We start from the raw sequence: 230,686 nt of genomic DNA on the forward strand, positions 1-230,686 counted from the left end.
CGGGGAGTGGACGAGGTGGCCCTACAGGGACTCCTGGCACCGGTGTTTCACGATGTGGAGCTGCAACGTTACTGGTCGACACAGTCAGGAGTGCTGCAGGCGCTGGGGGAACGATTCGCTCCCGCCACCACATTCGGGCTCTTCGCACGGAACCGCTGCTGATCAGCGTTCCGTCCAGGACGGACCCGCAGGGAACGGCTCCGAAACGGCCCAGGGCACTCCGCTTTCGCGATCACTGCTTCTGGAGCTGCTTGGTGTCGGGCCGATCACCGCGGCACGGGTTCCGGTCGGCTGCCGCCGAAGATGGCGCTCAGCCCGCCTGTTCCCGATCCGTGCCGATCGTCGCCTGGACCACTCGAAGGTTCGCACCGGGCTGCACCCAGGACAGGTCCGTTCCCCCGAGATCGACGGCGGCGCTCCAGCCGGGGTCAGTTCCGTGAACTCCCCGTACGGCGGTCGGTACATCCGGACCACCCCGACCGGGGAAGTCCGGTCATCCGGTGGGCTGTTCACCGGGAGCACCGAATCGCCGGGGAAGACGCTCCGCCCCACACTGATGCAGCGGGCGTGACAGACCACCCTGTCAGCTGTTGTAAGGCTCGAGAAGCCTGCCGACCCCCGACAGGGCGGCCACGGATCGCGAAGTATCGCTACCCCTGGGTTGTCCCAGGTTCACCGTGATCCCCCGTCTGTTCTGGCGTGAAAGTGACACGGCCCGCAGGTGCGACACGGTGGCCGGCCAGCACCGCTCTCGCAGCAACCGCCGGCTGTCTGGCTCAGAATGGAGCCACTTGTGCTCGCGCACTCTCCTCGATCTATCAAGTTCCGGGAGCACCAGGCACAGTGAACATGTGACTGGCTTCGACCTTCTCAACGTACTGGCCCTTGTGGTCTCCGTGGCCGCCTTCGCCACCTCGATCTTTGTGGCTCGACGACAGCTGAAGCTGACGCAAGACTCGAATGTATTGCCGATCATCATCGATGTCTTCAAGGAAACTCGCACGTTGGAGTTCTCTCGGTCGATCGAGTTCGTCCGCGATGAGCTCTCTACGCGATACCGCTCCGATGACGGCTACCGCAATTTGCCAGAACAGGCGAAGGTCCACATCAGACGGGTTGGACTCTTCTACGACGACGTCGGCAAGTTGGTCGCTCACCAGATCGTGGATGAGCGACTTGTCCTAGGGTCCTACGGCGCAGCGGTCGTCAAAATGTGGGACCGGCTGGCGCCCTTCGTCTATGCGGAGCGGCAACGGCACGGGAACTGGACTATGGCTTACTTCGAAGATCTTGCGAGCCGCGCCCATGGGACCACCATGCGGGACATCCACAGAAGCATTCGCCTCCGGCGCCGTCCACCAGCGATGCCTCAGTAGCCGACCTTCTGACGCCCCCAGATGGCCCGAGCGGTGGCGCATCGTGCCCCTCGACTCGATGAGAACCATGGGCGGGGCGGTTGCTGAGGTCTGCCGGGCTGATCAGCCAGCCGCTGTGAGCCGGTGACGGTCGATCGCGGTCGTGCCGGTGGCTGTACTTCGCTGCTGCACTTCTCGCGGTGTTCGCTGCCGCTATTCGCCCGGAGGGATCCGCACGAAGCCCTCCGTCCAGGTGTCTTCATCGAGTTCGTAACCGTCGAGGATGAAGCACTCCGGCTCGTCCCGGAAGCCCGGCAGCAACTGGGCTCGCTTCATGCACTCCTCCGCCAGCTCCCGTGTCGAATAGATGCCGAGCAGTTTCACGTCGTCGCCGTCCTGCTCGTCGACGAAGACGCCGCACTCGTCGACATGAACGGTCGAGTGGTTGTTGCCGGCCTCGTTCTGGTGGCCAACATGCCTAAGCGGGTACACGATCACGCTCCCGAAGCTACCAGTGCTGAAGTTGAGTCAAGTCCTCGGCCATCTTGAAATTCGAGGCCCCGGAGGGACGGCAGCGGACAGGGGCAGTCGCTGGGGTTGCGGAACCGCGCTGCTGTGCAGCTTGCTTCACTGCCGTGTTCCGGGCGTGAGCTTCGCGTCGTAGTCGGCTTTCGTGGTCGGCGATCTGACGGGCCACGGGGACGCTGGTGGCAGTTCGGATCAACCGCTCGTTGTCACGATCCACCAAGAAAGAAGCGTTGCCTCCCAACCGAGGGCGCCGTCCGCTCTGCTCCTCAGTCAGCATCGCCCGATGATGACATGGTGCGAGTCCCCGCCCGTTCTGGCACGAGAGTGGCACAGCCTCCTCCGGCGCTGCGGCCCCCACACCACAAGCGACTCCCCTGATGGACCCCAGCACGATCCAGGTGAGGGTTGGTGGAGTCTCGATGAACGATTCAGGGGCTTCTGCTGGGTCGTTGGTGCTGTCAGGTGTCGCTGTCGGCGGTTGCGTCCCAGGAGGGCCCGGAGGACATCGACGCGTCGACGAGCAAGGGTGATGACGACCTGGACGTGCTTGCAGCCCTCGGCCCGCTTCTTCAAGTAGTGGTCGCGGTGGGGGCCTTCGCGGATGGTGCTGGTCTGGGCGGACAGACAGAAGACGCGGCGGAGGCGAGGCGGCCTGCGTCGGCGTAGGTGCCCAGGTCACCGGCTGCGACGATGAACTCGGCTCCCAGGATGGGGCCATGCCCGGCAGGGACTCGATGATGTGGGCCTGGGGGTGGGTGCGAAAGGTCTGCCGGATCTGCTGGTCGATGTGCTTGAGCCGGTCGTCCAGGGCGAAGATCCGTGTGGCGATGTCCGCGACGATGCCGGCGGCGACGTCTTGGCCGGGAGGCATGACGTGCTGAGTCCTGGCGGCTTGGAGGGCGGTGGCGGCGACCGCGTCGGGGTTGCGGACGATCCGTGCCTTGAGACTGACCAGGGCGGACAGCTTAAGGATCTTTCCACGAATCCTGCACGGATTCCGCACGACTCCTACAGACACGCTGTGTGGGCACTACAGTCGCCTGCGCACCGATCACCACATAACGCCGAACATCAGGCAGCCTGGGTGACGGCGCGAGCACGCCCAAGTTGCATCGTTTTGGGGGTATTTATGCGTGAAATGATCAAGGGGTCGAATGTATCTCTCGCGGCTTTGAGCGAGAACATCGATTCGGTGATCGTCAGCCTGGGCTGGGGGAGCTCGACCGGCGAAGGGGATGCCGATGTGTCCGTCCTGTTGCTGGACGCGAACGGCAAGGTCCGCAGCGACGCCGACTTCCACTTCTACAACAACCCGGTGGCCGCGGACGGAAGCGTGCAGCTTCTGGGCAAGACACCGACGGCGGACGGCAACGAGGACCGGATCAGCTTCGACCTGACCGCGGTGCCCTGCGAAGTCGATCGCATCGTCCTGGCCGCCAGCCGTTACGAGGGCGCTCGCTTCGGAGAACTGGAAGGCGTGAAGCTGGCGTTGGCGGACGGCGGAGGTGAGGAACTCCTCCGCTTCGCCATCGACGACGCCGATTCGGTGAGCGCGATCATCTTCGGCGAGTTGTACAGGCGTGCGGAAGAGTGGAAGTTCCGCGCCGTCGGCCAGGGCTACGACGCGGGCCTCGCCGGTCTGGCCACGGACTTCGGGGTCGACATCGACGACGACGCGACGGCCGAGGAGACGCTGGACGGGGCTACCGGCGACGATCGGACGGACGCGACGGCAACGGTGCGGGCCGACGAACCGAAGCGGCAAGAGACGCTGGGGGCGGTCCCCTCCCCCCGTCAACCTGAAGGCGAGGCCCAGCCGAGGAAGCCGGCCGCGCGGCCTCGTACGGCCAAGAAGAAGGTCACCCTGCCCAAGGCGGCCAAGAAGACGCTGGCGGAGAACGAGTCGTGGAAAGACGCAAGACTCTTCCCCGCGTCGGCACTCAAGAGCGACCGGGAGCGTGAAACACGTGCGACCTCGGTACTCCTGTCCGTGATGGCCCAGGTGCCTGAATTCGGCAGGAGACTCACCGCCGCGTTCGGAGCGCCCGCCGGTCGGATGGAGACCTTCACCGAGGTCACCCTGCCGCACGGCGACACCCCGCGACGCCCCGATGGAGTGATCCGAGTCGAACGGGCCGGCAAGTTGTGGACGGCGCTCGTCGAGACGAAGACCAACGGCAGCGCGCTCAAGGCCGATCAGGTACAGGCGTACATGGACATCGCCGCGCGCCGTGGCTACGAGGCCGTGATCACCCTGTCGAACGACGTTGCCTTGGAGGGCAGCCCGCTCGTCGAGGTCAAGATCGACGGGAGGCGCAAACACAAAGTTGCCCTTTGGCACCTGTCATGGGCGGAAGTCGCCCATCAGGCACAGATGTTGATCAGGCACGAGGGCGTCGGCAACGCGGCGCACGCCTGGCTCCTCCAGGAACTGCTGCATTACTTGCAGCACGAGAACTCCGGCTGCCACGGCTTCCAGAACATGGGACCGGCCTGGGTACCGGTACGCAACGGGATCGACGACGAAACCCTGTGCCAGGGAGACCCACGCGCGCTGGAGGTCGTCGAGAGCTGGGAGCGCCTCATCCGTCAGGTCTGCCTACGGCTGGGCGGCGAACTGGGGCAGAAAGTACTGCCTGTCCACCGCGCCAAGCGCGGAACCGATCCGAAAGCACTCCGTGCCCGCCTCGCAGATCAGCTCTGTCTCGACGGGACACTTCAATCGGAACTGCGCATCGAGGGAACGCCCGGCGTCCTGGCGATCAGCGCAGACCTGCGTACGGGCAAGCTCCGCACGTCCATCGAGATCCCGGCGCCCGAGCAGGGCTACCCCCTGTCGTGGGCGAAGCGACTCGTCCGGCGCCTGGCCGAGGCACCGGCGGATCTTCACGTCGAAACCCTCGTCGAAGGGGAAACGGGCGGCCCACGGGGAACGCTGGAACGTCTCCGCCCCGAGCCGGCCGACATGCTGCCCAAAGAGACCGCCACCCAGATCGTCGGCTTCCGACTCTCTCTCCTCAAGAGCATGGGAAGCAGCCGCGGGAACGCCGAGTCAGGCTTCATCCGCAGCGTCGACGACGCGGTGAACCGCTTCTACACCAGTGTGGTGGTCCATTTGGACGGTGCGACACCTCGCCGCGCACCTTCGAAGGAGGAGACGACGACGGGCTGAGGCTCAGCGATCAGCCTTGCCGACTCGGACGTTCGGTCATCCGTCAGGCATGGCGCAGCGCGTGCCGGGCCGCCCTGCCCGCGCACGTCTTCGAATCGCCCACGGGGAAGCGGGTGTACGACAACCGTGACCAAATGGCTCAACGCCGGGATCCCGTCCACCCAGGTGGCCGAATGGGCCGGGACCAGCGTGCCGGCCCACACAGAGGCTGCTCGCCGAGAACTTCGACCCGTATTCGGCACGGCCACCCGCGAAAACCCGGCGACAGCCGGACAGCCCCGGAACCTTCCCTTGATCATCCGGGGAGGGTGTTCGGGGCTTCGCCGTGTCGAGCAGAACCCGCCCTGACCAGCAAAAAAGCCCTCCCAAAGGGAGGGCTCTCAGTGGCGCCCCCGGCAGGACTCGAACCTGCGGCCAAGCGCTTAGAAGGCGCCTGCTCTATCCACTGAGCTACGGGGGCCAGGTGTGGTGGCCGGTTTCGTGGTGCCCGGGTGTGGGCCGATCCGTGACCTTGCCGGGGACAAGGATAGGGCTCCCGGGTCCTTGTCCCTGGTGCTTCGCCTCCGTGGCTCAATGTGGAGGTTCAGTGAAGCGGTCCTGATAATCGCAGGCAGGTACGAATCGTGCACCGCTTTTGGCGTCTCGCGCATCGGGTGTTGTGCACTCGTTATGCCTGCGCCCCAGTCGTCCCTTCCGCCCCGTGTGTCCTGTCGGCGCGCAGACATAGTCATATGCTTCAGAAAGACTCCAAAATTGGGCATTCTTCGCATGTGGTGACCTTGGACGTACGGCCTCAGCTGCTCGACGCACTCTCCGCCCTGCGCGACCGTGTCGCCGCCGCACGCTTCCCGCTGCCCCTGGCTGGGGCTCCACGCGCGCGTGCCAACCGCGACGAACTGCTCGCACAACTAGACGACTATTTGGTGCCCCGGTTGAGGGAACCCGAAGCACCACTTCTCGCCGTGATCGGCGGGTCGACGGGAGCGGGGAAGTCCACTCTCGTCAACTCCCTCGTCGGACGCCGGGTCAGCGAGGCCGGTGTCTTGCGGCCGACGACCCGGACGCCGGTACTGGTGTGCCATCCGGAGGACCATCACTGGTTCAGTGGAATGCGGGTGCTGCCCGACCTCACGCGTGCGTGGGTGCCCCACCAGGAACCCGGTGACGACCTTCAGGCCCTCATGGAGCGCGGGGAACGGGTGCTGCGTATCGAAACCGCCGACACCCTCCCCAGGGGCCTCGCCCTGCTCGACGCGCCCGACATCGACTCCCTGGTCGCCGACAACCGCGTACTCGCCGCCGAGCTGATCTGCGCTGCCGACATCTGGGTCATGGTGACCACGGCCGCGCGGTACGCCGACGCCGTGCCGTGGCATCTGCTGCGTACCGCCAAGGAGCACAGGGCGACCCTGGTGACCGTTCTCGACCGGGTGCCCCACCAGGTGGTGTCCGAGGTCTCGCGGCAGTACGGCGCCCTGCTCACCAAGGCGGGGCTCGGCGAGGTGCCCCGCTTCACCGTGCCGGAACTGCCCGAGTCCGCGTGGGGCGGCGGCCTGCTGCCCGCCACGGCCGTCGCGCCGCTGCGCACGTGGCTCGTCCACCAGACGCAGGATCCCGGAGCCCGGCACGCGGCGATGGCCCGTACGGCCCAAGGACTCCTCGACTCGCTCAAGGCCCGAATGCCTGAGCTCGCCGGTGCCGCCGCCGCGCAGTACGCGGCCGCGCTGCGGCTCACCGCCGCCGTCGACGGGGCGTACGACAGCGAGCACGCGCGTGTGAAGGGGCGTCTGCAAACCGGTGCCGTGCTCTCCGGGGACGCGCTCAAGCGGTGGCGCGCCTACCCGCTCGACTGCACCGCGGGTGAACTGCTCGACTCGCTCGTCGAGAGCCTGGCCGCACTCCTGCTGTGCGCCGTCACGGCCGCCGACGAGCGCGTGGACGACGCCTGGCGGCGCGAACCAGCCTCGGATGCCCCTGGGCTGACGGGCCGTGATCCGACGCTGGAGAGCGCCGAGCACCGGATCGGGATGTCCGTACGACGTTGGCGGCGGGTCCTGGAGGAGTGCGCCGAGGACGAGGTCGGCCGCCTCGACAAGAGCGTGGCACCTGACGCCGAGGTCGTCGCCGCACTGGTGGCCACCGCGCTCCTGGGCGGCCACCGGGCACGCAACGCGGGCGAGGGGCTCGCCGAGCGGCTCGGCGCGCACGGCGCCCTGCGGCTGCGCGAGAGGGGCGGGCGCCTCCTTGCCGAGTACCTCGACAGGGCCCTGCACACCGAGCGCGAGCGCCGTCTCGCCCCGCTCGACGCCCTCGACGTGCACCCAGAGCCCCAGGCCGAACTCATCGCCGCGCTGTCCGTACTGCAGAAGGAGAGGTGACCGCGGTGACTGCCGTCACAGACCACACGGATCACGCCGACCACACCGGAGACGATTCCCCCGAAGACGGCACGTCCGATCACGGAATGTCCGGTCACGACGCGTCCGACCACGGGGGCGCGTCCGACCAGGGAAGTTCCGAAAAGGGCCGCTCTGAAGGCTTGCGTTCCGAGACCGACTCCCCGGCGGCCTTCGCCACGGAAGCCGCGGACGGCGAGCCCGCCGCCGGGGAGGCTCCCACGGAGTCCGTGGCGAAGCCGGAGGTGGAAGCCGAGGCGGACGCGCAGAGAAAAGCGCAGACAGAAGCGGCAGCACAAGCGGAGACGGAGACAGAGGACACCGACGGGGCCCAAGAGGTCACCTTCGATGCCCCGCGTGGCGGCGCGCACACACGCGTGCAGGACGACGCCGGGCACACACGCGTGAAGGACGACGATGTCGGTACCCGTGCCGAGTCGGAGACCGCCTGGGACGACGGGCTGATCGCCCGCCGCGTGTCCGAGACGGCCCCCGGCCAGGAGGCACACGCCCCGTCCCTGGTCCTGGAGACCAAGACCGCCGTACAGGCCCCGCCGGCCCCGCTCGCGTACGACGGACCCCTGAGGTCGCGCCTTGAGGCGCTCCGCGAGCTGGTGGGGTTGTCGCGCACCCGGCTGGACAGCGGGACGCTCGCCGAGGCGAGCCGGGTCCTCGACGAGGCGGCGGCGCGGCGCAAGCTGTCCGGTGAGCACACCGTCGTCGCCATCGCCGGGGCCACCGGCAGCGGCAAGTCGCAGCTCTTCAACGCGCTCGCCGGGGTGGCCATTTCGGAGACGGGCGTGCGCAGGCCCACCACCGCCGCGCCCATCGCCTGCAGCTGGAGCGACGGCGCGGCGACCCTCATCGACCGGCTCGGCATCCCGGGACGACTGCGCAGACGTCCACTGCAGAGCCCGGAGGCGGAGGCGCAACTGCGTGGTCTCGTCCTGGTCGACCTGCCCGACCACGACTCGGCGGCCGTCCAGCACCGCGAGCAGGTGGACCGCATCCTGGCGCTCGTCGACGCGGTCATCTGGGTCGTCGACCCCGAGAAGTACGCGGACGCCATGCTCCACGAGCGATATCTGCGGCCCATGGCGGGCCACGGGGAGGTCACCTTCGTGGTCCTCAACCAGGTGGACCGGCTGCCCGGCGAGGCCGCCGACCAGGTCCTCGACGATCTGCGCCGGCTGCTCGACGAGGACGGGATCGCACTGGGCGAGTACGGCGAACCGGGCGCGACCGTGATGGCGCTGTCCGCGCTCACCGGGGACGGCATCGGCGAACTGCGCGAGTCGCTCGGCCAGTTCCTGGCCGAGCGGGGCGCCGCCGCCCGTCGAATTTCGGCCGATCTCGACGCGGCCGCCACGCGACTGCGTCCCGTCTACTCGACCGGGCGGCGTACGGGGCTCAGCGAGGAGGCGCGCGACGAGTTCGCGGACCGGCTCGCGGACGCGGTGGGCGCCACGGCGGCCGGCCAGGCGGCCGAGCGCGCATGGCGCCGCAACGCCAACCGCGCGTGCGGCACCCCCTGGCTGCGGCTGTGGCGCTGGGTCCAGGGCGGGGGGGACTCGACGACGGGCCGACTGTCGCTACGGGCACCCGCGGACGAGGAGGCCACGGCCCGGCAGCGCGTCGAACAGGCGGTGCGTACGGTGGCGGACCGGGCGGCCCGCGGGCTGCCCGCGCCCTGGGCGCAGGCGGTGCGCGAGGCGGCCGTGCGCGGTGCGCAGGGGCTGTCGGAGGCGCTGGACGAGATGGCGACGCGCGCCACGACTCCGGTGGGGCGGCCGCCGCGGCCCGGCTGGTGGCCCGCCGCCGTGCTCGCGCAGGTCTCGATGACGATTCTTCAGATCATCGGCGGGCTGTGGCTGCTGGGGCAGATCATCGGGTTCATGACGCCGAACCTCGGGCTGCCGGTGCTGCTGATGTTGGCGGGCATCATCGGCGGCCCGGTCGTCGAGTGGGGCAGCAGGATGGCGGCGCGCGGACCGGCCAGGCGGTACGGGCTCGAAGCGGAACGGCGACTGCGCGAGGCTGCCGCCGGGTGCGGGAGGGCGCGGGTACTCGATCCGGTGGCGGCGGAGTTGCTGCGGTATCGGGAGGTGCGAGAGCAGTACGGGCGGGTCACGGGGGCGTCGGCGCCGGTCGGATGACGTGGAAGAACTCCACGGACTGAAGTGCCTCCACCCCTTCGGGTGACGCGGTTGTCCACAACCGGTCGGTAGCACACAGGGCTCAGCGGGCCCGGCCCGACGAAGGCAGTCTGAACTCGCGGCGATCGCAGCGCATGCGAACGCAGAGCGCGTGAACGCACAGCACGCGAACGCCGCGACAGACGCATTCGTACGGAGAGGGGTCGGGCATGAACGAGACGATGGTGTGCGCGGTGGGGAACGTGGCGACGCAGCCGGTGTACCGAGAGTTGGCGAACGGCGCGTCGGCGAGGTTCCGCCTGGCGGTGACGGCGCGGTACTGGGACCGCGAGAAGAGCGCCTGGACGGACGGCCACACCAATTTCTTCACCGTGTGGGCGAACCGCGCGCTCGCCACCAACGTGGGGGCATCGCTGTCGGTGGGCGATCCCGTCATCGTGCAGGGCAGGTTGAAGGTGCGTACCGAGGTACGCGAAGGACAGAGCTGGACGTCGGCGGACATCGACGCGGTGGCCATCGGCCACGACCTCTCGCGCGGCACCTCGGCCTTCCGGCGCCCGAACAAGGAAGGGGACACGACCGCGTCCCCCCGGCCCGAGCCCAACTGGGAGACGGAGCCGGAGAGTCGTTCCCTGGACGTCTCCCAACAGCAGCCGGAACCCGCCGGAGTGACCTGACGTCAGGTACGGAATCGCCCTGACCGGGCAACCTGACCGAACTGCGGCTTATCGACAAATCCGCACCGGACAGTCCCCATTGATTTGTCGATAAGCGCAGCTCACAGGCTCGCCGACCGATAACGATTCCGATTCGGATCGGTTATCCGACGGCAGGACCGGGAAGCGCGGTGCGCCCACGTCCTTAGGATGCCGGGCATAGCTCACGGGGCTTCTGATTCTGCTGGCGGGACCGTCCCCCCATGTCAACGGGTCCTGCTCGAAGGGGAATTCTGTGTTTTCTTCGTTCTCTGCGTGGTCCACGCGCAGGCGAGGGGCCGCTCGCCTCGCCGCCGCGACGTTGGTGTCGGGGCTCGTCGCCGCGGGGGCGCTGGCCACCGCCGGTGCGGCCGCCGCCGACGATGCCCCGCAGAGTCAGGGCGGCGCGACCGCGACCATCGGCGGTCTGAAGACGTACGGGTCCGCGGTGGTCCACGACAACGGCGTGGACCAGCAGGTGTCCGCCGGTCTGTTCGAGATGTCCGTCGACGGCGGCGGCATGCTGCAGACGTACTGCATCGACCTCCACAACCCGACCCAGCGTGACGCCCAGTACCAGGAGACCTCCTGGAGCGGCACCTCGCTGAACGGCAACAAGGACGCCGGCAAGATCCGCTGGATCCTGCAGCACTCCTACCCACAGGTGAACGACCTCGCGGCGCTGGCCGACATGACCGGTGCGCACGGCCTCACAGAGCAGGACGCGGCGGCCGGCACCCAGGTCGCCATCTGGCGGTACTCGGACGGCGCCGACGTGGACGCGTTGGACCCGCAGGCGGAGAAGCTCGCCGACTACCTGCAGAAGAACGCGCGGAACGTGGCGGAGCCCAAGGCCTCGCTGACCCTCGACCCGCCCGCGGTCTCCGGTCACGCCGGCGAGCGGCTCGGCCCGATCACGGTGCACACCGACGCGGACAGCGTGACGGTGACGCCGCCCGCGGACGCCGCCGCCAGTGGGGTGAAGGTCGTAGGCAAGGACGGCAAGGCGATCACCTCGGCGGCTGACGGCAGCCGACTCTACTTCGACGTGCCGAAGGACGCCACGGACGGCTCGGCGGCGCTGACCGTGCAGGCGTCGACGACCGTGCCGGTCGGCCGGGCCTTCGCCTCGGGGACCCGCAGCCAGACACAGATCCTCGCGGGCTCCAGCGAGTCGACGGTCTCGGCGACGGCGACCGCGAACTGGGCCAAGGAAGGCGCGATACCGGCGCTGTCCGCCACGACGAACTGCGCCAAGGGCGGCGTGGACGTCACGGCGACCGTCACGGGCGACGCGCCGTTCACCTTCGAGCTGATGGGGGCCGAGCACACCGTCGCCGCGGGCAAGTCCCTGACGGTGACGGTCCCGCTGCAGGAGGACCAGGCGTACGACTTCACGCTGACGGGTCCGAACGGTTTCGAGAAGCACTTCGCCGGCATGCTCGACTGCAAGACACAAGGCAGCGCGAGCGACATCACGACCCAGACCGTCGGTGAGCCGAGCCCGGCCCTGGCGAGCGCCGACTCCACCGGGGGCACCAACCTCGCCGAGACCGGCGGCTCCGGCGCGACCCCGATCATCGCGGGCATCGCCGTCGTCCTGGTCGTGATCGGCGGCACGGCGGTGTTCCTCCTCCGCAAGAAGAAGGCACCGGCGCAGAACTGAGCCTTGCGACACCGCACCTTGGCAACTCAACAGTGAGTGACCGCAGCACGGTGACTCCGTGAGCCGCGGCCCCGGCCCGCCCCCAGGCGACCGGGGCCGCTGCCCATTCCGGCCGCGCCCGTCAGACCATCGCGCCGACCAGCTCGCGCCGCTCGGGCAGTCCACAGCGTTCGGCGTCGGACAGCGAGGCGATCAGGGCGCTGCGGGCACGAGCCACGCGTGAGCGGACCGTACCTATGGGGCAGTCGCTGACCAGGGCCGCCTCCGCGTACGGCAGTCCGAGGAGCTGGGTCAGCACGAAGGCCTCGCGACGCTCCTCGGGCAGTTCGGCCAGCAGTTCGTCGAGTGCGATGCCGTCGTCGAAGCCCGGCAGGCCGCACGGCTGGGCGCGTTCGGCGGCGAGCTGCCAGTCGTCGGAGTCGGCCAGCCGGGGCCGGGCCGCCGCGGTGCGGAAACTGTCGATCACGGCCCGGCGCGCGATGGCCAGCAGCCAGGTACGGGCCGAGGAGCGGCCCTCGAAGCGGTGCAGGCTGCCGAGGGCGCGCAGGAAGGTGTCCTGGGCCAGGTCGTCGGCGGTCTGCGGGTCCGCGCCCAGATAGGTGACGTAACGGCGTACGTCGCGGTGCAGGGCGCGCACGAACTGGTCGACGGCGTCGGGGTCACCGGCGCGGGCGGCCAGCGCCCAGGCAGTCAGCGACGCGTCACGTGAGGTGGGCAGGGCGGGAGTGGTCACCTGGTGTCCTTCTCGGGTCATCCGGGATCCGGACCGGGCGCGCGAGGGCGGCCCGAGGGTCCGGTGAGCGAAACCGGCCGCACGAGGGCGTACGGCCGAGGCCCGGGGCGCACAGGGGCGGCCTCGGGGAACCGGCTGTCTTCAGACGACAGCGGTCCCGGCGGGCGGACCCCGAGAAGTGATCGCGTGGACGAGAAGGAGCCGGCGCGGCGCGCGGGCGGAGCGGTCGCGGCGGACGCGCGGACGCGGGCGGCTCACCGGCGCGGGCAGCGCGAGCGGCAGCCGCAGCGGGGCCGCCAACAGGCCGGCGAGGGCCCGCAGGACACGGAAGACGGCGCGCTCTCCGTGCGCGAGCCAGAGGCCGCAGAGCAGGGCGGCCAGTAGGTGAGCGGCGAGCATGCCGAGCGAGGACGACGTGCCGTCCGCCGCGTGACCCAGGTGATCCATGGCGCCCATGTCCATGGCGTCCATGCGTGTCGAGTCCATGGGCACGGAGTTCGGGGACATAGAACTCATGGACATGGGACCCGTGGGCATGGAGTTCATGTCGTGGCCGGTGAAGACCGAGGCCGCCGCGCCCCACACTCCCAGGGAGCCCGACGACTGCGCGAGCGAGAACACCGAGTGGAGCACCGCCTGCGCCGCGACCACCGCGGACACGATCAGGGGCAGTCCGCGTTCCCGGCCGGCCAGACACCAGCCCGCGCCGCCGATCACCGCGCCCGAGGCGCCCAACGCCCACCAGGGCACCGTGCCGCCGGACATCATCACGTGCCCCAGGGCGGCGAGCAGCACACAGACGACCGCGAACACCGCGGCCCGTACCGTGCGAGAACACCACCCAGCAGTCATGGCGGGCTCATCCTCGCATCCGGGCAACGGGCTTCATGGGAGGGTACGGAAATTTCTCACCCCCCACTCATGCGCGGGCTCAACTCGCTTCGGACGCGCGGTGTTCACGAGCGAGCTGGTTGGGGGTCCGTCCCGCCGACGAAGGACGAGGTCGGCGGGACGGCGACCGAGAGGCCTCGCCTACTCGGAGCGGGCACCCCGGCCGCGCGCGAGGGCGTAGCCGGCCGCGGCCAGGCCCAGGACGCCCACGACCAGTCCGGCGATGCCCAGGCCACGGGCCGTGGAGTCACTGCTCGACGACGAGGCGGCCGCGACGGCCGGCGCCGAGCTCGACGACGAGGACGAGGCGGAGCCCGACGCCGAGTCCGAGGTCCCGTCGGAACCCGTCTCCGCGTCCTCGGCGGTCAGGGTGAGCACCGGCGCCGGGTTCTCCGGCTCTTCCCCGCCCTTCTGCTCCTCCTCGATCCAGCGGACGACGTTGCCGTCCGAGTAGGTCTGCAGGGTCTTGAAGCTCAACTGGTCGGTGTCGTCGGGCAGCTGGCCGAAGGCGACGTTGAAGTCCTGGTACTGGCCGTGCCGGATCCGGCCGCCGGTCCAGGTGATCTCCGAGACGGCCTCGGTGATGGTGCCGTCGTCGGTCTTGACGGGGGTCTTGAGCTTCGTGGTCGTCACCTGCGCCGTCCAGCCCTCCTGAGGGGTGACGAGCACGCCGAGGACCGGGTGGTCCGTCGGCAGGAAGACCTGCACCTTCGTGGTGCTCGCGGTGTCCTCCTCGTTGGGGACGCGGAAGGTGAGAACACCGTCCGTGGCGCCCTTGGCGTAGGTCTCGGGGTGGACCGTCACATGCGCGAAGGCGGCGCCCGCGGCGGCCAGGACACCGGCGGTGGTGAGGGCGGCGACAAGGCCGGCGCGGCGCAGGGTGGTGCGAATCGGGGACATCAGGGGAACTCCGTACTGGTGGGGTTGCGGTCAGGGCGTGTACGCGAGCCCTGCCGGCGGTCCCCGACGGGAGACCGCGTGGCGCAGCAGCAGTTGCCGAAGCGGCCGGGGTTCCCGCGCGGTCCGGCGTACGACGGCCGGCCGGGTCGGTACGGCGGACCACCCCGCGCGCACCCGCCACCAGGCGGCGAGCCCCGGTACGAGCGCCGCGGCCCGTCGCAGCAGGGACCAGAACGCGGCTTCACCGCGCCGCAGCCACCAGGTCGCGAGGAGGGCGGCCACCACGTGGGCGGCGGTGGCGTGCGGTGTCATGGCGTGCCCTGCTGGGTTCGCCATGTGCGCGCCGTGCATGTCCATCGCCATCCGCGGGCCAGCCGCCTCGAAGGCGAGGTGCAGCCCGGCCTGGGCGGCCAGCATCCCGCCGCCGATCCCGGCGAGCGAGCGTTCGTGTCCGCCCAGCAGCCAGCCGGCCGAGAAGACGGCGAGGAGCCCGGCGCCGTCCGCCCACAGCGACGGCGCCTGACCGGTGGCGAGCCCGTGCCCCCCGGCGGCCAGCAGCACGCACAGCACGGCGAACACCGCCGCGCGCAGGCTCCGTACCTCTGGGGACGCACTCATGGAGCCCAGATACTGCCATGGCGGGCGAACGGCCGTCGCGGCTTCCCGAGCAGCTGCTTCCTCCGAGGCCGTCCGGGGGCCTCGAAACCCCGCTCGGGCAGAGGCCGGTCGAGCCGGGGAGAGAGGGAGGAACCTGACATACCGCTCCGCCGTGTCGTGCTCGACGACTATCAGGGCGTAGCGACCGAGGTCGCCGACTGGCCGCCGGTGGCGGACGACGTGGGGGTCGCGAGCCCGTCCGATCGGCAGCGCGGAAGTGAGCGTCCTCAACGGCGCGCCACTATCTTCAACATCGCTCCTCCCCCACAGCAGCCTCGCTGCTGTCACGCTGCCGCCCTTTGCCGTGTGACCGGCCTTCCCGGCCTCTGAGCACTACGGCGACCGCGCCACGATCCGGCGCCATCAGTGGGCCGACTGGAGTACTAAGCACCCTCTCCCATGCCGACGTTCGCCCCGGGCACCGTCTTCAGCAGTGGTCCGAGGACGGCGGCCTGAGGGAGCTTCAGGTCCGGCAGACCGTAGTGGTCGGGGTTGGGTGCGCTGAGCGGGGTGTCCACGGCCAGCCCGGGCGTCAACGTGGTCAGATCGGCGGCGGGCGCGTCCGCCCCGAGGTGGTCGAAGCCGTGCCCGACGAGGTTCGGAAGGGGCGTGTGCAATCCCGCCCCGGGCAGTCCGGCGCCGACCGGCAGTCGCGGCACCGCCTGGTCGGGGAGCAGTCGGCCCTCGACGTACCGCGGTCCCTCGGGTCCGCCCGGCATCGGCACCGGAAGTTCCCCGGCGATCTTGGGCGTCCGCAGGTTGAGCGCGCGCCCCACGCCGTCCAGAGGTACGGGGACGGGAACCTTTTCGGCCGCGACGGCCGGGGTTGCGGCGGCGGCACCCATCGCTGCCGCGACACCGGTGACGACGGCGGCAAGAGTTCCTCGAGTGGTCGACTTCATCTCAGGTACGGTCCCTTTCATGATTCGGTGGAGCTGCGTCCGTACCGGGTAACGATCCTGAGAACGCCTTCAGTTCAAGATTCCCCTGACGGACCCAATAGTCAGCTCGTCCAGAAATTCCACCAGCGGGTCAGGATCAGCATCCCGATGATCCCGATGTGCGCGACCGGCAGGACCCAGGTGAATTCTCCGAGGAATCCCCGCAACCAGCCGGGCGCGGGCAGAAATGCATGCCGTACGTTGAACGACGTCACGTACCAGAACATGATGATCGTGGCGGCCCACGCAAGACAGCACCACAGGCACAGCGCGTTGATGCGGTACAGCGACTGGAACTGCAGCCAGGTGCAGAATCCGACACCGAAGAGGGTGCCGGCGTTGAAGGTCAGCCAGTACCAGCGCGGGTAGGTGGCCCGCGCGAGCAGGCTCATCCCGACGCAGATCACGATGCCGTACGCCACCAGGCCGAGCATCGGGTTGGGGAACCCGAAGGCCGCGGCCTGCTTGCTCTTCATGATGTTGCCGCAGGAGACGACCGGGTTCAGGCTGCACCCCGGCACGAAGTTCGGGTTCTCCAGCAGCTTGAACTTGTCGATCGTGATGACCCACGCGGCGAGCAGACCGGCCGCACCGGTGATCACCAGCAGCAGGGCGAACGCGCGACTGCCCCCCGCGGTCCGCACCCTCGCGGCGCCGCCCGCGGTCCGTGTCATCAGCCGCGCAAACTGTGCGCGGGCAGGAGTACGTGTGCCGCGCTGAGCAGGATCTCCTCGTTACCGGCGAAGGCGGCCAGGCTCTCCGGCGCGACGGGCTTGCCGGGCTCGGCCTCGGGCCAGGCGCGGGTGGCGAACAGAAAGTAGGCGTAGCCCCGTTCACCGATCGCCGCGAGCCACTCGGGCGGCACGACGCACTGAGCGTTGAGGTACGGCATCGTGACGACGGCCTGACCCGCCTCGACAAGGAGGGTGAGGGGCAGGTTCGGCTGCCGGGTCCCGTCGAGTAGCGAGTCGCCGACGGGCAGACCGTTGTTGCGCAGCAACTGCTCGATGGCGGCCGTGGCGGCCTCCGGGCCGCCTTCACCGTCGCCCAGGGAGTAGGCGAGGAGATAGGGCATGTCGCCGTCGGGCACTTCACCGCTGAAGGCAATGACGGCGAGCGTGCCGAGATCGACGGCCCGGAAAGGGCGCGCTTGGCTTGAGGTTGAGGTCACCGCGGAACCTTATCGACGCACCCGAACGGGCCTGGCCGATTTCTCACCCGAATGGCCGATGGCCGACGGGCGACCACACGAATGGGGGACGCTCCTCGAACAACGCGAAGGGCCGACTCCGTGGGTACGGAATCAGCCCTTTCAGTCCGCGTGCGACGTCAATCGAGGGGGCACGGCGTCACTTGTTGTCGCACACGTTCCCAAACGCCGGGTTCAACGCGCCGATGACGTTGACGCTGAGACCACAGGCGTTCACCGGAATGTCCACGGGGACCTGAATGACGTTGCCGGAGGCGACACCGGGGGAATTGGCCGCCGAGCCCTGTGCACCGGCATCGGCGACGGCGCTGCCCGCGGCGGCACCCGCGGCCATTCCGACGGTGGCGAAAATGAGAGCGGCCTTCTTGACAGGGTTCATCGTCCGTCCTTCCTTGGTGACTTTCTTCAGCCTAGGGATGAGTCCGCAGGCCTTTCGGGAAGACACGCGATGAAGGGAATCCATTTCCCTGAACCGACTGGCTGTGGAGGGAACCGATCAGTTCCGGAGGGGAAGTCCGCCGAGGAGCCGCGCGGGGGCGCCGGCCGCGTTGAGTGCCTTCGTCGTGCCGCTCACGGTGTTGAGCACCGAACTCTTGTTCTCGGTGTCGAGTGCGTTCGACTGATGCTGCAGGGGCTGCACGTCCTTCAGGCTGAGCGAGCGCTGGCTGGCGATGGTCTCCAGCGCGCTGTTGAGACTGGTGGGCGTGAGATCGGAGGCCTCGACGGCAAAGGCGGGCGCGGCGGCACCAGCGATGACCATGGACCCGGCGACGACAGCGGCAGCATTCAGGGACTTCATCGTGTTCCTTTCTTCGGTGACAGGTGCCACCGGAGGGAATTTCCGCTTTTTCCGGACTGACTAACGAGACCCGGACACGAAGGAAACCCTGTGCAGACGTTTCCCGCACCTCGCCCGAGCGTCTGACCCGGCAGGTCGATGACCGGGGCGAGCCAGGCAAGGGCCTTGGACCCGCTTTCCCCCCATCGGCACAACGCGGGCCAGCCGCCCTCCCGTTGGGGAAGGCGGCCGGCAGAAGGGTTGGCGCTGACGTCAGCCGTTGGCGCAGGTGTTGCCGAACGCGGGGTTCAGCAGACCGATGACGTTCACGGTGTTCCCGCAGGCGTTGACCGGAACGTGGATGGGCACCTGCAGGACGTTGCCCGACAGGACGCCAGGGGATTGGGCCGCCGAGCCGGTTGCGCCGCTGTCGGCGGCAGCGATGCCGGCGGTGCCCGCCATGGCAGCAGCGGCAACGGTGGTCAGGGCCAGGCCCTTCGCGATACGCGACATGGAGAAGTGCTCCTTGGAATCGTCACAACGTCCGGGCGAGATGCCCGGTGCTGGAATCAACGCGCAGGACACGCACGAGTTGCGGCTCCAAAGGAGTGATCTCACCATCACCGAACTCCACCATTCCGATACATTCATGAGATTTAACCGACAAACGCAGTGAGTGGCCGGAGCCGAAAACCTCCCGCAGCTCCTCGCCGAGGGGGATGCCGGAATCAGGCTCGGAATACCGACCTGAAATCAGACCTCGGCCATCCAGCGGGAGTTGGACCCCGCGTAGGAACTGACACGCTGCACCGGGCCGTCTGGAGACCGACCGGAACTTCGAGTCCTCGGCGCCGGGCCGCTTCATGTCGGCGACGCTCGTACGAGGGTTACGGCGGCGGTTGCTCGGGCCCGGGCAGCGAGCGGGTCCCAGCACTCGGGGACCGGCGCGGGCGGGACGCGGCCATGCGCATCCAGGCCGGTGCCAAGGAGCGGAAGGACAAGGGGAACAGCACAATTGGGTGCCGGGCGCGGCGAAGCGTCCGGCACCCAGAGCGTCGTACTACCGGCGGGAGGCGACTCGACCTCGTCGGTACAGGACGGCTCCGCCGATCAGCAGCGCGGCGCCGGCGGCCGAGGCCCCGAGCACGCTCTCACTGCCGGTCTGCGCCAGGGTGGGCGGATTCTCGGAGGGAGAATCGGGCAGGATCGGCTGCCGGACGGTCAGCGAGGGAGTGACAGGCGTCACGGGCGGGATCGTCGGAGGCGTCACCGGCGGGACGGTCGGAGGCGTCACGGGCGGGACCGTCGGAGGCGTCACCGGCGGAACGGTCGGAGGCGTCACGGGCGGGACCGTCGGAGGCGTCACCGGCGGGACCGTCGGAGGCGTCACGGGCGGGACCGTCGGAGGCGTCACCGGCGGAACGGTCGGAGGCGTGCTGGGAGGTGTCACCGGCGGGACGGTCGGAGGCGTCACCGGCGGGGTGTTGACGTTGCCCCCAGGCTCGTTCCCGCACCTGTTGCCGAACGCCGGGTTCAGCAGGGCGACGACGTCGACCGTGTTGCCGCACGCGTTCACCGGAACGTCCACCGGGACCTGGGCCTGGTTGCCCGACAGGACGCCGGGCGAGCCCTGGGTCCTGCCGGACGCCGAGGAGCCGGACGAGCCGCGCTGCGAACCCGAGCCGTTGGTGCAGGAGTTCCCGAAGGTCGGGTTGAGCGCGCCGATCACGTTGACGGTGTTGCCGCAGGCGTTCACCGGCACGTGCACCGGAACCTGAACGCTGTTGCCCGACGCGACGCCGGGTGAGTCCATAGCGCCGGCGTCCGCGTGCGAGTCCGCGAACACGGGGGTGCCGTACAGGGACAGGATGCCAGTCGCGGCCGCGGCCACGACCATTCCCCTACTCAGGTTCTGTCGCAATCTCGTTGTCTTCCTGCTTGAAAGAAGTGAGGAAAGCCGGCCTTGGAGCTGAAAGAGCGACCCAAGGCCGACCATGACACAGCCGGGAAGGCTGGTGTTGTCGCGTCAGCCGTTGGCGCAGCTGTTGCCGAACGCAGGGTTCAGCAGGGCGACGACGTCGACCGTGTTGCCGCACACGTTGACGGGGACGTGAATGGGGACCTGAATCACATTGCCCGAGAGGACACCCGGCGAGCCGACGGCGGCACCCTCGGCACCGGCGTCCGCGAAGGCCGGGGCGCCCATGCCCAGGGCCATGATCGCGCCGGCGACAACAACAGCGCTCTTCTTGTGCTTCACGTAATTTCCCTTCTCTGCGGTCATGGCCTTATGACGGCCGAAACCGAGCGAGCGCACCTTGAGCGGCTCGCACCACGACCTGCAGTCCGTAAACGAGGGAGGACCGTCCGAAGAAACTAAAGAAAGGGCGCCGCTTGGGAATTCACTCGAATCGCCCTGTGCTCGAATCGGCACCGAGGTGCACACGAACACCCATGCGGGAAGGAACGGTTCACGCCGACACACGGGCGACGGAAGCTGCGACCGCCGCGGCCACCGCCTTCTGGAACATGCGCCGCCCCTTTCCGCGCAGAGACATATATTCCTGCTCTCGCATCAACCCGGCGGTCCTGGACTGGTTTCGGTGATTCACCCGATCGGCCCCAGTGGGCCATCAGGGTGAAGGGGAGCAACCACGGGCGTCCGCGGCGGTTGAACCACATCGCTCCGATGGACGGGGTTTCTTCAGAATGGATCCAGCCAGTGATCAAGAAGGTTATGACCGCCGCCGCGGTCACCGTTTGCGCCGTCGGCGCCTCCGCTGCTGCCGCGCCGCAGGCGCTGGCGATCGGGAATGACGGTGGGACGACGTCCGTCAGCGGCGTCGGTGCCACCCAGTCGTTCGGCAACTCGGCGACCACGGGGGACATGAGCCCGCAGCTGGGGCTCATCCAGGGCTCGCTGAACAAGCCCTGCGTCGGCCTGCCGGCGAAGGCCAACGCGGGCTCGCTCGTCGGCGTCGTCCCGATCGCCGTCCAGGACGTCTCGGTCCTGTCTGCCCCGCAGAACCAGCAGTGTGTCGAGAACTCCACCCAGGCCAAGGGCGACGAGCCGCTGTCGCACGTCCTGGACCAGATCCCGGTCCTGTCCGGCAACGGTGTCGGCAACAAGTAGCACTTTCCGTCGGCGGGCCGCAGAACTCTTGGCGGCTCGTCGGCCCATCTTCTTTACGTGACCATTCACTTGCCGAGTCACGTCACGTGTCGAAGAGGCCCACTGGCGTGTCGGGGGACGGGGCGAACGCCCCGCATGCTGGGCCAAATGGGGCACTACCCGCAACCCTTGGGCGGTCTGCCCAGTTGATGATCATGCAGCTCCCCAACAGGAGTCCGCTTTTCGAAGGGAATGAACATGAAGAAGCTGTGGGCAACCGCGGCTATCGCCGCTTCTGTCGCCGGTATCTCGGCCGCGGCCGCCCCCCAGGCTCTGGCGATCGGCGACGACGGTGGCACGACCTCCGTCAGCGGCTACGGCGCCACGCAGTCGTTCGGCAACTCGGCGACCTACGGCAGCATGAGCCCGCAGATGGCGCTCATCCAGGGCTCGCTGAACAAGCCCTGCGTCGGCCTGCCGGCGAAGGCCAACGTGGGCTCGCTCGTCGGCGTCGTCCCGATCGCCGTCCAGGACGTCCCGGTCCTGTCGTCCCCGCAGAACCAGCAGTGCGTCGAGAACTCCACCCAGGCCAAGGGCGACGAACCGCTGTCGCACATCCTGGACGACATCCCGGTCCTGTCGGGCAACGGCACGAACAACAGCTGATCCCAGCACCGCGAGAGCGGGCCGCCGAGCACCTCGGCGGCCCGCTCTTCGCGTGCTCGGCGGCCCTCTTGGCGTACTCGGCGGACCACCCTTCGCCGCTCACTGCGCCGCGTACGGTCGCCAAGTCCTTACCGCCGCCGCTATCCCATGAGTCCACTCGCCCGCTCCACCGCGGCCGCCAGCTCGTCCACCGCCTTGTCCTCCGCGGCGGAGGCCACCCGGTGGGCGCGGTCGGCGAGTTCGCCCAGCGGGAGGGCGCCGGGGAGCGGGTTCGCCTTGTCGTCGCCCGTGCGCAGGTCGTCGGCGAAGTACGCGGCCACGGCGTCGACCTGGAGGCGGGTGGAGGAGGTCCACAGGTCCTCGTCGAGGGAGCCGGTCTCCAGTTGGCCGGACTCCTCGTGCGGGGCGCGGGTGTCGGGGTCGAGCCAGCGGACGCTCGCGGTGGCGAGGTGGCCGGAGGCGCCGGGCCTGGTGCGGACCGCGTAGAGGGCGGTGACCGTGTGGCCGGGGCCGATCTCGCCACCGTCCACCCGGTCGTCGCGGAAGTCCTCGTCGGCGACCTGACGGTCGTCGTATCCGATGAGCCGGAACTGCCTGACGGTCTGCGGGTCGAAGGCCACCTGTGCCTTGGCGTCGCGGGCCGTGAGGTCGATGTTCTGCGGGAGCTGCTCGCAGAAGACCTTGCGGGCCTCCTCGATGGTCGAGACGTACGTCGTGTGGCCGTCGCCCTTGTCGGCGAGGCGCTCCATGAGGGCGTCACCGTACTCGCTGCCCACGCCGACACCGAAGAGGGTGATGCCGTGGTCGCGGCGGGCGGTGGAGATGTTCTCGAGGATGGCGTCCGCGTCGGTCTCGCCGGTGTTGGCGAGGGCGTCGGAGATCAGCACGACGCGGTTGGTGGCGCCCTCGCGCAGGCCCTTGACGGCCGTGGCGTACCCCGTGCGCACGCCCGCGCCGAGGTTGGTCGACTCCGTCGGTTCCAGTCCCCTGATCACGTCGTAGATACGGTCGCGGTGGTGGCCGAGGCGGGTCATCGGGAGCACGGTCCGGGCCTCGTCGCTGAAGGTGACCACGGCCACCGAGTCGTCGTCGCGCAGCCGGTCCGTCATCACGCCGAGGGCGTCCTGGGCGAGGTCGAGTCGGCCGGGCTCGCCCATGGAGCCGGATATGTCGATGACGAAGGTGAGGGCGGCGGGCGGGCGCTTGCCGCTTTCTGGGGCGTCGCGGGTGGCGAGGCCGACGCGGACCAGCGACCAGTCCTTCTCCCGGGTGCGGGCGCCGTCGACGGTGACCGAGAAGCCGTTGCCGTCGGGACGCCGGTAGTCCTGCCGGAAGCTGTTGACGAACTCCTCGGGGCGGACGGTCGACGCCTCGGGCAGCCGGCCGTCGGCGAGGGCGCGGCGGGCGTAGCCGTAGGAGGCGGTGTCGACGTCGAGGGCGAAGGTGGAGAGGTAGTCGGGGGACGGCGCGAACTCGCGGCTCGCGTCGCCCGTCGGCGTGTCCTTCTGCTCGCCCTGGGAGGTGCCGGAGGTCCGGTTCGGGGCGGGCTGCGGGAACCCGCGTCCGCCGGACTTGTTCGAACCGTCCGTCGAGGAGCCGTTGCTGTCGCTCGCGCCGCAGCCGGTGAGGAACAGGCCACCCGCGAGTGTCAGGCCGATCAGGGCGGCGACCGGTCGCCACGGTCGCCCGGTCCTCGGCTGCCGCCGCGGTCGCCCTGTGTGTTCGTCGTTCCCCGTCCGTGTCATCCGTGCCCCCTCGGTGAGTCGCCTGTCCGCCGGCTGTCTGCCGACGTCCTTGGGCCGACGTCTGTGACTGTGACGCCCGAGGGGGCCCGGATGTGCGCTACGGAGCGTTGCGGATGGATCTCGAAGCGGCCACGAAGGGCGGTCGTCGAGACCGGTAGGTGACGCTCCGGAGATCTACGACACGATGTCCTTGCGCCGGAAACCCCGGAAGGCCAGGGCGAACAGGACGAGGGCGTACGTTATCGAAATCGCGGTGCCCTGGATCATGCCGCCCCACTCCGGGTTGGGCTGTATGGCGTCGGCCCAGGCGAACTGCCAGTGCGCGGGCAGGAAGTCGCGCCAGTGGCCGAGGGCGGTGACCGCGTCCAGGACGTTCCCCACGATCGTCAGGCCGACCGCGCCGCCGACCGCGCCCAGGGGTGCGTCCGTCTTGGTGGACAGCCAGAACGCGAGTCCCGCCGTGACCAGTTGGGACACGAAGACGTACGCGATGACCACGAGGAGCCGCTGGGCCGCGGTGCCCGCGGAGAGCGCGCCGCCGGTGGGGATCTCCAGCGGCCCCCAGCCGTACGCCGCCGTGCCCACCGCGAGGGCGACGATCGGCAGCAGCACCATCGCGGCGAGGCTGAGGCCGAGCGCGACGGTGAGCTTGGACCACAGCAGCCGGGCCCGCGGCACGGGGGCCGCGAGCAGATAGCGCAGCGATGACCAGCTCGCCTCGGAGGCGATCGTGTCCCCGCAGAACAGCGCGACGGGGATGACCAGCAGGAAGCCCGCGGAGACGAAGAGGTTCACCGCGGCGAAGTTGGCGCCCGACGCGGTCGCCGTGTCCATCAGGGTGACCTGCCCGTTGCGCGAGCCCGGGTCACCGCCGATCGCGAACGCGACGACGAGCACGAAGGGCAGCACCGCGAGGATCGCGCCCATGACGAGCGTGCGGCGCCGCTTCAACTGCCGCAGCAGCTCGACCCGGAGCGGCAGCGTGTGCCGCGCCCGGTACCCGTCCGCCGTCTCGGCCCGTTCGACGAGCGTGCTCATGCGGCACCTCCGATCAGGGTGAGGAACGCGTCCTCCAGCCGACGGTGGGGGCCCACCGACCGCACGGGGACTTCCAGTCGTACGAGTTCCACGAGCAGGCGCTCGGCGCTGCCGTCCTCGTCGAGTCGGACCAGCAGCCCGCCCTCGGCGGCGACGGCCGAGGCCACACCGGGCAGCGCGCCGATCTTCTCGACGACCGGCCCCTCCACGGGCGCGCCCGTGCCGACGAGGAGGGTGTCGCCGGAGCCGACTATCTCGCTCACCGGGCCGGCCTGGATCAGCCGGCCGCGGTCCATGACCACCAGGTGGGTGCAGGACTGCTCGACCTCGGCCAGCAGGTGGCTGGAGACGATGACCGTGCGGCCCGCGGCGGCGTAGCGGATCATGACCTCGCGCATCTCGCGGATCTGGGGCGGGTCGAGACCGTTGGTCGGTTCGTCGAGGATGAGGAGGTCCGGGAGGCCCAGCATCGCCTGGGCGATGGCCAGGCGCTGGCGCATGCCCTGGGAGTAGGTGCGGACCGCACGGGCCAGCGCGTCGCCCAGGCCCGCGATCTCCAGCGCCTCCTCCATGTGGGCGTCCTCGGCCGGACGGCCCGTCGCCTGCCAGTACAGCTCCAGGTTCTCGCGGCCCGAGAGGTGCGGCAGGAAGCCCGCGCCCTCGACGAACGCCCCGACCCGGGAGAGCACCGGGGCGCCGGGCCGGATCGCGTGCCCGAAGACGCGGATCTCGCCGCCGTCGGGCTTGATGAGGCCCATCAGCATGCGCAGCGTGGTCGTCTTGCCCGCGCCGTTCGGCCCCAGCAGGCCCAGGACCTGGCCCTTCTCCACGCGGAACGACAGGTCCCGTACCGCGTACCGGTCCGCCGACTTCGCGTACCGCTTGCTCAGGTCGGTGATCTGGAGCGGGACTTCGGCGAGCTCGGGGTCGGGCGCGACCGGAGCCGTACGACGACGGCCGGTCAGCAGGAGTGCGGCGGCGGCGAGCGCGCCGGCCAGCGGCAGCCACCACACCCAGGAGGGCAGCGCGGCGGCGGCGGTCTTCACGCCGGGCGCGGTGGGCACGTGCAGGTCGCTCTTCAGGGAGACCGTGTACGTCGCCGGGGCCGCCGGTGAGGCGTAGCCGAGGTCCGTCGAGGCGAGGACCAGGCGCAGCCGGTGGCCCTTCTGGACCTCGTGGTCGATCGCGGGCAGCACGATCGTGACGTCCTTGCCCGCCTTCGCGCCGGTCACCCGCACGGGCGCCACCAGCTGCGAGGGCAGTACCGGCTGGGTGGCGCCCGGCCCGACGTCGTACACCTTCCCGAAGAGGACCGCGTCGTCGGTGCTCGACCGGACGTGGACGGTCACGGTCGGCGAGCCGGTGATCCGCAGGTCGCCGCGGAGCGCCGCGGAGTCGAACCGCGCGTACTGGCCCGGGAAGTCGAGGGACACCCCGAGCCCGAGCGCGGACAGCTGGGACAGGCCGCCGGTGCCGCCGAGTCCGGGAAGGGCGGAGATCGCGGGCGGGCTCGCGCCCGCGGGGTTCTGGAAGTTCTGCTCGCGTCGGCCCTCGCTCAGCGCGATGGCGTGCTCGCCGCTCTCCAGGCCGGGGTAGACGTCCCCGCTCGCGCCCCGCAGCTGCGCGGCGCCGTCGGTGGAGTCGATGCCGCCGGTGCGGGTGATGCGGAAGGCGGGACCGGTGTCGGCGTTCTTGTCGTCCTTCAGATAGCGGTCGAACCAGGAGCCGACACGGGCCTCGACGCGGCTCGTCTCCGGGTCGCCGCCGTCGTGCCCGCCGGCGATCCAGTCGACGTCCACGGGCACGCCATTGGCCCGGATCGCCTTGGCCATCGCGTCGGCCTGACCGAGCGGGAAGAGGGAGTCGGTCTGGCCCTGCAGGATGAGCGTGGGCACCTTGATGCGGTCGCCGACGGCGGACGGCGAGCGTTGCTCCAGCAGGGCGCGCGCCTGGGCGTCCGGCTTCCCCGACTCCGCCACCCGGTTGTACATCGCGCACAGCTGCGCCTCGAAGCGGTCGCAGCCGCCGCCGGAGTTGATGAATATGCCGGCCCAGAGCTTCTTGAACACGTCGTTCGGGAAGAGGGCGTCCGCCAGGTTCCAGTACGTGATCGAGGGGGCGATCGCGTCGACCCTCTTGTCGTACCCGGCGGCCAGCAGGGAGATCGCTCCGCCGTACGAGCCTCCGGCGACTCCCACGCGCGGGTCGCCGCTCTTGTCGAGCCGGACCTCGGGCCGCTTGGCCAGCCAGTCGATGAGCTTGGAGACGTCGGCGACCTCGCCCTTGGGGTCGTTCAGCCCGATCTTGCCGGTGGAACGGCCGAAGCCGCGCGCCGACCAGGTCATCACCGCGTACCCGTCGCGGGCCAGTTGCTCCGCCTCCCGCCGCATGTCGTCCTTGCTGCCGCCGAAGCCGTGCCCGAGGAGCACGGCGGGGCGGCGGCCGGAGCCCGCGGTGAAGAACGACGTGTCGATGTCGACCCCGGCGCCCGTGTTCATCACACGGTCGGTGCGGTGGAGGGCCGGTCCGTCGTCCGAGGCGACAGCGGTCCACGTACCGGCGCCGGCTAGCACGACGACGGCGGCCGCGGCGGCGAACCACCGTCGGCGTCCTCGCCGTGCGGGCCCGCGCAGTCGGGGCAGTCGAAGATCCATGTGTCAACGGTACGGGCCGCCACCGACAGCGAAGGCAGCCACCGGTCTGAACCCGCCCCCCTCCTCCGGGTGTACGAGGCCCCTCCCGCATACCGCGCCCGTGGTACGAGCCCTCTCGGGCATCTTCACGAGCGCGGTGGTGACGTGGGACCTCGCGTGCGCCCCGGAGGGCTCAGGCCTGGACGTCCTCCGGGATCGACACCAGCCAGCGCGTCTCGCGGCGCGGGCGGAGGTAGAAGGCCCAGTAGAGGGTGGCGACGGCTGTGATGCCGCCGGTCCACAGCAGGTACGTCGCCTCCTGCCGGCTCAGGATGTAGGCGAGGACCGCGATCAGGAGCACCGGCATCGCGGGCCACAGCGGCATGCGCCAGGCCGGGGTGTGGCGGTGCTGGCCGCGCCGGGCGAGCAGGGCGGCGACCGCGACGAGCAGGTACATGGCGGTCACCGAGACGCCCGTGACGCCGTACAGGGTGTCCAGGTTGACGAAGCAGAGGAGGGCACCGGGGACGCCCACCAGGAGGGTGGCGACCCACGGGGAGCCGAAGCGGCCGAGGCGCGAGAGGCTCCGGTTGACCGGCTCGGGCCAGGCCCTGTCACGGGCGGAGGCGAACAGCACCCGGGAGTTCTGGATGACCATGACGATGCCCGCGTTGATGATCGCGAGGGCGACGCAGAGGCTGACGAAGGTGCCGACGGCGGAGTTGGACCAGGCGGTGACCATGCTGCTGATGTCTCCGCCGGTGAGGGTGGACAGGTCCGAGGCGCCCATGGTGATCGCGACGACCGGGACCAGGATGATCACGGTCGAGATGGCGAGGGTGGCCAGGACCGTACGGGCGACGTTGCGGCGCGGGTTCTCCAGTTCCTCGGAGAGGTAGACCGCGGTCGAGAAACCCTGGGTGATGAAGAGGGCGATCGCGAGCCCCGAGACCACCAGCATGGCTGTCACGGTGTCCGTGTGGCCGCCGGAGCCCGCCACCTGCATCGAGGTGAGGCTGTCCACGCCGCGCCGGCTGTGCGTGAAGCCCAGCACCGCCACGACGGCCGCCGCGATCACCTCGAGGACGAGGAAGACGCCGGTGATCCAGGCGTTGGCCCTCAGGTCGAGCAGGCCCGCGAGGGTGGCCAGGAGCATCACGCCCGCGCCCGCCATCGACGGGTTGAGGTGCACGATCGGCGCCAGGTAGTCCGCGGTGCCCATCGCGATCACCGGCGGCACGATCATGACGACGAGGAGGGAGAGCACGAAGACCAGCCAGCCCGCGAGTCGTCCGGCCATCGTCGACACCATGGCGTACTCGCCGCCCGCGCTGGGGATGAGGGTGCCCAGCTCCGAGTAGCAGAACGCCACTGCGATACAGAGCAACGAGCCGATCGCGATGGTGAGCGCGGTCGCCGTGCCGAGGGACGAGAACAGGTCGGGCACGACCACGAAGAGCGTGGAGGCGGGCGTCACGCACGAGAGCGTCAGCAGGGTGCCGCCGACGATGCCGATGGAACGCTTGAGCTTTTGGGGGCTCCCGGAGGCCGTGGGGGCGGCGTCCGGCAGGGCCTGCTCGACAGGGCGAAGCGTGTCGGTCATGAAGCGGTTCCGATCGACTTATGCGTCAGAAGACGGCTCGTGCGTCAGGTGATGAGGTCGGGAGCGCTATCGCCTCCGGCGGCTCGCGTCGTTCATCTCGTCGTCCGCTCCCGACGTTGATGGAACCTTGACGGAAACCGTTGCGTCAATGGCCGTTTACCTACGGAATCCGCACTGTCAAAGCGACGCAGGTCACATCACTTTCCCAGGCCTCGACGCCTACATGCTGCAATCATCAAGATGCAGCGGAGAGTGACCTTGCTTTCGAAGGTCACGACAACAAATCACCTCCACCATCCGTTTCATCACCTCATGACGAGAACCGCAGTCGAGGCTCCGAAATTCGCCAAGATTGGTCCGCACTCCGGGACTCCCGCCGAACGATCTGGGCGGGAACCACGGCGGTAGCAGTCCGACGGCCTCCCTGCAGGCGCTCCGGTACGCCACCGACGTGAAGGACCTCGGCCGGGCGCGCGTGAACGGGCGGAGCGCGACCCACTACGCCACCGTGCTCGACCGGGCACACAAGGGCAGGCTGGAGGAGGCCTTCGACACCGGTCCGTCTGGAGCAGAACATCGGCAGCATGAGGGTCACCACGGACTTCGCGAAGTTCGGTGCCACGGCCGGGGTCGAGGCGCCGCCGACCGCGCGGACCGGTGACATGACCGAGGAGCTGAGGGCCACCGCCCAGCAGCAGAGCTGAGCACGCGAACACGGCGGTGCCCCGCCCCCGGGACGGCGGGCGGGGCACCGGCAGGTCGCTCAGTGGTTGCGCGGGAAGCCCAGGTCCACGCCGGTCGGGGCGTCGGCCGGGTCGGGCCAGCGGGTGGTGACGACCTTGCCGCGGGTGTAGAAGTGCGTGCCGTCGTTGCCGTAGATGTGGTGGTCCCCGAAGAGGGAGTCCTTCCAGCCGCCGAAGGAGTGGTAGCCGACGGGCACCGGGATCGGCACGTTCACGCCGACCATGCCCGCCTCGACCTCCAGCTGGAAGCGGCGGGCGGCGCCGCCGTCCCGGGTGAAGATCGCGGTGCCGTTGCCGAAGGGCGACGCGTTGATGAGGGCGACACCCTCCTCGTAGGTGTCCACGCGCAGCACGCACAGCACCGGGCCGAAGATCTCGTCCTTGTACGCGTCCGAGGTCACCGGCACCCTGTCGAGCAGCGAGAGGCCGATCCAGTGGCCGTCCTCGTACCCCTCGACCGTGTACCCGGTGCCGTCGAGGACGACCTCGGAGCCCTGCGCCGCCGCGCCCGTGACGTAGGACGCCACCTTGTCGCGGTGCACGGCCGTGATCAACGGACCCATCTCCGAGGTCGGGTCGTTGCCCGGGCCGATCTTGATCTTCTCGGCGCGCTCGCGGATCTTCTCCACCAGCGCGTCGCCGACCGAGCCGACCGCGACGACGGCGGAGATGGCCATGCAGCGCTCGCCGGCGGAGCCGTAGGCGGCCGACACGGCGGCGTCCGCGGCCGCGTCCAGGTCGGCGTCCGGGAGCACGAGCATGTGGTTCTTGGCGCCGCCCAGGGCCTGCACGCGCTTGCCGTTCGCGGAGGCCGTGGTGTGGATGTAGCGGGCGATCGGGGTCGAGCCGACGAAGGACACCGCCTTGACGTCCGGGTGCTCCAGAAGGCGGTCGACGGCCACCTTGTCACCGTGGACGACGTTGAAGACACCGTCGGGCAGACCGGCCTCGGCGAGCAGCTCGGCGACCTTCATGGCGGCCGACGGATCCTTCTCGGACGGCTTCAGCACGAAGGTGTTGCCGCACGCGATGGCGATCGGGAACATCCACATCGGCACCATGGCCGGGAAGTTGAACGGCGTGATGCCCGCGACGACGCCCAGCGGCTGCCGGATCGACGCCACGTCGACCTTGGAGGCCACCTCGGTCGACAGCTCGCCCTTGAGCTGCACGGTGATCCCGCACGCCAGGTCGACGATCTCCAGACCGCGCGCCACCTCGCCGAGCGCGTCCGAGTGCACCTTGCCGTGCTCGGCGGTGATCAGCTCGGCGATCGCGTCCCGGTTCGCGTCGAGCAGCGCCCGGAACTTGAAGAGGATCGTGGACCGCTTGGCCAGCGAGGACTGGCCCCAGGTCGCGTACGCGTCCTTGGCCGCGGCGACCGCGGCGTCCACCTCGTCGACGGTCGCGAAGGCGACCCGGGTGGTCACGGCGCCGGTCGCCGGGTCGGTGACCGGCCCGTACGTACCCGACGCACCCTCGACAGTCTTGCCACCGATCCAGTGGTTGACGGTCTTCGTCATGGCCAAAAACTCCTTCACAGATGGCGGCGTCGGGCGGCGACGTGCCGGTCGTACTCCTCACGTGCCTTGACCGCCGACGATCGGGTCGCGGTCTCGGCCACAGGTACATCCCACCAGGCTTGGGCCGGGGGCGCGCCCGACACAGTGTCTGCCGTTTCGGTCTCCACGTAGACACATGTGGGAGTGTCCGCGGCGCGCGCCTCGGCAAGGGCCGCCCGCAGGTCACGGACGGTCTTCGCGCGCAGCACCCGCATGCCGAGGCTGGCCGCGTTGGCGGCGAGATCGACGGGCAGCGGCGCCCCCGTGTACGTACGGTCCTCGGAGCGGTAGCGGTAGGCGGTGCCGTACCGCTCGGCGCCCACGGACTCGGAGAGGCCGCCGATGGAGGCGTACCCGTGGTTCTGGAGTATGAGGACCTTGATCGCGACGCCCTCCTGCACGGCGGTGACGATCTCGGTCGGCATCATCAGGTAGGTGCCGTCGCCGACCAGCGCCCACACGGGCCGGTCGGGGGCCGCCATCCGGACGCCGATCGCGGCCGGGATCTCGTAGCCCATGCACGAGTAGCCGTACTCGACGTGGTATTGGTCGCGCGACCGGGCCCGCCACAGTTTGTGCAGGTCACCGGGGAGCGAGCCGGCCGCGTTGATCAGGATGTCGTCCTCGGTGACGAGCTCGTCGAGGACGCCGAGGACCTGCGGCTGGGTGGGCCGGATGTCGATGTCCTCGGCCTCGTACGCCGCGTCGACGCGGTACTCCCAGCGCTCCTTGTCGTCCGTGTACTCGGTGGCGTACGCGGGCTCCACGCGGTGCCCGTGCAGCAGCAGCGCCTCGGTGAGCGCTTCGAGGCCGGCCCGCGCGTCCGCGATCAGCGGGATCCCCGACAGCTTGTGACCGTCGTACGGCGCGATGTTGAGGTTCAGGAAGCGGACGTTCGAGGCGGTGAAGAGGGTGCCGGAGGCGGTGGTGAAGTCGGTGTAGCGGGTGCCGACGCCGATCACCAGGTCGGCGGTGCGGGCGAGCTCGTTCGCGGTCGCCGTGCCGGTGTGTCCGACACCGCCGACGTCCTGCGGGTGGTCCCACTTCAGTGATCCCTTGCCCGCCTGCGTGGAGGCGACGGGGATGCGGGTGGTGGCGGCGAGTTCGGCGAGCACGTCCTCGGCGCGGCTGTGGTGGACCCCGCCGCCCGCGACGATCAGCGGACGCCGGGCCTCACGGATCGCCGTGACGGCGGCGGCCAGCTCGGAGGCGTCGGCCGCCGGACGGCGCACGGTCCAGGTCCGCTCCTGGAAGAACTCCTCCGGCCAGTCGTACGCCTCCGCCTGCACGTCCTGCGGCAGCGCGAGCGTGACGGCGCCGGTCTCGACCGGGTCGGTGAGCACGCGCATGGCCTGCAGGGCGGCGGGGATCAGCGCCTCGGGCCGGGTGACGCGGTCGAAGTACTTCGACACCGGGCGCAGACAGTCGTTGACCGACACATCGCCGGCGTAGGGGACTTCCAGCTGCTGGAGGACCGGGTCGGCGGGGCGGGTCGCGAAGATGTCGCCGGGCAGCAGGAGCACCGGGAGGTGGTTGATCGTCGCGAGCGCGGCGCCGGTGACGAGGTTGGTGGCGCCCGGTCCGATGGAGGTGGTCACGGCGTGCGCCGACAGCCGGTTGGACTGGCGTGCGAAGCCGACCGCCGCGTGCACCATCGACTGCTCGTTACGGCCCTGGTGGTAGGGCATCTCGTCGGCGTACTCGATCAGCGCCTGGCCGAGTCCGGCGACGTTGCCGTGACCGAAAATGCCCCAGGTGGCGCCGATCAGCCGCCGCCGCTCGCCGTCCCGCTCCGTGTACTGGGCTGCCAGGAAGCGCACCAGCGCCTGTGCGACCGTCAGCCTCGTCGTTGAGGTCATCGGTATCCCTCTGTGCTCTCTAGATGTCCCGGGTGGAAGCAGATCCGCCACTCCCTCTCCTCGCCCGGTCCGGCCATCACGTTCAGGTAGTACATGGTGTGGCCGGGCTGGGCGATGGACGGGCCGTGCCATCCGTCGGGGACGAGGACGGCATCGCCGGTGCGGACCTCGGCGAGGACGTCGGATCCGCCCTCGCGCGAAGGGAATACGCGCTGATAGCCGAATCCGTTCGGGCCGTCGATCTCGAAGTAGTAGATCTCCTCCAGCTCCGACTCGACACCGGGCCGATGCTCGTCGTGCTTGTGCGGCGGATACGAGGACCAGTTGCCGCCGGGCGTGATGACCTCGACGGCGATGAGCTTGTCGCACTCGAAGGCGTCGGCGGAGGCGAAATTGCGCACCTGACGTGCGCAGTCGCCACTGCCTCGGTCTTCGACGGGGACCTCCGGCGCGGGGCCGTAGCGGGCGGGGAGTCGGCGCTCGCACTTCGCTCCTGCCAGGGCGAAGCGGCCTCCCGCGCCGGAGGCGATCTGGGCCCGGGCGTCACGGGGCACGTACGCGAAGTCGGAGACCCCCGCGAACACGCTTTCCCTGCCCAGGATTTGGAACTCTTCGTCCTCTGTGCGCACCGTACAGGCGCCGCCCAGCGGAAGCACGATCCACTCGCTGTCACCGGTGGTGAAGGTGTGGGTGCCGCCCGGTCCGAGGTCGACCACGCGCAGGCTGCTGTGGGTCCAGCCGGCGTACTTGGGGTCGATGTCGACGGCGTACAGCCCGCCGGCGGTGGCGCCCTTGGGCACGTACAGGCCGTCGCTCCGGGGCCCGTCCGTCGTCGAGTGCGTCCTGGCGTCCGTCATCGGGTCCTCACAGCAGTCCTACGGCGGTGTCCACCGCGGCGGTCACGTCCCCGTCGGCCGGGTAGAGCAGTGAGCGGCCGACGACCAGGCCCTGCACGGTGGGCAGTTGGAGCGCGCCGCGCCACTTCTCGTACGCGCTCTCCTGGTCCTCGCCGACATCCCCGCCGAGCAGTACGGCGGGCAGGGTGGAGGTCTCCATGACCCGGGCCATGTCGTCCGGGTTGTCGGTGACGGGGACCTTCAGCCAGGTGTAGGCCGAACTGCCGCCCAGACCACTGGCGATGGCGATGGACTTGATGACGGCCTCGGCGCTCAGGTCGTTGACCAGCCTGCCCCCGGGAGTGCGGCGGCTGAGGAACGGTTCGACGAAGATCGGGAGGTGGCGCTCCGCCATCTCGTCGATCGCGCGGGCGGTGGACTCGAGCGTGTTGAGCGAGCCCGGATCGTCGTAGTCGATGCGCAGCAGCAGCTTGCCCGCGTCGAAGCCGAGCCGCTCGATGTCCTGCGGACGGTGGCCGGTGAAACGGTCGTCCAGCTCGTACGAGGCGCCCTGGAGGCCGCCGCGGTTCATCGAGCCGAGGACCACCTTGTGGTCGAGGGCGCCCAGGAGCAGCAGGTCGTCGAGGATGTCGGCGGTCGCGAGGACGCCGTCGACGCCGGGGCGGGAGAGCGCGAGGCAGAGGCGTTCCAGCAGGTCCGCGCGGTTCGCCATGGCGAACTTGCGGTCGCCGACGGCGAGCGCCCCGCGGGCCGGATGGTCCGCGGCGATGATCATCAGCCGCCCGTTGTCGCCCACGAGGGGGCGGCGGGGGCGGCGCGCGGCGGCCTCGGCGACGGCTTCGGGGCGGCGGGCGCGGAGCCGGACGAGCTCCGCCGCGTCGACGGTTCGGGGCAGCGGGGAGGGAGCCGGGGGCAGGACGGGGTCTCCCCCCTCGTGTCCCACGCGTCCCGCCCTCATCGGACCGCTCCCGCCGTGAGCGCGTCCTCGACCTCTTCGGCGGTCGGCATCGCGGAGGAGCACTCCAGCCGGGAGGCGACGATGGCACCGGCCGCGTTGGCGTGCCGCATGATCCGCTCCAGGTCCCAGCCGGCGAGCAGGCCGTGGCAGAGGGAACCGCCGAACGCGTCACCGGCGCCGAGGCCGTTGAGGACCGTCACCGGGAGCGGCGGGACCTCGGCCGACGTGCCGTCGCGATGGACGGCGAGGACGCCCTTGGGGCCCTGTTTGACGACGGCGAGTTCGACGCCCGCCTCGAGGAGGGCCTCGGCCGCCGCGTGCGGTTCGCGGACGCCGGTGGCGATCTCGACCTCGTCGAGGTTGCCGACGGCGACGGTGGTGTGGCGCAGGGCCTCGGCGTAGAACGGGCGGGCGGACTCAAGGTCCTTCCAGAACATGGGCCGCCAGTCGAGGTCGAAGACCGTCGTGGCGGACTTGGCGCGGTGGGCGAGCGCGGCGAGCGTCGCCGTCCGGCTGGGCTCCTCGCTCAGGCCGGTCCCGGTCACCCAGAAGATGCGCGCCTCACGGACGGCGTCCAGGTCGAGGTCGTGCGCGTCGATCTCCAGGTCCGGGGCCTTGGGCTGCCGGTAGAAGTACAGCGGGAAGTCGTCGGGCGGGAAGATCTCGCAGAACGTCACCGGGGTGGGCAGCCCGGCGACCGGGGTGACCCAGCGGTCGTCCACGCCGAAGCCGCGCAGCGCCTCGTGGAGGTACGCGCCGAAGGGGTCGTCACCGGTGCGCGTGATCACCGCCGTACGCCGTCCGAGCCGGGACGCGGCCACCGCGACGTTCGTCGCCGAGCCGCCCAGGAACTTCCCGAAGGACGTCACCTGCGCCAGCGGGACCCCCGTCTGCAACGGGTAGAGGTCCACACCGATCCGCCCCATGGTGATCAGGTCGTACGCCATCGAGTTCCCTTCGCTTCGGCTCCCCCCAAGGTCTAGCGCCGCGCGGGGAGCCCTGTCAACAGTTTGTCCGGACATTCGGACCAGGCCTTGACACCTCCCTCGTACCGCCCGAAGCTGACGCCCATGACGTCGTTGTCACCGCAGGCATCACCTCAGTCCTCACTGTCCCGCATCCGGATCGGTTCGGCTCCGGACTCCTGGGGCGTCTGGTTCCCCGACGACCCTCAGCAGGTCCCCTGGCAGCGCTTCCTCGACGAGGTCTCCCAGTCCGGGTACGAGTGGATCGAGCTGGGCCCCTACGGCTATCTGCCCACGGATCCGGCGGTGCTCAAGGAGGAGACCGCGCGGCGCGGGCTCACCGTGTCGGCCGGCACCGTCTTCACCGGACTGCACCGGGGTCCCGAGGTGTGGGACGCCACCTGGGCGCACGTCTCGGACATCGCCGCGCTCACCCAGGCGATGGGCGCCGAGCACCTCGTCGTCATCCCGGCGTTCTGGCGGGACGACAAGACGGGCGAGGTGCTGGAGGACAGCGCGCTGACGCCGACACAGTGGCGCAATCTGACCGCTCAGACCGAGCGGCTCGCCCATGAGGTGCGGGAGCGCTACGGGCTGAAGATCGTCGTCCACCCGCACGCGGACACGCACATCGACAGCGAGGAGAACGTCACGCGTTTCCTCGACGCGACCGACTCCTCCCTGGTGTCGCTGTGCCTGGACACCGGCCACTACGCGTACTGCGGCGGCGACAGCGTCAAGCTCATCGAGACCTACGGGGAGCGCATCGGCTACCTCCACCTCAAGCAGGTGGATCCGCTGGTCCTGGCCGAAGTGCGGGCGGACGAGGTCCCGTTCGGGCCCGCGGTGGCCAAGGGCGTGATGTGCGAACCGCCGTCCGGCGTACCGGCGCTCGAGCCCGTCCTCGCCGCCGCCCAGAAGCTCGACGTCGAACTCTTCGCCATCGTCGAACAGGACATGTACCCGTGCCCGCCGGACAAGCCGCTGCCGATCGCCCAGCGCACCCGGGCGTTCCTGAGGTCCTGCGGAGCGTGACCGCTTCACCGTGAATGCTTCACCGTCACCGCTTCACCGAATGCTTCACCGTCACCGCTTCATAGTGTCCCGCGGAGCCTGACCCTCCGCGGGGGGCCGTGGGGCCCGTCGAGTGCCCGGGGCTCGGCGGGCCTTCCGGCGTCGCCGTACCGCGTTGCACCAACAGTGTTCCCCGAGGGCGGGCGGCGGCGGGAGGGCCGATGGTGACGCGAATCGTCTCGCGGGCGGGGCACGGTCCCGGCGGTTCCTGCCCCGTCGCGCATACGTCTCGACGGTCCCCTCGGCGCGAAATGCGTCACGCGTGTCACAAAAACCACCGCCCTGTCACACATGTCGCGTGTCCGCGATTCTTGCGTCACACCTGGCCAACAGGCCCTGCCCTGCGGTCACTCCGTGTCGTTCAACGAGCGCAGGCTTTGTGATCGCCAGCGCAGCGCCCGGCTCCCCCGACGGCCAGCCCCCGGCCGCCGCCGCGACGCGCGCAGGGAGGTGCCACTCATGACCGACCGTAGGCTCTGGTCGTACAAGGAGATCGCGGCGCACATCAAGGTGCAGCCGGACACCGTGCGGTCGTACCGCAAGCACGGACTGCTGCCGCCGCCCGACCACGTGGAGAGCGGGAAGCCCTACTGGTACGCGGACACCGTCCGCGCCTGGGTCGCCTCCCGCCCCGGAAACCGCGGTCGAAGAGACTGACCACGGGCCCCGTCCCACTCGCCACGCCCACTCACGGTGTCCACGCGCCGCGCCCACGCGCTGTGCCCCGCCCCTCGCCCGGGGTGCGGGGCACCGCCCCTGTCCGGGTTCAGCTCCACGGCTCGATGACCGTCACCCCCGCCCCCGGCGCCGTCCCCATCGCCGCCAGGGCAGCAGGGACCGCGTCCAGCGGGATGGTGGAGGTGACCAGGAGGTCGGGGCGGAGCACCCCGGCGCGGACCAGTTCGAGCATGCGGGGGTAGGCGTGTGCCTGCATGCCGTGGCTGCCCAGGAGTTCGAGTTCGAGGCCGATCACCCGGGCCATCGGAACCGCGGGGTCCTCGGGCAGCAGACCGACCTGGACGTGGCGCCCCCGGCGGCGCAGACCGCTCACCGAGGCCGCGCAGGTGACCGGGGAGCCGAGCGCGTCGAGGGAGAGATGAACACCGCCGCCGGTCAGCTCCCGGACCGCCGCCGCCGTGTCCCCGACCCGTGAGGCGTCCACGACCTCCACCGCGCCGAACTTCCGTGCCAGGTCCAGGGCCTGGGGTGAGAGGTCCACGGCCACGACCCGCGCCCCGGCCGCCGCCGCGATCATCACCGCCGACAGGCCCACACCTCCGCAGCCGTGCACCGCGACCCACTCCCCCGCCGCCACCCGGCCCTGCGCGACCACCGCGCGGAACGCCGTGGCGAACCGGCAGCCCAGCGACGCCGCCGTCGCGAAGGACAGCTCGTCCGGCACCGCCACCAGGTTCACCTCGGCGTGGTCGAGTGCCACGTACTGGGCGAAGGAACCCCAGTGGGTGAACCCCGGCTGGGTCTGCCGCTCGCACACCTGCTGGTCACCCGCGGCGCAGGAGGGACACGTCCCGCAGGCGCAGACGAACGGGACGGTGACCCGGTCGCCGGGGCGCCAGTTGGTCACCCGCGCACCGACCGCTTCGACGGTCCCCGCGAGTTCGTGGCCCGGCACATGCGGCAGGGTGACGTCCGGGTCGTGCCCCATCCAGCCGTGCCAGTCGCTGCGGCACAGCCCGGTGGCCTCGACCCGCACCACCACCCCGTGCTCCGCGGGCACCGGGTCCGCCACCTCGCGCACCTCGGCCGGCTCCTCGTACCGCTCGAACACCACTGCCCGCATCCGTCTCGCCCCTCCGCCCGAAGATCGCCCTTCCGGGGCGAACGCTATCCGCGCGCCTCGACCTTGTCCCGCTCCCGGTCGCCCTCCCTGTCGTCCTCCCGATCGTGCTCCTGGTCGTGCTCCCGGTCGTCCGCCTGTCGGGTGCCGTCCCGCTCCGCCTCGCCCTCGCTCAGTCCGAACCGGTCGTGGAAGCGCCGCAGCGGCCCCGGTGCCCACCAGGTCGCGCGGCCCGTGAGGCGCATGACCGCCGGGACCAGCAGGCTGCGGACGACCATCGCGTCCATCAGCACCGCGAGCGCGATGCCCAGGCCGAGCATCTTGGTGTTGGTCACGCGTGAGGTGCCGATCGCGACCATCACGACGGCGAGGATGACCGCGGCCGCGGTGATGAGTCCGCCGGTGCGCTGGAGGCCGAAGCGGACCGCCTCCCGGTGGTCGCCCGTGTGGTCGTACTCCTCCTTCATCCGGGAGAGCAGGAAGACTCCGTAGTCCATGGAGAGGCCGAAAGCGACGCAGAACATGAGGACGGGGAGCGTCGTCTCTATCGATCCCGGGCTGGTGAAGCCGAGCAGGCCCGACAGATGGCCGTCCTGGAAGACCCAGACCACCGCGCCGAACATCGCCGTCAGGCTGAGCGCGTTGAGCAGCACCGCCTGGATCGGGATCAGCACGCTGCCGGTGAGGAGGAAGACCAGGAGCAGGGTGACGATCGCTATGAAGGCCGCCGCCCAGGGGAGCCGGTCGGCTATCGCGTGCTTGGAGTCGACCAGGACCGCCGCCGTGCCGGTCACCGCCGTGTCGAACGGGGCCTGCGTCGCTCGCAGTTCGCGCACCAGCCGCTGGGCTCCGTCGCCGACGGCCTCACCCTTCGGCAGCACCGTGAAGTAGGCCGAGTCGCCCTGTGCCAGGGGTCCGTCCACCCGCAGCACCTCGGGCAGCGCGGCGATCCGGTTCTTGTAGGCCGTGTACTGGGCCTCGGTCGCCCGGCCCTCCGCGAGCACCTCCAGGGCACCACCGGGGCTGCCCGGGAAGCCGTCCCGTATGTGCTGCTGGACGACGTGGGACTCGGCGCCCGAGGGCAGCTGGCGGTCGTCCGCGGTGCCGAACTTCACGCCCAGGAAGGGCAGTCCGAGCACGATCAGCCCGACGGTGGTGGCGACGGCGAAGACCGGCGCCCTGCGCATGACGAGGGAGGCCATGCGTCCCCAGGCGGCCCCGTCCGCGCTCGCCGCCGGCCGGCCGCGCCGGAACAGGCGGCGCAGATCCAGCGCGTTCACCCGGTGGCCGAGCAGCACCAGCGCCGCCGGGAGCAGGACCAGGGCGGCGGCCGCGGCCAGCAGCACCACGGCGATGCCCGCGTAGGCGAAGGAGCGCAGGAAGTACTGCGGGAAGAGCAGCATCGCGGCCAGGGAGACGGCGACCGTGAGGGAGGAGAAGAGGACCGTGCGGCCCGCGGTGCGCAGGGTCGTGGCGATGGCCGCAATGGCGTCTTCCCTGCTCGAACGCGCGGGAGAGCTCGGGGAAGGCGCCGCGCCCTTGGCCAGTTCCTCGCGGAATCTGCGGACGATGAACAGGGCGTAGTCGATGGCGAGGCCGAGTCCCAGGGCCGTGGTGAGGTTCATCGCGAAGACCGAGACGTCGGTGAACTCGGTGAGGCCGCGCAGTACCGCGTTCGTGCCCAGGATCGCGACGATGCCCACGCCGAGCGGCAGCAGGGCCGCGATCGCGCTGCCGAAGACCATCACCAGCAGCACGAGGGTCACCGGCAGGGCGATCATCTCGGCCCGGGTCAGGTCCTCGCGGATGGTCGTCTGCATCTCGTGCTGCACCGCGACCGGGCCGCCGACCCTGACCTCGACGGGCCCGTGCTTCCCTCGGTAGGAAGGCGCCAGGCGGTCCAGGGTCTCGCTCGCCGTCTTCTCGTCGCCCGTGATCCGCGCGGCGATCAGCGCCTCGTGGCCGTCCTTCGCCTTCAGCGCCGGTGCGCCCGACGCCCAGTACGAACCGACCCCCGTGACGCCCCGCTCGCCGGCGAGCCGTGCCGCGAGCCGCTTCGCCTCGGCCGCGACCGAGGGAGCGTCGACCGTGGCACGCCCCGAGTCGACCAGGAACAGCAGATTGGGCTGCGAGGCGGGGAACTCCCGCTCCAACGCCTTGGTCGCGTAGGTCGACTCGGCGGTCGGGTCCTGCCAGCCGCCGCTGCCCAGCCGGTCGGCGACCCCACTGCCCGCGACCACGGCGAGCGCGGTGAGCAGCAGCGCGACGCACAGGGAGAGCCGGGGGCGCGCGGTCACGAACCGGGTCCAGCCACCGACCCGGACACCGCGACCCGTTCGCGGGCCACCGCTCACCCGTCGACCGTCACTCACCCCTCGGCCGTCGCTCGCCCGTCGTCCGCCACCCGCCCGCGGACCGCTCTTCCCCGGCGGGCTTCCGCTCTCCGGCGGGCCCCCGCCCACCTGCGGTTCGTCGCCCGCGCTCGCGTCGACGCTCGCGCCCCTCCCGCGCCCCGCGCCGCTCCCGTGGCCGTCATCCGCGCTGTTGACTTCGGTCATCGTGCGGTGTCCCCTTCACCGTGACCCCCTGTCCGCGCGGCGGCATCCGTCCAACCATCCGGTCGTGTGCGCAGGCGGCAGGGGTCGACCATTGCCATAGAATGGCAAACACGAGAGGTCGCTCGCGTTTCACTAGAATGCGAGCGACCGCTCGCGTTTGTCAATCACGTTCGGAGAGCTGGGGATAACTCGTGCCCGACAAGCCCGAGACGCAGCGGACCGCCGACGCGCAGACCGTCGACAGACAGACCGCCGACGCACAGACAGCCGACGAGCGGGCGCAAACCGCCGACGAGCGACCCCGCCGACGGCAGGCCCGCGGCGAGCGCAGGATCGCCCAGCTGCTGGAGGCCGCCGCCTCCGTCTTCTGCACGACGGGCTACACCGCCGCCAGCACCAACGCCATCGCCCGCGAGGCGGGCGTCTCACCGGGCACGCTGTACCAGTTCTTCCCGAACAAAGAGGCCATCGCGATCGAGCTGGGCGACCGGCTCATGCACGAGATGCGTGACACGTACGGCGAGGCGCTGGCCCCGGTCGACCCCACGACCCCGCTGGAGGAGGCCGTGGGCGCCGCGGTCGACCGGTTCATCGCCTTCAACTGCGATCACCCCGTGTTCTTCGCGCTGATGCACGGCCCCGACATCCCGGGCCGGATCGCCGAGGAGCACGACGCCCTGCACGCGACCCTGATCTCGCGGATAGAGGGGCTGCTCTCCTCCCTCATGCCCGACGCGCCCACCACCGAGGTCACGCGCGTCGCGCACGTGTGCCTGGGCATCTACAAGGCCGGCCTGGAGCTGGTCCTCTCGAACCAGGGAGCCGAGCGCGAGGCGTACATCCGAGAGTTGAAGGACGTCCTGCTCCGCTACCTGGAGCCGCTGATCCACGAAAGGACACTCACCCCGGCGGACCTCACCGCCGACCCCGCGGAGTTCACTGCCCCAACCCCCTGACCACGCACGGCGACTCGGCCGTCGAGCGCGGCCGCTCGCGCCCCAGTCGCGGCGGAGTACCCCATACTGCGACATAGCGGACATGTGCCATAAGGTTCGGATAAATCAGACCGAGCCCAAGGGGCAAGCCGTGACCCAGAATCAGCCGCCCGGTGCGCCCCGGGCCCGCATTCCCGGACCCCAGCAGCCCCCACCGTCGTACCCCCAGATCCGCACCGGACTGTGGCGACGCTGCCTGGGCGGCGGGCTCGCGCTCTGGACGCTGACGGCGATCGTCACGTACACGACGAGGAACACCACACTGCTGCCCACCCTGATCCTGCTCGGCAGTTTCCTGGTGCCCGTCGTCTTCACACTCTGGGCGTACGAGCGCCACGGCCGCGACCTCGGCGTCCAGGCGATCCTCGGCTGCTTCCTGACCGGCGGGACCCTCGGGGTGCTGGGCACGTCGGTGATGGAGAACCACCTGCTCCACCCCTCGCTGTCGAGGTGCGTCGGCCTCGGACTGGTCGAGGAGGCGGCGAAGCTGACCGCGTTGGCGTTCGTCCTGCGCCGCCACCCCCGACTCCGGGAACTACGGGCCGGCCTCGTGCTCGGCGCGAGCGTCGGCTTCGGATTCGCGGCGCTGGAGAGCGCGGGGTACGCGTTCAACGCCGCCGTCTCCTTCAAGGGACTGGATCTGCGCGCACTGCTGGAGACGGAGATCCTGCGCGGGGTGCTCACCCCCTTCGGGCACGGCCTGTGGACGGCGATCACGGGAGCGGTGCTGCTCACGTACCGCCACCCGCACGGACGCTTCCAATACGCCGGCCCGGTGGCGGGCACCTACGTCGGCGTTTCGCTGCTGCACGCCCTGTGGGACTCGACACATGGCATCGCGCTCTGGCTGGTCGCGCGGCTGACCACGACGGGGCTCGACCGGACACTGTTCGGACTGGGGCATCCGCAGGGGCCAACCGACGAGCAGAAACATCTCTTCACGCTGTTCTCGGTGGGTGGCCTGATCATCGTGGCGCTCGCGGGGGTCGGCTGGGTGCGTTCGCTGACGCGCCGCGACTTTGCTTGGAGAAATACCCCCTAGGGGTATAGTGTTGGTGACCTGAGCAAGCCACCCGAACCCCACACGCCTCGACGAGGAGTACGCCATGACGACGCAGACCGACACCCCGGGTTCCGTCACGACCGTCTACCAGGTGAGCGGAATGAGCTGCGGGCACTGTGAGGGCTCCGTCTCCGGCGAGATCTCCGAGATCCCCGGGGTCACCTCGGTGAAGGCCGTCGCCGCCACCGGCGAGGTGACCGTGGTCTCCGCGACGCCGCTCGACGAGGAGGCCGTGCGCGCCGCCGTCGACGAGGCGGGCTTCGAGCTCGCCGACAAGGCCTGAGTCACCGGCCTCGCACTCAGCAGTCGCTCCCCCGCGCCTTCCAGTTCCCCGTATCACGGCCATCACCCGTACCACCCGTTCGCCCCGCACCACCCAGCACTTCACGCAGCTCTCCACACCGGGCCGTACCGACCAGCTGATACTGGCTCCGTACGGCCCGGCTCATTCCCTGGAGCCCGACCATGACCACCGCAGCACCCGAGCCGGCCATAGCCGAGACGGCCCAGACCACCGCGACCACCCCGGCCACCGCGACAGCCGCGCCGTCGGAGGTGGAGCTCACCATCGGCGGAATGACCTGCGCCTCCTGCGCGGCCCGCGTCGAGAAGAAGCTCAACCGCATGGACGGCGTCACCGCCACGGTCAACTTCGCGACGGAGAAGGCGAAGGTCTCGTACCCGGTGGGGGTACAGGTCGCCGACCTCATCGCCACCGTCGTGAAGACGGGATACACGGCCGAGGAACCCCCGCCGCAGCGCTTCGAAACGCCGGAACGGGCCACCGACGCCGGCGGCGCCGACGAGGACCCCGAACTCGTCTCCCTGCGCGAACGGCTCGTCGTGTCGGTCCTGCTCGCCCTCCCCGTCGTCCTGATGTCGATGGTCCCGGCGCTGCAGTTCGACAACTGGCAGTGGCTCTCGCTGACCCTCGCCGCACCCGTCGTGGTCTGGGGCGCGCTGCCCTTCCACCGGGCCGCGTTCACCAACGCGCGGCACGGCGCGGCCACCATGGACACCCTCGTCTCGGTCGGCACGCTCGCCGCGTTCGGCTGGTCCCTGTGGGCACTGTTCTGGGGGCACGCGGGCATGCCGGGCATGCGGCACGGGTTCGACCTCACCGTCTCGCGTACGGAGGGGTCGTCGACGATCTATCTGGAGGTCGCCGCGGGTGTCGTCGCGTTCATCCTGCTGGGCCGCTACCTGGAGGCCCGCTCCAAGCGGCAGGCCGGAGCAGCGCTGCGGGCACTGATGGAGCTGGGGGCCAAGGACGTCGCGGTGCTGCGGGAGGGCCGTGAGATCCGTATCCCGGTCGCGCGGATGGCGACGGGCGACCGCTTCGTCGTACGGCCCGGCGAGAAGATCGCCACCGACGGGACGGTGGTGGAGGGTTCCTCCGCCGTCGACGCCGCCATGCTGACGGGCGAGTCGGCGCCGGTGGACGTGACGGTGGGTTCCGGTGTCACCGGCGCGACCGTGAACGCCGGCGGACGGCTCGTCGTCGAGGCGACCCGGGTCGGCGCCGACACCCAACTCGCACGGATGGCCCGACTCGTCGAGGACGCGCAGAACGGCAAGGCCGAGGTGCAGCGCCTCGCCGACCGGATCTCCGGGATCTTCGTGCCGGTGGTGCTGGCGATCGCGCTCGGCACCTTCGGGGTGTGGCTCGGTGTCACCGGCGACACGGTCGCCGCCTTCACCGCGGCCGTCGCGGTGCTGATCATCGCCTGCCCCTGCGCCCTCGGCCTCGCGACCCCGACCGCCCTGATGGTCGGCACGGGCCGCGGCGCCCAACTCGGCATCCTCATCAAGGGCCCCGAGGTCCTGGAGTCCACGCGCCGCGTCGACACGGTCGTCCTGGACAAGACCGGCACGGTGACGACGGGACGGATGACACTGCGGGAGGTGTACGTCGTCGCCGACACCGACGAGAAGGAGCTCCTGCGGCTCGCCGGCGCCCTGGAGCACGCCTCCGAGCATCCGGTGGCCCGGGCGATCGCCGCGGGCGCCCAGGAGCGGACCGGCACCCTTCCTCCGGTGGAGCACTTCGAGAACGTCCCCGGGCTCGGCGTACGCGGGCGCGTGGAGGGTCACGACGTCCAGGTGGGACGGCTCCACGAAGGCGAGCTCCCGGAGTCGCTGGCCCTCGCCAAGGCCGAGGCGCAGACGGAGGGACGTACGGCCGTCGTGGTCACCCGGGACGGGGTGGCACTCGGTGTCGTGACCGTCGCCGACGCGATCAAGGAGACCAGCGCCGAGGCGGTGCGCGCGCTGCGCGGCCTGGGGCTCACCCCGGTCCTGCTCACCGGGGACAACCGGGCGGTCGCCCGGTCCGTGGCGCATGCCGTCGGCATCGACCCCGGGGACGTGATCGCCGAGGTGCTGCCCGAGGACAAGGTCGCCGTCGTCAAGCGCCTCCAGAGCGAGGGGCGGACCGTGGCGATGGTCGGCGACGGGGTGAACGACGCGGCGGCCCTCGCCACCGCCGACCTCGGCCTCGCGATGGGGACGGGCACGGACGCGGCGATCGAGGCGAGCGACCTGACGCTGGTCCGGGGGGATCTGCGGGTGGCGGCGGACGCGATCCGGCTGTCACGCAAGACCCTGTCCACGATCAAGGGGAACCTGGTGTGGGCGTTCGGATACAACGTGGCGGCTCTGCCGCTCGCCGGGGCCGGACTCCTCAACCCGATGATCGCGGGGGCCGCGATGGCCTTCTCGTCGGTGTTCGTGGTGACGAACAGCCTTCGACTCAGGACATTCTCATGACGACGGAGTAAGAGTCCCCCTAGAGTCCAACGGGAGCCTCACATAAGCTCTTCACAAGGCTCGCGCATCTTCCTTACGCTTGGGTCTCGGTTTGTCATATCAGGCTCTTGCGTATCTTCAGGACATACGCAAGAGACGCAGATCACAGTGATGCGAACGTAACCATCGAAGGGGTTCGTGAGTCTAAGTTGGCGATGCCGGAGACGTCTTGGGGGGCGTCTCTGACATCTGGGGATGTCTTGGGGGACGTTCCCGGAACTGCGTTGCCGGGGCACGTGCAGCGGGGAGCTTTGAGCGGCCCTCCCGTCGGTACGGGTCCCGGCAGACCGCACCCCAGCAGTACATGAGCACCGCAGTAGTACAGAGAGTTTTGCTCGTTTTGCTCACGGCCGGTCCGGTCAGCCCGGCCGGCCGGGAGCAACGCGTCAGCACGCTCGCAGCGATTCAGGCGCTGTCCCACAGACGCCCGGCCGGATCCCGTGGGGGGAATCCGCACCGGGACAAGGAAAGCGCCCTGACTGCCGGCCCGTGGGGGGACCGGTAGCAGGGCGCTTTCCGTTTTTCTTGCGAGCGGCCTGGGCCTAGCGGGCCTCGACCGGGACGAAGTCGCGCTCGACGACGCCCGTGTAGATCTGGCGCGGGCGGCCGATGCGGGAGCCGGGCTCCTTGATCATCTCGTGCCACTGGGCGATCCAGCCCGGGAGGCGGCCGAGGGCGAACAGGACCGTGAACATCTCGGTCGGGAAGCCCATGGCGCGGTAGATCAGACCGGTGTAGAAGTCCACGTTCGGGTAGAGGCTGCGCGAGACGAAGTAGTCGTCGGAGAGCGCGTGCTCCTCCAGCTTGAGCGCGATGTCCAGCAGCTCGTCGGACTTGCCGAGCGCCGAGAGGACATCGTGGGCCGCCGCCTTGATGATCTTCGCCCGGGGGTCGAAGTTCTTGTAGACACGGTGGCCGAAGCCCATCAGACGGACGCCGTCCTCCTTGTTCTTCACCTTGCGGATGAAGGAGTCGACGTCACCGCCGGAGGCCTGGATGCCCTCCAGCATCTCCAGCACGGACTGGTTGGCGCCACCGTGCAGGGGGCCCCACAGCGCGCTGATGCCCGCGGAGATCGACGCGAACATGTTCGCCTGCGACGAGCCCACCAGACGCACGGTGGAGGTCGAACAGTTCTGCTCGTGGTCGGCGTGCAGGATGAGCAGCTTGTCGAGCGCGGCGACGACGACCGGGTCGAGCTCGTAGTCCTGGGCGGGGACCGAGAAGGTCATGCGCAGGAAGTTCTCGACGTACCCGAGGTCGTTGCGCGGGTAGACGAAGGGGTGACCGATCGACTTCTTGTAGGCGTACGCCGCGATCGTCGGAAGCTTGGCGAGAAGGCGGATCGTCGAAAGGTGACGCTGCTTCTCGTCGAACGGGTTGTGGCTGTCCTGGTAGAACGTCGACAGGGCACTGACCACCGACGACAGCATCGCCATCGGGTGAGCGTCGCGCGGGAAGCCCTGGAAGAAGCGCTTGACGTCCTCGTGCAGCAGGGTGTGCTGCGTGATCTCGTTCTTGAAGGTGGAGAGCTCGTCCACGTTCGGCAGCTCACCGTTGATCAGCAGAGAGGCCACCTCAAGGAAGGTGGAGCGCTCGGCCAGCTGCTCGATCGGGTAGCCGCGGTACCGGAGGATGCCCTGCTCACCGTCGAGGTAGGTGATCGCGGATTTATACGCGGCGGTGTTGCCGTACCCGCTGTCCAGCGTCACCAGCCCGGTCTGGGCGCGGAGCTTCCCGATGTCGAAGCCCTTGTCGCCGACGGTGCTGTCGATCACCGGGTAGGTGTACTCGCCATCGCCGTACCGCAGTACTACAGAGTTGTCGCTCACGTCATCCCTCACCGACGTTGTGCCTCTTCTTCGAGGTGCCCTGACTGTCTCTACCATCCCCCATTTGGCCCTGGAGAGTGCACTCGGGGTCGACCATTGGGCCTATTGGCGGCACTCAGTGCCGCCAACCTGCTCATCCTGCCCCCCTTCGCCCCGGTTCCGGAAGTGCTGTGTGACCTTTGCGACTCATTTGATCGATCATTTTTTGTGACGCCTGGGGCGGGGGTGGAGCGACGTGGTCGTTCAGTGGCCGCTCATCGGTGCCGCGCGGGGTCCTTCGCCCCCGCCGCCCCTACCCGTTCCCATCCCCCGGGGCTCCGCCCCGGACCCCGTGGGGCGTCCTTTTCGGCTGCGGGCCGGTGGGGGCTGGTCGCGCGGTTCCCCGCGCCCCTGACCGCCTCGGGGCACCCGGTGTTCACCCGGGGCCGTCACATGGTGAGGCGGTGGTCGAGGGAGGTGTGGCGGCGACCCGCCGACACCGTGCGGACCGCCTGGCCGATCGCCTTGCGGGAGCCGACCAGGACGACGAGCTTCTTGGCCCGGGTGACCGCCGTGTAGAGCAGATTGCGCTGGAGCATCATCCACGCGCCGGTGGTGACCGGAATCACCACCGCGGGGTACTCACTGCCCTGGGAGCGGTGGATCGTCACCGCGTACGCGTGGGCCAGCTCGTCGAGTTCGTCGAAGTCGTAGGGGACCTCCTCGTCCTCGTCCGTCAGCACCGTCAGACGCTGCTCCTCGGAGTCGAGCGAGGTGACCACGCCCACGGTGCCGTTGAAGACGCCGTTCTCCCCTTTTTCGTAGTTGTTGCGGATTTGGGTCACCTTGTCGCCGACCCGGAAGACCCGGCCACCGAAGCGCTTTTCGGGGAGGTCGGGGCGGCCCGGCGTGATCGCCTGCTGCAACAGGCCGTTGAGGGTGCCCGCGCCCGCCGGGCCCCGGTGCATGGGCGCCAGCACCTGGATGTCCCGGCGCGGGTCGAGCCCGAACTTGGCGGGAATCCGCCGTGCCGCCACATCCACGGTGAGCCGCCCCGCCTCCTCGGTCTCGTCCTCGACGAAGAGGAAGAAGTCCTTCATGCCGTCGGTGACGGGGTGCTGCCCGGAGTTGATCCGGTGCGCGTTCGTCACCACTCCGGACTGCTGGGCCTGGCGGAAGACCTGGGTCAGACGGACGGAGGGGATGGGGCTGCGGTCGACGAGCAGGTCGCGCAGAACCTCGCCGGCGCCGACGCTGGGGAGTTGGTCGACGTCCCCGACGAACAGCAGGTGGGCGCCCGGCGGCACCGCCTTGACCAGCTTGTTGGCGAGCAGGAGGTCGAGCATGGAGGCCTCGTCCACGACCACGAGGTCGGCGTCCAGCGGCCGGTCCTTGTCGTACGCCGCGTCCCCGCCCGGCTTGAGCTCCAGCAGCCGGTGCACGGTGGAGGCGTCCGCTCCGGTCAGCTCGGCGAGTCGCTTGGCGGCACGGCCCGTCGGCGCCGCGAGCACCACCTTCGCCCGCCTGGCGCGCGCCAGCTCCACGATCGAGCGGACCGTGAACGACTTGCCGCAGCCGGGACCCCCGGTGAGCACCGCGACCTTCTTGGTGAGCGCCAGCCGGACGGCCTCCTCCTGCCCGGGCGCCAACTCCACGCCCGTACGCCCCTTCAGCCAGGTCAGTGCCTTGTCCCAGGCCACGTCGTGGAAACCGGGCATCCGGTCCTCGGTGGTGCGCAGGAGGCGCAACAGCTGGGCCGACAGGGAGAGTTCGGCGCGGTGGAAGGGGACCAGATAGACGGCCGTGACCGTGTCCGGGCCGCCGTCGGGACCGGGGACCTTCTCGCGTACGACGCCCGGCTCCCGTACGCCACCGGGCTCGTCCTCGTCCTCGGTCGGCTCCGCCAGTTCCGCCAGGCATTCGATGACCAGGCCCGTGTCCACCTGGAGCAGCTTCACCGCGTCGGCGATCAGCTGCTCCTCGGGGAGGAAGCAGTGGCCCTGGTCGGCGGACTGCGACAGGGCGTACTGCAGGCCCGCCTTGACGCGCTCGGGGCTGTCGTGCGGGATGCCGACGGACTGGGCGATCTTGTCCGCGGTGAGGAAGCCGATGCCCCAGACGTCGGCGGCCAGGCGGTAGGGCTGGTTCTTGACGACCGAGATCGACGCGTCGCCGTACTTCTTGTAGATGCGCACCGCGATCGACGTCGACACCTCGACGGTCTGGAGGAAGAGCATGACCTCCTTGATCGCCTTCTGCTCCTCCCAGGCGTCGGCGATCTTCTTGGTGCGCTTGGGGCCGAGGCCGGGGACCTCGATGAGGCGCTTCGGCTCCTCCTCGATGATCTGGAGCGTGTCCAGCCCGAAGTGCTGGGTGATGCGGTCGGCGAAGATCGGGCCGATGCCCTTGACCAGGCCGGAGCCGAGGTAGCGGCGGATGCCCTGGACGGTGGCGGGCAGGACGGTCGTGTAGTTCTCCACCGTGAACTGCTTGCCGTACTGCGGGTGGGAGCCCCACCGGCCCTCCATCCGGAGCGACTCGCCCACCTGGGCGCCGAGGAGCGCGCCCACGACGGTGAGCAGATCGCCGGCGCCGCGGCCGGTGTCCACCCTCGCGACCGTGTACCCGTTCTCCTCGTTGGCGTACGTGATCCGCTCCAGGACACCAGTGACCTCACAAACACCTTCGCGGCTACCCCGCTTGGCGTCCACTCCCCCACCTGGCACGACCCCACCTGCTCATCCTGTATCCGCAGTCTCTGGGAGGCTATCGCCCGCCACCGACAGCGGGGGCTTGATCCTGTTCCGCGAAGGTTCGTCTGTGAGTAGGGTCCGCCCATGCCTGCTGACCAAGAGCTCATCCACGGCCGCACGGTCGTCACCCAAGAGGTCCACTACATGACTTCCGAGCAGATGAAGATCGGCGGTATCACCACACGCGATGTGCTGCAAATGGGCTGGCACATGATCGACCCGTTCCAGACCGACCCGCCTGCCTGCGATGTCAAGGGCTGCAAGTACGTGGATCCTGAGACAGCCTCGTTCCATGAAGGTCCGGCGTGGGCCACACACCGACTGTCCACATCGCGGGGACTGTTCAGGAAGCGCAAGGCCTACTTCTCATGTCCCGACCATCTCGACACAGTAAAAGCCGCGCTCGTCTTCGGACACAGCGGCGACCCCGCCTGAACCCTGACGCGGTCCCTTCACGGCGCGAAAATCCAGTGACGCAGGTCACATTGCGTTGGTGATGTGGGATCCGCTCGAGCACGCCCTCGACAACCGCCAGTTGTACCTGCCGGTTCCCCGCCTGATTGGACATGATCCGACGGTACCTGTGCCGACTGACAGCCGGGGCGCCGTGGCGGACAGCGGCGGCAGTGAGCAGCGGACAGCCGCAGTCAGCGGCGGGCGGACCTGCGCCTCGCCGCCGTTCAGCCGGCCACTGACGCCGGCCAGTGCGCCGCCCGCCTCGCCCTGGACCGACTGGACGAGTCCGGCACCGGTTCTTCCACCGAAGTCAGTACGACACAGCAGCGCCCTAAAGGTACATAAGATTCATAACGGGCAATGATCGACGAGTGTCAACGACTGAAGGGCAGGACGTCTCATGAAGTTCGCAGTCATCGGCGGGACCGGACTGATCGGGTCACAGGTCGTGCGGGACCTGAACGCGGCCGGACACGAGGCGGTGCCGCACTCGCTGTCCACCGGGGTCGACGTCCTCACCGGTCAGGGCGTGGACGCGGCGCTGGCCGGCGCCGACGTGGTCGTCAACCTGACCAACTCCCCCACCTTCGACGACGCCTCCGCCGCGTTCTTCCGGACCTCGATGGACCACCTCCTGGCCGCGGCCCAGCGGGCGGGCGTCGGACACTTCGTCATCCTGTCCATCGTCGGCACCGACCAGGTGCCGGAGCTCGACTACTACCGCGCCAAGACCCTCCAGGAAGACATCCTCAAGGCCGGCCCCGTCCCGTACTCCATCGTCCGGGCCACCCAGTTCATGGAGTTCGTCGACGCCGTCATGTCCTGGACCGCCGACGGCGACACCGTCCGCCTGCCCCGCACCCCCATCCAGCCGATCGCCGCGGCGGACGTCGCGGCGACCGTCGCCGAGGTCGCGGCCGGATCGCCCCTGGGCGGCACCCTCGAGGTCGGCGGACCCGACACCTATCCGCTGGACGAACTGGGTCGGATCACCCTCGACTTCAAGGGCGACGAACGCTCGGTGACCGTCGACGACACCGCCGGCATGTTCGCCGCGGCCCAGGGCGACGTCCTCACCACCAAGACGGGCGCCCGCATCGCCCCCACCCACTACACCGACTGGCTGAAGTAGCCCCACAGGAGCACCTGCGATCCGCAAGGGGCGGGTGCTCCACCCCCTCCCCCACCCCCTGCTCCACCCCCCTGCCCCACCCCGCTCCGCCCCCTCCCCCACCCCCACCTCACCCCGCTCATCCGAGCGCGATTCATCACGATCCAGTCTCGGCATGTGGTTGAGGTCTTGATTAATGCTCGTGTAATCGATTCCAATCCTCCGTGTAATCGATTCCACGAGGAGGTGGAGCGGCGATGGCGAGCATCAAGGACGTTGCCGCCGAGGCCGGCGTATCCGTCGCCACGGTCTCGCGCGTCCTGAACGATCATCCGTCGGTCAGCGAAGACGCACGCACCCGCGTGCTGGCCGCCGTACAGACCCTGGGCTACCGCCCGAACGCCGTCGCCCGCTCTCTGCGCACCGACCAGACCCGCACCCTCGGCCTGGTCATCAGCGACGTACTCAACCCGTACTTCACCGAGCTGGCCCGCTCCGTCGAGGAGGAGGCCCGCGCCCTCGGCTACAGCGTGATCATCGGCAACGCCGACGAACGGCCGGACCTCCAGGACCACCACGTACGGACCCTGCTGGACCGGCGGATCGACGGACTGCTGGTCTCCCCCGCCGACGGCGGCTCCCCCGGGATGCTGGACGCCGCGCGTGCGGGGACGCCGATGGTCTTCGTGGACCGCTGGATCCCGGGCGTGGACGTACCCGTCGTACGGGCGGACGGCCGGACGGCGGTCCGGGATCTCGTGGCGCATCTGCACGGGCTCGGACACCGCCGGCTCGCGATCATCGCGGGGCCCGCGGCGACCACCACCGGCAGCGAGCGCGTCGAGGCCTTCCGGGAGGCCATGGCCGAGCACGGGCTGCCGCTCCCGGACGCCTACATAGGCCAGGGCGACTTCCAGGCCGAGAGCGGACGGCGGGTCACCGAGGGCTTCCTCGACCTGCCCGAGCCGCCCGAGGTCGTCTTCGCCGCCGACAACCTGATGGCGCTCGGCGCGCTGGACGCGGTCCGCGCGCGCGGGCTGCGGGTTCCCGAGGACATCGCGCTCGCGGCGTTCGACGACATCCCGTGGTTCGTGCACACCGATCCGCCGATCACCGCGGTGGCCCAGCCGACCGGCGAGCTGGGGCGGGCCGCCGTACGCGCGCTCGTCGACCGGATCGAGGGGCGACCCCCGCAGTCGGTCACCCTCGCCGCCCGTCTCGTCGTCCGCCGCTCGTGCGGCGAACCGGCCCCCACCCCGCACTCCCCCGTAACGAACAGGAGCAAGTCGTGAGCAACCAGGACGAGTTGCTGCGCATAGAGGGCATCCGAAAGACCTTTCCCGGCGTGGTCGCGCTCGACAGCGTCGACTTCGATCTGCGCCGCGGCGAGGTGCATGTGCTGCTCGGCGAGAACGGTGCCGGCAAGAGCACGCTCATCAAGATGCTCTCGGGCGCCTACCAGCCCGACTCCGGGCGTGTCCTCGTCGACGGCGAGGAGGTGCGCATCCACGGCGCGCAGGACTCCGAGCGCCTCGGGATCGCGACCATCTACCAGGAGTTCAACCTCGTTCCCGATCTGACGGTCGCCGAGAACATCTTCCTGGGGCGGCAGCCGCGCCGCTACGGGCTGATCGACCGGAAGACGATGGAGGCCGAGGCCGCCGAACTGCTGGAGCGGGTGGGTGTCAGCGTCTCCCCGCGCGCGCGGGTGCGTGAACTCGGTATCGCACGTCTCCAGATGGTCGAGATCGCGAAGGCGCTGAGCCTGAACGCTCGCGTGCTGATCATGGACGAGCCGACCGCGGTGCTCACCTCCGAAGAGGTCGAAAAACTCTTCTCCATCGTGCGCCGGCTGCGCGAGGACGGTGTCGGCATCGTCTTCATCACGCACCACCTGGAGGAGATCGCCGCTCTGGGGGACCGGGTCACCGTCATCCGGGACGGCAAGAGTGTCGGGCAGGTCCCGGCCTCCACCACCGAGGACGAGCTCGTACGGCTCATGGTGGGGCGGTCGATCGAGCAGCAGTATCCACGCGTGCGGGCCACTGGTGACGACGGCTCCGGGGCCACCCTGCTGACCGTCGAGGGGCTGACCCGTGACGGGGTCTTCCACGACGTGAGTTTCGAGGTGCGGGCCGGTGAGGTCGTCGGGATCGCGGGGCTCGTGGGGGCCGGGCGCACGGAGGTCGTACGAGCGGTCTTCGGGGCCGATCCCTACGACAAGGGGGCCGTCAAGGTCGCCGGTTCCGCGCTGCGGCGGCACGACGTGAACGCGGCGATGGCGGCCGGGATCGGGCTCATCCCCGAGGACCGCAAGGGCCAGGGGCTGCTCCTGGACGCCTCCGTCGAGGAGAACCTCGGCCTGGTCACCATGCGGGCGGCGACCCACGGCGGGCTCGTCGACCTCAAGGGCCAGCGGGCGGCCGCCGCGCGGATCGCCGAGCAGCTCGGCGTCCGGATGGCCGGTCTCGGCCAGCAGGTGCGCACGCTCTCCGGCGGCAACCAGCAGAAGGTCGTCATCGGCAAGTGGCTGCTGGCCGACACCAAGGTGCTGATCCTCGACGAGCCGACCCGTGGCATCGACGTCGGCGCCAAGGTCGAGATCTACCAGCTCGTCAACGAACTGACGGCCGCCGGCGCGGCCGTCCTGATGATCTCCAGCGATCTGCCCGAGGTGCTCGGCATGAGCGACCGGGTGCTGGTGATGGCCCAGGGCCGGATCGCGGGCGAACTGTCCGCCGACGAGGCGACCCAGGACTCCGTGATGGCACTCGCCGTCAGCACACCGACCACCAACTCTGTTACCGCTGTGGAGGGCTCCCGTGGCCACTGACACGCTCAAGAGCACTACGGGCGCGAGTGGCGCCTCGGCGGTCCGCCGCCTTCTGCTCGACAACGGGGCGCTCACCGCGCTCATCGCCCTCGTCATCGCGATGTCGGCGCTGTCCGGCGACTTCCTGACGACGGACAACCTGCTCAACATCGGCGTCCAGGCGGCCGTGACGGCCATCCTCGCCTTCGGTGTGACCTTCGTGATCGTCTCGGCGGGCATCGACCTGTCGGTCGGCTCGGTCGCCGCGCTGTCCGCCACCGTCCTCGCCTGGATGGCGACATCGGAGGGCGTCCCGGTCTGGATAGCCGTGATCCTCGCGGTCGCGACCGGCATGGCGTGCGGCCTGGTCAACGGCGTCCTGATCTCCTACGGGAAGCTGCCGCCGTTCATCGCGACGCTCGCGATGCTGTCGGTGGGCCGCGGTCTGTCCCTGGTGATCTCACAGGGCTCGCCGATCGCCTTCCCCGAATCGGTCTCGCACCTCGGTGACACCCTCGGCGGCTGGCTGCCGGTCCCCGTCCTGGTGATGGTCGTCATGGGTCTGATCACCGCCCTGATCCTGGGCCGTACCTACATCGGCCGCTCCATGTACGCGATCGGCGGCAACGAGGAGGCCGCGCGCCTCTCGGGTCTGCGGGTGAAGAGGCAGAAACTCGCGATCTACGCCCTGTCGGGTCTCTTCGCGGCCGCCGCGGGCATCGTGCTCGCCTCCCGGCTCTCCTCCGCGCAGCCGCAGGCCGCGCAGGGGTACGAGCTGGACGCGATCGCCGCGGTCGTCATCGGCGGCGCCTCCCTGGCGGGCGGCACCGGCAAGGCGTCCGGCACGCTGATCGGCGCCCTGATCCTCGCGGTGCTCCGCAACGGTCTGAACCTGCTCTCCGTCTCCGCCTTCTGGCAGCAGGTCGTCATCGGGGTCGTGATCGCGCTGGCGGTGCTGCTGGACACGCTGCGGCGCAAGGCCGGGGCGACGCCGGTGGCCGCCGGGACGGGTGCGCCGGGAGGCAGGGGCAAGCAGGCGGCGACGTACATCATCGCGGCCGTGGTCGCGGCGGCGATCGTCGGTGCGATGTCCTTCCTGCACAACGGCTCCTCCTCGTCGGCGACGAAGAAGGTGGGCCTGTCCCTCTCCACCCTGAACAACCCCTTCTTCGTGCAGATCGAGGCGGGTGCGAAGGCGGAGGCGAAGAAGCTCGGCGTGGACCTGACGGTCACGGACGCGCAGAACGACGCCTCCCAGCAGGCCAACCAGTTGCAGAACTTCACCAGCTCGGGCCTCGGCTCGATCATCGTCAACCCGGTGGACTCGGACGCGGCGGGCCCGGCGGTCCGCTCCGCGAACAAGGCCGGCATCCCCGTCGTCGGCGTGGACCGGGGCGTGAACAAGGCCGACACGGCCGCGCTGGTCGCCTCCGACAACATCGCGGGCGGCAAGCTCGGCGCCAAGGCGATGGCCGAGAAGCTGGGCGGCAAGGGCAAGATCGTGATCCTGCAGGGCCTGGCCGGGACGTCCGCGAGCCGTGAGCGCGGCGCGGGCTTCGCCGAGGGTCTGAAGGCCTACCCGGGCATCGAGGTCGTCGCCCGGCAGCCCGCGGACTTCGACCGCACCAAGGGCCTCGACGTGATGACGAACCTGCTTCAGGCGCACCCCGACATCCAGGGCGTCTTCGCCGAGAACGACGAGATGGCGCTCGGCGCGGTCAAGGCGCTCGGCTCCAAGGCCGGCACATCGGTCTCGGTCATCGGCTTCGACGGCGAACCGGACGGCCTGAAGGCGGTCAAGGACGGCACGATGTACGCGTCCGTGGCCCAGCAGCCGAAGGAGCTCGGCCGGATCGCGGTGGAGAACGCGCTGAACGCCGCCGAGGGCAAGAAGGTCGAGAAGACGGTGATGGTGCCGGTGAAGGTGGTCACGAAGGAGAATGTGGCCGGCTTCGGCGGATGACCTGAGCGGGCCGCCCGGACAGCACGACGCGGACGACCTCCGCGCGCCGCCGGGCGGCTCGCCCTGTTGCTTCGACTCACCTTCATAGGGAGAAAGCTCATGTACGACTACGACCTGCTGGTCGTGGGTTCGGCCAACGCCGACCTGGTGATCGGCGTCGAGCGGCGGCCCGCGGCCGGCGAGACGGTGCTCGGCTCCGACCTCGTCGTCCACCCGGGCGGCAAGGGCGCCAACCAGGCGGTCGCCGCCGGCCGCCTCGGAGCCCGTACGGCGCTGCTGGCCCGGGTCGGCGACGACGCGCACGGGCGGCTGCTGCTCGACTCGCAGCGGGCGGCCGGGGTCGACACGGCGGGCGTGCTCGTCGGCGGGGCGCCGACCGGGGTCGCGCTCATCACGGTGGATCCCTCCGGGGACAACAGCATCGTGGTCTCGCCCGGTGCCAACGGCCGCCTCACACCCGAGGACGTGCGGTCCGCCGGAAACCTCCTGACGGCCTCCCACGTGGTCTCGGCGCAGCTGGAGATCCCGTTGGAGACGGTCGTGGAGGTCGTACGGAATCTCGCTCCCGGCAGCCGTTTCGTACTGAACCCGTCGCCGCCGCGCGCGCTGCCCGCCGAGGTGCTCGCGGCCTGCGACCCGCTGATCGTGAACGAGCACGAGGCGCGGGTGATCGTCGGCACGGATCTCGGGGACTCCCCGGAGGACTGGGCGTCCGCCCTGCTCGCCCTCGGCCCGCGCTCGGTGGTGATCACGCTGGGCGCGCGGGGCGCGCTGGTGGCCTCCGCCGAGGGCGCCGCGCGGGTGCCGTCGGTGAAGGTGGAGACGGTGGACACGACGGGCGCGGGGGACGCGTTCACGGCGGCGCTGGCGTGGCGGCTCGGGCTCGACGAGCCGCTCGCCGAGGCGGCCGCGTACGCCGCCCGCGTCGGTGCGGCGGCGGTCACCCGTGCCGGTGCGCAGGAGTCCTTCCCGACGGCCGAGGAGGTCGCGTCGCTGTGCTGTGCCATCCCGGGGGACAACCCCCGGACCCCCGGCCGGACAAGCGGGTCGGAGAGGCCCGCCGGAGAGACCGTGCAAGGTGAGTCCCGATGAAGAAGGCCGGAATACTCAATCGCCACCTGGCGGGCGCGCTGGCCGAGCTGGGCCACGGGGACGGGGTGCTCGTCTGCGATGCCGGGATGCCCATCCCCGCCGGTCCGCGCGTCGTGGACCTGGCCTTCCGGGCCGGGGTGCCGTCCTTCGCCGAGGTGCTCGAGGGGCTGCTGGGGGAACTCGTGGTGGAGGGCGCCACGGCCGCGCACGAGGTCCGCGGGGCGAACCCGGAGGCGACGGCCCTGCTGGACGCCCGTTTTCCCACCCTGTCGACGGTCTCCCACGAGGAACTGAAGTCACTGTCGGCGGGCACGAAGCTGATCGTCCGCACGGGAGAGGCACGGCCGTACGCGAATGTGCTGCTGCGGTGCGGGGTGTTCTTCTAGCCCGGTGCTCGACAGGATCGGCCCGGTGCCCGACATGCTTCGAGGGGCCCGGTCCGTCGACCAGGCCCCTCGGATTTCCCCTCCGACATCAGAACCCCCGCGATCCCCCCAGATCCCCCTCCAGAAGTCCTGATGCCAAGTACGACACGCGCGGTGGGGGAAGGGTTGCACGGCCTTCCGAGATTCTTTCGGGATGCTTTCCGGCATGAGTGAATCCGCTTCCTCCTTCGAGGACGACGTGCTCGGTGAACTGGGCGACGACAAGCTCCAAGAGATCGCGGGGCTGCTGGGGACCGACACGGCGGGCGCCCAGGAGGTGGTCGGGGCCACGGTCTCGGCACTCGCCGGCCCCGTACAGGAGGAGGCCGCGGCGGCGCCCGAGGAGGAGGCCCCGCTCCAGGGCGTGTCCACCCTGGGCGGGTTCGCCACCGGCGGTCTGATGGCCGGGGTGCTGGCCAAGGTGAGCAAGCCGGTCGCGAACGCCGTCGCCAAGAAGACAGGCATCCCGGCGGCTACGGTCACCCGTGTCATCGAGATGCTCGTCCCGGTCGTACTGGCGGTCCTCAGCAAGCGGGCGGCACGCAAGAAGTGACCAAGAGGTGACAGCGACCACCGACGGGCTACCCCGCGTGCTCCACGAATCGCGCCGCCGTCTCCGCCAGCACCTCGTGCCCGTCTCGCGCCCACAGCTCGTCGTTGAACAGTTCGACCTCGATGGGACCGGAGTAGCCCGCCGCCTCGACGTACGAGCGCCACTCCCGCATGTCGATCGAGCCGTCGCCGATCTGGCCGCGGCCGTTGAGGACGCCCTCGGGCAGCGGGGTGGTCCAGTCGGCGAGTTGGAAGGTGTGGATGCGGCCCGCCGCGCCCGCGCGGGCGATCTGGGCGGGGGCGGTGTCGTCCCACCAGATGTGGTACGTGTCGACGGTGACGCCCACCTGGTCCGCGGGGAAGCGTTCCGCGAGGTCCAGGGCCTGGGCGAGGGTGGAGACGACGCAGCGGTCGGCGGCGTACATGGGGTGGAGGGGCTCGATGGCCAGGCGTACGCCCCGCTCGGCGGCGTAGGGGCCCAGCTCCCCCAGCGCGTCGGCGATCCGCTCCCGGGCGCCGTGCAGGTCCTTCGAACCGGCGGGCAGCCCCCCGGAGACCAGGACCAGGGTGTCGGTGCCGAGGGTCGCGGCCTCGTCGACGGCCGCACGGTTGTCGTTCAGGGCGCGGGCCCGCTCCTGCGGGTCGATCGCCGTGAAGAAGCCGCCACGGCAGAGCGTGGTGACGGCCAGACCGGCGTCGCGGACGAGTTTGGCGGTGGCGTCGAGGCCGTACGACTGGACGGGTTCACGCCAGAGTCCGACGCCTGGGATCCCCAGCTCGAGGCAGGACTCGACCAGTTCGGGCATCGCCAGCTGCTTGACCGTCATCTGGTTGATGGAGAAGCGGGCGAGACTGCTCATGAGGTCACTCCGTACAGGGCCAGCAGGGTCTTCATCCGGGTCTCGGCGAGCTCCGGGTTCGGGAACAGGCCCAGGGTGTCCGCCAGCTCGTACGCCCGCGCGAAGTGCGGCAGCGAGCGGGCCGACTGCAGCCCGCCGACCATGGTGAAGTGTTCCTGGTGCCCGGCCAGCCACGCCAGCAGGACCACGCCCGTCTTGTAGAACCGGGTCGGGGGCTGGAAGAGGTGGCGGGAGAGTTCGACAGTGGGGTCGAGGAGTTCGCGAAAGCCCTTCACGTCGCCCGTGTCGAGCACCCGCACCGCCTGCGCCGCGAGCGGACCCAGCGGATCGAAGATGCCGAGCAGGGCGTGGCTGAAGCCCTGCTCGTCGCCCGCGATCAGTTCGGGGTAGTTGAAGTCGTCACCCGTGTAGCAGCGGACGCCCTGCGGCAGGCGGCGGCGCAGGTCGACCTCGCGCCGGGCGTCGAGGAGGGAGACCTTGATGCCGTCGACCTTGTCCGGGTGGGCGGCGATGACCTCCAGGAACACGTCCGTGGCCGCGTCCAGGTCGCCCGATCCCCAGTAGCCCTCCAGGGCGGGGTCGAACATGGGGCCGAGCCAGTGCAGGATCACGGGCTCGGCCGCCTGGCGGAGCAGATGCCCGTAGACCTCCAGGTAGTCCTCGGGCCCCTTCGCGGTCGCCGCCAGCGCCCGGGAGGCCATGAGGATGGCCTGCGCCCCCGACTCCTCGACGAGGGCGAGCTGCTCCTCGTACGCCGTCCGCACCTCTTCCAGGGATGCCGGACCGGTGAGCTGATCGGTGCCGACACCGCACGCGATACGGCCCCCGACCGCCTTCGCCTCCGCCGCCGACCGGCGGACGAGTTCGGCCGCGCCCGCCCAGTCCAGGCCCATCCCGCGCTGCGCGGTGTCCATCGCCTCGGCGACGCCGAGCCCGTGGGACCACAGGTGGCGGCGGAAGGCGAGGGTGGCGTCCCAGTCGACGGCGGCGGGCGAGTCGGGCGAGACGTCCGCGAACGGGTCGGCGACGACATGCGCGGCCGAGAAGACCGTACGGGAGGTGAAGGGCGCGCCGGTGGTGAGGGCGAGCGGGACGGCACGCGGCTCATAGGCCCTCAACGCGCCGTTCGTGTCAGGCAGTCGAAGGGTCACAGCGAGATCTCCGGTACGTCGAGCCGACGGCCCTCGGCCGAGGACCTCAGCCCCAGTTCGGCGAGCTGGACGCCGCGGGCGCCGGCGAGGAGGTCCCAGTGGTAGGGGGCGTCGGCGTACACATGCCGCAGGAACAGCTCCCACTGCGCCTTGAAGCCGTTGTCGAACTCGGCGTTGTCGGGGATCTCCTGCCACTGGTCGCGGAAGGAGTAGGTGGCCGGGATGTCGGGGTTCCAGACCGGCTTGGGGGTCGCCGAGCGGTGCTGGACGCGGCAGTTGCGCAGCCCGGCGACGGCCGACCCCTCCGTCCCGTCGACCTGGAACTCGACCAGCTCGTCACGGTTGACGCGCACCGCCCAGGAGGAGTTGATCTGGGCGATGGAGCCGCCCTCCAGCTCGAAGACGCCGTACGCGGCGTCGTCGGCCGTGGCGTCGTACGGCTTGTCCTGCTCGTCCCAGCGCTGCGGGATGTGGGTGGCGGTGAGCGCCTGGACGGAGGTGACCCGGCCGAACAGCTCGTGGAGCACGTACTCCCAGTGCGGGAACATGTCGACGACGATGCCGCCGCCGTCCTCCGCGCGATAGTTCCAGGAGGGCCGCTGGGCGCTCTGCCAGTCGCCCTCGAAGACCCAGTACCCGAACTCCCCGCGGATGGACAGGATCCGCCCGAAGAAGCCCCCGTCGATGAGCCGCTTGAGTTTCAGCAGCCCCGGGAGGAAGAGCTTGTCCTGCACGACCCCGTGCTTGATGCCCTTCTCGGGGGCGAGGCGGGCCAGCTCCAGGGCGCCGTCGAGGCCGGTGGCGGTGGGCTTCTCGGTGTAGATGTGCTTGCCCGCCGCGATGGCCTTCTTGATGGCCTCCTCCCGGGCGGAGGTCACCTGGGCGTCGAAGTAGATCTCCACGGTCGGGTCGGCGAGGACCTCGTCCACGTCCGTCGACCAGTGCTCCAGGCCGTGCTGCTCGGCGAGCGCCTTCAGCGCGTGCTCGCGGCGGCCGAGGAGGACCGGCTCGGGCCACAGCACCGTGCCGTCGCCGAGGTCGAGGCCGCCCTGGTCGCGCAGGGCGAGAATCGAGCGGACGAGGTGCTGGCGGTAGCCCATGCGCCCCGTCACGCCGTTCATGGCGATTCGCACCGTCTTGCGTGTCACGTGATTCCCTTCCAACGCGGGTTCCGCGCCGCGTACGCCCCACTGGTGAACGTGACAGCAAGCGCTTTCTACACAAGAAGAAGTTAGCCTCTGTCGAGCCGATTGGACAAGACCATACGGACGACGAGATGTTCGACCGTCCGGACGGCTGGACGTAGGGGGCGTGGCACGGTCGGATGGAGCACTACGAGCAATACGCGCAATACGAGCACGACAGGTACGACGAGCACGACGGGTACGGCAGGCCAAAGAGCACAGCGAGCACGAGAAGCACGATGAGGTGCTACGAGATGCGTGACCGGAGGACGACGAGATGACCGTGACCCTGGCGGACGTGGCGGCGCGTGCGCAGGTCTCGCCCGCGACCGTGTCCCGGGTGCTGAACGGGAACTATCCCGTCGCGGCGTCCACGCGCGAGCGGGTGCTGCGCGCGGTGGACGACCTGGACTACGTACTGAACGGGCCCGCGAGTTCGCTGGCCGCCGCCACCTCCGACCTGGTCGGCATCCTGGTGAACGACATCGCCGACCCCTTCTTCGGAATCATGGCGGCCGCGATCCAGTCGGAGATCGGCGGGCCCGGTGGACGTGCGGGCGGCGAACGGCTCGGGGTCGTGTGCAACACCGGCGGCTCCCCGGAGCGTGAGCTGACCTACCTCACGCTCCTTCAGCGCCAGCGCGCCGCCGCGGTCGTCCTGACGGGTGGTGCCGTCGAGGACGCGCCGCACGCGGCGGCGGTCGCGGCGAAGCTGCGCAAGCTCGGGGACGCGGGGACCCAGGTGGTCCTGTGCGGACGGCCGCCCGCGCCCGACGCCCCCGAGGCGATCGCGCTCACCTTCGACAACCGGGGCGGCGGACAGCAGCTCACCGAGCATCTGATCGGACTCGGCCACCGCAGGCTCGGCTACATCGCGGGCCCGGAGGAGCGGACGACGACCCGGCACCGCCTCGAGGGGCACCGTGCCGCGCTCGCCGCGCACGACATCGAGGACGATCCGCGCCGCACGGTGCACGGACGCTACGACCGTCGCGCCGGCTACGAGGCGACCCTCGAACTCCTGCGCCGTGACCCGTCGTTGACGGCTGTCGTGGCCGCCAACGACACCGTCGCACTCGGCGCGTGTGCCGCGCTGCGGGAGGCGGGCCTGCGTATCCCCGACGACGTGTCCGTCGTCGGCTTCGACGACCTTCCCTTCAGTATCGATGCCGTCCCCGCGCTCACGACGGTGCGGTTGCCGCTCTCGGAGGCGGGGGCTCGGGCCGGGCGTATCGCGATGGGGCGCGAGGAGCCGCCGCCGGGTGGGATCGCGACGGTGCGGGGGGAGTTGATGGTGCGGGGGTCCACGGGGGTGCCGCGGGTCTGAACGTGGGGTTCTCGCCCCCGCCGCCCCTACCCTCCCTCAAGCTCTCGACTTCGCTCGAGCAGGGGGGACCCCCATCATCCCTACCTGGGGGCTCCGCCCCCAGACCCCCGGGTGGGTTGTGTCGGCTGCAGGCCGGTGGGGGCTGGTCGCGCAGTTCCCCGCGCCCCTGGGGGGTGGGGGCGGGGCTGCGCCCCTGCCCCCACCCCCACCCCCAGGCCAGGCCCACTCACCCGCAGCCGGGGGCGCGCGGGAGGGGGCGTGGCGGTGCGTCGCAAGCGCGTCGCTTACGTTCGGATCGAGCAGCGGGTCGCTTGCCCGGTCCACGTCTGATCCGGCGGCGACGGGCTCGACGTACCGGCACGGCCCCGACCCACCCACCGGGGCCCGCGATCACACGTGCGGGCGGTGCCCCTTCTCCTGACGGGGGAACGACTGGTCGGCACCGGGAAGCGTCGGCTTCGGAAGGGTCGCGACCTCCTCCTTCGCCTTCTCCAGCTGCTCCGCCGTGTCGTCCGGCAGCCGCGGCGGACGCGGACGCCCGTGCGAGAAGCGGAACGCCGACGTGAAGTCACCGAACGTCGACCGCCGCCAGTCACTGACGTTGGGCTCCTCGACCCCCGTGAAGCGCTCGAGGAACTGCAGCGCCGAGGTGTGATCGAAGGCTTCCGAGGCCACCCAACCCCCCACCGTCCAGGGCGAGACGATGATCGCGGGGACTCGGAAGCCGCCTCCGATGGGCAGTCCCTGGACGAACTCGTCCGGCGTACCCGCCGGAGGCGTCGGCGGCGGTACGTGGTCGAACAGGCCGTCGTTCTCGTCGTAGTTCAGGATGAACGCGGTCTTCCGCCACACCTTCGGGTTGGAGGCGATCGCCTCGATCTTCGACGCGACGAAATCGGCTCCCGCGGCGGGCAGGTAGTCCGGGTGCTCGGACTGGAAGCTCGTCGGCATGATCCAGGAGACGGCGGGCAGGCGGTCGTTGCGCGCGTCGTCCTCGAACGTGCCCTCCGGCTGCGGGCGTACCCCACGCTCGTACAGGTCGGACCCCGGCGCCGCCGCGCGGAAGCTCGCGAACTGCTCCAGCATGTTGCAGCCGTAGTCGTCGTCCTGCTGGTACACCTTCCAGCTGACCCCGGCCGCCTGCAGCCGCTCCGCGTACGTCGTCCACCGGTACGGCGTCGGGGCCTTGTTCACGAGGACCGGGCCGCCCCGTGTGCCGCCGGGGTCGATCGTGCCGGTCATCCAGTACAGCCGGTTGGGCCAGGTCGGCCCGAACACCGAGCAGAAGTAGTGGTCGCAGATCGTGAAGGTCTCCGCCAGCGCGAACTGGAACGGGATGTCCTCGCGGGTGTAGTAGCCCATCACGTACGGCCCGTTGATCCCGTCCGCCTTGCGGTGCGCCGGCAGCCAGCGGTCCATCTTCCCGCCGTTCCACGCGTCGTGCTGCACCGCCCACGCGTGACTCGTGGAGGGGATCGCCTGGGCGCTGGACGTGTGGGTGTCGAGGTGGAAGGGGAGCAGATACCCCTTCGGGTTCACGGCGTCGGGCTGGTAGAACACCGACCGTCCGGTGTCGAGCTTCAGCGCGTGCGGGTCGGCGAAGCCGCGGACGCCGGACAGGGTGCCGAAGTAGTGGTCGAAGGACCGGTTCTCCTGCATCAGCATGACGACGTGCTCGATGTCGCGGAGCGAGCCGTGCTTCGGCGGCCCGGCCGCGACGGCCTTCTGGACGCTCGGCGGGAGGAGGGAGAGTGCCGCGGCGCCACCCAGCGCGCCCGCGGCCGAACCCAGGAGTCTACGACGTGTCAACTCGGCCATTTTTGCCCCTTCTTGAGACTTCGTCAGCTCTCCGGAGTCGAACGACGGCCCGCACGGGGGCGGGCCCGCCGCTTCACTCTCCTAGGGGCGACCGAGGGTTGGCAGAGGCGTGCGATGAACTCGTGGCCAACGTGCGGAAAGGGGTTGGCCAAGTCATGACCGGGGTTGCCGGGGAGTTACCCGACCGTTGCCCGCGCTTGGCCGAAGCCGTAGGCTCGACACATACCTCTGACTGAGTCAACTATCAGGTCCGAGCAACCACTATCAGGTCCGAGCAGCCAAGGCCGCTGAGCCGGACCCGAACAGGCAGACCCGAACAGCCGGCGCCGACCATCCGGGGTTGAGTGATCATGACCGTCCAGGACATCCGCTCCTTCAACCGCTTCTACACGAACGTCATCGGGGCCCTCGACTACGGCCGCCACCTCTACGCCCCCTACACCCTCACCGAGTCCCGTGTGCTGTACGAGCTCGCCCACTCCCCCCGCACCGACGCCGCCGACCTCCGCGGCGAACTGTCCCTGGACGCCGGTTACCTGAGCCGCATCCTGAACAAGTTCGAGCAGGACGGCCTGATCGAGCGGACGCCCTCGGCGCGGGACCCGCGGCGGCGCCGCATCACGCTCACGGCACAGGGCCGGGAGACGGCGGCCCTGCTGGACGAGCGCTCACGGGAATCGGTGGGGGCGCTGCTGGCGACCGTGCCGGCCGACGACCGCCCCCGGCTCGCCGAGGCGATGCTGACCGTGCGCACGCTGCTCTCCTCCGGGCGCCCACCCCGCCGCGAGGACGTCGTCCTGCGCGACCCCGGGCCCGGCGACCTCGGCTGGATCGTGCAGCGCAACGCCGCGCTGTACGCCGCCGAGTACGGCTGGAACGCCGACTACGAGGGCCTGGTCGCCCGGATCGTGGCGGACTTCGCCGAGGACCACGATCCGCACCTGGAGCGGGTGTGGATCGCCGAACTGGACGGCCGGCCGGTGGGCTGCGTGATGTGCGTCCGCGACGACGCGCCCGGGACCGCCCGCCTGCGCCTCCTCCTCGTCGAGCCCGACGCGCGCGGGCTGCGCATCGGCGACCGGCTGGTCGAGGCCGTCGTCGACTTCGCGCGGGACGGTGGCTACCGGGACCTGGTCCTGTGGACCAACGACGTGCTCTCCGCCGCCCGCCGCATCTACCAGCGCCACGGTTTCGTCCTCGTCGCCGAGAAACCGCACCGCTCGTTCGGAGCGGACCTGCTGGGCCAGGACTGGCGGTTGGAGCTGCACGGCGCTCAGGAGTGACCGGTCACGCAGGAGTGACCGGTCACGCTTGCACCGCCTTCCAGGCGCCGCCGCTGAGCCGGTAGACGGTCACCGTCTGGGACACGGCGTCGCCGTTGGCGTCGAATCCGACCTTTCCCATCACCCCGTCGAAGTCGACGTTCTGGACCGCCGCCCGCAGGCTCTCGCGTTTCGCCGAGGGCACGGTGTCGGAGGGGTCGACATGAAGGGATTTGAAGGCCTGGATCAGAGCCGAGGTCGCGTCGTAGGCGTATCCGCCGTACGAACTGTACGAAGAGTTGTAGCCCGCCGCCTTGTAGTCCTTGATGAAGGTCTCGGCCGAGGGGAGCGAGCCGGGAACGGCGCCGCCCATGGTGCAGTTGTCTCCGTCGGCGCCGTCGCCGGCCACGGTCGCGTAGGTGTCCGAGCAGATGCCGTCCCCTCCCGCGAGCAGGACGCCGGGACTCGCGGCGTGGAGCTGCTTGCTCAGCGGACCCGCTGCGTCGTACTCGCCTCCGTAGTACACGACGTCCGCGCCCGCGTTCACGGCCTGTGAGACCTGCGTCGAGAAGTCGCGCCGGCCGGCGTCCACGTGGCTCTCCCCCACGATGGTTCCGCCCTCCTCGCCGAACGCCTTTTTGAACGACTGGGCCAGTGAGGCGCCATAGGTCTGCTTGTCGTCGATGACGAAGGCCTTGCGGCGCTTGGACTTCACGTACAGGTACCGGGCGGCGGCGGGCGCCTGCGCCGTGTCATTGGCCACCGTACGGAAGTAGGTGTTGTACGGCCTGGCGAACGTGCCCTGCTGCCAGCCGTCCCCCAAGGTCAGTGCCGGAGCGGTGTTCGACGGCGAGATCTGGGTCAGGTGGGCGTCGTAGAAAACCTTCTGCATGACTTGGGCCACGGCGCTATTCAGGGGTCCCACCACTCCCACGACACTACGGTCGGCGACGAGCTCGGTGGCGTTCCGATGTCCCGAGGCGAGGTCGCCCTTGTCGTCCAGAGCCCTGATCTTGAAAGTGACGCCGGGGACGGCGTTGTCGGCGTTGGCCTTCTTGACCGCCAGATCGGCCGAGTCCCTGATGCCCCGGCCAAGACCGACGAGGTCACCACTCAGGGGAGCGCTCACACCGATCGTGACCGTCAGGTTGCCCTTGCCCTTGGCCTTCGCGTCGGCGTCGGATCCGTCTCCGCCGATGAGGTTCAACGCCACCGGGAGTGAGCCCAGTGCCGCGACCACCAGGGCGGATGCCATGACGACGGTCCACCGGCGCCGACGGCCCGGTAACCGAACCCGCGTCCCCCGGGCCGACGGGTCCTCGTCCGACGACTTCTCGTCCGGCGGCTCCTCGTCCGGCGGCTCCTCGACCGACGGCTTCCCAACCGACGGCTCCTCGGCCGAAGGCGAATCGACAGGCGGGGGATCGACCGACGCTTCCTCGGCCGCCGACGTCACCGCATCCTCCGGCCCCGGCCCCGGCACGGGCGGCCGATGGCGGTTGCGGGCGACGGCGATCGCCCCCGCCGTGTTGCCGTTGCGCTGCTGCGGTGTCGGGCGCCCCTTCGCGACGAGGGCGTCGTACAGATGGCGGTACAGCGTCGTCATGGTCAGCAGCGGCGGCGCTTGCGGAACCCCCTTTTCGAGGGCGCCGATCAGCTCGCCGGTGAACGCCGTGTACGTCTCCCCCGGCGGTGCGAGCGCCGTCCGGGTCTCCGAGGTCGCGGTCAGCACGAACGTGCCGCCGATGTCCGACAGCCCGCCGAGTCCCGTGGCCGACATCGCGCCGTGCAGGGCGAGGCCGCTCCAGCAGCAGTCGAGGATCACGACCTTGCGGCGGGCCCGGACCTGGGGGCCCAGGAGCAGCTCACGGATGTCCTGGTAGCGCAGGGCGGTGTAGAGGCGGCGTGGGTCGGTGCGGGGCAGCGCGAGATACAGCTCGTTCGACAGGTCGTGCACGAAGCCGTGCCCCGCGTAGTAGACGAGCAGGGTGTCCTCGGCCTCGTCGGCCAGGCGACCGGCCTCGCCGAGCGCCTGGTCCCGGTCGGGTTCCGCGAGCACGGACAGGTGACCGGCGTCCAGGCCCCACACGCTCGGGTCACGCAACAGTTCGGCGAGCCGGTCGAGGTTGCGCGCGACCGCGGGCAGCGGTTCGAGATCCGGGTCGGTGAAGGAGTGGGCACCGATCAGCAGGGCCCGACTGCGGGCCGGATTCGAGAGTTCGGTCATGTCTCAGTCGTGATCCCGGTCGTGGTTTCGGTCATGTCCGGGGTCGGTCGAGCAGGCCGGGGTCCGGTACGTCGTCACCGGCCCCGGAGTCCGGCCCGGACAGCTGTCGCACCAACCGCTCGATGTGCCGCGGGTCGGCTCCGCTCACGATCACGGTGACACCGCGGTGCTCCACCCGTACCTCGGGCCCGTTCCCACGCGACTGACGCCAGTTGGCGACGGCGAGGAGCAGTCCGCCGAGGCCCACGGCGTTGCTGAGCACCACGTTGATCAGTTCCAGGCCGTCGCCCATCGTGCCCGGTCGTTCCTGACGGTCCCGCAGGGAAAGGCTCGCCCCCGCCGTGTCCGGATCCCGCATCAGCCAGCGCTGCAATGCGCGAAGCTGTCTTCCGTCGTCTTCGAGCACTTCGATATCAAGTCGCATGCTGCCCCCGTACGCCAGCGATTTCGGCATCTTAGCGACACAAAGGGCACGTCGTAGTGTTTGTGGAGAAGGACCTCCCGAACCACCCACCAGCGATTTTCCTTTCGACTCTCCTTTTGACCGACAACGGCCGACATAGGTACGCGAGTAGGGTCCATGCACATGAAGCTGGCCTTCTCCACGCTCGGCGTACCCGGGCTCCCCATCCCCGACGTCGTACGACTCGCCGCCGCGCACGGCTACCACGGGGTGGAGCTGCGCGCGCATCCCGAGGAGCCGGTGCACCCCGGGATCGGGGCGGCCGAGCGGGCCGAGGTGGTCGCCGCGTTCAAGGCGGGCGGCATCGAGATCCTGGGCGTCGCGGGCTACGCACGGGTGGCGGCGCCGGGCGACGACGACACCGTCGTCGCCGAGATCAAGGAGCTCCTCGACCTCGCCCACGACCTCGGCGCCCCGTTCGTACGCGTCTTCCCCGGCGCGAGTTCCGAGCAGAGCGTCGAGGAGGCGGACGCGACAGCGGCCCGGCGGCTCGGCACGGCCGCGGAGTACGCCGCCGACCTGGGCGTACGGATCCTGCTGGAGACCCATGACTCGCACCGCACCGGCGCGGACGCGATCAGGATCCTGGGCCTGGTCGGCCACCACCACGTGGGCTCGCTGTGGGACGTCATGCACACCTGGCTCGGCGGCGAGGAGCCGGCCCAGACCTACGCGGCCCTGTGCACCTACCTCGGCTACCTCCAGGTCAAGGACATCGCCTCCGCCGAGGACACCACCCCGCTCCCCCTCGGCGCGGGCGTCCTGCCGCTCGCCGACTGCGTGGAACTCCTCTCCCGGGAGGGCTGGGACGGCTGGCTGTGCTGGGAGTACGAGAAGCGGTGGTACGAGGAGGCCGCGCCGCTGCCTGAGCTGCTGGGACCGGGGCGGGAGCACCTCGGGCGCCTGCTGAACGACTCCGCCTAGGACCGGTTCCGGCGACACGCGCACCCGCCCGGACGGGCGTCCCACGGCTCTCCGCCGCTTGCCGACGGGCTATCGTGGAGCGCATGTCGGCACCGGAACTGATCCGTATCGTCTCCCGCGACTCGCCCATGGCCCTGGCCCAAGTGGAGCGCGTCCGTGCCGAGTTGGGCGCGCTCCATCCGCACATCCGTACCGAGGTCGTGCCCGTGAAGACGACCGGTGACAAGTGGATGGGCGACCTGGCCAAGGTCGAGGGGAAGGGCGCGTTCACCAAGGAGGTCGACGCGGCACTGCTGGCCGGTGAGGCCGATCTCGCGGTGCACTGCGTGAAGGACATCCCCGCGGACCGTCCCCTCCCGGCGGGGACGATGTTCGCCGCGTTCCTGGCGCGGGACGACATCCGGGACGCTCTCGTGCACCCGGACGGGCTCACGCTGGACGAGCTGCCGCAGGGGACGCGGATCGGCACCTCGTCCGTGCGGCGGGGCGCTCAGCTGGCCGCCTCGCACCCGCACGTGGAGTGCGTGCCGTTCCGGGGGAACGCCAACCGGCGGCTGGAGAAGCTGGCGGCGGGTGAGGCGGACGCGCTGCTGCTGGCGGTGTCGGGGCTGGAGCGGATCGGCCGGGCGGACGTGATCACGGAGATCCTGTCGCCCGAGACGATGATGCCGCCGATCGGGGCGGGCATCCTGGCCCTCCAGTGCCGTGAGGGCGACACCGACGTGATCGAGACGATCAGCGACCTCGGCGACCCGAACACGCACCGCGAGGCCACGGCGGAGCGGATGTTCCTGCACGTCCTCCAGGGCCACTGCAACTCCCCGATCGCCGGTTTCGCGAAGGCCCACCGCAGTGGCGAACTGTCCCTGCGCGCCTGCGTGTTCACCCCGGACGGCAAGACCGTACTGAACGCCCACGAGTGGGCGGGCCGTCTCGACGCCGCGACGCTCGGCACGTCGGTCGCCGTCGCCCTGCTGCGCCAGGGCGCCCGCGAACTGATCGACGGCATCCCCCACTGATCACCCCCCGCTGATCACCTCAGCGACCCGGCCCAGGCGGCGAAGGTCTCGTGGAAGGCGGGGAACGTCTTCCGTACGCAGCCGGGGTCGTCGAACGAGACGCCGCCCGGCGCGCGGAGTCCGGTCACCGCGAAGGACATGACGATGCGGTGATCACCGTACGTCTTGATGTCCGCGCCCGGCACGAGCTGCGTACCGGGGTGGACCTCGATCCAGTCGGCCCCGGTCTCCACCCGTACGCCCAGCCGCCGGAGGTTCTCCGCACAGGCGTCCAGACGGTCGCACTCCTTCACGCGTGTGTTGGCGACGTCCTCGATGCGGACCGGGCCCGAGGCGAAGGGCGCGATCGCGGCCAGCGTCGGCATGGTGTCGGAGATGTCCCGCATATTGACCGTGAGGCCGCGCAGTTCGCCGGTGCCCGCGACCGTCGTCCCGCCGGAGCCGACCGCCACCCGCGCCCCCATCCGCCGCAGTACGTCGACGAAGCCCAGGTCGCCCTGGAGCGCGCCGGTACCGAGGCCGGGGACCGTCACCTCGCGGCCGGTCAGGGCGGCCGCGGCGAAGAAGTAGCTCGCGGTGGAGGCGTCGGGCTCGATGGCGTACGTGCCGGCGCGGTAGCCGCCGGGCGAGACCACGAACACCCCGCCCTCCCGGCGCACGGACGCGCCGAACGTCCGCATCATCGCGAGCGTGATCTCGACGTACGGCGCCGAGACCAGGTCCGTGACGGTGATGCGCAGGCCCTTGCGGGTCAGCGGGCCGAGCAGCAGGAGGGCGGTCAGGTACTGGGAGGACTGGCCCGCGTCGAGCGTCACGTCACCGCCCTCCACACCGGCCGCCGCGATCCGCAGCGGATGGTGGCCCTCCGCCTCGTCGTGCCGCAGGTCGACGCCGAGGTCGCGCAGGGCGCGGGTGAGCGGGAGCAGCGGGCGGCGGCGCATCTGCGGGGAGGCGTCGAAGCGGTAGGTGCCGTGTCCGGCGGCGGCGAGGGTCGGCAGGAAGCGGGCGGTGGTCGCGCCGTCGCGGCAGTACACGTCGGCGTCGGTGGCCGCCGGGCCCTGGGGGCGGCCGTCGATCTGCCAGGCGTGCGGGGTGCGGCCGACGCGGTAGCCGAGCCGGGTCAGGCCCTCCGCGAAACCTTCCGTGTCGTCCGACCGGAGCGGCCGTACGAGGGTCGTGACCCCGTCGGCCGCCGCCGCGAGGAAGAGCGCACGCGCGGTGATGGACTTGGAACCGGGGATGTCGACGACGGCCATGTCCTCATGCTGGCTCCCCGACCCGCTCCGGCGCGGGAACGTCCGCCAAATGGACCTGTCCGTGCGAGCCCGGTGTCGAACCGTCCCACCCATTCGCACCACCGGCACCAATTCCCCGAACCGGCGGAAACCGGGGAACCCCGACCCGCACCGGTTCGTCCAATCCGCATACTGCCGGATGAGTCTCCGCAGAGCGGTGTCGGCCTCGCTGCTGGCTGCGAACGCTGACCACCCTCTCCGCCGCCTGCGGCCGGCAGCACGCCGTCACCGGCGCGCCCCCCTCCAACTGCGCCGGTGACGGCCCCTCACCGGGATACTGTGCACACCCTTGACTGGAAGAAACTTCCCGGATATTCGTGGCCCCTCGGAAGTTTCCTTCACGAGGGAGGAGCGCACGTGCGGCCATCGAGGTCTTCCAGGCCAACCAGACGTACCGTTCTCGCCGCCACCGCCGGGTCCACCGCGGCCCTGGCCCTGAGCACCACCCCCGTCCGGGCGGCCGAGGACGCCGCGGACCGCCCTGACGAATCGTCACTCCGAGCGCTCGTCTCCCGTATGACGCTGGAGGAGAAGGTCGGCCAGCTCTTCGTGATGCGGGTGTACGGGCACTCGGCCACCGCGCCCGACCAGGCCGACATCGACACCAACCTCGAGGAGCTCGGCGTCAGGACGGCCGCCGAGCTGATCGCCAGGTACCGCGTCGGCGGGATCATCTACTTCACCTGGGCGCACAACACCCGTGACCCGCACCAGATCGCCGCCCTCTCGAACGGCATCCAGAAGGTCTCCCTCGACCAGCCGCGCGGGCTGCCCGTCCTCATCTCCACCGACCAGGAGTACGGAGCGGTGGCCCGGGTGGGCAAGCCCGCGACGCTGTTCCCGGGCGCGATGGCGCTGGGCGCGGGCGGCTCGCGGGAGGACGCCCGTACGGTGGGGCGCCTCGGCGGCGCCGAACTGCGCGCCCTCGGCATCCGACAGGACTACTCGCCGGTCGCCGACGTGAACGTCAACCCGGCCAACCCGGTCATCGGCGTACGCTCCTTCGGCGCCGATCCGGACGCCGTGGCCGGGCTGGTGACGGCCGAGGTGAAGGGCTATCAGAGCGCCGGGGTCGCGGCCACGGCGAAGCACTTCCCGGGGCACGGGGACACCGCCGTCGACAGCCACTTCGGCTTCCCCGTCATCACGCACAGCCGCGAGCTGTGGTCGTCCCTCGACGCCGTGCCCTTCCGCGCCGCCGTCCGCGCCGGCATCGACTCGGTCATGACCGCCCACATCATGGTCCCGGCCCTCGACCCGTCCGGGGACCCCGCGACGCTCTCCCACCCGATCCTCACCGGCATCCTGCGCGAGGAGCTCGGCTACGACGGGCTCGTGGTGACCGACTCGCTCGGCATGGAGGGCGTCCGGACGAAGTACGGCGACGACCGCGTCCCCGTACTGGCGCTCAAGGCCGGTGTCGACCAGCTCCTCAACCCGCCGTCCATCCACGTGGCCTGGAACGCGGTCCTGAACGCCGTGCACGACGGCGAGCTCACCGAGGCCCGCCTCGACGAGTCCGTCCTGCGCGTCCTGCGTCTCAAGGCCAAACTGGGTCTGCTGGAGAACCCGTACGTCAGCGACTCCGGCGTCGACCACACCGTCGGCACCGCCGCGCACCGCAGGGCGGCCGACCGGATCGCCGAGCGCACGACGACATTGCTGGTCAACAAGGAGCGCCTGCTCCCGCTCTCACGCCGGAGCGCCCCGCGCGTCCTCGTCGTCGGCGCCGATCCCGCCTCGCCGTCCGGTACCGACGGACCGCCCACGACCGTCCTCGCGACCGCCCTCACCGAACTCGGCTTCACGGCGACGGCACTGTCCACCGGAACGGCGCCCTCCGCGGCGGCCATCGACAACGCGGTGGCGGCGGCCGGGGGCGTGGACGCGGTCGTGGTCGGCACGTACAACGTGACGGCGACCGGGTCGCAGAAGACCCTCGTCGAGCGGCTCGTCGCGACCGGCGTCCCGGTGGTCGCGATCGCGATCCGCAACCCGTACGACGTGGCCCAACTCCCTGACGTGCGCGCTTACTTGGCGACCTACTCCTGGACGGACGCCGAGCTGCGCGCCGCCGCCCGAGTGATCGCGGGCAGCGCGAGGCCCCGCGGGAGGCTGCCGGTGGAGGTGCAGAGGGCGGACGACCCGACGAAGGCGCTGTATCCGATCGGGTACGGATTGACGTACTAGGTCCGGTATGGGCCGGCGTATCGCCCCGGGTGAGGATTGGCGTACAGGCCCTACGCCGCACACCCGGCGCACCACCCCCAAAGGACGCAAAGCACCCCGGATGTCTGGCGTGTGCCCGTCGCGACGGGTCACGCTGGGCGGGGGTATCGGGGGGAAGCCATGCGAGCCAGCTCGTCGGGTCGGCGTTCCGTTGGGGTGGTGTGCGCGCTGCTGCTGGTCCTCGCCGCGCTCGCGGGGTGCGACCGCTGGTCGGACTCGGGGAGCGCCGAGCCCGCCGCGGGGACGACGTCGACGCAGCCCTCGGGCTACGGGGCGGTGTTCCTCGCGGTCGACGAGTGCAGTTCCTTCGGGACGACCAGCTTCACCGAGGTGGCCTGCAGCAGCGAACGGGCCGCCGCGCGGGTGATCGCCCGTTACGACGGCAAGGTGGCCGACGGGCCACTGTGCCCCGCGACCACGGACTTCGTGCTGCACATCAGCGAGACCCGGCCCGCCTCCGACGAGAACGGCGACGGGGTCGTGCCCCAGGGTTACGCCTGCATGCGCAAGCTGGAGGCCCCGCACCCCGGCGATCCGGGCGGAGGCGGCGGGCCCCGCACCATCGTCGGCGACTGCGTCTACAGCTCCGGTGACGGGCAGGTGCGGGAGACCGCGTGCGACGGCAAGGGCAAGAAGCCCCCGGACTACAAGGTGACGTCGGCGGTCGTCGACCGCGCCGAGTGCCCGTCGTCCACGGCCCTCTACGTCCAGCTGGGCGGCAGCAGACCGGTGGGCTGCGCCCGCCCCGTGTAGCCGAGGGGCGGACGCAGCCGGGGAAACCGGGTTGCGGCGGGTGAACCGGGTTACGGTCGCAGCGCGGGCTCGCGCTCGATGTCGCGCTGGTCCAGCTTCGCGTCGAACTTCGCGAGGGGCCTGGCCGCCGACGGGTTCTCCTGGACCGTCGCCGAGGCGACACCCGCCCACTCCAGGATGCGGGCCGTCGCGAGGGCCTTCTCGTCGGGGACGAGACCGGCGACGTTGGCACCGTGGTTCAGGCCGGGAGCGGTGAAGACGTACGAGTCACGCGCGCCCTTGCCGAGCCGGAAGCGCTCCGCGCCCCAGGGGTCGTTCTGGCCGTAGACGAAGAGCATGTGGTCGGCGTGGTGGCGGACCCAGGAGTCCACGTCCGCCATGGCCCACGGCTGGAACCTCATCGGGATCGAGCGCGGCACGAAGTTCCGCGGCGGCTGGTAGCCGTAGCGGATGTACTTCTTCTCGATGGCCGGGAAGTGGATCGTGGGCGCGCCGAGCTGCGTACCCGCCTGGTAGTAGTACGGCGTGTACGTGTTCAGGCCCTGGTCGGTGTAGGCCGAGAAGCCGGAGATGGTGTCGACGGAGTCCCAGATCGCGTCATCGGTGGCGTGGGCGGCGTCGGCCGGGATCGAGGCGCAGTCCGAGAGCAGGCTGTACTGCCAAAAGCCCCACACGTAGTCGAGCACGACCGCCTCGTACGCCTTGTCGAGGCTTCCGATGGTGGTGAAGGTGTAGCCGTTGTCGGCGGCGTACGCCTCGTACTTCTTCTCCAGCGGTGCGCGCCGCACCAGCGCCTCGCGCTGCACGGCGTTCAGCTTGTCGCGGCACTCCTTGGTGCCGACGTTCCTGAAGAAGCGGTCGTAGGCCGAGTCCTCGTTGTTCACCACGTCGTTGGGGGCGACGTAGGCGACGACGCCGTCCATGTCACGCGGGTAGAAGCGCTCGTAGTACGTGGCGGTCATGCCGCCCTTCGAGCCGCCCGTGGAGAGCCACTTCTGGCGGTAGATCGGCTTGAGGGCCTCGAAGATGCGGTGCTGGTCGCTCGCCGCCTGCCAGATGTCGAGCTTCGACCAGTCGGCCGGATCGGGCCGGGAGGGGGTGAAGAAGCGGTACTCCATCGAGACCTGGTTGCCGTCCACGATCTGGGTGGGCTCACGGCGGCCCGGGTTCGTGGAGACGTTGTAGCCGCCGGTGTAGAAGACCGTCGGGCGGGAGACGTCCTTGTGCAGCACGGTGATCCGCTGCTGGAACGTGCCCTTGGACGGGTGCCGGTGGTCGATCGGCTGGGTGTAGTTCAGAACGAAGAAGCGGTAGCCGGTGTACGGCTTCTCCTCGATCAGGCTCATGCCCGGTATCGCGAGCAGCCTGTCCTTGATGTCGGTGTCCGTGCTTGTGGTGCCTGGTGCCGCCTCCGGCTGGGCGGCGGTGGCCGCCCCGGCCGTGCTCAACGTGCCTATGAGCACGGTGAGCGCCAGCAGCCATCTGAGCGCCTTGCGCATGCACACTCCCCTGTGAAACGGATGTGCGCTGGAAGCTATCGGAGCAACTCACAGGCGCACCAGGGGAGATGGGGAAAACCCTATGGGAAAGCGGTGTCTCGGCCGGCTCAGCAGAGGATCCAGCTCGAGCTCACCGAACCCGAGCCGACCGAGCCCTTGACGCGGATGCAGCGGTGGCCCGCGTGGACGGTCACCGGGCCCGCGTGGTGCGAGAAGCTGCCCCGGTCGACCACGGGCCGGCTGCCGCGCGCCTGCACGCTGACGGACATCGTCCGTTTGCGGGACTGCTGATTCTTCGGGACGGTCATCGCGCAGACATAGCCGTCGCGCTTGTAGATCTGGACGGAGCCGGTCGAGAAGCTGAGCGTTCTGACCTTGCGCCCCGAGCAGTACGAGTCGGCCGCCTGCGCGCTGCCCGGACTCATCAACGCCATCAGCCCGGCCGCGGTCAACACCGCAAGGCCCAGCGCCAAGCGCCGGCGTATCGCACCACCACGGTCCACTGTCGTCCTCCCCCGGCCATTCAGCGTACTGGTGTACGGACGCAGGACGTACATCGGATGGTTGCCTTCACCCGAGCGAGGTTTTCTTCCGCGTTTGGGGCAACCACACCCCTTTGTTCGGTGTCCAACTGGTCGGAAAACCGAACGAAAGGTACTCATCCATGTCCCGCACGTCACGTTCCCGTACGGCCGTCGGCGCGCTCGTCGCCGCGGCGCTCCTCGCCACGGCGGGTGCCTCCATGCCCGCGTTCGCCCGCTCCAGCGCTCCCCCGCCCGCCCGCAGCGGCGCCAACGGTCCCGCCTACGACCGGGTGGCCGACTTCTACGGCGCCTACATCGACGCGGTCACCGACGAGGGAAGCGGTCACCTCGGATCCCAGCTGCGCACCTTCTACCTGACCAAGGATTTCCGCACCCGCCTGGCGAAGTGGGAGAGCCGCGAGCACGCCGACGGGGTGCTGCGCGCGCAGGACGTGCCGCGGGCGTGGAAGGTGACGGCGGGAGACAGCGGCGCGGGCCACACCTGGTCGACGGTGCGCCTGACCTGGGGCTCCGCCCAGCACCCCACCTACACCTATCTGACCGTGCAGTCGGACCTGGCCACGAAGAAGATCTCCGACATCAAGGCGAAGAGCTGAAGACTCAGGCCGATGAGGGAACCGGCTCTTCCTCCTCCGGGGCCCCGACGAACGTCCTCCACAACTCCGCGTAGTGGCCGCCTCGCAGGAGGAGTTCGTCGTGGGTGCCGTCCTCGGCGACGCGGCCGTGGTCCATGACCACGACCCGGTCGGCGCGGGCGGCCGTCGTCAGACGGTGCGCGACGACGAGGGTCGTACGGCGGCCGGCGAGGCGGTCGGTGGCCTGGTTGACCAGGGCCTCCGTCGCCAGGTCCAGCGCCGCCGTCGCCTCGTCGAGGAGCAGCACGTCCGGGTCCACGAGTTCGGCGCGGGCCAGCGCCATCAGCTGACGCTGACCGGCGGAGAGGTTGCGACCGCGCTCGGCGACCTCGTGGAGGTAGCCGCCGTCGAGCGTGGCGATCATGTCGTGGGCGCCGACCGCGCGGGCCGCGGCCTCCACCTCGGCGTCGGTCGCGTCGGGACGCCCGTAGGCGATGGCGTCCCGGACGGTCCCCTGGAAGAGGTACGCCTCCTGGGGGACGACGCCGAGACGGTGCCGGTACGAGGTCAGGTCGAGCGAGCGCAGATCCGTGCCGTCGACCGTCACCCGCCCGCCCGTCGGGTCGTAGAACCGGGCGACCAGCTTCACCAGCGTGGACTTGCCCGCGCCGGTCTCGCCGACGAAGGCGACGGTCTGTCCGGCCGGGATGCTCAGCGAGACGGCGCTGAGCGCCTCCTCGTCATCGCCGTACGCGAAGTCGACGTCCTCGAAAGCGATGTCGCCCCGCAGGGAGAGGACCTCCAACGGTTCGTCGGCGGCCTTCGTCGAGGTCGGCTCCTGGAGCAGTTCCTGGATGCGGCCCAGCGAGACCGTGGCCTGCTGGTAGCCGTCGAAGACCTGCGAGAGCTGCTGCACGGGCGCGAAGAACAGGTCGATGTAGAGGAGGTAGGCGACCAGCGCGCCCGTCGTGAGGGTGCCGGCGTCCACCCGGTGCGCGCCCACGATCAGCACGGCCGCCGACGCGACCGACGACAGCAGCTGCACGAAGGGGAAGTAGATCGATATCAGCCACTGGCCGCGGATGCGCGCCTGGCGGTAGCTGTCGCTGCCCTCCGCGAACCGCTGCCTGCCCGAGCGCTCGCGCCGGAACGCCTGCAGGATCAGCAGTCCGGAGACCGACTCCTGGAGGTCGGCGTTGACCGCCGACACCCGCTCGCGGGCCAGTTCGTACGCCTTCACGCTCGCCCGGCGGAAGAAGAACGTGCCGATGACCAGCGGCGGAAGGGTGACGAAGACGACCAGCGCGAGCTGTACGTCGATCACCAGCAGCGCGCCCATGATGCCGAAGAAGGTGACGACCGAGACGAAGGCGGTGACCAGGCCCGTCTGGAGGAACGTCGACAGCGCGTCGACGTCCGTCGTCATCCGGGTCATGATCCGGCCTGTCAGCTCCCGCTCGTAGTAGTCGAGCCCGAGGCGCTGGAGCTGCGCGAAGATCTTCAGGCGGAGGGAATAGAGGACCCGCTCGCCGGTCCGGCCCGTCATCCGGGTCTCGCCGATCTGCGCGGACCACTGGACGAGCACGGTGACCAGCGCCAGCGCGGCGGCGGCCCACACCGCGCCGATCGCCATCCGGGTGACTCCCTGGTCGATGCCGTGCCGGATCAGCACCGGCAGCAGCAGGCTCATGCCCGCGTCCACGGCCACGAGACCCAGGCTGACGAGCAGCGGGAGACCGAAGCCGCGCAGCAGCCTGCGCAGCCCGTAGGACTCCTCGGGCCTGACCGCACGCGCCTCGTCGATGCCGGGGATGTCGGTGGCCGGGGGCAGCGCCTCGACCAGGGTGAGGAGTTCGGGCGTGGCGGGCATGCCGGACAGGGCGTTGTCCTTGGGCTCCCGGTCGCCGGTCCACAGATGGGGAGTGACCCCGCGCTCGGCGTCGAACTCGGCGTCCAGCTCGTCCCGTACGGAGGTGTCCTCCTGGGGAACGGCGGGCTGGGCGTGGCCGGGCGAGACGCCGCCCAGTTCGTCCGGGTCGGTCAGGAGCCTGCGATACAGCGGGGAGCGCTGCTGGAGTTCCTCGTGGGTGCCGATCTCGGCGAGGCGGCCGCCGTCGAGGACGGCGATGCGGTCGGCGAGGTTGAGGGTGGAGCGACGGTGGGCGATGAGGAGGGTGGTGCGCCCCTCCATGACCCCCTTGAGGGCCTCGTGGATCTCGTGCTCGACGCGGGCGTCCACGGCGGAGGTGGCGTCGTCCAGGACGAGCAGGCGGGGGTCGGTGAGGATGGCGCGGGCGAGGGCGACGCGCTGGCGCTGGCCGCCGGAGAGGGTGAGGCCGTGCTCGCCCACCTTGGTGTCGTAGCCCGCGGGCAGCTCGGCGATGAAACGGTCCGCCTGGGCGGCGCGGGCCGCGGTCTCGATCTCCTCCTGGGTGGCGTCCGGGCGGCCGTAGGCGATGTTGGCGCGCACGGTGTCGGAGAAGAGGAAGGAGTCCTCGGGGACCAGGCCGATCGCGGCGCGCAGCGACTCCTGCGTCAGCTCGCGGACGTCGTGCCCGCCGATGAGGACGGCGCCGTGCGTCACGTCGTAGAAGCGGGGCATCAGGAGCGAGACCGTCGACTTGCCGGAACCGGAGGAGCCGACCACGGCGAGGGTCTCGCCGGGACGGATCTCGAAGCTCAGCCCGTCGAGCACCGGCCGCCCGTCCTCATAGGCGAAGGACACGTCGTCGAACTCGACGGTCGCGGGCGCGTCGGCCGGGAGGGTCTTGGTGCCGTCCTTGATCGACGGCTCGGTGTCGATGAGCTCGAGGACGCGCTCGGCGCCCGCGCGGGCCTGCTGCCCGACGGTGAGGACCACGGCGAGCATCCGTACGGGTCCCACGAGCTGGGAGAGGTACGAGGAGAACGCGACGAAGGTGCCGAGCGTGATCTGTCCCTGTACGGCGAGCCAGCCGCCCAGCGCGAGCATCGCGACCTGGCCGAGGGCGGGCACGGCCTGGAGGGCCGGGGTGTACTTGGCGTTGAGCCGGATGGTCCGCAGCCGCCCCGCGAAGAGCCGCCGCCCGACGTCCCGGAGCTTCCCGGTCTCCTGCTCCTCCTGCCCGAAGCCCTTCACCACGCGTACGCCGCTGACGGCGCCGTCGACCACACCCGCCACGGCGGCGGCCTGCGCCTGCGCGTACCAGGTGGCGGGGTGCAGCTTGGAGCGGCTGCGCTTGGCGACGACCCAGAGGGCGGGGGCGACGGCGAGCGCGACCAGGGTGAGGGGCAGGGAGAGCGAGGCCATGATCCCGAGGGAGATCAGGAAGAGCAGCACGTTCCCGATGGTCATCGGGAGCATGAAGAGCAGGCCCTGGATCAGCTGGAGGTCGCTGGTGGCGCGCCCGACGACCTGGCCGGTGGACAGCTCGTCCTGGCGCCGTCCGTCGAGCCGGGTGATCGTCCCGTACATCTCGGTCCGCAGGTCGTGCTGGACGTCGAGGGCGAGGCGGCCGCCGTAGTAGCGGCGGATGTAGGTGAAGACGTAGACGAGGACGGCGGCGCCTGTGAGCGCGCCCGCCCAGGGTGCCATGGGCCTGCTGTGGTTCCCGATGACGTCGTCGATGATCACCTTGGTGATCAGCGGGACGACCGCCAGGACCGCCATGCCTCCGAGCGAGGAGCCGAGCGCGAGCAAGACGTACTTCGGGTACCGCCACGCGTACCCGGCGAGCCGCTGCGCCCAGCCGCCCTTGTCCCCTTGCTCGAATGCCACGCCGGTGCCTTCCGTAGATCTCACTCCACCGGAAGACACCAACGCTGAAACAAGCGGATTTCATCCCTCCGCAATAATCAGTCGTTCACCGTGTGCGGCAGGCGGGCGCTCAGGGAGTACAGGCGGGTGGTCTGGACGGCGTTCTGGTTGTCGTCGCTGACCAGGAGGAGCTGGAGACGGCCGTCCGGGGTGCGGCCGGTGACCGTCAGGCCCTCGATGTTGTCGAGGAGGGGGTTGGGCTGGGGCTGCTTGGCCTGGGCGCCCAGTGAAGGACAGTTCACGAGGTCGGCGAGGAGTGTCTTGCGGGCGAGCCGCACGCCGTCCTGGCCGGTCAGGGTGTCGACACGGCGGGTGTCCGTGGCGTGGCGCAGGTCGGCGAGGTAGAGGCGGACGGTGTTGCCGACGCCCGCGGTGAAGCCGCGCTCCAGGACGAGGAGGCGGCCGTCGGGGGTGGTCTGCGCCTCGGAGACGCCGAGGCCGGTGTCGGTGCGGTAGCCGTACTGGGCGGAGAGCCGGAAGTCGTGCCGCGTTCGCTCCCAGGTCTGGAAGCGCACGATGCCGGCGGTGTCACCGCTCAGTGACCCCTCCATGGCGGCGAGCAGGGTGTGGCCGCCGGGAAGGAGCGTGAGCCCTTCGAAGGTCAGGTTGGTGGTGGCGCGGCCCGCGGGAGCGACCTTGAGCGCGTCCGGTACGGGGAGGCTTCCGACGAGGGTGCCGTCGCGCTCGTAGCGGCGTACGGAGGGCTCGGTCTCGGAGGTGACGAGACGGGTGCCGTCGCGGTCCACGGCCAGGCCCTCGGAGTCGAGCGCGGCGCCCTTCTCGTCGACGAGGTTCACGACGCTCGTCGGCTTCAGCGTCTCGCGGTCCAGGGTGAAGAGCGAGGACCGGTCGGAGAGCGCGGCTATCCGGCCGCCGCGGTCGACGGCGAGCGCGGAGAGGTTGCCGACGAAGGTGCCGTCGTACGTCGTCTTGTCGAGCGCGTCGGAGTAGCTCGTGATCGAGACGGCGGGCGAACAGGCGTGGACGCCCGGGGCTGTGCCGCTGTGGGCGTCGGCCGGAGCAGCGGCGGTCACACAGGTGGCCGCCGCCAGGCCGGCGGTGACGGTGGCGAGTGCGGATCTCATGCGCATGCCGGTCACGGTAGGGCGGCCGGGTGACGCGCGGGAGACCGCCTCGTGAAGCGTCAGCCCGCGGACGGCACCGCCGGGATCGCTTCCTGGGGGTTGGCCGTGGGCACGTAGCGCAGCACGCTCGCGCTGGTCATGGAGGGGGTCGGCACCAGGTCCTTGTGGATGGCCTTGGCGACGGCCTGGATGGTGTTGACGCCGTACTGCATGGTGCTGTTGTCCTGCGTCAGCACGGTGATCATGTAGTCGTGGCCCGCGCCGTTGAAGGTGCCGATGCTGTGCACCCGCCAGCCGTGCGTGGCACGCGACAGCCAGCCGTTCTTGACGTGCACGGCGACCGAGGAGGGCGCTCCGGCCGGGGTGCCCCAGCGCTGCGAGGAGATGACCTTGCCCATCAACTTCAGCTCGTAGGCGCGGGCGTTGTCGCTCAGCACGGAGTTCTTGGCGGTGAGCAGCGCGAGCAGCTTCTGCTCGTCCCGGACGGTGATCTGGGTGAGCCCCCAGTAGTTGTTGGCACCCGGCTTGGTCTGGGTCATCCCGGCGGCGGCGAGGAAACCTTTCACCTTGGTCACGCCGAGCTGCTTCCACAGCGTGCTGGTGGCGTTGTTGTCCGACTTGGTGATCATGGCCGTGGCGAGGGTCTGCTCGCGGCTGGTCAGATACCGGTTGTGCTTCTTGGCGTCCCACAGCAGCGTGGCCAGCACGGTGGCCTTGACGACGCTGGCGGAGTCGTACGCCGTGCTGCTCCGCAGGGTGCAGGTGGTCTTCGCCGTACGGTCGTAGAGACCGACGGCCACGGTGCCGGCGCGGCCTCTGAGCGCCGCGGTGATGTCCTTCTGCAGCTTGACGGCCAAGCCCGCCTTGCTCGACGTACAGCTGACCTGCGGTGCCGCCGCGGCGGCCGGCGCGGCGGCGGCCGCGAACGGCACGATCACCCCGGCGCCGAGGCTCGCCGCGAGCACACGGGCACGCCGGGATATCCGGTGAGTCATGGAGGTTCCCCATCCCCTTCGACCAATACGAGCGCGCCTGTGGCGCACTCGCCTCTCATGACTCGTTCAGGCAGCCGAAAGTTGTACGCGTGTTCCCAGGAGGGAAGTGCGATGCGGGGAAGTTCGAGGTTCGGTGACGGAGGGCATCCGGAGGGTTCCGGCGAGTGACGGGCGGCGGGCTGCGCGCTGTCGGGAAACCGTCAGGTGTCGGCGCTGATCCATCGGGCGACGTCATCCTCATCCTCGATGCCGTCAGGACCGTCAGGCGTCGGCAGAGGAAGGCGGGCTCCCCTGCTCTCCGCGATGCGGTGTACGTCACGCAGCGCCTCGGCCATGCGGGCCGCCAGGAAGCGGAGTTGGGCGGCAGTGACCTCGTGGTCGTCGAGCATGTCGGCCGCATGGTCGAGGAGTGCGGCGGACATCCCCAGCTGCACGCCCTCGATGGCGTCGGCGACCCGGGAGAGGTAGCCGGTCCCGTCGCCGACGAGATAGCAGGGCTTGCCGCCCTCGCCGGACCACGGGAGCAGCCGTGCCGTTTCCGTCCCGCCGGTGATCACGGGGCCACCTCCACGCCATGGATGAACCGCGGCCCGATGTCGACGCCGTGCACGGCCAGCCACAGGGCGCGCCGCCGGGCCCGCTGCCTACGCGCCTTCTCGCTCCGCTCATGGGCGACGAGGTAGGGGCGGACGATCTCGTGGTCCTCGCCGCGCAGAGGTCGAGAACCGACGCGGCGGGCCGTCTGGCCAGGGGCGTACAAGAGGGTGGGACGTCGGTACGCCGGAGCGGTGACGGTGGCCGCGCGACGGCGGCGCCCCGAACCGGGGAACAGCAGCCGCAACAGCGGCTCGAAGAGGCGGGCGACCCGGTGGCTCATGTCGTCAACTCCGTTGGTTTCGGGCGCAGGAACATCGCTTTGCGTAGCGGTCCACCTACAGAGTGAGACGAGTGGGGCTAGGCTCGCCAGGGGGTGGGATGTGACCAGGCATTTGTCACAAAGGAGTTGGCCATGACCAGCACGTACGGTGACTGGCTGAAGCAGCAGCGCGAGACGGCGGGGCTGACACAACAGCAGCTGGCCGACGCGGCGGTCATGACCCGTTCGCACATCGCGCACATCGAGGCGGGGCGCCGGATTCCCTCCCGGGAGGATGCGCGGCGGCTGGACAGGGCTCTGAACACGGGGGATGTGCTGAGTAGTTTCCTGCCGGTCGAGGACGCGGCGGTCGCCGACTACTTCGAGGCCGCGCGGCTGCTCGAACAACAGGCGGTGATGATCAGGGAGTTCGCCCTGTCGTTCGTCCCTGGCATCCTTCAGACGGAAAGGTACGCACGTGCGGTTCTGAGCACGTCCTTCCCTCCCACGAGTGAAGAGGAGTGTGACAGGCTCGTTGTCACACGCCTCGAGCGCGCGAAGATCCTCGACGACCCGGTGACGCCCGTAGTCTGGGCGCTGCTTGACGAGGCGGTGCTACGTCGCGCCGTGGGCGGCCGGGATGTCATGGCGGAGCAGATCATGCACATGGTTCGTCTCGCCGAGAGAGGCCGCGTACGCCTCTATGTGTTGCCCTTCGAACTCGGTGTCCATCCACTCATGCAGAGCATGCTGACGCTGATGAAGTTCGAGGACCAGCCGCCGGTCGCTTACGGCGAGGGCCTGCATATGGGCAAGGTCCACGACACGCCTGCCATGGTCGATCGGCTCGAAGGCATCTACGATCTCGCGCTAGGCGACGCGATGCCGCTGAAGGAGTCACTGGCCCTGATGAGGGCGACAGCAAAGGACTACGGACGCCATGACTGAACGCACCATCCTGGACGCTGCCGCACTGACCGGCTGGCGCAAGTCGTCCTACAGCGGGAACGAGGGCGGCAGCTGCGTCGAGGTACTGGACCACCACCCCTCCGGCATCCCCGTCCGCGACTCCAAGGTCCCGCACGGCCCCGCGCTGGTCTTCACGGCCGCCGACTGGTCGTCGTTCGTCACAGCCGTCAAAGGCGGCCATCTGCGCGCCTGAAGACACCGAGCACTGCCGGTGCACTGGTGAGGGGCCGGCTCTCTTACCCGCATCTCATCCATCCACAGCTCGCCCCCAGGCACGGCACAGTCCATACCCATCGGCGGTATGCATGGTGCACTGGTGACATCTGCCACCGACCCACTGCCCCCGGCCCCCGGCCGCTCCGCGGCCCCAGGCGCACCGGCCGCCGCGCCGCCCCAGGAGCCGTCCCCCACCTCCGCCGCGCCCCGCTGGTCCCTCCCCGCCCTGATCGCGATCATGGCGCTGGCCACGGTGCTGTACTCCTGGAACCTGTCCGGCTCCGGCCTCAACAGCTTCTACAGTTCCGCGATCTACAGCGGAACCCAGAGCTGGAAGGCGTGGTTCTTCGGCTCGCTCGACGCGGGCAACTTCCTGACCGTCGACAAGCCGCCGCTCGCACTCATGGTCATGGGCCTGTCGTGCCGGATCTTCGGCTTCGGCACCTGGCAGATGATGCTGCCGATGATCGCGGCCGCCCTCGGCACGATCTGGATCCTTCACTCCTCCGTGAAGCGGGTGTTCGGCCACGCCGCCGCCGCGCTCGCCGCGCTCGTGCTCGCGCTCACCCCGATCACCGTCGCCATCAACCGTGACAACAACCCCGACACCCTGCTCCTCCTCCTGATGGTGTCGGGCGCGGCCCTCGGACTGCGCGCGACCCGCGACGGCAGGCTGCTCCCGCTGCTCGGCTCGGCGGTCTGCTTCGGGCTCGCCTTCAACACGAAGATGCTCCAGGGCTACATCGCGCTGCCCGCCGTCTTCGCGGTCTATCTGTACGCATCGCACCTCGGCTGGGCGAAGCGGATCCGCAACCTGCTGCTGGCCACCGTGGCCCTGGCCGTGTCCAGCTTCTGGTGGGCGACGGCCGTCTCGCTGGTGCCCGCCGAGAGCCGTCCCTACATCGGCGGTTCGACGGACGGCACCGCCTGGAACCTGATCTTCGGCTACAACGGCTTGGGCCGCGTCCTCGGCGGCGAGGGCAACGGCGGTGGCGGAGGAGGTGGCGGCGGCTTCTCCGGTTCCGCGGGCCTCGGCCGGCTGTTCAACGACATCCTGGGCGGCCAGATCTCCTGGCTGATCCCCTTCGCGGGCATCGCCCTCGTCGGCGGCCTCGTGCTGTGCGGGCGCGCCCCGCGCATCGACCCGACTCGTGCGGCGCTGGTGCTGTGGGGCGGCTGGCTGCTGCTGCACTACCTGACGTTCGCCACGGCCGAAGGCACCATGCACCCGTACTACACGACCGCGGTCGCCCCTGGCATCGCGGCCCTGTGCGGTGGCGGCGGCGTCATGCTGCTGCGTGCCTTGCGCGGTGGTGACGTCCGCTGGTCCTGGGTGCTGCCCGCCGGGCTCGCGGTCACCGGCATCTGGGCGGTCGTGCTGTTGCGCCGGGCCACCGACTGGAACACCTGGCTGTGGCCGGCCATCGCGGTGGTCATGGCGTTGGCCGTCGTGGGCCTGTACGTCTTCCGCTCCGGCAACCGCGTACGGCTGCTGGCCGCGTCCCTGGCGGCGGCGGTCGTCGCGGCTCTCGCGGGCCCGGCGGCGTACTCGTTCGCCGTCCCGGCCGGTGCGGGCGGCGCGGGCGGCGGCATGGGCGGCACCAATCCGACCGCCGGGCCGTCCACCGGCCAAGGCGGCTTCGGCGGCGGACGGGGTGGCCCCGGCGGCAACGCGGGGGGTCCGGGCGGCGAGATGCCTGGCGGCACCCAGCAGGGCGGCCAAGCGGCCGGCCAGCAGGGCGGCCAGGCGACGCCCGGCGGCAGTGGAGCCGGCGAACTGCCCGGCGGCGCACCGCAGGGCGGCGAGAACGGCGGCTTCCCCGGCGGCGGCACGGGCGGCCAGAACGGCGAGTTCCCGGGCGGCCAGGCCGGTGGCGAGAACGGTACGGCCCCGGGCGGCACGGGCGGTCAGCGCGGCGGTTTCGGCGGCGGTGGCGGCATGGGCGGCGAGACCAGCAGCGAGCTGATCTCGTACCTGGAGAAGCACCAGGACGGCGCCAAGTGGCTGCTCGCGGTGTCCAATTCGCAGAGCGCCGGGCAGCTGATCCTGAGCACCCACAAGCCCGTCATCTCCATGTACGGCTTCACCGGCACCGACAAGGGCATGACGGTCACCAAGCTCAAGGAGCTGGTGAAGAAGGGCGAGCTTCACTACATCCAGGTCGGCGGCTCGGGCATGGGCGGCGGAATGGGCGGCAACGACAGCACCAGTTCCGCGGTCACCGCCTGGGTGCAGAAGAACGCCACCGCGGTGAAGGAGAGCGCCTACAGCAAGACCTCGTCGTCCGAGTCGAGTTCGGCCACGGGCTCCGAGTCGGAGAACGGCCAGTCGGCCCAGTCGGCCTCGACGCTCTACCGCCTGGACCCGTCCGACGTGAACTGACCGGTCCTCAAGCGCCGGAAGGCCCCTGCCCGTGCGACCCATGGGCGGGGGCCTTCTGGTACGTCAGATCGCGCACACAACCAGCGACTTGCCGGTTTCCGTCACCCAACCGACACGCTCCGTTCATTCCCTGAAACGCATGTCCATGTCACGCTCCGGTTGCCCGCTCAATCAACCCGCGTAGAACGGACTCCCCACGATGCCCGCGACAACGCACGTACGCCGCTGGAAGACGCTGGCGCTGACCACCTCAGCCGTCCTGGTAGGCCTCACCCTGCCGACGATGACCGCCACTCCCGCGAACGCCACGACGACCGCGTACGACAGCACGTACTACAAGAACGCGGTCGGCAAGACCGGCAGCAGCCTGAAGTCCTCGCTGCACACGATCATCAGCAGCCAGACCAAGATCTCGTACTCCGCGGTCTGGAACGCGCTCATGGTCACCGACCAGGACCCGAACAACAGCAACAACGTGATCCTGCTGTACAGCGGCATCTCGCGCGCCAAGTCGCTCAACGGCGGAGACGTCGGCGACTGGAACCGCGAGCACGTGTGGGCCAAGTCCCACGGCGACTTCGGCGAGGTGACCGGTCCCGGCACGGACCTGCACCACCTGCGTCCCGCGGACGTCCAGGTCAACAGCATCCGTGGCAACAAGGACTTCGACAACGGCGGCAGCACGGTGAGCGGCGGGGGCGGCAGCCTCACCGACTCCGACTCGTTCGAGCCGCGTGACGCGGACAAGGGTGACGTGGCCCGCATGATCCTCTACATGGCGGTGCGCTACGACGGCGGCGACGGCTTCGCCGACCTCGAGCCCAACGAGAAGGTGAACAACGGAAGCAACCCGTACATCGGCAAGCTCTCCGTGCTCAAGGCGTGGAGCGACGAGGACCCGCCGAGCGCCTTCGAGGAGAAGCGCAACCAGGTCATCTACGACAGCTACCAGCACAACCGCAACCCGTTCATCGACCACCCGGAGTGGGTCGACGCGATCTGGTAGACGGACGCGTCGGCGGTCGACCGGCTACGGCCCGGGCCACCGGGCCGTAGGGGTCGACCGTGCCGTCAGCTCCCGAGATGGGTCGGCGCGAACATTCGCAGCACCGCCGGGAGCAGCACCACGGACGGGCCGGGGCTTGTGAGGGCCTTCGTCAGGTCCTCCTCCAGTGTCTCGGGGGTCGTACGGACCCCCGGGACGCCGAAGGACTCGGCCAGCGCCACGTAGTCGGGGCGGGTCAGCTCCGTCGCCGTGGCCTGGCCGAAGGCGTCGGTCATGTACTCGCGCAGGATGCCGTAGCCGCCGTCGTCGACGATCAGCCAGGTGACGTTCAGGTCGTACTGCCTCGCCGTGGCGAGTTCGGCGATCGAATACAACGCGCCGCCGTCGCCGGAGACCGCGAGGACCGGGCGGGTGGGATCGGCCGCCGCCGCGCCGAGGGCCGCCGGGAAGCCGTAGCCGAGGCCGCCCGCGCCCTGGGCGGAGTGCATGGTGTTCTTTCCGCGCGGGTCGAAGGCGGACCACGCCCAGTACGCCAGGATGGTCATGTCCCAGAAGGACGGGGAGGTGGCCGGGAGGGCCCGGCGCACGGACGCCAGCACCTCCTGTTCCAGGGTGAGTTCCTGGGCGGCGATGCGCTCCCCCACCCGGTCGAGCAGCGTGCGGACGCGGTCCGCCGCCGTCGGGTCGGGGCGGTCCTCGACGGTCTCCAGGAGCGCGGAGAGCGCGAGCCTGGCGTCCGCGTGGATGCCGATCGCCGGGTGGTTGGACTCCAGCTTGCCGAGGTCGGCCTCGATCTGGACGACCCGGCCGCGGGGCTTGAACGTGTGGTAGTTCGAGGACAGTTCACCGAGGCCGGAGCCGACGACCAGCAGGACGTCCGCGTCCTCCAGGAAGTCCGTGGTGTGCCGGTCCTCCAGCCAGGACTGGAGCGAGAGCGGGTGGGTCCAGGGGAAGGCGCCCTTGCCGCCGAAGGTGGTGACGACCGGCGCGTTCAGCTTCTCCGCCAGCGACTTCAGCTTGCCGGACGCGTCCGACCGTACGACCCCGCCGCCCGCGATGATCGCGGGGCGGGCCGCCGAGGACAGCAAGTGGGCCGCCAGCGCCGTCAGTTCGGGGCGCGGGACGATGTCCTCCGGGGTCGCGTCCATCGCCGTGACCTGCGGCAGGTGGGTCTCGGCGAGGAGGACGTCCTGCGGGATCTCCACCCAGACCGGGCCGTGCGGGACGGTCAGCGCCGACTCCCAGGCCGCCGCGATCGCGGAGGGGATCTGCGACTGCGTACGGACCGTGTGGACGGACTTGACGACACCCCTGAACGACGCCTGCTGGTCGGGGAGTTCGTGCAGATAGCCGTGGCGTCCGCCGCCCAGTCCCGCGGTGGGGATCTGGCTGCTGAGGGCGAGGACGGGGGCGGAGGCCGCGGCGGCCTCCTGGAGCGCGGCCAGGGAGGTCAGCGCTCCGGGGCCGGTGGAGAGCAGCAGCGGTGCGGCCTCACCCGTGATGCGGCCGTACGCGTCGGCCGCGAACCCCGCGTTGTTCTCCACCCGCAGCCCGATGTACCGCAACGAGGACCGGCGCAGGGCGTCGAACATGCCGAGCGCGTGCTGGCCGGGCAGGCCGAAGACGGTCGTGGCACCGAGACCGGAGAGGGTCTCCACGACCAGGTCTCCACCGTTGCGGCCGGGGGGCGGATTCAGCGCGGCCTCCGTCTGCGCCGCTGACGGACGGAGCACCAGGTCGTGGTCGTGAGTCACTTGTTCCCGGCCTCCTGAGCCCTGGCCGCCGCGATCTGGCGGGACATGATCGTCGTCAGTTCGTACGCCGTGTGGGACGCGGCCACCGCCGTGATCTCGGCGTGGTCGTACGCGGGCGCGACCTCGACCACGTCCGCGGAGACCAGGTTGCAGGAGGACAGTCCGCGCAGGATCTCCAGCAGCTCGCGGGAGGTCATGCCGCCGGCCTCCGGCGTGCCCGTGCCGGGGGCGTGCGCCGGGTCGAGGCAGTCGATGTCGATGGAGATGTACAGCGGGCGGTCACCGATGCGCTGGCGCAGCTGGTCGGCGACCTCGTCGGCGCCGCGGCGGTAGATGTCCGCCGAGGTGACGATGCCGAAGCCCATCTTCTCGTCGTCGGTGAGGTCCTGCTTGCCGTACAGCGGGCCGCGGGTGCCGACGTGGGAGAGGGCCTCCGTGTCCAGGATCCCCTCCTCCACCGCCCGGCGGAACGGGGTGCCGTGCGTGTACTCGGCACCGAAGTAGGTGTCCCAGGTGTCGAGGTGCGCGTCGAAGTGGAGCAGGGCCACCGGGCCGTGCTTCTTGGCGACGGAGCGCAGGAGCGGGAGGGCGATGGTGTGGTCGCCGCCCAGCGTCATCAGGCGGGCGCCCGTGCCGAGCAGCTCGTCGGCCGCGGCCTCGACCGTCTCCACGGCCTCGTTGATGTTGAACGGGTTCGCCGCGATGTCACCGGCGTCGGCGACCTGGGCGAGGGCGAAGGGGGAGGCGTCCTGCGCCGGGTTGTACGGACGCAGCAGGCGGGAGGCCTCGCGGATGGCGTTGCCGCCGAAGCGGGCGCCGGGCCGGTAGGAGACCCCGGAGTCGAAGGGCACGCCGACCACGGCGACGTCGGCGCGGCCGACCTCGTCGAGGCGCGGCAGCCGGGCGAAGGTCGCGGGGCCCGCGTACCGCGGGACACGGGACGAGTCGACGGGGCCGCGTGGCTCACTGCCGCCTGCTGCCGGGAACTCGGTGCTGCTCATCGTCGGACTCCTCCAGGTGGTACGGGTGATGCGTGGTGCGAGTGGTGAGTGGTGCGGGTGATGCGTCTTCCAGTGTCGCGGACCCCGCTGAGGGGGACCGCCCGGCCCGGGCGCCGTGCGGCGCCCGGGCCGAAGTTCTTCAGGGGCTGGGGTGCGGTGCGGCGGCTAGGCGACCACGGCCGTCGGCTCGGCCTCGGCATCCGCACCGCGCCCGGCCAGCCGCTCGCGCCAGGCGGCCAGGACCGCCGGGTCGGTCGCGGGTGTGGCCAGGGAGACGATCACGTACGCGACCAGCGAGGACAGCAGCCCGTAGTAGACGGGCTCGTTCGCAAGGATGCCGTACGTCGCCATCAGGCCGACGACCGCGAGCCCGCCGACGACGACGGAGGCGAGCGCGCCGTGCACGGTCCCGCGCTTCCACAGCAGTCCGCCGAGGATCGGCACGAGCAGGCCGCCGACGAGCAGGTTGTACGCGACGGTCAGCGCCTCGACGACGTTGTTGAGGGCGATGGCGGTACAGATCACGGCGATGCCCATGACGAGGATGAAGAGCCGGTTCCCCTTGACCTCGTCGTGGTCGTCCCCCCGGGGCCGTACGGCTCCGCGCAGCTTGGCCCAGATGTCGTTGTTGGCGACGGTGGCGCAGGCGATGAGGGCGCCGGAGGACGTGGACATCACGGCGGCGAGGGCGGCGGCGAGCACCAGGCCCCGTACGCCGACCGGAAGCTCGTCCTTGACGATGGTCGCGAAGGCGGTGTCGGCGCTGGGCAGGGTCGGGTAGAGCACCTTGGCCGCCGTGCCGATGACGGCGCCGGCGAGGGCGTACACCAGGCAGTAGGTGCCGGCGACGGTACCGCCCCACTTGGCGGTCTTGTCGCTGCCGGCGGTGAACACGCGCTGCCAGATGTCCTGGCCGATGAGCATGCCGAAGGTGTAGATCAGCACGTAGGTGAAGATCGTCTCGCCGCCGATGCCCAGCGGGTCGAAGTACTCGGTGGGCAGCTTGGCCTTCATCTCGCTGAATCCACCGGCCTTGATCACCGCGATGGGGAGCAGGAGCAGGAGCACGCCGACGGTCTTCACGACGAACTGCACCATGTCGGTGAGGGTGATCGACCACATGCCGCCGAGCGTGGAGTACGCGACGACGATCGAGCCGCCGATGATGATCGCGAGCGTCCGGTTCATGTCGAAGAGGACGTCGAAGATGGTGGCGTACGCGATGGTCGAGGTGACCGCGAGCATCAGGGTGTAGGCCCACATGACGACACCGGAGATGACACCGGCCCGGCCGCCGTAGCGGAGGTCGAGCATCTCGGAGACGGTGTAGACCTTCAGGCGGGCGATGCGGGCGGAGAAGAACACGGAGAGGGCGAGGAGGCCGAGTCCGATGGCGAACACCATCCAGGCGCCGGAGAGCCCGTACTGGTATCCGAGCCCGACGCCGCCGATGGTGGACGCGCCGCCGAGGACGATCGCGGCCATGGTGCCGGAGTACATCGCGGGGCCCAGGCGCCGTCCGGCCACCAGGAAGTCACTCTTCGACTTGGCGCGGCGCATGCCCCACCAGCCCATGGCCAGCATGCCGGCCAGATAGACGACGATCACTGTGTAATCGATGGCCATAGGGGGCCCTCCTTCGCGCACTCGTCGGTGGCGTGTCGTGCAGATGGACGTGGGGACGTGGGGACGCGGGCCGGGCGAGCGATACCCGGCCGGGAGTCCGGCAGCTGATCGCGGGGACATACGCCCGTACCCGCGGCTGCCGACGGCACTGACCTTAGGTGGCCGGAAGGTGACTCTGAAGTGTACGTTTCATCCATCGCAGCCGATCCGGATGGAGGGAACGTCCACCGTGCCGGACACATCCGCCGCATCCACCACACCCGCCACGCCGGTCCAGCCTGTCCAACCTGTCCCACCCACCCCACCGGTCCCGCTGTCCGCCCTCCTGGCCCGGGAGGACCTCGGCCTGCGCCACATCGCGGGCCCCGTCGACCCGGACACGGTGATCCACTGGGCGCACACGTCGGAGATGGCGGACCCGTACCCGTATCTGCTGGGCGGTGAGCTGCTGCTGACCGCCGGGGTGCACATCCCGGAGGCGGCGGGCTCGGGCACCTACTTCGACGACTACGTCTCCCGGATCGTGGCGGCGGGCGGCGCGGCGCTCGGCTTCGGCCTGGCGCCGGTGCACGACACGGTCCCGCGCGCCCTGGTCGCGGCCTGCGACACCTCCGGTCTGCCCCTGCTGGAGGTCCCGCCCCAGACCACCTTCTCGGGCGTGGCCCGCGCGGTGTGGCAGTTGATGGCGCAGGCCCGGCTGGCGGAGCTGCGGCGGGTCACGGAGGCCCAGCAGAGCCTGGCGGCGGCCGCCGCGCGCCCGGACCCGGTGGCGGCGGTGCTGCGGCAGCTGGCCCAGCGGGTGGGCGGCTGGGCGGTGCTGTACGGCCCGGAGGGCGCGGAGCTGGCCCGCGCGGGAAGAACACCGAAGGACGACCCCGTGGCCGCACTCGGCACCCTGGCCGCCGTCGTCCGCCCCGGCGCAACCCAGCCCGCGGTCCCCCAGGGCCCCACTCCACCCCTCACCCCTGTCCCCACTCCCACCCCCTCCTCCGCGACCGACACCGTGGGCGGCACCCACCTGGCCGCGTACGCCCTCGGCGGCGGGCGGGGCTTCGTCCTCGGGGTCGCGGCGCCGCGCCGGGACCCCGGGGACCACACCATCGCCTCCGTCGCGGCCGTCCTGCTCGCCCTCCTCACCGGGGAGCAGCAGAGCGGGAGCGGCTCGGCGCGCTCGGCGGCGCTCGTACGACTCCTGCTGGGCGCCGCGCCCGAGGAGGTGGCCCCGCTGCTCGGCGGGGACCGGTGGACCGTCGTGCACGCCCGCCCCGCGGCGGACGGCCCGGCGCCGGACGCCGTCGCCGCGTCCGCGCTGGGGGCGGCACTGGGCTCCGCGCTCATCGACACCGGTGGGAGCGTCGTACGCGTCCTCGTCCCCGGCGACCGCGAGCCGACCGCGCAGCAGGGCTGGATCTGCGGGGTCAGCGCGGCGGTCGGCCCGCACGAGTGGGCGTCCGCCGACGGGCAGGCGGCCCGCGCCCTGGCCCGCGCCCGGGCGACCCGCACGCCCCTCGTCCGCCACGGCGAGCGCCCCGCCCTGGCGGATCTCGTGCCCCCGGCCGACGCCGCGGCCCACGCGCGCGCCCTCCTCGCCCCCATCGCCGCCACCCCCGCCCTCACCGAGACGCTCCGCACCTGGCTCTCCCTGCACGGCAGTTGGGACCGCACGGCCGTCGCCCTCTCCGTCCACCGCAACACCGTCCGCCAACGCATCGCACGGTGCGCGGCGTTGCTGGAGGCGGACCTCGACGACGCGGACGTACGGATGGAGTTGTGGTTCGCGCTGAGGGAAACCTGAGACCCCGAAGACACCCCCCGCCCTCGCCTCTCGATCTCACGCCGAGTGACCCACATCCCACGGTTCAGGACAACCACCCTCCCGGCGGAGCGCCCCGGCACAATGGGTGGCATGCCGATATCCGGGACCCCCAGCCGCGCCGAGCTCGTCGACCACCTCGTGAAGACCCGTATCGCGGGCGACGTCGCCACGCCCCGCGAGAACAACCTCTCCCACTACCGCAAGCTCGCCAACGGCGACCGCAACTTCTGGCTCGGCCTGGAACTCGGCGACCGCTGGACCGACGAGCAGGACGTGCTCGCCGTGATGGCGGAGCGGTGCGGTGTGAACGACGACCCGGAGTACCGCTACGGCCAGGACACCATCGACCCCGAGCTGACCATCGACGCCCTGGACCGGATGGCGGCGCGGCTGCGCAAGGCGGCGGACGGTGAGCAGCGGGTGCTGTTCGCGACCGGCCACCCCGGCGGCCTGCTCGACGTGCACCGTGCCACCGCCGCCGCGCTGCGCGGCGCCGGCTGCGAGATCGTCGTCATTCCGGACGGGCTGCAGACGGACGAGGGGTACGTCATGCAGTTCGCGGACGTGGCGGTGCTGGAGCACGGGGCCACGCTGTGGCACACCCACTCGGGCGAGCCGATGCGCGCGATCCTCAAGGGCCTGGAGGGCGCGGGCCAGCCCCTGCCCGACCTGGTCGTCGCGGACCACGGCTGGGCGGGCTGCGCGGGCCAGCTCGGCATCGACTCCGTCGGCTACGCCGACTCCAACGACCCGGCCCTCTTCCTCGCCGAGTCCGAGGGCACGGTCCAGGTGACGGTCCCCCTCGACGACCACGTCACAAGCCCTCGCTTCTACGACCCGCTGACGGCGTATCTGCTGACTTCCGCGGGTCTGACCTGAGCCATTCCGAGCACGCGGAGATCATGCCCAGGTCAAATAAGCGGCAATACATCGGCAAACGACCGCCAAGCGACAGCAAGATCATCGCAAATACTCCGCACCCCAAACCGCCACAGAGGTGACAGAACACCAACTCCCCACCCACGTCCCCCGGTTCACCGTTGCTACGTTTCGCCGCGGCCTTGGCATGACCACCCGGGCCACCCGGCCCCTGACCTGACCAGCCAGGGCTCACAACAGAACACAAAAACGGGAGAACACAGTGCGGAAGCTGGCAGTAGGCGCCCTCGCAGCGGGCCTTTTCGCCATGGGGGCAGGATCCGCGATCGCCGCCTCGTGGCACACCATCCCCAGGCTCACCACCGGTGGCGCGGAGTTCAACTCCGGCCAGTACACCTTCTGGCCCTCGGGCACGAAGCACGGTGGTTTCGAGTGGAAGGGCAATCTCAAGGACGCCGACAACGGCGATGGCCACAACGTCTACATGCAGGTGCGCATCGAGGGCTACGACTGGAACCGCTACAACGGCACCCAGAAGAAGTCCGTTCCGCTCGACTACGTCAACTGGAGCGGTGACGAGCTGTACACGCAGGACGCGTACATACGCGTGTGCCGGGACCGGGGCTCCCTGCACCCGGACAACTGCTCCGTGACCAAGCACTACAGCCGGTAGACCCGGCACTGGCCAGGTAGACCAGGCACTGCCGGGCCAGGTAGCGAACTCGCTTGACCCGGGCCCAGGTTGCACACCTGGGCCCGATCGCTTCTTGGGGGAAGCCATCAGTACGTCAGAGATCCTCAGTACGTCAGCGATCCTCTCCGCCACGGGAGTCGACCTCTCCTACGGCAATCAGCTCGCCGTCCGGGACGCCCACTTCTCCGTCACCCCCGGCGAGGTCGCCGCCGTCACCGGACAGAGCGGTTCCGGCAAGTCCTCGCTCCTGTACTGCCTGGCCGGGGTGCTTCCCGCCCAGCGCGGGCAGGTGCGTTTCGAAGGACGGTCGCTCGGTGACCTCGGCGACGAAGAGATCAGCGCGCTGCGCCGCGAACGCTTCGGATTCGTCTTCCAGTACGGCGAGTTGCTGCCGGAGCTGACCATCGAGGAGAACACCGCCCTGCCGCTTCGCCTCGCCGGGCAGCGCAAGCAGCCCGCCCTCGCCGCCGCGGGCGCCGTCCTCGAACGGCTCGGGCTCGGCGAGCTGCGCGGCCGCCGCCCCTCGCAGGTCTCCGGCGGCCAGAGCCAGCGCGTCGCCGTCGCGCGGGCCCTGGTCCACCGCCCCGCCGTCGTCTTCGCCGACGAGCCGACCGGCTCCCTGGACAGCGCCAACGCCTCCGCCGTCCTCAAGGAGTTCCTCGACCTGGCCCGCTCCCAGGGCACCGCGGTCGTCCTGGTGACGCACGACCCCGCGGTCGCGGCACAGGCCGACAGCCACTACACGATGTCCGACGGTGTCCTCGCCCCCCGGAGCGCCGCGTGAGGGAGTTCCTGCTCGGACTGCGGCTGCTGCTCGGCGCCGGTCGCGGCAACCGCGTACGTTTTCTGCTGATGGCGGCCGGCGGCTCCCTCGGCGTGTGCTGCCTGGCCCTGGTCCTCACCATCCCGGCGATCCTCGACGCCCACGACGGACGCGCCGCCGCCCGGGCCCTGCGGACCTCCGCAGACCGCACGACGAGCGCGCCCCTCGTCCTGGAACGCTCGGACCCGCACGGCTCCAAGGCGTTCACCCGCATCTTCGTCGCTCCCGGCACCGGGAAGGACACGGCGGCAGAGGCTCCTCCCGGGCTGTCCCGGCTCCCCGCCCCCGGCGAGGTGTTCGTCTCCCCCCGCGTCCACGACCTGCTGCGTGCCGAACCTGCCCTCAAAGGTCTGCTCCCGGGCACCGAGAAAGGCCTCATCGGCGGCGCGGGCCTCACCGACCCCGACGAGCTGTACGCGTACGTCGGCACCACCCGCGCCGAACTGGCCCACAAGGGCAGGGCGTTGACCGGCTTCGACCTCGGCTACGCGCCGACCCCGGCCGTCGACCCCTCCACCCTCACCATCCTCCGCTTCGCCCTCGCCACCCTGGTCCTGCTCCCCCTGGGCGTCTTCCTCTCCGTCTGCGCCCGGCTCTCCGCCGCCAGCCGCACCCGGCGTCTCGCCGCCCTGCGGCTGCTGGGCCTGAGCGCCAAGGGCACCCAGCGTGTGAACGCCGCGGAGACCGTCGTGGCGGCCCTGTTCGGCGCGCTGCTCGGGCTCGGCGAGTACTGGGTCCTCAACCAGGTGATGTCCAGGACCGGGCTGCCCGACCTGAAGTGGTACCCGGCGGACGGCGCCCTGTCCGCGTCCACGATCGCCATCTGTCTGCTCGGCTGCCCGGCACTCGCCTGGTTCGTCGGCCGGGCGAGCGCGCGCACCGCGGCAGCCAACCCGCTGGCCGCACGCCGCACCGCCGTCCCGCGCCCCCCGTCGAAGTGGGGCGGCCTGCTGCTCGTCACCGGCCTGGGCATCGTCAGCGGCTACTGCGTGACCGGCCTCACCGCTCACCCTTCCTCCAGCGACGGCCCCTCCGCGCTGCTCGTCCCGGCGGGCGTCCTGCTGACCGGCGCCGGCCTCGTACTGACCCTGCCGCTCCTCACGTACGCCCTCGCCCGGGGCCTCGCCGACCGGACCCGCTCCCTGACCCTGAACCTGGCGATGCGCCGCAACGAGGTGGAGCCCGGCAGCACCATGCGGGTCGTCACCGGCCTCGTCCTGCTCGTGTACGCCGCCTCCCTCGCCCAGGGCATCCTGATCGAGGAGAACCAGGTCACCCGGCCGGACAGCTCCGCGCAGGACTACTCGATCGCGCTGTCCGGCCTCACCGACCGCCAGCGACACGACCTCGCCTCGGTGCCGGGTGTCCGCGCGCACGCGCTGACGATGGACTCCTGGACCGACCCGCGCTACTCCGGCTCCGCCGTCCAGTCACGGGCGACCGCCCTCGTCGCCACCTGCGCCCAACTGACGGAGCTGGTACGGCACTCGGAGGGCTGTGTGGACGGACGGGTGCTGCGGCTCACCGATCCCGACACGGCCGCGGACCCGGGCGTGCGCGCCGGGGTCGCCTTCCCCTACCGCTTCCAGCAGGGTGGCCGGCAGAAGACCTTGTCGATCACCCTGCCGTCCGCCGCGATCGCCTATCGCGCGTACGACCCCTCGGCGGTCGGAGGTGCCGCCGTCCTCGTCCCGCCGTCCGCGCTGCCGGCCGACGCGCGCCCGGCCTCGGCGCAGTACGTGCTGACCAGCGGCTCGCAGCCCGACACCGTCCGCCGCGTGCTGGACGGCATCGGAGCCGTGGCGCCGACCGCCGACGTCAACCCGATCGGCGTCAACATCGACGGGCTGCAGCAGATCGCCGTCATCGAGACGCTGCTGGCACTCGGCATGGTCATGGGCCTGGTCATCGGCATCGCTGCGTTCCTGGTCTCCGTGACGGACCGGGCCGTGGAGCGCCGCGCGCACATCACCGCGCTCTCCCTGATCGGGGCCCGCGCGAGAACCCTGCGGGCCGTGCAGTGCGCCCAGGTCGTGCTGCCGCTGGGCATCGGCCTGGCCCTGGCGCTCGTGGCGGGCAAGCTCGCCGAGTCCAGCTATCTCGTCACCGGTGGCGGTGCGGTGTTCTGGGACGGTGCCGGCCTCGCGCCGCTCGCTCTCGTCGCCGTGGGCGCGGTGGCGGTGGCCGCGCTCGGCACGCTCCCGCTGATCGGCCGCCGCGTGAACCCGGAATTGATCCGCCGCGACTGAGCGCCCCGGGGCCCCGTCACGGCCAAGGGTTCAGGCCCTCGTGGCGGCGTTGGGCGTAGCCCGGTGTCGGGTCGAGGTACACCCGGCTCACCACGGGGAACGCCTCTCGCAGTCGGGCCTCCGCCTGTTCGCAGGCCCATTCGATCTGGGCGGCGGTCGAGACGTCCCTGAAGTCGACCTTGGCCGCGACCAGCGCCTCGCGCGGCCCCTGTACGAGGGTCGTGAGCTCCAGTACGGCCTCGACGTGCTCCACGGCGAGCAGTTCGGCCCGGATCCGCTCCCGCATCGGCTTGGGGAGGGGGCGGCCGATCAGCAGCTCGGCGTTGGAGCGGCCGAGGACCCAGGCGACGTACAGCAGGAGGAGACCGATGCAGACGGACGCGATGCCGTCCCAGACGCCGGAGCCGGTGAGCTGTCCGCCGAGCAGGCCGCCCGCCGCGAGGACGAGGCCGATCAGGGCGGCCGAGTCCTCCAGGACCACGGCCTTCACGGCGGTGTCCGGGGTGTACCGGAGGTAGCGCTTGAAGGGCGCCCCCACACGCTCCGCCTCCCCGCGCGCCTGGCGTACGCCGGTGCGCAAGGAGTAGCTCTCCAGCAGGAAGGCGACCGCGAGCACGATGTACGCGACGAGGGGGTCGCCCGGTTCCTCGCCCGCGACGAGGGTGTGGATGCCGTCGTAGAGGGAGAACACCGCGCCGCCGACGAAGGTGGCGACGGCGGCGAGCATCGCCCAGATGTAGCGCTCGGGTCCGTAGCCGAGCGGGTGGTCCTCGTCGGCCGGTTTCTCGCTGCGCTTCAGCGCGGTGAGCAGCAGCAGTTCGGTGACCGTGTCGGCCACCGAGTGCGCGGCCTCGGACAGCATCGCGCTCGATCCGCTGATGACGCCCGCGATCGCCTTGGCCACCGCGATCCCGAGATTGGCGAGGGCGGCGACGATCACCGTGAAGGTGCTCTCGCCGCCGCCGTCGTCGTCCTGCTGTCCGGCTCCCGCTTCAGTCATGGCCATGCCCCAGTCTTACCGGGTCGGCCTCCCGTCAGTCCCACCGGGCAGGCCAGGTCCTACCGGGGGATGCGGACCACGCCCTCCTGGATCACCGAGATGGCGAGCCGTCCGTCCTGGGTGTAGATGCGGGCCTGGCCGAGGCCGCGGCCTCCGGAGGCGGACGGCGACTCCTGGTCGTACAGCAGCCATTCGTCGGCGCGGAAGGGGCGGTGGAACCACATCGCGTGGTCCAGCGAGGCCCCGACGACGTCCCCTGTCACCCAGCCGCCGCGCCCGTGCGCGAGCAGGATCGAGTCGAGGAGCGTCATGTCGGAGACGTAGGTGGCGAGGACGACATGGAGGAGGGGATCGTCGGCCAGTTTGCCGTTGGTGCGGAACCACACCTGGGAGTGCGGTTCGCGTATCTCGCCGACCGTGCCGTACGGAGGCGCGTCGACGTAGCGCAGGTCGACGGACTCGCGCGCTTCGAGGAGCCGTTCGACGACGAACGGGTCCTTGATGACATCGGCGTACAGCGGCAGCAGTTCGGCCGCCGTGGGCAGCGTCTCCGGGTCGGGCGCGGGCGGCATCGCGGCCTGGTGCTCCATGCCCTCCTCGTACGTCTGGAAGGACGCGGAGAGGTGGAAGATCGGCTGCCCGTGCTGGATGGCGACGACGCGGCGGGTGGTGAAGGAGCGCCCGTCGCGGATGCGGTCCACCGTGTACACGATGGGCGCGCCGGGGTCCCCCGGACGCAGGAAGTACGCGTGCAGGGAGTGCGCGTGCCGGTCCTCGGGGACCGTGCGCCCGGCGGCCACCAGAGCCTGCGCCGCCACCTGCCCGCCGAAGACACGCGGGACGACGGCGGAGCGGGACTGGCCGCGGAAGATGTCCTGCTCGATCCGCTCCAGGTCGAGCAGATCGAGCAGGGACTCAAGTGCCTGACTCATGCGTCAGTTGTATCGTGCGCTTGTTTCCGGTGATCTTCGCGGGCCTTAGAGGCCCATGTCCTTCGCGATGATCGACTTCATGATCTCGCTGGTGCCGCCGTAGATACGGTTGACGCGGTTGTCCGCGTACAGGCGGGCGATCGGGTACTCGTTCATGAAGCCGTAGCCGCCGTGCAGCTGGAGGCAGCGGTCGATGACGCGGTGCGCGACCTCGGTGGCGAACAGCTTGGCGCTGGCCGCCTCGGCGGGGGTCAGCTCACCGGCGTCCAGGGCTTCGGTGGCCCGGTCGACGACGGCCTCGGCCGCGTCCACCTCGGCCTGGCAGGCGGCCAGTTCGAACTTGGTGTTCTGGAAGGCGGCGACGGGCTGGCCGAAGACGACCCGCTCCTGCACGTACTGCTTGGCGAACCGGACGGCGGCCTTGGCCTGCGCGTACGCGCCGAAGGCGATGCCCCAACGCTCGGAGGCGAGGTTGTGGCCGAGGTAGTAGAAGCCCTTGTTCTCTTCGCCGAGGAGGTCCTCGACCGGGACCTTCACGTCGACGAACGCCAGCTCGGCGGTGTCCGAGGTCTTCAGACCGAGCTTGTCGAGCTTGCGGCCCACCGAGTAGCCCTCGGCCTTGGTGTCCACCACGAAGAGGGAGATGCCGTGGCGGCGGTCCTCCTTGGTGGGCGCGGAGGTGCGAGCGCAGACGATCATGCGGTCGGCGTGCACGCCACCCGTGATGAAGGTCTTGGCGCCGTTGAGGACGTAGTGCGTGCCGTCCTCGGAGAGCTTGGCGGTGGTCTTCATGCCCGCGAGGTCGGAGCCGGTGCCCGGCTCGGTCATCGCGATGGCCCACATCTCCTCGCCGGAGACGAACTTCGGCAGGAAGCGCTTCTTCTGCTCGTCGGTGGCGAGCAGCTTGATGTAGGGCAGGCCGAGCAGCACGTGCACACCGGAGCCGCCGAAGGAGACACCCGCGCGGGCGGTCTCCTCGTACAGGACGGCCTCGAACTTGTACGAGTCGATGCCCGCGCCGCCGTGCTCCTCGTCCACACGGATGCCGAAGACGCCGAGCTCGGCGAGCTTGTAGTAGAAGTCGCGCGGCGCCTGGCCCGCGGCGAACCACTCGTCGTAGACGGGAACGACCTCGGCCTCTATGAAGGCCCGCAGGGTCTCCCGGAACGCCTCGTGGTCCTCGTTGAACACCGTACGGCGCACCGCCGGCCCCTCTCTGCGCCTGAACCGGCGCCGCTCTCGCGGATGTGGTTGCTCGCCGTCGGGGTTGCGCAATGAATGGCCGCGGCCCCTTGGCTAAGCGCTTGCTCAGCACTCAGGTTACCCGTCGGTCACGACGACCGTCCAGAGTCATCGGCCGCCCGCCCCCATGACGCTCGTCACGCCCGCTCCAGCTCCGCCAGCCGGGCGAGAACGCGCTGCGGGAGTTCCGCGGCGGTCAGCCGGAACGGAGTCCAGCGGTCGTTGGAGTCCGGCTTCATCGACGCCGAGAACCGGAAGCGCCCCCTGCTGTTGGGCTCGGCGACCATCTCGCCGAACGTGCCGCTCGGTATCAGCCAGGCGGTCATGATCGTTCCCCGCTCGACGTCCACGGCGACGAACAGCATGTCCAGGCCGGTCCGCGGCTGGAAGGTCTGAGCACGCACGAAGGCCATCAGTTTGCCCTGGCGAACCTGCGACCCGGTGGACATCCGGGCCTTCACCTGCACCGCCAGGGTCGCCGAGCTCCCACGCCGGTGGAAGACGAGGTCCACCCCCTCGTCGTCCACCAGCGAGGTGGAGACGTTCAGCTCACCGCCCGTGGCCAGGATCGCCGAGGCCGCGACCAGGTACTCGGCGGCCTTGCCCATCCGTGCGGCTGCCGGACTCTTCTCCAGGTAGTCCTCGTCGTCACTCATGAGGGATCAACGTACCCATGGACCCCACCACTTGGGCGGCATCGGGTCGGCCGGCGCCGAGGTCGGCTGATCGGGATGGAGGCCCAGCCGGCGCAGGGTGTCGGCGCGCACGCGGACGACGAACGTGCCATGCCAGTGGCCGTCCGACCGGACCCCGCACATGAGGTCGATCCGTACATCCCGTCCGGCGAAGGGGTCCCAGTCGATGCCCCGGTCACGCAGTCAAACCGCCATCAGCCGCCCCGGCCGCGGGCAGCCGGGGACGTTCTCGAAGCGGAAGAGGGTCACCCAGTCGGAAGCCCGTTCTCTCATGGCCATGTGTCCGTTCATGGCCGCCATCATGGCGCAGGGGACAGAGCCGCCGCTCGCACATAAACCGTATGCACAAAACCCCTGTCAAAACCCGTATCAAAGAACGGCGTCCCCGGCCGCCGCGGCGAACGCGCCCCGCGCCATCCGGTGCAGCAGGGCCGCCGTCACGCCGCGCCCCGGCAGCGCCCCCGGCCGGCCGAGGTGGGGTGTCGAGTTCAGGAGGCCGAAGACCGAGTGCACCGCCGAGCGGGCGGTGGGTTCGGTGAGGGCCGGATACACCTCACGCACGACCTCCACCCACAGCTCGACGTACTGCCGCTGCAACTGTCGTACGAGCTTGCGGTCGCTGTCCCGCAGGCGGTCCAGCTCGCGGTCGTGCAGGGTGATCAGGGGACGGTCGTCGAGCGCGAAGTCGATGTGCCCCTCGACGAGCGAGTCGAGGACCGCCTCCGCACCCCCGTCGGCCTCCGCCACCCGGCGCTTGCCGCCGGTGAGCAGCTGCCCACTGATCCCCACCAGCAGCTCGGCGAGCATCGCGTCCTTGCCCGCGAAGTGCCGGTACAGACCGGGGCCGCTGATGCCGACCGCCGCTCCTATCTCGTCCACCCCGACGCCGTGGAAGCCGCGCTCGGCGAAGAGCCGGGCAGCCTCCCGGAGGATCTGCTCGCGTCGGGTGGGGGCGTCGGTTCTCGTGGCCATGGAAGCAATTCTAGACAGGGAGGTTAGCGGTCGTTAACCTGGACGACATGCGTTAACGCTCATTAACTGGTGGACCACTGGTGAGGGGACCGCGGGATATGCACGAAGCACCGGAGCTGACGAGCGCGGCAGATCCCGCGTCGGAGGCCTGGCGGGCCAACGAGGCGGCCCATCGCGCCCTCGGCGAGGAGCTGCGCGCCAAGCTCGCCGAGGCACGCCTCGGGGGCGGTGAGCGGGCCCGGGAGCGCCACACCGCGCGCGGGAAGCTGCTCCCGCGTGAGCGCGTGGACACGCTCCTCGACCCGGGCTCGCCCTTCCTGGAGCTGGCCCCGCTGGCCGCCCACGGGATGTACGACGGGCAGGCCCCGGCCGCGGGGGTGATCGCCGGGATCGGCAGGGTCAGCGGCCGCGAGTGCGTGATCGTCGCCAATGACGCCACCGTCAAGGGCGGCACGTACTACCCGATGACCGTGAAGAAGCACCTGCGGGCACAGGAGGTGGCGCTCGAGAACCGCCTCCCCTGTGTCTATCTCGTCGACTCCGGAGGCGCCTTCCTGCCCATGCAGGACGAGGTCTTCCCGGACCGCGAGCACTTCGGGCGGATCTTCTACAACCAGGCGCGGATGTCGGGGGCGGGGATCCCGCAGATCGCCGCCGTCCTCGGGTCGTGCACGGCCGGCGGCGCGTATGTCCCGGCGATGAGCGACGAGGCCGTGATCGTGCGCAATCAGGGCACGATCTTCCTCGGCGGGCCCCCGTTGGTGAAGGCCGCCACCGGGGAGGTCGTCACCGCCGAGGAGCTGGGCGGCGGCGAGGTTCACGCGCGTGTGTCGGGCGTCACCGACCACCTCGCGGAGGACGACGCGCACGCGCTGCGGATCGTACGGAACATCGCGGCGACGCTCCCCGCGCGCGGGCCCCTCCCCTGGGCGGTCGAGCAGTCCGTCGAGCCCAAGGTGGATCCGTACGGGCTCTACGGAGCGGTGCCCGTCGACTCCCGCACCCCCTACGACGTACGCGAGGTCATCGCGCGCGTGGTGGACGGTTCGCGCTTCGCCGAGTTCAAGGCGGAGTTCGGGCAGACCCTGGTCACGGGCTTCGCGCGCATCCACGGACACCCGGTGGGGATCGTCGCCAACAACGGCATCCTGTTCTCCGAGTCCGCCCAGAAGGGCGCCCACTTCATCGAGCTGTGCGACCAGCGCGGCATCCCCCTGGTGTTCCTGCAGAACATCTCGGGCTTCATGGTGGGGCGTCAGTACGAGGCCGGTGGCATCGCCAAGCACGGCGCCAAGATGGTCACGGCCGTCGCCTGCACGCGTGTGCCCAAGCTGACCGTGGTGATCGGCGGTTCGTACGGCGCGGGCAACTACTCGATGTGCGGCCGGGCGTACTCACCGCGCTTCCTGTGGATGTGGCCCGGCGCCAAGATCTCCGTGATGGGCGGCGAACAGGCCGCATCCGTCCTCGCGACCGTCAAGCGCGACCAGCTGGAGGCGCGCGGGGACTCCTGGCCCGCCGAGGACGAGGACGCCTTCAAGGCCCCGATCCGCGCCCAGTACGAGCGGCAGGGCAGCGCCTACTACGCGACGGCCCGCCTCTGGGACGACGGCGTGATCGACCCGCTGGAGACCCGGCAGGTGCTGGGGCTCGCACTGACCGCCTGCGCCAACGCGCCACTGGGTGACCCCCAGTTCGGCGTCTTCCGGATGTGATGAGGGTGCCCGAGATGTTCGACACAGTCCTTGTGGCCAACCGGGGCGAGATCGCCGTACGCGTCATCCGCACCCTGCGCGCGCTCGGCGTCCGCTCGGTCGCCGTCTTCTCCGACGCGGACGCCGACGCCCGGCATGTCCGCGAGGCGGACACGGCGGTACGGATCGGTCCGGCGCCGGCCTCCGAGAGCTATCTGTCGGTGGAGCGGCTCCTCGAAGCCGCCGCTCGCACCGGGGCCCAGGCGGTGCACCCCGGGTACGGCTTCCTCGCCGAGAACGCCTCGTTCGCGCGCGCGTGCGCCGAGGCCGGGCTCGTCTTCATCGGCCCGCCCGCGGACGCGATCGCGCTGATGGGCGACAAGATCCGCGCCAAGGAGACGGTGAAGGCGGCCGGGGTCCCGGTCGTTCCCGGCTCCTCCGGCAGCGGCCTCACGGACGCTCAGCTGGCCGAGGCCGCACGGGAGATCGGCATGCCCGTGCTGCTCAAGCCGTCGGCGGGCGGCGGCGGCAAGGGCATGCGGCTGGTGCGGGACGCGTCGGCGCTGGGCGAGGAGATCGCCGCCGCCCGCCGCGAGGCTCGCGCCTCCTTCGGCGACGACACCCTCCTCGTCGAGCGCTGGGTCGACCGCCCCCGGCACATCGAGATCCAGGTCCTGGCCGACGGCCACGGGAACGTGGTCCACCTGGGCGAGCGCGAGTGCTCCCTCCAGCGCCGCCACCAGAAGATCATCGAAGAGGCGCCGAGCGTGCTCCTCGACGCCGGCACCCGCGCCGCGATGGGCGAGGCGGCCGTGCAGGCGGCCCGCTCCTGCGGGTACGAGGGCGCGGGCACGGTCGAGTTCATCGTCCCCGGCTCCGACCCGTCGTCGTACTACTTCATGGAGATGAACACCCGCCTCCAGGTGGAGCACCCGGTCACCGAACTGGTCACGGGGCTCGACCTGGTGGAGTGGCAGCTGCGGATCGCCGCCGGCGAGCGACTGCCGTACGGGCAGGAGGACATCACCCTCACCGGGCACGCGGTGGAGGCACGCATCTGCGCCGAGGACCCCGCACGCGGCTTCCTGCCGTCCGGCGGCACGGTGCTCGCCCTGCACGAACCCCAGGGCGACGGAGTGCGCACCGACTCGGGGCTGAGCGAGGGCACGGAGATCGGTTCGCTCTACGACCCGATGCTGTCCAAGGTCATCGCGTACGGGCCCGACCGCGCGACCGCGCTGCGGAAGCTGCGCGCCGCCCTCGCGGAGACGGTCACGCTCGGCGTGCAGACCAACGCCGGGTTCCTGCGCCGGCTGCTGGCCCATCCGGCCGTGGTGGCGGGGGACCTGGACACCGGGTTGGTGGAGCGGGAGGCGGAGGAACTGCTCTCCGGTTCCGGCGACGTACCGGAGGAGGTGTACGACGCCGCTGCCGCGGTACGGCTGTCGTCGCTGGCCCCGGCGGAGGGCGGCTGGACCGACCCCTTCTCGGTGCCCAGCGGTTGGCGCCTGGGCGGCGAGCCCGCCCCCGTGGTGTTCCACCTGCGCGCGCCGGGACTCGAACCCGTCGCTCACCGTCCGCGAGGCACGAGCACCGTCACCCCCGGCCTGGTCTCCGTCACCCTCGACGGCGTACGGCACACCTTTCACCGCGCCGGCGACTGGCTCGGCCGCGAGGGTGACGCCTGGCACGTGCGCGACCACGACCCCGTGGCCGCCTCCCTCACCGGCGCCGCGCACGCGGGGGTGGACTCGCTCACCGCGCCCATGCCCGGCACGGTGACCGTCGTGAAGGTGGCCGTGGGCGACGAAGTGACCGCGGGACAGAGCCTGTTGGTGGTCGAGGCGATGAAGATGGAGCACGTCATCTCCGCCCCGCACGCCGGGACCGTCAGCGAGCTGGACGTCACGCCGGGCACCACGGTCGCCATGGACCAGGTGCTGGCCGTGATCACGCCGTACGAGGAGACGACACCGTACGAGGAGACGACATGAGTACCCCCGAACTGGGCCTCCCCATGGCCGTGGCGGCCCCGGACCTGCCCGCCCGGGTGCGGATCTACGAGGTCGGGGCGCGCGACGGGCTGCAGAACGAGAAGGCGACCGTGCCGACGGAGGTGAAGGCCGAGTTCATCCGGCGCCTCGCGGACTCGGGCCTGACCACCATCGAGGCCACCAGCTTCGTCCACCCCAAGTGGGTGCCCCAACTGGCGGACGCGGAGCAGCTGTTCCCGCTCGTGAGCGACCTGGGCAGGTCCTCGGGGGTGCACCTCCCGGTCCTCGTGCCCAACGAACGGGGTCTGGACCGGGCGCTGGCCCTCGGCGCCCGCCATGTCGCACTCTTCGCCAGCGCGACGGAGTCCTTCGCGAAGGCGAACCTCAACCGGACCGTCGACGAGTCCCTGGCCATGTTCGAGCCGGTGGTGTCCCGGGCCAAGGCGGACAAGGTGCACGTCCGCAGCTATATCTCGATGTGCTTCGGCGACCCCTGGGAGGGGCCCGTACCCATCCACCAGGTCGTACGCGTCTGCAAGGCCCTGAGGGACATGGGGTGCGACGAACTGAGCCTCGGCGACACGATCGGCGTGGCGACACCGGGTCATGTGCAGAACCTCCTCGCCGAGCTGAACGAGGAGGGCGTGCCGACCAGCGTGCTCGGCGTGCACTTCCACGACACCTACGGCCAGGCGCTCGCCAACACCCTGGCAGCCCTCCAGCACGGCGTCACCACCGTCGACGCCTCCGCGGGCGGCCTCGGCGGCTGCCCCTACGCCAAGTCCGCCACCGGCAACCTCGCCACCGAAGACCTCGTATGGATGCTCCAGGGCCTCGGCATCGACACCGGTGTCGACCTCGCCTGCCTCACCGCCACCAGCGTGTGGATGGCCGAGCGACTGGGCCGACCCAGCCCGTCCCGCACGGTCAAAGCCCTCTCCCACAAGGAATGATCCCCATGTCCCTGGACCACCGCCTCTCCCCCGAACTCGAAGAACTCCGCCGTACGGTCGAGGAGTTCGCCCACGACGTCGTGGCACCGAAGATCGGCGACTTCTACGAGCGGCACGAGTTCCCGTACGAGATCGTGCGGGAGATGGGCCGCATGGGCCTGTTCGGACTGCCCTTCCCCGAGGAGTACGGCGGCATGGGCGGCGACTATCTCGCCCTCGGGATCGCCCTGGAGGAGCTCGCCCGGGTGGACTCCTCCGTCGCCATCACCCTGGAGGCGGGCGTCTCGCTCGGCGCGATGCCGATCCACCTCTTCGGCACGGAGGCCCAGAAGCGGGAGTGGCTCCCCCGTCTCTGCTCCGGCGAGATCCTCGGCGCCTTCGGCCTGACGGAGCCGGACGGCGGCTCGGACGCCGGCGCTACCCGCACGACCGCCCGTCTCGACCCGGACACGAACGAATGGGTCATCAACGGCAGCAAGTGCTTCATCACCAACTCCGGCACGGACATCACGGGCCTGGTCACGGTCACCGCGGTCACCGGGCGCAAGCCCGACGGCAAGCCGCTGATCTCCGCGATCATCGTCCCGTCCGGCACCCCCGGCTTCACGGTCGCCGCCCCGTACTCGAAGGTCGGCTGGAACGCCTCCGACACCCGTGAGCTGTCCTTCGCCGACGTCCGCGTCCCGGCCGCGAACCTGCTCGGCGAGGAGGGCCGCGGCTACGCCCAGTTCCTGCGCATCCTGGACGAGGGCCGTATCGCCATCGCGGCCCTGGCGACGGGCCTCGCGCAGGGCTGCGTCGACGAGTCGGTGAAGTACGCCAAGGAGCGGCACGCGTTCGGACGCCCGATCGGCGCGAACCAGGCCATCCAGTTCAAGATCGCCGACATGGAGATGAAGGCCCACATGGCCCGCGTCGGTTGGCGCGACGCCGCGTCCCGCCTGGTCGCGGGCGAGCCCTTCAAGAAGGAGGCGGCGGTCGCCAAGCTCTACTCCTCCACCATCGCCGTCGACAACGCCCGCGACGCCACCCAGGTCCACGGCGGCTACGGCTTCATGAACGAGTACCCGGTGGCCCGCATGTGGCGCGACTCCAAGATCCTGGAGATCGGCGAGGGCACGAGCGAGGTACAGCGGATGCTGATCGCGAGGGAGCTGGGGCTGACGGGCTGAGCCCCCGCCTGCGCCGAGCCCCCGTGAACACCCCCTGACTCAGGCACATCCGCGCCGTTCAGGGGGCTGTCCGGCCCGGTGACGCGACCGCCCGCACCGGGAAGCCATGCGAGGTCTTCGCACTTGAGCGGCGCGTAAGTCGAGGCAGCTGTCGCCGCGAAGAGCGACTGGCGGATTTGGGCCAGGTCCGGCGGTCGTGACCACGCCGTACGGAGGTCGCGGGCGGCCCGGATCTGCCAATCCCACGACGGCTCCCGGTATGCGGGCGGGCCGGCGAGGCGTTCATGCGGCGACACCGGCGAGGCCGTTCATACGGCAATAGATTGCCGCGCCACCGCCCCGCCACCACCCACCTCGAACCACAGCAGCTTCCCGGCACCCCGCCCCAGGAGGTCGTCGCCGAGCGACCAGCCGCCCCACGAGTCCGCGCATTCCTGCACGAGGAGCAGCCCTCGCCCACCATCGACGTCCGCCGGGACGGGAGCGACCCGACTGCCGGGCGACTGATCGAACGGCGCGGGGATGTACGGGCTGCTGTCCCACACTCCCACCCGTAACCGCCCGCCTCCCAACGCGGTCAACCGCAGGGAGGCGGGCCCTTTCGTGTGCCGGTACGCATTGGTGACCAACTCGGACGTCAACAACTCGACCACGTCGAGGACTTCGTGCAGGCCATGCCCGTCGAGTGCGGCCCGCACGGTCATACGTGCGACGCGCGCGGCGCGGGGGTCAGGGGGCAGCCGAAGGGCGTACGCCCAGGTGTCGGGCGGGGATACGGTGACCATGAACACCTCCGGGAGGGAAGGGGCTTGGGCGCGCTCAACGTCGGCGCCGTGCGGCGGCAATGCCTGGGTTGGTGCGCTTCCGGCTTAGGGGCGCAGGCCGTTGGCGATACGGCTCTACGCCAGTGGAGCCTGGGAGATACATCTCCCATCAGAACGGTATTCATCAGCAAATACCTCGTGTGAGGTACACGAGCGCCGCACCGCGGCCCGGAAGGAGACTTCTTGCCGCCTACCAGCACCCCCACTCTGCGCCAGCGGCGGATGGGCGCCGAACTGCGCAAACTCCGCGAACGGGCAGGGCTGACCGTCACCGGCGCCGCCGCGCTGCTCGGCGTCAAGCAGGGGCGCGTCAGTATGATCGAGACCGGCCGCAGCCCGCTCGGCGCCGACCGAGTCCGCGCCCTGGCAGGCTTGTACGACTGCGGGGACGCACCATTGGTAGACGCCCTGGCCGCAATGACCGGGCGACGGATTCGCGGCTGGTGGGAGACGTACCGCGAGTACCTGCCCGCCGCGTTGATCGACCTCGCCGAACTCGAACATCACGCCATCGGGCTGCGCGCGGCACTCATCGTCCACATCCCGGCCCTGCTGCAGACCACTGACCACGCACGCGCCCTCTTCCAGCAAGTGGCCCCACCCATGCGGCAGTACGAGATCGAGCACCGCCTCACGTTCCGCATCAAGCGACAGGGCGTACTGCACCAAAAGAACCCGCCGTCATACTCGGCGATCATCCACGAGACGGCGCTCCGCATGGGCTTCGGTGGCCCCGCCATCGCCCGCGGCCAGCTCAAGCACCTGATCGACATGAGCGAACTGCCGCATGTCACCCTCAGGGTGATCCCCTTCGGCACGGACGACTTCCCGACCACAGGCCAGTCGTTCGACTACGTAGAGGGACCCGTCCCGCAGCTCGACACTGTTCAGCTGGACTCACACCACGGTGCCTGCGAATTCCTCGACGCGGAGGCACAGCTGGGTAAGTACCGTTCCGTGCTGGAACGCATGGAGTCCTGCGCCCTCAGCCCTGCCGAGTCACGCGACTTCATTCACCGCCTCATCCCAGACACGTAAGAGGGCCAACCGTGCACACCATCCACTGGCAGAAGTCCACGTACAGCGGCGACGGCTCGAACTGCGTCTACGTCGCCGCCACTCCCACCGGAACGGTCCGCCTCCGCGAAAGCAACGACCCGGAAACCATCCTCACGACCACGCCCGCCGCCCTGAAGTCCCTGATACGGACCCTCAAGACGTCGACCGACCCTCGCTAGGCGGACGGGCCCTAGACATGCGGGGCCAGAGCCGACGTGCTTCCTGCCTTGATCAGGCCGTGCCCCAGTACGTACAGCTGCACCAAGACGGCGGCAGCGACGCGACCGACCGTGTCCTGCACCCTGTGCGGTCACCGGCTGACACGCCACGAAGAGAGCGCCCCCACAACACCCGGAAATACACGCGAACTTTTCCGCACCGGCGTGCATCACACAGGGATGACGGGGTACATGGCGCCGTTCACACGCACGTCTCGGGCTGTAAGTTTCAAGGAGCAAACAGACGTTGCAACCTTCCTGACGGCACGACGTGTGGTGTCCGCGCTCGGTGCAATAGCCGCCCTGAGCCTGCTCACAGCCTGCAACGACGGCCAAGGCACCGCCAGCGCTCCGAAGACGGCATCCGAGTCGGGCCAGCAGGCCTCCGGTGATGACTCGAGCACCGCCGACACCACGACGAACACGGGCGCCACCTCCACCGGCACCGGTGCGTCGAAGGGCTCCGGCGGCACGTCGGTCTCCGGGGGCGGCGCCACGAGCGCTCGCTGCAACGCCTCCGAACTGCGCGGGAACGTCGGCGAGAACAACCCGGGCGCCGGGCAGGAGAACTTCCCGCTTGTCGTGACCAACTTCTCCGGGCGGACCTGCACCATCGACGGCTACCCGGGCGTCGCCTTCGTGGACGGCTCCGGCAAGCAGCTGGGACCGGACCCCAAGCGCGGCTCCGGCAGCCCCACCAAGATCACGCTGGCGCCGGGCAAGAGCGCCTGGGCCGGACTGAGCTTCGGCAACCCCGAGGTCAGTGGGGCCAGGAAGGCCACGCCCACGGGGATCCTGATCACGCCGCCGGACGAAAAGGTCTCCCTGAAGGTGGACTGGACAGGCGGCGCGGTACCCGTCTCCTCCGCCGCGAACCTGACGGCCTTCCAGGTGGGCATCGGCACCTGACCGCCCCCGCCCGACACCCCACTGCCGCAGAGCGACCGTTGCCCGTACTGCGGCAGTGGGGTTCGTCATGGAACCGCCGCTGTTGTTCCAGGACGTCGAACCAACCCGCGGGCGACAGGATGAAGGGGCCAAACGAGACAGCCGCACCGTTACCGTCCCGGACGCCATACGTCGCCGCCACTCCCACGGGGACGGTCCACCTCCGCGAAAGCGACGAACCGGAAACCATCCTCACGACCGCACCCACCGCTCTCAAGCCCCTGATACGGGCCCTCAAGACGGCGACCGACCCTCGGCAGGCGCAATCCGCACCTGACCGGCAACTGCGAGAAACATGCCCCGGCTTGACACCGAATGTCGGGAATTCCAGGGCTGCGGTAGCACACCAGGCGTACGACTGCTGCTCGCCGGCGTCTACGCTGTACTGACGGCAGTATTTCTCCCCAACGCATGGCTCCTTCCTGCCCTCACACCCGCTGCGGCCGCTACTGCGGCCTGAACCGTGCACCGGGCTACTCGTCCTGCTCGATCACAGCACCGACCTGTGCGGACGCGACCACGCGCGGGCCTTCGAGCACGAGCAGCTCGGCACCAGGTCGCAGGTTCGGGTGTGCCAACTCGGGGGCGAGGAAGCCGACCAGACAGCGCCAGCGCCGCGCATCCAGCTCGTCGGTCTTCTGCAGCAGAATGCTCAACTGGTCAGCCGAGGCTGGCCAACCGGGCTGTAGTTCGCGGTCGCCACCCTGGGCGAACACCGCAGTGGCCATGTAGACGGGCGTGGTCGGCGGCCCTGACTGCCGACCTCCGTCGTCGGCCGTGCGCCAGTGGACCATGGCCTCCGCCACCGGCTTTTCGATCTTCTCCATCATGGCCACAACTTGATTCCGCTCATCTGCTTGTCGTCCCCTTGACCATCGGGTCCAGCGGATGCTGATCTCACGGGAGTTGACCATGATGTGTCCACGAAGCCGGAGCGTCAGCGTCTCCAGGTCGTCGAAGGTTGGCGGCTCGGCGTCCAGTGCGACAGACGGCTTGCGCCAGCGCGCATCGTCGTCGCGTCGACGTGCCCCACGCGTGCGCGCTCGCCTGCGTCGGCGAGGCCCGTATGCGACTTAGCCTGGAGCCCGACCACAGGTTGCCCGCAGGAATCGCGCACGCCCAGCGGCTCGCCCGGTCCCTGAACGCCCTGTGCGACCACTACGAGAACGGCGAGTGACCGCGACCCCGCACGTACGTCGTCGCGTCGACGGGCTGCTCACCGACGAGGCGCGCAACATCTCAGTCACATAGGAGGCGACCGACTCGAGACCCGGCTGGCTGGTGTGTATGCACCAGCCGCACGCACACCTCGCACATCCCTATACTCGCTGGCTTGCCTTGACCTACAACGATCGGCGACCCAGTTGACAACCTGAGCCGCCGACCTGGCGTATCACTCAGAGCTGCAGTACTGACGGAACCTTCTCTGGGTTTCCGTAGGTCAGAACTCTGCGTAGTCCACCGCGTAGGCTCTCCACATCAGACTCGGGCGCGATATAGAGATTGATTTCTCCGGTCGGAAGGTCGAGTTTCTCAACTGCTTCCGGCGTGAAACGGAAGAAGATTCTGTTCGCCGACAAGGACACGTTCTCAACGCCCCCGAAGTAAACACCCCCCGTCTCATTGATGATGCAATAACTATCCAATCCTAGGGTTCGCTCCTGCTCTCCGGGGCCTTCTAGGCCGCACTGAAAAGTGAGATACCGGCCTTCGCCGTATTCGTCTTCCGCGAGCCCTACGATGAAGCAGGAATCAAGCGCGTTTTCCTCGACGACCACAACTCTGACGAGCCACTCGGAACCACTCACCATGTTTGTCACCCCGCACTACTCCAAGTTTTTCCGTCCCAAACGTACACGAACGTGGCCCCGGTCTGGGCAGCCGCTCGTCTCATAGAACCCTGGCACTGAGTGCACGGCGGATTGGTGCCCGCGATCGTCACGGTGTCGCCAGGGCTGACAGGTGCCAGGTTCGCATAGCGATCCCCTGAGATGCGAACGCTTGGAGTGGCCCCCGACATACGAGCCGCTCGACTTTCCGTGTGGCTGGCCTGCGAGTTGTTGGGGAACCCGAGCGCTTTCTCTTCGGGTGTCTGAGTTCCACTTCGAAGGGTGTAGGAATTGACCAAATCACCCTCTACGTTTCGCACCTCCACCCCTGCCCAGTGAGTGCTCTTCCCCGTCGGGCCAATAATGGTTCCCGCGAAGGGTTTGTTTCGCGCTCCATAAGTGGGCCTGTGACCAAATATTGCCGCCAGGGCACTCGGAACCTGATAGGAATCGCTAGAGGTGTCATAGCCATAGCCGGCTACCCAGTTGTCAAACTGGGCCCCGTAGTCGCAGCCTGGCGATCCCGGGCCGCCATTGCCGCGGCAGTCCGAGTCGAAGATCCAGCCCGCGTATTCTGCTGTGTGAGGGATGTTACTTACAAGACCATAGAACGACTCTCCGACACCAGAGCAGAAGCTCGCAAGGAATCCCCACGATCCGCACCCCCCGGAATCCCCAGGGCCAGTTTTCGGACCGTCGCCACCACCACTGCTGGTGTGACCGGAACCGCCCGTGTGGGACGTTCCGCCACCACCGCCACCTCCAGAGGTCCCACATGCGTCGGTCAGTACGTAGTAGCAACCGCTACCGCCCGCACCGCCGCCACCGCCACCGCCACCGCCAGGCTTGGTGGTGACGCCGCCGCACGGGTCCTGAAGGACGAAGTAGCAGCCGGTGCCGTTCACGCCGCCGCTGCTGCCCTGGTCAGCGGGGTATTGCAGACCCGTGGGGTCGGACTGGGTGACGGGACTGTTGCCGGCGTAGCTGAAACCGTTGAGTGACTGGTGTTGATCGACCGAGAGGACCGGGTCGACGCTGATGAACTGGCCGATCGACGGGTCGTACTCGCGGGCGCCGACATGCGTCAGGGCCGTCGATACGTCGGCCGGCTTGCCGAGAAAGGCCTTGTCGTCGGGCCAGGTGGTCGCCTTCGTACCGCGTGTTCCGCCGAACGGCGAGCTGTAGCGCTTCGTTATCGCGTACGTGCTCGCGTCCAGGGCGATGCTCGACGTGCCGTGATGGTCCCCGGCCAGGAAGCTGAGCTTCGTGCCCGTGGTGCCCGAGACCGCGGTACGGCAGGCGATGGTCTGGCCGTTGGCCGCGTAGTACCGGGTGCCCGACAGCGTCTTCGTCGTCCCCTTGACCGTCAGTCGCGCCTCGGTGCCGCCGCCGAGGTAGAGGACCGTGTCCCCGTCTCCCTTGGCCCGCCGGATCAGCAGTTCGCCGTTGGCGTCGTAGAGGTAGCTGGTCTCCTTCGTGCCCTCGGTGAGCCCCACCAGCTTGCCCTCGGTGTGTTCTTCACACGCTGAGGCGTCGTCGCCTGCGTCAGCTTGAACGAACCGTCCGGATTGGCGCGCGTCGTCGAGTACTCGGTACGGTCCGCCGTCACCTCCACCGGCTCGCCAGAAGCTTTCGCTTGGGCCAGCGCGGTCGGCTCGTCCACTACACCCGGTAACACAGCTGCGGCAGCCACCGCAGCAGCGCTCTCGCCTGGCAGCACGGGCAACGCCGACAGCACCAACGATGCGGCCACACCCCCCAGAAGCACACCACGAGATCTTCGCACCCTCCATATGGGCGCTCTGATTCCCCACCCCGTATTCACGGTGTCCACTCCACTCACAAGATTCTTACAGGATACGCAGAGTTAAATTGCCATTACTTGACTTGGTCAATCTTTAGTGACTTTGGGCACATTTTCATTCGCCTAATATGACCCACCTTCACCCTATATCCGCTTCACAGTTGGCTTGTTCAATTCCCTGCGTGACTGAAATCAACAAAAGTCACGCAAAGCTGGGCTCCGCATCACGGCATTCAGGCCGCCGTCTCACGGAACGGCATCCCAGCCGAGATCCCGGACATAATCGTCGACAATTTCGTCGACATGTCTTGCGTCGAGATGGCCGCCGGGCTACGTTCCTTCGCCGTACCACCCCTGCAAAGTCCTAGCTGCGGACGGAGGTTGGCCCCGTACGCGGTCGTGCGCAGGCGTCGGCACGAGGAACACAAGGAAGAGGCATGCCTGTCTGCCCACGGTCCGCACGTTCGCGCAAGCCGTCGATCGCCCAACGAATGGAGACCGAGCATGGCCACGCTGTCCAGATGGTGTCGGTGGAAGTCGGCCGCCTTCATGGCCACCCTCGCGACCGCCCTCACGCTCGTGACCGGCGTGAGCCTGGCACTCGCGGCCGGAGCGACCGGCGCGACCGGCGGCGCGCAAGCCTCCTCCGCCTCCGCCGAGGTCGCCTCCGCCTCCAGGGTCGCCGCCAACGTCGCCACCACGACCAGCGCCACCCCCTCCGGCATCGCGCCCGCCATGTCCTGCGCCGGCCTCACCTCACTGGACCTGGCCGCCGTCGTCCCGGGCGTGCCCTTCGAGATCACCTCGGCCACGGAGCTGGCCGCGGGCAGCAACACCCTGGGCAACTGGGCGGCCTGTGACGTGAAGGGCGTGATCGCCCCGCAGATCCACTTCGAGGTGAAGCTGCCCCAGACCGGCTGGCAGGCCGACTACCTCCAGGTCGGCTGCGGCGGCCTCTGCGGCAACGTGAACGTGACCAGCGCCCCCGCCTCGGCCGGCTGCGTCCCCCTGACCAGCGGCGCCTTCGCCGTAGCCTCCAGCGACGAGGGTCACTACCAAGGTGGCGGCCTGTTCTCCGCCGACCCGACGCTGCGCGCCGACTTCGGCTACAAGTCCGACCACCAACTCGCCCAGGCGGCCAAGGCCGTCATCGAGCGGTACTACGGACGGGCCACCGACCACGCGTACTTCGACGGCTGCTCGCAGGGCGGCCACCAGGCCCTGACGGAGGCCCAGCGCTACCCGACCGACTTCGACGGCATCATCGCCGGGGCCCCGGCCAACAACTTCACCGCGCTGAACACCTTCTCGCACGCCTGGACCGCCCAGTCCGTCTACCTCGGCGGCGGCCCGGCCACGATCACCAACGCCGACCTCGCGGACCTCCACGCGGCCGTACTCAAGGGCTGCGGCGCTCCCGCGGACGGCATCCTCGCCGACCCGCTCAGCTGCACCTGGGACCCGGCGACCATCCGGTGCGCGGCCGGACAGGCCTCCACGAGCGAGGACTACTGCCTGACCGCGGACCAGGTCACCACCCTGCGCCGGATCTACGCGGGGCCGACCGACGAGAACGGCAAGCTGCTGTACCCGGGTTACCAGCTGCGCGGCTCCGAGCTGAACTGGGCCGGGATCATCACGCCGGCCACGGCCACCGGCGCCTCCGGCGACATCAGCTTCGTCCGCGAGACCCTCCGGTACCAGATCTTCGACAGCCCGCGGCCGACGCTGACGTACAAGGACGTCAAGTTCACCGCGGCCTACTACAAGAAGGTCATGCAGCCCAACGAGGGCATGTACGACGCGACCGACCCGGATCTGAAGGCGTTCAAGGCGGCCGGCGGCAAGCTGATCCTCTGGCACGGCCTGGGCGACCAGCACATCCCGGCGGTCGGAACCATGGCGTACTACAAGGCGGTTGAGAAGGTCATGGGCGGCAGCGCGGCCACGGAAGGCTTCGCCCGGCTGTTCCTGCTCCCCGGCGTCGCGCACTGCGGCGGCGGCCAGGGCCCGGCCACCTTCGACGCGCTGACCGCGATGACCGACTGGGTCACCAAGGGCGAGGCTCCGGGCAGCCTGACGACCAGGTCCGTGAACAGCGGCGGGAGCACCACCGCCACCCGCCCCGTCTATCCCTTCCCCTACGTCGCCCAGAACACCACGGGCGACCCGGCGGACGACGCGGGCAGTTACACGCCCGTCAGGTCCACCGCCGAGGCCAACCTGACGCTGAACCGGCTCGGTTCCTTCCGCTCCGGCTACGAGACCGTCGGCAACTGGGTGCACGGCACGTGGGTGGTGTCCAAGGGCAAGGCCTGACCGCCCGATCGACATACCGGCAGCCCACAGGCCCGGGCGGAGGGCACCCGCCCCCTGGACAAGTGGTGAGGTTAGGCTAACCTACCTTCGAACTTGTCCGGCGGGCGCTCCCGCCCCGAGCCGAAAGCAGCCACACACATGTCCAACGCCCGTGCCACCCACCTCACCCGACGCGGCATCCTCGCCGCCGGCGGCGCCCTCGGTCTCGGTGCCGTCCTCGCCGCCTGTGGCGACGACGACGGCAAAAGCGGTGGCTCGGAGTCGACGAAGGCCGCCTCCGCCAAGTCCGGTCCCTGGACCTTCAAGGACGACCGCGGCACGACGGTGAAGCTGGACAAGATCCCGGCGAACATCGTCGCCTTCACCGGTGTCGCCGCCGCCCTCTACGACTACGGCATCGAGGTCAAGGGCGTCTTCGGCCCGACCACGACCAAGGACGGCAAGGCCGACGTCCAGGCCGGCGACATGGACGTCAGCAAGCTGACCGTCCTCGGCAACGAGTGGGGCCAGTTCAACATCGAGAAGTACGCGGCCCTCGCGCCCGACGTGCTGATCTCCACCATGTTCGACTCCGCGGGCACCCTCTGGTACGTCCCCGAGGAGTCCAAGGCGAAGATCCTCAAGCTCGCCCCGAGCGTCGGCATCTCCGTCTACGACCGCCAGATGCCCGCGTCGTTGGAGCGCATGCTCGCGCTCGCCGTGTCGCTGGGCGCCGACGAGAAGTCCGCCAAGATCGCCGAGGCCAAGAAGAAGTTCGAGACCGCCGCGGAGCGGCTGCGCACCGCGGCCAAGGCCCGCCCCGAGATCAAGGTGCTCGCCGGTTCCGCGAGCCAGGACATCTTCTACGTCTCCGGCTCGAACCTCTCCATCGACCTGGAGTACTTCAAGGCGCTCGGCGTGAACATCGTCGAGCCCTCCGCCAAGGCCCTGAAGGCCAGCGGCGGCTGGTTCGAGAACCTGAGCTGGGAGAACGTCGACAAGTACCCGGCGGACATCATCATCATGGACGACCGCAGCGCGACCATCCAGCCGGCCGACATCACCGAGGCCACCTGGAAGAAGCTGCCCGCGGTCAAGGCCGGCCAGGTCATCGCCCGCTCCCCCGAGCCGATCGTGTCGTACGACAAGTGCACCCCGCTTCTCGACAACCTCGCCGAGGCGATCGAGAAGGCCAAGAAGGTCGCCTGACCCCCCTGTCGCGATCACCTGACGATGACTCAGGAGCACCAATGACGACGGCCGTAGCCGCCCCGTTCCGTTTCTTCTCCCTCCAGGTCGTACGGACGAGGCGGCTCGGCCCGTCGCTGGTCCGGATCACCTTCGCCGGAGCCGACCTGGTGGCCTTCGCCTCCCACGGCCGGGACCAGAGCCTCTCCCTCTTCCTGCCGCACCCCGGCCAGACCGAGCCGGCCGTCCCCTATGAGCTGGGCGACGACTGGTGGCAGGGCTGGCGCGAACTCCCCGACGACGAACGGGCGGTGATGCGCTCGTACACGCTGCGGGCGCTGCGCCCAGACGCCCGGGGCCGTACCAGCGAGATCGACATCGATTTCGTCCTGCACGGCGTGGAGCCGGACGCCGGGGTCCCCGCGGGGCCGGCGTCCCAGTGGGCCTCCCGCGCGACGGCCGGCGACCGCGTCGTCCTGCTCGGCCCGGCGGTCGAGGACAACCGGGCGATCCGCTTCCGCCCGCCCGCCGACACCGACCTGGTCGTCCTGTGGGCGGACGAGACCGCGCTGCCCGCCGCCTCCGCGATCCTCGAGTCCCTGCCCGCCGGCACCCGCGTCCGCGCCTGGCTGGAGGTCCAGCACGCCGAGGACGTCCAGGACCTGCTGGTCACCGCCGAGGCGGAGATCACCTGGCTCGTGCGCGACGACGGGGCTCCCATGGCCGTCGACGCGATACGGGCCGCCCGGCTTCCCGCCGCCGAGAGCCCGTACGCCTGGATCGCGGGCGAGTCCGGGTGCGTGAAGGAGATGCGCCGCCATCTCGTGCGCGAGCGTGGCATCGACCGCAGGCGGGTCACCTTCGTCGGCTACTGGCGACGTGGGCTGACCGAGGAGCAACTGCGGGAGCAGGGGGAGTAGTTCCAAGGCGTGACGTGCCTCTGGGCGGTTCAAACAGAGGCGTATGTCACTCAGGACATGAGCGGGACGGGGTCGCTTGATCGACTTAGGTTAGGCTAACCTAAGTCGAACACCGGGGCCTCGTCCCTCTTCATGTCCCGGCCACCCCTCGCCCCACCCCGGCCCCCTCACCCCGTCCCGCTCGGACTCTCCCGCACGGAGGACCCCCACATGCGCTCGCACCTGCTCAATGACACGACCGCGGAGCGGTACCGCCGCTCCGTGACCGAAGGAATCGAGCGGGTGGCGGCCAAACTCGCCACCACCGACCGACCGTTCACGGGTGTCACGGTCGACGCCCTCGCTCCCCGTATCGAGCAGATCGACCTGGACCGCCCGCTGCATGACACCAGCGCCGTCCTCGACGAGCTCGAAGAGGTCTACCTCCGGGACGCGATCTACTTCCACCACCCGCGCTACCTCGCGCACCTCAACTGCCCGGTGGTCATACCCGCCGTGCTCGGCGAGGCCGTCCTGTCCGCCGTCAACTCCTCCCTGGACACCTGGGACCAGTCGGCCGGCGGCACCCTCATCGAGCGCCGGCTCATCGACTGGACCAACGAGCGCATCGGCCTCGGCCCGGCCGCCGACGGCGTGTTCACCAGCGGCGGCAGCCAGTCCAACCTCCAGGCCCTGCTGCTGGCCCGCGAGGAGGCCAAGCCAGGGAGCGAACCGGGCGACACCGCCGCCAAACTCCGCGTCTTCGCCTCCGAGGTCAGCCACTTCAGCGTCAAGAAGTCGGCCAAACTCCTGGGCCTCGGCGCGGACGCCGTCGTCTCGATCCCCGTCGACCACGACAAGCGCATGCAGACGCTCGCCCTCGCCCACGAGCTGGAGCGCTGCGAGCGTGACGGACTGATCCCGATGGCCGTCGTCGCCACCGCCGGCACCACCGACTTCGGCTCCATCGACCCACTGCCCGAGATCGCGGAGCTGTGCTCCCGGTTCGGCGCCTGGATGCATGTGGACGCGGCCTACGGCTGCGGACTGCTCACCTCCCTCAAGAACCGGGACCGCCTCGAGGGCATCGAGCGCGCCGACTCCGTCACCGTCGACTACCACAAGTCCTTCTTCCAGCCCGTGAGTTCGTCCGCCGTGCTGGTCCGCGACGCCGCCACCCTGCGCCACGCCACCTACCACGCGGAGTACCTGAACCCGCGCCGCATGGTCCAGGAGCGCATCCCCAACCAGGTCGACAAGTCCCTCCAGACCACCCGCCGCTTCGATGCCCTCAAGCTGTGGATGACGCTGCGCGTGATGGGCGCCGACGGCATCGGGGAACTCTTCGACGAGGTCTGCGACCTGGCCCAGGAGGGCTGGAAGCTGCTCGTGGCCGACCCCCGCTTCGACGTGGTGGTCGAGCCGTCCCTGTCCACCCTCGTCTTCCGCTTCATCCCGGCCGCCGTCACCGACCCGGCCGAGATCGACCGCGCCAACCTCTACGCCCGCAAGGCCCTGTTCGCCTCCGGTGACGCCGTCGTCGCGGGCACCAAGGTCGGCGGCCGCCACTACCTGAAGTTCACCCTGCTCAACCCCGAGACCACGGCCGACGACATCGCCGCCGTGCTCGATCTGATCGCCGGCCACGCCGAGCAGTACCTGGGAGAGTCCCTTGACCGCGCTTCCTGAATCCGTCGAAGCCACTGGAAAGACCCACGACTTCGTGGGGATCGGGCTCGGGCCCTTCAACCTCGGCCTCGCCTGCCTCACCGAGCCGATCGCCGAACTGGACGGCGTCTTCCTCGAGTCCAAGCCGGACTTCGAGTGGCACTCCGGGATGTTCCTGGAGGGCGCGCACCTCCAGACCCCGTTCATGTCGGACCTGGTGACCCTCGCCGACCCGACCTCCCCGTACTCCTTCCTCAACTACCTCAAGGTGTCCGGGCGGCTGTACTCCTTCTACATCCGCGAGAACTTCTACCCGCTCCGGGTCGAGTACGACGACTACTGCCGCTGGGCCGCCTCGAAACTGAGCAGCGTCCACTTCAGCACGACGGTCGAGGAAGTGACGTACGAGGGCGATCTGTACCACGTACGGACGACGGCCGGCGAGGTGTTCCGCGCCCGCCACCTGGTCCTGGGCACCGGAACACCCCCGTTCATCCCCGAGGCCTGCGCGGACCTCGGCGGCGACTTCATCCACAACTCCCGCTATCTCCAGCACAAGCGGGAGCTCCAGGCGAAGAAGTCGATCACGCTCGTCGGCAGCGGCCAGTCCGCCGCCGAGATCTACTACGACCTGCTCAGCGAGATCGACGTCCACGGCTACCGGCTGAACTGGGTCACGCGCTCTCCGCGCTTCTTCCCGCTCGAGTACACCAAACTCACGCTGGAGATGACCTCCCCGGAGTACATCGACTACTTCCACGCGCTGCCCGAGCCGACCCGCTACCGCCTCCAGACGGAGCAGAAGGGCCTGTTCAAGGGCATCGACGGCGAGCTGATCGACGCGATCTTCGACCTGCTCTACCAGAAGAACCTCGGCGGCCCCGTCCCGACGCGCCTGCTCACCAACTCCTCCCTGAACACGGCCGCTCACGAGAACGGCACGTACACCCTGGGCCTGCGCCAGGAGGAGCAGGGCAAGGACTACGAGCTGAGCTCCGAGGGCCTGATCCTGGCCACCGGCTACAAGTACGCCGAGCCCGCGTTCCTGAAGCCGGTCCAGGGCCGGCTGCGCTACGACACCCGCGGCAACTTCGACGTGGCCCGCAACTACGCCATCGACACCACGGGCCGCGGCGTCTTCCTGCAGAACGCGGGCGTCCACACCCACAGCATCACCAGCCCCGACCTGGGCATGGGCCCGTACCGCAACGCGTCCATCATCCGTGAGCTGCTCGGCACCGAGTACTACCCGGTCGAGAAGACGATCGCGTTCCAGGAGTTCAGCGTATGAGCACCACGAGCCGTACCGGCACGACCACCGACGTGGGCACCTTCACCATCCGACCCCTCGACCCCGTCGAGGACGCCGAGCTGCTGCACGGCTGGGTGACGCACCCCAAGGCCGCCTTCTGGATGATGCAGGAGGCGAAACTGCACGACGTGGAGCGCGAGTACATGGCCATCGCGGCCAGCGAGTACCACGACGCGTTCCTGGGGTCGCTGGACGGCGAACCCGTGTTCCTGATGGAGCGGTACGACCCGGCGCACGTGGAGCTGGTCGGTCTGTACGAGCCCGCGCCCGGAGATGTCGGCATGCACTTCCTGGTCGCGCCGGCGGAGACGCCGGTGCACGGGTTCACCCGGGCGGTGATCACCGCGGTGATGGAGCACCTGTTCGCCGACCCGACGACCGCGCGGGTCGTCGTCGAGCCCGACGTGCGCAACACGGCCGTGCACGCGCTGAACGAAGCCGTCGGGTTCGTGCCCGAGCGCGAGATACAGAAGCCGGAGAAAAGGGCGTTGCTGAGCTTCTGCACCCGGGAGCGGTTCGAGCGGGCGGCGGGGGTGACCGTATGAGCCTCGCCGACGCCGTGGCCCACCTCTCCCCCGAGCGCTGGGAGCGCGCGAGCCGCCTTCTCGTCCGCAAGGCCCTCGCCGAGTTCGCGCACGAGCGCCTCATCACGCCGGAGCCAGACGGCGACGGCGGGTACGTCGTCCGCAGCGACGACGGTCTGACCCGCTACCGCTTCACCGCCACCCGCCGCTCCCTCGACCACTGGCAGGTCGACCCCGAGTCGATCACCCGCCACCGCGACGGGGCCGAACTACCCCTCGCCGCACTCGACTTCTTCATCGAGCTGAAGACGTCACTGGGCCTGAGCGACGAGGTGCTGCCGGTCTACCTGGAGGAGATCTCCTCCACCCTCTCGGGCACCTGTTTCAAACTCACCAAGCCGCAGATCCCGTCCGCCGAGCTCGCGAAGGCCTCCTTCCAGGAGATCGAGACCGGCATGACCGAGGGCCACCCCTGCTTCGTCGCCAACAACGGGCGGCTCGGCTTCGGCGTGCACGAGTACCTCTCGTACGCGCCCGAGACCGCGAGCCCGATCCGGCTGGTGTGGCTGGCCGCGCACCGCTCCCGGGCCGCCTTCACCGCGGGTGTGGGCATCGAGTACGAGTCCTTCGTGCGCGAGGAGCTGGGCGCCGGGACGGTCGAGCGGTTCGCCGCCACCCTCACCGAACAGGGCCTCGACCCCGAGGACTACCTGCTCATCCCCGTCCACCCCTGGCAGTGGTGGAACAAGCTCTCGGTGACCTTCGCGGCCGAGGTCGCCCAGCGCCACCTGGTCTGCCTCGGCGAGGGCGACGACGAGTACCTGGCCCAGCAGTCCATCCGGACCTTCCTCAACACCACCAGCCCCGAGAAGCACTATGTGAAGACGGCGCTGAGCGTCCTCAACATGGGCTTCATGCGCGGTCTGTCCGCCGCCTACATGGAGGCGACCCCGGCGATCAACGACTGGCTGGCCCAGCTCGTCGAGAACGACCCGGTGCTCAAGTCCACCGGCCTGTCCGTCATTCGCGAGCGCGCCGCCGTCGGCTACCGCCACCTTGAGTACGAGGCCGCCACCGACCGCTACTCCCCGTACCGCAGAATGCTCGCGGCCCTGTGGCGCGAGAGCCCGGTCCCCTCGCTCCAGGAGGGCGAGAGCCTGGCCACCATGGCCTCCCTCGTCCATGTCGACCACACGGGCGCCTCCTTCGCGGGCGCGCTGATCGAGCGGTCCGGGCTGACCCCCGTGGAGTGGCTGCGCCGCTATCTGCGCGCCTACTTCACGCCCCTCCTGCACAGCTTCTACGCCTACGACCTGGTCTACATGCCGCACGGCGAGAACGTCATCCTCGTCCTCAAGGACGGCGCCGTGCAGCGCGCGATCTACAAGGACATCGCCGAGGAGATCGCCGTCATGGACCCGCAGGCGGTGCTGCCGCCCGTGGTCGAGCGGATCCGCGTCGAGGTCCCCGAGGACAAAAAACTCCTGTCGATCTTCACGGACGTCTTCGACTGCTTCTTCCGCTTCCTGGCGGCCGACCTGGCCGGCGAGGGCATCCTCGACGAGGACGACTTCTGGCGGACGGTCGCCGAGTCCGTACGCGAGTACCAGAAGTCGGCGCCCGAACTCGCCGACAAGTTCCGGCAGTACGACATGTTCGCGCCCGAGTTCGCGCTGTCCTGCCTGAACCGGCTCCAGCTGCGCAACAACAAGCAGATGGTGGACCTGGCCGATCCGTCCGGCGCACTCCAGCTGGTCGGCAGCCTGAAGAACCCGATCGCGGGCCTCTGAAACCGGTGGGGCTCAGGAGTACGGTCCTCCTGAGCCCCATCTTCTCGGCCGCGCCCTGAAGGGGCGCGGGGAACTGCGCGACCGGCCACGATGGAGCCGCAGACGATCGGCGGCACCTCCCCCGCACTTCCAGCGGAGCGCTTACGCCGTGGGCCAGGGCACCTGGGGCGAGCGGTAGTAGCCGATGCCCAGGGCCTCCCAGCGCGGCCCCTGCGCCGCGAGCCGCACCTTGTAGGTGTCCCAGTCGTGCGTCGACGCGGGCGACCAGCCGAGCTCGGCCGCGCCGGGCAGCCGCGGGAAGGTCATGTAGTCGATGTCGGCCCCCGTGACGATGGTCTCCGTCCACAGCGGCGCCTCGACGCCCCGGATCGCCGAAGCCGGCGCTCCCGGAAGGTAGGCGCCCGGATCCCAGTCGTAGGACCGTTTCACCTCCACCAGGCCCGCCCAGTCCTGCCCGAGCGGGGTGTCGGCGGTGTACTTCATGTCGAGGTAGACCCGGTCGGCGGGCGACAGCACGAGCCCCGTCCCGTTCCGCGCGGCCTCGGCGACCTGCGCCTTCTCCGTGGCACTGGTGTCGTCGAGCCCCCAGTACTGCGCGATCGCGCCCTTCACCGGGTGCGCCCCGGTCAGCTGGTGCCAGCCGACCACCGTCTTCCCGTACTTGGCGACGACCGGCTGCACCTTGTCCATGAAGGTGACGTAGTCGGCGTGGCTGGTGGAGTGGGCCTCGTCCCCGCCGATGTGGAGGTACTTGCCCGGCGTGAGCGCCGCCAGCTCCCGCACGACGTCGTCCACGAAGTCGTACGTCACCGGCTTCGCCACGCACAGCGAGCTGAACCCGACGTCGGTGCCGGTGTAGAGCGGGGGCGCGGTCCCGTTGCAGTTCAGCTGGGCGTACGAGGCGAGCGCGGCGTTGGTGTGACCCGGCATGTCGATCTCCGGGACGACCTCCAGATAGCGGGAGGACGCGTACCGCACGATCTCCTTGTAGTCGGCCTTGGTGTAGTAACCCCCGTGCCCGCCGCCGACCTGCGTGGACCCTCCGTACGTGGCGAGCCGCGGCCAGGAGTCGATCGCGATGCGCCAGCCCTGGTCGTCACTCAGGTGCAGATGCAGTTTGTTGACCTTGTAGAGGGCCAACTCGTCGATGTACCGCTTGACTTGCGCGACGCCGAAGAAGTGCCGGGAGACGTCGAGCATCGCGCCGCGGTAGCCGTAGCGCGGGCTGTCCTTGATGGTGCCGCCCGCGACGAGCCAGGGGCCGCGCTGCACGGAGTTCTTCTCGACGGCGGCGGGCAGCAGTTGGCGCAGCGTCTGGACGCCGTGGAAGAGCCCGGCGGGTGCGGCGGCCGTGATGGTGACGCCGCTCTGCCCGCTGTCCAAGCGATAGCCCTCGGCGCCCGTGGACCCCGCCGCGATCCGCAGCCGGATACCGCCCGTGCCCTGCGTGGTGACGGGCAGTCGGTACCCGGTGGAGGGACGCAGGACGTCGGCCAGATAGGCGCCGACCTGGCGGGCCTGAGGCGAGTCCTCGACCCGGATACGGGTGCCGTCGGTGATGCGATACGGGGATCCGCCCGCGTGGACCGAGGCGGGGGCCGGCACCACCTGCCCGAGCGGGGTCGCGGTGCGGCCCGACTCGGAGTGGGCGGCACCGGCGACTGAGGTACCGGCGGCCGCCACGAGCAGCAGCGTACCGAGAAGACGGGGCGTTCTGTGCTGTCTCACATGCGCTCCCTTCGAAGGACCCTGCAAACGAATTGCGAATGGGTGTAGACCACTCTTCCGCAGACCCGGTGAAACAATCCCCCTCATGGCGGAAATCATCCAGAAGGACGGGACGTGGACCTTCGACGGCGACGCGCTGCGGCTGACTCCGGGGCGCGACAAGAACGTGAGCCTGCTCCGCAGAACCTTGGGTGAACTGACTGTCCCGCTGGGAGCGTTGGCGGGGATTTCCTTCGAACAGGGCAAGAAGAGCGGCCGGTTGCGGCTCCGGCTGCGCGACGGCGCCGACCCGCTGCTCCAGGCGACCGGCGGCAGGCTCGCCGAGCCGAACGACCCCTACCAGCTCACCGTGGAGTCCGACCGCTACGGCGTCGCCGAGTACGTCGTGGACGAGGTCCGGGACGCGCTGCTCCTGGACCAGGTGCCGGCCGACCCGGTCGACAGCTATCTGCTCCCGGGCCCCTCCGTGCCGCTGTCCGTCTCCGCCGGCGACGGCACCGCGAGCTTCGACGGCGAGCGCGTGCGCCTGGAGTGGAACTGGAAGACCGAGGACTCCAAGTCCGCCGCCGGAGCCCGCTCGCTCGCCCTCACCGACCTCACCACCGTCGAGTGGCACCCCGCGGTCGGCCTGGAGAACGGCTACCTGCGCTTCACCGTCCGCGGCGCGGAGACCAAGGCCCCACCGAAGTACGACCCCAACTCCGTCGAACTGTGGGGCTTCAAGAAGGACCCGCTGATGGCCCTGGTCGCGTCGGCGGTACAGGCCCGGCTCCCGCATCCCACGGCCTCCCCGGAAGCCGCGCGGGCGACGGAGCAGCCGACCGCGATCGCCCCGGAGGACGACCACGACGCCCTGCTCCGCCGCCTGCGCGAACTGGGCGACCTCCACAAGTCCGGCATTCTGACGGACGAGGAGTTCGCCACAGCCAAACGGGCGGTCCTCAAGCGGATGTAGAAATCCGCGACGAGAACCGCCCGCCAGTCGCTCCGCCTCGCCTTCTAGGCGTACGACCACGTGCCTTCAGGGGCGCGAGGAACTGCGCGACCGACCCCCACCGGCCCGCACCTAACGAACTCGCCGAGCCACCGTGAAGTGGTCAACTTCGGCACCCGTCTCGGCAATGCCCCGCACCGTCAACGTGGCCAGCCGCCCCTTGTGCGCGGGCGTGACATCCACCCGAAGGAACGAGTAGTTGAGGTAGCGCACCCGGGACCAGGCGACCGTCTCGTTCTGCTTGCCGTCCTTGAGGTTGATGAAGGAGGCGACGGAGTCGACCTCGTTCTCGTGACCCTCGTACGACTCCGGGGCGGTGAACGCGTACAGGCTGCGCCCCGCCGCGCCCGCCGTCACGTACACGACACCGTCGGTCTCCGGGTACGCCGTGCCGCCGATCGGCAGCTTCTTGGTGACCGCGTTGCCCTTGATGACGTCCGTGCGCTCGTACTGGTGGTTGTGACCGTTGATGACCAGGTCCACCGTGTACTTCTCGAACAGCGGCACCCACTCCTGTCGCACGCCCCCCTCCGAGGCGTGCGCCGTGGAGGTGCAGTACGCGCAGTGGTGGAAGAAGATCACGATGAAGTCGACGTCCTTGGACGCCCGGAACTTCTTGAGCTGGCCCTCGAGCCATTTCGTCTGCGTTCCTCCGGAGATGCCCAGGTTCGCCGGGATCTCGAAGGAGATGTCGTTGGCGTCCAGCGAGATGATCGCCGTGTTGCCGTAGACGAAGGAGTAGACGCCGGGCAGGTTCTTCTTGTCGGGCCCGTTGTCCGGAAGCGTCCAGCGGGCCTCTTCGCCGCCGTAGCCGTTGGGCGAGTACCAGGCCTCCATGTCGTGGTTGCCGTACGCGGGCATCCACGGGACCTGCTTGGCGACCGTCTCGGTCTGGGCGAGGAACTGGTCCCAGATGCGCGAGTCGAAGCCGGTGTCCTCCTTCTTGCCCGCACCGGCCGGGTCCGCGTAAGCGATGTCACCGGCGTGCAGGTGGAAGGACGGGTTCTGGCCGAGCAGCAGGGCGTCGTTGGCGAGGCCGTGGTAACCGACACCCTCGTCACCGAAGGCCGTGAAGGTGAACGGCTCGGCGTGCGAGGGCGCGGTGGTGAAGGTGCCGAGCGTGCCCAGCAGGTGGGGCGCGCAGGGGTCGAAGCCCGCGTGGCCGACGCCGTAGTAGTACGTCTTGCCGGGGCGCAGGTGGGTGAGCTTGGCGTGCAGGTAGTACTGCGTGTGGTCGCCGCTCGCGCCGACGCCCGCCGGGGTGTAGAGGGTGCGGACCTCGGCCTCGATCTTGCGGGAGAGGTCCCAGGGGTGGGCGCCGATGCGGATGAACGGCTTCTTCACCGCGGCCGGAACCTGCCAGGAGACCGTGATCTCCGTACGCGGGTCATTGCCGAAGGCGAGGTGACGGCCGAAGGGGGCGACGAGGGCGCCGTCGACCTTCTCCGTCGAGGAGGAGGTGGCCTGCGCCGGGGCAGCGGCCTGCGCGACGGCGCCGGGCACGAAGGCGCCGCCCGCGACGGCGCCGAGGGTCACGGCCCCGCCTCTGATCATGTTGCGCCGGGAGAACTTGGCGCGGAGATACTCGTGCTGCTCTGCCATGGTCATGCGCTCGGCAAGTTTCTCCGGTACGCCCATGCGTGGAGTGTCCATGGCCACAGAAGTTGCTCCCGGCAATCGACGCGGCACAAGACGCAGGATGGACAGCTTGCTAACAGCCCCCCATAAGACCTTCAACAGCCACTTGCCCGATATCGGGCAGGATTCTTGCGAATCCGCTCCTGGTACCTCAGGATCAACGGGTGCACGACGAACTTGTTGATCACCTGACGCGCTCCACCCCCCTGAACCGGGGCGAGGCACTGCGGGTGATCCAGGACGTGCTCGCCTACTTCGACGAGACGACCGAGGACTACGTCCGTCGCCGCCACCGCGAGCTCCAGGCCCAGGGCCTGGTCAACGCGACGATCTTCGAACGGATCGAGGCGGACCTGAAGTACCGCGCGGTCGCGCCGCCGGAGCTCACGCTCAGGCAGCTGCGCCGCATTGTCTACGGCTGAGGAATACATATATATGTGCGGAATCGTCGGATACATCGGCAGGCGTGACGTGGCACCGCTGCTGCTCGAAGGCCTCCAGCGCCTGGAGTACCGGGGCTACGACTCGGCGGGCATCGTCGTCACGACGCCGAAGTCGACCGGTCTGAAGATGGTCAAGGCCAAGGGGCGGGTCCGTGACCTGGAGGCCAAGGTCCCCGCACGCTTCAAGGGCACCACCGGCATCGCCCACACCCGCTGGGCCACCCACGGCGCCCCCTCCGACGTGAACGCGCACCCCCACATGTCCGCCGACAGCAAGGTCGCGGTCGTCCACAACGGCATCATCGACAACGCCTCCGACCTGCGCAAGAAGCTCGAGGCGGACGGTGTCGAGTTCCTCTCGGAGACCGACACCGAGGTCCTCACCCACCTGATCGCCCGCTCCCAGGCCGAGAAGCTCGAGGACAAGGTCCGCGACGCACTGAGGGTGATCGAGGGCACGTACGGCATCGCGGTCATGCACGCCGACTTCACCGACCGCATCGTGGTGGCCCGCAACGGCTCCCCGGTCGTCCTCGGCATCGGCGAGAAGGAGATGTTCGTCGCCTCGGACATCGCCGCCCTGGTCACCCACACCCGCCAGATAGTGACCCTGGACGACGGCGAGATGGCCACCCTCAAGGCCGACGACTTCCGCACGTACACCACCGAGGGCACCCGTACGACGGCCGAGCCGACCACCGTGGAGTGGGAGGCGGCCTCGTACGACATGGGCGGCCACGACACGTACATGCACAAGGAGATCCACGAGCAGGCCGAGGCCGTGGACCGGGTGCTGCGCGGCCGCATCGACGACCGGTTCTCCACCGTGCACCTCGGTGGCCTGAACCTGGACGCCCGTGAGGCGCGCCAGATCCGCCGCGTGAAGATCCTCGGCTGCGGCACCTCGTACCACGCGGGCATGATCGGCGCCCAGATGATCGAGGAGCTCGCCCGCATCCCCGCGGACGCCGAGCCGGCCTCCGAGTTCCGCTACCGCAACGCGGTCGTCGACCCCGACACCCTGTACGTGGCCGTGTCCCAGTCCGGTGAGACGTACGACGTACTGGCCGCCGTGCAGGAGTTGAAGCGCAAGGGCGCGCGGGTGCTCGGTGTGGTCAACGTCGTCGGCTCGGCGATCGCCCGCGAGGCGGACGGCGGCATGTACGTCCACGCGGGCCCCGAGGTCTGCGTCGTCTCGACGAAGTGCTTCACCAACACGACCGTCGCCTTCGCGCTGCTCGCCCTGCACCTCGGCCGCACCCGCGACCTGTCGGTCCGCGACGGCAAGCGGATCATCGAGGGCCTGCGCAGGCTGCCCGCGCAGATCTCCGAGATCCTGGAGCAGGAGGACGAGATCAAGAAGCTGGCCGAGGAGTACGCCGAGGCCCGCTCGATGCTCTTCATCGGCCGCGTCCGGGGCTACCCGGTGGCCCGTGAGGCCTCCCTGAAGCTCAAGGAGGTCTCGTACATCCACGCCGAGGCCTACCCGGCCTCCGAGCTCAAGCACGGCCCGCTGGCGCTCATCGAGCCCGCGCTGCCCACGGTCGCGATCGTCCCCGACGACGACCTCCTGGAGAAGAACCGCGCCGCCCTGGAGGAGATCAAGGCCCGCAGCGGCCGGATCCTCGCGGTGGCGCACCAGGAGCAGGAGAAGGCCGACCAGACGATCGTCGTCCCGAAGAACGAGGACGAGCTGGACCCGATCCTCATGGGCATCCCGCTCCAACTCCTCGCCTACCACACGGCGTTGGCCCTGGGCCGCGACATCGACAAGCCCCGCAACCTGGCCAAGTCGGTGACGGTGGAGTAAAGGTCCACCAGCCCACCGAAGCGACCATTGAGGAACTCCCGCGGCGCGCAACCACCTCCGCGAGAGCGGCGCCGGTTTAGGCGCAAAGGACGAGAACGGGTCCCTGTGCCACGCCACCAGCGCACAGGGACCCGTTCCTTCAGGGGGCCGGGGCCGCCCATGCCCCGGCCCGCGCCGACGTCAGCCGGTGGCCGTCACCCCCCGGCCGGCGGCGCGTCCGGGCAGTGCGGTGGGCCAGTGGGCCATGGCCGCCGTGGCCCCGTACCAGGCGAGCGCGCCACCCGCGACGGCGAACCAGCCGCCGACCTTCCCCAGACCTCCGCTGTCGCCGAACTGCCCGACGGCCAGCAGGAGAAGGGCGACGAAGAGCAGCGCGTACGTTCCTCGGGTGAGAAGGGGCGCGCCGCTCGCGCCGGCGGTCAGACTGAGCGCGACGAGCGCGAACAGGAGCAGGAAGAGACCGGTCGCGTTGGCGGACATCTGCGTGCCGGCCGTGACGCCCCAGGTGAACCAGAACGCGCCGAGCGCCGTGAAGGCCGTACCGGTGAAGGCGTCGTGGTCGCGGAAGGCGAACAGCCCGGCTACGAAGAGCGCGATGCCACCGACATAGGTGGCGAGGGAGACGGAGTCGGCCGCTGTCACGCCGTCGATCACTTGGGTGTTACCGAGGCCGAAGAGCAACAGGGTGAGGCCGAGCGCGAGGTGGCCGAGGGTCGAGGTGATGCTTCCCGCGGAGACGTCTTTGTCCACGGCGGGCTCCCTTCATGCATGTGCAGTTGTGCTGCGTGGTACCGGCCGTGCGGTTGGTCCGGTGGCCGGTATGTACCCTTCACAAGGGCACAAACCACCTCTACGCGCGAGTAGATTCATGCCGTTTCAGGTACCCGTCAAAGGGAGTTGACGGTGGGTCAGGGGCGCGTCGGAGGATGCGTCAGGGGATGACGATCACCGGGCGCCGCGCACGCTTCGCGAGCCGTCCGGCCACCGAGCCGAAGATGCGCCCGACGATGCCGTGCGTGGAGCCGACGACGATCGCGTCCGCCTCGTACTCCCGCCCGACCTCTTCGAGTTCGTGACAGATGTCACCGCCGCGCTCGACGAGGATCCAGGGCACCTCGGCCAGATACTCGGCGCACGCGAGTTCGAGGCCGAGCACCTCGGTGCGGTGGTCGGGCACGTCGACGAAGACCGGTGGTTCACAGCCCGCCCACACCGTGGTGGGCAGCCGGTTCGCGACATGCACGATGATCAGGCCCGAGCCGGAGCGGTGGGCCATGCCGATCGCGTAGGCGAGGGCGCGCTCGCTGGACGTCGAGCCGTCGAAACCGACGACGACGCCATGCTTGAAGGCGGGATCGCAGGACTGGCGGGGTTCTTCCGCCGCCAGGGGCTCGGCCGCCGTGGGATCGGCGAGCGGGCGCTTGCGGTCCGCGGGATCGAAGAATTCGTGACCGGCCATGGGTATCTCGGCGTTTAGATCCTCGTGGTGGGGACGACAACGTGCGGCAGAGCTGTGTCCGGGAATCATCTTCCCAACCCCATACCCCCAAGGGTACGGCGGCACGCCTCCTCTGCCCAGATCTCGCGCGCACTGCGCGGCGTTCCCCGGAGCATGCATGAGAGGCGCCCTTAACGCAATGGTTGCTGCCCCGTACAGGCGGTTTGCACAGGGTTCACCCAGGCTCGAGGCCTTTCGTAGGTGACCGGCGGGTCGAACACGCGTTGAACCGATGAGCCACCGTCATGGAGAGCACTGGAGCACCAGGGAACCAGGGAGCAGACCGTGCCAGGACCAGAGACCGCGTCCGACCCCTCCTCCCCGACGCCCGCCACGTCGCCCGGGCCGGACACGGCGAGCGAGGTGGTGCGGTGGGCGGCCTTCAGCTGCGTCCTGGTCCCCGTCGTCCTCGTCGGGTTCGGCACCTCCCTCGCCGGCGCGGCCGGTGCGGCGCTGGGCCTGGCGGCCGTGACCGGTGCCTGCCTGGTCCTGCTGCGCCAGTCCGAGCGCGTCGCGGCCCGCCTCCGTGCGGATGTGCCGGCCCCGCCCCGGGCCCGGCACAGCAGGACCCGCCCCCACGGCGGCGCCCCGCACCACCACCACGGTCGCCCCGGGCGTGGCCGCCGGGGTCGCACCGAGGCGCCCCGCGGGAAGGCGGACCCCGGCACCCGGGATCGCGGCGACGGGGGCCATCGAAGAGCGGGCGGTGCGGAGAGGGGAGGCGGAGGCGGAGGCGGCCCGCGGGACGGCGGTGGCGGGGCCCACCGCGAGACGGCCCGCGCCGAGGAAACCACCCCCGGCGCACGGAGCCCCGACACCGGGACCCTGAGCGACCAGAGTCACGCCGCGCGTGACCGGAACGCGGGCGACCGGAACGCAGGGGACCGGAACGGACGGGACCGGGACGCGCGGGACCGGGACGCACGGAACCCGGACACACGGAACCGGGACGCATGGAACCGGGACACGCGGAATCCGGACGGCCGGGACCGGGACACACGGGATCCGGACGGCCGGGATCCGGACGGACGCGACCCCGGCGCGCAGGCCCACGACACAGCGAACCCGACCGCACGGGACCGGCCCCCGGGCAACCTGGCCGAACGAGACCGGCCCCCGGAGAACCTGATCACCTGGGACCGTGTCCCGCAGAGCCTGATCACGTGGGACCCGAGCGACTGGAACCGGGGCGCACAGGATCCGGACACCCGCGCCCTGGACGCCTGGGGCCGGGACACACGCGACCAGGACACACAGCCCGACGCCCCTCGCGGCGGCGTCCCGCTCGAGCGCCCCGCACGACACCGCGGCACGCAGGATTTGGCCGACTCGCACATGGTGAACGACTTGCGGGGCAGCAGTGGCTCGGGGGCGCACAGGGGCGGGCGTCACGGCGGAGGAATGAAGCCGGTTGACTGACCGGTTTGCGCGCACGCCCCCGCTTCTTTTCAGCCAACTTCGGTCACCCGCGCATCCCTTGCTCGAACGACCCCCCAACCCGCGTTCCACCTGCACCGAAAGCCCTCCGGAGGGCGCGCGCACCCTATGGGGATTGGCCACTGACACGAGGCGCACTTCCCTGCACGGCCCACGAGTGCAACGCTTCGTGATCGAATGCTTCACGCCAAGTTGCCATGTCGACATTCTGCCGACTGCCGAACTGGTCACCTTGGCGCCACGGGACACAGTAGATTCGATCTTGACTGTCTTACGGCGGGGGACTCGTGCAGGACCGAGGGGAAACGTGCAGGAGCGACACAACCGAGGAGCCGCGACCACCGAGGGGGGCTTAGCAGTATGAGCCACGACTCCACTGCCGCGCCGGAAGCCGCGGCCCGGAAACTTTCCGGGCGACGCCGCAAGGAGATCGTCGCGGTGCTGCTGTTCAGCGGCGGCCCCATCTTCGAGAGTTCCATACCGCTGTCGGTGTTCGGGATTGACCGCCAGGACGCCGGCGTGCCGCGTTACCGACTTCTGGTGTGCGGCGGCGAAGAAGGCCCGCTGCGGACCACAGGGGGCCTGGAACTCACCGCGCCGCATGGCCTGGAGGCGATCTCGCGGGCGGGCACCGTCGTGGTGCCGGCCTGGCGTTCGATCACCTCGCCGCCACCGGAGGAGGCGCTCGACGCGCTGCGCCGGGCGCACGAGGAGGGAGCCCGCATAGTCGGACTGTGCACCGGCGCCTTCGTGCTGGCCGCCGCCGGACTGCTGGACGGCCGACCGGCGACGACCCACTGGATGTACGCACCGACGCTGGCCAAGCGCTACCCGTCGGTCCACGTCGACCCGCGAGAACTCTTCGTGGACGACGGAGACGTACTGACCTCCGCGGGTACGGCGGCCGGAATCGATCTCTGTCTCCACATCGTGCGGACGGACCACGGCAACGAGGCGGCCGGCGCGCTGGCCCGCCGTCTTGTCGTGCCCCCGCGCCGGAGCGGCGGTCAGGAGCGCTATCTCGATCGGTCTTTACCAGAGGAGATCGGCGCCGACCCCCTCGCGGAGGTCGTCGCCTGGGCGCTGGAGCACCTCCACGAGCAGTTCGACGTCGAGACGCTGGCGGCACGCGCGTACATGAGCCGCCGCACCTTCGACCGCCGGTTCCGCTCGCTCACGGGGAGCGCTCCCCTGCAGTGGCTGATCACTCAGCGCGTACTGCAGGCCCAGCGGCTGCTGGAGACCTCCGACTACTCGGTCGACGAGGTCGCCGGACGCTGCGGCTTCCGTTCGCCGGTCGCGCTGCGGGGCCACTTCCGGCGCCAGCTCGGCTCGTCCCCGGCCGCGTACCGGGCGGCGTACCGCGCGCGCAGGCCGCAGTCGGAACGGCCGTCGGACGTGGACGGCTCCGCGGGCCAGGCCGGGCCGTCGCCCGTCCTGAACCAGGAGAGCCCCGTGCCGCTGCAGACCCGCCGCACGGCGGCCGCCACCGCCCTGGGCCCGTCGACGTCCCTGTCGACGGAGCCGGGCAAGACGGGCACCGAGCTGTACGCGGCCGGGCGCCTGCCGGGGCAGCGCAGCGCGCCCTGAGGCGATGACGCGAGACGGGGGCGGCCCGGGACCCGACGAGGGTCCCGGGCCGCCGCCGTACCGGGCCACCACGCAGGTCACCGCCGTCCCGGATCTGCCCGTGCGCCGGAGCGCGCCGTAGGGTTAGGGCCATGAACGATCGCATGGTGTGGATCGACTGCGAGATGACCGGGCTCTCGCTGTCGGAGGACGCACTCATCGAGGTGGCCGCGCTGGTCACCGACTCGGAACTGAACGTGCTCGGCGAAGGGGTGGACATCGTGGTCCGCCCGCCGGAGCGGGCGCTGGAGACGATGCCGGACGTGGTGCGCCAGATGCACACGGCCTCCGGCCTCCTCGACGAGCTGGCCGAGGGCACGACACTGGCCGACGCCGAGGCACAGGTCCTCGCCTACGTACGTGAGCACGTCAAGGAGCCGGGCAAGGCCCCGCTGTGCGGAAACTCGGTCGGCACGGACCGGGGCTTCCTGTCGCGCGACATGCCGGCCCTCGAGGACTACCTCCACTACCGCATCGTGGACGTCTCCTCGGTGAAGGAGCTGGCCCGGCGCTGGTACCCCCGGGCCTACTTCAACAGCCCGGAGAAGAACGGCAACCACCGCGCCCTCGCCGACATCCGCGAATCCATCGCGGAGCTCCGCTACTACCGCGAGGCGATCTTCGTCCCGCAGCCCGGCCCCGACTCGGACACCGCCCGCACCATCGCGGCGAAGCACGTGCTGCCCGCCGAATGACGCGTGTCCGGGGCCCCGAGGGACCCCGGAGAAAGCCTGGCGCGAGCACCCCTTCGGACCCTGTACACTTTTTCTCGGCCGGTCAGGGAAACCAAGACCGATCGTGGTGGGTGTAGCTCAGCTGGTAGAGCACCTGGTTGTGGTCCAGGATGCCGCGGGTTCAAGTCCCGTCACTCACCCTGATCGACTGAGGCCCGGTCCGCACAAGCGGACCGGGCCTCAGTCGTACGGCGAGCCGTGCGGCCGTACAGCCGGGTCCGCGCCTGCCCGGCGCGCCCTCTAGGCTCACCCAATGCCCCGACCCCACCTCCCCGCCCACACCCTGCGCACCGCCCGTCTCGATCTCCTTCCCCTCCGTGTCGAACACGCCGGGGACATGGCCGAGGTGCTGTCCGACGCGGCGCTGCACACGTTCATCGGCGGCGCACCCGCCACTCCCGAGGCCTTGCGTTCACGCTATGAACGCCTCGTCGCGGGCTCCCCCGACCCGGCCGTCGTCTGGTGCAACTGGGTCCTGCGACTGCGCGAGGAGGAGTGTCTCGTCGGTACGGTCCAGGCGACGGTCACCGGGGAGGTCGCGGAGATCGCCTGGGTGGTGGGCACGCCCTGGCAGGGGCGGGGGTTCGCCCGGGAGGCGGCGCGGGGGCTGGTCGGCCGGTTGGGTGAGGAGCCCGGCGTCCGTACGGTCGTCGCGCACGTCCACCCCGACCACCGGGCCTCCGCGGCCGTCGCCGCGGCCGCCGGGCTGGGTCCGACCGACCGGTACCAGGACGGCGAAGTCCGGTGGGAGCTGCCGCTGCGGCGGTGACCTCAGCCCCCGTGCGGGCGATTGGCGGCCCGCCACGCGTCGGCGAACCGGTGGACGTCCTCGAAGCGTTCCTCGGGGTCGGACCGGGTCGCCCGGACGATCACCGCCTGCTGGGCCGGGGTGCCCCGCCAGGCGCGTTCCTCGTCGCCCGCGTCCAGCAGGAGCCTGGCGGTGCGGCCCAGGGTGAAGACCGTCGTACGGGTGTCGATCACGGCCCCGCACACGAACTCCTCGGGGGCCATGAACCGGCGCGAACCCGGCAGGCGTTCCTCCTCGACCACGAACGGGCCCGGCCGGTACTCGTCGAGGTCGACCAGGTGGACGACGTCGCCCCCGAAGTCGTACAGCAGCGCTCCGTCGTAGAAGTCGACCGCGACATGCCCGGCGACCTCCACCGCGAGATGGGCGTCGAGGACGCGGTCGAAGGCGTCGAGGACGCAGGAGATCGGCAGGGCGCGGAAGCGGGCCATCGGGCTGCCAGGGCCCGTACGGTCGCGCGGTCCGCCCACCATGGCCGGGTACAGCACCTCGCCCTCCCGCCAGGGCATCACCACCGCCGCGCCGCCGCGCCCCACGGCGATGCGGTGGACCTGCGGGACGATCGCCCGGTGCCGGACGGCCCGGTGGAAGGCCCAGGCCCGTTCGAGCGAGTGCCGGCCGTGGCCGGTCACCGCCTCCTTGACGAACCAGCGCGCCCCGTCGAGCAGCCGGACGCCGTACGACACGCACCCCGAGTCCTGTTCCGGGAACGCTTGGAACACCTCCCCCACCCTGGCCAGGTAGGGCTCCATGGCGGGCACTTCATCGACTCCGAGCAAAGGGTGGAGGACCATACCGATCAGATTGCCCTATCGAAGCCTTTCCGCGCGTCAGGACGAGGCCCGCACCACCAGTTCGGACGGCAGCACGACCTGCCGCTTCTCCAGACCGCGCGAAACCGCGGGGCGGCGGTCGGCGATCTCCCCGAGCAGCAGGTCGATCATGGCGCGGCCCATCTCCTCGATCGGCTGGCGCACGCTCGTCAGGGGCGGGTCCATGTGGCGGGCGATGGCGGAGTCGTCGTAGCCGACGAGGGCGACGTCGTCAGGTATGCGGCGGCCCAGCTCGCGCAGGACCTGGCGGGCGCCCGCCGCCATCACGTCCGAGCCCGCGAACACCGCGTCCAGGTCCGGGCAGCGGGCCAGCAGCTCGGTCATCGCGCGCCGGCCGCCCTCCTCGGTGAAGTCGCCCGGAATGATCAGCCGGTCGTCCGCCTCGCGGCCGGCCGCGCGCAACCCCTCGCGATAGCCGTCGACACGGCGCTGGGCACCGAAGACGTCGAGGCGCCCCGCCAGGTGGACGATCCTCCGGCGCCCCTGGGCGATCAGGTGCTCGACGGCCATGCGGCCGCCGCCGTAGTTGTCGGAGTCCACGGACGGCAGGGTCTCGTCCGCCGAGCGGCGACCGCTGATCACGGCCGGGATCTCCAGCTGGGAGAGGAGGTCGGGCAGCGGGTCGTCGGCGTGGACGGAGACGAGGAGTACGCCGTCGACGCGGTGCGCCGCCAGGTACTGGGCGAGGCGCTGCCGCTCCCGGTCGCTGCCCGCGAAGATCAGCAGCAGCTGCATCTCGGTGTCGGAGAGCTCCGCGCCGACGCCGCGCAGCATGTCCGAGAAGTACGGTTCCGCGAAGAAGCGGGTCTCCGGCTCGGGGACGACGAGGGCGATCGCGTCGGTGCGGTTGGCGGCGAGGGCGCGTGCCGCCGTGTTCGGGACGTAGCCGAGTTCGGCGACCGCCGCCTCGACGGCCGCGCGGGTCGCGTCGCTGACCCGCGGGGAGCCGTTGATGACCCGGGACACCGTGCCGCGGCCCACGCCCGCGCGTGCCGCGACCTCTTCCAAGGTCGGCCGGCCGCCTCCGCGGCCCCGCGCTCCGTGGCTTGCCATGGTCCGCCTCCCGTCGACGCCGCGTGCTCCGCGACTGGCCTGGAATCTAACAGTCCCGTTCATCACCCGGACCTCGGCAACCCGTACGCGGACGAGGTTCCGCCCATCCCGGCCAGGGGCCGTCGCCCGACCGTCCCGCCGGGGCCAATACCCCACTGACACGAGCCACTTCAACCGTCCGCGATGCCTCTCCCGCCCGTCCCCCGGAGTTAGCTAACAGGCCGATAACTGAACGCATCTCTCCGCGTCGGCTCCCTTGACACCCCCGCGCGAACCGACGACTCTTCAACACATCACCTGTGGGAGCGCTCCCACGGTACCTGACACATACACATCCCGCACGTTCCCCGCCCGAGCCGCAGCGAGAAACAACGGGCCCAACAGTGCAGTTGGCCGGGGGGTCGGCACGTCAGGCAACAGGAGGACGCAATGCGCACGATTACCCGTCGGTCCCGCAGTCTGGGGGCCCTCGCGGCCGTCGCCGCGCTGACCACAGGGCTGCTGGCCGGCTGTGCCGACGACAGTGGTGGAAGCAGCGGTGGGAGCAGCAGCGACACGGGCGGAGGCAAGGGCAAGACCACGATCACCTTGGGTCTCTTCGGCACTCAGGGATTCAAGGAGGCCGGTCTCTACACCGAGTACGAGAAGCTCAACCCGAACATCAAGATCGCCGAGAACGTCGTCGAGCGCAACGAGAACTACTACCCGGCGCTCGTCAACCACCTCACCACCAACAGCGGCCTGCAGGACGTCCAGGCCGTCGAAGTCGGCAACATCGCCGAGGTCGTGGGGACCCAGGCGAGCAAGCTCGTCGACCTGTCCAAGGTCTCGGGCGTGAGCAAGACCAACTGGCTGGACTGGAAGTGGCAGCAGGCCACGACCCAGGACGGCCAGACGATCGGACTCGGCACCGACATCGGCCCGATGGCGATCTGCTACCGCAAGGACCTCTTCCAGCAGGCCGGCCTGCCCACCGACCGCGACAAGGTCGGGCAGCTGTGGGCGGGCGACTGGAACAAGCTCGTCGCCGCCGGCGAGACGTACAAGAAGAAGGCGCCCAGCGGCACCACCTTCATGGACTCCCCCGGTGGTCTGCTCAACGCGGTCATCAGCAGTGAACAGGAGAAGTTCTACGACTCCTCCGGCAAGGTCATCTACAAGACGAACCCGGCCATCAAGAGCGCCTTCGACCTGACCGCGAAGGCCGCCTCGGAGGGACTGGTCGGCGCTCAGACGCAGTTCCAGCCGGCCTGGGACACGACGATCGCCAACAGCAAGTTCGCCGCGGTGGCCTGCCCGCCGTGGATGCTCGGCTACCTCAAGGGCAAGTCGAAGCCGGACGCCGCGGGCAAGTGGGACGTGGCCGCCGCGCCCAAGTCCGGCAACTGGGGCGGCACCTTCCTGACCGTGCCCAAGAGCGGCAAGCACGTCACGGAGGCCGAGAAGCTGGTCACCTGGCTGACCGCGCCCGCCCAGCAGGCCAAGCTGTTCAACGTGCAGGGCAGCTTCCCGAGCGCACCCGGTGCCTACAGCCTGCCCCAGGTCACCGGCGCGAAGAACACGATGACCGGTGACACCCCGATCGGCACGGTCTTCGCCGAGGCCGCCAAGGCCATCCCGACCCAGGTGATCGGCCCGAAGGACCAGATCATCCAGCAGGGTCTGACCGACAACGGCGTCATCCTCGTCACGAAGGGCAAGTCGGCCGCGGAGGCCTGGAAGACGGCCACCAAGACCATCGACAACAACCTGGAGAAGTGACCGGTATGGCCACCCGGCACGACACCGCCGCGCCCCCCACCGAGGAGGGGGGCGCGGCCCCGGGCCATCCGCCCGCCGCCGTACCCGACGAGCGGGAACAGCGGCGCCGCAACCGTATGTCCCGGCGCTGGCAGCGGGACATACGGTGGAGCCCGTACGCGTTCGTCTCCCCGTTCTTCCTGCTGTTCCTCGCGTTCGGCCTGTTCCCGCTGATCTACACGGGCTGGGCCTCGCTGCACACGGTGGAGCTGACGGCGCCCACCGACATGCAGTGGGCGGGCCTGCGCAACTACACCCGTATCTTCGACGACGACTTCTTCTGGAACGCGGCGAAGAACACCCTGACCATCGGGATCATCTCGACCGTCCCGCAGCTGCTGATGGCGATGGGCCTCGCCCACATCCTCAACTACAAGCTGCGCGGCTCGATCTTCTACCGGGTCATGATGCTCGCGCCGTACGCGACGTCGATCGCCTCCGCCTCGCTCGTGTTCGTGCTGCTGTTCGGCCGCGACTACGGCGTGATCAACTGGGCGCTGCACGCCATCGGTTTCGACAAGATCGACTGGCAGAACGACAAGTGGCCCTCCCAGATCGCCGTCTCGACGATCGTCATCTGGCGCTGGACCGGCTACAACGCGCTGATCTACCTGGCGGCGATGCAGGCGATCCCGCACGACCTGTACGAGTCGGCGGCCCTCGACGGGGCCAACCGCTGGCAGCAGTTCTTCCACGTGACCCTGCCGTCGCTGCGGCCGACGATCCTGTTCACCGTCGTCGTCTCGACCATCGGCGCGAGCCAGGTCTTCGGCGAGCCGCTGCTGTTCGACGCCAACAAGGGTGCCTCCGGCGGCGCCGAGCACCAGTTCCAGACGCTCGGCCTGTACCTCTACGAGCAGGGCTGGGTGAACCAGCACCTGGGCCGCGCCTCCGCGATCGCCTGGACGATGTTCCTGATCCTCATCGTGATCGGGATCGTCAATTACGTCATCTCGCGCCGGCTGCGCGCCAGTAGTTAAGGAGAACCGGCCGTGACGACGACCCTGACGAAACCCCCGGCGGACGCGGTACCCGAACCGCCGAAGCGTCTGCGGCGCCCCAAGTCGGCGCGCGCGGGCGGGCAGATGCACGCGGGGCCCCTCGCGTACGTCATCCTCGCGCTGTTCACGATCGGCTCGCTGGGCCCGCTGGTGTGGACCGCGATCGCCGCCTCCCGCGACACCAACCGGCTGGCGCAGTCCCCGCCACCGTTCTGGTTCGGCTCGAACCTCTTCCACAATCTCGACGTCGCCTGGACGGAGGCCAACCTGGGCGAGGCGTTCGTCAACACCACGTTCGTGGCGGGTGTTTCCGCGGTGACCGTCGTCTTCCTGTCGACGCTCGCCGGGTTCGCCTTCGCCAAGCTGCGCTTCAAGGGCCGGGGCGCCCTGATGCTGATCGTCGTCGGCACGATGATGGTGCCGCCGCAACTCAGCGTGATCCCGCTCTACATGATGGTCGCCAAGCTCGACTGGACGGACCAGCTCCAGGCGGTGATCTTCCCGTCGCTGGTGAGCGCGTTCGGGGTGTTCTTCATGCGGCAGTACCTGATCCAGGCGCTGCCGGACGAGCTGATCGAGGCGGCCCGTGTCGACGGCGCGAGCAGCTGGCGGGTGATCTGGCACGTGGTGTTCCCGGCCGCCCGGCCCGCCATGGCGGTGCTCGGCATGCTGGTGTTCGTGCAGACGTGGAACGACTTCCTGTGGCCGTTCCTGGTGCTCACCCAGACCGGCAACCCGACCGTGCAGGTGGCGGTCGCGGGACTCGGCCGCGGTTTCACTCCCGACCAGTCCCTGATCATGGCGGGCGCGCTGCTCGGCACGCTGCCGCTGCTCTTCGTCTTCGCCCTGTTCGGCAAGCAGATCGTCGGCGGCATCATGCAGGGCGCCGTCAAGGGCTGACCTCGTTCGTCGGTGGGAGAAGGGGAGCCGGGCCACCGCCGCCCCGGCCCCTCCTCCCCCTCTTCTCTCCTCCTCGCCCCTCCCCCTCTTCTTCTTACCGTCGGTCTCCACGACCTCCTATGGGAGCGCTTCCATGCCTGAGTCCGCATCGCCCGTGACCTTTCCCCCCGCCTTCCTCTGGGGCGCGGCGACCTCCGCGTACCAGATCGAGGGTGCGGTACGGGAGGACGGCCGTACGCCCTCCATCTGGGACACCTTCAGCCACACGCCCGGCAAGACCGCCGGTGGTGAGACCGGTGACATCGCTGTCGACCACTACCACCGCTACCGGGACGACGTGGCGCTGATGGCGGAGCTGGGCCTGTCCGCGTACCGCTTCTCGGTCTCCTGGTCCCGGGTGCAGCCGACGGGCCGCGGTCCCGCGGTCCAGCGCGGCCTGGACTTCTACCGCAACCTCGTCGACGAGCTGCTCTCGCACGGCATCAAGCCGGCCGTCACCCTCTACCACTGGGACCTCCCGCAGGAGCTGGAGGACGCGGGCGGCTGGCCGGAGCGCGACACGGCGTTCCGTTTCTCCGAGTACGCGCAGATCGTGGGCGAGGCGCTGGGTGACCGTGTGGAGCAGTGGATCACCCTGAACGAGCCGTGGTGCAGCGCGTTCCTGGGCTACGGCTCGGGTGTGCACGCGCCGGGCCGTACGGACGCGGCGGCCTCGCTCAGGGCCGCCCACCACCTGAACCTGGCGCACGGCCTGGGCACCACCGCGCTGAGGTCCGCGATGCCGGCCCGCAACACGGTCGCGGTCAGTCTGAACTCGTCGGTGGTCAGGCCCCTTTCCCAGGCCCCGGCGGACCTGGCGGCGGTCCGGCGCATCGACAACCTGGCCAACGGCGTCTTCCACGGCCCGATGCTGCACGGAGCCTACCCGGAGGGCCTGTTCGCGGAGACCTCCTCGATCACGGACTGGTCGTACGTCCTGGACGGCGACCTCTCGGTGATCAAGCAGCCGCTCGACGCGCTCGGTCTGAACTACTACACCCCGACGCTGGTGTCGGCGGCGGAGAAGTCGGCGGACGGGCCGCGCGCGGACGGGCACGGGGCGAGTGCGTACTCGCCGTGGCCGGGTGCGGACGGTGTCGCGTTCCACCAGACTCCCGGTGAGCGTACGGAGATGGGCTGGACGATCGACCCGACCGGCCTGCACGACCTGATCATGCGCTACTCGCGGGAGGCCCCGGGGCTGCCGCTGTACATCACGGAGAACGGCGCGGCCTACGACGACAAGCCGGACCCGGAGGGCCGCGTCCACGACCCCGAGCGCATCGCGTATCTGCACGGCCATCTGGCGGCGGTGCGCGGCGCGATCGCCGACGGCGCGGACGTGCGGGGCTACTACCTCTGGTCCCTGATGGACAACTTCGAGTGGGCGTACGGCTACGACAAGCGGTTCGGGGCGGTGTACGTCGACTACGCGACCCTGGCCCGTACGCCCAAGTCCAGCGCGCACTGGTACGGACAGGTGGCGCGAACGGGTTCGCTGCCGCCGGCGGCGTCGGCCGGCGCCGAGTAGGTCATTCGGTTCCTTTGTCCCGGGGGAAGCGGGGGAGGGGGCGCGGCACCTGAGGGGGGTGCCGCGCCCCCGACGCGGTCGAGCAGAATGGGACGGTGACGCCAGTTCAGGACACCCCGCCGTCCCCAAGACCCGACGATCCGTCACCACGAGGGCGCCGCCCGGGGGTTGTGCCGCCCGTCGTGTTCGGCTGCTGCCTGGTGCTGATCGGGGTGTGGCTGCTGCTGGGGCCCATGCTCGGGGCCCGGCACGAGGAACGGGACTTCAGGGCCGCGGTCGCCTGTCCCGAGAAGACGGACTCGACGGGTCCCGAGGACTGTCTGCGTACCGTGAGCGCGCGGATCGACCACACCGAAGTGGTGACGGGCAACAGGTCGACGTCGTACCGGCTCTACGTCACCGAGGCCGACGGCAAGGGCGACCGCGCGCGGATCAGCGGTTCCGGTCCGAAGTCCCCGAAAGCCTGGTCCGGGGTGCGGGTCCAGGTCACCCAGTGGCGGGGGAAGATCCGGTACGTCGACTTCCCCGCCGGGCGCCGGTACACGCAGGCCGACCCCCGCAACACCTATCGGCTCTTCTACGCCGGGGGTCTCGGTCTCGTCCTCTTCGGCGTGGGGATCGTCCTGAGCGTGTTCTGGTGGTCGCGGGTGTCCGCCGTCTCTCCTCGGAGCTACCCCTGGCAGATCACGCCCGCCGCGACGGGCCTGCTCGTCCTCGTCTGCGCCGGTGTCGTGGCGCCCCTGGCCGTCGACGGGGTCGGGGCCCCGCTGCTGGTCGCCGCGTCGGCCGCGGTCCTCGTCCTGGTCGGATGCGCCGGGGCCTACCAGCTGCTGCGGCGGCGGCACAGGGGCGGTGACGACGCCGTCGTGGTGACGCCGAAGGTCCCGGAGACGGAGCAGTGTTTCCAGGGTGGCGTCCTGGGCGAAGGCGGCGACAGGCCCTACGGCGGGGGCGGCTATCTGGTGGCCGGTCCCGGTCTTCTGGTGACGACCCCGGACCCGACCGGCAAGTTCGCCCGCCGGACCGTACCCGCCACCGTGGTCCCCCAGCGAGTACGCCCGCCGTACTGGACGGATCCGCACGGCGGCGACTACGGCACCGACACGCTGGTGGTGGAGTGCCGGGACGGCGACTCCCCGATACTCATCGTGACGAAGCAGGAGAACGTGCCCTGGATACTGGGGGCACTGCAGCCACTGCCCACCACGTCCTGAGCGACGACGGACCCCGCCGGCCGGCCCGACAGAAAGTGGCCTCGGCGCCTTCGGGAATGCCCCCGGCGCGCCTGTCGAAGGGGGCCTGGGCGACCGCGCGGCGCAGCTCCGACGGGGTGGGCGCGCCCTCCCGTCCCGGGCCCCGCAAAGCCCCTTCACACCTCTCCGGGAAGCCGCCCTGACCTGGCCTTTCGTGGCCTTCGGGCCTACCGTTCCCCCATCCTGGAAGGGGACCGTATGGACCGGAACATACGCACCGTCGACGACGTGCTGAAGTTGCTGGACGGCCTGTTCGCGCCGGGGGCCGATCGGTGGACGGTGGGTGGCGCCGCCTGGTGGGACGGCTTCTACGCCGACCGCTCCAAGCCCGTACCGTTCTTCGTCGCGAAGCCGGACGAGAACCTGGTCGGATACCTCGACGAGAACCTGATCGCCCCGGGCCGCGCCCTCGATCTGGGCTGCGGCCCGGGGCGCAACGCCCTTCATCTGGCCGCCGCGGGCTTCCAGGTGGACGCGGTCGACCTCTCCCCGACGGCCATCGCCTGGGCGCGGGAGCGTGCGCGCGAGGCCGGGGCCGAGATCCGCTTCCACTGCGGTGACGCGTTCGCGCTCACCGACCCCGACTGGGGCGGCCCGTACGACCTCGTCCACGACTCGGGCTGCTTCCACCATCTGCCGCCGCACCGCCGCGTCAGCTACCTCGCCCTGCTCGACCGCGTCCTCGCCCCGGGCGGCCACCTCGCCCTCACCTGCTTCGCCGCCGGCGCGATGGGCTCCGAACTCCCCGACGAGGCCTTCTATCAGCAGTCCGCACTGCACGGCGGACTCGCCTACACACCGGAGTCCCTGCGCTGGGTCTTCTCCGACCTGACCGAGGTCGAACTGCGCCGCATGCGCGACGAGCCGCCCGAGTCCGGGCTCTTCGGCGAACCCTTCCTCTGGACGGCCCTGTTCCGCCGCGACGGGTGACCCGCCGACGGGGTCGACTACTTGTACGCGCCGAACGCCTTCGAGAACGCGCCCGCGTCCTGCACGATCGAGCTGCAGGTCGCGTCGGCGGAGTTCTTCGCACCGCCGGGGCACTGCTTGTCGCGGGCGGCGGACCACATGGAGAGCCAGCCGAGGCCCTTCGACTTGGCGAAGCCGACCAGTTGGGTCGCGTCGTCGACCTTGAAGGTCTCGGCGGCGACGTCGTTGACCCCGATCATCGGGGTGATGGCGACGGTCTTCCACGCCGCGCTGTCCGACAGCCCGAGGACACTCTTCACCTGGGCCTGGGTGGCGGTGGCGGCCTGCTCGGCGTAGGTGCCCATGTCACCGTTGTACGAGGGGCCGTAGTCCATCGCCATGATGTTGACCGCGGAGATCTTCACTCCGTTCGACTTGGCGTCGGAGACCAGGTTCACGCCGTCCTGGGTCAGGCCCTCGGGCATGACCGGGAGGGTGAAGGACACGTCCAGGTTCGGGTGCTGCTGCTGGAGCTTCGCGATCGCCTTCGCCCGGTTCGTGTTCGCGGTCGTGTTCGGCAGCGCGCCACCCTCGACGTCGAAGTCGACCTTGGTCAGGTTGTACGCGTCCACGGCCTTCCCGTACGCCGCCGCCAGTGCGTCCGCCGACGAGCAGGTCGTCGCCAGCTCCGAGCCCGAGGCGCCGCCGAAGGACACCCGGACGTCGCCGCCCTTCGCCCGCAGCGCGCCGATCTGCGACGCCACGCCGTCACTGGCGAGGTCGGTCACCCCGCCCCACTTCGGCGTACAGCCGCCGCCGTCGGTGATGAAGGCCAGGTTGTAGTCCTTCACACCGGTGGCCGTGGCGCTGCCTACCAGGTCGAAGGCCGGGTAGAGGGAGGTGTCGACGTACGGCGCGAAGCCCGCGCCGGTCGTCGTGCCACTGCCGGTGGTCTGCGAGGCGGAGGGAGTGGGGGTGGGCGTGGGAGTGGGAGTGGCCGTGGGGGTCGGGGTCGACGTGGAGGGCCGGGTGGCGGTCGGGGTCGGGGTCGGGGTCGGCGACTGGGTCGGGCGGCCGCTCGGCTCCGGCGTCGCGCCGTCGTCCACGGAGCACTTGGCGCCGTCGATGACACAGCCCTTCGGGTCCGCGGTGCCGTTCACGACGAAGCCGACGGTGACCGACTCGCCGGCCGCCAGCCCGTCCTTGTCCCAGGACGGCGGCTTGACGGTGACGTGCTGCCCGCTCACCGTCGACGTTCCGTTCCACAGCGAGCTGAGCCCGGCACCCGACGGCAGGTCGAACTCCAGCGTCCAGTCCCCCTTCGCCTGGCCGGTGTCGTTGGTGATGACGTACTGCGCGGTGTAACCCGTCGACCAGTCACTGGTCTTGGTGTACGCGGCACCGACGCCGGCCGCCAGCGCGGTCCCGGAGAACAGGAAGGCGCCACCACCGACCACGGCCGCGGCGACGATCCCGCCTATCGCCTTGTTCCTGCCACTGACCTTGCGCCGGTGCGTAGTGCTCATCGCGGGTGCCTGCCTTCGCCGTTCACGGGGGGATGGGGGTGCGGCAGCACGCTAGCGATCCGAAACCGGGCAAAACGCCTGATCGGGACGGTCATTGGCGATCTTATGGTGCGCTTAAGGAAGGCATCGGGGGCGGTTAAAGGTAGAGACCAATTCGCCTCACACCCGGCTCGCGCCCACGCCCCATCTGCGACGCCGCACGGACCCCCTGTGCCCGCGCCGCACCGGAGCCCGCCCGTCCAGCTGGATCCATATGCGCACCTCGGTGCCGCCCAGCACCGACGAACCGATCCGCACGTCCCCGCCCGTCGACTCCGCGAGCCGGCGCACGATGTCCAGGCCGAGGCCGGTCGAACCGTCGCTCCCGGAACCCTTCCCGCGCGCCATCGCCGCCTCCGGGTCCACTATGCCCGGGCCCGCGTCCGACACCAGCACGATCACCGCGTCCTCGCCGTTGTGCACGTCGACCGCGAAGGCCGTGCCCTCGGGGGTGTGCCGGAACACGTTCCCGAGGAGTGCGTCGAGCGCGGCGACGAGGTCGGCCCGGGCGACGGGTATCCGTACGGGACGGTCCGCTCCCGCGACTCGCACCTTGCGCCCCTCGTCCTCGGCGAGCGCCGACCAGAAGTCCATCCGCTCGCGGACGACCTCGGACGCGTCGCACCCGGCGCCGATGACTGTCGCCGCCGTCTGCGGCTTGGCCTCCCGGGCCGTCCGGATGATCGTGTCGACCTCCCGCTCCAACTGCGCCACCGCCGCCCGCGTCTGCTCGGCGGCCGGCCCGTCACCGAGCGAGGCCGTGTTGAGCCGCAGCACGGTCAGCGGGGTGCGCAGCCGGTGCGAGAGATCAGCGGCCAACTCCCGCTCGTTCGCCAGGAGTTGTACGACCTGATCCGCCATCGAGTTGAACGCCACCGCCGCCAGCCGCAGTTCGTTCGGCCCCTCCTCGGGCACCCTCGCGCCGAGCTTCCCCTCCCCCAGCTCGTGCGCGCCCTCGACCAGCCGCTGTGCCGGCTGCACCATCCGTACCCCCAGCCGGTCGGCGACCGCGACCGAGCCGATGATGAGCGCGACCCCGACCGCGGCGAGCACCGCCCAGGCGGTGCCGACCCCGTTGCTGACCTCGGACTCGGGGACGTAGACCTCGACGACCGCGATCTCGCCGGAGCTCAGCGCGGTGGGCTGGAGCAGGGTGGAGCCGCCGGGGACCTCGGTGGTGGAGGCCCGGCCGATGCTGCGTGTGGTCGCGATGTCCTTGGCGGAGGCGCGCTGCCGTCCGATGTCGACCGCCTTGACGCCGTCGCTCGCCGGTATGTGCACGGCCATCCCGTCGTCCGAGCCGGCTGAGGCGACGACCCGCTCCAACTGGTCCCGGTCGGTGGTGATGGACAGCGCGGGCGCGATGGCCGCGGCCTGCCGCTCGGCGTTCGAGAAGGCGCGGTCCCTGGCCATCTCCTTGATGACGAGCCCCAGGGGGACCGCGAAGGCCACCACGACCATGGTGGTCACCGCCACGCACACCTTGACCAGTGCCCACCTCATCGCGGCGGCTCCACGCTCGGTGGTTCCAGCTTCACGCCGACCCCGCGGAGCGTGTGCAGATAGCGCGGCCTCGCCGCCGTCTCGCCCAGTTTCCGGCGCAGCCACGACAGATGGACGTCGATGGTCTGGTCGTCCCCGTACGACTGCTGCCACACCTCGGCGAGCAGTTCCTTGCGCGCGACGACGACACCGGGCCGCCCGGCGAGAAACGCGAGCAGGTCGAACTCGCGCCGGGTGAGGTCCAGTCGGGCGCCGTCCAGCTCGGCCTGGCGGCGCAGCGGGTCGATGGACAGGCCGCCGACCCGGATGACCGGCGACGCGGGCGCATCGCCCGTCGACCGCGAGCGGCGCAGGACCGCGGCCATCCGCGCGGACAGGTGCTCGACCGAGAACGGCTTGGTCAGATAGTCGTCCGCCCCGTCGTTCAGCAGGCGGACGATCTCCGTCTCGTCGTCCCGCGCGGTGGCGATGATCACCGGGACATCGGTGATTCCGCGCAGCATCTTCAGCGCCTCGGCCCCGTCCAGATCGGGCAGTCCGAGGTCCAGGATGACGACGTCGAAGGAGAAATGGGCGACCTCGCGCAGCGCCTCAAGGGCGGTGCCGACACTGCGCACCGTGTGCGCGGCTTCGGTCAGATGCCGGATGAGAGCGCTGCGTACGAACTGGTCGTCCTCGACCACGAGCACACTTGCCATGCGCCGCACCGTACGCCATCTGTGCGATGCCGGTCCGGTGCCTGTGGACAACTCGGCCCGCCGTCCTGTCCCTAGACACGGGAGACACCCATGGGGCGCGTGAGGCAGTATGGCTGGCGATGCTCAGAGGATTCGTACACGTACTGGCTTGGTCGCTCGCCACGGGCGCGGCGGTCACGCTGTCGTGGTGGGGCGTCCACACGGTCATGACGGGGACGGCCTACGATCCGCCGCGCGCGCTGCCCATCATGGTGGGCGGGAAGACGACGCAGGAGGCCAAGGCGCTTGCCCCGTCGACGAGTCGGCCGTCGGCGAGTCCGAGCCCCTCCGCCTCGAAGCCGTCGGCGAGTCCGCGGCCGAGCGCGACGCCGGTGCCCTCGACATCGCCCTCCGCCGACCCGAGTCCGAGCACCTCCGGACCGGTGGGGCAGGTCAAGAGTTACGACACCGACGGGGGGCGGGCCGTCTTCGATCTCGGCACGACCTCCGCGACGCTCGTCTCGGCGACGCCGGGTTCGGGGTGGTCGATGCAGGTGTGGAAGACGGAGTCGTGGATTCGGGTGGAGTTCACTTCGGGGGCGGATCGGGTGTCGGTGTTCTGTACGTGGCACGACGGGCCGCCGCGGGTGGAGATCGGCACGTATTAGCTGCGCGGGCTTTGCGGGTCGGGTGCGGGTTTGTTGTGGCTGGGCGTGCAGTTCCCCGCGCCCCTACGGGGCGCTTCACCGGAACACCGATGCCGGCGGGGCCGGGGATGCCACCGCCGCCGCGTCCAGCACCGGCAGCGCTCCCCCGGTGAAGTCGGTGAGTAGTTTGCCGTGTTCGAGTCTCGCCGGGTGGGGGTCCGAGGCGGCGCGGCGGGTGAGTTCGGCCAGGGGCAGGGGGTGGCCGGAGGCCACGAGGACGGCGTTGCCGAAGCGTTTGCCGCGCAGGACCGTGGGGTCGGCGATGAGGGCGAGCTCGGGGAAGACGGTCGCGGCGGTGGCGATCTGGCCGCGCAGGTGGGCCAGCGGGGGGCCGTCGGCGAGGTTGGCGGCGTACAGGCCACCGGGTTTGACGGTTCTGCGGACGTCGGTGAGGAACTCGACCGAGGTGAGGTGCGCGGGGGTGCGGGCGCCGCTGAACACGTCCGCTATCACCAGGTCCGCCCAGCCGTCGGGGACCTTGGCGAGGCCTTCGCGGGCGTCCAGGGAGCGCACCCGGATGCGGGCGTTCGGGTCCAGGGGAAGTTCGCGGCGGACCAGTTGGACGAGCGCCCCGTCGCGTTCGACGACCTGCTGGGTGGAGCGGGGGCGCGTCGCGGCGGTGTAGCGGGCGAGGGTGAAGGCTCCGCCGCCGAGGTGGACGGCATGCACGGGCTTGCCGGGCGGGGCCACGAGGTCGATGACATGGCCGAGGCGGCGCTGGTACTCGAAGCTCAGATGGGCGGGGTCGTCGAGGTCGACGTGGGACTGGGGAGCGCCGTCGATGAGGAGGGTCCAGGCGCGCGGGCGGTCCCGGTCGGGTATCAGCTCGGCGAGGCCGCCCTCGACCGTCTCGACGACGGCGTCGGCGGACGCCTGCCCGCGGCGCGAACCGCGCGACGCGTCACGCGACGCGTCACGCGCGTCGTCGGACCGCTTGTTCCTCGACCTTCCCATCCTGCCATTATCAGGGCGTACAGGGAGGTCGGCGCAGCGGCAACCCGTGGGGGCACCGCCCGGTGTTTCCGGGGTCAGCTGCAGTTGTCCGCGGCCTCGATCAGCCGCGCCGCCTCGCCCAGCGCCGCCCGCAGCACGGCCGGGTCGGTCGCGAGGTCCGCGTCGCCGGGCGGCAGCAGCCAGTCCGAGCCCTCGACCGGGGGCTCGGGTGCCACCAGGCTGAGGCCGCGGCCGTTGGTCTGGGTGCAGGTGCTGCCCGGCATGTCCCAGGCGTCCGCGGTGCCGGGCGGCACCAGGAAGCCGAGGGTGTCGCAGCCGTCGAGCAGGACGGGCCCGACGGAGTCGCAGGAGCCGCGGCGCAGGATGTCGACCGCCTCCAGCCCCTGGCGCGCCGGAACGGTCACGAGGTCGCAGTCGGCGACCGGCTCCGGTGGGGCGTCGCACTCGGGGGACGGCCGGTGCTCGGCGGTCGACAACGGCGTACGAAACTCGGTGCTCTCCATCCCGGTCTCCAACACGGAACCCCTCCTCCTGCACGAGTGGGTCGGGAGTTCGGGTGCGCTCCCGGTCCACCGGGTTCAACGCGTCAGAACGTCAACGGCTACGGCATAACTCAGCCGCAAAGGATGGCAGTTCATGGCGGATCGTGCATGAGATATCCGTTTTGTAGCCAAACCCAGCGTGGTGACACCGTCACAGCAGGTACGTTCTTGCTCCGCCGGGACAGGGCGACACACGCCGCAACACGGACAAACTCGCCTTGAGTCCGGCATGGTTCGACGGTTCGCAAGAGAGGGCCCGGCCATGGCGTCGTCAGCGGTGACCTCGTCCCAGTCCCCCCGGCCACCACGGCCGAATCTCGCCTTCCGGCGGCTGCGCGGACAGCACTCGCCGGGCGAGTTCGCCGCGGCGGTACGGAGGGCCGCGCGCGAGATCGGGGAGCGGGTCAGCTGTGACGCGCGCTACATCGGGCGGGTCGAGGCAGGCGAGATCCGCTGCCCCAACTACGCGTACGAACGGGTGTTCTTGCACATGTTCCCCGGCCGCACGCTGACCGACCTGGGCTTCTCGCCCCGCTCATCCGTACGCGGCCGAGGGGCGCGCGACACGGACGAGGCGCCCCCTCCCCACACCACGAGCCCGACGTACACCACCGGTGAGACGGAGGAGACGCACGAGACGTATGACACGCAGGACCCGTACGACACGCACGAGAACCACGAGGAGAGCGACGTGCAACGTCGCGCATTCATGACTGGAGGCACCGCCACCATGGCGGCGGCCTCACTGGGCCCCTTCGGGATCACCTTCGGCGCTCCGGCCGCGGCCGCGGACCGTCGGGCTCACCGGGTGGGGACGTCCGAGGCGGGCGCCCTCGAAGAGGCCGTCCGCCGGATCCGGCTGCTCGACGACCGGCACGGGGCCGACGGCCTCTACCGGCGGGCCGCGGCGCCGCTGCGGACGGCCTACGAACTGCTCGACGCGGGCACCACCCGGCAGACCACCGCCGACCGGCTGTACGCGGGGGCGGGCGAACTGGCGATCTCGGTGGGCTGGTTGGCACACGACTCCGGACGCTTCGAGGACGCGCGCTCGCACTACGCCGAGGCGCTGGCGACCGCCCGGATGTCAGGCGACCCGGCCCTCGAGGCGCACGCCTTCTGCAACACGGCGTTCCTGGCACGCGACGCGGGGCGCCCGCGCGAGGCGGTGCGCGCGGCGCAGGCGGCGCAGCGCGCGGCACGCCCCCTCGGCTCCCCGCGGCTGCTCTCCCTGCTCGCGCTGCGCGAGGCGGGCGGCTGGGCCGGACTCGCCGACCGACCGGGGTGCGAGCAGGCGCTCGTCCGCGCGCAGACGCTCTTCGAACGCGGCCCCTCGGAGACCGATCCCGAGTGGATGACCTTCTACGGAGAGGCCGAACTGGAGGGTCTGGAGGCGCAGTGCTGGTCGACGCTGGGCGACTGGACCCGCGCGGCCCGGCACGCCCGGCGCGCCGCGCACCTCCAGGACCCGCACTTCACCCGCAACATCGCCCTCTACACGGCCGAGCTCGCCGACGACCTCGCGCGCGGCGGCCGCCCCGACGAGGCCGCCCTCGCCGGTCTGCGCGTCCTCGACCTGCTGGGCGAGGTGCAGTCGTCGCGCATCCAGACCATGCTGGCGGGCACCGCGCGCGTACTGCTGCCGCACCGCCGGGCGTCGGGTGTGTCGGCGTTCCTCGAGCGCCACGCAAGTCTGCCGCGGATCTCGTGATCCCGGCCGCAGGCCGGTGCCTACGCGGTCAGGTGTCCGCAGTCGTTCCACGTCTCGATCGCGGGCTCTCCGTAGGCCCAGCCGAGCACCGACAGCGAGGTCGGGTTGAGGCGGATACGGGCCGCGAAGTCGAGCGGGAGGCCGAGCCAGCGGGCGCCGATCGAGCGCAGGATGTGCCCGTGCGCGAAGACCAGCACGTCCCGGTCCTCCGCGCGGGCCCAGGCGACGACCTCGTCCGCGCGCGCGGTGACCTGCTCCAGGCTCTCCCCCTCGGGGACGCCGTCGCGCCAGATGAACCAGCCCGGGCGCACCGCCTGGATCTCGGCCGGGGTCATGCCCTCGTACGCGCCGTAGTCCCATTCCATGAGCGTGTCCCAGGTGGTGGCACGCTCGCCGAAGCCGGCCAGTTCGCACGTCTCACGCGCGCGTGCCAGCGGACTGGTGCGCACCTCGACACCGGAGAGCCCGTCGAAGGGCGCCCGGTGCAGTCGCTCCCCCAGCACCTTGGCGCCGCGGCGGCCCTCTTCCAGGAGCGGGATGTCGGTCCTGCCGGTGTGCTTGCCGGACAGTGACCACTCCGTCTGACCGTGCCGGGCCAGCAGGATGCGCGGTGCCATGAAGAGAAGCCTTTCCGGTGCGCGTGGAGGACGTACGGGACGAGGAGGAGACGCGGACCTGAGAGATGGGTCGTTCCATCATGTCTCACCCTCGCGTCGGGCAACCCGTCGGGCGATCTCTGCGTCTTTGACGACCGGGGGGCGCCTCCTTAAGCCGTTCACATACACCGTAAAATCGGATGGCCGCGTCACCGGAGCGCAATCGGCTGGTCACGTAGGCAACAACCACAGGTCACGCAAGCAGATGGGGGAGGGCGATCGGATGCCGCAGACCGATGCACGGCGAACCGAGGCGGCACCGCGCGCCCGGCTCCGCCGGTGGACCGAACTGCGCACCGCCGCATCGCACACCCGGCTGCGCTGGTGGACCGAGCTGCCGCTGCTCGTGATGGTGTACGCGTCGTACTCGGCGGGCCGGCTGCTCGCCCGGGGCGACACCGACGACGCCGTCGGTCACGGCCTGGAGATCCTGCGCGTCGAGAAGGCCCTCCACCTCAACGCCGAGCACCCGCTGAACCGGCTGTTCACCCGCGAGGCCTGGCTCGGCGTCCCCGCCGACTTCTGGTACGCGTCGCTGCACTACCTGGTGACGCCCGCGATCCTGATCTGGCTCTTCCGCTCCCGGGCCGTGCGCTACCGCGCCGCCCGCACCTGGCTGATGACATCCACGCTGATCGGGCTGATCGGCTTCACGCTGATGCCGACCTGCCCGCCCCGGCTGCTCTCCGCGGGCCACGGCTTCGTCGACACGATGGCCCAGTACAGCTCGTACGGCTGGTGGGGCGGCGAGGCGAGCGCGCCGCGCGGCCTCGGCGGCATGACCAACCAGTACGCGGCGATGCCCAGCCTGCACGTGGGCTGGTCGCTGTGGTGCGGGGTGATGCTGTGGCGCTACGGCCGCACACCCGTCGTCCGGCTCGCGGGCATCGCCTATCCGCTGCTGACCACGATCGTCGTGATGGGCACCGCCAACCACTACTTCCTCGACGCGGCGGCGGGCGCCGCGGTGATGGGGATCGGGCTGCTGCTGACCCCGTACGTGATGCGTCTCGCGGACCGTGTGCGGGGGCTGTTCAGTGCCCGCATCCCGTGGGTCGCGGGCGCCTCGCGCGGCGCACGTTCCTCAATTGTCAGTGGCGGATGCCAGACTTCCACGGGTGAGCGAATTCCCCGACAGCGCGAGTCCCGAACCGGGCCCGAGGCCGAGCCGGGTGCCTCCCCCAAGGATGCCGGGGAAGGCGCTGCGGCAGCAGCTCGCTGAGCTGCGCGGTTCCGCCGTACCGCCCAAGGCGCTGGACGCGCGGGCCCTCGCGGCGCTCGCCGCGAATCCAGGGTGTGATCGGCGGGCCCTGCTGGACGGCGCGGGCGTCGACAAGGCGAAGCTGGCGGACGCGCTGGGCTCGCCGTCCGCCTTCGGCCAGTCCCAGTTCGCCTTCATGCGGGGGAACGCGTTCGAGGCGCGGGTCAAGGCCGACGGCGGCGCGGAGCTGCTGCGGCTGGTGCACGAGAAGCTGGACCCGGGCGCCGAGCCGCCCGCGGCCGGTGTCGTGCCCGACCTGAGCGCGGTCGGCCCCGAGGGGCGCGCCGCCCGTACGGCGCTCGCCCTGCGCGAGGCCACCACGGCCGCCGCCTGGACCCTGCTCGACCACCCCATGCTCGCCCTCGACGTCGCGGGCTCCCCCGCCTTCCTGGAGCCGGACGCCGTCGTCGTCCACCCCGACGGAAGCTGGACGGTCGTCGAGATCAAGTCCTTCCCGATGCTGGACGGCTCCGCGGACCCGGCGAAGGTGGGCGCCGCCGCCCGCCAGTCCGCGGTCTACGTGCTCGCCCTGGAGGAGGTGGCCGCGCGCCTCGGCGCGGGGCCCCAAGGGCGTGACGCCCAGGACGGCGGCACCATCCCCGACGTTCGCCACCGGGTCCTGCTGGTCTGCCCCAAGGACTTCTCCAACCTGCCCACCGCGTCCGCCGTCGACATCCGCAAGCAGCGCGCGGTCACCCGCCGCCAGCTGGCCCGCCTCACTCGCGTCGAGGACATCGCGGACGCCCTCCCCGAGGGCACCTGCTTCGCCCCCGACCTCCCGGCCGCCGATCTGACGGCCGCCGTCGAGTCCGTCCCCGCGACGTACGCCCCCGAGTGCCTGGCCGCCTGCGAGCTCGCCTTCCACTGCCGCGACCGCTCCCGCGCCGAAGGCGTGGTGACGGCCCTGGGGCGGTCGCTCCGCTCCGAACTGGGCGGGCTGACGACGATCGGTGAGGTCCTGGCGGCGGCCCACGGCGCGGCCGGGGACCCCGACGACCCGGCGGTCGTGGCCCTGCGCAGGGCCGCGGCCCTGCGGTCGGAGGCCCTGCGGGGGCGCGCGACGTCTCCCACCGGCCGGCCGGAGCCGGCCGGCGAAGTCCTCCCGGAGGTGGCCCCTTGTCGCTGATCGCCACCCTCGCCCGGCTGGAGGCCGTCGAGAGCGGGCGGGCCCAGCCCCTCGCCACCGTGCGGCACCGGCATCTGACCGAGCGGCCCCTGGTGTTCGTACCGCTGACCACCGCCGGTGAGGCCGGGGCCCCGCTCGGAGCGCTGGTGGGCACGGACCGGGACGCGCCCCGTCTGCTGGTCGTGCCGCAACCCCGGGACCGCGACCTGCGGTTCGCGTTCCTCGCGGAGCTGGCCGATGTCGTACTGCCGTACGTGGACGCCTACGCCGACGACGTCGAGGCGGCCGAGCGCAGCGAGACCGATCCCGAGACCGGCAAGCGCGTCAAGGTCGAGGTCGAACTGTGCGCGGACGCCCCGCAGCTGATCGTGCCGAGCCGCGCGGGCGTGGAGTTCGTACGGCTCCTCGGCCGCTCCACGCGGTTTCGACGCACCGCGGAGCAGGAGCCGGAGGCACCCCATCCGGCACCGCCCCGGGTGCCGTTGCTCGGGCGGTGGCTGACGCACTTCGCAGAGCGGGCCCGGGTGCCCGGCTCCGCCCTGCTGCTCGCCCTCACCGACGTACTGTCCCGGCACTGGGCGACCGGCCAGAGCAGCCTGGAGGACCAGCACCTGGGGGCGCTGCTCGCCTGGATCGACCCCCCGGAGGGTGCGTCGGGCGCGGCGGCCGCGCTGCGGGCCGAGTTGCGGCGGGATGCCGGGGGACAGCTCGTGTGCCCGCCCGCGGGCCCGGCCACCGACCCCGCCTTCGACAACAAACTGCTCGCTCCCGCCATCGAGCGCTACGACCGCGCGCGGACCGCCCTGGCCGCCGCCGAGGACGGCTTGGAGGCGGACGACCGGCTCGGTGAACTCACCGCCGCCGAGCGGGAGATCCGCGCCCTCGTCGAGCAGGTCACCCGGCCCACCTGGGACGCGGTGTGGCGCGGCCTCGACCTGCTGCGGACGCTCCCCGAGGGCTCCCACGCGGCCGACCGGTGGACCCGCGATCGCTGGTCGTTCACCGGCCACCGCGACCGGATCACCGCGGGCGAGCCCCCGCAGCCACGCCGTGACGACGCGGTCACCGCGGCGAACAAGCTGGCCACGCGCGAGCGTGAACAGGCTCGCCTGGACGCACAGGAAGCCCTCGACGATCCGCTGGTCATGGCCGGGCGGCGGCTGGTCGGGGAGGCCTTCGCGGGTGAGGTCACGGACGTCGTCATGGCGTACAGCGAGAGCAAGAGGCCGAGCCCCCGCCCCCTGGTGACCGTGCGCACGGAGGACCGGCCGCACCTCGGGGAGCGGACGAAGGTGTACCGGTCGCTGGGCGGGAAGCCGCAGGCGGCCGAGTTCGTCGGGTACGAGGAGTCGTCGGAGGGCGACGGTCTTGTGGTCCTGCGGATCGTCGACAAGATGGGGCGCGGCAAGGAACCCGAGACCGGGTCCGTGCCGGAGAAGGGGGACCTCCTCTGCTTCACGCTCTTCGAGCACGAGCAGCGGGGCGGCGCGAAGCTGCCCGACCCGGAGGACACCCCGTGGACGCACGGCGGACCGCCTGGCGAGCCCGACGCGGTACCGCAGCCGGACCCGGTGACGGAGGAGGACGTCCTGTGACCACGGTCTTCGATCCCGCAGCCGCGGCCGGCCGCGCCACCGACGCGATCCTGGACGACACCCTGCACGGCACGCACCGCGGTGTCGTGGTCGACTCGCCCCCGGGTGCCGGGAAATCCACCCTCGTCGTCCGCGCGGCGCTCGAACTCGCCTCAGCGGGGCGCCCGTTGATGGTCATCGCGCAGACCAACGCCCAGGTCGACGACCTGGTGCTGCGACTCGCCGAGAAGAACGGGGAGCTGCCGGTGGGGCGCTTGCACAGCAGCGATCCCGACCCCTACGACAAGGCTCTGGACGACCTGCCGAACGTACGCAAGTCCTCCAAGGCCGGCGATCTGGCCGGCCTGGACGTGGTCGTCTCGACCGCCGCCAAGTGGGCCCACGTCAAGGGGGTCGAGCCGTGGCGGCACGCGATCGTCGACGAGGCTTACCAGATGCGGTCGGACGCGCTGCTGGCCGTGGCGGGGCTCTTCGAGCGGGCGCTGTTCGTGGGCGACCCCGGGCAGTTGGACCCGTTCGCGATCGTCGGCTCGGAGCAGTGGGCGGGGCTGTCGTACGACCCGTCGGCGTCCGCGGTGACGACACTGCTGGCCCACAACCCCGAACTGCCGCAGCACCGCCTCCCGGTGTCCTGGCGGCTGCCGGCCTCCGCGGCACCGCTCGTCTCGGACGCGTTCTACCCGTACACGCCGTTCCGCAGCGGCACCGGCCATGGTGACCGGCGGCTGAAGTTCGCTGTGGCGTCGGACGGTTCGGGTCCCGACCGGGTCATCGACGAGGCGGCGGAGGCCGGTTGGGGGCTGCTGGAGCTGCCCGCCCGGCACACGCCGCGTACGGACCCGGAGGCGGTACGGGCGGTTGCCCAGGTCGTACGGCGGCTGCTGGACCGGGGCGGTGCGGCCACCTCGGAGCGGGCGGACGAACCGCTGCCGCTGACCGCCGACCGGATCGCCGTCGGCACGGCGCACCGGGACCAGGCGGCGGCCGTACGGGCGGCGCTCGCCGACCTCGGGGTCACGGACGTCACCGTCGACACGGCAAATCGGCTTCAGGGGCGGGAGTTCGACGTCACCGTGGTGCTGCATCCGCTGTCCGGGCGGCCCGACGCGACCGCGTTCCACCTGGAGACGGGGCGGCTGTGCGTCCTCGCCTCGCGGCATCGGCACGCGTGCATCGTGGTGTGCCGGGCGGGGGTGACGGAACTGCTGGACGACCATCCGTCGACGGAGCCGGTGCAGCTGGGGGTCACGGTGAAGTTTCCGGACGGCTGGGAGGCAATGATGTCCACCTGGGACCACTGGTCCGAGCACCGGGTGACCTGGCGTCCCTGACCGTCCCTACCGCACCTGCCCGTCAGGCGACCAGCACGGCGCCACCCGATCCGCCGGACGGAGTCCGGCACGCCGCCGGAGGCGGCCGATGGAAACAGCCCGGACGGCTGGGAGGCAATGATGTCCACCTGGGACCACTGGTCCGAGCACCGGGTGACCTGGCGTCCCTGACCATCCTTACCGCACCTGCCCATCAGGCGACCAGCACGGCGCCACCCGATCCGCCGGACGGAGTCCGGCACGCCGCCGGAGGCGGCCGATGGAAACAGCCCGGACGGCTGGGCCAATCACGCGGTGCTGTCGCATGTGGCGGAGCATCGGGTGCTGTGGCGACGGTAGATCCACCCATGGATCCACAGCGGATCCATAGGGGGCGGCCGTGGGTCCGGCTGGCACGGTTGTACGGGTCCGCGCACGCGGGCCTACTTGCGCGGACGGGGGAGAATGGACGGTGGCCCACCCACGAAGCGGGCCCCTGAACCGTACGAGGAGGAGAAGACATGGCGGAGCCCACGCCGCGTCGGAACGAACCGCGGCTACGCCCCGCGCCCCTGCTCTTCGAGCCCGCGGAGGCGGCCGGTGATCCGGAGCACTTCTTCGATCTCGAGTCGATCGACGATCCTCGGGCGCTGCTGGCGCGGGCCACGGAGCTGACGCTCGCGTTTCGCGCCGCGGCCGATCGGGCGGTCGAGTTCCAAGCGATCGCCGCCGCGCAGCTGGCCGATCCTCGGCGGTTCGATCGGCTTACGCCGGCTTCGATCGCCGAGCGGGCCGAGTGGACCGAGGACTATGCGAAGAAGATGATCGAGTTCGGGCGGGATCTGTTGCGAGGGGCCGAAGGGGACGGGCGGGGGCTTGGGCATGGGGTGGGCGACCATGCGTGAGCCGGTCGTTTCGGTGTAGTCGCGGGGTTCTCTCGCCCCCGCCGTCCGGGCCGGTCGCGCAACTCCCCGCGCCCCTGATGGCCTAAGGGCCTGGCATATGCCGCGGGGGCAAGGTACTCCTCCCCCGGCGTTCTGTCCCGAGTTTTCGCAACTCTCGGGGGCCGGGTGCTTACCGACGGTAGATCTCATAGCCATGAGCAGCACACGGAATCCGGCAAGCTCCGCCGCCCCGTTGCCCGACCGGTTCGACGTCTGCGGCGTCACCCCGGACGGAGCCGCCTGGCTCGCCTCGGCAGGAACGTATCCGCGCAGCACCCTCACCCTGTGGGAGGAACGCCCGACCGCCCCGGTCGTCCTGCCCTGCGGCACCGCCTTCGACATCGTCAACGTGCCCGCGGTCCTCGGTCGGCGGATGCTCGACCGGCTGTGGGACGAGGGGCCGGGCTCGGGCCCGGTGGCCGTGCACCGCGGGCGGACGCTGCTGTTCAGCGTGCCGGGCACCGCACAGCGCCTGCCGTCGCTCCTGGAGTGGGAGGCGGGCGAGTCGGGGGGATCCGGGCGCGTCGACGCCATTCCTCCGCTGCTCTGCCACGGGGTCGGCGACGCCGTGACCGTGCCCGCCCTGAGCCCCGTCGCCCACCTCACGTCCCGCTGGCTGGTGGCCCCCGACACCCGGCATCCGTGGCTTCCGGGGCCCGAGATCCTGGTGTGGGCGGCCGTCCGGGCGGCCCGCACGGCCGCCTCCGCCGCGGTGCGGATATCGATTTTTCCTCCCGCCGATCAGGATGCTAAGGTCTACGACGTCAGCAGGCGCCGCTAGCTCAGTTGGTTAGAGCAGCTGACTCTTAATCAGCGGGTCCGGGGTTCGAGTCCCTGGCGGCGCACAGACGGTGAGAAGCCCCTCGCGAAAGCGAGGGGCTTCTTGCGTGTCCGGCTCCGCGCGGGCGAGGAGATCAGCCTGTCGTGATCTTCACCGTCCACGCCCCGGACGCCGTCCGGTCCTCGACCTCGACACGCGCCTTCTCGCCGGGGACCGTGAAACTCTCCCCGAGTCCGACCGGCGCGTCCGCCAGGGGCGGGTACACCGATTCGCCCCAGCAGGACTCGGAGTGCGGGTGGGCGTCGACGACCTCGACCGGGCCGCCGCCGGAGTCGGCCTCGCTGCGGATGCGGTAGATCAGGACGCCCTGGGTGCAGGTGGCGCCGTCGTTGCCCGTCGAGGTGCGCGCCTCGAAGGCCAGCACACTGTCGGGGCCCGTACGGACCACCGCCAACTTCGTACCGCGACCGGAACCGAAGATGCGCGCCCCTGGGACCGAGGTGGGCAGGACCGCCCGCGAGGCCGGCAGGGACGGGGCCGAGTCCGACGGAGCCTGGGCAGGCAGGGCCGAGGCCCGCGCTCGGAAGCCCTGGGCGGACCCCCCGGAGACGGAGCCCGAGCCGGGCATCCCGGGACCGGGAACCAACCCCCCGGACCCCGAGGCGGAGCCCTCCGAGTCCGAGGTCGACCCCCCGGAGCCCAGAGCCGGTGCCGGACCGGCCTGGGCGCCGACGCTCGCGACGGAAACCGGCGCTCCCGATGCCGCCGTCCCCGCGCCACCCGTCACCGGACCCGACCCCAGCGGCTCCAACGTCAGTCTCGTGGTCCCGTGCTCCCGCAGACAGGCCACCTGACGTGTTTCCAACCAGCCCAGTTTCCACTTGTGCCAGCCGAACAGATCGGGGGCAAGGCCGAACTGGCTGCCCATGAGGTCCCAGTCGCCGACATAGGTGTCCCAGTCGCCCTTGCCGTCGGTGGGGCGATGGTAGAGGTCGGGCAGGTCGAAGACGTGCCCCGTCTCATGGGCGAGGACGAGGCGGTCCGGCGGGTGCTTCTCGAAGACCGTGACGACGCGGCGGATGTCCTTGCCGTCGGCTTCGATGGGGGTGTCGAGGTTGACGACCTTCGTCGCGTCGGAGTCGACGCCCGGCGCGTCCGGGTCGGCCACGAAATAGACGATGTCGTAGCGGGAGAAGTCGACCCACCGGTCGGCCGCGGCGACCGCGTCACGCAGATAGGCGCCGCGCCGCGCGGCGTTCCAGTCGCGCTTTATGGCGTACGAGGTGGAGGCGTGCGGCATCCGGATCCAGTCGCGCTGCGGATGCGGGCGCAGCGTGAACCTGCCGTACGAGGCGCGCTCGAAGAACTGGCTGGTGGCCGGGAAGTAGTCGGCGGCCAGTTCGGCGGGCGTGGTGTGGGGCCGGGAGTCCGGGAAGGACAGATAGACGAGCACCGCGTCGAGGGGGCGGGTGGGGCGCGGATAGTCGGCGTTCCAGGTGTCCAGGCCCTCCGAGTGGTGGGCCTCGGTCCGCCTCAGGGCACAGGGGGAGAAGAGGGGTTCGGCGAGCGCGGGACCCGTGATCAGGGAGGTCGCGGCCAGCGCCGTCATGGAGGTGAACACGGCCGCGGTGCTGCGCCAGCGCTGCGCGCCCTGACCGACGGAGGCCCGCAGCGTGCCCGGACGCGCGAGGACCCGCTGCACGCCAAGAACCGTCAGGACGTCAGGAACCCGCGAAACATCACGGGTTCGACGCCGCCGAGCCTCTCGGGCGAGACTCCTCGGGGGGCGCTGACGCGGCACGTCGACCTCCGGATGCGGTTTTCGGGACACCGCACCCAGCCTGGGTTACTTAGTGATGTTTCGCCCTGTTTGTCTGCACCAGAAGAGTGAGGGGCCATGAGCAGCCGCAACCCCGAACGACACCCCGAACATTCACGGAACGTCACATGCGATCGCCAGGCGCAGGAACCGGTCCAGATGCAGGCAGAAACGATCTGTCAGAACCGGTGGTTGTTCCGGGACACTGGACTGTGGCTGGAAGGCTCCGGAACCAGCCTCTATGATCGGCACACTTTCCTGCACGGACACGGCTTGTTCGGCCGTCCAGCACCGGCCGACCACCCGAGAGACCCATACGAAGAACGAATGCACTGCGGGAGCGAGCGGTGAGCGGAACGTCCGAAGGGCCGACGCCCACGGCAGATCTCACCCGGTCGGCCGTCACAGAGCGTCACAACGACACATCTCCGCGTACGTCTCCTCGTACGTACGCCGAGGTGCCTCCCAGCGCATCCGTCCCCGCCGTTTCACCCCCCGACGCATCCCCTTGCGCCGGGGCCTCTCCCGGCGCGTACGCCCCGGCGGAAACACCCCTCGACACCCTCGACACGCCTGAGTCCCCCCTCGACACGCCCGGGTCCATCTGCGACGCGCCCGAGTCCATGCCCGGGGTTTCCGAGTCCGTCCCCGGTGCGGCGCTCGTCCCGCCCGCCGAGGCCTCGACATCTCCCGGTGCGTTCCGTGCCGCCTTCGGCGCCGCGCCCCTTCCGATGGCCGTGGTCGACCGCGAGGGTCTGGTCGTCACCGCCAACGAGTCGCTCGGCGCGCTGCTCGGCACCGGATCGGGCGCGCTCGTGGGGCGGATCGCGGCCGATCTGGTGGATCTGGCCTCCGACGCCCGCACCTGGCACGCGTACCGCGAGGTGCTGCGTGGCCGGCAGGCCCGGCTGCGCTGCACCCGCCGCCTCAAGCACCCCGACGGGCACTCGCTCTGGGTACAGGTGACGGTCGCTCCGCTGCCCGCACAGGAGGAGGCGGTACTGCTGTCCATCGCGGACATCAGCGCCCGCCGTGAACTCCAGGCGCGGCTGCGGCACTTGCAGATGCACGACCCGGTGACCCGACTGCCCAACCGCACGCTGTTCTTCGAGCGGCTCTCCTCCGCCCTGGAGGCGGAGGCGTACGAGGAGGGCGGCACCGGCCGGATCGGGCTCTGCTACCTGGACCTGGACGGGTTCAAGGCGGTCAACGACACGCTCGGCCACCGGGTCGGCGACCGGCTGCTCGCGGCCGTCGCCGAACGGCTGACGCGCTGCGCCGACGAGGCGGGTTACGCCCGGGGGGCCACTCCCCTGGTCGCCCGGCTGGGCGGCGACGAGTTCGCGCTGCTGGTCGAGGACTCGACGGGGACGGACCAGTTGGCGGACCTCGCCGAGTCCGTCCTCAAGTCACTGCAGGCGCCCTTCGACCTCTCCGGGCAGCGGCTGTCGGTCTCCGCGTCGATCGGGGTCGTCGAGCGGCGCGCCGCCGGGACGAGCGCGACCCATCTGATGCAGGCCGCGGACACCACGCTGTACTGGGCGAAGGCGGACGGCAAGGGCCGCTGGACGCTGTTCGACCCGGAGCGCAACGCCCATCGGATGACCCGTCAGGCGCTCTCCTCCACCCTCCGGGCGGCGATCGACCGGAACGAATTCGCCCTGGAGTACCAGCCCTTGGTGGGCATGGCGGACGGCGGGGTGCGCGGGGTCGAGGCATTGGTCCGCTGGAACCATCCGCAGTTCGGCACACTGACGCCGAATCGGTTCATCGGATTGGCCGAGGAAGACGGTTCGATCGTGCAGCTCGGCCGTTGGGTACTGGCCACGGCCTGCCGCCAGGCCCGCCGCTGGCAGCTGGACCGTCCCGACGCGGTGCCGATCTTCGTCAGCGTCAACGTCGCCGTACGGCAGGTGTGGGACTCCGACCTGGTCGCGGACGTGGCGGAGATCCTCACGGAGACGGGTCTCGCCCCGCATCTGCTCCAGTTGGAGCTGACGGAGTCGGCGGTGATGGGCTCGGCCGGGCGGCCCCTCCAGGCCCTTCAGTCCCTCAGCGACATGGGCGTCCGCATCGCCATCGACGACTTCGGCACCGGGTACTCCAACCTCGCCTACCTCAGCCGCCTGCCGGTCTCCGTCCTGAAGCTGGACGGGTCCTTCGTGCGCGGCTTCCAGTACGAGGGGCCCGACGGCGGTGTCGGCGGCGCCCATCCCAACCCCGCGGACGAGGTCATCGTCGAGGCCCTCATCCAACTCGCCCACCGGCTCGGCCTGACGGTCACCGCCGAGTGCGTGGAGACCGCCTCCCAGGCCACCCGGCTGCGCGGGATCGGCTGCGACACCGGGCAGGGCTGGCTGTACTCCCGCCCGGTGGCGCCGGATCGTATCTCCGCCCTCTTGACCGCGAGTTCCTGACAGCGAGTTCGTGACGGCGAGCGGGTGCTAGTCCGCGTTCGGCAGCCCGTACGCGTCCGCGATCAGTTCGTACGAGCGCAGGCGTACGTCGCCGCCGTGGGCGTTGCCCGTGAGCATCAGCTCGTCGGCGCCGGTGCGCTTCTGGAGGTCGTCGAGGCCGGCGCGGACCTCGTCCGCGGTGCCGTGGATGACGTTGGCGTTCCAGGAGTCGACGAACTCACGTTCCATCGGGCTGAAGTCGTACGCCTCCGCCTCCTCGGGGGTCGGGACGAGACCCGGGCGGCCGGTGCGCAGCCGGACCATGTTCAGGGCCGCGGCCCTGACCTGGCGGCGGGCCTCCTTCTCGTCGTCCGTGGCGAGGGCGGAGACGCCGATCAGGGCGTAGGGGGCGTCCAGCACGGCGCTCGGCCGGAAGGACTCGCGGTAGAGGTCCAGCGCCGGGATCGTGTTCTGGGCCGAGAAGTGGTGCGCGAAGGCGAAGGGGAGGCCGAGGACGCCGGCCAGGCGGGCGCTGAAACCGGAGGAGCCGAGGAGCCAGATCGGGGGGCGGTGCGGGGACTGTATGCCGCCCGGGGAGGTCGACTGGACAGGGCCCGGGACCGCGTGGATGCGGGCGTAGGGGTGACCGGCCGGGAAGTCGTCGTCCAGGAAGCGGGTCAGCTCCGCGAGCTGCTCGGGGAAGTCGTCGGCGCCCTCGTGGAGGCGCTCGGTGCGGCGGAGGGCGGCGGCGGTTGCGCCGTCCGTGCCGGGGGCTCGGCCCAGGCCCAGGTCCACTCGGCCCGGGGCCATGGCTTCCAGCGTGCCGAACTGCTCCGCGATCACCAGGGGGGCGTGGTTCGGGAGCATGACGCCGCCCGAGCCCAGGCGGATGCGGGTCGTGTGGGCGGCGAGGTGGGCGAGGATCACCGCGGGTGAGGAGGAGGCCACGCCCGGCATGGAGTGGTGTTCGGCGACCCAGTAGCGGTGGAAGCCGCGGGACTCTGCGAGGCGGGAGATGGCGACGCTGGTGCGCAGGGCGTCGGTCGCGGTGCGGCCGGCGCCTACGGTGACCAGGTCCAGTACGGAGAGGGGTACGGGCGCGGTGCCTTGCGCGGTGCCTCGGATCTCGTCCGTGTCGTCCACCGGGGTGCCTCCTGTTGCGTACGTGTTGCTGTCCTCACGCCGCCAACAGGAGACAGTCCCCGTTTATTCCCGGCACCCGAAAGGGTTCCTCGCCCCCGCCGCCCCTACCCGTCCCATCCCAGGGGCTCCGCCCCCGGACCCCCACATCGCCCGAAGGGCTCGTCCTCAAACGCCGGACAGGACAGGCTGAAAGAAGCGGGCCGGGGACCTTCAGGGGCGCGGGGAACTGCGCGACCGGCCCCCACCGGCCGTCAGCCGAAGAACTTCGGGCGGGCGGGGGATGTGGGGCGAAGCCCCGCCCTCAGGGGCGCGGGGAACTGCGCGACCAGCCCCCACCCAGCCGCAGACGAAGTGCACTCCCGGGAGCGTTACACCTGGATGATGGGCTCCTTTGTGAAGAGGGTGCCGAGGGTGGGGGCGTTCACCTTGCGGTCGGCGAGGCGTAGGGCCTCCCAGACCGTGACCTGGTTGGCGGTGAGGACCGGCTTGGAGAGGTCCTTCTCCAGGGCCGAAAGGTGCGCCGCCGTGTGGAGGGCCGTGTCGGGGAGCAGGACGGCGTCCGCGTCGGCGTGGTCGCCTGCCCGGGCGAGCTCGAGGACCTCCGCCTCGCCCCAGGTCCCGACCTCCGCGGCCGTGATGATCCCGGAGGCCCTGCTCGACACGACCTCCACCCCCGCCTCCCGAAGGAACGCGGCGAAGAGGTCCGCCACGTCCTGCGGATAGGTCGCCGCGATCGCGACCCTCCGGGCCCCGACCTCCCGGACGGCGTGCGCGAACGCGAAGGACGTGGAGGAGGCGGGCAGCCCGGCCGCCCGGGCCAGGGCGCGTACCTGCTCGTGGGCGCCCTCCCAGCCGTACACGAAGCTGCCGCTGGTGCACGCCCAGACCACGGCCTCCGCGCCGGACAGCCGCAGCTCCTCGACGCCCGCCGAGAGCCGGACCACCGAGCCCATCTCGCGCAGCGCGTCGACCCGGTGGGCGTCCTCCCCGATGTCCGTGTGGACCAGCTGGAGGCGGACGTCGCTGCCCAGGAGCTGTTCGATGCGCGGGTAGTCGTCCTCGGCCGAGTGGCCCGGGTAGAGGAATCCGAGTGCGGTCATGCCCAACCTTCCTGTTCTTCCGGCAGTACAGGTCCCCCGCGGGCGGACTGATCGATCAGCCGCTGATAGGGGCCCACCGCCCGGGTACCCAGGTGACGCAGTGCCGCCCACATCGTCACCTGGTTGGCCGAGATCACCGGTATGCGCAGTTCCGCCTCCAGCTGGGGGATGACGTCGTACGTCGGCAGGTTGGTGCAGCTGATGAAGAGGGCGTCGGCCCCTTCGCCCCGCACCGCACGGCGGGCCATGTCGACCACATCACGGTACGGAACTTTCCAGATGTGCCTGGTCAGACCCATGAAGGCGCGCCCGGTGACATGGACGCCCGCCTCGGCGAGGTACTCCTCCAGGGACTGGGTCACCGAGACCGTGTAGGGGGTGACGAGAGTGATGCGGTGGGCGGCCAGCTCGGTGAGCGCCTCCAGCAGCGCGCCGGAGGTGGTCAGCGACGCCACCTCCCCCGCCCGCGTCATCGCCTCGCACATCGCCCGCTCGCCCGCGACCCCGCCCACGAAACTGCCGGAGGTGCACGCGTACGCCACGACCTCGGGCGCGACCGCGTTCAGCGCGCGGACCGCGTCGCCGAGCGTCTCGTGCTCGGAGACCAGGCGGGCCAGGTCCAGGCTCACCTCGACCGGCACGAACGGGGTGCGGGTCAGATGCAGGGAGACGTCGTCGGGGACCCAGCGCCACAGCTCGCGGTCGAGGGCGAAGTCGAAGGGGGCGACGACACCGATCCCGCGCTGGGGGCGGGGGCCGCCGAGAAAGGAGACGTCCATGGCAGCACCGGCCTCACGAAGGGAGACGAAGGGGCAACGGACCGTGCGTACGTCCGTGTTGACGAAGGTAGGTTCGGGTGCGAGCGTGGTCAATCCGCCCATCTCAGACGACTCCGGCCGCCCCCGCCCACCCCGCAGGTTCGTCCTCTCAGGAACTCAGGAACTCAGGAAGCCTCCGAAACCCTTCGGGACTCTTCGGAACCCTCAGGACTCCCAGGACTCCCAGGACTCCCAGGACTCCTCGGAACTCTCAGGAAAGCGGACTCGCATTGCGAAACGGTTTCCCTCGCCCGCCCCGCCCCGTATCCGCGTCGGCCCCGGCCTCCGGTTCCGGTGCCGGATCGCGCACCACCCTCCTCGTCCTGGACGCCGAGCCGCTCCCCCGTCTCGGCAGACTCACCGGCCGGGCGCGGATCGAGCACGCCGACGAGTCGACGCTGGCCGAGCGGCTGCCGCGCGCGGACGTGCTGCTGGTCTGGGACTTCACCTCGCACGCGGTGCGCCGCGCCTGGCCCGGCGAGGGGCCCCGGCCGCGCTGGGTGCACACGGCGAGCGCGGGCGTCGACCACCTCATGTGCCCCGAGCTCGCCGCGTCCGACACGGTGGTGACCAACGCGCGCGGGATCTTCGACCGGCCGATCGCCGAGTACGTCGCCGCGCTGGTCCTCGCGATGGCCAAGGACCTGCCGAGGACGTGGGACCTTCAGCGGCAGCGGGAGTGGCGGCACCGGGAGTCGCAGCGGGTGGCGGGCACACGCGCGTGTGTGGTCGGTTCCGGGCCGATCGGGCGGACGATCGTCAAGACGCTCAAGGCGCTCGAGGTGACGACGGCTCTGGTGGGGCGTACCGCGCGCACCGGGATCCACGGGCCCGAGGAGCTCGACCGGCTGATGGCGCGCGCCGACTGGGTGGTGTCGGCGGCGCCGCTCACCGAGGCCACGTACGGCATGTTCGACGCGCGGCGCTTCGGGATGATGCAGCCCTCGGCGCGCTTCATCAACGTCGGCCGGGGGCAGTTGGTCGTCGAGGACGCGCTCGCCGAGGCGCTGTCGAAGCGGTGGATCGCGGGCGCGGCCCTCGATGTCTTCCAGGACGAGCCGCTCGGCCCGGACAGCCCGCTGTGGGATGTTCCCGGGCTGATCGTGTCGCCGCACATGAGCGGGGACACGGTCGGCTGGCGGGACGAACTCGGGGCGCAGTTCGTGGAGATGTACGAGCGCTGGGAGGCGGGCAGACCGCTGCCGAACGTGGTCGACAAGAAGCGCGGATACGTACCGGGGCACTGAGACTTCCTCTGGAGGGGCCGATGTCGGAACTCGTCGAGCTGACCGCGGTACAACTCCTCGACGGCTACCGCAAGGGCGAGTTCAGCCCCGTGGACGCCACGCGGGCGGCGTTGCGCAGGGCCGTGGAGATCCAGCCGGCCGTGAACGCGTTCGTACGTCTCGACGCGGACGCGGCTCTCGCGCGGGCGAGCGAGTCCGCGGACCGCTGGCGGCGGGGTGAGCCCGTCGGGCTGCTGGACGGGGTACCGGTCTGCGTCAAGGACATCCTGCTGCTGCGCGGCGGACCGACCCTGCGCGGCTCCAAGACCGTTGATCCCCAGGGACGTTGGGACGAGGACGCGCCGTCCGTCGCCCGGCTGCGCGAGCACGGGGCGGTGTTCCTCGGGAGGACGACGACACCCGAGTTCGGCTGGAAGGGCGTCACGGATTCGCCGCTGTCGGGGATCACCCGCAATCCGTACGACGTCACGCGCACGGCGGGCGGCTCGAGCGGCGGCAGCGCGGCGGCCGTCGCGCTCGGGGCGGGGCCGCTGGCGCTGGGCACGGACGGGGGCGGCAGTGTGCGCATCCCGGCCGCGTTCTGCGGGATCTTCGGTCTGAAGCCGACGTACGGGAGGGTGCCGCTGTACCCCGCGAGCGCGTTCGGGACGCTCTCGCACGTGGGGCCGATGGCACGGGACGCGGCCGACGCGGCGCTGATGATGGACGTGATCAGCGGGCCGGACCCCCGTGACTGGTCGGCGCTCGGGCCGGTGGACGGGTCCTTCGTGGAGGCCCTTGGGGGTGGGGTGCGGGGGCTGCGGGTCGCGTACTCGCCGTCCCTCGGCGGGCAGGTCGCGGTCCAGCCGGCCGTCGCGGCGGCGGTGCGGCGGGCGGTGGAGCGGCTCGCGGGGCTCGGCGCGTACGTCACCGAGGCGGACCCCGATCTCACGGACCCGGTGGAGGCCTTCCACGTCCTGTGGTTCGGCGGTGCGGCCCGGGTGGCCCAGCGGCTCGGGCCGCGGCAGCGGGAGTCGCTGGACCCGGGGCTGCGGGAGATCTGCGCGCGGGGCGCCCGGTTCAGCGCGCTGGACTACCTGGCCGCTGTGGACGTCCGGATGGAGCTCGGGCGGCGGATGGGACGCTTCCACGAGTCGTACGACGTGCTGGTGACGCCGACCCTGCCGCTGACGGCGTTCGCGGCGGGGGTGGAGGTGCCGCCGGGCTCCGGCCACCGCCGCTGGACGGGGTGGACCCCGTTCACGTACCCCTTCAACATGACCCAGCAGCCCGCCGCGAGCGTCCCGGTCGGCACGGACGGCGACGGCCTTCCGGTCGGCCTGCAGATCGTCGCGGCCCGCCACCGTGACGACCTCGTCCTGCGCACGGCGCACACGCTGTACGAGGCGGGCGTCGCGGGCATCGCACCGCCGGGCCTCACATCCTGCGGAAGCTGAGCGTTTCCCCCTGGGCGCCCGAGCGCCAGAGGTCGTTGCAGGCCTCGGCCATCGCCTCCAGGCCCTCGGTCACCTGGCCCCAGACGATGCCCGGGACCCAGCCCACGTCCCCGTTGAGCAGCAGGTTGTTGCGTTCGTAGAAGAGGGCGAGGTCGACGACGGTGGTGCCGGGGCGTACGTCGGTGTCGTAGCCGTAGGCCTTCGTACCCAGTTCCGTGCCCGCGAAGGCGAAATAACAGAGGTCTCCGGGAATGGGGGTAACTGTCGGATTTTCCAGCGGTGGCTCCGATTTCGCGAAAGGCGGGAAAAGGGCGTAGATCTCATTGCGTGCGTACTTCGCGTGGTAGACGTCGCCGCCCAAAGGAAGCGCGTCCCACACCGTCGCGCAGGTGACCGGCGCCCGGTCGTCGAGCAGTTTCGCGGTGCAGTGGATTCCGCGCTTGACCAGCGAGACCTCGATGAATCGATCAGCCATGCATTCCATGGTCTCCCCGGAGTCAAGGGCGCCTCGACATCACTCGACGTCCTACGGGGCCGAAATCGATCCGAATACTTCGCATGCTCTCGGGTAGCCGCGCGGCCATGGCTCCACCACTCAGGAACGACGGGAATGACGGGACCGACGCGGCGAAACGAAGTCCGAGTCGGCGGTCGCTGCTCGCGGGTGTCTCCGCGCTCGGTGCCGTCGGCGCGCTGGGCGCCGCCGGCTGCACCCGGGTCGCCACCGCGTCCGCCAACGGCGGTGATCTCCTCGACCGGCTCAAGGCGCAGGGCGTCGTACGGCTGGGCATAGCCGGTGAGATCCCGTTCGGCTACATCGACAAGAACGGTGAACTGACCGGCGAGGCACCCGAACTCGCCAAGGTGATCTTCAAGCGGCTGGGCGTCGACCGGGTGCAACCCGTGCCGACCGAGTTCGGCTCGCTCATTCCCGGGCTCAACTCGCAGCAGTTCGACGTCGTGTCCGCGGGGATGTACATCAACCCGGAACGCTGTCAGCAGGTCGTCTTCGCCGACCCGGACTACCAGATGCTGGACGCCTTCATCGTGCGCAAGGGCAATCCAAAGGGCCTGCACGACTACAAGGACGTCGTGGCGAAGAAGGCCAGGTTCGCGACCGGCACCGGGTACGCCGAGATCCAGTACGCCGTCGAGGCCGGGTACAAGGAGAGCGACATCCTGATCGTGCCCGATCAGGTCGCCGGGCTGAACGCGGTCGAGGCGGGCCGTGTCGACGTCTTCGCCGGGACCGCGCTGACCACGCGCGAGGTGGCGAAGAAGTCCAGCAAGGCCGAGAGCACGAAGCCCTTCACACCGCTGGTGAAGGGCAAGCCGCACGTCGACGGCGGCGGCTTCGCGTTCCGTTCCGCCGAGACGCGGCTGCGCGACGCCTTCAACGTGGAACTGAAGAAGCTGAAGGCCAGCGGGGAGTTGTTCCGGATTCTGCGGCCCTTCGGGTTCACCCGGGCCGAGATGACCGACATGACCGCGAAGGAGCTCTGCCGCGGATGACCTCGGGACTCTGGGAACTCGTACTCAAAGGTGTCTGGGTCACCGTCCAGTTGCTGTTCCTCAGCTCGCTGGTGGCCGGGGCCGTCTCGTTCGCCGTCGGTGTCGCGCGCACCTCGCGGCGGTGGATCGTCCGCTTCCTCGCGGGCCTCTACACCGAGGTGTTCCGCGGCACCTCCGCCCTGATCATGATCTTCTGGGTGTACTTCGTGCTGCCGCTCGCCTTCGGCTGGCAGCTCGTCCCGATGTGGGCGGGCACGCTGGCGCTGGGCCTGACCTACGGGGCGTACGGCAGTGAGATCGTGCGCGGCGCCCTGAACGCCGTCGACCCCGCCCAGCGCGAGGGCGGCATCGCGCTCAGCTTCACGCCCTGGCAGCGGATGCGGCTGATCCTGCTGCCGCAGGCGGTGCCCGAGATGATCCCCTCCTTCTGCAACCTGCTGGTCGAACTGCTCAAGGGCACGGCCCTGGTGTCGATCATGGGCATGGGCGATCTGACGTTCAGCGGCAACCTCGTGCGGCTCGCGCTCCAGCAGAGCGCGGAGATCTACGCGTACGTCCTGCTGATCTACTTCGCGATCGCCTTCGTGATCACCCGGCTGATGCGGGCACTGGAGCGGCGGCTGAAGGCCGGGATCGGCAAGGCGCCGCAGCCCGCCAGGACCACACCGCGGCGCGCGGAAGCCACCGGCGTGGGTGCGACGGGAGGTGCCGCGTGAACTGGGACTGGGGCGCGGTGCGCGACTTCATGCCGCACTTCTGGGACGGACTGCTGGTCACCCTGCAGGCGCTGGCCCTCGGCTCGGTGATCTCCTTCGCCCTGGGCCTGGTGTGGGCGCTGCTGATGCGCACGCCGACCCGCTGGGTGCGCTGGCCGGTCGGGGTCGTCACGGAGTTCATCCGCAACACCCCGCTGCTGGTGCAGCTGTTCTTCCTCTTCTACGTGCTGCCCGAGTGGAACATCACGTTCTCCGCGCTGACCACCGGTGTCGTCGCGATCGGGCTGCACTACTCGACGTACACGATGCAGGTCTACCGGGCCGGTATCGAGGGCGTGCCGGCCGGCCAGTGGGAAGCGGCCACGGCGCTCAACCTGCCGCTGCGGCGCACCTGGACCGCGGTGATCCTGCCTCAGGCGATCCGCCGGGTGGTGCCCGCGCTCGGCAACTACGTCATCTCGATGCTCAAGGACACCCCGATGCTGATGGCGATCACCGTGCTGGAGATGCTCGGTGAGGCGCGGCTGTACTCGCAGGAGCACTTCCAGTTCACCGAGCCGCTCACGGTCATCGGCGTGGCCTTCATCCTCATTTCCTATCCGGCTTCCCTCCTTCTGCGAGCCCTGGAGCGACGTCTTGTCCGCTGACACCCCCCTCGACACGTCCACGACCCCTGCAGACACGGCCCCTGCGGAAAAGGCCGGCCACACGGCCAATCCGCCGGTGGACGGCGGCGAGCTGATCCGTTTCGACAAGGTCACCAAGCGCTTCGGGGACAACACCGTCCTCGACGGCCTCGACTTCCGTGTCGACTCCGGCAAGCACGTCACGCTGATCGGCCCGTCCGGCTCCGGCAAGACGACGATCCTGCGGCTGCTGATGACCCTGGCCAAGCCCGACGAGGGCACGATCACGGTCGCCGGTGAGCGGCTCCACCCGGCCCCCGAGAAGCAGATCCGGGAGGTCCGCAAGAAGATCGGGATGGTCTTCCAGCAGTTCAACCTCTTCCCGAACATGAAGGTGCTCCGCAACATCACCGAGGCACCGGTCACCGTCCTCGGGCTGTCCGCGGACGAGGCCGAGGCGCGGGCCCGGGAGCTGCTGGAGATGGTGGGCCTCGCGGACAAGTGCGACGCCTACCCGAGTCAGTTGTCCGGCGGACAGCAGCAGCGGGTGGCGATCGCACGGGCGCTGGCGATGCGGCCCCAGGTGCTGCTTCTGGACGAGGTGACGTCCGCGCTCGACCCCGAGCTGGTCACGGGCGTCCTCGACGTCCTCCGGGACATCGCCCACACCACCGACATCACGATGCTCTGTGTGACCCATGAGATGAATTTCGCCCGCGACATCTCGGACCAGGTGCTGATGTTCGATTCCGGCCATGTCATCGAGTCCGGTTCACCCGACCGGATCTTCACCGATCCGGCGCACGAAAGGACCCGGGAATTCCTCAGCGCGATCCTGTGACTACAAAAAGTGAACGCGCCAAGGTACGAGGTCCGGACCACGTGGCATGCCCGCTGAGCCATGACTTCGGCATATGCCAGAGTGTCGCACTCCTGCTGAGCGAACCGAAGCGCACCGGCTTTCTCGCCAACAGCCCCTCCCCACCAAGCGTTTGACAGTTATCGTGGAGGAGCTCAGCTGTCCGGATCGATGGCCCAAAAAGCGCAGGGGGAAACCGTGGCGCTGATGAACGAGCCGACCGCGCCGTACCACTCGGCCCAGGACGCCCTGCGCGTCCTGGAGACGGTGGCCCGGCACTCCGGCGGCGTCACCGACGTCGAGCTGGCCCGCCAGACGGGCCTCGGCACGGAGCGCCTGACCGCGCTGCTGCGGATGCTGCGCCGGGAGGGGTACGTCGAGCAGGTCGTCGACGGCGCGTACGTCGCCGGTGCCGCCCTCGGCCGGCTGGGCTCCGCCCACGGCCGCGACCAGGCGCTGCGCGAGAAACTCCAGCAGACCATCGACCGGCTGCGCGACTCGGTCGGCGCCGCGATCTACATCAGCCGCTACATCGACGGCGAGGTGCACGTCACCCAGTGCGCCGAGGGTCCCGCGACCCCCGCGGTCAACGAATGGGTGGACTTCCGCTCCTCGGCCCACGCCAGCGCGGTCGGCAAGAGCCTCCTCGGCCAGCTCGACCTGAACGCCCGGCGCGACCACCTCTCCCGCCACAAGATGGCCCGCCTCACCTCGCGGACCATCACCGACGAGCGGCTGCTGCTGTCCCGGCTCGACGCCCAGCCGGCCACGGTGCCGGTGCTCGACCTCCAGGAGTACGCGATCGGCACGGTCTGCGCGGCCGTCCCCATCACCGCGGGCTCCTCGGTCGGCTGCCTCGCCCTCTCCCTCCCGGTCGAACACGCCCACCGCCTGCGCCGCGCCGCGGACACCCTCAACCGCGGGGCCACCCCCGTCCTGCTCTCCCTGGCCATCTAGGACCTGCTCCTCCGGGATCAGGACCTGGGTGGTCGGAAGCACCCGTCCGGACCAGGTAGTATTTCTTTTGTCGCCGACCGCGGGAGCGGGAGGCGAGAGTCATGCGCCGCTAGCTCAGTTGGTTAGAGCAGCTGACTCTTAATCAGCGGGTCCGGGGTTCGAGTCCCTGGCGGCGCACAGGAGAAGGCCCTTCACCATGGTGAAGGGCCTTCATTCGTCTGCCATGGCCAGCGACAGGGCGTGGACCGTCGGATGCGTGTAGAGCAGCCGCATGGAAGGCGCGGGCAGCCCGCGCTCGCGCAGCGCGGTGCCGACACGGATCGCGTAGAGCGAGTTCCCGCCGAGCTCGAAGAAGTTGTCGCCCGGGCCGACGGGAACACCGAGGATCTCCTCCCACACCCCGGTGAGGGCCGTCACCAGGTCTCCGGCGGGCGCGGGCACCGATACCGGCTTCCCCGGCGCCGGCAGACGGTCGCGGTCCAGCTTGCCGTTCGGGGTCAGCGGCAGCGCGGGGACGCAGGTGACGGTCGTCGGCAGCATGTGGTCGGGCAGCAGCCGCGCGGCCCGCCGGCGTACGTCGCCGGTGTCCCCGTCGGCCACGACATACGCGTCGATCCGCACCGCCGCCGCGTCCTCGAAGGCGTCCCCGCTCAGCACCACCGCCGCCGCCGTGACCACCGGGTCCTCCAGCAGCACCGCCCGGATCTCGTCCGGCTCGATCCGGTACCCGCGCACCTTCACCTGGCTGTCGATCCGCCCCAGGTGCTCCAGTGAACCGTCGGCGCGCAGCCGCCCCAGGTCACCGCTGCGGTACCACCGGCCGGGGCCGTACGGATCGTTCACGAACCGCTCGGCCGTCAGCTCGGGCCGCCCCAGGTATCCGAGGGCGAGTCCGGCCCCGCCCACCCAGATCTCCCCCGCCGCGCCCGTCGGCAGCGGCCGCCCCCGGTCGTCGCGCACCGACACCGACCAGCCGGGCAGTGGGCGGCCCACCGAGCGGGAGGCGGCCAGGGCCTCGCGCCGAGTGACGGTCGCCGCGGTGACGTGCACGGTGGTCTCCGTGATCCCGTACATATTCACCAGGCGGCAGCGGTCCTCCGGATGGCGGTCGAACCAGCCGAGCAGCGGCCGGGTGTCCAGCGCCTCCCCGCCCAGCACCACCAGCCGCACCGACAGCCCTTCCTTCGCGCCGCGGTCCACCGCCCGCAACTGACCGAAGGCCGACGGGGTCTGGCTGAGGACGGTCACCGACTCCCGTACGAGCAGCGCGTGGAAGTCCTCCGGCGAGCGCGCCACCCAGTGGTCCACGACCACCAGCCGGGCGCCGGTCAGCAGGGCGCCCCAGATCTCCCACACCGAGAAGTCGAAGGCGGCGGAGTGGAAGAACGTCCAGGTGTCGGCGGCGGTGAGGGCGAAGTCCTCGCGGGTGGCGTCGAGGAGGGCGAGGACATTGGCGTGGGGGACGACGACCCCCTTGGGGCGGCCGGTCGAACCGGAGGTGTGGATGACGTAGGCGGGATCCTTCGGGGTGAGGTCCCGCGCGGTGAGGTCTCGCGGCCGGTCGGTCCGCCCGGCGCCCAGGTAGGGCGCGGTGTCCCGGACGACCAGCCGTACGCCCGCGTCGCGCGCCGTGCGGTCGAGGCGCTCCTCGGGGTGCGCCGGATCCATCGGTACGTACGCCGCGCCCGCCTTCAGCACCGCGAGCATCGTCGCCACCAGGTCGGCGCCCCGCTCCAGCCGGACACCGACCCGGTCACCGGGGCGGACCCCGGCGGCGCGCAGTCCCGCGGCCAGCCGCTCGGCGCGTTCGCGCAGTGCCCCGTACGTCGTCGTGGTGCCGTCGTGGGTGAGGGCGGGGGCGTCGGGGTGGCGGTCGGCGCGGGCGTCGAAGGCGGTGTCGATACGGGAGGGAACAGCGGACCGGGGTATGCCGGCGGGCGGCGGGAGCAGGTGCTCCGCCTCTTCGCGGGGGATCAGTTCGATCTCCGCGAGGGGGCGGTGGCCCAGCTGACCGTGCACGTGGGTGAGGTGGCGGGCGAAGGCCCGGGCGGAGGCTTCGTCGATGTGCCGGAGCTGGTGGTGCAGCTCGACGGTGGTCCCGCGCGGGACGAGGGTGAGGGGGAAGGGGGCCGACTGGAACGGGAGTCGGTGACTGAAGGTGGGGTCCACCGGGCCCACCTCGTCGAGGACCGCGGCGTACCCGGGTAGTCCGTCCCCCGGGTCGCGGTGCTCGTAGCGGGCAAGGACCAGGGCCGCGGCAGGGGCCCCGGCCGGTACCGGGACGGTGACCACGCCCGTCCGGTCACCGGCCCCCTCCTCGCCCGTCGCCCAGTCGACACGGGGCCCGTGCGGGCCGCTCGGCGGCTCGTGGCCGCCGAGCGGAACGGTCACTTCGGCGGCGGGACGATGACCGAGCAGGACGTGCGCGATGTCCTGGAGCGCGGCCGGGGTCAGCACCGCGTGGTCCGCCACCAGCACCAGATGGGCACCCCCGTCCTCGTACCGCAGCAGGACCGCGCGGAACGCCGGGCCCGATGGGTCGAGCGGCCGGTGGAGTTCGCTCCGCAGCCGGTGTGCGGCGAACCGCGCGGGCACGGACTCACTCCACAACACCGGCCACCGCTCAGGCAGTTCGGGCCACCAGCCGCGTACGGCCGCGTCGAGAAGGGGCCCGGGATCGACGGCGCCGGGAAGGCGCTCGGCGAGGGCGTGACACGTCACGTTCGGTCTCCATCCGTGGGGCTGGGCCCTGTCGTCACATTCCCGTCGTCCGCCCGGAGGGCGTGCCTGGCGTCGCGGGGCAGACGGGAATGTGACGACAGGGCCTAGCGGGCCGAGAAGCCTCCGTCGACCGTGAGGACGGTGCCGGTCACCTGGCGGGACTCGTCGGAGGCGAGCCAGAGGGCGGCGGTGGCGACGTCGTCCGGTTCGACGAGGGCGTTCATGGGCTGGGCCTGGACGAAGGTCTGCTCGTGCTCGGCGACCGGCACGTCCAGGGCGCGGGCGATCTCGGCGAGCATCCGGCCCTCCACACGGGGGTCGTCGCGGACCGAGCCGGGGCAGATGGCGTTGACGCGGACCCGGCGGGGCGCGTAGTCGAGGGCGACCGCCTTGGTCAGGCCGATCAGGCCGTGCTTGGCGGCGACGTACCCGGCGAAGTGGCGGTAGCCGACCAGACCGGCCGTGGAGGCGATGTTGATGATCGAGCCGGCGCCCCGCGCGGTCATCAGGGCGCCCGCCGCGCGGATCGTGCGCCAGGCCCCGGAGAGGTCCACGTCCAGCATCAACTGCCACTCGTGCTCCTCGATCTCGTGGGCGGCCCGGCCGGAGGGGGCGGCGATCCCGGCGTTGTTGACGAGGACGTCGAGCCGTCCGAAGCGGGCCGTCGTCTCCTTCACCGCCGTCTCCACCGCGGCCAGGTCCCGTACGTCGACCCGGGCCGTACGGACAGCGGCGCCCGTCTCCCGGCAGAGCTCCGCCGTGTGCGCCAACTGGCTCGCGGAGCCCAGCGGATACGGCACACCCGGCAGGTCCGCCGCGATGTCCACGAGCATCAGATCGGCGCCCTCGCGGGCGAACGCGACGGCGGTCGCCCGGCCGATGCCGCGGGCCGCCCCGGTGACGAGGGCGACCTTGCCCGAGAGCCGCGGACCGCCCGGACTCACCGGGCTCACCGGTCCCGCCCATCCACCCGGCTCACCGCGCGCGTCCGGCGCGGAGTTCGGCCCCGATCAGGCGCAGGAGGGCGCCCGGGTTCTCCGTCAGGTACATGTGGCCGCCGTCCGGTTCCGCCGTGGTGAGCTTTCCGGTGGTGGCGCGGGACCACTCGGCGGCCTCGGCCGCGCTCACCAGCTCGTCATCGCGGCCGCGCAGGGCGAGGACCGGGGCGGCGAGCGGGCGGTCGGAGGCGGGCCGGTACGTCTCGTGCATCCGTACGTCGGCCCGCAGCAGCGGGAGCAGCAGCTCACGCATCTCCGGGTGCTCCAGGGCCGGGTGCGCGTACCCCGCGAAGGTGCGCACCCGGGCCAGGAACTCCGCGTCGGGCAGACCGCTCGCCCGGTCCGCGCGGCCGGTCCACGGGCCCGGCGCCCCGCTGACGACGAGGGCGTCGAGGCGGACGCCGGGGTCGGCCTCCAGCCGGTGTGCCAGCTCGAAGCCGAGCACCGCGCCGAGGCTGTGCCCGAACACCGCCACCCGCGCGCCCTCCGGGAGCTGCCGGGTCACCTGGGTGTGCGCCTCTGCGGCCGCCCGTACCGCGTCCGTGTGGGGCTCCTCCACGAACCGCTCCTCGCGGCCGGGGAGTTGCACCGGCAGGACGCGCAGGCCCGCCGGTGCCCGGTCCTGCCACGGCTTGAAGAAGGACGCGCCCGCCCCGGCGAAGGGCAGACAGACGAGGTGGGTCTCTTCCACTGCTGGCATCGCTCCCGAGTCTCGGCTTTCGGATACAAAGGGGCCGGGGCTCAGCCCGTGGTGACGAACTCGGTGAGGACCCGGGCCAGCAGACCGGGGTCCTGCGCCCCGCACAGCTCCCGCGCGGAGTGCATCGACAGCCCCGGCACGCCCACGTCGACGGTGGCGACTCCCAGCCGGGCCGCGGTGATCGGGCCGATCGAGGTGCCGCACGGCATGGCGTTGTGGGAGACGAACGGCTGCCAGGGCACCTCGGCGCGCTCGCAGGCCGCGGCGAAGGCGGCGACTCCGGTGCCGTCGGTGGCGTACCGCTGGTTGACGTTGACCTTGACGACGGGGCCGCCGTTGGGGAGGGGGTGGTGGTCCGGGTCGTGGCGTTCGGCGTAGTTGGGGTGCACGGCGTGCGACATGTCGGCGGAGACGCAGAAGGCGCCGGCGAGGGCCCGGTTGAAGTCCTCGGCGCTGCCGCCGCGCGCGGCGACGGACCGGCCGAGCACCCGCTCCAGCAGGGGGCCCTGGGCGCCCGACTGGGAGCCGCTGCCGACCTCCTCGTGGTCGAAGGCGGCGAGCACCGGGATGTGGGCGGGCGGCCGGGCGGCGGTGGCGGCGGCGGCGACCAGCGCGGTGACGCCCGCGTGCACGGAGATCTGGTTGTCCAGCCGGGGCGAGACGAGGAACTCCTCGTCGGCGCCGAGATAGCCGGGCGGCTGGATGTCGTGCAGCATCAGGTCCCAGCCGAGGACCTCGGCGACGTCGGTGTCCGCCTCGGCGGCGACCCGGGCGAGCAGGGCGCCGGGCCGGGTGGGGCCGAGGCCCCACAGCGGGGTCATGTGCAGCTGCGCGTCGAGCGCGACACCTTCGTTGACGCTGCGGTCGAGGTGGATGGCGAGCTGGGGTACGCGCAGCAGCGGCTGGTCGACGCAGACGAGGCGGCTGGATCCGTCGCGCAGCGTCAGTCGGCCCGAGATGCCGAGGTCGCGGTCGAGCCAGGTGTTGTGGGGGACGCCGCCGTAGATCTCCACGGCGATCTGCCGCCAGCCCGCGGAGCCGGTGTCGGGCTCGGGCTTGATCCGCAGGTTCGGGGAATCGGTGTGGGCTCCGACGATCCGGAACGGGGTGCGGGCCGGGGCGCCCGCGGGGACGTACCAGGCAAGCAGCGCTCCGGCGCGGACGACGTACCGGCCGCCCTCGGCACCGGCCGTCCAGTCGTCCGTCTCGCGCAGCTCCTGGAAGCCCGCCTTCTCCAGGCGCTGGGCCGCGTTCGCGACCACGTGGTAGGGCGAGGGGCTGGAGCGGACGAAGGAGAGCAGATCGTCGCTGTGACTGCGGTCATGTGTGGGGGACATGGGCGCTCACGCCTTTCGGAGGGGCTGGAGAGGGTTGAGGAGTGAAGCGACGGGCGCGTCCGGCCGAGTGCACAGCTCGGCGAGGACGGCCTGCCAGTCGTCGAGCAGCTCCTGAGCCGTGGCGGGGTCCCACAGATCGGCGGAGTACTCCAGGAAGGTGCGGTAGCCCTTGGCCGGGTCGCGGCGCGGGGCGAGACCGAAGGAGAGGTCACCGCGGGACACGGGCGGGGCGAGGTCGTCGACCTCGACGTCGAGTCCGGGGATCTCGATGTCCGTGTCCAGGGAGTTCTGGAAGGCGATGGTCAGCGGGAAGCGCTCGGGCACCGCGCGGGCACCGCTCTCGCGCAGGGCGCGCACGATCCGCGCGGTCGGCAGGACGTGAGCCGTCGCCTCCAGGGCGCCGGCACCGGTGCGCTCCACGAGGGCGCCGCGCGTCTCGTCCGGGTCGGGCGTCACCCGCACGACCACGCCGGTCGACGTCAGCGCGACCATCGACTCGAACGCGCTGCGCTCGCGGTGGGCGTACGGCGTGCCCATCGCGATGTCCCGCACCCCGGACCGGCGGGCGACCAGCACGCCGAGCGCGGTGGCCGCGACCCCGAAGGGCGTGGTGTGCCGGGCCGCGGCCAACTCTTCCACGGCCCGGCGCAGTTCGCCGGAGGCGGTTCCGCGCAGGGTGCCGCCGTGTCCGCTCGGTACGGCGGGTCGGGCCCGGTCGCCGGGGATCTCGACCGCGGCCGGGATCCCCTCCAGATACCGGGTCCAGTACGCCGTCCTGCGGGCCTCCTCGGCGGGGTCGGCGTGCTCGCGCTGCCAGCGGGCGTAGTCCGTGCACTGCGCCGCCGGTTCGGGCAGGCCGTGCGGGCGGCCCGCGGCGGCGGCCGTGTAGAGCGCGGCGAGTTCGCCCAGGAGAAGGGAGAGGGACCAGCCGTCGACGCAGATGTGGTGGACGACGAACATCAGCGTCCACCGGTCGGGCGCGACGCGCAGCAGCCGCAGGACGGGCAGGACCGGCAGGACACCGTCCGTCACCGCGATGGGCGTCGCGGCGGCCTCCCGGCACAACTCCTCGGCGCGCGCGAGCCGTTCGGACTCGGCGGCGATGCCGGTGAGGTCCTCGACGGGCAGCGCCGGGGGCGGCACGTCGAGAACCTCCTGCCGCCAGCCGGTGCCGTCGTCCGTTCCGTGCGACGGGACCGGCTGTCCGTCTCCGGGTACGAAGCGGCACCGCAGTCCGTGGTGTCGGTCGAGCAGCCCGGCCACCGCGGTGCGCAGCGCGGCCACGTCCAAGGGGCCGGTGAAACGGATCCGGGTCGGGATGTTCCACACCTCGGGGCGGGGCATGTCCAGGACGCCCGCGATCATGCGGGCCTGCTGGTCGCTGACGGGCGCCGTGTCCACCACGGTCACGCCCCGGGGTGGCGCGAGCCGGGCGGTCATCGCCCCCAGCGTGGCGTCGGCGAAGAAGTCCGCCAAGGGGTATTCCACGCCGAAGCTGTCCCGGACCCGGTTCACCAGTCTGATCGCGCCGATCGAATTCCCCCCGAGTTCGAAGAAGTTGGCGTCCGGGGTGAGATCACCGACCGGGCCGAGGGTGTGCTGCCAGAGGGTACGGAGACGGTGGGCGCCGTCGGGGACGGCCGGGATGACGGAACCCGGTGTCAGGTCGCCGACCGTCTCCGCGGCGCCCGCCGTCAGGCCGGTCAGCACGCTCTCCAGACGGTCCAGGCACCCCCGTGCCGTCGCCTCGTCGAACAGGTCGGCGTCGTGGCGGAGGCGCAGGTCGAGGTCACCGTCGGGGAGCCGGGTCGCCATGAGGGCGAGTTCGAGGGGTGCGGACTCGGTGCCGCCGTCGAGGGGGGTGGCGCGCAGGCCCGGCAGGGCGAGGGCGGTCAGGGGCGCGGTGTCGAGGTCGGCGGAGACGGTGACGAGGGGGCGCGGGTTGCCCGGGTCGGGGTGGCGGGCCGCCGACAGGGCGTCCAGGTCGACGTGTTGGCGGGCGTCGGCCGCGAAGAGCGTGTCCCGGGTGGCGCGTACGGCGTCGATCAGTGTCGTGCCGTCGGTCAGGGTCCCGCGCAGCGGCAGCAGGGACACGTGGAAGCCGACGGTGTCCCGCGTCTCGGGGGTGCGGCGGCCGAAGGTGGACCCGATGACGAAGTCGTCCTGTCCGGCGTACTGGCGCAGCACGATCCGCCAGGCGGTGAGCAGCGTCGCGAACAGGGTGACCCCTTGCCGCCCGCTCCACTCCCGCAGCCGCCCCGCCCGCTCCGGGCCGAGCCGCAGCCCCACGGCACCGCCGCGTCCGGCGACGGTGCGGGCGCGCGGCCGGTCCGTGGGCAGTGCGGGCGCGCCCGGGCCGTCCCCGAGGTGGGCGCGCCACCAGTCCAGGTCGTCCGCTGTCCCGGTCACCGCGATCGTGTCGAGTGTGCTCCCGGCGGCCCGCTCGAAGCGGGGCGCGCGTCCTTCCACCGCCGCCCGGTAGAACTCCCCGAGGTCGGCGGCGACCAGCCCCGCGGAGTGGCCGTCGGTGACGAGGTGATGCATGCCGAGGATCAGCGCGTGGTCGTCGTCGGCGAGCCGCAGCAGCCGGGGCGTGAACAGCGGCCCCGACGCGAGGTCGTACGCGCGGGTGCTCTCCTCCCGCAGGGCGGCCCGGATCACCTCGTCGGCGTCCCGGCCCCGGAGGTCGTCGACGATCAAGGCCGGACACGGCCGGTCCCGGTCCTCCCGTACGACCTGGAAGACCCCGTCTCCCCCGGCCACGAACGCGGTCCGCAGCCCGTCGTGGCGGCGGACGAGGCCGTCCACGGCGGTCCGCAGCGCCTCGACGTCCAGCGGACCCCGCAGCCGTACGCCCTGGATCTCGTTGTACGCGGCCGGGTTGGCGATCAGTGTGGCGGCGAGCCAGAGGCGGCGCTGAGCCGGGGTCGCGGGAGCCCGCCGTTCCTCGGGCCTCTTCGGCCTCTTCGGCTTCTTCGGCTTCTTCGGCTTCTTCGGCTCCGTCGGGGGCTCGTGGTAGCGGCGGCGCAGGGCGTCCAGCTGCTCCAGGCCCGCCCGCATCTCCTCGGGCGGTAGCCCGAAGTCGACCAGGGCGGCGATCTCGTCGACCCCCGCGGCCCGCAGCGCGTCGACGGTGGCCGCGCAGGTGTCCGGCGAGCCGATGAGGGCCCGTTGGTCGCAGTAGCGGTCGTAGGCGCGGTCGAAGAGGTAGGCGAGGTCGGCCTCACTCGCGTCGGCCACGTCCTCGGGGCGCCCCCCGAGGGCGCTCGCGGCGGAACGCATCTGGAGGGAGGAGCGCAGATAGCGGTTCATCGGCTCGCGCGCGGCGGCCCGGGCGGCGGCGTGGTCCTCGGCGAGGTGGGTGTGGAGCAGGACGGTGACGCGGCCCGCGTCGGGGTCGAGGCCGCGCTCGGCGCGCAGCCGGCGGTAGTGGCGGATGTTCGCCGTGAGCTGCTCGACCGTCTGGTTCATGAGGTTGGTGACGATCCCGAGGTCGCGGCGGGCCGCCTCCTCGTACGAGGCACGCCGCCCGGACGTCGCCAGGTACATCGGCGGCAGCTCCTGCACGGGCCGCGGATGCAGGCGTACGTCGATGGGCTGCCCTTCGCCGGTACGGCGCGCGACGCTCTCGCCCCGCCACAACCGCCGTACGTCCTCCAGGTGCTGGAAGGCGATCGCGGTGCGGTCGGTGAAGCGGTCGGGGTGCAGGGCGAAGTCGCTCGCGTGCCAGCCGCTCGCACAGCCGATGCCGACCCGGCCGCCGGAGAGGTTGTCGGCCACCGCCCACTCCTCGGCGATCCGCACGGGGTCGTGCAGCGGGAGGACCACCGAGCCCGCGTGCAGACGGATGCGGCGGGTCTCCCGGGCGAGCGCGGCGGCCAGGACGGACGGGTTGGGGAAGAGGCCGCCGAAGGAGTGGAAGTGGCGTTCGGGGAGCCAGAGCGTGCTGAAGTCGTGGGTGTCGGCGAAGCGTGCGGTCTCCATCAGCCGTTCGTAGGCCTGGGCGCTGTCCTCGCCGTCGGGGTGGTCGCCGAAGAAGTAGACGCCGAAGTCGGGGGCGGGCCGCTCGGCGGCGTCGCCGTGGCCGTGACGTCGGCTGTGGCGGGCCGTGGTCGGGAAGTGGCCGCCCGCGCGCAGCTCCCGCAGTGAGTCCTTCACCGCGTCCGTGATCCGTTCGACGTCGGTGTCGGTGTGCGCGGTGGAGAGGTAGAAGGAGCGCCACTCCCAGACGTAGATCCCGCGCAGGAGGAGGTGGTGGTAGAGCAGTTCCATGTCGGCGCGGTGAGTGAAGCGGAACATGGACCCGAAGTGGGCCGTTTCCAGGGGGAATTCCTCGGCGCGGAAAAAGGCGTCGAGGTCGGCGGTGAGCGCGTCGGTGCGGGCGTTCAGCGTCTGCTGGAGCTCCGGGCCCCGCTCCTTGAGGTGGGTGAGGACCGCGCGGGCGGCGGCCATCGACAGGGGGTGCTGGATGTACGTACCGCCGAAGAAGGTCGTGTCGCGCGTCGGGCGACTGTCGTCCCCGTACCGCCAGAAGCCGCCGTCGATGCCGTCCATGAGGTCGGCGCGGCCCGCGATCGCGCCGATGGGGTGACCGCTGCCGAGGGCCTTGCCGTAGGTGGCGAGGTCGGGGACGACGCCGTAGTGGTGCTGGGCGCCGCGGGGGTGGGGGCGCAGGCCCGTGAGCATCTCGTCGAAGAGGAGGACGATGGCGCGCCGGGCGGTCAGCTCCCGCAGCGCGCGCAGGAAGGCGACGGGGCGCAGGGCGGGGTTGCGGCACTGGACCGGTTCGACGAGGACCGCGGCGATCGTGTCGCCGAGTTCGTCGATGACGTCCAGGCTCTCCTGGCTGCCGTATTCGAGGACGAGGAGTTCGGACACCGCGCTCGCGGGGATGCCGCGCGAGACGGGGACGGCGTGGCGGCCGTCGGGGCCCGGGCGGCCGAGGACCGAGTCGATGTGGCCGTGGTAGGAGCCGCGGAACATGACCACGCGGTCGCGTCCGGTGGCCGCGCGGGCGAGCCGCAGGGCGGCGGAGTTGGCCTCGGTGCCGGAGTTCGCGAACGCCACCCGCTCCATGCCGGTGAGCTCCGCGAGCAGTTCGGCGGCCACGCCCGTGTCCTCGGAGCGCGGACCGAGGCGCAGTCCGTCGGCGAGGTGCCGGCGGACGGCCTCCGTCACCGGGGCGGGCTCGTGGCCGAGCAACAGCGCGCCGAAGCCCATGGTGATGTCGGTGTAGTCGTTGCCGTCCACGTCCGTCAGCCGGGCCCCGTGCGCCGAGCGGGCCGCGATCGGGTACTGCATCTCCTTCGTCGCCCGCCGGAAGCCGACCACGGCCCGGCTGTCCGCCAGCACCGTTCGATGCCGCTGCGCCAGCTCCTTCGACGTGCGGGTCCGCTCGGTGAAGCGGCGGACCAGGTCGTCGGCATGGGCCCGCTGGGCCTCGCTCGCACCGGTGCCGGACATGCCGGAGTCAGGGGGGAGGGTGACGTGGGGGCCGTGGTGGGAGGGTGGCTCGGCGGGTTTCCCGGTGGGAGGCTCGGCGGGTTGCCCGACGGGCCGCTCGGTGCGGTGACGGGCCGCCGTCAGGAGTTCGTCGAGCCGTCCGGAGACGGCGACGGTTCGGGCGACGGCCTCGGCGCTCGCCTGCGACGCGGGGCTGGTCCGCACCGTCGTCATCCTCCGACCTCCCTGCGGCCCTCGGCGAGCAGGGCCACGGCCTCGGAGAGCTGACCGAGCATCCTGGTCTGGGTCTCGGCGAGTTGACGTATCTGGCGGGCGAGTTCCTCGACCTCGGCACGGGTGGCGTGGACGGGTTCCTCGTCGGGGGTGACGTGCACGGGCTCGTCGTCCGGGGTGATGTCCGCAGAGGCCGAGACCGCCCCCCGCCCCGTCCGCTCCGCGATCAACCGGGCCGCGAGCCGTGGGGTCCCCGCCTCCTCCAGGATCTCCCGCATTCCGATCTCCACCCCGAACTCGGCCTCCAACTGTCGCACCATTCCTATGAGTTGGAGCGAGTCCGCGCCGAGCCCGACGAACGTCCGCTCCGCGGTGATCTCCTCCGGCGCGTATCCGAGATGACGGGCGCTGAGCGCCAGCACCCTTTCCAGTACGGCCTGTTCGGTCATGCCGTCCTCCGTCCTGCGGTCGTCGGCCAAGGGGGTGGGCGGCGGTCCTGTCCAGTACGACCGGTGCTGGAAGGGATACGGCGGCAGCGGGATCCGGCGGGCGTCGCTGCCGTCGAGCAGGGCCGCCCAGTCGAGCCGGTGGCCCGCGCAGTGCAGCCGGGCCACGGCCGCCCAGAGGGTGCCGAGGCCACGGTCGCCGCGGCGCTGGGTGGGGACGGCGGCGGTGTCCGGCCGGGCGCGCCGGACGAGCCCGGTGAGGGGCGCGTCGGGGCCGATCTCCAGATGGACCGGCCGTCCGGGGGTCCGCTCCAGCGTGCGCAGTACGGCGGCGAAGTCCACCGGCTGTCGGGTCCCCCGTACGAGGTGGTCGGCGTCCGGCAGCCAGCCCACCGGGTGCCGGACCCCGTCAAGGCCGCTCACGAACTCGGTCCTGGTGGGCCGCAGCCGTACCTTTCCGCAGGCGTCCCGGAAGTCCGCCAGAACGGGGTCGAGCAGGGCGGTGTGGAACGCGCGGTCCGCCGGCAGGGGCTCCGCGGGCGTGCCGCGTTCCGCGAGCCGGGCGCGGGCGGCGGCCACCGCCTCGGGCGGTCCGCCCACGACGTACTGCCCGGGCCCGTTGACCACGGCGAGTTCGAGGCCGTCGACCTCCGTGACCAGCCCCCGGACGACGTCCTCGGCGGCGAACACCGCGAGCATGCCCCCGGCCGGGGTGCCGTCGCGCATCAGCCGCCCCCGCCTGCAGACCAGCCGCAGTCCGTCCTCCAGCGTCAGCGCTCCGGCCACGCACAGGGCCGCGTACTCCCCGGCGCTGTGCCCGGCCACCGCGACCGGTTCGACACCGAACCGCCGCCACAGCCTCGCCTGCGCGACCTGCAGGGCGAAGAGCGCGGGCTGCGCGAAGGCGGTGTCCCAGACCCGCGCTCCTGCCGGGCCCCGGGCCCGCGCTCCCTCAGCGCCCCAGGCTCTCGCTCCCTCCGCGGGACCACCGTCGGCGCCGCCCAGCAACCGGTCGAGGAACCCCTCCTCCCCCGTCTCGTCCCGGTGGACGCGCGCGCATTCCTTCCACGTGCGGGCCACCACCGGGAACCGCTCGGCGAGCGCCGCGCCCATCCCGTCGTACCCGCTGCCCTGACCGGTGAAGAGGAACACCGGTCCACCGTCCGCCTCCGCCCCGGCGACGCCGTGCGCGTACGCCCCCGCCTCGCCCCGTACGAAGGCGTCCAGCGTCGTCGCCGTGTCGTCGGCCGCGTCCTCGGCCGCGGCGGTGACCACCAGTCGGTGTTCCAGGTGCCGTCGGCCGAGCGAGGTGGTGAGGAGCAGGTCGGCGCGGTCGGTTCCGGGGTGTTCGGTGAGGTGGTCGCGGAAGGCCCGTGCGGAGGCGAGCAGTGCCTCGGGGGTGTGACCGGACAGCGGCAGCAGGGCGGGGGCCTGCCCGCGGTCCGGCGGGCAGAGGGCCGGGGGCGGCGCCTCCTCCAGGATCACATGGGCGTTCGTCCCGCCCATCCCGAGGGAGTGCACCCCGGCCCGGCGCGGGCGGCCCTCCTCGGCGGGCCAGGGCAGCGCGCGGGTGGGCAGGACGAAGGGGCTCCCGGTCACGTCCAGGGCCGGGTTGGGGCGGGTGTGGTTCACCAGCGGCGGTATCTCCCCGTGGCGCAGCACCAGCACCGCCTTGATCAGCCCGGCCAGCCCGGCCGCGCTGTCCAGGTGGCCGATCGCCGACTTCGTGGAGCCCAGCGCGCAGAATCCGGTGCGGTCGGTGTGCAGCCGGAACGCCTCGGTGAGGGCGGCGAACTCGATCGGGTCGCCCTTGAGCGTGCCGGTGCCGTGCGCCTCCAGGTAGCCGATGGAGTCGGCGGGCACCCCGGCCGCGCGCAGCGCGCCGAGCACGGCGTCGCGCTGGCCGGTGGAGCCCGGCGCGGCGAACCCGGCCCGGTCGGCGCCGTCGTTGGTGACGGCGGACCCGGCGATCACCGCGTACACGGTGTCGCCGTCGGCGAGCGCCCTGTCCAGCGGTTTGAGGACGACGGCGGCGACGCCGTTGCCGCCGACGGTGCCGTCCGCGTCGGCGTCGAAGGGGCGCACGGTCCCGGAAGGCGAGATCGTCGAGCCGCGCATGTGCCGGTGCCCGGTGACCTGGGGCACGTGCAGGGCGGCCGAGGCGACGACCATGAGGTCCGCGTCGCCGAAGTGCAGGGCCTGGCAGGCGAGATGGACGGACACCAGGGACGAGGAGCAGGCCGTGGCCACGTTCAGGGCCGGGCCCGTCAGCCCGAGCCGGTGGGCCGCCCGAGGGGCCGCGAAGTCGGGGTAGTTGCCGACCTGCGCCTGCTTCTGCCGCTGCCAGTCCCCCGAACCCGCCTCCTCCCGCAGGTTGTTGGCGAGATAGCTGTGCAGCGAGTGGAGCCGGTAGCCGGTGCTCCCGCACACCCCGATCCGCACCCCGGCGCGCGGCTGTGCGTACCCCGCGTCCTCCAGGGCGTGGTGGGCGCACTCCAGGAAGAGCCGTTGCTGCGGATCGGTGACCGTGGCCTCGCGGGCGCTCATCCCGAAGAAGGCCGCGTCGAAGCCGTCGATGCCGGGCAGCGGGGCGCTCGCGGCCACGAAGTCGGGCGCGCCGTACTCCTCGGGAGCGAATCCGGCCGCCGCCAACTCGGCGTCGGTGAACCGCCGTACGTGCGTCACGCCCGCCCGGATGTCCCGCCAGTACCCGTCGGGGGTGTCAGCTCCCGGAAACCTCAGCGCCATCCCGACGACTGCCGTACGCACCGCTCGTCCCCTCCTTGCCGGCGCCGTGGACCGCGTACAACCGGAGCAGGTAGATCCCCGCGACCACGAGGGCGAGGCCGTGCGACCAGGCCACGACGGTGAACGCGGAGAACGATTCGAGGGCCGCCGACACACTGATCATGCCGATCCCGAAGCCGAGGTTCTCGACCGTCGCCGTGAGCCCGAAGGCGTGGCCGCGCAGGGTCTCCGGCAGGGTCTGCAGATGCGAGGTGTACGACACCTCGGTGAGCCCGTCCGCGGCGCCCGCGACGAGGGCGATCAGCACGGTCGCCGCCATCGGGAACCCGGCGAAGCCGAGGATGAACGCGGAGGACATGACGATGGTGCCGAGGCCGAAGCCGAGCGCGCCGACGGCCCGTCCGGAGCGTTTGACCCAGCGTTGGATGACCTGTTGCGCCAGGACGTTGCCCAGCGCCCAGAACAGCCAGAAGCGGCTGACGAACGCGGCCGGGTCGTCCGGGTGGAGCGTGCTGGAGTACACGGGCAGGGCCGCGTTGTGCGAGGAGGAGCCGAGGGCGTCGACGGTGCGCAGACACATCATGAGGCCGAGGGCGGGCACGGTGGCCAGCGCCGTCATCGCGGCCCACACGCCGCCCTTCTCGCGGGGCTCGTCGGGCGCCCGCGGGGGCTCGGGGGCGCGTTCGATCCCCGGCAGCCACGCGACCGCCGCCGCGCACACCAGGAAGCTCGCCGCGTCCACCAGGAACGCGGCGGTGAAGCCGAGCCAGGGCACCACCACACCGGACGAGGCGAACCCGGCGACCATCGCCAGCGAACGGCCGCCCACCATCACCGAGTTGGCCCAGGCGCGCCGGTCCGCGCCGACCAGGTCGGGGATGGAGCTGCGCAGTGCGACCATGAACACGGTGCTGCACGCCCCGACAGCCGCGGACACCGTGAACAGCACGCCGGTCCGCAGTCCCCCGTCCGGCGTCACTACCAGCAGGAACATGACAACGGCTTGGGCGATATTGGCCCACAGCATGACCGGCTTGACCCCGAACCGGGCCTGCACGCGTCCCGCGACCGTCCCCGCCAGGAACCCCGCGCCCAGCCGCACCGCCATGAACAGTCCGATGGCGAGGGCGCTGCGGGTGGTGGCGTAGACGAACAGGTTGAGCGCCACCATGTTGAGGAAGGTGCCGTACGAGGAGACGGAGTAGCCGGTGACCAGGACGCGGTAGCGCCCCTCGGCCGTCACCGGTGCCGCGCCACGAGCCGTCCCCGGACCGCCGCCCGCCCCCGTCCGCCGTGTGGCGGTGCGGCATCGGCGATGTTCACGACCCGGATCAGGTGACGCATGTTGCCTCTTTCCTCGGCGCGGACGGCACAGGTGTCCGGGGGCATCCTCCCCCCGTGGGACGGAGGGGATTCCTGTTCCCCGGGACTCCCTGAGACGGGACGTCCGCCGGGCCGCCGAAAGTTCCGGCCGGCGGGCGCCCGCGCGGGAAGCGCGCCCGGAACCTACCCGGTCGGCAGCAACTTCTCGCGTCCGCGCGCCCGGTACTCCGCCAGCAGCCCCTCGATGTCCGGCGCGCGCAGTCTGCGGTACGAGGACTCCCCCGCCGGCCGCCACCACACCGGGTCGGCGCAGCGGAAGCCCTCGCGGCGCAGCCCCACCCGGTGGATCTTGTTGGTGGCGGTGACCGGCATCCGCGTCACGATCCGGACGAAGCGGGGTGCCATCTTGGTCCCCAGGTCGGGCTGGGCGAGGAGGAAGGCCGCGAAGGCCGACGGGGCGAAGCCGGCCCCCTCGCGCGGCGCGATCGCCGCCATCACCTGGTCCCCCGCCACCGGGTCGGGGACCGCGTACACCGCCACGGCGGCGGCACCCTCGTGACGGGCGAGGATGTTCTCGATCATCGCGGCGGCGAGGTTCTCGCTGTCGACGCGCAGCCGGTCGTCCGCCCGCCCGGCGAAGTAGAGGAAGCCGTCGGTGTCGCGGTAGAAGAGGTCGCCGGTCCAGTACCATCCGTCGCGGCGGCGGTCGGCGTCCGCGGCGGGGTTGCGCCAGTACCCCTCGAAGGGGTTGGGCCCGCGGTTCACCAACTCCCCTATCGCCTCGTCCCCGTTGAGAAGCCTCCCGTCCTCGGCGAACACGGCGGGCGGGCACTCGGCCGCTGTCTGCGGGTCGACCACCGCGAGGTCGTCGCGGGGTGCCGCCCGCCCGATCGCTCCCGCCGGGGCGCCGGGCGTCCGCTGGATGGCGGCGCCGCCCTCGGACGAGCCGTACCCCTCCACCAGCCGCACCCCGAAGCGCTCCTCGAAGGCGGCCGCGTCCACGGTCCCGGCCTCCGTCCCGAAGCCCATCCGCAGCGGGTTGTCGCGGTCGTCGCCGCGGGCGGGTGTGGCCAGCAGGTACTGCACGGCGCGGCCCACATAGGTGAAGTACGTCGCCCCGCAGGCCCGTACGTCCGCGAGGAACCCCGACGCCGAGAACCGCCGCCTCAGCGCGATCCCGGCGCCCGCCACCAGGGCGGGCGCCCAGTCGGCGATCACCGCGTTGCCGTGGAACATGGGCATGCAGATGTAGTGCGTGTCGTCCGGGCGCACCCCGAACTGGTCGACGAGCGAGCGCCCGGCGGTGGCCAGCCGGCCCTGGGTGCAGATCGCGGCCTTGGGGGCGCCGGTCGAGCCGGAGGTGAAGTAGAGGAGGAGACGGGCGTTCGGCGACACGGAGGGCGCCGCGTCCGGCTGCGCGCCCTCGTACGGCGTGAGGAGTTCCTCGTACGCCTCGGTGTCGGTGACCAGGACGCGTACGCCGGGCAGTTCGAGGCCGTCGAGGAGGGGCAGGTGGGTCCGCTCGGTGACCAGGACACGGCACTCGGTGTGCAGGATGTCGCGGGCCAGTTCGGGGCCGCGCCGGGTCGGGTTGATCCCGGCCACGGCGGCACCGGAGAGGGCCGCCGCGCTCAACCACAGTGGATACTCGGGGGTGTTGTCGAGCAGCGCCCCGACGTGCGGTGCGGCGCCGGACGGCAGCAGGTCGGCGAGGAGCGCCGCGCGCGCCGCCGCGCCCGCGGCCACCTGGTGGTGACTCAGCACCCGCCCCTCGAACCACAGTCCCGGCCGGTGGTCGCCCCACCGTTGCTGTACGAGTTCCGCGACGGTACGCCTCATGGACCCCATGGGGGCGCACGATAATTGACGTACCGTCAGAAGGGGAGGGCCGTGCCTTCGAAGTCGTCCCCTCCGCTCCCGGCCGAGTCCCACATCGAGAAGAAGTCGTGGACGCCCACCATGAAACCGATGCAGAAGAGGACGATCACCCCGCAGAACACCAGCATGCCCACGGTTCCCGCCGCCAGCTTGCCCCGGCTCGGCGTGTGGGCCGTGGCCTTCTCCGGGCGCTCGGCGATGTAGTGGACGGTGACGATGTCACCCTCGATGATCGTCGCCGGGCCGTTCTCCTCCTCGAAGCGGACCGTGCGGCCGTCCCGCGCCCTGAACTCGTACACGTGGTGCAGGGTCGTACTCACGGACGTGTCGCCCCCGCCCCCGCTGGTCGTCGTGAAGGACCGCAGACAGCGTGCCTCGGCAGTCAGCCCGCTGCTCCAAGCCCGGTTCATCTCCAGCGAGCGGCGGATCACCGCAACCGCCATGAAGACGGCCACAGCCATGATCAGCCCTGGCACGGCATAGAAGAAGACGTCCATGACATTCCCCCGTTGTCCGGTACAGCTCCACGCACGCCGTCATGGTCATGTCGACGTGCGTGGAACCTACCCGTGGGGGGTGCGCGAGCTCCTCAAGGGAGGCTCAGAACTTTTCCGGTCCGCACGCGCTCAGAACGTTCAGAACGTGACGTCCGCGCACGAGTAGAACGCGTTCGCGGTGTCGGCGATCGTCCACACGCCGAGGATGACGTGGTGACCGCTCAGCCCGGAGGGCAGCGTGCCGGTGTGACTGAACGTGGACGGCGGGCGCTGCCCGTTGTACGGGACGGTCAGGAACGGGGTGGTGTTCAGGTCCGCCCTGGTCAGTGCGTGGTTCTGGTTCCAGCCGGACTTGGTGACGAAGTACTTGAAGTCGGTCGTGGCGTGCACGGCCGTGAACTGCCAGCGGAAGGCGTAGCTCTGCCCGCCGGTGACCTTGGTCGTCGGCCAGGCCGCACCCGAGGGGGTCTTGGGCTGGTCGAGCTGGCTGAAGTTGGTGTGGTTCGCGGAACAGATCTGTCCGTCCGCGGGACCCGCCGCCGGGAAGCCCTTCGGGCCCTCGACGCTCTGCGGCTCCCACTGGATGTCACCGCAATTGGCGACACTGCCGCCGTTGGCGGCGCACAACTTCTGTCGGCTGAGGGGCTGGTCGGTGTAGCCGTGGGCGCCGGCTCCGCCGGTGGAGAGCACGAAGGTGCCCGCCGTGGCGAGGCCCACGACAGCGGCGTACAGCTTGACTTTCCTGCCGGTACGGACCCTTGCCGCAGGGATCCTGGTCGTCCGTATGCGCATGCTGCCGCTCCTGGAGGACGTGGGGGAGGTTCTCGTGAGCCGTGCGCGCGATTTTCAGGTCTAGACCAAGTCCCAGATTATTGCCGCGACTTGAACATGTCCAGACCAATAGCCAAGCTCTCGGTCCCCGCCGCGGCCCCGCAGTCGGTCCCCGTCACGGCGAGGAGTCCCTGCGCCCCGTGTAGAACGCCACCGTCAGGTCCTTCACCAGTGCCTTGCGCTCGTAGTCGTCGAGTTCGACCAGCCCGCGCATGGTCAGCCTGGTCACCGTGTCCTCGACGGAGTCGACGACGGAGGTGAGCACGGTGTCGCGGTGCTGGGCGTCCAGGGTCGCGATCCGGCGGCGCTGCATCACGGCAGCGACCTCGGGGGCGTACTCGATCCGGGTCGGCTGCGCCGAGAACACCTCCAGGCCGACCGGCGCGGCGTCCGCGGCGATCATCCCGGTGAGCGCCTCGCCGACCGCGTCCGTGTTGCGCAGGGTCGCCACGTCCTTGATGACGGCGGGCGGCGCCTCGGCCGGCAGCTGCGAGAGCAACCGCGACATCGCCGCCTCCACACACTCGCGCAGATACGTCTCGTGGTCCTCGACGCCGAGCACGGCCTGCGCGGTGTCCCTGACCCGCCACACCACGAGCACCACCACCCGCAGCGCGACCCCGTTCGCGTCGACCACCGACATCGGCTCACTGCGCCAGTGCCGCAGCCGTACGTCGACCCGGCGCCGCAGCACCATCGGGTTGATCCACAGCAGCCCGGTGCGCCGGACCGTGCCCCGGTAGCGGCCGAAGAGGCCTAGCACCCAGGCACGCCCGGTCCGGCCACGGGAGAGCCCGCCGAACCCGAACAGCCCGAGCGCGCCGGCCCCGGCGTACGCGGCCCACTGCGCGGGGCCGAGCCCGGCCCCCGCGTACCAGGGCAGCCCGATCACCCTCCCCGCGCTGTGCGGCAGCACACCCGACCACCAAGTGGTGAGTACACATCCGGCCACCCCGCAGGCCCCGGCCAGCACACCCGCCACTCCGGGCAGCACCCGTGCGGGGCGCTCCACCAGTTCGGGGTCGACCTCCGGCACCGGGCGCGGGGCCCGGGCCAGCACGGGGCGCCGGATCCGGGGCTGTTCGCCCGTGCCACGCCGCCGCCCCACCACGGCGGGCGAGAGCGGCACGGGTACCGGCTCGGGGTCGTCACGGAAGAGCAGATGGACGGGGATCTCGGTGGTCGCCTCGTTGTGGATGAGCCGGGCGGACCGGGAGGCGCCGCCCTCCGGCGTCCCCCCCGACTCCGGGGTGGGTGAAGTCGTCGTACTCATAGCTGCCTCCATGCCTCCGCGCGTGGAAGGGTGATCTCGGCCGGGTGACGAGCCCTGGTGCGATGCCTGGTGCGAGCCTCGGTGTGTTGCCTGACGCGTTGCCTGGTGCGAGCCGTGGTGCGAGACGTGCTGCGAGCCCTGCCACCTGGCCCTTCACGAGAAGAGCCGGCGCCAGGTCTCCGGCCCCGGACAGCCGTCCACCGCGCCGCCGCGCCAGCCCTGCGCCCGCTGGAACGCCTCGACGCCCCGCCGGTCCGGCTCGCCCCAGCGCGGCCCCGGGCCCGACGTGTAGTACGTGCCGAACCCCTTCTTCACGAGTTGCTCGCCGAGCCGGGTGACGAACTCGTTGTCGGCGCCGGGCCGAAACAGCCCGCGCCCCGGATAGCCCGGCACGGTGGGGTCGGAGGGAATGGAGGAGTTGGAGGGGATGGAGGGGATGAAGGGAACGGACGGGGCCGAGAATCCCTTCGTCCCCGGTCCGCCCACCACCGGGGTCCCCGGCACGGACCTTCCCGCCGCCGGAACGTCCCTGCCCTTCCTCCCCACCAGGTAGGACCAGGTCCGCGGCCCGGGCAGCCCGTCCGCGTCCGTGGCCCGCCAGCCCTGCGCCCGCTGGAACGCCTGGGTGGCCCGCCGGTCCGCGTCCGACCAGCGCGGTCCGGGTCCGGTCGAGTAGAAGCGGCCCGCGCCGCGTTCCACGAGGAGCCGGCCCAGCCGGGTGACATGGGGGTTGTCCGCACCGGGTCCGAAGAAGGACCGGCCCGGGTAGCGGCCGTCCCTCGCCCCCGACGCCGAGGCCGCCGCGCCGTTCGTCCCCTCGGTCAGCCCCTTGTAGCGGTAGGGAACATAACGGTCCGAGTTGCTCCAGTAGGCGTACGGAGTGGACTGCCCGCGGGTGTGCGGGCGGGTCTGTTCATAGGCGAGGTAATAGGTGTGGGTGTAGTCCGCCCAGCCGCCGAAAAGGACGACGTGCGAGCCGTTCTGCGGATCCGCCGCATTATGGAAGAGGAGCATGTCGCCGGGTTGCACCTGGTCGCGTGAAATGCGTACGCCGAACGTGCCGAGGCTGCCCGTCCATTCGTTTCCCGGCAGGTTCCAGGCCATCGAGACGAAACCCGAGCAGTCCTGCCGGTATCCGTCCGGCCAGTACGCGGTATTGCTGTACGGCACCTGCCAGGCGACCCACTTCTTGGCCCGGTTGATGATCGCCGCCCGGGTGGTCGCGGGGAGTTCGCCCCCCGCCCCGGGCTTCGCGGGCCCCGTCGGGCCCTCGCCGAGGCCGTGCAGCGGGGCCTTGGTGCCCTGCGGGGTGTCGGGCTCGTCACCTCGGGGGTCGCCCGGCCGGGCGGGTCCGTGCGCGGCGGCCACGGCCGGCACCGGCTGGCCCGCGGCGAGGACGGCGCCCGCCGCCGCGGCCAGCAGCAGCGCGCCCCGCGCCGCCGGGTGTCCCACGGGCCCGGGCAGTGAGGAAGGGGGCATGACGCGCCGCCAGTGCACGCATCCGGGGCAGTCGCAGTCGCTCACGGGATCGAATTCCTCGAATACCGGAGCCTCCATGAGATTCCCCTCACACCACAGGTCCATGCCTCCGCGCTTCTGCACAGTCGTCAGTTTCGCAACTGTCACCTCTTGTCGCATGTTGACGGTCCGAATGATGTACAGGGACCATTTCCGACCGGTTCGGGACATCGCACCGGTCACTTCACGACACCCCCGTGGTCCGGAGCACCCTCCCCGGTCAAGTAGAGTTCTCGGGTCAGCAGGCGCCGCTAGCTCAGTTGGTTAGAGCAGCTGACTCTTAATCAGCGGGTCCGGGGTTCGAGTCCCTGGCGGCGCACCGACACCGAAGGGCTCCTCACCGACGTGAGGGGCCCTTCGGCTTATGGGCGGGGCGGGCTTCCCACGGGCACAACCGGCGCAAAGAGTCGCATAGAGGCGCATACGGGCCGGGCATATGCGCCCGGCGTATGGGGCGGTGACCCCATCTTCGTACACGCGTCCCAATTAGCGCGTATGACCGGTTAACACCGCGTTTCGCATCTTGCGATCATGATGAACGCCGTAGAACCCTGGGCTTCAAGGGACTGTCGATACCTGACAGTTGGGGGTATGGCCGGTTGCGACCATGGGGGGTTGGGGGCCCCGTTCATGAACCGATGCCGAGGGGGGCATCATGCAACCGGAAGGTCGCATTTCTATGTCTCCCTTGTGTGGAGCATGTGGCGATGCCGACCTGCCAGCATGCGTCCGTGACGGTCAAGGGGGACTCGAACGGGCGACTAGAACCGACGAACACGCACCTGGACGTGCGTGCGGGGGGAATGACTCATGACGTCGACGCCGACGGGCGCCCGGCAGAACTTCGACCCGTCTGAGACGACCCAGCTCCGGATGCCATCGCACCGGACCGGCAGCAATTTCCGCAGGATCAAGAAGACCCTGCCGAGATACGACTACGAGCACTACAGCCGGCTCGCGGGTCCCCTCACACAGCCCGATCCGAACAAGCCGTACAAGGTGCAGTACCGCTCGCTGCTGTCCCAGGAGCCGCACCGCCTACGAGCCGCCCTGATGCTGGGCGCCGCGCCGCTGCTGTCGCTGATCCTGCTGGGCTGGCTGCTCCAGCCGGAGCACTGGACCGAACGCGACTACCCGGCCTACGACTTCCTGCCGGTGCTCGACATCGTGATGCTGGTCTCGATCGGTCTGATCGAGTTCTTCCGCTGCATGAACGTGCTGTCGAACGCGCACGCCACCCTGGTCGCCCGCGACCCGATCCCGGTGGTCCCGGAGACCGGCACCAGAGTCGCCTTCCTCACCTCGTTCGTCCCCGGCAAGGAACCTCTCGCCATGGTGACCAAGACCCTGGAGGCGGCCGTCAAGCTGCGCCACCGGGGCCTTCTGCACATCTGGCTCCTCGACGAGGGTGACGACCCGGAGGTGAAGGAGGTCTGCAAGCGCCTGGGCGTGCACCACTTCTCCCGCAAGGGAGTCGCGAAGTGGAACCAGGCCAAGGGCCCGCACCGCGCCAAGACCAAGCACGGCAACTACAACGCCTGGCTGGAGGCGCACGGCGACGAGTACGACTTCTTCGCCTCGGTCGACACCGACCACGTGCCGCTGCCCAACTACCTGGAGCGGATGCTCGGCTTCTTCCGCGACCCGGACATCGGCTTCGTCATCGGCCCGCAGGTCTACGGCAACTACGACAACCCCATCACCAAGGCCGCCGAGTCCCAGCAGTTCCTCTTCCACGCGCTGATCCAGCGGGCCGGCAACCGCTACGGCGCGCCGATGTTCGTGGGCACCTCCAACGCCGTACGCATCAAGGCGCTCAAGCAGATCGGCGGTCTGTACGACTCGATCACCGAGGACATGGCGACCGGCTTCGAGATGCACCGCGCCAAGAACCCGGCGACCGGCAGGAAGTGGCGCTCGGTGTACACCCCGGACGTCCTCGCGGTCGGTGAGGGCCCGAACGCCTGGACGGACTTCTTCACCCAGCAGCTGCGCTGGTCCCGGGGCACGTACGAGACGATCCTCAAGCAGTACTGGAAGGGCTTCTTCTCGCTTCCGCCGAGCAAGCTCTTCAACTACACCATGATGATCATCTTCTACCCGATGTCCGCCCTCAACTGGATCCTCGCGGCCCTCAGCTGCGCACTCTTCCTGGGCCTGGGCGCATCCGGTGTGAACATCGACCCGACGGTCTGGCTGATGCTGTACGGCAACGCCTCCGCGCTGCAGATCGGCCTGTACGTGTGGAACCGCCGGCACAACGTCTCCCCGCACGAGCCCGAGGGCTCGGGCGGCGTGGCGGGCATGATCATGTCGGCGCTCTCCGCGCCGATCTACGCCCGCTCGCTGATGGACGCGGTGCTGCGCCGCAAGAGCAAGTTCGTGGTGACCCCCAAGGGGGATTCGGCCAGCCCCGACACACTGCTGGGGACCTTCCGGATCCACCTGTTCTTCATCCTGGTCTTCGCCGGCTCGATCGTCGCCGGACTCCTGCTCGGGCACTCCCACCCCGCGATGATCACCTGGGCCTGCTTCGCCCTGCTGATCACCGCCTCGCCGATCTTCGCCTGGCAGTGGGCCCTGCGCCAGGCGAAGAAGAAGCCGTCGGTGCCGCCCGCCTCACCCGAGGAGACGGTGCCGCTGCCCGCTCAGGCCTCGGCGCCCCAGCAGGAGCAGCACACGCCGCACGCTCCGCACGCCCCGCAGCACAAGCCCAGCTGGGCGGCTGCGCAGGAACAGGGCGGCGGCAGCGGCGCGGGCAATGACCAGACCATGCAGATTTCCCTTGGGGGACGTAAAAAATGAAAGACGGTGCCCGTCGCCGCCGTGCTCGTCGTCTTGCGATAGGCGGGGCGGTGGTGCTCGCGCTGGCCGGGATGAACGGGCCGTGGGTGTACCGCTTCAGCACGGAGAAATACCACGACTACACGATCAACAAGCCCGAGTACAAGGCCGAGAACGGGCACTGGGACATCATCCAGTTCCCCGAGGAGTACAGACAGAACACCATCCACGCCGCCCTGCTGCACACCGGCAAGATCCTGCTGATCGCGGGCTCGGGCAACAACCAGGACAACTTCGACGCGAAGAAGTTCGACACGCGGATCTGGGACCCGGTCAAGGGCACCATCAAGAAGATCCCGACGCCCGCCGACCTGTTCTGCACGGGCCACACCCAGCTCGCCAACGGCAATCTGCTGATCGCGGGCGGCACCAAGCGGTACGAGACGCTGAAGGGCGACGTCACCAAGGCGGGCGGCCTGATGGTCGTCCACAACGAGAACCCGGACCAGCCGATCACGCTGCCCGCGGGCACCAAGTTCACGGGCAAGGAGAACGGCAAGACGTTCGTCTCCAAGGACCCGGTGCTCGTCCCGCGCGCGACGAAGGTCTTCGACAAGGCGACCGGCAAGTTCCTGCGCAACGACCCGGGCCTCGGCCGTATCTACGTCGAGGCACAGCAGAGCGGCCAGAAGTACGAGACGGGCACCCAGGACAACTACCGCATCCAGAGCCTGACCGGCGCCGACGCCCGCAACACCTACGGCATCGCACAGAAGCTAGCCCTGGACAAGAAGGACTTCCAGGGCATCCGGGACGCGTACGAGTTCGATCCGGTCGCCGAGCAGTACATCAAGGTCGACCCGATGAACGAGGCCCGCTGGTACCCGACGCTCACCACCGTGAGCGACGGCAAGATCCTCAGCCTCTCCGGTCTGGACGAGATCGGCCAGCTGGTCCCGGGCAAGAACGAGGTGTTCGACCCGAAGACCAAGAAATGGACGTACACCAAGGGAATCCGCCAGTTCCCGACCTACCCGGCGATCTCCCTGATGCAGAACGGCGAGATGTTCTACTCGGGCGCGAACGCGGGCTACGGACCGGACAACGTGGGCCGCGACCCCGGCGTCTGGGACGTGGCCACCAACAAGTTCACCAAGCTGCCGGGCCTGAGCGACCCCAACATGATGGAGACGGCCGGCACGGTGCTGCTGCCGCCCGCGCAGGACGAGAAATACATGGTGATCGGCGGCGGCGGGGTCGGCGAGTCCAAGCTGTCCAGCAAGAAGACCCGGCTGATCGACCTCAAGGACAAGAACCCGCGGTTCGTGGACGGGCCCGAACTGGAGAAGGGCACCCGCTACCCGCAGTCCTCGATCCTGCCCGACGACACCGTCCTCGTCTCCGGCGGCTCCGAGGACTACCGGGGGCGCAGCGACTCCAACATCCTCCAGGCGCGGATCTACGACACCAAGTCGAACACCTTCGACCGGGTCGCCGATCCGCTGGTGGGCCGCAACTACCACTCGGGCTCGATCCTGCTGCCCGACGGCCGGGTGATGTTCTTCGGCTCCAACTCGCTCTACGCGGACAAGGCCAACACCAAACCGGCCACGTTCGAGCAGCGCATCGAGATCTACACGCCGCCGTACCTCTACCGGGACTCGCGGCCCGATCTGACCGGCGGCCCGAAGACGATCGCGCGCGGCGGCTCGGCGACGTTCACCTCGCAGCACGCGTCGACCATCAGGACGGCCCGGCTGATCCGGCCGAGCGCGTCCACGCACGTCACCGATGTCGATCAGCGTTCCATCGCGCTGGACTTCAAGAAGACGAAGAACGGGGTCACGGTGACCGTGCCGAAGAACCGGAATCTCGTGGAGTCCGGTTGGTACATGCTGTTCGTGACGGACGACCAGGGGACGCCGAGCAAGGCGCAGTGGGTCAAGGTGCCGTAGCGCTCCGCTGGGTTGGGCTGGTTTTGGCTGCGGCTGAGTGGGGGCTGAGCGCGCAGTTCCCCGCGCCCCTAAAGGAAAAAGAAGGGGCGCGGGGAACTGCCGTCAGTTTGAAGCCTTGGCCAGCTTCAGGGCGTACTCCGGCCACCAGTCGCCCGCCTTCGGCCCCCCCTTGCACTCCCCGTCCGACTCACCGGGCCGCTTGACCCAGAGATACGCGTCGACGAGCGGATCGGCGGTCTTGGTCGTCGGGGTCTCGCCCAGCGCGCGCCCCGGCGGATTGCACCAGTTCTCGTCCGCCTCGCCGGCCGTGTAGGGGCCGTTTCCGTTGCGGCTGGTGTCGATGACGAAGTGCTTGCCGTCGACCTTCGCGGACAGTTGCTTGCCGTACGCGAGGGAGTCCTTGGTCGAGTAGAAGTTGGCGACGTTGACGGAGAAGCCGTCGGCCTTGTCGATGCCGGCCCGCTTCAGCGGCTGGAAGATCTGGTCGGGGTGGCCCCAGCCCGCGTTGCCCGCGTCGAGGTACACCTTCGTGTTCTTCAGGGCCTTGAGCTTGGTGACCGCGGTCTCGAGGAGGAAGTACCGCTCCTCCTGGAACTGCGCCGGAGTGCACTGGTTGACCAGGTGCAAAATGGCGTCCGGCTCCAGGATCACCGTGGCGGGCCGGTCCTGGATGCCGCGGGCGACCCCGTCGATCCAGGTCTTGTAGGCGTCGCCGTCCGCCGCGCCGCCCTGCGAGAACTGGCCGCAGTCGCGGTGCGGGATGTTGTAGAGGACCAGGATGGCCGCCCGGTCGGCCTGCTGCGCCGCCTCGGTGAAGCCGCGCGCCTCCTGCTCGGGATTCTCCGGCCCGATCCACTCGCCGGTCGGCTGTTCCGCTATCTTGCGGATCTGCTCGGCGTCGCCCTTCTTGCCCGCCTTGACGTACGCGGCGACCTGCTCGGCCGCGTTGCCCGCCGGGTTGACCCAGAACGGGTCGGAGTTCTTGGGCTGTTGTGTGACCTTGGAACCGGAACCGTCGCTCTTGTCGCCGCCGCCCCCGGAGGAACACCCCGCGAGCACCAGCAACGCCCCCACCACCGCGACGGACGCCCGAGCCCCGGCCCCCTTGCTGCCGTACATGCAACTCCCCCTCGGGTGCACTGTCCTTGGGGTCAATCGTGACATAGGTGGCGCCTCGCCCACGAGATCGCCCACCCCTTGTCGGTGAGCTGTTACAGCCCCGGAGACAGGTCCTAGGCCAGAACGCTCATACGTTCTAGAGTTGCCTCAAACGGACCCAGAACCTCCCGCGCCGACCGCCGGGTTACTCCCGCAGCCCGTGCGCGCGCGGTCGAGGACCAGCCCGGTCGGCGGCTCCAGGGGGAGCGGGCCGCCGACCGGGCCAGGTGGAACCGGTCACCGGTTCATCGTCCGTGGCCCGTGAGGTACGCCGACACGACCACGTTCGCGGTGTAGGTGCGGCTCACCCGGTCGAAGGTGCCGCCGCAGGTGACGAGCCGCAGCTCGGCCCGCCCCGACTCCCGTGGCCCGTAGGCCTGTCGGGCGTCGAAGTGGTCGCGCGGGAAGACCTGCACGTCGTCCACGGTGAACTCGGCGACCGTCCCGTCGTCGCGGACCACCCGGACCGTCTGCCCCGGCCGTACCGTGCTGAGTTTGTAGAAGACCGCGGGCCGGGTCACGGTGTCGACGTGCCCCACGAACAGCGCGGTCCCGGCCGCCCCCGGCCGCACCCCGGCGGCAAACCAGCCGACCACGCCCGGCTGGTCGAAGGGCGGCGGATCGATCGCCCCCTCCCCGTCGAGCCCGCGGCGCACGACCGGCGCCCGCACCCCCATCGAGGGAATGTCGATGCGCTGCGGCGCCGCGCTCGTCAGCGGCTTCAGCGCGGGTGGCAGCCGTACCTCGGGCGGTCGTCCGACCGCCGCGATGTCCCCCGTCGTCGGCGCCGCTATCCCCTGCCGTACGTCGGTCAGGTCACGGCCCCACAGCCACAGCCCGAGCAGCAGTACCGCCCAGGCGACACCGGTCACCAGCCGGCCGGCGCCGGAGGAACGCCCGTGTTCGGGCATGTCGTCGGACATGTCAGTCTCGGGTGTCGTGGCCCCGGCGCGCGCTGCGGACCGCGACCGCCACCGCGGCGGCGCTCGCGAGGACGAGGCCGATCACCGCCTGCTTGGTGCCGGGGCTCGACGAGCGGGCGTCCACGGAGGCGAAGTGCGCGGTGCCGCCGCCGCCCGCGTGCACGGGGGCGACGGGCGAGGCCAGGCCGGTCGGGACGGCGAGGGCGGACCTCAGGGAGGTCGGGCCGCCCGGCGCGGTGACCGTGACCGTGCCGGTCACCCTGTCCCGGCGGCCGTCACAGCTGACCTTGACCTCGTAGGCACCGGGCGTGACCGACGAGCGGACGCGGGTGTCGCCGACGAGCACCCCGCCCTGGCCGGTGAGCCGCGCGTCCGCGACGAACGCCGTCGAGACCGCGGTACCGGTCGCCCCCGTACAGCCCAGCGCCCGCAGCTGGACGTCGCTGCCGGGGGCCGGGGACACGGGAGAGACGGAGACGCCGCCGCCGGCCGCGTACGCGGCGGGAGTGAACGCCGCCGCGAGCACCGCACCGGCACAGAGAGTGAGTCGCGCACAGAGAGCGAGTCGACATGAACCCATCGTGAACCTCCAGATACCTGGAGACTCCCCCGCCGGGCCGCCGGACGCATCCTCAGACGCCCCCGACTGCTCCAAACGGGTCTCGAAAGGTTTGGCGCGGGCCGGTGGCCCCCGCCCCGGACGGCGTCAGATCCGCTCGACGAGGTCCGCGATCGAGTCCACGATCCTGGAGGGCCGGAAGGGGTACTGCTCGATCTCCTCGCGGGTGGTCAGCCCGGTGAGGACGAGATAGGTCACCATGCCCGCCTCGAGGCCGGCCAGGACGTCCGTGTCCATCCGGTCGCCGATCATCGCGCTGGTCTCGGAGTGCGCCCCGATGGCGTTGAGCCCCGTCCGCATCATCAGCGGGTTCGGCTTGCCGGCGAAGTAGGGCTGCTTGCCGGTCGCCTTGGTGATCAGCGCGGCCACCGCGCCGGTCGCGGGCAGCGGGCCCTCGGCGGACGGACCGGTCTCGTCGGGGTTGGTGGCGATGAACCGGGCACCGCCCTTGATCAGCCGGACCGCCTTGGTCATGGCCTCGAAGGAGTACGTACGGGTCTCGCCGAGGACCACGTAGTCCGGCTCGTGGTCGGTCAGGACGTACCCGATGTCGTGCAGTGCCGTGGTCAGGCCCGCCTCGCCGATGACGTACGCGGTGCCGCCGGGCCGCTGGTCGTCCAGGAACTTGGCGGTGGCGAGCGCGGAGGTCCAGATGTTCTCGACCGGCACGTCCAGGCCCATGCGCCGCAGCCTGGCGTGCAGGTCACGAGCGGTGTAGATCGAGTTGTTGGTGAGCACCAGGAACGGCTTCCCGGACTCCCGCAGCCTCTTGACGAAGGCGTCCGCGCCGGGGATCGGCACACCCTCGTGGATGAGGACGCCGTCCATGTCGGTGAGCCACGACTCGATGGGCTTGCGCTCTGCCATGGTGCTGGTTCTCCTGCCGTCCTGGCGTACGTACGCACACGATCCGGGGGCGCCGGAACGACGCTGTGCCGACGCCCCCAGCCTAGTCAGGGGGGAGTGTCAGCTTCCCGTGGCCGTCTTCCAGTCCTCGACGTACGAGGTCAGGTTCTTGTCGATGTCGGCCCAGTCCGGCTCGAAGAGCGCGACGCCGTCCATGAGCTTGGTCAGGGCGATGGCGTTCGCGTCGGTGGCCTTGACGTCCTTGCGTGCGGAGAAACCGCCGCCGATCTCGCTGACCTGCTGCTGCGCCTTGGCGGAGAGCATGAAGTCGAGGAGTTTCCTGCCGTTGTCCGAGTGCGGGGCCTTGGTGACGAGTCCCGCGGCGTACGGGAGGGCGAAGGTGGTGGGCTTCCCGGCGGCGTCGGCGGCCTTGTCCGTGGCCTTCGGGAACCAGATGCCCAGGTTCGGCATGTCCTTGGACTGGGCGTAGTTCATCTGGACGTCGCCGTTCGCGACGAGGAGTTCGCCCTTGTCGACCTTGGGCGCGAGCTTGCCGGTGGAGGCGGACGGGCCGACGTTGTTGGCCTGGAGCTTCTTCAGGTAGGCGAGCGCCTGCTCCTTGCCGCCGAAGTCGTGGATCGCCTTGACGAGCACGGCGGTTCCGTCTCCGGCGACGCCCGGGGTGGAGTACTGGAGCTTGTTCTTGTACCGCGCGTCGAGCAGCTCCTCCCAGGTGGTGGGGGCCTGCTTCAGCTCCTTCTTGTCGTAGACGAAGCCGAAGTAGTTGTTGACGACGCAGGTCCAGGTGCCGTCGGCGGCCTTGTCGCCGCCGGCGACCTGGTCGGAGCCCTTCGGGGTGTACTTCTGCAGCAGCCCCTTGCCGTCGGCCTGCTGGATGAACGGGGGGAGGGTGACGAGGACGTCGGCCTGCGGGTTGGTCTTCTCGCGGACGGCGCGCTGGACCATCTCGCCCGAGCCGCCCTCGACGTACTTGACCTTGATCCCGGTCTGCTTCTCGAAGTCCTTGAAGACCTGGTCGTACCAGCCGTCGCCGTTCTCGCCCTTGAGGCCGTCGGCGCTGTAGACGGTGACGACCTTGGCGTCGGAGGCGCTGGAGGCGCCGCCGCAGGCGGTGAGGGTGGCGGCGAGGGCGAGGCTGCCGACGACGGCGGCGATCGGCTTGAGGTGGTGGAGGTTTCTGGGCATGGCGAGATGAACTCCTTGCGATGTTGGGAAGGTTGGGAAGGTTGGCCGATCAGGATCGGATCGGGGTCAGCGGTAGGAGGCCTTGGTGCGGATCCGGGAGACGGCGAACAGGACGAGCACCGTCGTGGTCATGAGGACGACCGCGAGCGCGGAGCCGGTGAAGAGGGCGCCGCGGTCCGAGGCCGCGTAGATCTGGACGGGAAGCGGGGTCCAGTCGGGCGGGTAGAGCATCATGGTGGCGCTCAGCTCGCCCATGGACAGGGCGAAGCAGAGCCCCGCGGCGGCGGTCAGCGAGGGCAGCAGCAGCGGCAGCCGCACCCGCCACAGCACGTACGAGGGCCGGGCCCCGAGCGAGGCCGCGGCCTGTTCGTAGGCCGGGTCGAGACGGGCGAGGGCGGCCGACACCGACTGGTGGGCGAAGGCCGTGACCAGCACGGTGTGCGCGAGCACGACGATCCACCGGGTGCCGTTGAGCAGCATCGGCGGTTGCGAGAAGGCGACGAGGATCGCGAGGCCCACGACGACCGAGGGCACGGCGACCGGCAGCATGAACAGGGCGTCCAGGATCCGCCTGCCGTGTTTCTTGAGCGCGTGCGCGGCGAGCGCCGCCCAGGTGCCGACGACCAGGGCGAGCAGGCTCGCGGTGACCGCCGTGACCAGGCTGGTGGTGAGGGCCTGGAGGGACGCGCCGCGGGTGGCGGCCGTGTAGTGCCCGGTGGTGAAGCCGGACGGGAGCGCGCTCGACCAGTTCGTGGCGAACGACGCGGCGAGGACGACGAGGAGCGGCAGGGCGAACAGGGGCAGGAAGAGCAGGAAGAAGACGGCCCAGGTGGCCCACCTCCCCTTGCGGCTATGCACCAGCACGGCGGCTCACCACCCGGTAGAGGCCGTAGAGCCCGACGGAGACGAGGACGTTGACGACGGCGACCACGCACGCGCCCGGATAGTCGGACTCCAGGATCGCCTTGCTGTAGACGAGCATCGGCAGGGTCGTGACGCCCTTCGCCCCGGTGAACAGCACGATCCCGAACTCGTTGAGGCAGAGCACGAGGACGAGGCTGCCGCCGGCCGCGAGCGCGGGCAGCGCCTCGGGCAGGATCACCTGCCGCACGATCCGGGCGGGCCGCGCCCCGAGGGAGGACGCCACCTCCAGCTGGGCGGTGTCGATCCCCGAGAAGGCGGCGAGCAGGGGCCGCATCACGAACGGGGTGAAGTACGTGATCTCGGCGAGGAGGACCCCCCACGGGGTGGTGAGGAACTGGAACGGCCCCTCGGCGGCACCGGTCACGTCCGTCCACAGCCCGTTGGCGATGCCCACCGTGCCGTAGATGAACAGCAGCGCGAGCGTGATCAGGAAGGACGGGAAGGACAGGAAGACGTCGATGAACCTGGCGACGGCCTTCCCGCCGGGGAACGGCACGAACGCGATGACCAGGGCGAGCACGAACCCGAGCACGAGAGCGCCGACGGTCGCCGCGACGGCGATCCAGACGGTCGTACGGAGGGCCTCCAGGAAGGACGCGGACGCGAGGACGTCGGCGTACGGCTGGAGGGAGGTGCCCCCGGTGTCCGGCTGGAAGGACTGCTGGACGACGAGCGCGAGGGGGTAGAGGAAGACGAGTCCGAGGACGGCGACGGGCGGCAGGGCCCAGGCCCAGGTCGGTATGCGCGGACGGGACCTGGTGGCCGGCAGGGCGCTAGACATCCCCGGTCACCTCTGCGGTCGCCTCTGGGGTCACCTCGGCGGAGAGCAGCACCGCGTCCTCGGGTGCGAAGTGCACGGTGATCTCCTCCCCGAGAGCGGGCGGCTGCCGCAACTCCCGCAGGTCCACCTTGAGTCGGTGTCCGCCCACGTCGACGTAGAGCCGGTGGGTGGCACCGCGCCACTGCACCTCGGCCACCGACCCGGTGAGGGCGTTGGGTCCCCCGCCGAGTCCGACGAGGTGCGGCCGTACGCACAGCGTGGCGCTCGCGCCCTCGACGGCATGGCCCGTCGACACCTTGAACTCGGTCCCGCCGAAGACGACACCCCCCGCGCCCACCGTCACCGGCAACAGGTTCGCGTTGCCCACGAACGACGCCGTGAACGCGGTCCTCGGCGCCCGGTACAGCTCCCGCGGCGTCCCCACGTCCTGCAACCGCGCCTTGTCCATGACCGCGATCCGGTCGGCCAGCGTCAGCGCCTCGATCTGGTCGTGGGTGACGTACAGGATCGACATGTCGGGCAACTCCCGGTGCAGCCGCGCGAGTTCGGCCAGCATCCCCGACCGCAGCTGCGCGTCGAGCGCGGACAGCGGCTCGTCGAGGAGGAGGACACCGGGCCGGATGGCGAGCGCCCGCGCGATGGCGACCCGCTGCTGCTGCCCGCCGGACAGTTCCCGCGGATGGCGCCGGGCGTAGGCCGCCATCCCGGTCATCTCCAGCGCCTCGGCGACCCGTCCGCGGATCTCGCCCTTGGCGACCTTCTGCGCCCTGAGCCCGAAGGCGACGTTGTCCTCGACCCGCATGTGCGGGAACAGCGCGTACTGCTGCACCACCATGCCGACGCCGCGCCGGTGGGGCGGCAGCGCGGTCACGTCCCGGTCGCCGATGAACACCCGGCCAAAGGCGGGCCGCACGAACCCGGCGACGGCCCGCAGCGCGGTGGTCTTCCCGGACCCGGACGGCCCGAGCAGCGCCATCACCTCGCCGGGCTCGACGGTGAGGTCGAGGGAGTCGAGGACCGTGGTGCCGTCGTACGCGACGGACACCCGGTCGAAGCGGATGCCGCTGCCGCCGCTCACCGCCCGGCTCCGGGATGTGGATCGGCTCCGGGGAGCGGGTTGTCTCCAGGGAGCCGTTCGTCTCCGGGGAGCGGTTCGTCTCCGGTGGGTCCGTCGAGCAGGGCGGGAAGTTCGGCCACCGAGCCGAGCACATGGCCGGCCCCGGCCGCGCGCAGCACCTCGTCGCCGTGCGCCCCGGTGAGCACACCGGCCACCACGCCCGCCCCGGCGCGTACGCCGCTGAGCATGTCGTACGAGGTGTCGCCCACGACCGCGACCTGCTGGACGCCCTCCGCCGCCTTGGTGCGCAGGAAGGCCTCCAGGACCATGTCGGGGTACGGCCGTCCGCGGCCTCCGGCGTCGGCCGGGCACAGCGTGAGCGGCACCAGCCCCTGCCAGCCGAGGGCATCGAGGATGGCGTCCTGGGTGACGCGGGCGAACCCGGTGGTCAGGACGACGGTACGGCCGCCCGCCTGGAGTTCCTCGATCGCCTCGCGCGCCCCGGCGATCGGCGCGAGGCGCCCACCGTCGACGAGTTCCCCGTACGCCTTCTCGAAGGCGGCGTTGGCCCGCCGGGCGAGGGACTCCTCGCCGAACAGGTGCCGGAAGACGGAGATCTTGGACTCGCCCATGGTGGCCCGCACGTGGTCGAGCTTCCTGGTGTGGTCGGCGGACCCGGGCTCGACGCCCAGCTCCCCGGCGGCCACGGCGAAGGCCTGCTCCACCAGGCCGCCGTCGGCGACGGTGGTGCCCGCCATGTCGAGCACGACGAGTCGTATGTCCTCGGTCATTTCCTTCACCATCCCAGCTCGTCGGCGGTCGTTTCGGCGATGGCGGGCGAGCAGGTCATGCCGCGCCCGCCGGGCCCGGTGACCAGCCACACCCCGTCCCGCACCCGCTGCCGGTGCACGACGCGGCTCGGGTCGGTGCACTGCGCGTACACCCCGGCCCAGCGGCGCCGGATCTTCGGCAGCGGGCGACCGAGGAAGGACTCGACGACCTCGGTGAGGTGCTCGTAGGGGTCTTCGAGGGTGTCGAAGGCGAAGGGGTGCTCGTACTCGTGGGTGTCGCCGATGGTCAGCCCGCCGTCCGCGCGCTGCACCATGAGCAGTTGCATCCGGTGCGCGGCCGCGATCGGGGCCTGCGGCTGGTGTGCGTCCAGGTCGTCGAGGGCGGGGCTGCGGTACGCGGGGTAGTACCGGAAGCTGTCGGCGTCGGCGACGGAGGTGGTGAGCGGCTCGCCCAGCGGTTCGGTCTGCATCATCTGCAGCCGCACCCGCCGTACGGGCAGCTCGGGCCCGGCCAGCTCCCGTACGAGACCGCCCAGCCAGGCGCCCGTGCACAGCACGACGACGTCACCGGTGTGGACGTCCCCGTGGTCGTCGCGCACGGCGTGCTCTCCGACGACGTCCCGGACCTCGCGCCCCGGCAGGAAGGTGTAGTTCGGGGACTTCGACAGCTCGGCGCGGAGGGCGAGTTGGGCCGTGCGCGGCTCGACGGCCGCGTCGCGCTCGCAGAACAGGGCCGCTTCGAAGGCACCCCGCAGGGCGGGGTTCACCGCGCGCGCCTCGTCCGCGGCGAGCAGTTTGTAGCCGCGGTCGGCGGCGTCCTCGCGGGCCAGGGCGGCCTCGGCGACGGCGAGTTCGCGCGAGTTGCGCACGGGGGTCAGCGATCCGCACGCCCGGAAACCGACGCCCGGGACACGTGCCCCGATCTCCTCCCACAGCTCCCGCGCCCGCAGGGCGGTCTCCAGCTCCTCTCCTCCGGCGCGACCACTCACCCAGATCTGCCCGAAGTTGCGCAGCGAGGCCCCGCGGGCCTCCGCCTCACGCTCGATCTGTACGACCTCGTGGCCGCGTTCCACTGCGTGCCAGGCGTGCAGGGTACCCACCACGCCGGCTCCGACGACTATCACTCTCACAACGGCCACGCTCCTCGGGAAGGGGGAATCGAAGGGGTCCGGACAGCAACCAGATGGTGAACCGCCCATCACATTTGGGCTAGACCCGTTATCTTCTCGTGACACTACTTGACCGAAAGGACGAGCCCGAGCCCGCCCCGGCCCGCCGCGCGTCAGCCGCCGAGGTACGCGGAACGTCACCTGCCCAGGTGCGCCGTGAACGAGAACCGGTCCCCCCGGTACAGCGTCCGCACCCGCTCCAGCGGCCGGCCCTTCGTGTCCCGCGAGACCCGGTGGATCAGCAGCATCGGCAGCGCGGGCGGCGTACCGATGAGCAGCGCCTCGCGCGGCGTCGCCAGCACCGTCTCGATCCGCTCGTCCGCGTCACCGAACGCGATGCCGAGCCGGTCGTGGAGGTAGGCGTAGAAGGAGGAGTCGGGGTCGAAGTCACGGTCGAGGTCGGGCACCCGGGCCACGGCGACGTACGTGCTCTCCAGACCGACCCGCTCGTCGTCGGCGAGCAGCACGCGCTCCATGTGCCAGACGGGCTCGCCGCGCGTCAGCCCCGCCTCGGTGGCCAGCGCCTGCGGGCACGGGAAGCGGTCGAGCGAGATGAGCGTACGACCGGGGGTGCGCCCCTGCCGCCGTACGCCTTCGGTGTAGCTCGCGAGGGAGAGCGGCTGCTCCAGTTTCGGCCCCGCGACGACCGTGCCGCGCCCCTGCCGCCGCAGCTTGCCTTCGAGCAGCAGCTCCCGCAGGGCCTGCCGTACGGTCTCGCGGGCCACCTCGTACGTCTCGGCGAGATCGCGCTCGGTGGGCAGCAGACCCCCTTCGCCCAACTCCTCGATCAGCACGGCGATGTGCGCCTTGACCGCGTAGTACTTCGGGATACGGCCGTGCTCCGGGATGCCGGAGCGGACGGGGGCGCCGGGCGATTGGTCGTTCGGGTAGTCCACGGGGGGATGGTCGCAGATGCGGTACGGGCGCTGCGCCGGTGGGAGGGCTCAGCGACGCCGGAACCGGGACCAGCGGGAGGCCACCAGCAGCACGCCTCCGGCGGCGAGCAGGACGACGCCCACCGCCAGGGCGGCCTCGCGCGGCCCGGTCATGGCCAACTCGTCGGCGGACGAGGGCCCGTCGTCCGCCGACGAGGACCCGTCCCGTTCCTTTCCCGCGGCGTCACCGTCACCGTCACCGCCGTCGCTGCCGTCACCGGTACCGGTGGGGCTGCTGGTGCCGGTGCCCGTGCCGGTGACGCCGTCCGTGCTCCTGCCGGTGCTGTTGCCACTGCTGTTGCCGGTGCCGGCGGCGGTGGCGCTGGCGTCGGGAGCCGCGCTCGTACCGCCGCCGCCTCCGCCGTCACCTCCGCCATCGCCGCCACCGTCACTGCCGTCCCCAGTGCCCCCGGTGCCCCCGGCCTCCACAACGTCGCCGTCGCTCGTCCTGCTCTCGTCGTCGATCCGGAAGCGGTACGCGTTCGACTCTCCGACCCAGTCCCCGTCGTTGTTGTGGCGCTGCACCACGGCCGCGTTGGCGACGACGTCGTTCGGCACGGCGGCGTCGGAGGTCACGGACAGCCTGACCTTCACGGTGAGCGTCCGGCCGGGTCCGACCGTGAACCCCGGGAACCCGTCGTCGAACGCCCCGACGTTCTCGTCCTGGTCGCTCTTCTCGAACTCGACGGGATGCGTGCGCTCCCCCTCGTAGAACTCCAGCCGCGCCTGTTCCGGCCGCAGCACCCGCTTGCTGTCCACGAGCACGACGATCGGGTGGATGTTTCCGCAGGTGTGCGCGGTGGTGTTGGTCAGGTCGATGTACCAGGTCCGGAAGTCGCCGCCGACGTCGTATGCGTCCGGTCCGTCGTGGATCCGGGTCTTGATCGGGAAGGCCCGGGTGTCGGGCGCGGCGCAGGTGGGGCGGGGGCTCGCGGTGGGCCCGAGAGGCGTGAGCGCATGGGCGGCGGCCGGCGGTGCGAGCCCGAGCCCCAGGGCGGGGGCAACGGCGGTCAGGGCGAAGAGGCTGGTCTTGCGCAGTCGCATGAGGGGCCTTTGCCGATCAAGGGCGGCGGGAAGGGGTCGGGAAAGGGGTCGGATGCGTCGGGCGGTGCGGGCAACGGCGTACAGGGCAACGGCCCCGTGACCGTCCCACACCGGCCTGCGCCCACCGCCCCGCCACGCCCGCGACACACCCCGCCCGGCCCCCGAAGTCCCCCCGAACGGCCGAGTCACCCCGCCCCCGAAGCCTCTCCGGACAGTCAAGCCACCCGGCCGGGAACCAGCTCCGAACAGCCGAGTCACCCGCCGGGGAACCGCCCCGAACAGCCGAGCCGCTCAGTCCTCCCCGCGCCCGAACAACGGCGCCAGCAGCAACTGCGCCGCGCCCTCCGCGACCCCACGCGCCCCACCGGGCGCCACCCGCACCGGAATGGCCCCGTCGTCCACGCCCTCCAGCCGGGCCCGTTCCTCAAGAACGGCACCGACACCCCGTACGAAGGCCTCCTCATGCGCGGCGACGGTACGCCCGCCGAGCAGCACGAGGTCGATGTCCAACAGTCCCACCAGATTCGCGGCGCCCACCCCGAGCACCCGCGCCGCCTCGCCCACGGCACCACGGTCCACCGCGGCGAGGCACAACGCCTCGATGCAGCCACGGTTGCCGCAGCCGCACGGGGGCCCGTCCAGCTGGATGACCTGATGCCCGAACTCCCCCGCCCCGGTACGCGCCCCCCGGTGCACGCCCCCACCGATCACGAGCCCCGCCCCGAGCCCCGTACCGAGATGCAGATAGGCGAAGGATTCGAGAGGACCGGAGAGACCGGAGAGACCAGAGGGGCCAGAGGGGCCAGAGGGGCCAGAGGGGCCAGAGGAACCAGCGGGACCAGCGGGACCAGCGGGACCAGCGGGACCAGCGGGACCAGCGGAGCCAGCGGAGCCAGCGGGACCAGAGGAACCAGCGGAGCCAGAGGCGCCACCCCCCAGCGCCCCGACCCCACTCCCCACCACCGCGATCCCCAACGCGGCCGCGTTCGTGTCCTTGTCCACCACCACGGGCACCCCGAGCCGCCCCGCCAGCGCGTCCCGCAACGGGAACCCGTCCCACTCGGGAAACCCGGTGACCCGATGCAGTACACCCCGGGCATGGTCGAGCGGCCCCGGCAGGGCGACGCCCACGCCCAGTACGGACACCCCGGCCCCCGCGAGCAGCGCCTCGACCTCCCCCGCCGCCGACTCGACGACCGCCTCCGCCCCGGCCCCCAGATCGAGCGGAACCCGCCGCTCGGCGACCACCGCGCCGGTGAGGTCGCACAGCACGACCGTCACCTCGTCGCGGTCGAGGTGGAGCCCGACCGCGTGTCCGGCCTCGGGCACGAGCCGCAGCACGGTCCGCGGCTTGCCGCCGGTCGACGCGCGGCGCCCCGCCTCCGCCACCAGCCCGTCCGCCCGCAGCCGAGCGGTGATCTTGCTGACGGCCTGCGGGGTCAGCCCGGTGCGCTCGGCGAGTTCGAGCCGGCTGATACCGCCCTCCCCGGCCGTGCGCAGCAGATCGAGCACGAGCGCGGCATTGTGGCTGCGCAGGGCGAGCAGATTGGCTCCCGACTCGGCGTTGGTCCTGTTCACGTACGCCATTGTCCCCCGCGCTTGCACTTTGGCAACAGCGTTGCGAAAGTGGACGCCATGACTGGTACGACTGGCACGACTGGCACCCCCCTCCGCGTGGCCCTCATCGGTTACGGCCTCGCGGGGTCCGTCTTCCACGCCCCGCTGATCGCCACGACCGAGGGCCTGGCCCTGGACACGATCGTCACCTCGAACCCGGAGCGGCAGGAGCAGGCCCGCGCCGAGTTCGGCGACGGAGTCTCGTTCGCCGCCACGCCCGAAGAGCTCTGGGCGCGCGCCGACGAGCTGGACCTGATCGTCATCGCCTCCCCGAACAAGACCCACGTCCCGCTCGCGACCGCCGCCCTCAAGGCGGGCCTGCCGGTCGTCGTCGACAAGCCCCTCGCCGGTACGGCGGCGGAGGCTCGCGAGCTGGCCGCGCTGGCCGACGAGCGCGGCCTGCTCCTCTCCGTCTTCCAGAACCGCCGCTGGGACAACGACTTCCTGACCCTCCGCAAGCTGCTCGACGAGGGTGAGCTGGGCGACGTATGGCGCTTCGAGTCCCGTTTCGAGCGGTGGCGTCCGCAGCCGAAGGGTGGCTGGCGCGAGTCCGGCGACCCGGCAGAGATCGGAGGTCTCCTCTACGACCTCGGCAGCCACGTCGTCGACCAGGCCCTCGTCCTCTTCGGCCCCGCGGCCTCGGTGTACGCCGAGACGGACGTCCGCCGCCCCGGTGCGCAGACCGACGACGACACCTTCATCGCGATCACGCACACGAACGGTGTCCGCTCCCACCTCTACGTCTCCGCGACGACCGCCCAACTCGGCCCGCGCTTCCGCGTCCTGGGCTCGGCGGCCGGTTACGTGAAGCACGGCCTCGACCCGCAGGAGGCGGACCTGCGCGAGGGCAAGCGTCCCGACGCGAGCGCCGAGTGGGGTGTCGAGCCCGAGTCCCTGTGGGGCCGCGTCGGCTCCGGCGAGTCCCCGCTCACGGGTGGCGGCCGCCCCGAGCCCACGCTCCCGGGCGCGTACCCCGCGTACTACGCGGCCATCGCCGCCGCCCTCCGCGACGGCGCCCCGAACCCGGTCACCGCGCAGGAGGCCGCGGCCGCCCTCGACGTCCTGGAGGCGGCCCGCCGCTCCGCCACCGAGGGCACGGCGGTGTCCCTGTGAGCACCGAGGACACCGCGCGGCTGCTCGCGGAACAGATCACGGAACTGGAGTCCCAGGAGCGCCAACTGGTCCTCCCCCACTTCACGTACGACGACGCGTGGACGCTGGGCACCCTGCTCGTGAGCATGGCCCGTGAGGCCGCCGCTCCGGTCGCCATCGACATCCGCCGCGGCGGCCAGCAGCTCTTCCACGCCGCGCTGCCCGGTTCGACCCCGGACAACGACGCCTGGATCGACCGCAAGCGCCGCGTCGTCGAGCGCTACGGCTGCTCCTCGCTCCTCGTCGGCACCCGCTTCCGCGCCAAGGGCACCACCTTCGAGGCGTCCTCCCGCCTCGACCCCGACACCTACGCGGCCCACGGCGGCGCGTTCCCCCTCGCGGTCGAGGGCGCGGGCGTCATCGGCACGGTGGTGGTCTCGGGCCTCCCCCAACTGGAAGACCACGCCATGGTCACCAAGGCCCTCCACCAGTTCCTGGAAAGGTAAGCCCCGCACCCGCGCCCCTGTTCTTTTCAGGGGCGCGGGGAACTGCGAATTCTCTTAGGGGCGCGGGGAACTGCGCAATCCTTCAGGGGCGCGGGGAACTGCGCAGTCTTTTAGGGGCGCGGGGAACTGCGCAATCTTTTTGGGGGCGCGGGGAACTGCGCGACCAGCCACGACGAACCGGCACCCGACAACGCACCCCAAACCCACCCGCACCCCCCGCCAAACCCAACGGAGTGCCTACGCCGGTTTGAACTCCTGCCGCTGCCTGCCCAACCCCCCGATCTCCAACTCCACCACATCCCCGGCCCGCAGATACGGCTTCGGCTCCGGCTGCCCCAACGCAACCCCCGCCGGCGTCCCCGTATTGATGACGTCCCCCGGATAGAGCGTCATGAACTGACTGACGTACCGGACCACTTCCGCCACCGAAAAGATCTGCTCGGCCGTGGTCCCGTCCTGCTTCAGCTCACCGTTCACCCACAGCTTCAGCGAAAGATCCTGCGGGTCGGAAACCTCGTCCGCCGTCACCAGCCACGGCCCCAGCGGATTGAACGTCTCGCAGTTCTTCCCCTTGTCCCACGTCCCCCCGCGCTCGATCTGGAACTCCCGCTCGGAGACGTCGTGCGCCACCGCGTACCCGGCGACACGCGCGAGCGCCTCCTCGTGCGACTCCAGATAGCGGGCGGTACGCCCGATGACGACCGCGAGTTCGACCTCCCAGTCGGTCTTGACCGACCCGCGCGGCACGAGCACGGTGTCGTCAGGCCCGACCACCGTGTCCGCCGCCTTGAAGAAGATCACCGGCTCGGCAGGCGGCTCGGCCCCGGTCTCGCGGGCATGGTCGTGGTAGTTGAGCCCGATGCAGACGATCTTGCCGATCCGGGCGAGCGGCGGCCCGACGCGCAACCCGTCCGCGTCCAGCACGGGCAGTTCCCCCGACTCGGCGGCCGCACGGACCCGCCCGAGCGCCGCGTCGTCGGCGAGCAGCGCCCCGTCGATGTCCGGCACGACTCCCGACAGATCCCGGAGAATCCCTTCGGCGTCGAGCAGCGCGGGCCGCTCCGATCCCGCCGTACCGACTCGCAGCAGCTTCATGATCACAGTCTCCCTCGATCGCGGGCAGCCACCGACGGGTGCAGCCATCGGAGGACTGGTCGATCCTCCAAGCTCCACGTCCACTCCGCAATACCCCGTTCACGGACTGGACCGCCGCCACACCGCCACCACACCCTCAGGGATACAGGACCGCACGCTCCACAGCACTCCAAGCCGTACTGGTCACCACGTACAACGCGGCGGCCAGCGGCACCACCGCCACGGTGACGAGCGTGAAGAAGGACAGGAACGGCACAAACGCACTCACCGCACCGAGGCCGGGCACCTCCGCCCCGTCGGCCGCAGGCGCCGAGGCGGCCATCGTCCGCTTCGTACGCCGGTAGTTGAAGACGGCGACCGCGCCGACCACCACGAACAGAGCGAGGTAGACAAGCCCTGCGGCACCGAACACCCCGCCGCCCCCGAGCACGTCCAGCCACCGCCCGCCGAGCGGCGCGGCGAACAACTGGTGGCTCAGCAGCTCGTTGGCCTCACCGCCGACGGTGGAACTGGAAAACAGGTGGTAGAGAAGAAAGAAGGCCGGCAGCTGAAGGAGCCCGGGCAGAATCCCGGACAGCGGCGACACCTTCTCCTTCGCGTGCAGTTCCAGCACCGCCTTCCGCATCCTCTCGGGATCCTTCCGATACTTCTTGCGCAGCTCGGCGATCCGCGGCTGCAACCCGGCACGCGCCCGCTGTCCCCGCGCCGCCGCCCGGGACAGGGGATGCACGAGCAGTCGTACGAGCGCGGTGAACAGGACGATCGCGGCGGCGGCAGCGGAAGCATGGAACAGCGGTTCGAGCAGATCGGCGAGCCGCTCGACCAGCCCGGCGAAAGCGGACATGGGTGCGGGCGTGAAAGCTGACATGGAGGCGGACGTGAAGGTGGGCATGGAGGTGGACATGGATGAGCCCTCCGGGGGTCTCGTCGTGCCGGAATGAGAAATGACGCGTCGGCATGACGACCCGCGCGGGGTACGCAGACAGGGGTTGTACGACTGGCGAGTTCTGGCGAGTTCCTGCCGGGATCCCTACGCGGCGGCCGTCAGGAGGGCCCGCCCGGGCGCTCGGGGGCGCGGACGCCCCGAGGCGTCGGGATCACGTTGGGGCAGGAACGCCGTACGGTGCTCACGGTCGCGGATCGCCGTACGAACCCGCGTACGCGGGACGGCGGACGCGCTGCGCGAGCCGATGAGGGCGCAGACGGCGAGCGCGGCCCCGGCCGCGGCGGTCGCGGTGAACGCGACGGCGACGGCCGTCGGGAGACTTCCGGCGTCCAGCACGGCGAGTTCGAGGAGCAGCACGAGCAGAAGGGCGACAGGGCGTACGTGCGCCGAGCTCCGGACCACGGACCACCCCTCCTCTCGCCCTCTCGTACGCGGGCTCACGTCCCCCGTACCTGCTTACGCGTGACCGGTGTCGATCTTATGCGTGACCGGTGTCGATCGGCTCCAGCAACCGCTTGGGCTTGAGCAGCGCCCGGCTGACCGGATCCGCCGGGTCCGGATCGAGTCCGGGTCCCGGCACCATTTCGACGTCCGGGACGGGCACGACGGTTCCACACGTGGCACATTCGCCGTACGAGCCGAGTTCCGTACCGCAGGTCGCATGCCGGAAGTAGCGCAGCCGCGCCTCGCCAAGGTGCTCGCGGCCCCACCGCCCGAGTGAGCGCAGGGTCGGCCACAGGGCGATGCCGCGGTCGGTGACGACGTACTCGTCGCGCGGCGGCGACTCCCGGTAGCGGCGCTTCTCGAGGATGCCCTCGGCGGTCAGCATCTGGAGGCGGGACGCGAGGACGGCACGCGGGATGCCGAGGTGGACGAGGAAGTCGTTGTAGCGCCGTACGCCGTAGAGCGCGTCGCGCACGACGAGGAGCGTCCACCGCTCGCCCACGATCTCGAGCGCGCCGGCGATCGAGCACTCCTGCGTCGCGTAGTCCTTGCCGAGAGCCATGACCCCACTGTAGCCACTTTTCGACAAGTCAGTTCAATGAACGAACCTAAGATGCTACGGTCGACCCACAGGGATGGTTCATTGACTGAACCTACCCTTCCACCGATCCGCTCCGGAGCCCGAAGGGCAGACCATGTCCCAGCTCGATCACGCCACCACCGCGAAGGCGTCCTCGGCACCCCCCGGCACACACCTCGAGACACCCCCGCGGGCGACCGCCACCCTCGCCGTCACCAGCGCCGCCACCGCCGTGGCCCTGATGACGTACACCGCGCCGATGGTCACGCTCCCCGACACCGCCGCCGCGCTGCACACCCCCGTCTCCGCCCAGGCCTGGCTGCTCAACGGCACCCCGCTGGGCCTCGCCGCACTGCTCCTGGTCGCGGGCAGCCTCGCCGACGACTACGGTCGCCGCCGGATCTTCCTCTCCGGCACCGTCGCCCTCGGCATCACCACCGCGCTCGGCGCGCTCGCGACCTCCACCTGGCTGTTCACACTGGCCCGCGTCGCGCAGGGCGCGGCGAGCGCCGCGATCCTCGCCAGCAGCCTGGGCCTGCTCGTCCACGCCTTCCCGACCGCCCGCGGCAGGCTGCACGCGACCGGCGTGTGGGGCGCGTTCGTCAGCGGCGGCATAGCCCTGGGCCCGCTGCTCGCCGGTGCGATCGCCCAGACCCTGAACTGGCGGATCGCGTACGCCGTCCTGGGCGCCGCCGCGCTCCTGGTCGCTCTGCTGGGCACCCGGGCCCTCACCGAGTCCCGGGCCTCCCGAGGCGGTCGCCCCGACCTGGCCGGCGCCTTCACCTTCGGCCTGGCGCTGGTCGCCCTGGTGGCCGCACTCACCCTGGGCCGGGACGGCTGGCTGCGCGCGTCGGTGGGCCTCCTGCTGGCGGCGTTCGTCGTCCTGACGACGGCGTTCGTGTTCGTCGAACACCGAACCCGTACACCCATGATCGACCTCTCCCTGCTCCGCCACCGCCGCTTCCTCGCCTCCTCCGCGAGCGGTCTGTTCACCGGCCTCGCGGTGATCGGCCTGTTCAGCTTCCTGCCGGCGCTGCTCCAGCAGACCCTGGGTCTGTCCGCGCTGGACACGGCGTGGCTGTTCCTGCTCTGGTCCGGGCTCTCCTTCGGGGTCGCCCTGCAGGTGCGGCGCCTCGCGGGCCGGGTCTCCCCGCGCCACCAACTCGCCCTCGGCTTCGCGCTGCACGCGGTCGGCGTCCTGACGATGCTCGGCGCGCTCGACGCCGGTTCATGGACCCGTCTGCTGCCCGGCTTCCTCGTCTCCGGCGTCGGCAGCGGGCTCCTCAACGCCGCGCTGCCGCTCGTCGCGGTCGAGTCCGTCCCCGCGACCCGCGCCGCGATGGGCTCGGGCGCACAGCAGACGTTCCGCTACATCGGCTCGTGCGCGGGCGTGGCCCTGACCATCGCGATCGTCACCTCCACGGGCGGGCTCGCGCACGGCGCGGACATCGCGATCGCGGTCTCGGCGGGGCTGGCGCTGGTGGCGGGCGCGAGCGTGCTGGCCCTTCGGGACCGGGCCTGACACCGGCCGGGCGGGGCCGTTCCCTCGGGGGGGAGGGGACGGATTCCGGGGCGGGGGCCGTTCCATCGGACGGGACGGATCCCCGCGCGGGACCGTTCCCCGCACGAGACCGTTCCCCGCACGGGACGGTGACCGTGGTCAACGCGGGCGCATCGAGGTCAACTTTCCCCACACCACGAGCCGATACCGCGAGGTGTACTCGGGCGTGCAGGTGGTGAGGGTGATGTAGTACCCCGGCGCGCTGTACCCGTAGGCGGGCCGAACGGTACTGCGCGGCACTTCCCGAATGACCCCTCCGTCATGCGCGGAGGTCTGCGGAAGCGTCCTGTCGACGACGTAGACGTAGCGCCCCGCCGCCGTCTCGACATCGATCTCGTCCCCCCGCCGCAGCCGGTTGATGTACCGGAACGGCTCCCCATGAGTGTTCCGATGCCCCGCGAGCGCGAAGTTCCCCGCCTGCCCGGCCTGTTGGGTGTGCGGGTAGTGCCCGACGTACCCATTGTTGAGGACATCCCGCTTGCCGACCCCCTCCGCGACCGGCACACGAAGACCGAGCCGGGGAATGGAGAGCACGGCGTACGCCTGGGACCACCGGGGCGTTCCCTGAGCCCGCCCACTCCCGGTGGACGCCCCGGAACCACCCCCGGAGGACGCGCCATCCCCCGCCGAGCCACCCGAACCACTCCCCGCACCCGACACCCCCGCCCCCTGCTCCTGCCCCTCGCCCTTCCCCTCTCCCTCCGCCTCCCCGCTCCCCCACTCCTTCTCCAACGCCTGGACCTTCCTCTCGGCGCCCTCCCGGGCCTGCCGATTGGTCCACCAGAGCTGATGCACGACGAGAAGCAGGAGAAGGAGGCCGACGGTGACGAGAACCTCGCCCCCGCCCCACACCACCCGCCGGTACGCGGCCCGCCGCCGCCGAGTGCCGTGATCCACGACGCGGGAAGCCCCGAGGCCGCGCCGCACGATGCCGGGAGCCCGCATACCGATGCCTCGTCTCCTCGACTGCCTCGCCTCCTTGACCGGGCCCGCAAGATAAGGGCTGCGCCCCGAACTCACCAGCCCCATGACCGCCCGAACCCTTCGTCGGCACCCAAGGGCAACGAAGAGATCCCGCCCTCTGGCCTGCAGGTATCTCTCCCCCGAACGGCATCGGCAGTACGGTGTCCCCCATGCGCCCCGACACGTCTGCCGAGCACGTCGACCACAACGCCGAAGCAGCGCGCCTGGAGCGGACCGCAGGCCTCTACCCCGAGGACGCCGAACACCTGCTCGTGCAGGCCGCGGCCCACCTCGAACTGGCCGGCGACCGCCCCGGAGCCACCGCGCTCTACGACCGCCTGCTGTCGTCCTCGACCCCCCTGGAGCATCCCCACCTGGTCCGCGCCCTCAAGGCGTCGAACCTGTGGGAGTACGGCCACGAGGCCGAGGCCCGGGCGATCATCGACGGCATCCGCGCCGCGTCTCCCCGGGACCCGGCCCCCTGGGTGATCGTGGCCGAGGCCCTGGAGTCCCACGACGAGCTGGAAGCGGCGCAGGAGACGTTCACCCAGGCCGCGCAGCTCCTCCTCACGGAGACGTCGGAGCCCCCGTACGCCACCCACCCGCTCCTCTTCGGCCGCCACCGCGTCCGCCGCATGCTGGGCGCGGCCCACGACGACTGGGACGCCCTGGCCGACACCCTCCACTCGTCCCCGGTCTCCCTCGACGAACTCCACGACCCGAAGCGCGTCTGGTCCCTCGGCTCGGACAACCCAGCCGAACTCCAGGCGGAGATCTCCCGTCTCAGGGCGGAACTGGGCACGTTCAGGGAGGCGTTGTCCCGCCCGTTCCCGGTGGCGATCCTGCACTGGCCGACCACCGAACTGACGGAACTCCTGACGGCGTACCCCACCCTCACCACGGAGTACCCCTCCCACGAGGAACACCTCGCGACCATAGAGTCCTCGCTACGGGAACTGGCGACTTCCGGCACCCCGAACCTCGGCATCGTCACGGGAACCGTCCCGTCCTACGAGGCCTTCGCCGCCTCGGAGGCCTCCGCCCCGTCGGACGCGACCCTGCTCCCGCAGTACGCGACGACGCTGGCGGCACGGGGTCTGGCGGTGGCTTGGCCGCCGCAGCGGGGCGTCGAGTGCTGGTGCGGGTCGGAGCGGGGCTATGGGGAGTGCCACGGACCCACCGCCGAGTAACGCGACTCTCGTCCCCCGGCTCCCCCTGGCTCCTCCCCGGGCCTCGGGGCCGGGGGTACCGGGCGTCTTCGGCTTGCCCTCCCGGCTCCCGAAGTCATGCCGTCGCTCCGTTCGACTGACGTCGCTCCGTTCGGCCTCGCTCGCTCGCTCGACAGACGTCGCTGCGCTCGGCAAACCCCAGGTGTCCCAGGTGACGCCCCGGTGAAAACAATCGCAAGGATCTGAGCACCCCCGGTAGCCCGGGGACCCGCCCGCCACCATGGCCCTCCCAGCCCTTCTTCCGCGGGAGTCGACCGTGAACGGTTCCTGGCAACTCGGGTTCGCCGTACTGGGCTTGGCCCTTCCAGGGATCGCGGCGCTCTGGGAGTTCGTCCTCGTCGGCCGCAAACGGCTCGGCTACCGGGTCCAGATGGACACGACCGCCCGGGACGAACGCGCCTTACCGTACGCCGGGGTGCTTCAGCAGATGCAGCGGACCAACGGCGCGCCGCTGCGTGACCCGTCGTTCGTGCTGCTGCGGATCGAGAACAGCGGCTGGGCCCCCATCGTGGAGAACAGCTACCTGGCGCCCGACCGGGGCCACGCGGGCATCCAGGTCAAGTGCCGGGGCCGCCGCGTCGTCGGCATGGTCGTGACCGAACTCAGCCGCAACGAACTGCGCGGCTTCTTCACGCCGAGCAGCGACGACCAGCACTCCACCCCGCACGTCCCCGGCCTCGGGGTCACCGACGGCGTCATCGAACTGCCCAAGGTGAAACTGAACCGCGGCGACCACTACAAGGTGCTGGCGGTCCTGGAACGCGAGGAGAGCTTCACGGACGAGGAGTTCCCCGAGCCCGAGGTCGTCGCGAGCATCGTGGGCGGAGTACGCCGCGGGAGGATCAAGAAGACCGAGTACTACCCGTTCGCCTCGAAGCCGGTCAGGTGGGTGCTCGCCCTCCTCGTCATGGTCAGCGCCGTCCAGTCCATCCTCACGTTCACCAGGCACGATGCCACGGCCGCGCCGCTGGACTGCGCCACCGGGACGCTCACCCTGTCCGGCTCCACCGCGTTCGCGCCAGTGCTCCAGGAGGCGGCGAAGGCGTACCACAGGACCTGCCCCGACGCCTTCATACCCATCACCGGCGACACGTTCCACGGCAGCGTGTCGGGGCTCGACACCCTCGCCGCGGCGGGCGGGAAGACCAAACCGACGGGCAGCCAAGGACTGGGCGACCGGCTGACCTTCAGCGACGGTCCCAAGAGCGACGGCCGTCCACAACTACTCCCCAGACCCGTCGCCCTGTCCCTGTTCGCCCTGGTCGTCAACAAGGACGCCGGCGTCCAGGACCTGTCCCTGAAACAGATCAGGAACATCTACGCCGGAAAGATCACCAACTGGAACCAGGTGAAGGGCAACAACGTGCCCATCCACCTCGTCAGCCGCAACCCCGGCTCAGGCACCCGGACCACACTGGAACGCCAAGTACTGGACAACAAGCCCCTGTTGGCCGTCACCGCGAACGACTGCACGGCACTGGACGAGACCAAGCCCGGCCGCTGCGAGGTCAGCGACACCGAGACCCTCCTGAGCACCGTGGCCTCAACACCCGGAGCCCTCGGCCACAGCGAGGTCGGCGCCGCCACCGCACACGACGACGTCCAGCAGATCCGCATCGACGGCTACCCGGCCACCCTCGAAGGCGCGGACGAGGGCGCCTACCCGTACTGGCAGACCGAGTACGCGTACACCTACGGAGAGCCGCCCGCGAACTCCCTCGCCGCGGGATTCCTGCGCTACCTCGCCAACGAGGTCGGCAAGGACATCATCCGCTCCCACGGCGACCGCCCCTGCGCCGAACTGGCCAAACCATTGCTTTGCCGGCCCAGTTAGCCTCGGGATTTCACTTGGCTCGGAGTCAGGGCGGGGGCATTGAAGGGTCATTGAAAGGGGACGGTGGGGACTGAGCCGCTGATGCCCACACTTACGGACCGTCCCGATAACTCTGCTAACTCACCACCCCTGACAACTCACCGCCTCGGCGCCGGGTTTGTCAGGCGACACAGTGGTGGTTCTTCCAACCCGCCTTGTATCCGGCCCTATAGCCCGCCTTGTAGGCCGTTGAGCCCCCAACCGAGGGCACGTGCAGGTAGCAGCCGTAGTCGCCCGATCCGGCGTAGTAGCCGCGCCGGTAACCTTTCTGCCAGTCTTTATATTTATCGTTCTGTTGCGAGGTAGGCCTCAGGGTGTCCGCGACCGACGTCATCGATGTCGCCGTCTGCGTCGCCGTCTGCGAGGCAACGGTGGCCTCGGCAACGGCTGGTGACAGCGCCGGCGAGGCGAGGAGAAGCGAGACGAGAACGCCGAAGCATCGCCCAAGGTTGCGCTTTGCCATTTTCATGGTTGTCGCCTTCGGTGATGTATGGATCTCCGAACTTGCGGGGTTGCGAGTTTTCTGCCCCGCACTTCGATCGTCCCTCTCTATCCCCTCATACGCCACCTGATCCGGTCCTACTCGCGTGCCGCGCCCTCCGGCCACAGCACGCGAACCGGGACCCCGTTCCGTTCGGCGTACGCCACCACATCGCCAGTGCCCCCGTACCCCCACGCCGGATTCCCGTCCCAGACAGCGAACAGTTCCTCGGCCAATCCCACCAGGATCTCGCTGCCCACCATGTGCGCTTCCGAGTCCGACGCCGTCCTGCCCGTGTGGTGCACCCGTGCCGCACGACGCATCAACTCGTCGTAGACCGGCCAGTGACTTTCCGGGAGACCCTCGCGGTACCGCTCAGCGGGAACAACGACTTCGAGTTCCCCGCCATGCTTCAGCACCGCCTCCGCGAACCACACATCCGGACCATCCGCGATGCACGAGACCCCCACCAGTTCAGCCGCATCGATTTCACGAACAGCCGCTTCAAGAAACCGCCGAACCTGCCGCTCAACATCTCGACTCAGCCCCCGATGCCCGGTAATCCCCACACGCATGGCCGGTCCCCCTCCACAGATAGACCCGATAGACGCCGTGAAGGCGTTCACCGAAATCACGTACCACCTTGAGCAATGACGACAAGGACAGCGACCGCCGGACCGCCAGGGCTCCGTCGTTCTTGCGGTCGGTCCAACAGTGCCCGTATGGGCCTGATGCCCCAATCCGGTCTTGATGGTGATGGATCGACAGGTCGACGCGC

The 230,686-nt window shown here is 70.6% G+C and carries 191 protein-coding genes, 5 tRNA genes and 1 pseudogene (1 of these 197 running past the window's edge); 94 read left to right on the forward strand and 103 right to left on the reverse strand.

Annotated elements, in window-relative coordinates; translation table 11 throughout:
* Together ACZ7M3_RS21850 and ACZ7M3_RS21855 are read left to right on the forward strand one after the other, a co-directional pair.
* Positions 1 to 162, forward strand: partial view of a class I SAM-dependent methyltransferase gene (locus tag ACZ7M3_RS21850; protein ID WP_472065315.1) — the final stretch only. The gene continues 651 nt to the left of window position 1, outside the view; only the last 162 of its 813 coding nucleotides appear in the window; its start codon lies beyond the left edge, outside the window; it ends in the stop codon at positions 160 to 162.
* A 689-nt stretch (positions 163 to 851) separates the two neighbouring features.
* Positions 852 to 1,376, forward strand: coding sequence for a DUF4760 domain-containing protein (locus ACZ7M3_RS21855; RefSeq protein WP_472065317.1), 525 nt, complete (start codon positions 852 to 854; stop codon positions 1,374 to 1,376).
* 192 nt (positions 1,377 to 1,568) lie between these two features.
* On the opposite strand, the gene ACZ7M3_RS21860 is transcribed toward ACZ7M3_RS21855, so the two are convergent.
* Together ACZ7M3_RS21860 and ACZ7M3_RS21865 are read right to left on the reverse strand one after the other, a co-directional pair.
* A complete protein-coding gene (locus ACZ7M3_RS21860; protein WP_472065319.1) occupies positions 1,569 to 1,853 on the reverse strand; it encodes a DUF7336 domain-containing protein in 285 nt (94 codons plus the stop codon).
* A gap of 504 nt (positions 1,854 to 2,357) precedes the next feature.
* Positions 2,358 to 2,829 (reverse strand): annotated as a pseudogene (locus ACZ7M3_RS21865) (transposase); the annotation flags it as partial.
* 183 nt (positions 2,830 to 3,012) lie between these two features.
* Between ACZ7M3_RS21865 and ACZ7M3_RS21870 the strand changes: the two are divergent.
* Positions 3,013 to 5,055 (forward strand): TerD family protein, encoded by a 2,043-nt coding sequence (locus tag ACZ7M3_RS21870; RefSeq protein ID WP_472065592.1) that lies wholly within the window; start codon positions 3,013 to 3,015, stop codon positions 5,053 to 5,055.
* A 384-nt stretch (positions 5,056 to 5,439) separates the two neighbouring features.
* On the opposite strand, the gene ACZ7M3_RS21875 is transcribed toward ACZ7M3_RS21870, so the two are convergent.
* Positions 5,440 to 5,515: transfer RNA gene (locus ACZ7M3_RS21875), tRNA-Arg, on the reverse strand.
* 310 nt (positions 5,516 to 5,825) lie between these two features.
* Here ACZ7M3_RS21875 and ACZ7M3_RS21880 point away from each other — a divergent pair.
* From ACZ7M3_RS21880 to ACZ7M3_RS21895, 4 genes are all read left to right on the forward strand, one after another.
* Positions 5,826 to 7,433: a dynamin family protein gene (locus ACZ7M3_RS21880; RefSeq protein WP_472065321.1), complete on the forward strand. Its 1,608-nt coding sequence runs from the start codon at positions 5,826 to 5,828 to the stop codon at positions 7,431 to 7,433.
* A 5-nt stretch (positions 7,434 to 7,438) separates the two neighbouring features.
* On the forward strand, positions 7,439 to 9,607 hold the full coding sequence (locus ACZ7M3_RS21885) for a YfjP family GTPase (RefSeq protein ID WP_472065323.1): 2,169 nt from the start codon (positions 7,439 to 7,441) through the stop codon (positions 9,605 to 9,607).
* A 209-nt stretch (positions 9,608 to 9,816) separates the two neighbouring features.
* On the forward strand, positions 9,817 to 10,284 hold the full coding sequence (locus tag ACZ7M3_RS21890; RefSeq protein ID WP_075033828.1) for a single-stranded DNA-binding protein: 468 nt from the start codon (positions 9,817 to 9,819) through the stop codon (positions 10,282 to 10,284).
* Positions 10,285 to 10,558: 274 nt separating this feature from the next.
* Positions 10,559 to 11,968, forward strand: coding sequence for a Cys-Gln thioester bond-forming surface protein (locus ACZ7M3_RS21895; protein WP_472065325.1), 1,410 nt, complete (start codon positions 10,559 to 10,561; stop codon positions 11,966 to 11,968).
* A gap of 121 nt (positions 11,969 to 12,089) precedes the next feature.
* On the opposite strand, the gene ACZ7M3_RS21900 is transcribed toward ACZ7M3_RS21895, so the two are convergent.
* The 12 genes from ACZ7M3_RS21900 to ACZ7M3_RS21955 all read right to left on the reverse strand — a co-directional run bounded on the left by ACZ7M3_RS21900 (position 12,090) and on the right by ACZ7M3_RS21955 (position 20,362).
* A complete protein-coding gene (locus ACZ7M3_RS21900; RefSeq protein WP_472065326.1) occupies positions 12,090 to 12,722 on the reverse strand; it encodes a sigma-70 family RNA polymerase sigma factor in 633 nt (210 codons plus the stop codon).
* 120 nt (positions 12,723 to 12,842) lie between these two features.
* Positions 12,843 to 13,553, reverse strand: coding sequence for a hypothetical protein (locus ACZ7M3_RS21905; RefSeq protein WP_351298332.1), 711 nt, complete (start codon positions 13,551 to 13,553; stop codon positions 12,843 to 12,845).
* Positions 13,554 to 13,733: 180 nt separating this feature from the next.
* Complete coding sequence (locus tag ACZ7M3_RS21910) at positions 13,734 to 14,492, reverse strand: YcnI family copper-binding membrane protein (protein WP_472065328.1); 759 nt, start codon at positions 14,490 to 14,492, stop codon at positions 13,734 to 13,736.
* A gap of 30 nt (positions 14,493 to 14,522) precedes the next feature.
* Positions 14,523 to 15,110, reverse strand: a complete 588-nt coding sequence (locus ACZ7M3_RS21915) for a hypothetical protein (RefSeq protein ID WP_472065330.1) — start codon at positions 15,108 to 15,110, stop codon at positions 14,523 to 14,525.
* Positions 15,111 to 15,532: 422 nt separating this feature from the next.
* Positions 15,533 to 16,051, reverse strand: coding sequence for a hypothetical protein (locus ACZ7M3_RS21920; RefSeq protein WP_472065332.1), 519 nt, complete (start codon positions 16,049 to 16,051; stop codon positions 15,533 to 15,535).
* Between the two features lie 101 nt (positions 16,052 to 16,152).
* Positions 16,153 to 16,764, reverse strand: coding sequence for a vitamin K epoxide reductase family protein (locus ACZ7M3_RS21925; protein WP_472065333.1), 612 nt, complete (start codon positions 16,762 to 16,764; stop codon positions 16,153 to 16,155).
* The gene (locus ACZ7M3_RS21930) at positions 16,764 to 17,261 is read right to left on the reverse strand and encodes a DUF5949 family protein (RefSeq protein ID WP_472065335.1); all 498 of its coding nucleotides are present in this window, start codon (positions 17,259 to 17,261) and stop codon (positions 16,764 to 16,766) included. The genes ACZ7M3_RS21925 and ACZ7M3_RS21930 overlap by 1 nt, the downstream gene beginning before the upstream one ends.
* Before the next feature lie 178 nt (positions 17,262 to 17,439).
* On the reverse strand, positions 17,440 to 17,679 hold the full coding sequence (locus tag ACZ7M3_RS21935; RefSeq protein ID WP_472065336.1) for a chaplin: 240 nt from the start codon (positions 17,677 to 17,679) through the stop codon (positions 17,440 to 17,442).
* Between the two features lie 117 nt (positions 17,680 to 17,796).
* A complete protein-coding gene (locus tag ACZ7M3_RS21940; protein ID WP_351298649.1) occupies positions 17,797 to 18,099 on the reverse strand; it encodes a hypothetical protein in 303 nt (100 codons plus the stop codon).
* Positions 18,100 to 18,351: 252 nt separating this feature from the next.
* Positions 18,352 to 18,591 carry a chaplin gene (locus tag ACZ7M3_RS21945; RefSeq protein WP_095854566.1) on the reverse strand — a complete coding sequence of 80 codons (240 nt, stop codon included), beginning with the start codon at positions 18,589 to 18,591 and terminating at the stop codon, positions 18,352 to 18,354.
* Positions 18,592 to 19,138: 547 nt separating this feature from the next.
* A complete protein-coding gene (locus ACZ7M3_RS21950; protein WP_472065593.1) occupies positions 19,139 to 19,975 on the reverse strand; it encodes a chaplin in 837 nt (278 codons plus the stop codon).
* Between the two features lie 129 nt (positions 19,976 to 20,104).
* Positions 20,105 to 20,362 (reverse strand): chaplin, encoded by a 258-nt coding sequence (locus ACZ7M3_RS21955; protein ID WP_452965970.1) that lies wholly within the window; start codon positions 20,360 to 20,362, stop codon positions 20,105 to 20,107.
* A gap of 438 nt (positions 20,363 to 20,800) precedes the next feature.
* On the opposite strand from ACZ7M3_RS21955, the gene ACZ7M3_RS21960 reads away from it, so the two are divergent.
* The gene (locus tag ACZ7M3_RS21960) at positions 20,801 to 21,211 is read left to right on the forward strand and encodes a rodlin (protein WP_351298310.1); all 411 of its coding nucleotides are present in this window, start codon (positions 20,801 to 20,803) and stop codon (positions 21,209 to 21,211) included.
* Positions 21,212 to 21,448: 237 nt separating this feature from the next.
* Positions 21,449 to 21,856 carry a rodlin gene (locus tag ACZ7M3_RS21965; RefSeq protein WP_095858060.1) on the forward strand — a complete coding sequence of 136 codons (408 nt, stop codon included), beginning with the start codon at positions 21,449 to 21,451 and terminating at the stop codon, positions 21,854 to 21,856.
* Between the two features lie 140 nt (positions 21,857 to 21,996).
* Here the strand turns inward: ACZ7M3_RS21965 and ACZ7M3_RS21970 are convergent, their stop codons facing one another.
* The 9 genes from ACZ7M3_RS21970 to iolC all read right to left on the reverse strand — a co-directional run bounded on the left by ACZ7M3_RS21970 (position 21,997) and on the right by iolC (position 35,801).
* The gene (locus ACZ7M3_RS21970; protein WP_472065339.1) at positions 21,997 to 23,601 is read right to left on the reverse strand and encodes a vWA domain-containing protein; all 1,605 of its coding nucleotides are present in this window, start codon (positions 23,599 to 23,601) and stop codon (positions 21,997 to 21,999) included.
* Between the two features lie 174 nt (positions 23,602 to 23,775).
* Positions 23,776 to 24,639 carry an ABC transporter permease gene (locus ACZ7M3_RS21975; RefSeq protein ID WP_095854561.1) on the reverse strand — a complete coding sequence of 288 codons (864 nt, stop codon included), beginning with the start codon at positions 24,637 to 24,639 and terminating at the stop codon, positions 23,776 to 23,778.
* Positions 24,636 to 27,293: an alpha/beta fold hydrolase gene (locus ACZ7M3_RS21980; RefSeq protein ID WP_472065341.1), complete on the reverse strand. Its 2,658-nt coding sequence runs from the start codon at positions 27,291 to 27,293 to the stop codon at positions 24,636 to 24,638. The genes ACZ7M3_RS21975 and ACZ7M3_RS21980 overlap by 4 nt, the downstream gene beginning before the upstream one ends.
* Before the next feature lie 172 nt (positions 27,294 to 27,465).
* A complete protein-coding gene (locus tag ACZ7M3_RS21985; RefSeq protein ID WP_472065343.1) occupies positions 27,466 to 28,875 on the reverse strand; it encodes an APC family permease in 1,410 nt (469 codons plus the stop codon).
* Positions 28,876 to 29,638: 763 nt separating this feature from the next.
* The gene (gene mmsA / locus ACZ7M3_RS21990; RefSeq protein ID WP_054231830.1) at positions 29,639 to 31,141 is read right to left on the reverse strand and encodes a CoA-acylating methylmalonate-semialdehyde dehydrogenase; all 1,503 of its coding nucleotides are present in this window, start codon (positions 31,139 to 31,141) and stop codon (positions 29,639 to 29,641) included.
* 14 nt (positions 31,142 to 31,155) lie between these two features.
* Entirely contained in the window at positions 31,156 to 33,039 is a 1,884-nt protein-coding gene (gene iolD, locus ACZ7M3_RS21995; protein ID WP_095854557.1) for a 3D-(3,5/4)-trihydroxycyclohexane-1,2-dione acylhydrolase (decyclizing), read from the reverse strand.
* Entirely contained in the window at positions 33,036 to 33,896 is an 861-nt protein-coding gene (iolB, locus tag ACZ7M3_RS22000) for a 5-deoxy-glucuronate isomerase (RefSeq protein ID WP_472065346.1), read from the reverse strand. The genes iolD and iolB overlap by 4 nt, the downstream gene beginning before the upstream one ends.
* Positions 33,897 to 33,903: 7 nt before the next feature.
* A complete protein-coding gene (locus ACZ7M3_RS22005) occupies positions 33,904 to 34,791 on the reverse strand; it encodes a Cgl0159 family (beta/alpha)8-fold protein (protein ID WP_472065594.1) in 888 nt (295 codons plus the stop codon).
* A gap of 59 nt (positions 34,792 to 34,850) precedes the next feature.
* A complete protein-coding gene (iolC, locus tag ACZ7M3_RS22010) occupies positions 34,851 to 35,801 on the reverse strand; it encodes a 5-dehydro-2-deoxygluconokinase (RefSeq protein ID WP_472065348.1) in 951 nt (316 codons plus the stop codon).
* 123 nt (positions 35,802 to 35,924) lie between these two features.
* Between iolC and ACZ7M3_RS22015 the strand changes: the two genes are divergently transcribed.
* Both ACZ7M3_RS22015 and ACZ7M3_RS22020 read left to right on the forward strand, forming a co-directional pair.
* Positions 35,925 to 36,854 (forward strand): sugar phosphate isomerase/epimerase family protein, encoded by a 930-nt coding sequence (locus ACZ7M3_RS22015; protein ID WP_097225833.1) that lies wholly within the window; start codon positions 35,925 to 35,927, stop codon positions 36,852 to 36,854.
* Between the two features lie 498 nt (positions 36,855 to 37,352).
* Entirely contained in the window at positions 37,353 to 37,550 is a 198-nt protein-coding gene (locus ACZ7M3_RS22020; protein WP_054231835.1) for a helix-turn-helix transcriptional regulator, read from the forward strand.
* Between the two features lie 109 nt (positions 37,551 to 37,659).
* Here ACZ7M3_RS22020 and ACZ7M3_RS22025 read toward each other — a convergent pair whose 3' ends face one another.
* Complete coding sequence (locus tag ACZ7M3_RS22025) at positions 37,660 to 38,694, reverse strand: zinc-dependent alcohol dehydrogenase family protein (protein WP_472065350.1); 1,035 nt, start codon at positions 38,692 to 38,694, stop codon at positions 37,660 to 37,662.
* Between the two features lie 44 nt (positions 38,695 to 38,738).
* Entirely contained in the window at positions 38,739 to 40,988 is a 2,250-nt protein-coding gene (locus tag ACZ7M3_RS22030) for an MMPL family transporter (protein ID WP_472065352.1), read from the reverse strand.
* Between the two features lie 593 nt (positions 40,989 to 41,581).
* On the opposite strand from ACZ7M3_RS22030, the gene ACZ7M3_RS22035 reads away from it, so the two are divergent.
* From ACZ7M3_RS22035 to ACZ7M3_RS22050, 4 genes are all read left to right on the forward strand, one after another.
* Positions 41,582 to 42,205, forward strand: a complete 624-nt coding sequence (locus ACZ7M3_RS22035; RefSeq protein ID WP_472065595.1) for a TetR/AcrR family transcriptional regulator — start codon at positions 41,582 to 41,584, stop codon at positions 42,203 to 42,205.
* 130 nt (positions 42,206 to 42,335) lie between these two features.
* A complete protein-coding gene (locus ACZ7M3_RS22040; RefSeq protein WP_472065354.1) occupies positions 42,336 to 43,286 on the forward strand; it encodes a PrsW family intramembrane metalloprotease in 951 nt (316 codons plus the stop codon).
* A gap of 64 nt (positions 43,287 to 43,350) precedes the next feature.
* Entirely contained in the window at positions 43,351 to 43,590 is a 240-nt protein-coding gene (locus ACZ7M3_RS22045; RefSeq protein WP_452966008.1) for a heavy-metal-associated domain-containing protein, read from the forward strand.
* A gap of 182 nt (positions 43,591 to 43,772) precedes the next feature.
* Positions 43,773 to 46,076 (forward strand): heavy metal translocating P-type ATPase, encoded by a 2,304-nt coding sequence (locus tag ACZ7M3_RS22050; RefSeq protein WP_472065356.1) that lies wholly within the window; start codon positions 43,773 to 43,775, stop codon positions 46,074 to 46,076.
* A 581-nt stretch (positions 46,077 to 46,657) separates the two neighbouring features.
* On the opposite strand, the gene ACZ7M3_RS22055 is transcribed toward ACZ7M3_RS22050, so the two are convergent.
* On the reverse strand, positions 46,658 to 47,947 hold the full coding sequence (locus ACZ7M3_RS22055) for a citrate synthase (RefSeq protein WP_054231840.1): 1,290 nt from the start codon (positions 47,945 to 47,947) through the stop codon (positions 46,658 to 46,660).
* Between the two features lie 428 nt (positions 47,948 to 48,375).
* Positions 48,376 to 50,652 (reverse strand): SF1B family DNA helicase RecD2, encoded by a 2,277-nt coding sequence (gene recD2, locus ACZ7M3_RS22060; RefSeq protein WP_472065358.1) that lies wholly within the window; start codon positions 50,650 to 50,652, stop codon positions 48,376 to 48,378.
* A 111-nt stretch (positions 50,653 to 50,763) separates the two neighbouring features.
* Here recD2 and ACZ7M3_RS22065 point away from each other — a divergent pair, with 111 nt between their 5' ends.
* The 8 genes from ACZ7M3_RS22065 to ACZ7M3_RS22100 all read left to right on the forward strand — a co-directional run bounded on the left by ACZ7M3_RS22065 (position 50,764) and on the right by ACZ7M3_RS22100 (position 59,091).
* Positions 50,764 to 51,114 (forward strand): hypothetical protein, encoded by a 351-nt coding sequence (locus ACZ7M3_RS22065; RefSeq protein ID WP_472065360.1) that lies wholly within the window; start codon positions 50,764 to 50,766, stop codon positions 51,112 to 51,114.
* Positions 51,115 to 51,535: 421 nt separating this feature from the next.
* Positions 51,536 to 52,267, forward strand: a complete 732-nt coding sequence (locus ACZ7M3_RS22070) for an SDR family oxidoreductase (protein ID WP_472065362.1) — start codon at positions 51,536 to 51,538, stop codon at positions 52,265 to 52,267.
* A 236-nt stretch (positions 52,268 to 52,503) separates the two neighbouring features.
* Positions 52,504 to 53,538, forward strand: coding sequence for a LacI family DNA-binding transcriptional regulator (locus tag ACZ7M3_RS22075; RefSeq protein WP_060901924.1), 1,035 nt, complete (start codon positions 52,504 to 52,506; stop codon positions 53,536 to 53,538).
* Positions 53,535 to 55,079 carry a sugar ABC transporter ATP-binding protein gene (locus ACZ7M3_RS22080; RefSeq protein ID WP_121416076.1) on the forward strand — a complete coding sequence of 515 codons (1,545 nt, stop codon included), beginning with the start codon at positions 53,535 to 53,537 and terminating at the stop codon, positions 55,077 to 55,079. Before ACZ7M3_RS22075 ends, ACZ7M3_RS22080 begins: the two co-directional genes overlap by 4 nt.
* On the forward strand, positions 55,069 to 57,021 hold the full coding sequence (locus ACZ7M3_RS22085; RefSeq protein WP_095854542.1) for an ABC transporter permease/substrate-binding protein: 1,953 nt from the start codon (positions 55,069 to 55,071) through the stop codon (positions 57,019 to 57,021). Before ACZ7M3_RS22080 ends, ACZ7M3_RS22085 begins: the two co-directional genes overlap by 11 nt.
* A gap of 99 nt (positions 57,022 to 57,120) precedes the next feature.
* The gene (locus ACZ7M3_RS22090) at positions 57,121 to 58,113 is read left to right on the forward strand and encodes a ribokinase (protein WP_472065365.1); all 993 of its coding nucleotides are present in this window, start codon (positions 57,121 to 57,123) and stop codon (positions 58,111 to 58,113) included.
* Positions 58,110 to 58,499 (forward strand): D-ribose pyranase, encoded by a 390-nt coding sequence (gene rbsD, locus ACZ7M3_RS22095; protein ID WP_472065367.1) that lies wholly within the window; start codon positions 58,110 to 58,112, stop codon positions 58,497 to 58,499. The genes ACZ7M3_RS22090 and rbsD overlap by 4 nt, the downstream gene beginning before the upstream one ends.
* A 205-nt stretch (positions 58,500 to 58,704) precedes the next feature.
* Positions 58,705 to 59,091: a DUF937 domain-containing protein gene (locus ACZ7M3_RS22100; protein WP_472065369.1), complete on the forward strand. Its 387-nt coding sequence runs from the start codon at positions 58,705 to 58,707 to the stop codon at positions 59,089 to 59,091.
* A gap of 28 nt (positions 59,092 to 59,119) precedes the next feature.
* Here the strand turns inward: ACZ7M3_RS22100 and ACZ7M3_RS22105 are convergent, their stop codons facing one another.
* The 3 genes from ACZ7M3_RS22105 to ACZ7M3_RS22115 are packed head-to-tail and all read right to left on the reverse strand — an operon-like array spanning position 59,120 to position 62,249.
* Positions 59,120 to 59,950, reverse strand: a complete 831-nt coding sequence (locus ACZ7M3_RS22105; protein ID WP_472065371.1) for a sugar phosphate isomerase/epimerase family protein — start codon at positions 59,948 to 59,950, stop codon at positions 59,120 to 59,122.
* On the reverse strand, positions 59,947 to 61,101 hold the full coding sequence (locus ACZ7M3_RS22110) for a dihydrodipicolinate synthase family protein (protein ID WP_472065373.1): 1,155 nt from the start codon (positions 61,099 to 61,101) through the stop codon (positions 59,947 to 59,949). Before ACZ7M3_RS22110 ends, ACZ7M3_RS22105 begins: the two co-directional genes overlap by 4 nt.
* Positions 61,098 to 62,249 carry a Gfo/Idh/MocA family protein gene (locus tag ACZ7M3_RS22115; RefSeq protein ID WP_472065374.1) on the reverse strand — a complete coding sequence of 384 codons (1,152 nt, stop codon included), beginning with the start codon at positions 62,247 to 62,249 and terminating at the stop codon, positions 61,098 to 61,100. The genes ACZ7M3_RS22110 and ACZ7M3_RS22115 overlap by 4 nt, the downstream gene beginning before the upstream one ends.
* 313 nt (positions 62,250 to 62,562) lie before the next feature.
* On the opposite strand from ACZ7M3_RS22115, the gene ACZ7M3_RS22120 reads away from it, so the two are divergent.
* Positions 62,563 to 63,612, forward strand: a complete 1,050-nt coding sequence (locus ACZ7M3_RS22120; protein WP_099922543.1) for a LacI family DNA-binding transcriptional regulator — start codon at positions 62,563 to 62,565, stop codon at positions 63,610 to 63,612.
* A gap of 390 nt (positions 63,613 to 64,002) precedes the next feature.
* Here the strand turns inward: ACZ7M3_RS22120 and ACZ7M3_RS22125 are convergent, their stop codons facing one another.
* Entirely contained in the window at positions 64,003 to 65,430 is a 1,428-nt protein-coding gene (locus ACZ7M3_RS22125; RefSeq protein WP_472065376.1) for an alkaline phosphatase family protein, read from the reverse strand.
* A 350-nt stretch (positions 65,431 to 65,780) separates the two neighbouring features.
* On the opposite strand from ACZ7M3_RS22125, the gene ACZ7M3_RS22130 reads away from it, so the two are divergent.
* On the forward strand, positions 65,781 to 66,713 hold the full coding sequence (locus ACZ7M3_RS22130) for a bifunctional helix-turn-helix transcriptional regulator/GNAT family N-acetyltransferase (protein ID WP_355308869.1): 933 nt from the start codon (positions 65,781 to 65,783) through the stop codon (positions 66,711 to 66,713).
* A gap of 22 nt (positions 66,714 to 66,735) precedes the next feature.
* Here ACZ7M3_RS22130 and ACZ7M3_RS22135 read toward each other — a convergent pair whose 3' ends face one another.
* Both ACZ7M3_RS22135 and ACZ7M3_RS22140 read right to left on the reverse strand, forming a co-directional pair.
* Entirely contained in the window at positions 66,736 to 68,919 is a 2,184-nt protein-coding gene (locus ACZ7M3_RS22135; protein ID WP_472065378.1) for a caspase, EACC1-associated type, read from the reverse strand.
* A 31-nt stretch (positions 68,920 to 68,950) separates the two neighbouring features.
* Positions 68,951 to 69,343: an effector-associated constant component EACC1 gene (locus tag ACZ7M3_RS22140; protein WP_472065380.1), complete on the reverse strand. Its 393-nt coding sequence runs from the start codon at positions 69,341 to 69,343 to the stop codon at positions 68,951 to 68,953.
* 162 nt (positions 69,344 to 69,505) lie between these two features.
* On the opposite strand from ACZ7M3_RS22140, the gene ACZ7M3_RS22145 reads away from it, so the two are divergent.
* Together ACZ7M3_RS22145 and hemC are read left to right on the forward strand one after the other, a co-directional pair.
* Positions 69,506 to 70,306, forward strand: coding sequence for a sugar phosphate isomerase/epimerase family protein (locus tag ACZ7M3_RS22145; protein ID WP_472065382.1), 801 nt, complete (start codon positions 69,506 to 69,508; stop codon positions 70,304 to 70,306).
* An 83-nt stretch (positions 70,307 to 70,389) separates the two neighbouring features.
* Positions 70,390 to 71,325, forward strand: coding sequence for a hydroxymethylbilane synthase (hemC, locus tag ACZ7M3_RS22150; protein WP_095854531.1), 936 nt, complete (start codon positions 70,390 to 70,392; stop codon positions 71,323 to 71,325).
* 14 nt (positions 71,326 to 71,339) lie between these two features.
* Here hemC and aroA read toward each other — a convergent pair whose 3' ends face one another.
* Entirely contained in the window at positions 71,340 to 72,581 is a 1,242-nt protein-coding gene (gene aroA / locus ACZ7M3_RS22155; protein ID WP_472065384.1) for a 3-phosphoshikimate 1-carboxyvinyltransferase, read from the reverse strand.
* A 555-nt stretch (positions 72,582 to 73,136) separates the two neighbouring features.
* On the opposite strand from aroA, the gene ACZ7M3_RS22160 reads away from it, so the two are divergent.
* On the forward strand, positions 73,137 to 74,810 hold the full coding sequence (locus ACZ7M3_RS22160) for a glycoside hydrolase family 3 protein (protein ID WP_472065386.1): 1,674 nt from the start codon (positions 73,137 to 73,139) through the stop codon (positions 74,808 to 74,810).
* A 159-nt stretch (positions 74,811 to 74,969) separates the two neighbouring features.
* Positions 74,970 to 75,602 (forward strand): hypothetical protein, encoded by a 633-nt coding sequence (locus ACZ7M3_RS22165; RefSeq protein ID WP_452966051.1) that lies wholly within the window; start codon positions 74,970 to 74,972, stop codon positions 75,600 to 75,602.
* A gap of 50 nt (positions 75,603 to 75,652) precedes the next feature.
* Here the strand turns inward: ACZ7M3_RS22165 and ACZ7M3_RS22170 are convergent, their stop codons facing one another.
* Positions 75,653 to 77,101 carry a S28 family serine protease gene (locus ACZ7M3_RS22170; RefSeq protein WP_351298216.1) on the reverse strand — a complete coding sequence of 483 codons (1,449 nt, stop codon included), beginning with the start codon at positions 77,099 to 77,101 and terminating at the stop codon, positions 75,653 to 75,655.
* A gap of 107 nt (positions 77,102 to 77,208) precedes the next feature.
* The gene (locus ACZ7M3_RS22175; protein ID WP_373559075.1) at positions 77,209 to 77,535 is read right to left on the reverse strand and encodes a hypothetical protein; all 327 of its coding nucleotides are present in this window, start codon (positions 77,533 to 77,535) and stop codon (positions 77,209 to 77,211) included.
* A gap of 230 nt (positions 77,536 to 77,765) precedes the next feature.
* Between ACZ7M3_RS22175 and ACZ7M3_RS22180 the strand changes: the two genes are divergently transcribed.
* A complete protein-coding gene (locus ACZ7M3_RS22180) occupies positions 77,766 to 78,242 on the forward strand; it encodes a hypothetical protein (protein ID WP_472065389.1) in 477 nt (158 codons plus the stop codon).
* Positions 78,243 to 78,246: 4 nt separating this feature from the next.
* Here the strand turns inward: ACZ7M3_RS22180 and ACZ7M3_RS22185 are convergent, their stop codons facing one another.
* The 5 genes from ACZ7M3_RS22185 to ACZ7M3_RS22205 all read right to left on the reverse strand — a co-directional run bounded on the left by ACZ7M3_RS22185 (position 78,247) and on the right by ACZ7M3_RS22205 (position 84,974).
* On the reverse strand, positions 78,247 to 81,978 hold the full coding sequence (locus ACZ7M3_RS22185; protein ID WP_472065391.1) for an ABC transporter ATP-binding protein: 3,732 nt from the start codon (positions 81,976 to 81,978) through the stop codon (positions 78,247 to 78,249).
* Positions 81,979 to 82,055: 77 nt separating this feature from the next.
* The gene (locus ACZ7M3_RS22190) at positions 82,056 to 83,108 is read right to left on the reverse strand and encodes an esterase-like activity of phytase family protein (RefSeq protein ID WP_472065393.1); all 1,053 of its coding nucleotides are present in this window, start codon (positions 83,106 to 83,108) and stop codon (positions 82,056 to 82,058) included.
* A gap of 53 nt (positions 83,109 to 83,161) precedes the next feature.
* Complete coding sequence (locus ACZ7M3_RS22195; protein WP_472065395.1) at positions 83,162 to 84,097, reverse strand: serine hydrolase; 936 nt, start codon at positions 84,095 to 84,097, stop codon at positions 83,162 to 83,164.
* A gap of 200 nt (positions 84,098 to 84,297) precedes the next feature.
* A complete protein-coding gene (locus ACZ7M3_RS22200) occupies positions 84,298 to 84,654 on the reverse strand; it encodes a hypothetical protein (protein ID WP_472065397.1) in 357 nt (118 codons plus the stop codon).
* On the reverse strand, positions 84,651 to 84,974 hold the full coding sequence (locus tag ACZ7M3_RS22205) for a hypothetical protein (protein ID WP_472065399.1): 324 nt from the start codon (positions 84,972 to 84,974) through the stop codon (positions 84,651 to 84,653). The genes ACZ7M3_RS22200 and ACZ7M3_RS22205 overlap by 4 nt, the downstream gene beginning before the upstream one ends.
* A 132-nt stretch (positions 84,975 to 85,106) precedes the next feature.
* Here ACZ7M3_RS22205 and ACZ7M3_RS22210 point away from each other — a divergent pair, with 132 nt between their 5' ends.
* The 4 genes from ACZ7M3_RS22210 to ACZ7M3_RS22225 all read left to right on the forward strand — a co-directional run bounded on the left by ACZ7M3_RS22210 (position 85,107) and on the right by ACZ7M3_RS22225 (position 89,527).
* Positions 85,107 to 85,901 carry a helix-turn-helix domain-containing protein gene (locus ACZ7M3_RS22210; RefSeq protein WP_472065401.1) on the forward strand — a complete coding sequence of 265 codons (795 nt, stop codon included), beginning with the start codon at positions 85,107 to 85,109 and terminating at the stop codon, positions 85,899 to 85,901.
* Entirely contained in the window at positions 85,894 to 86,115 is a 222-nt protein-coding gene (locus ACZ7M3_RS22215) for a DUF397 domain-containing protein (protein WP_355617039.1), read from the forward strand. The genes ACZ7M3_RS22210 and ACZ7M3_RS22215 overlap by 8 nt, the downstream gene beginning before the upstream one ends.
* Positions 86,116 to 86,238: 123 nt before the next feature.
* On the forward strand, positions 86,239 to 88,521 hold the full coding sequence (locus tag ACZ7M3_RS22220) for an ArnT family glycosyltransferase (protein WP_472065403.1): 2,283 nt from the start codon (positions 86,239 to 86,241) through the stop codon (positions 88,519 to 88,521).
* A gap of 199 nt (positions 88,522 to 88,720) precedes the next feature.
* The gene (locus ACZ7M3_RS22225) at positions 88,721 to 89,527 is read left to right on the forward strand and encodes an endonuclease I family protein (protein ID WP_472065405.1); all 807 of its coding nucleotides are present in this window, start codon (positions 88,721 to 88,723) and stop codon (positions 89,525 to 89,527) included.
* Between the two features lie 65 nt (positions 89,528 to 89,592).
* Here ACZ7M3_RS22225 and ACZ7M3_RS22230 read toward each other — a convergent pair whose 3' ends face one another.
* The 3 genes from ACZ7M3_RS22230 to ACZ7M3_RS22240 all read right to left on the reverse strand — a co-directional run bounded on the left by ACZ7M3_RS22230 (position 89,593) and on the right by ACZ7M3_RS22240 (position 93,908).
* Entirely contained in the window at positions 89,593 to 91,281 is a 1,689-nt protein-coding gene (locus ACZ7M3_RS22230; protein WP_472065406.1) for a thiamine pyrophosphate-binding protein, read from the reverse strand.
* The gene (gene speB, locus ACZ7M3_RS22235; RefSeq protein ID WP_095854515.1) at positions 91,278 to 92,282 is read right to left on the reverse strand and encodes an agmatinase; all 1,005 of its coding nucleotides are present in this window, start codon (positions 92,280 to 92,282) and stop codon (positions 91,278 to 91,280) included. The genes ACZ7M3_RS22230 and speB overlap by 4 nt, the downstream gene beginning before the upstream one ends.
* Before the next feature lie 165 nt (positions 92,283 to 92,447).
* A complete protein-coding gene (locus ACZ7M3_RS22240; protein ID WP_472065407.1) occupies positions 92,448 to 93,908 on the reverse strand; it encodes a sodium:solute symporter family protein in 1,461 nt (486 codons plus the stop codon).
* A gap of 211 nt (positions 93,909 to 94,119) precedes the next feature.
* Here ACZ7M3_RS22240 and ACZ7M3_RS22245 point away from each other — a divergent pair, with 211 nt between their 5' ends.
* From ACZ7M3_RS22245 to ACZ7M3_RS22265, 5 genes are all read left to right on the forward strand, one after another.
* Positions 94,120 to 95,703 (forward strand): PucR family transcriptional regulator, encoded by a 1,584-nt coding sequence (locus ACZ7M3_RS22245; protein ID WP_472065408.1) that lies wholly within the window; start codon positions 94,120 to 94,122, stop codon positions 95,701 to 95,703.
* A 111-nt stretch (positions 95,704 to 95,814) separates the two neighbouring features.
* Positions 95,815 to 96,603, forward strand: coding sequence for a phosphatase (locus ACZ7M3_RS22250; protein ID WP_472065409.1), 789 nt, complete (start codon positions 95,815 to 95,817; stop codon positions 96,601 to 96,603).
* A gap of 262 nt (positions 96,604 to 96,865) precedes the next feature.
* A complete protein-coding gene (locus tag ACZ7M3_RS22255; RefSeq protein WP_267061879.1) occupies positions 96,866 to 97,276 on the forward strand; it encodes a hypothetical protein in 411 nt (136 codons plus the stop codon).
* 94 nt (positions 97,277 to 97,370) lie between these two features.
* Positions 97,371 to 98,081, forward strand: a complete 711-nt coding sequence (locus tag ACZ7M3_RS22260) for an ABC transporter ATP-binding protein (protein ID WP_472065410.1) — start codon at positions 97,371 to 97,373, stop codon at positions 98,079 to 98,081.
* The gene (locus ACZ7M3_RS22265; RefSeq protein WP_472065411.1) at positions 98,078 to 100,369 is read left to right on the forward strand and encodes an ABC transporter permease; all 2,292 of its coding nucleotides are present in this window, start codon (positions 98,078 to 98,080) and stop codon (positions 100,367 to 100,369) included. Before ACZ7M3_RS22260 ends, ACZ7M3_RS22265 begins: the two co-directional genes overlap by 4 nt.
* A 16-nt stretch (positions 100,370 to 100,385) precedes the next feature.
* Here ACZ7M3_RS22265 and ACZ7M3_RS22270 read toward each other — a convergent pair whose 3' ends face one another.
* The 5 genes from ACZ7M3_RS22270 to ACZ7M3_RS22290 all read right to left on the reverse strand — a co-directional run bounded on the left by ACZ7M3_RS22270 (position 100,386) and on the right by ACZ7M3_RS22290 (position 105,210).
* Entirely contained in the window at positions 100,386 to 101,375 is a 990-nt protein-coding gene (locus tag ACZ7M3_RS22270; RefSeq protein WP_472065412.1) for a cation diffusion facilitator family transporter, read from the reverse strand.
* 53 nt (positions 101,376 to 101,428) lie between these two features.
* Entirely contained in the window at positions 101,429 to 102,301 is an 873-nt protein-coding gene (gene tesB, locus ACZ7M3_RS22275; protein ID WP_095854511.1) for an acyl-CoA thioesterase II, read from the reverse strand.
* A gap of 45 nt (positions 102,302 to 102,346) precedes the next feature.
* A complete protein-coding gene (locus ACZ7M3_RS22280) occupies positions 102,347 to 103,504 on the reverse strand; it encodes an acyl-CoA dehydrogenase family protein (protein ID WP_054232884.1) in 1,158 nt (385 codons plus the stop codon).
* A 176-nt stretch (positions 103,505 to 103,680) separates the two neighbouring features.
* On the reverse strand, positions 103,681 to 104,199 hold the full coding sequence (locus tag ACZ7M3_RS22285; protein WP_358732112.1) for a hypothetical protein: 519 nt from the start codon (positions 104,197 to 104,199) through the stop codon (positions 103,681 to 103,683).
* Positions 104,200 to 104,607: 408 nt separating this feature from the next.
* Positions 104,608 to 105,210 (reverse strand): SACE_7040 family transcriptional regulator, encoded by a 603-nt coding sequence (locus ACZ7M3_RS22290; RefSeq protein WP_351698437.1) that lies wholly within the window; start codon positions 105,208 to 105,210, stop codon positions 104,608 to 104,610.
* A gap of 98 nt (positions 105,211 to 105,308) precedes the next feature.
* Between ACZ7M3_RS22290 and ACZ7M3_RS22295 the strand changes: the two genes are divergently transcribed.
* From ACZ7M3_RS22295 to ACZ7M3_RS22310, 4 genes are read left to right on the forward strand one after another with little or no spacing between them, the layout of a single operon-like run.
* Positions 105,309 to 106,925, forward strand: a complete 1,617-nt coding sequence (locus tag ACZ7M3_RS22295) for a carboxyl transferase domain-containing protein (RefSeq protein ID WP_075029220.1) — start codon at positions 105,309 to 105,311, stop codon at positions 106,923 to 106,925.
* A gap of 14 nt (positions 106,926 to 106,939) precedes the next feature.
* On the forward strand, positions 106,940 to 108,898 hold the full coding sequence (locus ACZ7M3_RS22300) for an acetyl/propionyl/methylcrotonyl-CoA carboxylase subunit alpha (RefSeq protein WP_472065413.1): 1,959 nt from the start codon (positions 106,940 to 106,942) through the stop codon (positions 108,896 to 108,898).
* Positions 108,895 to 109,851: a hydroxymethylglutaryl-CoA lyase gene (locus ACZ7M3_RS22305; RefSeq protein ID WP_472065414.1), complete on the forward strand. Its 957-nt coding sequence runs from the start codon at positions 108,895 to 108,897 to the stop codon at positions 109,849 to 109,851. The genes ACZ7M3_RS22300 and ACZ7M3_RS22305 overlap by 4 nt, the downstream gene beginning before the upstream one ends.
* A gap of 11 nt (positions 109,852 to 109,862) precedes the next feature.
* Positions 109,863 to 111,023, forward strand: a complete 1,161-nt coding sequence (locus tag ACZ7M3_RS22310; protein ID WP_067381127.1) for an acyl-CoA dehydrogenase family protein — start codon at positions 109,863 to 109,865, stop codon at positions 111,021 to 111,023.
* Positions 111,024 to 111,331: 308 nt separating this feature from the next.
* On the opposite strand, the gene ACZ7M3_RS22315 is transcribed toward ACZ7M3_RS22310, so the two are convergent.
* Complete coding sequence (locus tag ACZ7M3_RS22315) at positions 111,332 to 111,808, reverse strand: ATP-binding protein (RefSeq protein ID WP_472065415.1); 477 nt, start codon at positions 111,806 to 111,808, stop codon at positions 111,332 to 111,334.
* 222 nt (positions 111,809 to 112,030) lie between these two features.
* Here ACZ7M3_RS22315 and ACZ7M3_RS22320 point away from each other — a divergent pair, with 222 nt between their 5' ends.
* From ACZ7M3_RS22320 to ACZ7M3_RS22330, 3 genes are all read left to right on the forward strand, one after another.
* The gene (locus tag ACZ7M3_RS22320) at positions 112,031 to 112,885 is read left to right on the forward strand and encodes a helix-turn-helix domain-containing protein (protein WP_472065416.1); all 855 of its coding nucleotides are present in this window, start codon (positions 112,031 to 112,033) and stop codon (positions 112,883 to 112,885) included.
* An 11-nt stretch (positions 112,886 to 112,896) separates the two neighbouring features.
* Entirely contained in the window at positions 112,897 to 113,085 is a 189-nt protein-coding gene (locus ACZ7M3_RS22325) for a DUF397 domain-containing protein (RefSeq protein WP_472065417.1), read from the forward strand.
* Between the two features lie 312 nt (positions 113,086 to 113,397).
* On the forward strand, positions 113,398 to 114,033 hold the full coding sequence (locus tag ACZ7M3_RS22330; RefSeq protein WP_472065418.1) for a DUF4232 domain-containing protein: 636 nt from the start codon (positions 113,398 to 113,400) through the stop codon (positions 114,031 to 114,033).
* A 512-nt stretch (positions 114,034 to 114,545) separates the two neighbouring features.
* On the opposite strand, the gene ACZ7M3_RS22335 is transcribed toward ACZ7M3_RS22330, so the two are convergent.
* On the reverse strand, positions 114,546 to 114,902 hold the full coding sequence (locus ACZ7M3_RS22335) for a hypothetical protein (protein WP_472065419.1): 357 nt from the start codon (positions 114,900 to 114,902) through the stop codon (positions 114,546 to 114,548).
* 194 nt (positions 114,903 to 115,096) lie between these two features.
* On the opposite strand from ACZ7M3_RS22335, the gene ACZ7M3_RS22340 reads away from it, so the two are divergent.
* The gene (locus ACZ7M3_RS22340; RefSeq protein ID WP_388303504.1) at positions 115,097 to 115,249 is read left to right on the forward strand and encodes a DUF6415 family natural product biosynthesis protein; all 153 of its coding nucleotides are present in this window, start codon (positions 115,097 to 115,099) and stop codon (positions 115,247 to 115,249) included.
* A 220-nt stretch (positions 115,250 to 115,469) separates the two neighbouring features.
* Here ACZ7M3_RS22340 and ACZ7M3_RS22345 read toward each other — a convergent pair whose 3' ends face one another.
* Positions 115,470 to 115,883, reverse strand: coding sequence for an Imm10 family immunity protein (locus ACZ7M3_RS22345; protein WP_388303621.1), 414 nt, complete (start codon positions 115,881 to 115,883; stop codon positions 115,470 to 115,472).
* Between the two features lie 5 nt (positions 115,884 to 115,888).
* Positions 115,889 to 117,397 carry an RHS repeat-associated core domain-containing protein gene (locus ACZ7M3_RS22350; protein WP_472065420.1) on the reverse strand — a complete coding sequence of 503 codons (1,509 nt, stop codon included), beginning with the start codon at positions 117,395 to 117,397 and terminating at the stop codon, positions 115,889 to 115,891.
* An 812-nt stretch (positions 117,398 to 118,209) separates the two neighbouring features.
* Between ACZ7M3_RS22350 and ACZ7M3_RS22355 the strand changes: the two genes are divergently transcribed.
* The 7 genes from ACZ7M3_RS22355 to ACZ7M3_RS22385 all read left to right on the forward strand — a co-directional run bounded on the left by ACZ7M3_RS22355 (position 118,210) and on the right by ACZ7M3_RS22385 (position 127,384).
* Positions 118,210 to 120,024 (forward strand): tannase/feruloyl esterase family alpha/beta hydrolase, encoded by a 1,815-nt coding sequence (locus ACZ7M3_RS22355; RefSeq protein WP_472065421.1) that lies wholly within the window; start codon positions 118,210 to 118,212, stop codon positions 120,022 to 120,024.
* A gap of 138 nt (positions 120,025 to 120,162) precedes the next feature.
* On the forward strand, positions 120,163 to 121,212 hold the full coding sequence (locus ACZ7M3_RS22360; RefSeq protein ID WP_393013694.1) for an ABC transporter substrate-binding protein: 1,050 nt from the start codon (positions 120,163 to 120,165) through the stop codon (positions 121,210 to 121,212).
* A 41-nt stretch (positions 121,213 to 121,253) separates the two neighbouring features.
* A complete protein-coding gene (locus ACZ7M3_RS22365) occupies positions 121,254 to 122,111 on the forward strand; it encodes a siderophore-interacting protein (protein ID WP_472065422.1) in 858 nt (285 codons plus the stop codon).
* A 210-nt stretch (positions 122,112 to 122,321) separates the two neighbouring features.
* Entirely contained in the window at positions 122,322 to 123,779 is a 1,458-nt protein-coding gene (gene desA, locus ACZ7M3_RS22370; protein WP_472065423.1) for a lysine decarboxylase DesA, read from the forward strand.
* Positions 123,763 to 125,049, forward strand: coding sequence for a lysine N(6)-hydroxylase/L-ornithine N(5)-oxygenase family protein (locus ACZ7M3_RS22375; protein ID WP_472065424.1), 1,287 nt, complete (start codon positions 123,763 to 123,765; stop codon positions 125,047 to 125,049). Before desA ends, ACZ7M3_RS22375 begins: the two co-directional genes overlap by 17 nt.
* Positions 125,046 to 125,615: a GNAT family N-acetyltransferase gene (locus ACZ7M3_RS22380; RefSeq protein WP_472065425.1), complete on the forward strand. Its 570-nt coding sequence runs from the start codon at positions 125,046 to 125,048 to the stop codon at positions 125,613 to 125,615. The genes ACZ7M3_RS22375 and ACZ7M3_RS22380 overlap by 4 nt, the downstream gene beginning before the upstream one ends.
* A complete protein-coding gene (locus tag ACZ7M3_RS22385; protein WP_472065426.1) occupies positions 125,612 to 127,384 on the forward strand; it encodes an IucA/IucC family protein in 1,773 nt (590 codons plus the stop codon). The genes ACZ7M3_RS22380 and ACZ7M3_RS22385 overlap by 4 nt, the downstream gene beginning before the upstream one ends.
* Before the next feature lie 141 nt (positions 127,385 to 127,525).
* Here the strand turns inward: ACZ7M3_RS22385 and ACZ7M3_RS22390 are convergent, their stop codons facing one another.
* Complete coding sequence (locus ACZ7M3_RS22390) at positions 127,526 to 129,112, reverse strand: beta-N-acetylhexosaminidase (protein ID WP_472065427.1); 1,587 nt, start codon at positions 129,110 to 129,112, stop codon at positions 127,526 to 127,528.
* Between the two features lie 85 nt (positions 129,113 to 129,197).
* Between ACZ7M3_RS22390 and ACZ7M3_RS22395 the strand changes: the two genes are divergently transcribed.
* Entirely contained in the window at positions 129,198 to 130,067 is an 870-nt protein-coding gene (locus ACZ7M3_RS22395) for a DUF4429 domain-containing protein (RefSeq protein WP_472065428.1), read from the forward strand.
* Between the two features lie 111 nt (positions 130,068 to 130,178).
* Here the strand turns inward: ACZ7M3_RS22395 and ACZ7M3_RS22400 are convergent, their stop codons facing one another.
* On the reverse strand, positions 130,179 to 131,744 hold the full coding sequence (locus tag ACZ7M3_RS22400; RefSeq protein ID WP_472065429.1) for a purple acid phosphatase family protein: 1,566 nt from the start codon (positions 131,742 to 131,744) through the stop codon (positions 130,179 to 130,181).
* A 164-nt stretch (positions 131,745 to 131,908) separates the two neighbouring features.
* Between ACZ7M3_RS22400 and ACZ7M3_RS22405 the strand changes: the two genes are divergently transcribed.
* Positions 131,909 to 132,166, forward strand: a complete 258-nt coding sequence (locus ACZ7M3_RS22405) for a hypothetical protein (RefSeq protein ID WP_054232868.1) — start codon at positions 131,909 to 131,911, stop codon at positions 132,164 to 132,166.
* Positions 132,167 to 132,179: 13 nt separating this feature from the next.
* Positions 132,180 to 133,997, forward strand: coding sequence for a glutamine--fructose-6-phosphate transaminase (isomerizing) (gene glmS / locus ACZ7M3_RS22410; protein WP_452966122.1), 1,818 nt, complete (start codon positions 132,180 to 132,182; stop codon positions 133,995 to 133,997).
* A 180-nt stretch (positions 133,998 to 134,177) separates the two neighbouring features.
* Here glmS and ACZ7M3_RS22415 read toward each other — a convergent pair whose 3' ends face one another.
* Positions 134,178 to 134,747, reverse strand: coding sequence for an acetate uptake transporter (locus ACZ7M3_RS22415; protein WP_054232866.1), 570 nt, complete (start codon positions 134,745 to 134,747; stop codon positions 134,178 to 134,180).
* A 181-nt stretch (positions 134,748 to 134,928) separates the two neighbouring features.
* Positions 134,929 to 135,456, reverse strand: coding sequence for a universal stress protein (locus tag ACZ7M3_RS22420; protein WP_097284841.1), 528 nt, complete (start codon positions 135,454 to 135,456; stop codon positions 134,929 to 134,931).
* Positions 135,457 to 135,780: 324 nt separating this feature from the next.
* Between ACZ7M3_RS22420 and ACZ7M3_RS22425 the strand changes: the two genes are divergently transcribed.
* From ACZ7M3_RS22425 to ACZ7M3_RS22445, 5 genes are all read left to right on the forward strand, one after another.
* Positions 135,781 to 136,914 carry a hypothetical protein gene (locus tag ACZ7M3_RS22425; RefSeq protein WP_472065430.1) on the forward strand — a complete coding sequence of 378 codons (1,134 nt, stop codon included), beginning with the start codon at positions 135,781 to 135,783 and terminating at the stop codon, positions 136,912 to 136,914.
* Positions 136,915 to 137,292: 378 nt separating this feature from the next.
* On the forward strand, positions 137,293 to 138,522 hold the full coding sequence (locus ACZ7M3_RS22430; RefSeq protein ID WP_075029202.1) for a helix-turn-helix domain-containing protein: 1,230 nt from the start codon (positions 137,293 to 137,295) through the stop codon (positions 138,520 to 138,522).
* A 131-nt stretch (positions 138,523 to 138,653) separates the two neighbouring features.
* On the forward strand, positions 138,654 to 139,256 hold the full coding sequence (gene orn, locus ACZ7M3_RS22435) for an oligoribonuclease (RefSeq protein ID WP_382297558.1): 603 nt from the start codon (positions 138,654 to 138,656) through the stop codon (positions 139,254 to 139,256).
* A 106-nt stretch (positions 139,257 to 139,362) separates the two neighbouring features.
* Positions 139,363 to 139,435: transfer RNA gene (locus ACZ7M3_RS22440), tRNA-His, on the forward strand.
* Between the two features lie 113 nt (positions 139,436 to 139,548).
* Positions 139,549 to 140,064 (forward strand): GNAT family N-acetyltransferase, encoded by a 516-nt coding sequence (locus ACZ7M3_RS22445; protein WP_472065431.1) that lies wholly within the window; start codon positions 139,549 to 139,551, stop codon positions 140,062 to 140,064.
* Positions 140,065 to 140,066: 2 nt separating this feature from the next.
* On the opposite strand, the gene ACZ7M3_RS22450 is transcribed toward ACZ7M3_RS22445, so the two are convergent.
* Positions 140,067 to 140,897 carry a serine/threonine protein kinase gene (locus tag ACZ7M3_RS22450; RefSeq protein ID WP_472065432.1) on the reverse strand — a complete coding sequence of 277 codons (831 nt, stop codon included), beginning with the start codon at positions 140,895 to 140,897 and terminating at the stop codon, positions 140,067 to 140,069.
* A gap of 36 nt (positions 140,898 to 140,933) precedes the next feature.
* Entirely contained in the window at positions 140,934 to 141,989 is a 1,056-nt protein-coding gene (locus ACZ7M3_RS22455) for a LacI family DNA-binding transcriptional regulator (protein ID WP_261684819.1), read from the reverse strand.
* A gap of 429 nt (positions 141,990 to 142,418) precedes the next feature.
* Here ACZ7M3_RS22455 and ACZ7M3_RS22460 point away from each other — a divergent pair, with 429 nt between their 5' ends.
* From ACZ7M3_RS22460 to ACZ7M3_RS22485, 6 genes are all read left to right on the forward strand, one after another.
* Positions 142,419 to 143,750, forward strand: a complete 1,332-nt coding sequence (locus ACZ7M3_RS22460; protein ID WP_121416044.1) for an ABC transporter substrate-binding protein — start codon at positions 142,419 to 142,421, stop codon at positions 143,748 to 143,750.
* Positions 143,751 to 143,755: 5 nt separating this feature from the next.
* Positions 143,756 to 144,769: a carbohydrate ABC transporter permease gene (locus ACZ7M3_RS22465; protein WP_472065596.1), complete on the forward strand. Its 1,014-nt coding sequence runs from the start codon at positions 143,756 to 143,758 to the stop codon at positions 144,767 to 144,769.
* A 12-nt stretch (positions 144,770 to 144,781) separates the two neighbouring features.
* The gene (locus ACZ7M3_RS22470; protein ID WP_067380947.1) at positions 144,782 to 145,690 is read left to right on the forward strand and encodes a carbohydrate ABC transporter permease; all 909 of its coding nucleotides are present in this window, start codon (positions 144,782 to 144,784) and stop codon (positions 145,688 to 145,690) included.
* Positions 145,691 to 145,823: 133 nt separating this feature from the next.
* A complete protein-coding gene (locus tag ACZ7M3_RS22475; RefSeq protein ID WP_472065433.1) occupies positions 145,824 to 147,260 on the forward strand; it encodes a GH1 family beta-glucosidase in 1,437 nt (478 codons plus the stop codon).
* 170 nt (positions 147,261 to 147,430) lie between these two features.
* Positions 147,431 to 148,474: a hypothetical protein gene (locus ACZ7M3_RS22480; protein ID WP_472065434.1), complete on the forward strand. Its 1,044-nt coding sequence runs from the start codon at positions 147,431 to 147,433 to the stop codon at positions 148,472 to 148,474.
* A gap of 237 nt (positions 148,475 to 148,711) precedes the next feature.
* On the forward strand, positions 148,712 to 149,443 hold the full coding sequence (locus tag ACZ7M3_RS22485) for a class I SAM-dependent methyltransferase (protein ID WP_351298091.1): 732 nt from the start codon (positions 148,712 to 148,714) through the stop codon (positions 149,441 to 149,443).
* Positions 149,444 to 149,460: 17 nt separating this feature from the next.
* On the opposite strand, the gene ACZ7M3_RS22490 is transcribed toward ACZ7M3_RS22485, so the two are convergent.
* The 3 genes from ACZ7M3_RS22490 to ACZ7M3_RS22500 form a co-directional block, all read right to left on the reverse strand.
* The gene (locus ACZ7M3_RS22490) at positions 149,461 to 150,948 is read right to left on the reverse strand and encodes a glycoside hydrolase family 18 protein (protein ID WP_472065435.1); all 1,488 of its coding nucleotides are present in this window, start codon (positions 150,946 to 150,948) and stop codon (positions 149,461 to 149,463) included.
* 159 nt (positions 150,949 to 151,107) lie between these two features.
* Positions 151,108 to 152,490, reverse strand: a complete 1,383-nt coding sequence (locus ACZ7M3_RS22495) for a sensor histidine kinase (RefSeq protein WP_472065436.1) — start codon at positions 152,488 to 152,490, stop codon at positions 151,108 to 151,110.
* Complete coding sequence (locus tag ACZ7M3_RS22500; RefSeq protein WP_472065437.1) at positions 152,487 to 153,188, reverse strand: response regulator transcription factor; 702 nt, start codon at positions 153,186 to 153,188, stop codon at positions 152,487 to 152,489. The genes ACZ7M3_RS22495 and ACZ7M3_RS22500 overlap by 4 nt, the downstream gene beginning before the upstream one ends.
* A gap of 119 nt (positions 153,189 to 153,307) precedes the next feature.
* Here ACZ7M3_RS22500 and ACZ7M3_RS22505 point away from each other — a divergent pair, with 119 nt between their 5' ends.
* Positions 153,308 to 153,835 carry a hypothetical protein gene (locus ACZ7M3_RS22505; protein WP_472065438.1) on the forward strand — a complete coding sequence of 176 codons (528 nt, stop codon included), beginning with the start codon at positions 153,308 to 153,310 and terminating at the stop codon, positions 153,833 to 153,835.
* A gap of 75 nt (positions 153,836 to 153,910) precedes the next feature.
* On the opposite strand, the gene ACZ7M3_RS22510 is transcribed toward ACZ7M3_RS22505, so the two are convergent.
* On the reverse strand, positions 153,911 to 154,828 hold the full coding sequence (locus ACZ7M3_RS22510; RefSeq protein ID WP_472065439.1) for a spermidine synthase: 918 nt from the start codon (positions 154,826 to 154,828) through the stop codon (positions 153,911 to 153,913).
* 74 nt (positions 154,829 to 154,902) lie between these two features.
* Positions 154,903 to 155,331 (reverse strand): hypothetical protein, encoded by a 429-nt coding sequence (locus tag ACZ7M3_RS22515; RefSeq protein ID WP_472065597.1) that lies wholly within the window; start codon positions 155,329 to 155,331, stop codon positions 154,903 to 154,905.
* A 301-nt stretch (positions 155,332 to 155,632) separates the two neighbouring features.
* On the opposite strand from ACZ7M3_RS22515, the gene ACZ7M3_RS22520 reads away from it, so the two are divergent.
* Complete coding sequence (locus tag ACZ7M3_RS22520; protein WP_472065440.1) at positions 155,633 to 157,081, forward strand: hypothetical protein; 1,449 nt, start codon at positions 155,633 to 155,635, stop codon at positions 157,079 to 157,081.
* A 20-nt stretch (positions 157,082 to 157,101) separates the two neighbouring features.
* Here the strand turns inward: ACZ7M3_RS22520 and ACZ7M3_RS22525 are convergent, their stop codons facing one another.
* Entirely contained in the window at positions 157,102 to 157,698 is a 597-nt protein-coding gene (locus ACZ7M3_RS22525) for a histidine phosphatase family protein (RefSeq protein WP_472065441.1), read from the reverse strand.
* Positions 157,699 to 157,960: 262 nt separating this feature from the next.
* Between ACZ7M3_RS22525 and ACZ7M3_RS22530 the strand changes: the two genes are divergently transcribed.
* The 7 genes from ACZ7M3_RS22530 (at position 157,961) to ACZ7M3_RS22560 (ending at position 164,818) form a co-directional block, all read left to right on the forward strand.
* Positions 157,961 to 158,959: a phosphatase PAP2 family protein gene (locus ACZ7M3_RS22530; RefSeq protein WP_095854479.1), complete on the forward strand. Its 999-nt coding sequence runs from the start codon at positions 157,961 to 157,963 to the stop codon at positions 158,957 to 158,959.
* Entirely contained in the window at positions 158,910 to 160,124 is a 1,215-nt protein-coding gene (locus ACZ7M3_RS22535) for a hypothetical protein (protein WP_472065442.1), read from the forward strand. The genes ACZ7M3_RS22530 and ACZ7M3_RS22535 overlap by 50 nt, the downstream gene beginning before the upstream one ends.
* Positions 160,115 to 161,719 (forward strand): hypothetical protein, encoded by a 1,605-nt coding sequence (locus tag ACZ7M3_RS22540; RefSeq protein ID WP_472065443.1) that lies wholly within the window; start codon positions 160,115 to 160,117, stop codon positions 161,717 to 161,719. Before ACZ7M3_RS22535 ends, ACZ7M3_RS22540 begins: the two co-directional genes overlap by 10 nt.
* Positions 161,716 to 163,050, forward strand: a complete 1,335-nt coding sequence (locus ACZ7M3_RS22545) for an AAA domain-containing protein (RefSeq protein WP_472065444.1) — start codon at positions 161,716 to 161,718, stop codon at positions 163,048 to 163,050. The genes ACZ7M3_RS22540 and ACZ7M3_RS22545 overlap by 4 nt, the downstream gene beginning before the upstream one ends.
* 500 nt (positions 163,051 to 163,550) lie before the next feature.
* Positions 163,551 to 163,934 (forward strand): hypothetical protein, encoded by a 384-nt coding sequence (locus ACZ7M3_RS22550; RefSeq protein ID WP_452967109.1) that lies wholly within the window; start codon positions 163,551 to 163,553, stop codon positions 163,932 to 163,934.
* A gap of 193 nt (positions 163,935 to 164,127) precedes the next feature.
* Complete coding sequence (locus ACZ7M3_RS22555) at positions 164,128 to 164,754, forward strand: bifunctional DNA primase/polymerase (protein WP_472065445.1); 627 nt, start codon at positions 164,128 to 164,130, stop codon at positions 164,752 to 164,754.
* Positions 164,745 to 164,818 (forward strand) — tRNA-Lys (locus ACZ7M3_RS22560). Before ACZ7M3_RS22555 ends, ACZ7M3_RS22560 begins: the two co-directional genes overlap by 10 nt.
* Positions 164,819 to 164,887: 69 nt before the next feature.
* On the opposite strand, the gene ACZ7M3_RS22565 is transcribed toward ACZ7M3_RS22560, so the two are convergent.
* Positions 164,888 to 166,363, reverse strand: coding sequence for a M6 family metalloprotease domain-containing protein (locus tag ACZ7M3_RS22565; RefSeq protein ID WP_472065598.1), 1,476 nt, complete (start codon positions 166,361 to 166,363; stop codon positions 164,888 to 164,890).
* Positions 166,364 to 166,920: 557 nt separating this feature from the next.
* On the opposite strand from ACZ7M3_RS22565, the gene ACZ7M3_RS22570 reads away from it, so the two are divergent.
* A complete protein-coding gene (locus tag ACZ7M3_RS22570) occupies positions 166,921 to 168,990 on the forward strand; it encodes a putative bifunctional diguanylate cyclase/phosphodiesterase (protein ID WP_472065446.1) in 2,070 nt (689 codons plus the stop codon).
* A gap of 27 nt (positions 168,991 to 169,017) precedes the next feature.
* Here the strand turns inward: ACZ7M3_RS22570 and ACZ7M3_RS22575 are convergent, their stop codons facing one another.
* From ACZ7M3_RS22575 to ACZ7M3_RS22585, 3 genes are all read right to left on the reverse strand, one after another.
* On the reverse strand, positions 169,018 to 170,112 hold the full coding sequence (locus ACZ7M3_RS22575; protein ID WP_388521102.1) for an LLM class flavin-dependent oxidoreductase: 1,095 nt from the start codon (positions 170,110 to 170,112) through the stop codon (positions 169,018 to 169,020).
* A gap of 368 nt (positions 170,113 to 170,480) precedes the next feature.
* The gene (locus ACZ7M3_RS22580; RefSeq protein ID WP_472065447.1) at positions 170,481 to 171,212 is read right to left on the reverse strand and encodes a maleate cis-trans isomerase family protein; all 732 of its coding nucleotides are present in this window, start codon (positions 171,210 to 171,212) and stop codon (positions 170,481 to 170,483) included.
* Positions 171,209 to 171,991 (reverse strand): maleate cis-trans isomerase family protein, encoded by a 783-nt coding sequence (locus ACZ7M3_RS22585; RefSeq protein WP_351298626.1) that lies wholly within the window; start codon positions 171,989 to 171,991, stop codon positions 171,209 to 171,211. The genes ACZ7M3_RS22580 and ACZ7M3_RS22585 overlap by 4 nt, the downstream gene beginning before the upstream one ends.
* Positions 171,992 to 172,353: 362 nt before the next feature.
* On the opposite strand from ACZ7M3_RS22585, the gene ACZ7M3_RS22590 reads away from it, so the two are divergent.
* Positions 172,354 to 173,277, forward strand: a complete 924-nt coding sequence (locus ACZ7M3_RS22590) for a D-2-hydroxyacid dehydrogenase (RefSeq protein WP_472065599.1) — start codon at positions 172,354 to 172,356, stop codon at positions 173,275 to 173,277.
* A gap of 20 nt (positions 173,278 to 173,297) precedes the next feature.
* Positions 173,298 to 174,713 carry an amidase gene (locus ACZ7M3_RS22595; RefSeq protein ID WP_472065448.1) on the forward strand — a complete coding sequence of 472 codons (1,416 nt, stop codon included), beginning with the start codon at positions 173,298 to 173,300 and terminating at the stop codon, positions 174,711 to 174,713.
* Here ACZ7M3_RS22595 and ACZ7M3_RS22600 read toward each other — a convergent pair.
* Positions 174,694 to 175,188 (reverse strand): DUF3830 family protein, encoded by a 495-nt coding sequence (locus ACZ7M3_RS22600; protein WP_472065449.1) that lies wholly within the window; start codon positions 175,186 to 175,188, stop codon positions 174,694 to 174,696. The two genes, ACZ7M3_RS22595 and ACZ7M3_RS22600, sit on opposite strands and share 20 nt — an antisense overlap.
* A 107-nt stretch (positions 175,189 to 175,295) precedes the next feature.
* On the opposite strand from ACZ7M3_RS22600, the gene ehuB reads away from it, so the two are divergent.
* The 6 genes from ehuB (at position 175,296) to ACZ7M3_RS22630 (ending at position 179,560) form a co-directional block, all read left to right on the forward strand.
* Positions 175,296 to 176,225, forward strand: a complete 930-nt coding sequence (gene ehuB / locus ACZ7M3_RS22605) for an ectoine/hydroxyectoine ABC transporter substrate-binding protein EhuB (RefSeq protein WP_472065450.1) — start codon at positions 175,296 to 175,298, stop codon at positions 176,223 to 176,225.
* Entirely contained in the window at positions 176,222 to 176,941 is a 720-nt protein-coding gene (gene ehuC, locus ACZ7M3_RS22610; RefSeq protein WP_388071579.1) for an ectoine/hydroxyectoine ABC transporter permease subunit EhuC, read from the forward strand. The genes ehuB and ehuC overlap by 4 nt, the downstream gene beginning before the upstream one ends.
* Positions 176,938 to 177,588, forward strand: coding sequence for an ectoine/hydroxyectoine ABC transporter permease subunit EhuD (gene ehuD, locus ACZ7M3_RS22615; protein ID WP_060898408.1), 651 nt, complete (start codon positions 176,938 to 176,940; stop codon positions 177,586 to 177,588). Before ehuC ends, ehuD begins: the two co-directional genes overlap by 4 nt.
* Positions 177,578 to 178,408 carry an ectoine/hydroxyectoine ABC transporter ATP-binding protein EhuA gene (ehuA, locus tag ACZ7M3_RS22620; protein WP_388398855.1) on the forward strand — a complete coding sequence of 277 codons (831 nt, stop codon included), beginning with the start codon at positions 177,578 to 177,580 and terminating at the stop codon, positions 178,406 to 178,408. The genes ehuD and ehuA overlap by 11 nt, the downstream gene beginning before the upstream one ends.
* Positions 178,409 to 178,624: 216 nt before the next feature.
* Complete coding sequence (locus ACZ7M3_RS22625; protein WP_472065451.1) at positions 178,625 to 179,383, forward strand: IclR family transcriptional regulator; 759 nt, start codon at positions 178,625 to 178,627, stop codon at positions 179,381 to 179,383.
* Between the two features lie 103 nt (positions 179,384 to 179,486).
* A tRNA-Lys gene (locus ACZ7M3_RS22630) sits at positions 179,487 to 179,560 on the forward strand.
* A 33-nt stretch (positions 179,561 to 179,593) separates the two neighbouring features.
* Here ACZ7M3_RS22630 and ACZ7M3_RS22635 read toward each other — a convergent pair.
* The 12 genes from ACZ7M3_RS22635 to ACZ7M3_RS22690 all read right to left on the reverse strand — a co-directional run bounded on the left by ACZ7M3_RS22635 (position 179,594) and on the right by ACZ7M3_RS22690 (position 201,368).
* Complete coding sequence (locus ACZ7M3_RS22635) at positions 179,594 to 182,104, reverse strand: amino acid adenylation domain-containing protein (protein WP_472065452.1); 2,511 nt, start codon at positions 182,102 to 182,104, stop codon at positions 179,594 to 179,596.
* Positions 182,105 to 182,208: 104 nt separating this feature from the next.
* Complete coding sequence (locus ACZ7M3_RS22640; protein WP_328981844.1) at positions 182,209 to 183,057, reverse strand: mycofactocin-coupled SDR family oxidoreductase; 849 nt, start codon at positions 183,055 to 183,057, stop codon at positions 182,209 to 182,211.
* Between the two features lie 22 nt (positions 183,058 to 183,079).
* Positions 183,080 to 183,802: a thioesterase II family protein gene (locus tag ACZ7M3_RS22645; protein ID WP_261687031.1), complete on the reverse strand. Its 723-nt coding sequence runs from the start codon at positions 183,800 to 183,802 to the stop codon at positions 183,080 to 183,082.
* Positions 183,803 to 183,843: 41 nt separating this feature from the next.
* Positions 183,844 to 185,139 (reverse strand): M18 family aminopeptidase, encoded by a 1,296-nt coding sequence (locus ACZ7M3_RS22650; RefSeq protein ID WP_472065453.1) that lies wholly within the window; start codon positions 185,137 to 185,139, stop codon positions 183,844 to 183,846.
* Between the two features lie 6 nt (positions 185,140 to 185,145).
* Positions 185,146 to 190,815: a MupA/Atu3671 family FMN-dependent luciferase-like monooxygenase gene (locus ACZ7M3_RS22655; RefSeq protein WP_472065454.1), complete on the reverse strand. Its 5,670-nt coding sequence runs from the start codon at positions 190,813 to 190,815 to the stop codon at positions 185,146 to 185,148.
* Entirely contained in the window at positions 190,812 to 194,030 is a 3,219-nt protein-coding gene (locus ACZ7M3_RS22660) for a type I polyketide synthase (RefSeq protein ID WP_472065455.1), read from the reverse strand. Before ACZ7M3_RS22660 ends, ACZ7M3_RS22655 begins: the two co-directional genes overlap by 4 nt.
* On the reverse strand, positions 193,984 to 195,180 hold the full coding sequence (locus ACZ7M3_RS22665) for an MFS transporter (protein ID WP_472065600.1): 1,197 nt from the start codon (positions 195,178 to 195,180) through the stop codon (positions 193,984 to 193,986). The genes ACZ7M3_RS22660 and ACZ7M3_RS22665 overlap by 47 nt, the downstream gene beginning before the upstream one ends.
* Before the next feature lie 335 nt (positions 195,181 to 195,515).
* Positions 195,516 to 197,180 (reverse strand): long-chain-fatty-acid--CoA ligase, encoded by a 1,665-nt coding sequence (locus ACZ7M3_RS22670; RefSeq protein WP_472065456.1) that lies wholly within the window; start codon positions 197,178 to 197,180, stop codon positions 195,516 to 195,518.
* Between the two features lie 26 nt (positions 197,181 to 197,206).
* Positions 197,207 to 197,707 carry a hypothetical protein gene (locus tag ACZ7M3_RS22675; protein WP_472065457.1) on the reverse strand — a complete coding sequence of 167 codons (501 nt, stop codon included), beginning with the start codon at positions 197,705 to 197,707 and terminating at the stop codon, positions 197,207 to 197,209.
* 138 nt (positions 197,708 to 197,845) lie between these two features.
* On the reverse strand, positions 197,846 to 198,499 hold the full coding sequence (locus ACZ7M3_RS22680; protein WP_097225759.1) for a lytic polysaccharide monooxygenase auxiliary activity family 9 protein: 654 nt from the start codon (positions 198,497 to 198,499) through the stop codon (positions 197,846 to 197,848).
* A 154-nt stretch (positions 198,500 to 198,653) separates the two neighbouring features.
* Positions 198,654 to 199,811: an SPFH domain-containing protein gene (locus ACZ7M3_RS22685; protein ID WP_472065458.1), complete on the reverse strand. Its 1,158-nt coding sequence runs from the start codon at positions 199,809 to 199,811 to the stop codon at positions 198,654 to 198,656.
* 153 nt (positions 199,812 to 199,964) lie between these two features.
* The gene (locus ACZ7M3_RS22690; RefSeq protein ID WP_472065459.1) at positions 199,965 to 201,368 is read right to left on the reverse strand and encodes a peptidoglycan-binding protein; all 1,404 of its coding nucleotides are present in this window, start codon (positions 201,366 to 201,368) and stop codon (positions 199,965 to 199,967) included.
* A gap of 206 nt (positions 201,369 to 201,574) precedes the next feature.
* Here ACZ7M3_RS22690 and ACZ7M3_RS22695 point away from each other — a divergent pair.
* From ACZ7M3_RS22695 to glxA, 3 genes are all read left to right on the forward strand, one after another.
* Positions 201,575 to 201,648, forward strand: a tRNA-Lys gene (locus ACZ7M3_RS22695).
* 491 nt (positions 201,649 to 202,139) lie between these two features.
* Entirely contained in the window at positions 202,140 to 204,134 is a 1,995-nt protein-coding gene (locus ACZ7M3_RS22700) for a glycosyltransferase family 2 protein (protein ID WP_472065460.1), read from the forward strand.
* Positions 204,131 to 206,068, forward strand: coding sequence for a radical copper oxidase GlxA (gene glxA / locus ACZ7M3_RS22705; RefSeq protein WP_472065461.1), 1,938 nt, complete (start codon positions 204,131 to 204,133; stop codon positions 206,066 to 206,068). The genes ACZ7M3_RS22700 and glxA overlap by 4 nt, the downstream gene beginning before the upstream one ends.
* Before the next feature lie 102 nt (positions 206,069 to 206,170).
* On the opposite strand, the gene ACZ7M3_RS22710 is transcribed toward glxA, so the two are convergent.
* From ACZ7M3_RS22710 to ACZ7M3_RS22770, 13 genes are all read right to left on the reverse strand, one after another.
* On the reverse strand, positions 206,171 to 207,187 hold the full coding sequence (locus ACZ7M3_RS22710) for a glycoside hydrolase family 6 protein (RefSeq protein ID WP_472065462.1): 1,017 nt from the start codon (positions 207,185 to 207,187) through the stop codon (positions 206,171 to 206,173).
* 284 nt (positions 207,188 to 207,471) lie between these two features.
* Positions 207,472 to 208,137 (reverse strand): class F sortase, encoded by a 666-nt coding sequence (locus tag ACZ7M3_RS22715; protein ID WP_472065601.1) that lies wholly within the window; start codon positions 208,135 to 208,137, stop codon positions 207,472 to 207,474.
* Between the two features lie 13 nt (positions 208,138 to 208,150).
* Positions 208,151 to 208,729 (reverse strand): hypothetical protein, encoded by a 579-nt coding sequence (locus ACZ7M3_RS22720; RefSeq protein WP_472065463.1) that lies wholly within the window; start codon positions 208,727 to 208,729, stop codon positions 208,151 to 208,153.
* A 126-nt stretch (positions 208,730 to 208,855) separates the two neighbouring features.
* Complete coding sequence (locus ACZ7M3_RS22725) at positions 208,856 to 209,635, reverse strand: HAD-IIA family hydrolase (protein WP_054235562.1); 780 nt, start codon at positions 209,633 to 209,635, stop codon at positions 208,856 to 208,858.
* A 99-nt stretch (positions 209,636 to 209,734) separates the two neighbouring features.
* Positions 209,735 to 210,820, reverse strand: a complete 1,086-nt coding sequence (locus ACZ7M3_RS22730) for a 2-aminoethylphosphonate ABC transporter substrate-binding protein (RefSeq protein ID WP_472065464.1) — start codon at positions 210,818 to 210,820, stop codon at positions 209,735 to 209,737.
* Positions 210,821 to 210,886: 66 nt separating this feature from the next.
* Positions 210,887 to 211,684: an ABC transporter permease gene (locus ACZ7M3_RS22735; protein ID WP_472065465.1), complete on the reverse strand. Its 798-nt coding sequence runs from the start codon at positions 211,682 to 211,684 to the stop codon at positions 210,887 to 210,889.
* Positions 211,671 to 212,525 (reverse strand): 2-aminoethylphosphonate ABC transporter permease subunit, encoded by an 855-nt coding sequence (locus ACZ7M3_RS22740; protein WP_472065466.1) that lies wholly within the window; start codon positions 212,523 to 212,525, stop codon positions 211,671 to 211,673. Before ACZ7M3_RS22740 ends, ACZ7M3_RS22735 begins: the two co-directional genes overlap by 14 nt.
* Positions 212,518 to 213,603: an ABC transporter ATP-binding protein gene (locus tag ACZ7M3_RS22745; protein ID WP_472065467.1), complete on the reverse strand. Its 1,086-nt coding sequence runs from the start codon at positions 213,601 to 213,603 to the stop codon at positions 212,518 to 212,520. Before ACZ7M3_RS22745 ends, ACZ7M3_RS22740 begins: the two co-directional genes overlap by 8 nt.
* Positions 213,600 to 214,373: an HAD family hydrolase gene (locus ACZ7M3_RS22750; protein ID WP_472065468.1), complete on the reverse strand. Its 774-nt coding sequence runs from the start codon at positions 214,371 to 214,373 to the stop codon at positions 213,600 to 213,602. The genes ACZ7M3_RS22745 and ACZ7M3_RS22750 overlap by 4 nt, the downstream gene beginning before the upstream one ends.
* A 5-nt stretch (positions 214,374 to 214,378) precedes the next feature.
* Positions 214,379 to 215,503 carry a TIGR03364 family FAD-dependent oxidoreductase gene (locus tag ACZ7M3_RS22755; protein ID WP_472065469.1) on the reverse strand — a complete coding sequence of 375 codons (1,125 nt, stop codon included), beginning with the start codon at positions 215,501 to 215,503 and terminating at the stop codon, positions 214,379 to 214,381.
* A 176-nt stretch (positions 215,504 to 215,679) separates the two neighbouring features.
* Positions 215,680 to 216,438 (reverse strand): GntR family transcriptional regulator, encoded by a 759-nt coding sequence (locus ACZ7M3_RS22760; RefSeq protein WP_095854452.1) that lies wholly within the window; start codon positions 216,436 to 216,438, stop codon positions 215,680 to 215,682.
* A 48-nt stretch (positions 216,439 to 216,486) separates the two neighbouring features.
* A complete protein-coding gene (locus tag ACZ7M3_RS22765) occupies positions 216,487 to 217,521 on the reverse strand; it encodes a hypothetical protein (protein ID WP_472065470.1) in 1,035 nt (344 codons plus the stop codon).
* 291 nt (positions 217,522 to 217,812) lie between these two features.
* Positions 217,813 to 219,108 carry an ROK family transcriptional regulator gene (locus ACZ7M3_RS22770; RefSeq protein WP_472065471.1) on the reverse strand — a complete coding sequence of 432 codons (1,296 nt, stop codon included), beginning with the start codon at positions 219,106 to 219,108 and terminating at the stop codon, positions 217,813 to 217,815.
* Between the two features lie 48 nt (positions 219,109 to 219,156).
* Between ACZ7M3_RS22770 and ACZ7M3_RS22775 the strand changes: the two genes are divergently transcribed.
* On the forward strand, positions 219,157 to 220,251 hold the full coding sequence (locus ACZ7M3_RS22775; protein ID WP_450428797.1) for a Gfo/Idh/MocA family oxidoreductase: 1,095 nt from the start codon (positions 219,157 to 219,159) through the stop codon (positions 220,249 to 220,251).
* Complete coding sequence (locus ACZ7M3_RS22780) at positions 220,248 to 220,736, forward strand: heme-degrading domain-containing protein (RefSeq protein ID WP_472065472.1); 489 nt, start codon at positions 220,248 to 220,250, stop codon at positions 220,734 to 220,736. The genes ACZ7M3_RS22775 and ACZ7M3_RS22780 overlap by 4 nt, the downstream gene beginning before the upstream one ends.
* Positions 220,737 to 220,973: 237 nt before the next feature.
* Here ACZ7M3_RS22780 and ACZ7M3_RS22785 read toward each other — a convergent pair whose 3' ends face one another.
* The 4 genes from ACZ7M3_RS22785 to ACZ7M3_RS22800 form a co-directional block, all read right to left on the reverse strand.
* Entirely contained in the window at positions 220,974 to 221,831 is an 858-nt protein-coding gene (locus ACZ7M3_RS22785; RefSeq protein ID WP_060898963.1) for a fumarylacetoacetate hydrolase family protein, read from the reverse strand.
* A gap of 136 nt (positions 221,832 to 221,967) precedes the next feature.
* Positions 221,968 to 222,675 carry a membrane protein insertase YidC gene (yidC, locus tag ACZ7M3_RS22790; protein ID WP_472065473.1) on the reverse strand — a complete coding sequence of 236 codons (708 nt, stop codon included), beginning with the start codon at positions 222,673 to 222,675 and terminating at the stop codon, positions 221,968 to 221,970.
* 186 nt (positions 222,676 to 222,861) lie between these two features.
* On the reverse strand, positions 222,862 to 223,179 hold the full coding sequence (locus tag ACZ7M3_RS22795; RefSeq protein WP_261687052.1) for a DUF6412 domain-containing protein: 318 nt from the start codon (positions 223,177 to 223,179) through the stop codon (positions 222,862 to 222,864).
* 76 nt (positions 223,180 to 223,255) lie between these two features.
* Positions 223,256 to 223,783, reverse strand: coding sequence for a winged helix-turn-helix transcriptional regulator (locus tag ACZ7M3_RS22800; protein WP_472065474.1), 528 nt, complete (start codon positions 223,781 to 223,783; stop codon positions 223,256 to 223,258).
* Positions 223,784 to 223,916: 133 nt separating this feature from the next.
* Here ACZ7M3_RS22800 and ACZ7M3_RS22805 point away from each other — a divergent pair, with 133 nt between their 5' ends.
* The gene (locus ACZ7M3_RS22805) at positions 223,917 to 225,323 is read left to right on the forward strand and encodes an MFS transporter (RefSeq protein ID WP_472065475.1); all 1,407 of its coding nucleotides are present in this window, start codon (positions 223,917 to 223,919) and stop codon (positions 225,321 to 225,323) included.
* Between the two features lie 138 nt (positions 225,324 to 225,461).
* On the opposite strand, the gene ACZ7M3_RS22810 is transcribed toward ACZ7M3_RS22805, so the two are convergent.
* Positions 225,462 to 226,307, reverse strand: a complete 846-nt coding sequence (locus ACZ7M3_RS22810) for a class E sortase (protein ID WP_472065476.1) — start codon at positions 226,305 to 226,307, stop codon at positions 225,462 to 225,464.
* Positions 226,308 to 226,495: 188 nt separating this feature from the next.
* Here ACZ7M3_RS22810 and ACZ7M3_RS22815 point away from each other — a divergent pair, with 188 nt between their 5' ends.
* Together ACZ7M3_RS22815 and ACZ7M3_RS22820 are read left to right on the forward strand one after the other, a co-directional pair.
* On the forward strand, positions 226,496 to 227,515 hold the full coding sequence (locus ACZ7M3_RS22815) for an SEC-C metal-binding domain-containing protein (RefSeq protein WP_472065477.1): 1,020 nt from the start codon (positions 226,496 to 226,498) through the stop codon (positions 227,513 to 227,515).
* 295 nt (positions 227,516 to 227,810) lie between these two features.
* Positions 227,811 to 229,388 (forward strand): substrate-binding domain-containing protein, encoded by a 1,578-nt coding sequence (locus tag ACZ7M3_RS22820; RefSeq protein ID WP_472065478.1) that lies wholly within the window; start codon positions 227,811 to 227,813, stop codon positions 229,386 to 229,388.
* A gap of 160 nt (positions 229,389 to 229,548) precedes the next feature.
* Here the strand turns inward: ACZ7M3_RS22820 and ACZ7M3_RS22825 are convergent, their stop codons facing one another.
* Entirely contained in the window at positions 229,549 to 229,890 is a 342-nt protein-coding gene (locus ACZ7M3_RS22825; RefSeq protein WP_472065479.1) for a hypothetical protein, read from the reverse strand.
* Between the two features lie 116 nt (positions 229,891 to 230,006).
* Complete coding sequence (locus tag ACZ7M3_RS22830; protein WP_472065480.1) at positions 230,007 to 230,483, reverse strand: hypothetical protein; 477 nt, start codon at positions 230,481 to 230,483, stop codon at positions 230,007 to 230,009.
* Positions 230,484 to 230,686 lie beyond the last annotated feature (203 nt).

The organism is Streptomyces sp. NPDC111656, from assembly GCF_055656965.1.

Bases quoted from the DNA above. Each gene is read 5' to 3' on its own strand.
- ACZ7M3_RS21870 (WP_472065592.1), top strand. From the start codon at position 3,013: ATGCGTGAAATGATCAAGGGGTCGAATGTATCTCTCGCGGCTTTGAGC.
- ACZ7M3_RS21890 (WP_075033828.1), top strand. From the start codon at position 9,817: ATGAACGAGACGATGGTGTGCGCGGTGGGGAACGTGGCGACGCAGCCG.
- ACZ7M3_RS21900 (WP_472065326.1), bottom strand. From the start codon at position 12,722: ATGACCCGAGAAGGACACCAGGTGACCACTCCCGCCCTGCCCACCTCA.
- ACZ7M3_RS21905 (WP_351298332.1), bottom strand. From the start codon at position 13,553: ATGACTGCTGGGTGGTGTTCTCGCACGGTACGGGCCGCGGTGTTCGCG.
- ACZ7M3_RS21910 (WP_472065328.1), bottom strand. From the start codon at position 14,492: ATGTCCCCGATTCGCACCACCCTGCGCCGCGCCGGCCTTGTCGCCGCC.
- ACZ7M3_RS21915 (WP_472065330.1), bottom strand. From the start codon at position 15,110: ATGAGTGCGTCCCCAGAGGTACGGAGCCTGCGCGCGGCGGTGTTCGCC.
- ACZ7M3_RS21920 (WP_472065332.1), bottom strand. From the start codon at position 16,051: ATGAAGTCGACCACTCGAGGAACTCTTGCCGCCGTCGTCACCGGTGTC.
- ACZ7M3_RS21925 (WP_472065333.1), bottom strand. From the start codon at position 16,764: ATGACACGGACCGCGGGCGGCGCCGCGAGGGTGCGGACCGCGGGGGGC.
- ACZ7M3_RS21935 (WP_472065336.1), bottom strand. From the start codon at position 17,679: ATGAACCCTGTCAAGAAGGCCGCTCTCATTTTCGCCACCGTCGGAATG.
- ACZ7M3_RS21940 (WP_351298649.1), bottom strand. From the start codon at position 18,099: ATGAAGTCCCTGAATGCTGCCGCTGTCGTCGCCGGGTCCATGGTCATC.
- ACZ7M3_RS21945 (WP_095854566.1), bottom strand. From the start codon at position 18,591: ATGTCGCGTATCGCGAAGGGCCTGGCCCTGACCACCGTTGCCGCTGCT.
- ACZ7M3_RS21950 (WP_472065593.1), bottom strand. From the start codon at position 19,975: ATGGTCGTGGCCGCGGCCGCGACTGGCATCCTGTCCCTGTACGGCACC.
- ACZ7M3_RS21955 (WP_452965970.1), bottom strand. From the start codon at position 20,362: ATGACCGCAGAGAAGGGAAATTACGTGAAGCACAAGAAGAGCGCTGTT.
- ACZ7M3_RS21965 (WP_095858060.1), top strand. From the start codon at position 21,449: ATGAAGAAGCTGTGGGCAACCGCGGCTATCGCCGCTTCTGTCGCCGGT.
- ACZ7M3_RS21970 (WP_472065339.1), bottom strand. From the start codon at position 23,601: ATGACACGGACGGGGAACGACGAACACACAGGGCGACCGCGGCGGCAG.
- ACZ7M3_RS21975 (WP_095854561.1), bottom strand. From the start codon at position 24,639: ATGAGCACGCTCGTCGAACGGGCCGAGACGGCGGACGGGTACCGGGCG.
- ACZ7M3_RS21980 (WP_472065341.1), bottom strand. From the start codon at position 27,293: ATGGATCTTCGACTGCCCCGACTGCGCGGGCCCGCACGGCGAGGACGC.
- ACZ7M3_RS21985 (WP_472065343.1), bottom strand. From the start codon at position 28,875: ATGACCGACACGCTTCGCCCTGTCGAGCAGGCCCTGCCGGACGCCGCC.
- mmsA (WP_054231830.1), bottom strand. From the start codon at position 31,141: ATGACGAAGACCGTCAACCACTGGATCGGTGGCAAGACTGTCGAGGGT.
- iolD (WP_095854557.1), bottom strand. From the start codon at position 33,039: ATGACCTCAACGACGAGGCTGACGGTCGCACAGGCGCTGGTGCGCTTC.
- iolB (WP_472065346.1), bottom strand. From the start codon at position 33,896: ATGACGGACGCCAGGACGCACTCGACGACGGACGGGCCCCGGAGCGAC.
- iolC (WP_472065348.1), bottom strand. From the start codon at position 35,801: ATGGCGTACGACCTGATCACCATGGGGCGGATCGGTGTGGACCTCTAC.
- ACZ7M3_RS22015 (WP_097225833.1), top strand. From the start codon at position 35,925: ATGACGTCGTTGTCACCGCAGGCATCACCTCAGTCCTCACTGTCCCGC.
- ACZ7M3_RS22020 (WP_054231835.1), top strand. From the start codon at position 37,353: ATGACCGACCGTAGGCTCTGGTCGTACAAGGAGATCGCGGCGCACATC.
- ACZ7M3_RS22025 (WP_472065350.1), bottom strand. From the start codon at position 38,694: ATGCGGGCAGTGGTGTTCGAGCGGTACGAGGAGCCGGCCGAGGTGCGC.
- ACZ7M3_RS22045 (WP_452966008.1), top strand. From the start codon at position 43,351: ATGACGACGCAGACCGACACCCCGGGTTCCGTCACGACCGTCTACCAG.
- ACZ7M3_RS22050 (WP_472065356.1), top strand. From the start codon at position 43,773: ATGACCACCGCAGCACCCGAGCCGGCCATAGCCGAGACGGCCCAGACC.
- ACZ7M3_RS22065 (WP_472065360.1), top strand. From the start codon at position 50,764: ATGCCTGCTGACCAAGAGCTCATCCACGGCCGCACGGTCGTCACCCAA.
- ACZ7M3_RS22070 (WP_472065362.1), top strand. From the start codon at position 51,536: ATGAAGTTCGCAGTCATCGGCGGGACCGGACTGATCGGGTCACAGGTC.
- ACZ7M3_RS22075 (WP_060901924.1), top strand. From the start codon at position 52,504: ATGGCGAGCATCAAGGACGTTGCCGCCGAGGCCGGCGTATCCGTCGCC.
- ACZ7M3_RS22090 (WP_472065365.1), top strand. From the start codon at position 57,121: ATGTACGACTACGACCTGCTGGTCGTGGGTTCGGCCAACGCCGACCTG.
- rbsD (WP_472065367.1), top strand. From the start codon at position 58,110: ATGAAGAAGGCCGGAATACTCAATCGCCACCTGGCGGGCGCGCTGGCC.
- ACZ7M3_RS22100 (WP_472065369.1), top strand. From the start codon at position 58,705: ATGAGTGAATCCGCTTCCTCCTTCGAGGACGACGTGCTCGGTGAACTG.
- ACZ7M3_RS22105 (WP_472065371.1), bottom strand. From the start codon at position 59,950: ATGAGCAGTCTCGCCCGCTTCTCCATCAACCAGATGACGGTCAAGCAG.
- ACZ7M3_RS22120 (WP_099922543.1), top strand. From the start codon at position 62,563: ATGACCGTGACCCTGGCGGACGTGGCGGCGCGTGCGCAGGTCTCGCCC.
- ACZ7M3_RS22125 (WP_472065376.1), bottom strand. From the start codon at position 65,430: ATGGCCGAGTTGACACGTCGTAGACTCCTGGGTTCGGCCGCGGGCGCG.
- ACZ7M3_RS22130 (WP_355308869.1), top strand. From the start codon at position 65,781: ATGACCGTCCAGGACATCCGCTCCTTCAACCGCTTCTACACGAACGTC.
- ACZ7M3_RS22135 (WP_472065378.1), bottom strand. From the start codon at position 68,919: ATGACCGAACTCTCGAATCCGGCCCGCAGTCGGGCCCTGCTGATCGGT.
- ACZ7M3_RS22140 (WP_472065380.1), bottom strand. From the start codon at position 69,343: ATGCGACTTGATATCGAAGTGCTCGAAGACGACGGAAGACAGCTTCGC.
- ACZ7M3_RS22145 (WP_472065382.1), top strand. From the start codon at position 69,506: ATGAAGCTGGCCTTCTCCACGCTCGGCGTACCCGGGCTCCCCATCCCC.
- hemC (WP_095854531.1), top strand. From the start codon at position 70,390: ATGTCGGCACCGGAACTGATCCGTATCGTCTCCCGCGACTCGCCCATG.
- aroA (WP_472065384.1), bottom strand. From the start codon at position 72,581: ATGGCCGTCGTCGACATCCCCGGTTCCAAGTCCATCACCGCGCGTGCG.
- ACZ7M3_RS22160 (WP_472065386.1), top strand. From the start codon at position 73,137: ATGACGCTGGAGGAGAAGGTCGGCCAGCTCTTCGTGATGCGGGTGTAC.
- ACZ7M3_RS22165 (WP_452966051.1), top strand. From the start codon at position 74,970: ATGCGAGCCAGCTCGTCGGGTCGGCGTTCCGTTGGGGTGGTGTGCGCG.
- ACZ7M3_RS22170 (WP_351298216.1), bottom strand. From the start codon at position 77,101: ATGCGCAAGGCGCTCAGATGGCTGCTGGCGCTCACCGTGCTCATAGGC.
- ACZ7M3_RS22175 (WP_373559075.1), bottom strand. From the start codon at position 77,535: ATGGCGTTGATGAGTCCGGGCAGCGCGCAGGCGGCCGACTCGTACTGC.
- ACZ7M3_RS22180 (WP_472065389.1), top strand. From the start codon at position 77,766: ATGTCCCGCACGTCACGTTCCCGTACGGCCGTCGGCGCGCTCGTCGCC.
- ACZ7M3_RS22190 (WP_472065393.1), bottom strand. From the start codon at position 83,108: ATGCGCATGAGATCCGCACTCGCCACCGTCACCGCCGGCCTGGCGGCG.
- ACZ7M3_RS22195 (WP_472065395.1), bottom strand. From the start codon at position 84,097: ATGACTCACCGGATATCCCGGCGTGCCCGTGTGCTCGCGGCGAGCCTC.
- ACZ7M3_RS22205 (WP_472065399.1), bottom strand. From the start codon at position 84,974: ATGAGCCACCGGGTCGCCCGCCTCTTCGAGCCGCTGTTGCGGCTGCTG.
- ACZ7M3_RS22210 (WP_472065401.1), top strand. From the start codon at position 85,107: ATGACCAGCACGTACGGTGACTGGCTGAAGCAGCAGCGCGAGACGGCG.
- ACZ7M3_RS22215 (WP_355617039.1), top strand. From the start codon at position 85,894: ATGACTGAACGCACCATCCTGGACGCTGCCGCACTGACCGGCTGGCGC.
- ACZ7M3_RS22225 (WP_472065405.1), top strand. From the start codon at position 88,721: ATGCCCGCGACAACGCACGTACGCCGCTGGAAGACGCTGGCGCTGACC.
- speB (WP_095854515.1), bottom strand. From the start codon at position 92,282: ATGAGCAGCACCGAGTTCCCGGCAGCAGGCGGCAGTGAGCCACGCGGC.
- ACZ7M3_RS22240 (WP_472065407.1), bottom strand. From the start codon at position 93,908: ATGGCCATCGATTACACAGTGATCGTCGTCTATCTGGCCGGCATGCTG.
- ACZ7M3_RS22245 (WP_472065408.1), top strand. From the start codon at position 94,120: ATGGAGGGAACGTCCACCGTGCCGGACACATCCGCCGCATCCACCACA.
- ACZ7M3_RS22250 (WP_472065409.1), top strand. From the start codon at position 95,815: ATGCCGATATCCGGGACCCCCAGCCGCGCCGAGCTCGTCGACCACCTC.
- ACZ7M3_RS22270 (WP_472065412.1), bottom strand. From the start codon at position 101,375: ATGGCCATGACTGAAGCGGGAGCCGGACAGCAGGACGACGACGGCGGC.
- tesB (WP_095854511.1), bottom strand. From the start codon at position 102,301: ATGAGTCAGGCACTTGAGTCCCTGCTCGATCTGCTCGACCTGGAGCGG.
- ACZ7M3_RS22285 (WP_358732112.1), bottom strand. From the start codon at position 104,199: ATGAGTGACGACGAGGACTACCTGGAGAAGAGTCCGGCAGCCGCACGG.
- ACZ7M3_RS22290 (WP_351698437.1), bottom strand. From the start codon at position 105,210: ATGGCCACGAGAACCGACGCCCCCACCCGACGCGAGCAGATCCTCCGG.
- ACZ7M3_RS22295 (WP_075029220.1), top strand. From the start codon at position 105,309: ATGCACGAAGCACCGGAGCTGACGAGCGCGGCAGATCCCGCGTCGGAG.
- ACZ7M3_RS22300 (WP_472065413.1), top strand. From the start codon at position 106,940: ATGTTCGACACAGTCCTTGTGGCCAACCGGGGCGAGATCGCCGTACGC.
- ACZ7M3_RS22305 (WP_472065414.1), top strand. From the start codon at position 108,895: ATGAGTACCCCCGAACTGGGCCTCCCCATGGCCGTGGCGGCCCCGGAC.
- ACZ7M3_RS22315 (WP_472065415.1), bottom strand. From the start codon at position 111,808: ATGGTCACCGTATCCCCGCCCGACACCTGGGCGTACGCCCTTCGGCTG.
- ACZ7M3_RS22335 (WP_472065419.1), bottom strand. From the start codon at position 114,902: ATGATGGAGAAGATCGAAAAGCCGGTGGCGGAGGCCATGGTCCACTGG.
- ACZ7M3_RS22345 (WP_388303621.1), bottom strand. From the start codon at position 115,883: ATGGTGAGTGGTTCCGAGTGGCTCGTCAGAGTTGTGGTCGTCGAGGAA.
- ACZ7M3_RS22355 (WP_472065421.1), top strand. From the start codon at position 118,210: ATGGCCACGCTGTCCAGATGGTGTCGGTGGAAGTCGGCCGCCTTCATG.
- ACZ7M3_RS22360 (WP_393013694.1), top strand. From the start codon at position 120,163: ATGTCCAACGCCCGTGCCACCCACCTCACCCGACGCGGCATCCTCGCC.
- ACZ7M3_RS22365 (WP_472065422.1), top strand. From the start codon at position 121,254: ATGACGACGGCCGTAGCCGCCCCGTTCCGTTTCTTCTCCCTCCAGGTC.
- desA (WP_472065423.1), top strand. From the start codon at position 122,322: ATGCGCTCGCACCTGCTCAATGACACGACCGCGGAGCGGTACCGCCGC.
- ACZ7M3_RS22380 (WP_472065425.1), top strand. From the start codon at position 125,046: ATGAGCACCACGAGCCGTACCGGCACGACCACCGACGTGGGCACCTTC.
- ACZ7M3_RS22385 (WP_472065426.1), top strand. From the start codon at position 125,612: ATGAGCCTCGCCGACGCCGTGGCCCACCTCTCCCCCGAGCGCTGGGAG.
- ACZ7M3_RS22395 (WP_472065428.1), top strand. From the start codon at position 129,198: ATGGCGGAAATCATCCAGAAGGACGGGACGTGGACCTTCGACGGCGAC.
- ACZ7M3_RS22400 (WP_472065429.1), bottom strand. From the start codon at position 131,744: ATGGGCGTACCGGAGAAACTTGCCGAGCGCATGACCATGGCAGAGCAG.
- glmS (WP_452966122.1), top strand. From the start codon at position 132,180: ATGTGCGGAATCGTCGGATACATCGGCAGGCGTGACGTGGCACCGCTG.
- ACZ7M3_RS22420 (WP_097284841.1), bottom strand. From the start codon at position 135,456: ATGGCCGGTCACGAATTCTTCGATCCCGCGGACCGCAAGCGCCCGCTC.
- ACZ7M3_RS22430 (WP_075029202.1), top strand. From the start codon at position 137,293: ATGAGCCACGACTCCACTGCCGCGCCGGAAGCCGCGGCCCGGAAACTT.
- orn (WP_382297558.1), top strand. From the start codon at position 138,654: ATGAACGATCGCATGGTGTGGATCGACTGCGAGATGACCGGGCTCTCG.
- ACZ7M3_RS22445 (WP_472065431.1), top strand. From the start codon at position 139,549: ATGCCCCGACCCCACCTCCCCGCCCACACCCTGCGCACCGCCCGTCTC.
- ACZ7M3_RS22450 (WP_472065432.1), bottom strand. From the start codon at position 140,897: ATGGTCCTCCACCCTTTGCTCGGAGTCGATGAAGTGCCCGCCATGGAG.
- ACZ7M3_RS22455 (WP_261684819.1), bottom strand. From the start codon at position 141,989: ATGGCAAGCCACGGAGCGCGGGGCCGCGGAGGCGGCCGGCCGACCTTG.
- ACZ7M3_RS22460 (WP_121416044.1), top strand. From the start codon at position 142,419: ATGCGCACGATTACCCGTCGGTCCCGCAGTCTGGGGGCCCTCGCGGCC.
- ACZ7M3_RS22465 (WP_472065596.1), top strand. From the start codon at position 143,756: ATGGCCACCCGGCACGACACCGCCGCGCCCCCCACCGAGGAGGGGGGC.
- ACZ7M3_RS22475 (WP_472065433.1), top strand. From the start codon at position 145,824: ATGCCTGAGTCCGCATCGCCCGTGACCTTTCCCCCCGCCTTCCTCTGG.
- ACZ7M3_RS22485 (WP_351298091.1), top strand. From the start codon at position 148,712: ATGGACCGGAACATACGCACCGTCGACGACGTGCTGAAGTTGCTGGAC.
- ACZ7M3_RS22490 (WP_472065435.1), bottom strand. From the start codon at position 150,948: ATGAGCACTACGCACCGGCGCAAGGTCAGTGGCAGGAACAAGGCGATA.
- ACZ7M3_RS22495 (WP_472065436.1), bottom strand. From the start codon at position 152,490: ATGAGGTGGGCACTGGTCAAGGTGTGCGTGGCGGTGACCACCATGGTC.
- ACZ7M3_RS22500 (WP_472065437.1), bottom strand. From the start codon at position 153,188: ATGGCAAGTGTGCTCGTGGTCGAGGACGACCAGTTCGTACGCAGCGCT.
- ACZ7M3_RS22505 (WP_472065438.1), top strand. From the start codon at position 153,308: ATGCTCAGAGGATTCGTACACGTACTGGCTTGGTCGCTCGCCACGGGC.
- ACZ7M3_RS22510 (WP_472065439.1), bottom strand. From the start codon at position 154,828: ATGGGAAGGTCGAGGAACAAGCGGTCCGACGACGCGCGTGACGCGTCG.
- ACZ7M3_RS22515 (WP_472065597.1), bottom strand. From the start codon at position 155,331: ATGGAGAGCACCGAGTTTCGTACGCCGTTGTCGACCGCCGAGCACCGG.
- ACZ7M3_RS22520 (WP_472065440.1), top strand. From the start codon at position 155,633: ATGGCGTCGTCAGCGGTGACCTCGTCCCAGTCCCCCCGGCCACCACGG.
- ACZ7M3_RS22525 (WP_472065441.1), bottom strand. From the start codon at position 157,698: ATGGCACCGCGCATCCTGCTGGCCCGGCACGGTCAGACGGAGTGGTCA.
- ACZ7M3_RS22530 (WP_095854479.1), top strand. From the start codon at position 157,961: ATGCCGCAGACCGATGCACGGCGAACCGAGGCGGCACCGCGCGCCCGG.
- ACZ7M3_RS22550 (WP_452967109.1), top strand. From the start codon at position 163,551: ATGGCGGAGCCCACGCCGCGTCGGAACGAACCGCGGCTACGCCCCGCG.
- ACZ7M3_RS22555 (WP_472065445.1), top strand. From the start codon at position 164,128: ATGAGCAGCACACGGAATCCGGCAAGCTCCGCCGCCCCGTTGCCCGAC.
- ACZ7M3_RS22565 (WP_472065598.1), bottom strand. From the start codon at position 166,363: ATGACGGCGCTGGCCGCGACCTCCCTGATCACGGGTCCCGCGCTCGCC.
- ACZ7M3_RS22580 (WP_472065447.1), bottom strand. From the start codon at position 171,212: ATGACCGCACTCGGATTCCTCTACCCGGGCCACTCGGCCGAGGACGAC.
- ACZ7M3_RS22585 (WP_351298626.1), bottom strand. From the start codon at position 171,991: ATGGACGTCTCCTTTCTCGGCGGCCCCCGCCCCCAGCGCGGGATCGGT.
- ACZ7M3_RS22595 (WP_472065448.1), top strand. From the start codon at position 173,298: ATGTCGGAACTCGTCGAGCTGACCGCGGTACAACTCCTCGACGGCTAC.
- ACZ7M3_RS22600 (WP_472065449.1), bottom strand. From the start codon at position 175,188: ATGGCTGATCGATTCATCGAGGTCTCGCTGGTCAAGCGCGGAATCCAC.
- ehuB (WP_472065450.1), top strand. From the start codon at position 175,296: ATGGCTCCACCACTCAGGAACGACGGGAATGACGGGACCGACGCGGCG.
- ehuC (WP_388071579.1), top strand. From the start codon at position 176,222: ATGACCTCGGGACTCTGGGAACTCGTACTCAAAGGTGTCTGGGTCACC.
- ACZ7M3_RS22645 (WP_261687031.1), bottom strand. From the start codon at position 183,802: ATGCCAGCAGTGGAAGAGACCCACCTCGTCTGTCTGCCCTTCGCCGGG.
- ACZ7M3_RS22650 (WP_472065453.1), bottom strand. From the start codon at position 185,139: ATGTCCCCCACACATGACCGCAGTCACAGCGACGATCTGCTCTCCTTC.
- ACZ7M3_RS22655 (WP_472065454.1), bottom strand. From the start codon at position 190,815: ATGACGACGGTGCGGACCAGCCCCGCGTCGCAGGCGAGCGCCGAGGCC.
- ACZ7M3_RS22665 (WP_472065600.1), bottom strand. From the start codon at position 195,180: ATGGTGGCGCTCAACCTGTTCGTCTACGCCACCACCCGCAGCGCCCTC.
- ACZ7M3_RS22670 (WP_472065456.1), bottom strand. From the start codon at position 197,180: ATGGGGTCCATGAGGCGTACCGTCGCGGAACTCGTACAGCAACGGTGG.
- ACZ7M3_RS22675 (WP_472065457.1), bottom strand. From the start codon at position 197,707: ATGGACGTCTTCTTCTATGCCGTGCCAGGGCTGATCATGGCTGTGGCC.
- ACZ7M3_RS22680 (WP_097225759.1), bottom strand. From the start codon at position 198,499: ATGCGCATACGGACGACCAGGATCCCTGCGGCAAGGGTCCGTACCGGC.
- ACZ7M3_RS22685 (WP_472065458.1), bottom strand. From the start codon at position 199,811: ATGAGTACGACGACTTCACCCACCCCGGAGTCGGGGGGGACGCCGGAG.
- ACZ7M3_RS22690 (WP_472065459.1), bottom strand. From the start codon at position 201,368: ATGGAGGCTCCGGTATTCGAGGAATTCGATCCCGTGAGCGACTGCGAC.
- ACZ7M3_RS22700 (WP_472065460.1), top strand. From the start codon at position 202,140: ATGACGTCGACGCCGACGGGCGCCCGGCAGAACTTCGACCCGTCTGAG.
- glxA (WP_472065461.1), top strand. From the start codon at position 204,131: ATGAAAGACGGTGCCCGTCGCCGCCGTGCTCGTCGTCTTGCGATAGGC.
- ACZ7M3_RS22710 (WP_472065462.1), bottom strand. From the start codon at position 207,187: ATGTACGGCAGCAAGGGGGCCGGGGCTCGGGCGTCCGTCGCGGTGGTG.
- ACZ7M3_RS22715 (WP_472065601.1), bottom strand. From the start codon at position 208,137: ATGCCCGAACACGGGCGTTCCTCCGGCGCCGGCCGGCTGGTGACCGGT.
- ACZ7M3_RS22720 (WP_472065463.1), bottom strand. From the start codon at position 208,729: ATGGGTTCATGTCGACTCGCTCTCTGTGCGCGACTCACTCTCTGTGCC.
- ACZ7M3_RS22725 (WP_054235562.1), bottom strand. From the start codon at position 209,635: ATGGCAGAGCGCAAGCCCATCGAGTCGTGGCTCACCGACATGGACGGC.
- ACZ7M3_RS22730 (WP_472065464.1), bottom strand. From the start codon at position 210,820: ATGCCCAGAAACCTCCACCACCTCAAGCCGATCGCCGCCGTCGTCGGC.
- ACZ7M3_RS22740 (WP_472065466.1), bottom strand. From the start codon at position 212,525: ATGTCTAGCGCCCTGCCGGCCACCAGGTCCCGTCCGCGCATACCGACC.
- ACZ7M3_RS22750 (WP_472065468.1), bottom strand. From the start codon at position 214,373: ATGACCGAGGACATACGACTCGTCGTGCTCGACATGGCGGGCACCACC.
- ACZ7M3_RS22765 (WP_472065470.1), bottom strand. From the start codon at position 217,521: ATGCGACTGCGCAAGACCAGCCTCTTCGCCCTGACCGCCGTTGCCCCC.
- ACZ7M3_RS22770 (WP_472065471.1), bottom strand. From the start codon at position 219,108: ATGGCGTACGTGAACAGGACCAACGCCGAGTCGGGAGCCAATCTGCTC.
- ACZ7M3_RS22775 (WP_450428797.1), top strand. From the start codon at position 219,157: ATGACTGGTACGACTGGCACGACTGGCACCCCCCTCCGCGTGGCCCTC.
- ACZ7M3_RS22785 (WP_060898963.1), bottom strand. From the start codon at position 221,831: ATGAAGCTGCTGCGAGTCGGTACGGCGGGATCGGAGCGGCCCGCGCTG.
- yidC (WP_472065473.1), bottom strand. From the start codon at position 222,675: ATGTCCGCTTTCGCCGGGCTGGTCGAGCGGCTCGCCGATCTGCTCGAA.
- ACZ7M3_RS22800 (WP_472065474.1), bottom strand. From the start codon at position 223,783: ATGGCTCTCGGCAAGGACTACGCGACGCAGGAGTGCTCGATCGCCGGC.
- ACZ7M3_RS22805 (WP_472065475.1), top strand. From the start codon at position 223,917: ATGTCCCAGCTCGATCACGCCACCACCGCGAAGGCGTCCTCGGCACCC.
- ACZ7M3_RS22810 (WP_472065476.1), bottom strand. From the start codon at position 226,307: ATGCGGGCTCCCGGCATCGTGCGGCGCGGCCTCGGGGCTTCCCGCGTC.
- ACZ7M3_RS22815 (WP_472065477.1), top strand. From the start codon at position 226,496: ATGCGCCCCGACACGTCTGCCGAGCACGTCGACCACAACGCCGAAGCA.
- ACZ7M3_RS22825 (WP_472065479.1), bottom strand. From the start codon at position 229,890: ATGGCAAAGCGCAACCTTGGGCGATGCTTCGGCGTTCTCGTCTCGCTT.
- ACZ7M3_RS22830 (WP_472065480.1), bottom strand. From the start codon at position 230,483: ATGCGTGTGGGGATTACCGGGCATCGGGGGCTGAGTCGAGATGTTGAG.